This is a genomic window from Pseudomonas sp. SDI (assembly GCF_003105155.1).
Lineage (GTDB): Bacteria > Pseudomonadota > Gammaproteobacteria > Pseudomonadales > Pseudomonadaceae > Aquipseudomonas.
In genome coordinates, this window is the sequence record NZ_QETK01000008.1 from 1 (window position 1) to 176,585 (window position 176,585).

Consider the following 176,585-nt stretch of genomic DNA (forward strand, 5'->3'; position numbering starts at 1 on the left):
AAGGGCTCGACCAAGACTGTTACGACGACTTTTAGCGTCCCATGCTATTACTACACCGGTCATTTCGGTATTCCGTTGAACATGACCGGCGAGAACGGCTAGTTCGTCTGGCGCGGGTTTTATAAGGCCTGGGGCCGGGTCGAGGCAAAAACGCCGACGCAGTTGGAACAGAACCTGCGCTTGCAGGGGCAGTACTACGACGCGGAAACGTACCTGTATTACAACACCTCCCGCTATTACGACCCGGGCGTGGGGCGGTTTACTACGCAGGACCCGATTGGGTTGGCGGGAGGGGTGAGTCTTTATCGGTATGCGGTGAATCCTACGGGGTGGGTTGATCCTGTGCGACCCACACTAGACAATATGTTGAAATATCAACATGTTGTTGATATTGTCCGGCAATCCCTCTCCACACAGACCCACCCATGCCTGAAGAACGCCAGCTGGTCCTCACTGTCCTGCGCGCCACCGTGCAGATGCTGGGCAGCGTCCTCGGCCGCAACACCGAAGTGATCCTGCACGACCTGACACGCCCGGAACACTCGGTGATCGCCATCGTCAATGGTCATATCAGCGGCCGGCGGGTTGGCAGCCCGATCCTCGCCGGCCCGCGTGAAGACCTCGGCTTCAATGCCGTGCTCGACGCCGCCCGACAGCCCGGCGGCAGCGACCCGGTGGTGGTTGGCGACTACCCGACCCAAAGCCGCGACGGCAAAACCCTGCGCAGCGCGACTGCGGTGTTTCGCGATGCCGGCGGCGAGCCCTATGCCAGCCTTTGCGTCAACACCGACCTCAGTGGCATCGCCGCTGCCCAGGCCTGCCTCGAACAGCTACTGGCCACCGCCCAGGCGCCGGCCCCGGAACCGCTCGAACAACCGGACCTGGAACAACTGATGGCGCAGATCATCGACAACGCCCTGCAAGCGGCCCGGCACAGCGGTCAGCGCTTCGGCAAAGCGCAGAAGCTCGACGCGGTCCGACAGATGCACGACGGCGGCCTGTTCATCGTCAAGGGCGCGGTCGAGAAGGCCGCCGCCGCACTGGGGGTGACCCGCTACACGATCTACAACTACCTCGAAGAAATCCGCAACGGTTGAGGAGCCTCCATGCAGTTACCCATCTATCAAGTCGACGCCTTCAGCCACCAGGTACTCGGCGGTAACCCCGCCGCCGTCTGCCCACTGCAAGACTGGCTCGACGACAGCACCCTGCAACGCATCGCCGCCGAGAACAACCTCTCGGAAACCGCCTATTTCGTGCGCGAAGGCGCGGGCTACCGGCTGCGCTGGTTCACCCCGGCGGTGGAAGTCGACCTTTGCGGCCACGCCACCCTGGCGGCTGCCTGGGTGCTGTTCAACGAACTCGGCGAAAGCAGCGAAACCCTGCGGTTCTTCACTCGCAGCGGCGAACTGCGGGTGCGCCGCGACGGCGCTTTCCTGGCCATGGATTTCCCGCTGGTCGATCCGCAACCCTGCGCGATTCCGCCGGGGCTGAGCAGCGCCCTGGGCTGCGAGATCGAAGCGCTGTACCGCGGCGAAGACTTCTTCGTGATCGTCAAGGACGCTCAGGTGGTCGAAGGCCTGGCCCCGGACTTCGCCGCCCTCGACGCCTTCGATGTACGCGGTATCTCGGTGTCGGCACCAGGGCATGAACACGATTTCGTCTCGCGCTGGTTCGGCCCGCGGGTGGGCGTGAACGAAGACCCGGTGACCGGCTCGGCGCATACGTCGCTGGCTCCCTACTGGGCCAAACGTCTGGGCAAAACCCTGCTGCATGCGCGCCAGGGCGGCGCCCGCCTGGGTCAACTGCGTTGTGAAGTGCGTGACAACGGCCGGGTGATCATCAGCGGCGAGGGCGCCCTGTACCTGCGCGGCACGATTTTTCTGTAGCACTGGGTTTCTCGATACGTCATTCAAAGGAGATGCACATGAGCGCTTCAATTTACGAAAAACTTGAACAACTGGGCATCGAGTTGCAGGCACCGGCCGCGCCGGCGGCGGCGTACAAGACCTGGGTGCAGAGCGGCAACCTGCTGTTCCTTTCCGGGCACATCGCCCGCCAGAACGGCAAACCCTGGGTCGGCCAACTCGGCCGCGACCTCGATACCGCCAGCGGCAAACAAGCCGCCCGTGCCGTGGCTATCGACCTGCTCGGCAGCCTGCATGCCGCAACCGGCGACCTGAACCGCATTGCCAAAGTGGTCAAACTGATGTGCCTGGTCAACAGTGCGGCGGACTTCACCGAGCAGCACCTGGTGGCCAATGGCTGTTCCGACCTGCTCGCCGAAGTGCTCGGTGAGCGCGGTGAGCATGCCCGCAGTGCCTTTGGTGCCAGCCAGATTCCTTTGGGCGCGTGTGTCGAAATCGAACTGATCGTCGAACTGAACTGAGCCGGAGCGCCGTCATGAGCCTGCACCTGGAAACACCCCTGATTTCATCGCGCCCGCTGAGCCTGGCCAGTGGCCAGGAGGTCTGGCTGAAGTTGGACGCCTTGCAGCCCAGCGGCTCGTTCAAGTTGCGTGGTATTGGCCTGGCCTGCGAAACCTTCGCCGCCCAGGGCAAGCGCCGCTTTGTTTCCTCGTCCGGTGGCAACGCCGGTATCGCGGTGGCGTATGCAGGCCGCTGCCTGGGCCTGCCGGTTACCATTGTGGTGCCGGAAACCACCACCGAACGAGCAAGAAACCTGATTCGCCAGGAAAACGCCGAGGTCATCGTACACGGCAAGGCCTGGCATGAAGCCAATGCCCTGGCGCTGTCGCTGCTTGGCGGCGACGACGCGTTCATTCACCCGTTCGATGAGCCGCTGCTCTGGCAGGGCCATTCGAGCCTGATCGACGAAGTGGCGGCGACCGGTTTCAGGCCTGACGCGGTAGTAGTCGCGGTCGGTGGTGGCGGGCTGTTCTCCGGGGTCTGCCAGGGCATGGCCCGGCATGGCTGGGACGCGGTACCCGTGTTCGCCGTGGAAACTGCCGGCGCCGCCTCGCTGGCGGCGTCGATGAGAGAAAAACAGCGGGTAGCGCTGGACAGCGTCAATACCTTCGCTACCTCGCTGGCGGCCAAACAGGTCTGCCAGCAGGCGTTCGAGCTCAGCCAGACAAGGCCGGTGGTGAGCCATGTGCTGAGCGACGGCGAGGCACTGGATGCCTGCGAACGTTTCCTCAGCGACCATCGCATTCTGGTTGAGCCGGCCTGTGGTGCAGCCCTGGCGCTGGCCTATGCGCCGAGCGATGCGCTGAAACCGTACCGCAAGGTGCTGGTGGTGGTCTGCGGCGGTGCCACGGCGACCCTCGACCAGATCCGCGAGTGGCGCGCGGCGAGCTGATTGGGCAGTATCGAGCCAGGCGCGTCAGGAGGCCGAGCGTATTTGCTTACTCTGTCTAGGCAGCTTGCCAAGTGAGGCGCGCCTCTGAGCGTGCATGGCCTCTTCGTAGGAAGGAGGTGCAAACATCTGATATGAAGGTGGCTCTTCAATCGATGTTGAAGGCCGAGGAGGCGAAACCTGAACGCCCGTATTCGGTGCTCGACCTAAGCGAGCGCGCGGCAAAGAGAAGGGCCGAGTTGACGCGGGTACGCTCGCGCCGCGATATCCAAACTGCCAGACGTCGTCAAAGTTCTGCATATTGCGAAAGAAATCATGCCCGTCGTTATAGTCCGCAGGATGCATATCGCCCCAGTGCGGGGTGCGCCCGTCAACGGAAACTCCCGCATAAGTTGCCGCCGGTGAGGTCGATCTGGCCATGCTGGGCTTTTCAGTCATCAGCACTTCGACCCTCTGCCTTGTAAGCTTTATCGAACTGTCGCTGTTTATGGCTACGCTAGCGGGCAGGGCAGTCCTTTGGGTCGCAACGGTAGCTTTTGCTCGTCGAGCCCAGGATTTCAACGCAGGGAGTATCAGGGTGAGAAACCCGGCATGGCCGCTGGGATCTACCTTGTTGATTGGGTCGCCCACACAATAGGCGTACGCATTCAGACCACCGGCACCCAATGGCGCCCAGCTGTCCGGACTGATGAAGCGCATCAACAGAGGATTGAAGAACCGATACTGCCCTAGCAGGTAGCATCCGGTGGCTGGGTCGATCCTTTCTCCGTTGAATCCGAGATAACCTGATCGATCGTTCAGACCTGCACAGTGGCCGTAGGCGCTGTAGGCGCGCTGCAATGGCGAGGAACCAATCACCTGTAGCACGCAGCTGTGGGCGTCACAGCCTGTGAGGGCATGCTGGGCACTGTCGTGTGTCCAGTGTCGAACCCCCAACAAGACGTTTTCGTGGTGCACGGCGGTTAGTCGGTTCCCACCTTCAATTTCGTTAGACCATCGTCCTGCCTGGTAGAAAGACAACGCTATCGACCCTGAGTGTTCCGTCGCCCAAAGATAATCCAGTGCGCTGTAATGGAAGCAGGACGCTCTCTTGGCATGACTAGCAGGCATTGAGTGCTCCGGGCTGTGAGACTGAGGGTTCGCCAAGTCTGGCACAGGGGGGAGGCTTAACAACTGGCAGAACTATCAGTTGACGCCGCTCGAAAACGTCCCAATTGACTCGTCAATCGGCCCGAGGCGACTTTCGCGGCATAGCTAACGACGGCGGGGTTGCCTTTGTGGTGATCAGCCGTTGGGAAGGGTCATTGCCACCGTGCATCAGTGCGCCGACGCAGCGGAGCGGGGCGTAGGATAATAGGGGGCAGAACGTGATCGTGGAGGTCATACAGCATGAATTTCCTGCGCACCCGCCTGATCGGCAGCGTCACCCTGGCGCTGCTGTTGCCCTATGGTCCCTTGCTGGCCGAGGAATACGGGGCAGACACACCCGTGGACCCGACCGCCGTGCAACTGCAGCCCATGGAACAGAACGGCATCAGCTACCTGCAAGGCGGCATCGGCCTGGACGAATCCACCGCCCTGCAACAAACCACTGGCTACAACCTGCACATCAGCCTTTCCAGTGGGCCGGAGAATCAGTACCTGAGCGGCGCCAGCCTGGTGCTGCAATCTGCCAGCGGGCAAGCGCTGCTGAGCCTGGAAGACGTTGGCCCGCTGGTGTATGTGAAGCTGCCGGCCGGGAGCTACCGGGTAGTGGCCAGCTATGACGGCGTACAGACCGAGCAACGGGTATCAATAACCGGCAAGGCGGTGGCGACCGCCAATTTGCATTGGCGTTGATAGGCACAAAAAGCGAGGAGTACAAATGTACTCCATGCCGGGAAATCGACACCCACCTGATATTTCTGCCAGTAGACATCGCGTTGGCTCAGGGCAAAGACTCGGCGGCCTTGACTAACACTTTCGTCCTGCTGGAGAACTCGTTCATGGACACTGTACAGGCCGTGTTGAACAACCCTGCCGAGAAAGGCGCTTATCCCTATATAAAAATCGCTTACAACTCTTTACATGCTGTATATCCGCCAAGCATGTCGGAATACACCGACTACAACAGTGCTTCCAGCCTCTTTCACACCCAGCCCGTTGACCTGTCAGCCTTCATGCCGCGTGTCGCCCGACGTGCTGGCTATGGGCCGGATTGGCCATTCGACATTACCGAAACCCCCTTGAGCGGGCACGTGTTCACGCCCAACGAGCCGGGCGTTTACCCGCTGGCGATCTTCGTTCATGGACAGCACCAACCGTGGCAGGACAATTCAGCCAAGGGCTATTTCTACCTATGCGAACTGCTCGCCAGCCACGGAATTATTGCAGCGACTATCAATATCTCTTACTTGACTGCCTCCACCCTTGACTATGGTTATAACAAGGCTTTTTGGAAAAACGAATGCGGTGCACGCCCAATTAGCGTGCTGGAGCACATTAAACAGTTCGCTGTCTGGAACGCCACGCCTAGTAGTTACTTCCATAAAAAGGTCGACATGCAACGCATTATGCTCATCGGCCACTCGCGTGGCGGCGAGGCCGTCGGGCAAGCTTCAAGCTTGAACCTGTGGAGCTTCATGAAAGGTGATGAGCTACACCCGCAGGTCAGGCTCGATGGCTATAAGAGGAACCCCATCGAGACCGTCCTCGGCCCCTACGGCTTCAACATCCGGGCAACCCTCGGAATCGCACCGACCATTTCTCAGAACATGAGCCAATACCCGCACCTGCCGATTCCCGACAATTGCTTCTTCATTCACGGTACCCGCGATCGGGACGTCCCCTACTCGGAGGCAGATGAAGCACATTCGATTGCCCACAAGGTGAATATTTTCAAGCCACTGGAATCCACTGGCAAAATCAAGGGGGTCTGGCGTGTACTGGGCGCCAATCACAATTTCTTCAATACCGTGTGGTCGAACGTCGATACCAGGGACGCGCCGGTTTCGCGAAAATCACCCGCGCCCCTACCGGGAATGCTTACTACAACGCCTGCGCCCTGGGCAGCCGAAACACGCGAAGCATTGTTGACCCCGGAGGAACAGCAGGAAACCGCAAAAGTGCTGGTCGGCGCGATGGCTCAGTATTTTTTGCTCGACAAGCAAGAATACAAAGCCTTCCTCCAGGATCACCGCCTCGGTTTGAACGCCGAGAACCGTTGGTTCCCAGCCAAGGTACAGCTCACCTCGCAGTATCAGGATGCCGAGCGGATGTATATCCAGCACAATCAGGAGTACTCGGACCACCTGACGATTTCAGCCCCACTTACCGGCCAGGTTGTAGTGAGCGAAGGTGTGGAAGCGCAACGCCATCCTGTCGACTTCTATGTCGACTCGCCGTTCAACCGGTTCCTGGTCATGCGGATTTCCTGGCAGGGGCCCGACCCGCGTTACACCCTGGCGATCGATCCCATTCCATGGCCGCAGACGCCATTCACCCATCTGGCGCTCACCGTGGCCCAGGCCGCGGCAACCGCCGACGAACTCGGGCAAGCGCTGGACTTTTCCATTGAAGTGGCGGCGGGCGAACACGTCGCCAAGGTGAGCATCAGCGACTATGCCTGCGTGCCCTATCCCGATGCCGTTCCAGACTCGCAGGGCTGCTTTGGTTTCGACAGTCTGGTGATGCAAACCGTGCGAATCCCACTGCAGGTGTTTGTCGCACAGGGGCTGGTGATTCGAGACCTGGAGCGTATTTCCCTGGTCTTTGACAAAAGGAAGAAAGGCGCGCTGTATTGCCGGGATATCCAGTTCACCCTGTAGCTTGTCATGCCCTTGCGATCAACCCCGCGTCGGCCGGTCGGCGACCCTGCGCTTGCACCTTCAGCAGCCAGCCGACCGCCACTCGGCGAGCACCCGCCAGCAGTAACGCGATGATAGGTCCTCTCACGGCTTCCTGCGTAACAAGACGATAAAGAACACCCCACCAATGGCGGCGGTGGCGATGCCGATGGGCAAGTCCTGCGGGGCAATCAAGGTACGCGCGGCGACATCGACCCAGACCATGAACAAGGCGCCGAGCAGCGCGCTGACCGGTAACAGCCGCCGGTGCTCGGCACCGACCAGACGCCGGGCCATGTGCGGCAGCATCAGGCCGACAAAACCGATAGCGCCGGATAACGCGACCAGCACGCCAGTCAGCAGCGAAGTGCCGAGGAACACCTGCCAGCGTACCTGGCGGGTATTGAAGCCCAAGCTCACCGCGGTCTGTTCGCCGCTCATCAGGGCATTCAGTGCTCGGGCCAGGCTCAGCAGCAGGACAAAGCCACCGGCCACGCAAAGCGCCGGCAGCCAGAGCAGCTCCCAGCGGGCCAGGCCGAGCCCGCCGAGCATCCAGAACATCACCGAGTTGGCCGCATGCTGGTCAGCGGTGTAGAGCAGTAAATTGGCCACAGCCATGAACACGAACGATACGGCCACCCCGGCCAGCAGCAGCCGTTCGCTTTCCAGGCGGCCCTGACGGTTGGCGATACCGAGTACCAGGGCCATGCTGCACATGGCGCCGACAAAGGCGGCCAGCGGCAGGCTGAAGACTCCGGCAAACTCGCCCAGGTACAGCACCACCAGTACTGCCCCCAGCGCCGCACCGGCGCTCACGCCCAGCAGGTGCGGATCGGCCAGCGGGTTGCGCGTCACCGCCTGTAGGGCACTGCCGACCAGTGCCAGCCCGGCCCCGACCAACGCACCGAGCAATACGCGTGGAGCGCGGATCAGCCAGACGATCTGCGCCTGGCCCTGGCTCCAGTTAGCCGCTTCGGCGAGGCCGAGCTGCTGCACAACAATCCCGAACACCTTGCTCAGCGGCATTTGCGCCGCGCCAAAACCCAACGCCATCAGGCACGACAACAACAACAGGGTGATCAGCCCCAGCACCAACGCGCGGTACCCGGCAACGCTGCGAATCGGCCTCACCGCGCACCCCCGGCAAACAGCTCGGGATGCAGCGCCGCCGCCAACTGCTCAATGGCCTCGGCATTATCCAGCGACGGCGTGACGGCGATGTACGGCAGCACCACAAAGCGCTGCTGGCGGATCGCTTCGACACTGCTCAGCGCCGGGTGGTCGAGCAGGAAGTCACGCTTGTGCTTCCACGAGGTCGGCCCGTAATCGACGATGACGATCACCTGCGGGTTGCGCTCGACCATGCTTTCCCAGTTGATCTGGGTCCAGCTGGCACCGACGTCGTCCATGATGTTCTGCCCGCCGGCCGCAGCGATCAGCGCCTGTGGCATGCCGAGTCGGCCGGAGGTGGTCGGGCGGTCTTCGCCACTGTCGTAGAGGAACACCCGCGGTGCTTGCCGCACCGTGCCGAGACGGTTGGCCACGGCGGCGACTCGCTGGCGCATGGCGGCGACCAGTGTTTGCGCACGCTCCTGCACGTCGAAAATCTGCCCGAGGTTGTCCAGGTCACGGTACAGGTCGTCGAGGCTAGCCTCGCGCTGGGCCATGATTCGCGAGCAGGACTCGCTCAGTTCGTAGACCGGGATGCCGAACGGCGCCAGGGTCTGCGGGGTGAGCGGGCCGCCGACGTGCATGCCGTAGCTCCAGCCGGCGAACAGGAAGTCGGCATCGACGTCGAGCAGGTTCTCTACCGAGGCATGGCGCGGCGCCAATTCCGGCAGGCCGGCGAGGGTTTTGCGCAGCGCCGGATCGAGGGTTTTCCAGCCACTGATGCCGGAGTAGCCGACCATGCGCTCGCGCAGGCCCAGGGCCAGCAGCATGCCGGTGAGGTTGACGTCGTGGCTCACCGCGCGTTGTGGTGGCTGCGCAAAGGTGACCGTGCGGTTGCAACTGGTGACTTCGAGTGGGTAGATGGTCGGCGCGGCGCTCAACGGCAGCGCGGCGAACAAGGTCAGGCAAGCCAGGTAACGCTTCATGCGGGGCTGATCCAGGTAATCCGTGGGTGGTGCGCCAGCGGGTGTCGATCGACCAGCGCGCGAATGCCGAAGACCTGCTCCAAGCGTTGTTCGGTAAGCACCTCGGCCGGGGTGCCACTGGCGACGATGACGCCGCGTTCGAGAACGTAGAGCCGGTCGCAGAAGGCGGCGGCCAGGTTGAGATCGTGAAAGCTGGCGAGAATGCTCAGCCGGGCCTGGCGCAGATGCTGCAGCAGTGCCAGCTGATAACGCGGGTCGAGGTGGTTGGTCGGTTCGTCGAGAATCAGCAGCTGCGGCTGCTGGACCAGTGTGCGGGCCAGCAACACCCGCTGTTTCTCGCCGCCGGAGAGGCTGGCGAACGACGTTTCGGCAAAGCCGCCCAGGCCGACCTGCCGCAAGGTCGCATCGATCAGCGCCAGGTCGGCCGCGCTGTCGCCATCGAACCAGCTCTGGTGTGGGGTGCGGCCCATGGCGACGACGTCGCTGACGGTCAGGCCGAATTCCTGGGGGAACTCTTGCAGCATCACCGCGATGCGCTGGGCTGCCCAGCGTGGCGACTGCGCCCAGATATCCGCGCCGCCGAGGCGGACCGTACCGCTATCCGGGCGATTGAAGCGATAGGCACAGCGCAACAGGCTGGTCTTGCCGCTGCCGTTGGCACCGATCAGGCCGACGAACTCGCCGGGCTCGACCCGCAGCTCGATATCGGCCAGTTGCCAGGGCTGGCCGTGGGTATCGGGCGGCGCCCAGCTGAGGTTGTCCAGGTGTAGGGTTGCCATACTTGGTCGGTCTCCACTGCGGCGAGCGACGGACCGGGGGCCGTCGCTGCCTGGTCAGAAGCTGTAGTCGGCAGTCACGAAGAACGAGCGCGGCTCGCCCATCAGCCACTGCTGGCCGCTGTTCTGCTGCGCCACGGCATAACGGCGGTCGAGCAGGTTGTTCAATTGCAGGCCGAGGCGTACGTCGGGCACGACGTTCCAGTTGATGTTGGCGTCGAGCACGGTGTAGCCCGGCACGTCGATGGTGTTGGCGGTGTTGGCGTAGCGGGCGTCAACGTAACGCAGGCCCAGGCCGGCGTCCACGTCCTGGTTCAAGGCCTTGCCCAGCCACAGGTTGGCGGTACGCCGTGGGACATTGCTCGGGCGGTTGCCGGCACGCGAGACCAACTGGCCATTGACGCTTTCGTTGAACTTGTCGTATTCGGCGCGTACCACCGAGGCGTTGGCCGAAACATGCCAGGCGTGGGCCAGGTCCAGTTCCAGGGTAGCTTCCAGTCCGTCTGCGGACTGCTGGCCGATCTGCTGGGCGAGGCGGGTGGCAGGGTCGCTGGTCAGCAGCTTCTTCTTGATGATGTGGTAGGCCGCCAGGGTCCATTCGCCACGGCCGTCCCAGAACATTTGCTTGAGACCGAACTCGGTCTGCTTGGCTTCGGTCAGGTCCATCTGCTGCTGGGCCGGGCTGAGGCTGATAAGGTTGTTCACGCCGTCTTCGCTGGTGGAGTACTGGCCGTACAGCGACAACTCCTCAGTCACTGCAAAGACCAGACCGGCACGCCAGTTGCCGCCGGCGAGGCTGCGGTCGGAGCGGCTATTGGCACGCTCGTCGGTGCGCTCGATATGATTCTGGTCGCGGCGGATGCCGGTCACCAGCGACCAGCGCTCACTGAGTTGCAGGCGGTTCTCAGCGAACACGGCAAAGGTACGGGTGGTGCTGCCGGTGGTTGGCAACAGCGGCGACTGGCTCTTGAAGTCGCCGGGGGCCGGGCTCCACGGGTCGATAAAATCGCCACCGACGTCCTTGTACGGCGAGTTGCTGGCCACGTCGAAGCGGATCCGGTTGTATTCAGCACCGACCACCGTGCGGCTGTCGAGGCCGAACAGGGAATGGTTGAAGGTGAAGTTCTGGCGGTCGCCGATCTGTTCCTGGTTGTGCTTGATCTCCAGGTACTCGCCGCGCAGCAGCTGCTGAAGAGCGCTGTTCCAGCCAAAAGCTTCGGCGTTGCGCCAGTGGCGGCGGCTTTTGATGTAGTACAGCTGGTTGCTTGCGCTGACGCTGTCGCTCAGGGTCCAGTCAGTGTTCAGCCGGGTCCACTCGTCGTGGTAGTTCTGCACGGCGTCGCGCAGGTTGTAGTTCTTGTCGCGTAGGCTGTCGCGGTAGTGGCCGTCGATCAGCGGCGTGCCGTAATAGTTCATCGGCTCGGCGTCGCCGCGTTCGTGGGCGAGGGTGAAGCTCAGGTCGTCGCTGGCTTGCCAGCGCAGTGCCGCGCTCATGGCCAGGCTGCGCGATTCGCCGTGGTCGATCCAGCCGTTGTGGTGCTGCTGGTTGAGGGTCAACCGGTAGCTCAGGGTGTCGCTCAGCGAGCCGCCGCTGTCGAGGCCGACCTGCTGGCGGTCGTCAGAGCCGTAACCCAGGCGCAGGCGGTTACGGATGGCGCCTTCGAAGGGCTTTTTCGGCACCACGTTGATCACTGCCCCGGTGGCGCCTTCGCCATAGAGCACCGAGGCCGGGCCGCGAATCACGTCGATGCGTTCGACCATGAACGGGTCGACCGGGAAGGTCTGGGTGCCGGCACCGGTGTACAGCCGCGAGCCGTCGAACAGGGTCATCACCGAACTGTGGCCGGTAAAGCCGCGCGCCGACATCGAGGTGTTGCCATTCCCTGGCGAGGCCACGCTGGTGATGCCGGGCGAGCGGGTGACGGCGTCGAGGACGCTGAGGTTGTTGCGTTGCTCGATGGTCTGCCGGTCAATGCTGCTGATGCTGGCCGGGGTTTCCAGGGCCGAGAGGTTCAGCCGCGAACCGGCGGGGGTCGGCATGGCCAGGTCGATGTAGCCGGTTTGCTCGGCGACTTCGGACACGCTCGTGGCCGGTAGGGCCAGGCTTTGCTCATCGGCAGCGAAGGCCTGGGGCGCGAGGGCCAGGCAGGGGAGCAGGCCGAAACGTAGCGAACGGTTCGCTAGCGAATGGCGTTGGGAGATACGGGACATGCGATTCCAACCAATCAGGAATGAATGAATCCCGGGGGAATAAACGCATAGGAAATCGCGAGCGCAAAAAGGCCGCGACGACCGGCCTGCGCCCGCCCACCGCGGGTGTTGCCAAACAGAGGTTGCAGGCCGGTCTCCGGGCTTGCGAGGGTCATGAACACTTCACCTTCCCATGCACTTGCACAGTGGTATATCGAAGGGCTCGCTCGCTTACCGTTGCGGGGGCAGCGCCGGACTGATCACCAGGGGTGACGCACCGGCTTCCCGTTTAATCCCCTGCACGGCGGCAGGGGACACCTGAAACTGGCGCGCATCTGACCACTTATGCGCGGGGGAGTCAATTCGGGGGAGTGAGCAGGGCAGAGGCACGCCCCTCTGTAGGCGCAGGTTTCTATAGCGGGCGTCCCCCAATCTGTTGACTGACCCTGATCCGATGAACAGCGGCAGGGCGCTGGTGCTGCTGGCCGAGGCCGGGCCGATTACCCTGAAGGACAAGAGCAACCCATACCTGGGCGGTGAAGCAGGTAGACCTGGCCTTCGTATTTGCCAACTATGCGCTGGAGGCGGGGATCGACACCAGGTGTGCGCTTCGCCGGAAGTGAAGGCATTCATCCTGAGCGGTTAAAAAGGTGAAATTACGCCAGGTTTCTGAGCCCCTATGATAACTAAACTAAATAGTCATTTAGTTTAGTTATCATTTTTAGTGATTAAAAAGAGGAGGATACCGCATCCAGAAACACTTCGCGCAGGGTTTGTTTCAGTCAGTCGATGATCCACACAACAGCCTATGAGCAGCTCTTGGTTTGGGTGTGTTACCTGATTGGCTTCTAGAGCGACGGCAGCGTCGACACAGCAAACCAGGCTGCTGACGTCCGAGCAGCCTGGTGGCCAGGTCGATGCCCTGGCCACGCGGATCCAGGCGCAGGGCAATGTCGTCGCTCATGTCTGAAGCATTGGCTTTAACTTTTATATCCAAGCCACTGGGCATGGATCAGTCGACAGTTGGCCAGGTCGTGGCGTCGACTCAGCGGGCAAACTGGCGCGCATACCGGGAACACCTTGGGGCGAATCAGGCTTTAAACACTACTCAGATCGGCCTTGGTGATCTCGACGTCAGTAAATGGTGCGCTCGAGCAATTGCGTGCCGAGCCAGTCATCAAGGTTTTTCACTTGAAGGGCGTCGAGATCGTGGGTCAGATTCTGGTGTGAAATGTGCTGTAGGCGGATTCGATCTGCCATGTAGGAATATTCGCATAATGTATATTATGTTAAATAGGCTATACGAGTCCTTGAATGAGGTGGCTACCGATGAAACTGATTCAGTTGTAACCGTTGCGAATCACGGACACTCCTACTCCTTAAACCCCCGCAACCCCCAGCCCATAAGGCCTCCAGCCTCTCGGGGTTGCTTCCGAACGCCAGCAAACCTCAGAAATGCGGACACTTCTACATCTGAGCGCCTTCCGCAAACCCTTGAATCCATTGGGTCTCGTCAAAAAACGCTCGTTTGAACCGTTGCTCCGATTTTCTGCGCTATCAGGACACTCGAGTAATCTACGGGATTTCCAGAACTACCCCTGTAAGCGAGTAAATCCAACACCTCCAGGGTTTTTTGCACCTAATGCGGACACCTTCCTGCGCACACGGCGAACCCCATAATCAGGACACTTTCCGTATTTTCAACGCTCAACGAGCCACAGTTCTCATCTGAAATACACGCGCCCTGTGGCCCCTAAAGCCCCGCAGCACCAAGCAGACAAACGCTCCAGGCCACGCGCTCCGGGCCTCACAGGAGTCCCCTCGATGTCGATCCTGGAATTCAGCTCCCTGGAAACCCCTAGTAGTAAAGCTTTCGCACAGCTCATCCACGAACGACGCTCCGAGCCGTTTTCCTGCGAATACAACGATAATGCGGACACTTTCCAAAGCCCGCCCTGAGCAACCACCAGGCGGGATCCCCGATTCTGCTGCCTTTGGTGTTATTTGCGGTGAATGCGGACACTTTCCGAAATCAACCTGCCCGACAATAATGCGGACACTTTCGTATGAATAATTTTGTAATGCGGACACTTTCGGGAGCGAAATGGACATTGGAGTGATGAGGCGTATTTATACGTATATTGCCACTTCATGCGAGTGACTAAAGAGCCTTAAAGAGGCTTCCTTATCCTACAAACAATATAAAGGAAAGTCGCATAGTTCCTTGGGCCTCGCACCCTAAGGTGGCACTGAAGCGAAAATAACAATATTCTTATAAACTGAAATTTATCTGAGCGACAAGGCATTGCCAATGCCTAACGCTGCCAGATGCAAATTGCTCAGATATGACGCAGCCAGGCAGATCCACAACTCCGATTAACTCTTAATGCGTTTCTTGCCATGTGTCAAGCAAGCATGATAGTCACTGACGGATGGAGTGGATGGGCGAAAATTTTACCGAGGTTGCGGCCGGCCAAACTTGGCGCTACTATCCGGCAATTCCCATTAACTATGGCCAGTCCATTGAAGTGAGTGATTGAAGCGGGCGGTGCAGGAGGTGAAAACTTCCTAAAACAGCCAGATTAGGAAGTTTCAATTGCTGACCTCTACCGGCCTTTACGGTATGTAAGATGACCTGCAATCCCCGGCCCATATTTGAATCTCATAGTGATTTCGTTGATCAAGATTTCACGGTAGGCCGGCCATTGATCGCCAGCGTAGCGCGATTTTTGGGAGGCTTTGCTCCCGAACTCAAAGCCATCCCAGGGTTCCTGGCCATAAGGGGCTATCTAAGGTGTTATGCCGACAACGCGCTCACATACAGCACGTACCGAGGCCACGTTGAGCGGCTATTTCTCTGGGCGCTGATCGTCCGCCAAAAGCCTGTGCACGAGTTGAAACGGCTTGATGCCGAAGCGTATCTTGAGTTTTGCAAGCACCCGCCAGCCGCTTGGGTTGGGCCAGTCGTTCGTAATCGGTTCATTTCAGAAAATGCTTTAAGTAGTGCTGATCAGCCACCGGGTCTGGAATTAGCGGCCAACCCCAAATGGAAGCCTTTCACACTGCGCGCCCCGAAACAAAATCGCGGCCTCAGTGAAAGTGTGGGGGACAATTCCTCGACCGACTATCATTCATCAACCGGTAGCATGAGCAATGTATTTAAGATTGCAAACGGCTTTTATGAATATCTAGTGGAAGAAGAAATCGCTAGTTCGAATCCGTTTCGCAAGGTTACTAAAAAGGGGCAGTACAGTTCATCTCAGCTAGAATCCAGTACTTCTCGGGCGTTAACTCCTTTGCAATGGGATTATGTGATTGATACTGCAGAATCCATGGCCGCTGCTGACCCAAGGAAACATGAGCGCACCCTATTTGTGCTCGTTACAATGTTCAGCATGTACTTGCGTATATCGGACATCGTAGGGCGTACCAACTGGCAGCCCACTATGGGGGACTTTCGTCTAGATGCTGATGGAAATTGGTGGTTCCATGTTGTGGGTAAGGGCAATAAGTCCGCAAAAATTGCAGTGCGTGATGAGTATGTAACGAAGTATCTCACAAGGTACCGTACTTTCATTGGACTGAGTCCATTGCCTATTTATCAGGAGAATACTCCACTCCTGAAAACGCTGAGCGGTCGTCCAGGCCTCTCGGATCGACAGGTGCGCGCCCTCCTCCAAACCATTTTTGACCAAGCGCTCGTCAGAATGCGTGAAGAAGGTCGTGAGCCTTATGAAATGGACAGCCTGCGCGTAGCATCATCGCACTGGCTACGTCATACCTCGGCCACCTTTGATGCGCCGTTCAGAAACGCGAAGGATCTCCAGTATGACCTGAGGCATTCCAACCTGGCGACTACCCAGAACACTTACTATCACTCACATGATCAAGAGCGAGCGCGGTCGGTCAAGCACTTAGGAACGCGAGACAGAGGCTGATGCTGCGCTGCCCTGCCCTGCCCTTCACCATCTTGATACTGCTAATCACAGCGTCAACAGTAGTGCCCGGGCGTCTCCCTGCGTGAGCTTCAGCGTACCGGTAGCCGGGGCGGCGGAAAACAGCCTTAGCGTTGATACGTACCCTTGATGTCCGCCAAGCCCTGGCCCGCGATAGCATCGTGGGCAAAAGGGCCAATTCGAGATCACTTCTGATTGCGACCATGCTGGCAGAAGCTTTGCCATCAAGCGCTTTGAGTGGGTGAGACACCCAGCGCATCGATGCATCTCACTTCACGGAGGTCGTTCAGGACTTACCTGAAGTGCTGGAGTGCTATGGCAGTTAAGAGCTAACCGGCAGCGCTGAGCTGTTCTTGACCACTAGCATCTGTAGTTCCGTTTTAAGATTCTGCACACCCCTGATCTGCGCCAGGTGTTTGGCCTGAAATGCTCGGTAGGCCTTGAGATCCTGAGCGACAACGCGCAGGAGGAAATCGCAGTAACCTACCATCCCATTTCCGCCCGATGATGGAAAGCACCTGTAACGCTGCCCCCGAATGTGCGCCGCTCAGCTCCAGCGCAATGCTATTCGACTTAGGTCTAACATCAGATCTGAGTGCAGACATCTGTATTTACAAAAAGCCTACATAAGATCCCTATGCATACCGACGAATTACACGCGACGCATCTAGCCTAGGAACCTGCCCTGTAGTAGCTTTCGGCTATCACTCCAGATGTGCCTCCCCGCATGCTGCAAGACTACCTCGATCGCGCCATTGCGGTCGCCCTGCTCTGGGGCGCGGGTTACAGGGCCCAGTGCTGGCAAGCCACTTTTTCATCCGATATGGATATCAAATGTCGAATTTGATTTTCGCTGCAGACGTTGACCGTTCTCTGATTGATCAATTCTCCTCCGAAGGCGCTGGCCTCCCTGACCAAACCATGCTGAACCCCAAGGGGGAGCGTGATCCGTCTGAGCTTGAGCGGATCATCGGCATGACTCGCGCGATCCGCCGGCGAGAGCAGGCAAATGTGAAGCCCGGATTGCGAGTGATGGACTTCCACGCCACGTCTTGTGGACGATTGAAGTTACTGCTTCAGGACTTGTTCAACGCTCAACAACGACTGCTTAAAAAATCAAAAAGTATTGCGGGGTTCCATAGCTGGGAGCGGGTGATCTTCAGCAAATTCGATGAGAGCTGGCACGACCCCAAAGGTGCAATCGCACAACGCTTCGATGCCTTGTCCCAGGAAGACCGCGATGCGCTGGACGGCTTGCTCGAAAAGCAACTCGCATGGGTAGAGACCGCTAAAAAATGGGATGCCGATTTACGCGAGTTCATTCAGGGGCGCACCTACATCAAGCAATTGGGCGGCATGGTTGCTCTGTTGCTGGATCAGTTGGCAAGGTGGGATGACCTCAGTGCGGATGAAAAGATCGCTGTTGCAGACGGTGCCTATGCAGTAGCAACGCCTTTTAGCAATGAGCTGCTCGGCATTTTCATCACCCGTCAGCCCGCGCTGATGGGGTATTACACTGCCCTGCTGGAAGATGAGCAGAAAACCAGGAGCGTCGGCGATCACGTCTTGTCAGATGACGCCCCTCAGGCGCAGCAGGTAGCCGAGCCGTCAACGTCAGAGGAAAATCCAAGCGCTCCGTTGAGCTTGTTTGGCCTCTACAGTGAGCTGTTCCAGCTGGCTCAGCAGGCAAAGGCGGATGCAGGCAACCTTCACTATGCCGAGCAGATCGAAGCGCTGATCACCTCCAACCTTCCTCGGCTGAGGCAGGAGTACGCGCTGAGCGAGGACTCGGTTCGAAAAATCCTCGCCGAGTGCATCGATGTCTTGATCAAAATCGGCCAAGAATTGGCCCTTCAAGACTTCCTGGACGTCGAGTTCCTGAAAGCGTTCAAAACAGCTTGGCTGGAGTATTTCAATGAACAGCTGCAGGAGGAAGTGTCAGAAACCTTCCTGACCGACCTGGCGGAGGAGCGCGAGATAGGATCGACTGAAATCAAGGAGAGACTGCTTCAAACCGAAGCGGTTACGGTTCGCATCGAAAGCGACCTCACAGGCTTCAATGAAAAGCTCAAAGTCGCAAATTTCCGCGAGAAGTCCGAGCTGCGCAACAGTATTGCTGAAGCCGAAGAGTCTCGAGTCAGAATCAAGCGACAGCTTCAGGAGGTCGAACAGGAAGGCTGCGATCTTTTGCTACCTCCAGGTTACCGACTTGAATCCCTCGACGCCGACGACCGAGACGTCGCTCTTACACCTGATGACTACCATCCGACGGCACGCTCGGCGCTCAAGGCTTGGGAGGCAATGGGTTATACTCCCGAACAGCCACCTATCCCTACCCTGCCTGATGTGGCTCCTATGCCGTCACCCTCTGAGCCGATCGTGGAACAGGTCAGTGAGCCCGGTACAGCGCATACGCCGCTGGTGGCAGATGTAGATCTAGACAGTGTGATGGGTGAAGAACCCAACCTTGACGAGGTGCCAGAGCCGATAGCCGACTGTGAGCCGGCAGATGAAATCACCTCTGAGCCTGATCTGCCTGGACACGCTGCGTTAGATGAGACAATCGCTACGGGTCTGGCCACCGTCGTAGCAGCTGAGCCAGAGGAACTCCCCCCGTCTGATCCGGCTGAAGAAGAAGTCAATGTCTCGCAGTTTTACACCACCCCTACTGCGGCCCGTGAGCGCCTGGAGGACTGCAGACAAACGATGAATGTCGTTCCTGCAATCGCAGTCGAAAACATCGCATTGTTGTGGATCAAGAGCGGCCAACTGCCGTTGGCCAGCAAGACATTAGAAATCGCAGGACGCATGCATCTGGCCGGCGATCTGTTGTCGCTGCCGTTGGTGCAGTCAGCCTACCACGGCATGCACGTGTGGCGTGGCGACACAGCAACGGTAATTCGGGTTCAGCAAAACCTGCATCAGCTGTCCTCCGAGATCATCGAGAGCTGGATCTATCGACGCCCAGGTGGACGCATCGTCCCCTACCTCGTGTTAGCCGCCACTCTGCAGCCCACCCTGTTCTGCGGCGTAATGACCAATGCGTCACGCTTGCTCGCATCCGTTGCGGGCTACTTCGACGGCCCTGTTGCCAAGTTGATCGACGAGGTCGTCAGCTTCTCTAGCCATAACATCCGACTGGATATGGATGCCCTACGCGAGCAACCTACAAGCAACGATAAGGAATTGCGCGACAAGCTGGCCGCGCGCCTCGTCGAGTGGCAAGACCGCATTCTGAACAAACAGACGGGTTGGGCCCCAGCCCGTAAAGCGATGAAAGAGTGCTTGGGGCGCGACGATTTCGAGCTCACCTACCAGAGCATCGTCAAGGACGATGCATCTCGAATCAATGAAGTGCGCGCGTTCGTCGATCAGTACCGAGACAAAGACGAGCAGTTCCGACTGATGGCCGCTGAAATTCACAAGATGATGAATGAAAGCACTGCTGCCCCTCAGATCGAGGGTAACGCCAGAAATTGGTTCCTTCGATCGATTGACGAGATCGTTGAGGTTGCAGATCAGTGGGTCGAGGGTCATACGCTCCTGGGCCAGCGTACCAGTGAGGTTGCCAGGTTCGCGCCTCGCTTCCTTACGATGCTCAGTGCGGCCACCACTCACTTGTCGCAACGTTTCCAAAGCACAGAAGATCCGGAGCACCAGGCAGGTCTACACCTTGCCATGACCGTGCTCCAACGCTTGAGCAAAGTCGGCGAGCGGCATGATGAAACCATCTGGGAGGTCTCTCGAATCACGGGCTGGCTCCAATGGCCGACGGAATGGTTGGCCACGTCGGCAGATGACACGCCCGCCCATCAATTGACGCTGCTCACCCATCTGCTTGAGCAGGGAATGGACGATTCGACGCTCGCGAGCGAAGCTCTTGAGAACAAGAACTTCCGACATGCGCTATTGCTGACGCTCAATGCTCAGGACAGCAAGAAAGGCTCAAAGGCGCAGAGCATCGAAGCGATCAAGCGCTTGTTCCTGGAGGAGGTTCACCGTTGCAATATCCGCAGTGACCAGATGAGAGGACTGCTGGATAACGCAAACATTGCTTCGCTGATTGACGATGAGCGGCACTATCAGTTGCGCGGTGAATTGGAGCACCTTCAGGATCAGCTCAAAAACCTGCGAGTGCTGGATGACCTAAGCGAGATTCACAGCAGCCTGGATGACCTCGAATCCAGCATCGTCAACAAGTTCACGGCCAAAAAGGTGGAGCTTGAGGCGTCTCTGGAGGCACTTGTCAATCAAGCCCTGGTCGACCGCGGGGTTGACTGGATACCTGCTGCCTGGATGGAGCAAATTCGCTCGGCCCTCAATACGCATGACACTACCGTCGCAGAAGAGATGCTGGAGCACCTCAAGCACTCTCTGGACAAAGGCGAGCCGCTGCAGAGCGAGACAGAGACGGGAACTGAGCTGTTAAAGCATTTCCTCTCGCTTGAAACTCAGCTCCATGCTCTGCTGAGCGAGAACCATAATCCTCGTGAAGTGGTTCGCCACCTCTCCGGTTCGACTGTGAGCGGGCTGTCTTTGGACAGCTTGCCTACCCACTTCAAGCAGGCTCTTGAAGGGTTGATCAACCTGCGTCGCCGGATCAAGACGCTGGATAAAACAACCTATGACGAGCTTGTGCATATTCTGGCAGCGTTGGGCCTGGAGGCTGTAACACCATCCTTCAGCGCCGCAACGGCACAGCGCACAGCCTTCTCCGCGCGAAGCCGCATTGCACATCTCACCTTGAACGTGAGGCGATGCGACACCGGGCGAGGCATTGTGTTCTTCAACCAGAAATCCGAAGAACAAGCCATCAACGTATTGCTGGCTAACGGCGATTGGGCGCTCTCGGAGCTGAAGGTGCTGCTCACCGAGCAGACCCAGTTCCTGCATGATCGTACGGTGCTCATCTCAGCCAAGGAGCTTTCGAACGATGATCGCAACGAGCTGGCCAAATTCTCCAAGCAGCAACGGCATGCTCTGCTCCATATAGACCCCGTCATGCTGACCATGCTTGCCGGGCTTGGAACTCCGGATCACCAGCGTCTTAAAACGTTCCTGCAGCTCAGCTTGCCATGGACATTCAGCAATCCGTACACCGGCAACCAGATGCAGCCCGCTCCGCCGGAGATGCGCTACGGGCGTCAGAGCGACGTCAAATCGCTGATCACCATGCGCAATGGCGCCGCCATGATTTTCGGTGGTCGCCAGCTGGGTAAAACGACGCTCTTAAACGAGACGCAGCGACGTTTCCACAACCCGTCACAACGCCACCACGCCTTCCTCTACCAAATGGATGGAGACCTTGACCGCGCGAATCTGTCTGGCAACGAGCTGGAAAAGCATCGCAAGCGCGTCTGGCAGATGATCTATCAGTCGGCTGTCAGTGGCCAGCTGATCAAGAACTCCCATCCCGTAGACGCTGACGCAATGATCGCTGAGCTGCGCGAGTACTTCGCCAAAGACAATCCTGACGCGCTGATGGTCTGTCTCGACGAAATTGACCCTATCCTGGGGCTCGATGCTGCCAACGGCTTCCGCATCTTCCGTGATCTCACTGGACTGGTGAACAACAGCAATGGCAGGTTCAAAGTGGTCATTGCAGGCTTGGAGAACGTCCGACGGTTCGCTGATGCGCCAAACTACCCGCTTCATCAGCTCGGCAGCGCAATCCAGGTTTCGATCATGAGCCCGGCAGAGGCACTGCAACTGATTCGCGAACCATTAGGGCACCTGGGCTACGAGTTCGAATCCCCGTTGCTGATGAACAGGATTCTGGTCGAAACAAACCGCCATCCTGGCCTGATTCACATCGTCTGCCATGAACTGATCCTGGCCTTGAACGCACGCCCAAATCGCCGCGTGGGCTCCGTCATGATTACGGCTGATGACATTGAGCAGATCCGTAAGGATCCGAACATCCGTCAGCTCATTTGCGACCGTTTTGACATCACGCTCAACCTCGACTTGCGCTACAAGCTGATCGCCTACAGTCTGATTTCGCAGAGCACCAGCAGCTTCTCCCCCAACCGTGCGAAATCCATCGTCCAGGAGTGGGCCCCGCACATCTTTGAGCCGATGACCGATGCACAGTTTGAAGCTTTCCTGGATGAGCTGTGCGGGCTCGGCGTTCTCCAATACATGCGTCGTACCGAGGGCGGCAAAGAGTATGCCCTTCGCAACGCCAACATCATGAACCTCGTGGGAGGACAGCCCAATATCGAGGACAAGTTGTTGGCGGCGGTTGAAGCAATCAATGAGAACGATCCATTGTCAGCACATGCGTTCCCGATCGACGCTATGCGCCCTTCCCCGCTTACGTTGCGAGACGAAAAGCTGCTCATCAGCGAGGAAGTGCGTGACAAGCCCATGCTGGGCGTGATTGAGGCCCGTTCCTCGAACTACTCCGTTGGCATTATCGCAGGCTCGGAAGCGTTGGGCCTTGATCCTCAGTGGATGGTCGAATCGCTTTTGGCCATTGGGGAAGAAGAGCCAGCGCTCAACAGAAATCAGAAGCCTGGTCGCTATTCGCCTGTCCACAAGCGTGACACGGATCTGAGTTCCGCCAGTGAGTTCAAGAAGCTGCTGGTAGATGTGATCATTGATGTCCAGGCCGTTCGCAAAAACGTGATGTTCTTTGTGGAAATCACCGGTAATCAGCCTGTTGGCATGATGCTGGATCTGCTCGATGTTGCGCACGAGGCGCGGCTGAACACCAATGCTAAACGCCACCGCGTTCGTGTCATCTTCCTAATGTCGCCGCGTGCCCTATGGCAATGGGAGTCGAATCCGCAGCTCACCCAAGGGCGCGAGACGATGCAGCCTTTCATTGCCTTGGACATCTGGAAGAAGACAGCGTTGGCTCACCTGCTGAACAAGCTCAACCTTGAGAACACTTCGACCTCCACCGACATCCTGGAAGAGTACAGCCAAGGCTGGTACTTCTCTCTAGACAGACTGCTGGCCGCCAAGAACAAAAAGACCGAAGTGGTCAAAGTGAACGCTTTCGGTGCGGCTTATACCTCGTTACTGCAGGCCAAACCCAAGAGCATGGACGAGTTCCTGAGCAAGGCTGGCGTTACCGCAGTGAGCTGGGGGCGTCCCGTACTGAGCGCACTTTGCGAGGAGGAACGCTTCGATGAAGAAGACCTTGAGATACGGCTCATGGATGACTACGGCGATGTTGACCCACAGCAAGCGCTGCGTTGGCTGACTCGCTTGCGCATTGTTATTCCGTGCCGCGGGGCGATGAAGAAAAATTACTACCGCATTCCGCTGAGCATCAAGGCTGCACTGCTCATCAAGGCCCCTCAAGAGTCCAAGGCCTGATCATGACCCAGCAAACAACACCACCAATTGGCTGGGTGCGGGTCATGCAGGGTGCGTGGGGAGCTGTCCCAGCAAGTGAACTGCTCCAGCCCGGCGCCGATGCCTGGTCATCGATCAAGTTGCAGGCCCCCGACGCTGCGGAATGCGCGAGTATGGCGCTGGTTGGGCGTGCGCTGAAGTACGGTCAGTCCGTGGCGATAGCCTTGCCGCTGATGAGTGGTGGAGGGCTCACCCGTTTGATGGTGTACCTGAACCGAATCCGCTGGGATGCCTTACAGGGTGGTATACGCTCGCCGTGGCTCAACCCAGCCAATATGGAAACATGCCCAGACATCGTGTTTATCTCCCGTCCCCGGGTCGGTTACCAGGATCTGTCGAGGGTAGCTGCCTTGCGCGCGCGAGTACTCCGAGCAGCAGACCTGAAGCGCCATAAGAAGTCCGCTTCAGAAACCCTGGTGGTTGACGGCTCCGCCGATGTAATGGAAATGGTCGAAACGATCAGCAAAGCCAGCAAGCCTTTCGTCCTGGTCATCGACGGTACGCGTGGCGGTAATGACAATGCCGCTGCCGTGGACAGCGCACTGTCTGAGTCCTTCCCTGAGATTCCCCGGATCACGCTCCTGTCCCTCGGTGATGGTGAGTCCCTGGACAAAATGCGATCCAACGGGACGATGAGTCATCTATGGCTGATGAGGCTGGGCGATAAAGCTGCACTGGCCAAGGCGCCTGCGGCCAATAGCCAGTTCCAGCTGTCGGTCATTCAGGATCGTAGGGCAAATCACGAATTGGGGCAGATAGCCGACCGGTTCTTCGCCCTTCGCCGCGACCTCGATCGTAAAGACTCCGTGCTGAAGGATCGACTGGCCATCGTGGGAAAGGTCTTTCGGAGCCTGAACGAACTGCCCGTGCCACTCCCTTTCCTGGAAGGTGCATTACAGGCAGCGACACGCCCGGGGCTGTTTCCTGTTCGCTGCCTGGAACGATGGCTTGAGATCGCTAAAAAAGGCAGCGGTCTGTACGGAGAGTCAGACGTCGCGTCACTCAACCTGATTCAACAACTGGATGATATCCACGCGCTCTTTTTGCAATCGGTTGCCGGCAAAGCCGGATGGTTGCTCAATCACCTGTCCAGTTCGTGCGCGGCCAACCGACAAACCCTAGTTCTATGCGGCAGCCAGCATGAAGTCGCAGCGCTGGAAGCCTGGTTTGACAACGAGCTTGTCGAAGGATGGAGCAGTACTGTTCAGATTACGGCCATGGACGGCGTTAAAGCATATCGCCAGTTCCGCTCTGCTGTAGACGAAGTCATCATCACCGGCATGCTCTGGCCAAGTCGTCAGCACTGGTTAGCTACACCCTGCAGCCGTCTGATTGTACCGGCGTACGAGTATGAACAGCCGTTTGTGCAGCGCATGCTCCACCTATGGTGGGCAAAGCACGGTGTAGAAAGCTGCCCCATGGGTGACAAACTGACCCACTGGCAGCTCGGATGGAATAAGCGCAGGTGCGAGGATTTACGCACCTTGGATCAATCGCTGGCCCTTGAAAGACTGACCCCTGCTGATTCCAGCGTCTATCCCCCCAAGGAACGCCATGTTTCCGTACCACTGGACATGGCATTCGATAACTGGCTGGAGTTGCTGTTGGAGGAGCCGGTTGAACCATGTGCACCTGCTCAGAACGGTGATGCACTCGCACCGGATCTGATCTGGATCACACTTGAAGGGGCTCACACTGAACTGCCTTGGAGCAAGACCCGCCCGGTGCTCGTCCTGCGAGATGACGAAATTCATCCAACACCGGCAGAAGAGTTGACTGAGGGCGATCAGATCATCCTGCTCCGCCATGTCGATGAGCGAATCGCCACGCAAGAACAGCTTTTTGAGATGGTGGCCCTTTCAGAAGGTATGCAACAGTTTCTCCGAGCTGCCAACCGTTGGAAAACCATGGTCGATAGCGTTTCCGCTCGAATGACTGTGGCGCAGGTGCAGATCCAGCTTCGCAAGGAAAAGGTAAAGGTGTGCGACGCAACGGTCGGCAACTGGTTCCGACACAAGGTCTATGGCCCCCGCGATCGGGCGGCGATATCCGTGTTCGCACGACTTTCTGGCGCCAAGACCCCCGAGCGATCAGCCCATTACGTCGCCAACGGCATTGAGCAAGTGCGCGTTGCTCACCAGCAGGTTGGTAAGCAGCTTCGCAAAGCAATTCTAGAGCGCGGCAAGGGTGCAACCACCGTCGAGATTGGCGAACTGACAATCGACGGAAAGGCGTTTGACGACATGATTGAGGTAGGGACTGTCACCTCAATCCGAGCTGCGGCCACTCAGGTAATTTCGGCGAGAACGGACAATTTGATCGACATCGCCAATCAAGTCGCAAGCGCCCACCCAGGGCGCCTTTGCATGACCAATCCAGCCATCAAGTCGATGCGTGATTCGGTGTACCGGGATTACGGCAAATTCCGTTCTTGCCTGTCACTCATGGCCACCAAGCTCTACGAGCACTACAGCGAGCGAAATGGGCGGCTGCATGATGTGCTTGAGCACTTCAAGCAGGAGAACATCAGCTTCGAGCCCAAGATGTCTGCCGTGACAATGGGGATGTTCGCAGACAACCGGCAGTACAAAGGTAAGCCCGCAGACTTGAACAGGCACTTCCGTCTTGGCCGGGCCCGTGACCCTGCACTTACATTGCGCATTCATTTCGATTGGGATGCGGAGGACAAGCTCTTGGTGATCCACCACGCCGGCAAACACCTGGAAACAACACAATCTTAAGGACGAACCATGTCTCTAAACTACCGGGAAGAAATGAGCCTGACGGCTGCGTTTCTTGAAGAGATTCGCCTGCGACTGAGTGACAAGGACGTGGATGTGCTTCCGCCTGAAGGCAAGCTGTATGACGGGCTTGAGCCCAGCCGCGTCAGCCTGGTTGGTTGCCTGGGCGCTGCTCCCGACCCAGCTTATACCGGCCCGCAGCCGCCAAACTCAATCGGTATCGTGCTCTTGGTATCGCCCGATGAAGAGGGCTGCATTAAATGCGAGTTGAGCGGGCAGTTCGATGTGGTGCATCGCTATACGCCGGAACTTCGCAGCGTGGTAGAAAATCTGGTGCTTGATGCAGGCTCCCCCAAAAGAGCCCAGACCTTGCCTTTGGCATTCAAACGGTACACGGTGAGTTTCTCATCGATCCTGCTTGATCTTGATCCTCGCAAACCCAATGAATGGGTCTCAGGGCAAGCCGCGATCTCCAAGGTACTCACGATTGAGCAACAGCGCTGGCTCAGCGATCCCCGTGTCATGCGACGCTGCCATACGAATGGGAATGGCAACGCAAGATTCGGGTTCAACTGGAGCGATACCGCTCTTGCTGATCAGGCGAGCCTGAACCGCACGGTGCTTGAACAAATCGCCAGTGACCGAACTGCGATCCTCAATTACACGGTTAACCTGAGGGCACGACTGCGCCCTACTCCATCAGCCTTCGGTACCAACGCCCACGGCAGCTTCCTGCTGGAAGTTTTCCTGGAGAACCAGACCACCACCGAATATGCCCGGGCATTCGGTGTCGACTCACCTTACTTACTGGACGCCCGTTTGGTTACCCGGCTTGTTGCCGGCCAGAACTACAAGGTTCCCCATCGCCTGCAGCCGGAAGAGTATCGTTACCGGGATGATGACGGCCTCCCAGGCTATGGCATCAGTTGCGCGGTTGTAGAGGTGGCAGAAAAGCTATTCATGACAGACGGCATGCCTACTTCCGCGCAACCACGGGTTGATGCCCCCTCTCCTGCCGAAGTGGGAATGGACTACGCCCCAAGTTATGACATGCTCGCGCGCGATCCGCTGCTAGTGTGTGACAGCTTTCTGAGGACGCAAGAACGCTACCTTGATGAGTGGGCGTTGCGTATCAATACGCTTGAGTCAGCGGGCCTGATGGCGGACAGAGATGTGGCCATCGCTGACCGACTTGCCTTTCAGGAGGAAACCAGCCGCATTCGCGATGGTGTAGAACTACTGCGCAACCATGACGACCTGCGGCGGTGCTTCCAGTGGATGAACGAAGCAATGGGCGCCGCCATCAAAGTCCAGGGGAAAAGGTTTACCGGATGGCACCTGTTCCAGCTCGGATTCATTCTTTCCCAGATCCGCTCAATCTACGAAAGGCACGCCACCTCAGCAGAGATACGAGGCAGCATGGAAACAGCGGATGTTCTCTGGTTCGCCACAGGTGGCGGGAAGACCGAGGCCTACCTCGGGATCATCAGCATGGCTTTGCTTTATGGTCGGCTGAAAGGACGCGATTTCGGCACGACTGCATGGCTCAGGTTTCCGTTGCGGATGCTGTCGGTTCAGCAGTTCCAACGCCTTTCCTATGTGCTAGCCCAGACCAACATGTTGCGCCAGCGGGAGCGCCTTGGTGGCTGGCCATTCACGATTGGCTACTACACAGGAGAAGGTACGCCAAACCGTGTTAGTAGCACCTATGGCGAAGACGTACAGAAAGGGTTCCTGCCATCCTTCAGTGACGAGCGCCTAAAATCCTACCAATTCATCTCTGATTGCCCCTACTGCGGCACCGCCGGATCCATCAGCATTGCGACCGATATGGCGCGGGCCCGTATCAAACATGTCTGCGGCAATTCGCAATGCTGGTCAAATTCAGCAGCTGAACCAGGAGAACACGGACAGGGTATTCAAGGCGAAATCGGTATCTACGTCTCGGACGAGGAGTGCTACCGGTACCTGCCTTCGGTACTGGTAGGAACGGTGGACAAACTCGCGGTCATCGGCCACAACCAACGCTTCGTGAACTTCTTTGGGGGCGCGCGGTTCTTCTGTCCGGAGCACGGATTTTCCCAGAAATCCAAATGCCAGCATCGACGGATAGAGCGACGGGCTGACAAATGGGAGGCGCTCGACTGCGGCAACAACACCCGCACCAGCATCGTCAGGGTAGTGCCCCTCCCCGCCATGAAAGACCCAGGCTTCTCACTGCTGGTACAAGATGAGCTGCACTTGCTGCGTGAATCCTTGGGCAACTTTGACGCTCACTACGAGACACTGCTTAGCACCCTGCAGATCAGTCACGGCGGCAGAGCGCCCAAGGTGCTCTCCGCAACAGCGACCATCAAAGATTTTGAAGACCACATCCATCACCTCTATTTGCGTAACGCGGCTCGGTTTCCTGCGCCAGGTGTGAATCAAGGTGAGTCGTTCTATGCCCGAAAGGCGAAGGATCAAGAAACAGGATCACCTCTGATTCGGCGTTGGTTTGCTGGGATTCTTCCTATTGGTCGTGGCCGTGTCGCTATGAAAGCGGTGGCCGAAGCAAGCTCCCGTTTCCTGGATCAGGTAGATGACTGGCGAGCCAGACTTGCGAGCGGTGACGCACAGCTGCTCCAGGCGATCGGCCTGACCGCAAGCCAGACTCAGGACGCCCTGCGCTATATCGAGAAAAACCTGAATACCGACCTGGTGTACGCGAACAGCAAGCGCAGCATCACCGAAATCATGCGGTATATGGAAGAGGTCAATGGCAAGTCCACCGCGGAACGCAAAGCACGGCTACTGGACGGTGAAACGCGTCTGGACATGATCCTCGATGCCATTCGCCATGTTGAAACCAAGCATGCCGATGACACCTGTCGGCACATCATTGCAACCAGCGTGGTGTCGCACGGCGTCGACATCGCAGAACTGAACTTCATGATCGTCGCTGGCTGGCCAAAATCGACAGCTGAGTACATCCAGGCTTCGGCTCGGAGTGGACGTGTGCACCCGGGAATCGTGCTCTGCGTTTTGTCATCACATCAGCTGTTCGAGTCTGGTGTCTTCATGAACTTCGGTGACTACCACACCTTCCTTGATCGGCTGGTGGACTCGGTACCCATCAACCGGTTCGCCCCGAACATCATCGACAGGACGTTGCCCGGGGTCATGTCGGCGGTTTTGCTCAACTGGGCTCCTCAACAAAAATGGGGCGGTGACTTGAGCCACAGGGTGAACGACCTGGTCGCGCTGCTGCGCAGCGACATCGGCAAGGTCGCAGCCGCGGAAATCAAGAACGTTGTAATCAATGCGCTGCGTATTCCGGCAGCGCTGAGCAACACCTTCGATTCGCGAGTCATTGCAGGCTTCGACGCCGCGTTGCACTCGCGACTCGAGAACGCGCTCTTCGAACTGGGTCGGTGGCCAGGAAGCAAGAACGACCAGACATTGGGCGAGGCGTTGGGCGATATCTTCGGGTATGCCCCGTTCCGCTCGTTCCGCGACATCGAAAACCAGATCCTGATAAAGCCAGTCAACAGCTCGGCTGATCAGGTATTCATAGCATTGGCCAGGTAAGGAAGGAAAAATGGACAAGGAATATGTGAGCCGCAGCCGCCTCTTCAGGGAAGCCTTCCTCCCTGGCGCCTTTACACGCCTTCGAAATCAGGCCTACGGGCGCGTCATGGGTATCCTCAACAACAGCGGGTCAGTGTTGGAGGGCGTTGATAAGGAACAGCTGCGCGAAGCCGTTCTGACATTCGTACATGACTGGGAGAGCGCAGGCGGCCAGGTAGACCCTACGTTTCTGACCGCCGCGGAAAAAAAGCGGCTGGAAATTCAGTCCCCTTCCGAGATTTTCGTCTCTCCGGCGCCGCTGATCCTCACCTGCAAACGGTGTCGGGTACTTGATTTTTACGACTCCCGTGAAGCCGATGACCGGACGCTCGCCAAAATGCAGGCCCGGATCAAGACGCACAATGGCCGGGATTTCATCCCTTGCAAGCGCCCAAGCTGCTCAGGCGAGATGATCCAGTTGCCTTACGTTTCGGTACACCGCTGCGGGTACGTGAATCCGGTCTACATCCCACACGCTGCGCGCCGATCGACCAACATTGGTTACCGAGATGCCGGCTCATTCTTCCATTCATCGTTCATCGACGTAGAAACGGGAGACAAGCTTTCTAGCTCACATCAAGACGATTGCCCGGCGTGCAGCGCAGCATTTGGCACTGAAATCCAGAAGCGTGGAACACCGTTGACCAGTGGTGAGTCTTTCTACGCGCAGAGCACTCAGTACATTGCGCTTAGCGAAGACAGAGGCAAGCTGATCGCGAGTCTTCTTCAATGCTTGCAGGGCGCCCTAGAAGGCGCGGAAGGCATGGCCACGGATATTGCTGAAGGCGTGGCTCTGACATTGCTAAAAAGAATGTCTGGGCGGGAGCTTGAGCAAAGACTCTCAATGATGCTCTCAGCCAACGTGGGGGATGCAGATGAACAAGCAGCGCTGCGGACGCTGTTGAAGAGAAAGAAAGCCAGCATTGCCAAGCTTGAAGTGATGGCCGAAGACAATGAAGACCTGGCCCTTGTTCTCGACTCTGCCCGCAAGGAGGTCGCCCAGATCGAAGGTAAACTCGCAGCGTCTTCCGGCAGCTTCAGTGCCGTGCGCGACTTGATACCAGAGCTCACCACACTGATCGAACTGGTCAGCAATCGGCGCAGCCTCGAAGCCGTGTTCTTGCCCCATGATGTGCAAGGCAGAACAATCGAGCAGGAGATCCAGGACACGACGGATATCTCGCTAAAGGATCTGCTGGCAGCTAAATGGCAGAGTGTTCAGCAGCGATACGGGATCGATTCGATTACCCACATACCCGACTTGCGCGTGGTGTTGGCCACGCTGGGCTATTCGCGCGAGCGAAGTGCACCGTCGATTATCCCGGACGCGCCTCCGGTCATGCTCAACGCCTTTGCCGATCGCGTCGACGAAGCGATGAAAGGTAAAACGTCCATTTACGCAATGTCTGCAAAAACCGAAGCCTTGTGGATACGCCTCGATCCTCGCAAGGTGCTGCGTTGGTGTGTCGACTCGGCATTCCTGGACTCACCAGGTGATGCTGTGCTTGCCGATAAAGCACGCAGTCATGCTTATCTGCTAAGCCGCTACCATGTATTGGCCATGCACCCTGGCAAGGCAGCACGGGAGATTCCGGCACGCTCACCTGAAGAGGGTGCGCCCTTCAACCTGCTGCACTCGATCAGCCACGCACTCATGCTGACAGCGCGCCGCCATACCGGTTACGACTCCAAGAGCATCCAGGAATACCTGATCCCCATGGATCTGTCGGTCATCTTGTATGTGTCTTCCGTGCAAAATTACACCGCGGGCGGACTGCTGACTCTATTCCAGCACTACCTGAAACCCTGGTTTGATGACGCGAGCATGTTTGCCTTCAACTGCGCATTCGACCCGGTGTGCTCAGACGTCGGTAATGCATGCAGCGGCTGCGTCCAGATAGAGATTGGTTGCGAGACGTTCAACCAAGGCTTGTCCCGGGCGTACATTCACGGCGGCCCGGCTAACCGAGAGGGCTCGTTGATCATTCGCAAAGGCTACTGGGACAAGCATTAATCGATGCCCAAGAAGATTCGCAGTGTATTAACACGAAACCAACCACCCCATGTGTCTCTGAGCTAGGTAACCACAATGCCTGCAATCAAAAAGCTGGTGCTGCAAAATTTTAAAAAGTTCGGCACGCTGACGCTTGAGTTTGACAGCGGCGTTAACGTTCTGATTGGCGACAACGAGACCGGCAAAAGCAGCGTTCTGCTCGCGCTGGATCTTGCCCTGAGTGCCAGCCGAAGCCGTGCGGAAACGCTCGGCTTCGAATCACTGATTGCCCAGAGCGCAGTGCAAAAATTCCAGCAAGGGGCGAAAACGCTAGAGCTGCTTCCAACACTGATCGTCGATGTGTACCTGGAGGAAGGTGAAGATCCGGCTCTTTACGGAACCCAGAACCTCACTGGCACCATGACCGACGGCATCCGCATGGAAGTAGCACCGCTACTGGAAGAGTTCGGCCCCACGATTCTCCAGCTGCTGAAAGATGATCCGGACAACTTCCCTTACGAGTATTACACGGTGAAGTTTTCCACTTTCTCAGGCGCGCCGCACGTAAGCTACCGTCGCCCGCTAAAACACCTGTTGCTCGACAGCTCCCGCATCGACAGCGAGTACGCCGCCCGGGAATACACTCGAACCGTCTTCAGCTTCAACGCCGAGCCGCCCGAACGCTACAGCCTTGAAAACCGCTACCGCCGCGGCAAGGAAGCGTTTCGCGACCAAGAGCTTGCAGCGCTCAATGCGGGCCTGGGTGCTTACCAGTTCGGCGTGCGGAGCAGTATCCGGTCGAACCTCGAAACCGACCTGATCATCACGAAAGAAGGCATCCCGATCGAGAATCGCGGCAAGGGCGAACAATGCTTCATCAAGACGGAGTTCGCGTTACGTAAACATGAGGCCAGAGGCGAACTCAATGCCCTCCTCCTTGAAGAACCGGAGAACCACCTAAGTCACACCAAGATGAAAATGTTGGTGGAAAAGCTAGCCAACACTGCCGGTACCCAGCTGTTCATCGCTACCCACAGCAGCCACATAAGCTCTCGCCTTGACCTGCGCCATGCGCTGTTGCTGGGTGAGGGACAGAAAACCGGGCGGCTTAAAGCCTTGTCGGATGGAACGGCCAATTTCTTCATGAAAGCCCCGGACAACAACGTCCTTGAGTTTGCACTTTCAAAAAAAGTCATCCTGGTCGAGGGCGATGCAGAGTTCATTCTGATCGAGGAGATGTACAAGCAGCACACCGACGGTAGAACGCCTCAGTCTGATGAAGTGCACATCATCTCGATCGGCGGTACCAGCTTCAAGCGCTACTTGGAACTCGGCAAGCTACTCGGCATCAAGGTGGCGGCGATCCGCGACAACGATGGCAACCACCAGCAACACTGCGTAGACAATTACGACGGGTGCCTGTACGACCGCGCCTGTATCTTCGCCGACTCCGACAACGATCGCTCAACCTTTGAGATTGGTTTGTACCTGGACAACAAGGCTACCTGTGACGCCCTGTTTGCCGCGGGACGGAAGAAGCTCACGGTTCAGGAATACATGCTCAAAAACAAGGCTGATGCAGCCTTCGAACTGCTGACGAAAAAGGCAGCTGAGCTCGTCGCCCCTCAGTACATTCAGGATGCGATCGCATGGATAAGAGAGTAATTTTTGCGGTCGCCGGGTCGGGCAAGACTACGCACCTGATCAAGAGCCTCAACCTTGAGCAGCGCGCGTTGATCATCACCTACACGGAGAACAACCATAAGCATCTGCGTAATAGCATCATCAAGAAGTTCGGCTCCCTACCCACGAACATCAGCTTGATGACCTATTTCACCTTCCTCCATGGGTTCTGCTTCCGCCCCCACATGCAGATGCAAATGGGTACCCGGGGCTTGAGTTTCAGGCGGCCACCGCAGCGCAGCTACCCGCTGACCGACCCAAGGCGGTTTCGGGACAGCAGTGGTCGGCTTTATCACAACCGCCTGGCCAAGCTGATCGAAACGAAGGGCCTGCTCCCCGCGGTAAAAGCAAGGATCGAACGGTTCTATGACGCCGTCTATGTCGACGAGGTACAAGACTTCGCAGGCCATGACTTCAACCTGCTACTGGCTGTCTCAGCAGCAAATGCAGACATGCTATTCGTGGGGGATTTCTACCAGCATACCTTTGATACCAGCCGTGACGGTTCGGTGAACAGCACGCTGCATGACGACATCACACGCTACGAGAAGCGATTCAAGGACGCGAAGATCACCGTCGACAAGGTGACTTTGAGCAAGAGTTGGCGGTGCGGCGTGACAGTCTGTGACTTCATCCGTGTGCAGCTGCAGATCAACATGGACGCCCATGAAGAACGGATCACCGACATCGTCAATGTCGAAACCCAGGCGCATGCTGACGAGCTTCACAGCAATCACAACGTGGTGAAGCTGTTCTACGAGCAGCATCACAAATACGGTTGCTACTCCCAGAACTGGGGCGCCAGTAAGGGTGAAGACCATTACAACGATGTCTGCGTGATCCTAGGTGCCAAGGCCTGGAAGCAGTACCAGGAGGGCAAGCTGCACGAGTCGGTAGCCAAGACCAAGAACAAGCTGTATGTGGCATTCTCACGCGCCCACGGAAGCGTTTATGTAGCTCCCGACAAGCTGTTCAAGCAGTACAAGTCGTAGTTGCCAACACGTCGCGCTGACCATCCTGTCCTACCCAGAAAGGAGTTTAGGTCTTGGCCACCGCTGAGGCTCAACCCGTAGGCCCCACCAAACCGACAAAAAAGCCCGCGGTAAACATCGGGCGGGAATTATCGAAGGCCTGAATGGCGCAAGCCCTGATTAGCGCGTACTGCTGTACGCACCGCTTGCGTGTAACTCATAGACGCGACGAGTGCACAAATGCCAACATTCAGGAGCAAATGTGAACACCGCAGCAAGGTATGACAAGTGATCAGGCTTCTCCGGGTTGAGAAGACCACCTGCTTTGACTGCCCATTTACGCTGTCCAAACTCGCGTCGCACCACTGACTCGGCTACGGTTGCAAAGCGCTGCACATCCTCTTCATCAATGACCGACGCCAGCAAATCTCGGTTGGCCTGCATGCGCGCCTTTGGATAGCTCTCTTCAAAATATAGCCTGAAAGGCATGAAGCTTTTGTAAGCAGGCCAGACCGCTGCCGCGCTACTCAACCACACGGGCAGCATCAGAGAGAGCCCACCTGCGACGACGGCTGCAGTCGCTACTGCGCAACCCGCTGAGTAAAAGATCGAATTCGTCGGATCGACGGAGTTGGCGTTAAGCGACGCCACAATTTTTTCAGAGTGAATACTCAGCGAAAATGCCAACGGGGCAAATTTGGCATCGCTCCCATGAGTCACAATCACATAAACCCCTTACGCATTAAAAGCATCGTTGACCACATTTACGACAGAACCAGCACGACTGATCAAAAGTCTGATACGCCACCTGGGCAGAGTGCAGCGCGTCACTAACCGCGTAACGTCTGCTTTGGAACAATGCGGTTGACCAGCTGCTGTGCTTCATCGTTAAGCCCTCCTAGCGGCAGCCCTAAGCCCTGTAAAACCTGATTATCCAGGATCACCGCCGCATGCCCTCTGTTCCACTCAGGCTTGTAGATTTGGATAGTACCGATCAAGGCCACCTGAAGCTCAGGTCTTGCCTGAAGATCCACGGCGTATCCGCAGCCGATCCGGCCATCTGCCCAGTTCAATTCCGGATGCTCATAGGCGTTAGTCAGGCTGCTATCGAAATAGCGATCACCGGAGAACAGATGAATGCGACCAGCAGGCAGTTGCCATTCTTCTAACGGCTGCGGGCCCTGCGTTACCGCACTGGCCCCACGCCACAAAAAATAAATGAAAAACCCAAGCAGCGAACCAACAAAATAGAAAGCGACTAGCCCAACCATCCGTCCCTCAAGCCTCAACAAAATTCGCTGAATCAATCGTTGATCGCTCTGCGCATAACCCTGCTCGGCTCGCCATCCATACCCAGATGAATTGACGACCAGACGTGAGCACAGAGCAATCGACTCAGCTTTTTATTCTATCCCTGACTGCAAGCACTAGCAGCGCGATACCCGGCACCAGTAGTCCTGCAGCGGTGTACCCGAAAGCTGATTGGCCTGCGGCACCATCAGCGGCAAATGTCACCCCAAGAGCGATCAGCGGCACGGCCACGAACCCATAGGGTGCGATGACTTTTTTAGCCATGTCGTCTCCGAATGGCCGCGTAGCTAGGCCGAATGGCGAACGTCAAGGTTCTCTGCAGAACCACGCTCCTCCTTTGCACTGAAATTCTCCCTTTATTCGACGAGCTTGATCATTTTACAGGCTGCTTGTTGCGTTCGGTCAACCTCATGGGTTGCAAGGCAGGCAGGCCTGGAGCGCATCTGCTGCGTTCGGGTGCTCAGTCACATTGCAACGATGCAGGTGAGCCATTCAGCCAGGACACTCGCCTTCCTGCGGCAGATTCGCCCACCCAAGCAGACGGTTTACTGGGAAAGCACAGCGAGTCTGGCATTGTGCCATCGTTTTTGTGGTAAATGACTTCAAGAAGGTCGACATGCTGCCGATGGCCAAATTGGAGTGCCACACAGTCGCTCCAGCGTGCCTTAACGGTGGCCTACATGAAGGACGAGATGACATGGAATCGAAAGAAACCCTGGAGCAGGGTTTTCGTACTGCCTTGGGCGGCTTTAACCAGCTGCAGAACCAATTTCTGAACGACGCGTTGGATCAATACTCAGTGCTGATCAAGCAATCGATCACCACTGATGCCGGGGCCATTACCAAGCAGTCGCTGGCCGTTCAGCAAGGCCTTGCCGCCGAAGCGCACCATACCGGCTCTTACAACATTGAGGCCGCTGGCAAGGGGGCCAACAACCACCGAGCGACCATGGACGTTGGCAGGCGCAATGACCCTGTCACCGACATCCGCATCAACACCCCCGACGGCTCAAAGGACTATCAACTTAAGTTCTACAAGGATGCCGAAAGTAGTGCAAAGGCCATCAACCATGGCGACTACCAGGATGTCGGCAAGATCGTTCCTGAGGAGCAACTGGCCGATGCGCAGGCCACTGCACGCAAGGAAGCCGCTCGCAACACCGAGACTCGTCCAGAAGTCAGCGAGAACTACAAGAAAACAGCCGAGACCCTAGACGACTCCATTCACTCGGATGATCGCCCGGATATCAAGAGCAAGCCGCTTAAGCGCCGCGGTGAAGGTAGTTCTGAAGAGCTGGTCAACGAAACCAAGAAAGAAGGTAAAGGGCCTGAGTATGCGGAAAAAGACCGCGTACGTGCTGAGTTCAATCGCATGCAGTACGCGAATGCCGCCAAGTCCGGGGCCATTTGCGGAGCCTCGCTGAGCGCCGCCTCCGAGCTCCTTGGTATCCTTCGCAGCGACGAACCTCTAAGCATGGCTCAGTGCTGCGAGGCAGCAGAGCGCATTGTTTTGAGCTCCCTCAAGGGTGCCGGCAACGCCGTGCTTGTAACGGGCATACAGCATCTGGGCCAGAACCTGATCGATAGCGCGTCCCACACCGCTCTGAAGAACGCCGGTGGCCACCTGATCAAAGGCAACGTGGCCTCCGCTGTCGCCAATATCGCGGTGAGCCTCGGCCAGAACATCTATAAGTTCTCTCGCGGCGAAATAGACAGCCTCGAATTTGGCGGATCCATGATCAGCACGACCGTAACAGTCGTGGGTGGATCGATGGCATACAGTGCCGGTACAGCCACTGCTACGTTCCTGGGCCAATGGGTCGCATCCGAGATCGCCTCCACTACCCTGCTGGGCACAACACTGGGTGCCTTGGGGCCCATCGCATTGGGCACCGTCTTTTCCATCGGCTTCTCCTTTGCATTGTCGGCTTACGTCGGGCATTTCGCCGGTGCTGGAAAGAAACTGGCGATGCAGGACATGCAAGATGCGATGGCGAAGCTCAACGGCGGCACGATCAACCTTTCGCAGTATGCCGGGCTGGTCGGAACGATGTCGGAATTCAAATTTGAGTGGAAGGACATGCTGCCCTTCTCGGGCAGTATTTCAGTGTTCTCCGAATACCGCACCCGTAAGAGCCAGCTGATGGCTGTTCAAAAGCAAATCGAGGCCCAAATCACCAAGCTCCCAGCTCAGGAAGCTGAAGCGCTATACCAGCTGAAGGCCAGCTACCAGCAGAAGATCATGCTGATCGAACAAGATTATGAGCGTCAGCGTAACGAGATCACTCGCCAGGCGGGTGAGCGCTACCAGATGCTTGGTAAAGACTTGAGCGCTCACCTGGAAATTCAGTTCCTGATGTTCACGCCAATCAAGAACACTCTCGCCGCTGACCGCAAGGAGCTCAAGGCCGCCAGTAGCCAGCAAGGTCTGGCCAAGGCTCGCATGGACGCGTATCAACAAGAGCTGGAGGCGCTTCAGCAATCCTATGAGCTGAATGCGCGTGCAGGCGGGAATGTCGATAAGCTCGCGCAGACGATGCTGGCCACTATCGATACCCGCCTGAACGGCGTTTTACCACGTGAGACGTCTTGGGATCAGGCTTACGAATTTTTCGTGCCGCAGTAGTGCAAGGAGCACAAAATGTTCAAGCGACTTGTCCATTTCTTTACAAGCCGAAACCTTGAGAAGCATCGCCAGCAAACGCAGTGCATGATCAATGAATACGAGCGCCAGGCTGCCGCCAGCCAAGCCCGTGTCCAAGCCCAAGCGGATGCGTACAAACTCGAAATCCAACAGCTCGCCAAGCTGCGCGAGGAGGAGCTCAATAAGTACATGGAGCTGCTCACCGATCACATCGGCGAAACCACGAACTACATCGCACAGCTCAAGGAACTGGCACCCGCTATGTTCCTTTGCATCGAGGCTTGGCTGCGCAAGGACATCAGCGAGCAGCGCTGGAAGCTTGAGAGAGACAAACGTCACGTCGTCGACTCCACGATTGTCTATCTGGGCGAACTCACAAGCGAGATTGTCCGGCTTTCACGCAAAACTGAGCGACGCGATTGGCAAGCGATAGTCGCAGAGCGCCCCCCACGTGTCATGACGCCGGAAATCAGCAAGCACACGAAACATTTCATGAAGGACGCCAAGGGTGATGCCCAGGCGTACGACGAAGATCTACAGCGCATTGATAGCTACCAAAGGCAGCTCAGAAAGCAGCTGCGTGAGCTTCGAACATCCGCCTTAGCACTCAAAGTGGACATGGAGCAGGCCCGAGAGCAGCATCGCCAAGCCAGGCAACAGGTGCAGCGAATCAATGAGTCCTGCGGCGCGAAATTTCGAGCCCTCCAAGAGGTATTCGAAAACTACTTTCAGTTCTCTCAAAGCGAGTCGCCCCTGGCCAACGAGTGGTTGTCCCAAATGCCTCACGGTGGCAATTTGAGAGAGATCAAGCAGGTGCTCTCAGACACGAAACCTGATTGGGAGCATGCTAAAAACACAACGTCCCACCTCAACAACCGCAGGAAAAACGTTCAATCGCGTATTGATCGGGCGTACCAGGATCAAGAGTACTCATCCCTCGACGCAGCCAAAGCAGAACGGTCGGGCATTTTTGAAGAGCTTAATGTTGCCCGTGAGCATCAGAACACGCTCTACGCCGCACGGCAGGTCTTTGTTCTGCGTCGCGATGAGATCAACAAGCTCATGGACTGGATCAATGACCTTCATCCGTCCAAGACGATCGAGCAGGTCTTCGGCCTGCTCGCCCGTGACGACGCTGAAATCTACTGGCCAGCGATTGGTCTGGCGACCAAGGCGGTACGCCCAAGTGCACGGAGGCATCAGTGAGCGCTTCGAAATCCCCTCAAGTGAGACTCAGCTTTCAATGGCAGACCCCGCACTCAAAAGAGTGCTACGTCGCAATCTGTGAGGCCGTGGAGCTGGGTTACAACACCAACGACGCAATCCTCGCAGCGTTACCGCAGTTTTCGGTCAACCGCCTTGTGCTCGGATTGGACAAGCTACTCGCAGCTGGCATGGCTCACCTCAACATGAGCACACTCAGCATCGACACTGACATGCGTATAGTTGAGGCACTTGCAGCCGGTCAAGCACTGGAGCTGCCCTTAGAGGCCGAACAGTTGCAACGCAACGACCCTCTGCTCTGCAAAATTCTGCAGGGCATTGGAGTGCAGAATCCTTCGGGCGCCTTGTCGCTCCTCAGACCAAAAGTCGAGGTGATCTGATATGACTTCCAAAGAACCGTTCGATCACAGCAATCTTGATACCCTGCCCGCTTCGCTCCCTGCCTCTGTGGACTTGATTGATCACATCGACGACTGGTTAGAGTACCTGGTCAAGCTCGTCGAGATGACAGATGACCAGAAAACCCGCAAAAAGTATGAGCGGCAAATCAAGTACCTTGTCAGGTTCCGCTGTGGGGCCAATTGCAACGTCGCCCATAACATCATTCTGGCCAAGTATTACCTTGCGCCGGGGGACGAAAATGCTACAAGGGACACGTCGAGCGGTACGAGTGAAAAGTCTCAGGCTGCGCTTGAGATCGCCGAGATGGGGTTGTCTGCCTCGATGGCCATTCTTACGACTTCACCCGTGCAGCCCTGCTATCTCAAGGACGCCTACGCCTACTCCCAGATCCAGAAAGCACTCGCTTGCGAGGACATCTTCTTCTTGCAGGGCCCGCCAGGTACCGGCAAAACAACCGCAATCGTTGAGATCATCCTTCAGACGCTGCAAAGTAAGCCCGATGCACGGATCCTGATCACTTCAGAAACCCACGTCGCGGTCGACAACGCACTGGATCGTTTGACAGAACACTTGTCCGACACGGAGTTGGCCATGGTGATGCGATACCCGCGCTTCATGGTAGCGACCCTGGAGAACCCCAAGGCCAGTGAGGTGCAAGCGTTCGATCGGGCAGATGCAGTATGGCGTCAGGCGCTGACGGCAGCGCCACTGCTGACCGAGCGGCTGTGGCATAAGCTGGATCGGGGGCGCAAGAAAGATGATGGGTCAGACGACCTGCCTCGCTGGCTGGTTCGCAACCTGGCTGATCGTCATCAGATTATTGGTGTGACCTGCAATCAGATTGACCACTTCATGGACAAGGACAGCGGCATGTTCGATCTGGCCATTGTCGATGAGTGCTCCAAAGCCACGATGCCCGAGTGGTTGATGGCACTGATTGTCGCTCGCAAGTGCGTCCTGGTCGGCGATCACAAACAGCTGCCGCCAACCTTCTGCCAAGAAGAATCCGAAGCGCTCTCCGAGCTTGGAGGAGCCCAAGAAAAGCTGATCAGAGACGGCGTCATCGAGAGAATTTTTGACAATTTTCCAGCCAGGATGAAAGGCACCTTGCTCAAGCAATACAGAATGCTGCCAGAGATCGGCACGTTCATCTCTCAGCATTTCTATAACAATGGGCTCGATCACAGTCGTACCCAAGGCAACGGTCTGTTCGAGCATTTCGCCTGGTTGACCTATGACTCCAGGAACTACAACGTTCCTCCTGAACGCGGGAATGATCGGAAAACGCTGATCAATAACCGCGAGATCCAGATCATCGTTGATCGTCTGGCGCTCATGCACGAGCAGATTCGTGAGGCGAAAGCCGCGGAGTTAGGCGAAGGGGCATTCAGCACCGATGAACAACGTGAGGTGTTCTTTGATCAGAAAATGCGCTTGAGCGTGGCGGTCATCACGCCCTATCGGGCCCAATGCAAGCAGCTCCGCCGCGCGTTGGGTAGCCTCGACTTCGCCCAGCACCTGACGATTGAAGTGGATACCGTGGATGCATTTCAGGGCCGACAAGCTGACGTAGTGTTCTTTTCGTTTGTGCGAACAGTCGGGCCCGCAACGTTCTATGCAGATGATCGTCGCATGAACGTCGCCATCTCAAGGGCACGTGACTGTGTCTATCTGGTAGGTAGCATCGACTACATCAGAAGTAAGAGGCTTCCGGCACTGACAGCACTTGCAGGGAGGCCGGTACTTTCCAAGGCTGGGTGATCAACCGAAGCTGGATCTTGGCGCTCCCGGCCCTGTGTGGTCGGGAGCGTCACCTCGGAGAGCTAAAGAGGTCTGGGAACAGGAACAGCGTCCAATCAGGGCGCTGTCTGGACGCTCTAACGCCTAGCGCACGCGCTTTAAACGATACTTGGCATACTTCTTTGCTTCAGTATGGAAATTGACGCTGCGCTCGACGTCCAGTTGATGAATTTCTCTTTCCTCAATGCTCAACTCAGAGTCGACAACCACCTTGCCGCTTGGACTGAAGCCAAAAATGCCTGCATCCATCAGTCGGTGCAAAGATGCTGTCAGAAGGATGCTGTTATAGGGATCAGTCAGGGCTGGATCATCATCCTCGCAATCCGACACCGGCTTGAGGTGTGCCGCCTCCAGTGCCAGGGTAGAACCCGAAATGGCGCAGCGTCGCCCCCAAAGCGCGTAAGCAGCCAGACTGAATGAAGCTTGGAAGTTTCGGGCGCGTGTCGAACGCTCAGTGAAGTTATTGCCAGCACCAAATCCTGCTAACCCCGTTGCCCGAAGATTCAACACCTCGCCTTTGGCGTGAGCCTGACCCAGGCCTTCGAGCTCCTCGACGCTGACTTCGAGCCACCCTCGCACAGCCATCAATTGGTTTGGACGGCTGCCGCCATCTCGCCATCGTGCTCTTGCCTGAGCTTCAGGCTCTTCCGCCCCCACCTTGCCAACGATGAAAATCTCTCTCTCATTAGCCAGAGTGGCTTCTTGTATCCCAATCAGAGCTGAGAAGTAGTCGCTGATTTCAGATCGGGCCTTGTAGCCCCACTTATAGGCCCCGGCGAAGCCTTTCCAGGGGAGAAAGCACCAGCCGGGGAAGATCGAGTATCGACCCACAGGCACGAATACAGTCGTATCGCCTGCGTGATAAACCTTCGGTTCGTCCGCAAGCCATTCCCAAACGCCAACTCCCAGTCCGGCTTCCTGCTTTGCGGTGTTCATGTGTAAAGCGCAATCCCTTTTCGTACCAGTGCAGTGGTAATTCAATATCTCGAATACGAAATTATACAGGCGGTACCTTCGGTTGCGTGACCATTCAGAACCGTCCGGCTTCAAGCTCCAGGATTGCAGCCGCGCTGACTTGCTTGCGCAACCCGTCACCGACCAAAAGGTAGATCAGCTCGTTGCTTTCGTTTGGCACCAACACCACTAACAGCCCGCGCGGCCTATAAAATCCTGCAGGTTATCGCCTTGGTGCAGCCGGGGGAAAAACTAAGGTATAGCTTAGATTCTCTAGCCAATAGTGACAAAAACCGCAAAAACTAAAGTAAACCTTAGTTTTTAGGTTCCGATCTTAGACAGTGGTTTGTCCAGCCGAATGCCTACGAGGCTCCCCCAGAACTCAACATTTGGGCTTTGAAGTGCGGCATCTCTGGCCCCCGCCCTGGCCTACTGACGAAGTTTCCAGGTAAAGGGCATCGTCTAGGCAAGTCAAGCAACAAACCCATGCTCCAAGCGCCTGATAAACTCGATAACCGTGTCAGTCTCCAGCCTGGTTGTGATCATGGCGGCAGGCGCTTTGCCGCCAAACGCTTTAACTGGGCGCGTCATCCATTGCAGAGCTGCATCACGATCGCAACCGAATAGGCTCTTTGCTGCTTCGAGTATTTCCAGGTAACGGTCGTGTTGATCGAGGGACAAGGTACTCATCTGAAAGCTCGCTCCGCTTTGGCGATGGACAGGCCGGGCATGTTGCTGTGCGAAGGTTAAACGAGATCATTGGCCAGGGTACGATTAAAAGATGGGCTTCGTTGCTAAGCGATCCTCTTGCTTCATCGTCCTCGCTGGGCATGGCCATAGAGCCTAGCGTCGATCAGCGCCATACCTCTCGCTAGCCAGGCCAGTCAGACACCCCCTCAGACGGAGGCTGAGCAACCCTAGCCTGCTCACGATCCAGGTGATCATCTTTGCGACCGTTTTACGGCGTAGCGTTGGCGAGCTCTCACTCAACCTCACCTCGCTGGCGGCCGAATAGGCTTCGTGGTGCAGCACTACCTGCTGGGGCAGCCGCCGCTTTACCTTCGCAGGTCGGTCAGGGGATGGATAACCGACGCAGCATCCTGTCGTTCCGAAGGACTAATACTGGCCTGCTTCAGGTCTGCAGCGCTCTGAGTCGTACGACTCAGCGCCAACTGTTCTTGCATCCATTGCCCTGCCAATTTGAATTCTTGCATCATGTCCGTGAACTCTTTGTCAGTCAGATCCCTGGGAATATCTGGCCTCAAGGTACCCCTCCAAGTAACGAACTGGTTGGGAGCAGCATACTTGATTTTCAGACCGGCATCGCTTCCACTGCCCGAACCTACAAAGGCACTTTGGTGGTCTAAATTCCTGCTCCGTCTTTGACATAATCAAACGTCCAGTCAGCAATGCCCTCGCAGCCATGAGCCAGATAGTCTGGTGGTGGTACTACTCTTGGATCAGTCCCTACAGACAGCGCGGCAAGCCCTGAACTCTGGGCCGATGGGAGTAAGCCGTCCCACATAGCATGATTCTCACAGGCCAGCGAAAGCCGCCAGCGCATTAACGATCTGCAAAGAGGTTCTGAAATTGGCGTTCACCCGACCCCACTCCAACGAAGCGCTAAGCACCGCTGACGCGATACGATGCCGCATAACTGGAGCCTACGACGAGAAATATGGCCCCGATGGCTACTATTTTGAAGACCTGCTAGGCGTAGACAGAGACCTCTTTGAAATTGCTTACAAGCCAGGAAAGTGGACGCTGCTTCATCGGTTTACCCTGAGCCATCTGTGGGAGCAGTGGAACTACCATCGGAGGAAGTCGGGCGAGGAATTCATAGAGGACGCCCACCGGCTGATATTTCACTACGGAGCTCCATTTAGCATTCGGGCTCATCCTGATCTGTCGGCTCACAAGGATTATCTCTTCGAGCACCTCCTGCAGCCCATGAAGCAGATTGCTCACGAGGTCTTCTGCATCCTCTTCAGCGACAAAGAACTGATGCGTGCTTTTTCGATCAAGGTGTCTGAGGCCATCGCTGACGCCTGTCCATCAGAATACCCAGATTACCTGGAGGCCGCCGGCATAATGAAGCGCGCCAGCTTCTGGCCAACCTGGCTTAGAGAGGCGCTTTTCTACAGAGAGAATGGTCGCTGCGCCAAATGCTCATCGAGTCTGACAGGGGTGTTTGACTCAACGCTGAAGCCACAGGTTGACCACATTGTGCCCATCAGCAATGGAGGCACTACTGACCCGACCAACCTCCAGTACCTCTGCGAGCCTTGCAACAAGAAAAAAGGCAACCGCAGCAACGAAGCTGGCGGGTTCATCTATGTTCCCTGGGAATACAGCCACAGCAAGCTTTCAAGGATCAGACTCGATTAGGGTCAAATGCAGTACGAGGGATGCTAGGCTGGGGGCTCTTGGTAGGGCAGCCTGGACGCCACTTCGAGCGCCAGGTCAACCAGCTTGCCTTACTAAAAATCCGCCTGGCCCGAAAGGCATGACAGTTCCGATTCAACAGCGATCGCGCTACCCATTACGGGGATGCGCGACCTAAGTCGCGCTATTTGCCGGCTTTGCCGGCCCAGCCCCCCGTGATCGGTCTGGGAGCATGACTGAGGTGACGAGCGTCCCTGTCCAGGGTCACGTATACGCCACTCGCTTGAATATCGCTCCAACCCCATCACGGCTTTGGAGTATCACCTGGACACTGGATGTCATTTTTCCGTCTCCGGAGCTCGTCGCATTGTCAGGCGATTGGTTCAGTATCGGCGGGGTCTCAGCAACTGCCGGGGCATTATCTGTGAGGAGGTTTTCAAAGGCCTCCTCCAGTACGTCGAGCCTACAGAACGGCTGCATTGTCCACGCACCTTGACCGCCCAAATCTACAATTCGGCGTCCGCCTGCGTAAACGGCGCCCAAATCATCGATGTTTACTGCACTTAGACGAGCATCATCCATCTCAGCTCTCGCCAGCTCCAGAGGCCCGCCAATGAAGTGGCTTGCCATTGAGTTCAACCCTAAGAGGTAGAAAGCATTGGTGAAATTGATTTTCTGAACAGCCTTTATCGCTTTGCTGGTGGTGCTCACTCGGGTCGAACCCCCAGTACTCGACGGAAGTGTGGAGCCTGGAAATCGTCCGTGGGCAGTTACTAGGCCGACACCATTTGGATTTGCAAGCGAGGCCGCGATAATACGCCCCTCGGTAGCCATGCCCCCGCCAGCTAGCTTGACCAGTCTGTTTGAGTAGATTTGGCGCTTCCACTCATTCTTGGCGATGAGCCGAACTTCCTTCATCGTTCGAGCAGACCCCTTCGCATCGACTAAACATACGTTGCTTGAGGAAGCAAACACAAAGTCAGGCGCAGGGGCTTTAGCTGGGGCTGAGCCAGAAGCTTTAGGCGTCGACGCTGAGGTGCTTGTGGTCGAAACTCCCGGAGACGTGCAGTCTTCCCAATGACCGCACCACGCATAGCCAAGATCTTGCATTTCCAAGTAAGCTAAAGATGCACCGATTGTTCCTTTGATGCTTGAACCAATGAAGTCTTTCGCATGATCAAAGTTATGATGAAGGAAAATATTATTAATGGGCTTCACACTCGCACTGTGAAAGTTCGGTGTAAGGTAGCATAGAGCAGCTGCGCCCAACCCTTGCCCTGCTAACTGCCCTCTTAGCCCAATTTTTTGCCCGAGTATTGAAGATCGGGTGGACGCATAAATAAAACGCAGAGGATCAACGACTAGTGGTGGCCCAGGTGGAACAACTGGCTTATCCCATGAAGCTTTTTTTCGAACTTGTTTCAATCTATGAAGTTCGTAACGTGGAATATCCTTGATTCCGTGGAACCACATTGGGCCGTCTCCAGTCGTCTGTACATAGTTATGTAATAAATACTGATGATATCATAGCGCCACCCCGGAGTATTCCGAGACAGAAGCCGTGTCGCAATTTCGTTGGAATACAGCCCCCCGTTTGGACGGCCAGCCGAGGTTCAGCTGGGCAACCCTGCACGCCTCTTCATTTCGGCAACCTCAAACGCGATTTCCTCTTTGACGCCCATTAAAGGGATCTGTATTGCAGGCAGCTCTTGGAAGCTTTTGAGCATGGCCCATGCCGCGAAGTCATGGAAAGGGTTAAGCCCCATCACATTGCCTAACGTTTCATCCGCTTGCAGCTTACTGGAGACAATTTGCGCAAAGCGGCTGACCGCAGCGTCCAGGTGCCAGTCGGAAATGAACAATCGCAACGCCGAAAACGCCAACAGCGGTTTGACATTTTTCAGCCCATTCAAAGGGTAGTGAGCTTTCGACAATCGTCTCAACGGGCTATGGTTTGAGCACATGAATGCTGCAAGCCGGTTAGTAAGCTGGAAGTGGTTTTGCAGAACGGTAGGGTCATAGACCGATTTTCCATGGTAGTCAGTGGCCAGCTTTTCGAGGCGCTCAACCATTGCACCTGGGTACAAGCGTTTCTCTCGGATGATGTCTAGCGTGGCGCGATGGCGCTGAGAAACCTCTCGCGTTGCTGCTGCCTCGAAATTAAAACCGGGAATGCCCAGCACCTCTGTCGTCAGCTCAATAGGCACAGCATCCAAATCTTGTGGCCATGAGGCATGACGATGAAGTCCATCCAGCCATCCAGGCAGTTTGGGATCCAGCGTAACGGTGAACTGCGACTGTAGCTTGGTCTGGAAGAACCACTCGCGCATCCGCCGAATATCCCACTGCGTGAATACCTCTAGCTGAATACCTTTGCATACGAGCTCCCGCACAACCCTGGAGACGCCATCCTTCGCGGACGAAAACTGGACAAGGTTTTCCGGGATGAACGCAGCTGAGACATTGCCCGAAAAGTCACAGAATGGATGGTGTCCTGCTGAGCTATCGCTTTGAGGGAACCGGAAGTAGGCCTGCCGCACATCGTGACCATCGACCTTGGACTTGCTCGCCCTTACCACCTCCGCACCTGTGCAGAAGCACGAGGGGCACTCGAGATCCGTCGAACAATGCACCTTCCAGCTTTCCGGAATGGGCGTACTCTTCGACGGCATGACATAACCAGTCTCAGCCCCTAGCTGTGTTAATAGCTGCTGAACGTCCAATTCCATCCGACGGGATGCGGAAAAAACGGTTAAGGGCATGGCGACTCCATTCACGCGAGGGCTGATCCGTCATGCTCGAGCTTAACCACATTTCGCCTATTGCGCTAAGGGTCGAGCTGGCTCACACACCACTGCTGATGATCACAAGTCAATAAAACCTTTCGTAATCGCCTCGGAAGTCACCGAGCTCCACCAAACCCTCCAGCACAGCGGCACTCGATGTGAGCAGAGACTGCGTACGCAGAGGGCTATCCCAGCCAGCGGCGCCATGCTTGCCACCATGGAATAGATTGTTGCGAACTGTTTTCACCGTTCGGACAACCTTTGCTAGGTCAGATCTACAGTCTTGAAATCCAACTGGTGCCCACTCCAAAACCAATCCGGCCCCGACCACTTGCCGATCAGGTGGTGCAGCAAGCAGCTCTACCGCTTCAGCTGTCAGCACGTAGGTTTCGGCATGGCGCTCTACAAATTTGTCCCAACCTGGTTCAGCTTTCTGGCCAGGGATTTCGGATTTTAGGTAACCGTTCTCTTTGAGACAGAACTCAAATCGTGAAAACCAGTAGAAGAAGTCAAACGCGAGCAATGAGAGCTCGGTCGGTATCTCACCTTTACGCATAGCACCCTCTCGAACGGCCTGAGCACAAGGGTGAAGAATAACTCTACGAGCCTGGGAGCGCAGTCACTGGCTGAGCACCCAGGAACAAACCACGCGCCACTTCAGCCTTCTACCCCTTTGGAGGTCAAAGCAGCGAAGCCGCCCGAGGGGCGAAACACCGAACTCGTTGGTGGAGTACACCAAGATCGCAGGTCAGCGAGCCAGTGTGGAGCTCTCTGCTGCAGAGTAGAGCGCCCCCACCAAGTCAGTGGGGGGCACGCTATCAGTGCTTGAATAGTCCGAGGATCAAGTTGGCCAGGCCAATCACGATTTTCAGGATGTCCAGCAATCGGGTGATCCACTTCCGCTCAGGCTTCTGGGGCTCCTGAGGCTTTTCAGGAGCGGGACTCGAAGGCGACACGGGTACCGGACGCCCCTGTTTGCCCGTGTGCGGGCATTTGGAGCAGGCATAGCGCTTTTTTTCAGACACAAGCAAATCTCCCAATCGAACAAGGAAAATGAACAATTCGAAGGAAGAGTTAGCGAAGGCGGTGCTTGTAGCCGTTGAGCTCAGGGCCGTCAGCGAAAAGCGGAAGCTTCAGGAAGGAGCACCGAGAATACGCAAAAAGGACAAGGAGCTTCGCCACAGTGGCCCGGGCGAACGCCAAAACTTCGAGCCAGTACTTGACCTCCCGTTCAAGAGAGGGTGTGAGCTCGATAAATCGACAGTACGAGGCAATGAAATCCAATGCCTTGCGTGCTTGCTCAGCCTCATCCAATGCTTTGGTTAAGGCATTCATCCAGACAGTACCAAATATCGTTTTCCCCGACCCCCAGCCAACGTGGATTAGGGTTTCGCTATCTACGGGCAGGCTATTTGCGATGCCATGCTCAGCATCGTCTCTGAAGTCAGAGTCCCGCACGATGCTCTGTAGCTCAGCCGTGAACAAGCTGAGCAGGATTTCAGCAATCTGCACCTTCATCCTGATCGTCAGGTTTGTGTGCTTCGTTGAAGATTGATCGTCCATATGGATTCTCGCATTTGCCACCCAATCAACATAGCCACGTTGCTGAATACCAGCAACCCCCTAAGTACCGCTGTGAGGGTCGGGCGCCTGAATTGACGCACCCTAGAGAGTGTCAATTACTCTTCAAAGGCCGAACGCGAAAGGCTGGCTGTGGGCATCAACCTCTGCTGGTGTTGATACCTGTGACAAACTCAAGCAGGTCACAAAAGCGACCCGCCCCACTACGATCCAAATGGTAACCTGCGATGCCGGCTCCTCTGGGGCCATCAGCATCACATCGCCGGGAGTCTCCGATCATCAAGACGTGAGGCGCGTTCGATCCTGGGAGTTGGCTGGGTGCAACCTCGAGCTGGGTGCAGATGTGTTGGTACATGGCCACATCAGGCTTCATCAGCCCAACCTCGGCACTGAGCGCATAGCCATCGAGCCCCGGCAGCAAATTCCGGGCTACCGAGCAATACGGGCCACCCAAGTTCGAGCACACGCCAATTTTTATTTGGTGGTGTCGCAGCAGAGCGAGCGCCGGCAGCGCATCCTCAAAGAGTGTGATCGATTCAAGTTCGAGCTCTAGGCAGCTCTGGAGCACCGCGAGCTGAGATGAGGAGAGTTTGATTCCAAATTCAGCCGCGGTGCCCTCGATCCCGTGGTCATGAGTCATGATCCAGCGAATGTCATCGGTTGACGCGACGCGGCCCTGCTGCGAGCCTAGACGGAGAAGCCGTCGATAGGGATTCTGCCGATCTCGAATCTCCAAAAGCGTGCCGAAGAGATCAAAAATTACGGCTGCTGTCATTCGTTGCTCCTCATCGGTACGCAGGCTCGCAGCTGGTTAGACTAGCCGCTACTGCACAACCACTCCATGCGCGGCAAGCTCGTTCACCAAAGTGCTTCGACGCAGCATCCGGGGGATTTTAAAGAGGCTTCTGTACGCATAGAAGAGACAGAAAGGTGTAAATAGAAGCCCGATGCCAAACGTGGCCGTCCCGATGATGAGGCCCGCGGGAATTGCCGCTACCGCAAAGACGATCCCTTTGAGAATACTAGATCTGGCAACCAGACGCAGGTGATCAAGGTCATACTCGACCTTGCCATCCGTCTTTTGGAACGCCACTAGAACGATGCTTTTCTTATTCAAATGCTTGTAATACCAAGTCCTAGGCTTGTCAGTAACAATCGCACCATGCCTCTTCAAGTAATCCAACATGCACACTTCTTTAAAATGAAAGGTTTTCCCTTCACTGTCTTCACATCGAACCTGGCCATAGAGAGTATCAATGTCAGCAGAGTTTTTAACATCGTAGTTCTTGACGGTAAGCTCAATTCTTTTCAGATCAGACATGCATTTTCCTTAGTGCATTTAAAAGGCCACGTGAATACGAGCGCACACGAAGCCGCCCGGCGAGTTAGTCAGCGGAATACATAAAGCTTACATCCAGGAGCTTGCCGCGCTTTGCCAAGCACTACAGCTTAAAAGCGGCCCACCCCAAGTGGGTGCTCACTGCGGCTCGCTGAGCTCGCTAGCGATGACGTAGTAGTCTTTGCCGCTTAGGCTGCGCATTAGCTTGAACCCCGCCCTTGTCTCAACCAGCTGGAGTGGAGGGGTAGCAACCGTCATCCCATTCGAGCTCACGTTTGACTGATCGTTGTAAACGAGCGCCGCATAGCTCTGCCCTGCCCTCGCTGCGTTGACAAGGTAAGCGTCGACCCTCACACCCCAGGAAATACCCTGTGCCTGAATGACTTCTGAGGGGAGATCCCGCTCGAGCTCTATCGGCTCGACGGCGAGGTCAAAAAAGTGCTTCATCGCCGAAGTGGCCATTAGATTTGGATCTCAAAATAAGGGTCAAAACGAGTGCTCTCTCCCGGGTAGCCCCCAGGGTTTGAGACCACTCTGCAGCCGTCAAGCTCAACATCTGTAGCTTCATGCGTGTGACCAAACACCCACACATGGGCCTTCTCGAGCAAATGCGGCCAGTCGTTGGTGTACGCTGCCGTAAGATGCCCATCATGCTGCTCACCAATCACCATGGGAGATGGTGAGTGATGGGTTACCACTACCGTTTTGCCGTCAAACGGTTGAGCAAGCTCTTGGGTGAACCAGTCCTTGGCGATACGGTTCCGGGTAATCAGGTCGTCCGGTCTCAACCGTCTGTAGCTCAAATCCGCCCTGATGTATTTGAAGTCATTCATGCATTCCCTGGCAGCCCTGCTAGCCGCGAGCGGATCGCCTGTTGAGGTGAAGTCAGTCCAAGCAGTACTGCCAAGAATTCTCACATCACCGAGCGTCAGAGTTTCGTTCTCCAAAACGTGGACATGGCCGGCCGCGGCGTCCTTCATTTTTTTCAGAGTACGATCGATGTGGCCATCGTAGTACTCGTGGTTCCCTGCGATGTACGCGACTTGGCAGGCAAAGGTCTGGTTGGCCCAAAGAACGCCCCTAGCCTTTTTATTGATGTCGCCAGCGAGGATTACCAGATCAACCCCAGCATCAAGGGGCGGCGGGTCGAAACGGCGGAACTCGGCGTGGAGGTCTGAGTAGATTCTGATTCTCAAAACGCTGACCTTGGGGGTTTAGCTATAAATTGACGCAGGCTGGGTTACAGAGCGCACGCGTGCCTGGACTACCGGCTAATGGAGCGGAAGCATCTCAGCCTTCACTACCTCGAACATAACAGCGCACCAACCGCACCTAGCAGTTCACTTCACAGCACTATATTGCATGGAGTCGAATCGCGCAATATGGCCTTATCCTCGGCTTTGGGTGTTCCAAATGTCGTTGAGAGAACCGCTGGCCGCCGTCTTGAGGCTGACACGCACCGCCCGGAATCTGTCCCAGGAAGACTTTCATGGCCGGGTCGAGGCGCGTCATATGAACAATATCGAGCGCGCGAAAAGCAGCCCTACCCTGTCCTCGCTCGAAGACATCGCCATTGGATTGGACGTTGATCTTGTAGCGCTCATGGCCGTGGCCAGCGCTCATGTCCGAAGCCAGACCCCAAAGGAATTTTTGAAAGACTTGGCCGGCGAGATCACCAAGCTTGAGAAGCTAGGTGTCTTGGGCAAGCTCGACGGCGAGTTCACCGACGGCAAGCTTCAATCAGTGCACGGTCGCATTCGATCAGGCGCTGCCAATCGAGCGGCGGTGCTTCAGTGCAAGGCTGAAGGAAGGACGCAGAAAGAGACCGCGCAGCTTCTGGGACTCGCAAAGTCGACAGTGAGCAAGCTGTGGAAGACGCCAGAAGCAGTTTATGTCAATAAGGGCGCTTGACCCCATGCTATAGTGCGGGTCACCTTGTGAACCCCTTATAGGTATTAGCAGGTGAGCACAGCCAAAATGCAAGCACGCAAACTGGTGATAGCACATGTCAGAACACTCGGGCTCAGACGTCAGAGAAGGTGACAGCACCGGAGTCAACCGCACTATTGAAGCGACCTACTACACGATCTAACATCCGGACAAGCTGGCTTGAATTAATTACTTGGAAACTATCAAGCTCGCTGAGCATCGAATAATCCCAATCATAAAAAAGATGCACTATAAGCATACCAGCCTTTGACCAGTCGAACGTATTAGGTCTAGGATATTTGTATGTTTCAAGAGACAACTGGTATCTATCAACCTCAAATTTAGGCCTCGCCAAAGTTACGTCCCCTGACGCACTCCTGTACAATTTTTTGGCTGCTGTTGGCCGAGCCATTTTTTCCTGAAACGCCAGCTGTGCGAGGTAGTGCAGTTTGCAAGGTGGCAAGCCATAGCTAAAACTGTACGAAATGATCATACCAGTCGCGCTATCAATCAAGAAACAGACTGGCGTGAGAGCGTTAGCGTGCACCGTATGGATGCGCAAACTAGAAACCCAGTAAAGGGGTACGAGATATTTATACACGCTATTACTCCCACCCTTTCAAAGAAGATACGCTCAACAAATTAGTGCTGTACACCTGCAGCAACGTACGAACGCCCTGCGACAAGTCAAGTCGTCGCCACAATGAAGATCCCGAGGTGCTCAGATATAAGTCATGATCTGGCCGAGCATCCGCGGCCTGCTCGTCGGTAATCCACCCCAATAACAGGCCTATCAGGTAAAAAGCCCGAGCGCGGGCGATCGCCGTGACGCGCAATGGCAACTGATGAAACAGGGCAATTCCATTTGTATTATCAAATTCACTACTCGACTGAACCCTGAACTTCAGCACTGACGTGTAATTACCCATGACCTCGGCCCTCAGTGAAAGGCGAAGAAGCGTCAACAGAAAGTTTTCAGCGTTGCGCTGTACTGCCTGATCGTGACAACCTTTCATTAATTTATATGCGCGTTCAACGACCATCCTGCCAAGTAGCTGCACTGCACTGTCCTTCTCGAGCCATTTCGTTTCCCGCTCCAGCTCATGACCACGAGCGCTGTCGTACTCGAAAACATCCATCGCAAAATCCACTGAGTCATGCAGATAATTTCCAGCGCTACGCAGTACACAGCCATGCACCTGACAAAACGGCTTCAATAAGTATCGCCAGCTTCTGAGATACACTGGAAAACCCGTTGCCGTCACCGATTCCTCCATGCAAGTAAGGCAGTAATCCGATCGAAAGCAGATCGGTATGATTTGAGCCTCAGAGGGACGGAACGTGGATTCGATCCACTCCATCGAGATCTCGTAGCATTCTGCAAAAGCCTTGACACCTGGTAGACTGAAGTCAAAATCATAGTCTTTACCTCTGCCTCCTAGCGCTTCGATGTAGGGTGCGCGTAGCGTTGAGCTTTCCCACGCGTCGGATGGCATTCCCCAAAGCGCTCGCACTTCAGGCTCAGGCCGGACTTCACGCACTCTGTACATCCAGGATGAAAGCGTTTCATCAGGATAAGGTTCAGGATAAATTTTAGAATAAGGGTTAGGAGAAGGCCCCGGGTAGGCCTCAGGTGTAGAGAAACTGGAGGACATAACTTTCGTACTCATTTAAATCATTCGTCGTGCTGAGCGCCGCCACTGCGCCTTGCTGGTGAAGGAAGCGCTCAACTAGTTTCAGCCTGAGTGACCTATTGACGTCCTGAATGTCTAAGCCAAATTTTGGCTCTGGGACTCTAATGCTTTCTGCAGTAAGGCTGAGCGAGTACTCACAATTCAACCTCCCCCATAGCCGATTCGCGAACTCTTGGTATTCTTCATCTGTCAGCCGCTGCCTAAATGTGTAGCGGCGCCAACCAAGCCGCAAGTACCTGTCGAACCTTTTCTGCAGTAGAGCACTGCTCGTTGAAATTACAAACTTGAGATCTCGAATTTCTTCTGAGAGAAGACGAATAACACCGAAAACTGTATCATAGTCATCAATATCACTCGCCAAGACATCTAGATCATCGACCAAAATCATTTTTTGAGATGAGAGCGACAAAGTCCGTACCAAATTTGGCGCCAGCACCCTTTTTTTGGGATGGTACTTACGCCTGACATGGAATGCATCAGACAAATGATCCAAAAACTCTGATCCGCCAATGTACATATCACCCTGCAGTAACTGACTGCTACTAGGGTGGCGCTGATGCAGCGTTCTGAAGAATGTTGTGATGCCGCATCCTGAAACACCATCCAGCAGCATCACGTTTGACTCTGTATTTGTTTCTGTATTTGCCTCTGCGTTTGATTGAGGGGGTGGGTCTCTGGGGCAGATGGATTTTTCTAAAGTCTTCATCATGGCCAGCTGTTCCGTTGAAAAATACGGGAGGACGAAATCGTCCTCCAATACTTCTCGAGCTAGAGCTTTAGCTTGAGAGAGCGTCATTACGCGCAGTCCTTCTCCATGCTCACGTCGTGCAGGCCCTGCAAACTCGTTCCCAGTTCCATCGCCATGATGACTTCCACGTCACGGACATGCTTGAGCGTGATGCGTTCGGTACCGTCTGCGATCGCAGCCCAAGCCGATGCCTGCAGAATCTTGACGATGTTGTCGGTGATCCCCAGCGACTTCTCGACAATGGCCAAGCAGAGTTCCTGGTCACGAAAGTCCGTCGGCTTTTTTAGGGGCAGCCGGTGGATATAGCTGAACACGAAATTCCGAACATCTTGGCCATTCGACCAAGTCTCCAAGTCGTGAACTGCATAACGGCGAGCGAGTTGCGGATCCTCCCTTAAGAAGCGGGCGGCGTCAGGCACACCAAAAGCGAATACCGAAAGGCCATAAGTGGAACCGGAAAGGTTCTTCAACAGCGACAGGTTGACCTTTCGCTGGAAAGGCGAGAGTGTAAGCGCATCATGCACCTCATCAATGACAATGGCTTTGATGTTCTGGCTTTTGATGAGATGCTGGAGATCCGGACTGATCCTCCGGGACTGGCGGGCTCTACGGCTCGTGTCCAACCCCATTTCGGCAAGTATCAGCTCCTTCAGACCCATGTTGTCAGCGTTTTGGTGCATCGTCACGGTGACAATTCGGTTCACAGAAGTGATATTCCTGCGTGCAAGCTCCTCGATCATGCTCGTCTTTCCGACGCCCCCCTTACCCAAACACAGCAAGCAAGGGGCAACAACCTTCCTTGGCATGGACATGATCATGTCCATCTTTTTGAACAATCGCTCAGCGGAGGGGTGCGGAACGAAAAAATCTTTCAGGCAGGACATAGCCCGATCATGATCGCTCAGTTCAAACAGTTGGTGGCAGCTGCAGTGCACATGAGAAAGATCCATAATTTATCTCCAGATATAATATATAAGACGTATTGAGGATAAAAGACACACTGAAGCCTCAGCTATATCTTTGAGCTGAAGTTTTGGCTGTGCCGATGAATTAACATGCTTGTTATTGTAGCGCTTTGTAGCGCCTTAGCAGATGCGTTGCTTAAATGCTGGCTGATCTTTATTCTGTATCCAACAAACGGCATTTTCTGCGCAAGCAGGCCGAATGGTGATAACCACGATCTTAAGCACACTGCTTGCATGATGTATAAGTTGGAAAGTAACTATTGTGGTTTCTTTACCTCACTCTTGTTTATTGGATCGGTGATTTGGAGCCTGATGTTGAATTCAGGGACTGGGTTTGGGGTTAGTCTGGGGTGAGTCTTGGCTGGATCTAAGTCTGAGGCGGAGTCTCAGTCATTCATAAGGTCAGGCCAGCTTCAGTAGAGAGTCGGTGGCGCATCAAAGTCGATCTGCTCTGCCGTGCTGCTCCTCGAAAAGCCCTGCCAGGGCCGCTCCGCGGCCTTTCGTTCTCCCCCGACAGCTCGAAGTGCCGCACGCCCTTTCCGAACTTTTGAAACTTCGGATTTAGGAATTGTGGCGTTTTCGGGCTTTCTGAGGGATGCGATGCTGGCGGGCTTGGCAGTTGCAGCATTGTCAAGCAAGTTATCCAAGTGTTCCGTCTGATCCGTAAACTCCGGTTCGGCTTGCATATGGACTTGAGACCTGGAATCAAGCGACTCGGTATAATTCCGCTGATCGCGTTTGCCCGCCGCTTTGGCAGCTTGGCGCTTGCTTTGAGCAGTCCGCCGGTACTCTTCTTGGACGATTGCATTGCCCAAAGCAAGAGAAGCGGTCGCATCAGCAGAGTAGGTGCCATCCCGCTCACCCTTCTCCTGCCGCTCAACCCTGTACAGCGCATAGTCGTGGCTACGCCGCATCTGATTTCTGTACTCTGGTACACTTACGTAGGTACCATCTCCTTCAAGATCTACGAAAATCTCCGAAAGATCATTTGGGTCGTACTTAACTACCAGTTCTTCTCGCACTTTGTTCTGCAGGCACGGTGCATAGTAGAATCGCCCGTGCATTTCGATCCCACCTGCGCGGATGAGCTTCGGCCTTTCTGGGTAAAGTGCGTACCGAAATCCTTCATGCAAAGACTCGTCGATCTGACGAGGCTGTGAATGCTTCCCAAAATGCTCATCCCATTTTTGGGAGGGAAACATCTTTATGCCCGGATGCTTGCGATTGTTATAGGCATGAATGGCGCAGACGAAGAATTTCCTAAGTGCAGTAATAGAGATGGATGCCCTAGCCAAGCTGTCCTCATCACCTCGCTGCTGTGTATTTGAATAGGTTGTCCCCCTCAAGAAATGGATATGAGATCGCATCATCGTACCTATCAAGCGCTCGATATGCCCTCCCTGATGTTTTTTACCGACATCACGGTGTTCAACTCTCACACCGAAACGTTTTAACCTCGCCTTCAGCACCTCTGAGCGAAACTCAGCCGCATTATCCGCGTGTATGACCTCGGGCACGCCGTGCATAGGCCAGACGCTTGCATCCAGCCCAAGACTGGCGAGGATGGCCGTTTTGGGAAGGACGCAGTTCTCGATCAGCATCGCTACCGTTACAGAATTGGGCGGAAGTAAGCTCAGGTAAAACCCGACAATCGCCCTCGTATGTATACAAATAGCAAAGCTAACCCAAGGGCGATCAATCACCGTCCGATCCTGCTCATCCACAACGATCATGTCGACACGGGTATGGTCGATCTGAACCCATTCAAGCGGGCGGGACGTAATCTTGTACCCGGGGCGAGCCTCGAAGATGTCAGCAGCATCAACCTTCCCTAGCTTCATGTTAGCCAGGAACCGCTTGCCCTTCTTCAAAAGCCGCCGTCGTACAGCATGATAGCTAGGCCGTTTGAGGCCACGCTCGTCAGCAAGCATTTGGGCGGTCACCCAAACCCTTTCGATGGTTGCTGCCTTCCCTGCGTAGGTCTTTATGGAGTCAACAATCAACCCCTCAAGTTCTCCCCCAAGCTCGGACGGCGTCGGACGGCGTCCGGGCATGCTGGACGTAACGGCACTTAGATCACCGCCACGTGCCCTCACTCGCCGGATAATTTTATGAAAGCCTGATGGCTTCATACCGATCGCGTTCGCCGCATCAACAGCGCTGATTTGACCGGAAAGATAAAGCTTGATCGTCGGAATCCGGTCGCTAGCAAGATCGAAGCGAGCAATGGTCTTATCCGAACTATCCAGGTTTAGCTTTGAGCTCGATTTTGATTCTGCGCCCAGTGAGGGCGCTTTCGATAGCTCACTCTCTTTTTCAGATGTTTTGTTGCAATTTATCATTCCGCCTACCATTTGACGAATTGCCGTTGGGTAATGGCATCTGCCCGTTGGTTTTAGGTAGTGGTTATCACTTGCTGGTTTTTAAAGAGCGGCACTGCGAAAGCCGAGCTAGTTTTACTTCCTAGACCGGCAAGGTCAAGTCCTACTCCGGAGGGCATTAAAGTTTAATTAGGCATATATTGACTGACAATTTAGGGTATTTTATTTTACTGTTTTCAACGCCTAAAAAAATATTGGAGGCCCGATGGCGTCAGGCTTTGAGAGGTTGAGCTGGCCTCATGAAAAACTTACCAAACGAGGCGAGAAATGGAGTATTATTATATATATTGACAAAAATCGTATCTGCCGCATCCATATATACGTTTCGCAATCTCGTGAGATTCGCATCGAAATCACAAATGTTTTTTGTGCAAAATTTTTCCTTGGACTCTATGTTCTTGGCCATCGCGGCTGAAAAAGCGTAAACTAATACGGACACTTTCCGCAGTTTGCGCGGTTAATGCGGACACTTTCAGCACAAGCGGTCAGTTAAATCGGACACTTTCTGGGAAAAATTTGCAAATAATCTGGACACTTCCCGTCAAAAAGTGTCCTGCGTGCAAATTGGAATACTGGAGGTCTTGAATTTCGGGGCTTGCGGGGAGTGTCCACGATTCGCAAAGGTCACATCAGTGCCGTTTCTCTTCAGGTCAACGACTAAATATCGACACACCAATACTCGTCAAATTTCAACAGTCGAACCCCCGAGCAAATTGACTCGAGGGCGCCTTGTGTGCGTTAACGACTAGACCACGCCAACGAAATCGCTTGCCGTCAGTGCGATATGCCCAACCAGGTCGATCTGGATATCAGCCGCATTCCCCGTGTTTACGTTGCCCTCCACGTAGGTGTGATCGACTCCGCCGACATTCACGAAGTGGTACTTCAATTGCGCCTGGCTGTTGAACTCGTTGCCGACGCCGTTCCACTCGCCGAGGAAGGTGAAGTCCTGATTCCCGGCCGAACCTGCGCCGGAGGTCCGGGCATCAATCAACGACAGATCGATGTGGTCGGTTCCATGCACAAAATCGGTGATCACGTCACGGCTTGCGGTCGATGTACCCGAGTCGTTGATCGAGCTGAACACAAACATGTCTGCCCCTGCGCCACCGGTCAACGTATCGCGGTTGCCATTGCCGGTCAGTGTGTCTGCGCCGCCACCACCGCTCAAGGTGTCGATACCCCCCTGCCCGGTCAGAACGTTATTGTTGTTGTCACCCGTCAAGCTGTTGGCGCCGCTACTGCCGATGACGTTTTCCACACCGATCAAGGTGTCGTTACCGGTTTGCGAGCCACTGGCCAACCCAGTGCTCAGGTTGACCGTGGTATTGGCCGAGGTGGCCGACAGGTCATAGGTGTCAGTATCGCCACCGCCGTCATAGGTGTCGTTACCATCGTTGACCGATGCCACAAAGGTGTCATTGCCCAAGCCACCGTAGAGATTGTCCAGGCCTTGCCCTCCCACCAGACTGTCGTCACCGCTGCCACCATCGATCCAGTCATTGCCGCCCTGGCCTTGCAGCAGGTTGCTGGCTGTATCACCCTGCAGGTGATCGTTGCCCGAGCTGCCGATGACGTTTTCGATCCCGGTCAGGCTGTCGCTGCCGGTCTGGGTACTGGTTGATGTCCCGGTCTGCAAATCCACCGTGGCTGCTGCCGATGTGGCCGACAAGTCGTAGGTATCAGTGCCCGAGCCACCGTCATAGTGGTCGTTGCCGTCATTGACCGACGCCAGTAGCGTATCGTTGCCCGCTTCGCCGAAGATGAAGTCATTGCCCCCCAGGCCGCTCAACTGGTTGTTGCCACTGTTGCCATGGATAACGTTGTCGAGTGCGTTACCCGTGCCGTTGATGTTGCTCGAACCGAGCAGGGTCAAGTTCTCGACGTTGGCGCCCAAGGTGTAGCTGACCGACGACATGACCGTATCGGTGCCCTCGTTGAGACTCTCCTGAACCACGTCGCCATTGGCATCGACCATGTAGATGTCATTGCCGGCGTTGCCGCGCATCGTGTCGTTGCCGGTGCCGCCGTCCAACAGGTCGGAACCGAGGCCGCCATTGAGTACATCGTTGCCCGAGTAGCCCATCAGGATGTCCTGATAGTTGGTGCCATTGAGCGTGTTACTGAAGAAGTTGGTGCCCTCGATAAAGCGTCCGACGGCCTCCGACGGGTCGGACGTGAGTTGCTCCACCGTGCCGTTGTTATCGGTGTAGGTCGTGACCACCCGCAGTTGCTGGCCGAACTGTGCCGAGGTCGGCGCAAAGGTCGACGCATTCGCCCCGGCGATACTCAGCCAGGCTGCCCCCACCAGCGCTTGCCACTGATAGGAGAACCCGCTTGGCCCGGGCAAACCGTCGGCGTCCTGGATCGCCGAGGTGTTGGCGGTCAGCCGGTATTGGGCGGGCACCGGACGGCTGGGGGTGGTCGGCGCGGTAGCAAAACCCGACAAAACCACATTGCCGGTCGGCAAATGGTTGGTGATGTTCAGGTTGATCGTGCGGTCGGCGAAGCGCAGTTTCTCTACGCCAATTACGATGTCGGCGCCATCCACGTTCGCTGCGCCCACCCGCAAATCCACCACGTTGAAAGCGGTGATCAGTTCGCCACCCGGCCGGGTATCGGTGAACTTGGTGATGCTGTAGTCGGCAAAGTTGCCACTGTACAGCGCCGTATCGGCGGCACCGTCGGCGGTGCCGGGGGCCGCATGGTTGTCACCCAGGATGAAATCAGGGCGGGTCGATTGCAGGCCGGTAAAGTGTTGAGCAAAGCCCTGACTGGCGAGCAAGTGATTCAGATCGGCAAGCTTGATCGAGTCACCCACGATCACGTCATTGCCGCCGTTGCCCTGGGAGACATCGTCCCCACTGCCGCCAATCAGCCAGTTCTGCGTGGCATTACCAATCAGGCCCGCCAGGGGATTGGCCGGGGTGGCCGTGTTTGGCCGGCTGTCGCTGAAATGCGAACCGATCAGGCCTTCTATGTCAGTGAGCAAGGCGTTGAACGGTTGGAACAGCACAGCGGTGCCCGGCGCTGCCACGATGTTTTGGTTATTGAGGTCAGCGGCGGCATCAAGGGCAATGTTCACATCGCTGAACGCCGCAATATCGAAACCGACATCACCAATGGCTTCGTCACCATCGCCCTGGCCTGGCGCACCGCCGAGGCCAGGCAACAGAATGTCGTCACCGGCACCGCCGAACTCTTGGTCGCCGGTGGAGCCGCCGGAAATGATGTCATCGCCGTCCTCACCGAACAGAATGTCCGGGCCGTCGCCGCCGTAAATCTCATCGTTGCCGTCACCGCCATGCACCAGATCGGTATCGCCACCCGCATCGATATAGTCATTGCCGGCGCCACCGTAAATTTCGTCGATCCCGGCCTCGCCATAGAGGTGATCGTTACCGCCACCGCCAATCACCACGTCCAGCACACCAGCGCTGGTCCCGGCATAAATGGTGTCGTCGCCTTCCCCGCCATCGAGGAAGTCTTCAATGTCACCGCCGTAGATCACGTCGTTGCCGTCGCCGCCGTAGATGTGGTCAGCGCCGGACTTGCCATCGAGGATGTCGTCACCGTCTTCACCATAGATCGTGTCGTCACCGTCACCGGCGTCGATCCAGTCGTTGTAATCGGTCCCCACCAGCACTTCGTGGGAGTTGTAGCCCACGGCCGCCGTTCCATCGGGGTTCTGTCCTTGATCCGGACGGTAGTCACGGATGTAGGTTTGTGACACGTGGGTTTCCGGGTTGGCCAGGCTCATCAGCAGGCCATTGCCACCGATGCCGCCGCTGCCTCCAGTGGAATAGACCCCCACATGGTTCGCCGCAACCAGGGAGCCATACTTGTGCTCGCTCTTGTACGCCGTGGCACTGGCGCCGGAATCGGTGTAGCTGAGCTCGATATAGCTGTCGGCGTAGCCGAACACATCCCCGGCCAGGTGCCGGGCGTCGGTAGTGCGTTCGATGATGTCCTTGAATTGCTCGGTGACCACCTGCTCGTTGAGGTTGGTCATCGCCGGCAACCCGAGGTCGAGTCGGTATAGGTAGTAGAAGCGGTCACCGTCCATCAACCGCTCCATCTGATCCTCGAAGATCGCGTTGAAGGTAGTTCCCAGTTGACCGGTGTAGACGTGTTTTTCAGCCAGGCCACCGATCCACAGATCTATGGCGTTGTAACCGTCATAGCCCGCCACATGATTGCCATTGGCGTCGGCGGCGCCCGAGAGGAAATACGCTGCCTGTTCGGCAGTGACACTGCCACCGGCATAGTTGACCGTAAGGCCAGAAGCATCGGCATCGATAATCGCCTGGGCATGATCCTTGTCACCGTCGAAGGAATACGCGGCGATGAAGTTCACCAACGATTCGGGATGAATCATGTTGTTGGCGAAGTCACTCCAGCTGGTATAGGGCGTCAAGCCATCGACGATCAGGTTGGTGTGATGCTGCGCCCCGGCTGGTGAGGCCCGCTCGGCAATCAGCGCATCGTGAATCTGCTGACGTGCCTGGTTCAGGGTAGGCAGTCCCAAGTCACGGCCACGGGCCAGGTTGATGGTGGCCAGGTCCAGTGGCTGACCAAGCAAGCCTTGCTGCAGCGCCGGGGTCACGAACTCATCGATTTCGTTGCTGATTTGCCGGGTCATGCCCAAGGCAATAGCCGTCGGCCCTACCTCGGCGAAGCCGCCGGGGTTGAGGAACGCCTGCTCCAGCGCATAGTGGGTGATTGCGCCGGTCAGGTCGTAGCCACCACTAGCACCTTTCTCCAGAGCATCAATGGTTTCGCGCAGTTGTGAGTGACCGAATCGAAACGCAGCCTGACCGTATTCCAGGGAAATATTGGTATTGATGCCCGAATCGTAGGTCACGAACTCCGGCAAGTCCGGAGTGATCAGCCGGGCGTACTGGTCTATCGCCACGTGTTGGTATTCCATTTCTACCGTGAGCTTCGCGGCGTAGAACAACTTGTCCTGATCCCAGGACACCGTGACGCCATCGGCCAGGGTAAAGTTGCCGTTGGCATCGGTGTAAAAACCACCGCTACCGTTGCTTACTTGCACCTGCCAGTTGTGCCGCACCGTGGCGTCGGTTTGAGCCAGTACCTCGTTTTGCAGGTTGATCAGCTGCACGTTGTGGTCTTCGTGGAAGACGTGATGAATGGCGGTGAGTCCGAAGTTCTCGTTCACCCGGCCGTCACCGGCAATGTAGTGATCGCCAACCGATTGCAGCAGCAACTCGTTAGCCACGGAAAAATCGGCGCTGCCGGGGGCGGCGCTGATCGAGAAGTCGGCGAAGTTGACGAAGCTGAAAAGGTTCTTCGGCCCGGAGTTGTCGTAGTAGAAGAGCATGCCGTAAGGATTGTTTGCATCGAACGTGATGCTGGTTATATGCGCATCCAACGACATCAATTTCGCCTGATCGATATGCACGTCGTCGAAGTGCGGGTTCATATCCAGCAGGATGGCTTCGCGGGTGTAAACAACCTGTACCCCGGCAGTGCTCGGATCGGCATCGAGCACATGACCATGGGCGTCGCGTACACGGAAGTTGGCGATGTCGTCCCAGGTCAGGTCGTCACGCCCGGTGGCCAGCACATGGGCGCGCAACTCACTCAAGGTCGGCAACGTCTGGTGCGTCACCACCCCATTGAGCGTCCAGGCCGCTTCGTCACTCAAGGTGGTGCCGTCAAACAGCGCCGCCCCGGCAATGAATTGACCGGGGTGATTAGGGTCCGACACCCATTGGCGCAGTAACTGGGTCACCGCATCGTTGGATCCGTAAGTCTGGTTCTGATCAATGTAAGGAGAGTCGAGGTTGACGTATTGCGCCTGGCCTTGTCCATCGACTTCGCTGACCGTCGCGCGATGCACCTTGATCGAATACACCGGCTGCCCATCCGGGCCGATCGAGCCGTACAGAGGATCGTTTGGCGCCAGGGGTATGGTGATAGTCGCGTTCTGATTCGGTTTGTTGATGAAATCCAGGCCATGGTCGAAGAATTGTCCGAACAGAGTGAACCAGCCGGTGGTCGACGGGTCGCCCGCCACGGTGTTCTGGTTACGGATGTAGTACTGGCCGGAATCCGGCGAGGTGGTATCGACTTCGCCGATGGCGCCGAGAATGCCGGGGTCGGTAACGATGGCCACCCCTGTAGCGGTGTGCTGGATGTGCCCGTTGGCATCGGTGGCGAAGGTGACGCCGCCACTGACGATGGTCTGGCTGATCATCCGGGGGGTGTAGTCCACCAGTGAAGCTGTCGGATCGCTATACAGTGAACTACTGTCAGTCATGGGCGTGGCGCCAACGGGCACGCCCTGCCCTGTCAACGCGGCGTTGATGAGGTTCTGATGGACGTAATGCGCGTAATCGGCATGGGTCAAGCGAATGAAATCCTGGCCGAAGCTGCCCCAGGACTGACCGTCCTGGGTCATGTTGTTGAAATGCCCGGAGACGTTGCGCAAGCCAATCGGATCGCGTGCCCCGTTGTACCAACTGGTTTCACCAGGTGGCGTATCCAGCGGATTGAAGCTGCCCAGCAAGCCCAGTACATGCACATTACCGTCCGATCCCTCGTAGCCGTACAGCGGCTCACCTGCGGTGTTGTAGCCCACGATGTGAATGGTCGGGAAAGACACCTGCTGCTCAAGGAACGCAATATCGTTTTGATTGAGGGTGAAGCGCTTTAGCTCATACATAGCAATCTCCAGATATCCGTTAAGTGGCAGGGTTTTCCAACCGACTTATCACGATCATCACGGAACTGAAACGATGCTAAAAGATGCAGAAGTCGAATCAAAAAACGAGACTTTTGTCGGTGATCGGGCTGAGACTTTGGTCGAGCCTGGGCCTGCGTTCAGGGCTGGTAACGCTCGTCACTGGCTCAGTCGTATCCAGACTCAAACGCGTAACCTGAGCCGCTCCACCCAGTTCGTGATTGCCGCCGCGCTGATCCTTGGACTGACGATGTTTTTCGTCGGCAAACTGGTTAGCGCCCGAATCGAACGGGCCGCCGTGCAAAGCGCCGCCGAGGCCGGTGCCCACTATATGGAAGCGTTTTTGGAGCCCTATGTGCAGGAGATGAGCCGCGACAACAGGCTGTCGCCTTACAGCGTCAAGTCCTTGGACCGGCTCATGGAGAGCCGTTCGCTGAAACGACACATCGTCTCGATCAAGATCTGGCGAGCCGACGGCACGGTGGTGTACAGCACGGACAAATCCATCACCAATCGAAAATTTCCGATGGATGAAATCGCCGAAGCACTCAAGGGCAACGTGGTCACCGACCTTGAGGACCTGGCTCAGGAAGAGAACGAGTTCGAGCGAAAACTGAACGTGCCGCTCTATGAAATCTATGCGCCGCTGCGCGAATTCCACTCGGGAAAAATCATCGCAGTGGGCGAATTCTATGAGAAGGCGGAAAGCCTGGAGCAGGAAATCAGTCGGGTACGCCAGCAGGTCTGGCTGGTGGTCGGTACCGCCACCCTGGCGATGTTGATGCTGCTGTTCTTCCTGGTACAACGCGGAGACAAAATCATCCAGCGCCAGCAAGTGGCGCTGCGTTTACGTCTGCGGGAACAAACCCGGTTATACATCAGCAATGCCACACTACAGCGCAAAATGACCACGGCAACCCAGGAGTTTTCCCGGATCAACGAACTGACCCTGCGCCGCATCGGCGCGGACTTGCATGACGGTCCGGCACAGCTGTTGACGCTAATCCTGATCCGGCTCGACGACCTCGCCGAGAACTGTTCGGCAGTCGATCAGGAGTCGATGGAAACCATTCGCGGCGCAGCCAGCGATGCACTGCGCGAGGTGCGGGACTTGTCCCGGGGGCTTGCCCTGCCAGAAATCAATGACCTGACGCTGCTGGAGGAATTGCGCCTGGTGGCGCAGCGGCACGAGCAGCGCACCGGCTCCAAGGTCGAACTGAGACTCGGGCCATTGCCGGATGTCGCTCCCCTGCCGCTCAAACTTTGCATCTACCGCTTTGTGCAGGAAACCCTGAACAATGCATATCGCCATGCTCAGGGTAAAGGTCAGGTTGTCAGCGGAAAACATCTCAACGGGACATTGCTCATCACCGTCAAGGACGATGGCCCGGGCATGGCCGCCGATGCGTTGGTAGTCGACACCGATGGCCGGACACGCCTTGGGCTGGCGGGTTTACGTTATCGCGTCGAATCCTTGGGCGGGCAATTCAGCATTGATACCTCTACTGGCAAAGGCACGACGGTGAACGCGCAATTCAAGCTGTAGTCAGGAACCGCTCCTAGCGTCCATAGGCGTCGTCGCACTGATCTGCAGTCGCCCCATGGCTTCGCGTTCCCAATAGCGGCGCAGGGCGGTGACGGCTTCCACTCGATTGCGCGCATGCAGTTTCTGCATCACGCAGGTCATGTAGTACTTGACGGTTTTTTCGCTGATCAACAGTTTCGAAGCAACTTCCTTATTGGTCAGGCCCTTTGAGACTTCACGAATGATCTGTTCCTCCCGATGGGTGAGGTCGATCTTGCGCACTTCCGCTTCATGCTTCTTGAAGTTGCTCAGCAATTTATTGGCGAACTCCGGTGTGATGTAGATTTCACCGCGGGCAATCGAGCGGATCGCCAGCACCAGGTCTGGCCCACTGACCCCTTTCAATACATAGCCGCGAGCCCCTGCCTCCAATGCGCAGTAGGCATCATCTTCGGATTCGGACACCGTCAGCATCAGCACTTTGACGTCCGGCAGTTGCGTCGCGATGAAACGCACTGCACCAAACACATCTCCTGGCATGTTGACGTCCATCAGCATCACATCCGGTCGTGAATGCAGGGCAATGTTCCGGGCATCGTCGGCGCTGGCGCCCTGCTCCACCACTTGCAGGTCTGTCCTTTTTCTCAACGTGTTGGCCACGCCTTCACGCAACAGCGGGTGGTCATCGGCAATGCCGATACGGATAAATGGGTTCATGACGCGCTCCTGAGAGGGCAGTGTGCAGACACCATTGATTATTAGCAGGTAACCACACAAGACGTGGGTTGCTGGTCGGATGAGCCGAGGCCTGAAAGGTCGATTATTAGACTTAGGTCGGACGAATTATCATCGTCAATAAGCCATCTTCATCATAATTTAATAAAAAAATAGCGTTTAACTCATTGTTTCTATTTGTGGCTAGATTAGCCAAATAAATGACGACGCCCACAAAGCCAGCCCGCGTCCTCATCCGACCAACAGTCGATCTCCTACGCTGAAGCAAATAAAACACCCGGCATTGGAACCTCCCGATGGACAAAAAGAGCCGCACGCGATCCGAGTTTACCGAGGTTTTTTTTCGGCTGCGCCACACCTTTTACTCGCTGGCCGGCTTCAGTGGCGTGATCAATGTGCTGATGCTCGCACCGGCCATTTACATGCTGCAGGTGTATGACCGGGCGTTGGTCAGCAGCAACCTCACTACATTGTTGATGCTGACGATCCTGATAGTCGGCTTGTACACCCTGTTGGCGATGCTGGAAGTGGTGCGCACACGGGTATTGATCCGGGTCGGCAATCGGCTGGACATGGCCCTCAACCAGCGGGTATTCACCGCAGCGTTCGAACGCAACCTGCGACGAGCCGGCGGCACCCCGGCGCAGGCCTTGCAGGACCTCGCGCAAGTGCGCCAGTTTCTCACCGGCAACGGGCTATTTGCCTTCTTCGATGCGCCGTGGACGCCGATCTATCTGTTCGTCGCTTACCTGATTCACCCCTTGCTGGGGATTGTCACCCTGTGCGGTTCGCTGATTCTCGTGGCGCTCACTTGGCTCACCGAAATCGCCACCCAAAAGCCCTTGGGCGAGGCCGGCCTGGCCGCGCAAACCTCCGCTACATTTGCCAACAACAACCTGCGCAACGCCGAAGTCATAGAAGCCATGGGCATGTTGCCGGCGATCACCCTGCGTTGGTTTGGCAGCCATCTGCGTATCCTGGAAAGGCAAACCCTTGCCTCCGACCGGGCGGCCTACATCAGTGGCCTGGGGCGTTTCGTGAGAATCACTCTGCAATCGCTGATCCTCGGCACTGGCGCGCTGCTGGCGATCGAAGGCTCAATCACCCCCGGCATGATGATCGCCTGCTCGATCCTCAGTGGTCGTGCGCTGGCACCGGTGGAACAACTGATCGGCGCCTGGAAACAGTTGTTGACCAGCCGTCGTGCCTGGTCGCGCCTCAACAATCTGCTGCAAGAATTCCCGCCCCGCGCCGATGCGATGAAGCTACCAAGGCCCTTGGGCATGCTCACAGTCGAGCATCTGCACGCCGGGGCGCCGGGCATGAGCCAACCCATCATTCGTGGCCCGCACTTCAACCTTTCCCCAGGCGAATCCTTGGGCATCATCGGCCCCTCCGCGTCGGGAAAATCGACCCTGGCGCGTTTGCTGGTGGGCATCTGGCCAGCGCAAAGCGGCAAGGTGCGTCTGGATGGCGTCGACGTTTACCTGTGGAACAAGGAAGAGCTCGGCCCCTGGGTCGGTTACCTGCCTCAAGACGTGGAATTGTTCGAAGGCAGCATCGCCGACAACATCGCCCGCTTCGGCGTGGTCGACAGTGACGCGGTGATCGTCGCCGCCAAGCGTGCCGGTGTGCACGACATGATCCTGCACTTTACCCACGGTTACGACACCACCTTGGATGTGGACGGCAACCCGCTGTCCGGCGGACAAAGGCAGCGCATCGGCCTGGCTCGTGCGCTGTACGGCGAGCCGGCGATTATCGTCTTGGATGAGCCGAACGCCAACCTCGACGACGCCGGGGAAAAAGCCCTGATCGAGGTTCTTGAAGATCTGAAGATTCGGGGCTGCACCACGGTGCTGATCTCCCATCGCCCGAGCATCCTTGGCACCGTCGACAAAGTTCTGATGCTGCGAGAAGGCAGCACCCAGCTGTTCGGCCCTCGAGAGGAAGTGTTTGCTGCGCTGCGCCAGACCAGCGTGCTGCCGATCGTGGGCGCCCCCACCCTTTCAGCCGTTCGCGGGAGAGAATAAATGGGCGCGTTGAGTGTCGATCCACGTGACCAAGAACAGCTGCGTGCGGTAACCAACATCGATATCGATGACCACCGTCCAGTGCGTTGGGGAGTGTTGCTGGTAATCCTTGGGTTTGGCGGGTTTCTGCTGTGGTCGTGGCTGGCACCTCTGGACGCCGGGATCGTTGCCACCGCGACCGTCAAAGTCACCAGCAACCGCAAGATCATCCAGCACCTCACCGGTGGCAGTGTCGAGGCGATCCTGGTACGTGAAGGCGACAACGTCAGCAAAGACCAGGAACTGGTGCGGCTCGACGCTACCCAGGCGCTCTCGGAGCAAGGGGTGGTGAGCGCGCAGTTCATCGCCACCATGACCATGGAAAACCGCTTGGAAGCCGAGCGCGACGGCTTGCCTGACGTGGTGTTCGACGCTGCAATGTTGCAGCGCTTTGCGGGCAACGAACACTTGAACAACGCCATCAACCTGCAACGCCATCTGTTCGCCACGCGCCGCACCAGCCTTCAGGGCGAGGTTGGCATTCTGCGTGAGTCGCTTGTTTCCGCCGAAGCGCAGATCAGAGGCTTGCAACACATCTATGGCGCCCGCTCGGCGCAGATCGGCTTTCTCAATCAGGAGCTGGTCGGGGTGCGCCAACTGGCGGCCGAAGGCTATGTTCCGCGCAACCGGATGCTCGAACTCGAACGCACAGGTTCGGACCTCAATGCCTCCCAGGCCGATAACCTCAACAACATCGCTCGCGCCAAGGGGCAGGTGGCTGACATCAAGTTGCGCATCCTTCAGCGCGAATTCGACTATCGTAAGGAAGTGCAGTCAATGCTCGCTGATGTGCAAAAGGAAAACAGCGCCCTCACCGACCGTCTGCAAGCCCTGGATTACCAGGTGCGGCATACGGTGATCCGCTCACCGATCGACGGCATGGTCCAGGGCTTAAGCGTATCGACCATCGGTGGCGTGATCGCCCCCGGCTTCAAGATTATGGAAATTGTGCCAGCCCATGAGCCGCTGCAAATCGACGCCATGATCCCAGTACAGGCCATCGACCGCATGACGTCGGGCTTGCCGGTGGTCATCTCGTTCCCGGCCTTCAACCATGTGCAAACGCCGAACATCCCGGGCAAGGTGCTGACCATCTCCGCTGACCGGTTGCTGAACGAAGAAAACAAGCAGCCGTTTTACCTGGCACAGATCGAAGTGACACCGGCCGGGATGGCCATGCTGGGCAGCAATCACATCCGCGCAGGCATGCCCGCCTCGGTCACAATCAAGACCGGTGAACGCAACATGCTCAGTTACCTGTTGAAGCCGCTGCTCGATCGCGTCAATAGTGCGTTTAAGGAGCAATGACATGAACGGCGTCCGGCTACTCATGGCCGTTGTGGCCTGCGCAGCATCGTCGGCTCAGGCGCTGGACCTGCGCGAAGCCTGGAATCTGATGCAGATCCAGGGCCCGACTTACCTGTCCGCCGGGCACGAACGAGATGCCGCATTGGAAAATCGCGCCATCGGCCATTCTGGAATGCTGCCAAAAATCGGCATTACCGCCTTTGACAACCACATCAACGGCACGCAAAAGCAGCCGGACTTTTACGGCAGCCGCCACACCAACGACCTCAACTACAACTCTCGGGGCGCGACCCTGCAACTGCGCCAGCCGCTCTTCAACAAACAGAAAATGGCCGAGTATCGCCAGGGCGAGTACCAAGCCGAGTACGGCGTCGCGGTGTTCGATGGCAAGGCGCAAGACGCGGCGGTGAAACTAGCAGGACGTTACTTCGACGTGTTGCTGGCCCACGAAACCGTAGAGCTGTCGATGGCCAAGCTCAAATCCTTCAACGAGCAAGTGGCCTCGACGCAGCGTCGCAAAGACCTGGGCGACGGCACCATCACTGACGTTAACGAGGCCGTGGCCCGGCGAGATCTGGCCCAAGCCGAACTGATCGAGTCCCAGGACAATGTCACTGTGGCACGACGCCTGTTGCAGGAATACCTTGGCCAGCCACCCGAAGAGCTGGCCACCTTGCAGGACAGCTTCCCGACCCCACCCCTGCAACCGGACAACTTGCACGAATGGATCATCCGCGCTGGCACTGACAGCCCTTCGATCCGCGCCCGGCGCTTGAACGTCAATACCGCAGACGAAGAAGTCGCCAAGGCCAAGGCCGGGCATTGGCCAACCGTCGATCTGGTGGTGGGTTACACTGTCGCCGACAGCGAAACGCTGTCTACCCAAAACCAGCGCAACCGCTATACCTCGGCCGGGCTTGAGATGAATATTCCGCTCTACAGCGGCGGCTACGTCAGCGCCCGCGCCCGGCAAAGCGTGGCCACTCGGGATCAGGCCGAAGAGGACTTGAACGCCACCCGAGAAGAAATCATCTCGGCCACCACCCGCGAATTTCGCGGCGTGCAAAGCGGTGAAGCGCGTATTCGTGCCTTGGAAAAAGCGGTCAAATCCAGCGAGCGCGCGCTGGACTCCTCGAAAAAAGGTTTCCTTGCCGGCAGTAGCACCAACGTCGACATCCTCAATGCCCAGGAGCAGTTCTACACCGCCCGCCGCGACCTGTTCGAAGCCAAGTTGCGTTACCTGCTGGCCAAACTGAGGCTGTCGGCCAACGTCGGTGCGCTGGGGGACGATGACATCGCCAGTGCCAACGCCTATCTAGGGCCGAAGTTGGCGTTTTGAGCCCCAGGCCCCGGAGGCGCGGCGAGAACCAGGAGCACAAAGAGCACGAGCCGCAATCAGGTGAATAGACCCGCAATTCAGCACCGTCGAGTGCATGTTAATCGTCAGGTATTGCTGACGGAGCCCACAACTTTTGGCCTGACACGCGTTTCTGCAAAGCCAGTTGGAATGACCGAAGCCCAAGCCCAAAAATCACCAGCATCACCAGCAACACCGCTCAGAAGTCGTACCGCCCAGTCACCCCCAACGTCCGCGGCGTGCCAAGCACGCCGGTATAGGCGCCATTGGGCGAATTCCACAGCGTCGTGTAGTAGGTCTTGTCAAACGCGTTGCGCAACCACAACGACACATCCCACTGCCCATCCCGCAGGTCACCGCGCACCCCGGTGGACAGATTGACCAACGCATAACTCGGCATCTGCGCAAAACTCGAATCATCCACCGTCCCCACTGCCTGCGAGCGGAACGCATAGCTGGCGTTCACATACGGCCGCAGTTGCCCGACATCCCACTCGTAGGTGCCATTGCCGTTGAAGATCCACTTCGACGCCCCCACCACCGCACGCCCGCTCAAGTCACAGGAAGCCGGCGCCCCTGGCCGCAAGGCCACTTCCGCCGGGCAGGGCGCATCCGGGTAGCGCATGTAGCGCACATCGTTGTAGGAGCCGTTGAAGTTCAACGTCAGCCCGCGTGCCGGCAGCACGGTCGCCTCGAATTCCAGCCCACGGCTGCGCACCGAACCGGCGTTGGTCAGGTAGCTGGTCAGGTTGGCATCGTCGTAGGCATTGGTCTGGTAACCATGCACCACGGTCCAGAACAGGTTGGCGTTAAGCAGCAGCCGCTGGTCGAGCAGGCTGCTCTTGATCCCCAGTTCCACATCGTTGGCCCGTTCGCTACCGATCAGCAACGAGTCCGCCCCCGCCACCGGCGCACTGGCGACACTCAGGTTGACCCCGCCCGACTTCTCGCCGTGGGACAACGAGCCATAGCCCATCACCTGGTCGTTGAAGCGATAGGCCAGGCTCAGTAACGCCGACGGGCTGAAGCTGTAAACACTGAGCTCGCCAGAGTCGTAAGCACCCAGCCGCCCTGCCCGCACCGCCGCCGCCGCGCCACTCACCGCAGCGCCGCCCACCGGCGCAGCGCGTCCCACCCGCGCCTGTTTCACCTCATAGCTGCCACGCACGCCAGCGGTGAAATCCAGGCGCGGCGTAAGGTGCCAGGTACCTTGGGCGAACAGCGCATAGCTGTCGGTGTCGATGTGCCCCTCGCCCAGGCTGTAGACGTTGTTCAGCGCGCCCTGCGGCGTGCCGTTCCAGGTATCGGCCAGCGGCCCATAGTCGGTAAAGACCTGGTTGCGCATCTCCTGCCGGAAGTAATACGCGCCGAGGACATAGTCGAAGCGCTCGCCCAACGGCGAAGCCAGACGCAACTCCTGGGAATACTGTTGGTCGCGCGCCGACTGGCCGACGTTGTACATCACCGGCACATTCAGTTCGTCGTCGTTACGCGGGGTGAAATCCCACCAACGATAGGCACTGATCGAGGTCAGGGTGAAATCGTTGGGCAAGGTCCAGTTCGCTTCCAACGAGGTCCCGCCCTGGAACACTTTGACGCTCTGCTCGGCATCCAGATTGACCCGCCGGCCGTTGGCCAGCGTCGCGCCGACCGCCGCCGCGCGCTGCTCGTAGCGGTTGACACCGTTGATGGTCGGCCCGGTGCTGAACAGCGAGCGGGTTCCGGTACTGGCGTCCTCTTCGTTGTAGTCGCCGATCCAGCGCAGGTTGAAGGCCTCGTGGGGCTTGAACAACAACTGCGCGCGCAACCCCTGCCGCGTGCCACTGCCCAGCGTGTGGCCGTCGTACTGGTTCTCGACGTAGCCGTTCTCGCGGGTGCGATATGCCGAGAAACGCCCGGCCAGTTGCTCGCTGAGCGGCCCGCCGACGCTAGCGTGGGTCTGCACGTAGCCGTCCTCGCCAAACGACTGCGCCACGCTGCCTTCGGGGCTGAAGCTCGGCCCTCGGGTGCTGATGTTCAGCACCCCGGCCGTGGTGTTCTTGCCGAACAGCGTGCCCTGCGGTCCGCGCAGCAGTTCCAGCTGTTCGATGTCGAGCAGATCGAACACCGCCATCCCAGGTCGCCCGAGGTAGACGTTGTCCAGATAAATGCCGGCGCTGCCTTCGAGGCCATCGCTGGCCGGGTTGTTGCCCAGGCCGCGAATGCTCAGGCTGGACTGGCGCGCATGCATGAAAGCGACGTTGACGCTGGGCATCGCCTGCTGCAGATCCTGCAGCCGGTACAGGCGCTGATTTTCCAGGGTCTGCGCCGACAGTACGGTCATCGCCGTGGGCACCGTCTGCGCATCTTCGCTGCGCCGGCGGGCATTCACCGTGACGGTTTGCAGGGTCTGCTCATCGGCGCTGACGCCGGCGCTGGCGACCGCTGTCGCCGCCACGCCGGGCATGCAGGCCAGGGCCAGCAGGCTGGGCAGCAAGGTAGGCAAGATAGACGCGCAGCGCTGCCGGGGAAGTGGCATGTTCATCAAAAACTCCTGTGACGCGTGAACCCCTCGCTGCGCGTGGTCTGCGTAAGCGTGATCCTTTGCTTGGTTAGGGAAAGGTGCCGACGATCAGTCGCGCAGCCACGGAATGTCCCGCGCCTGGTAACGGTGCGCGCGGAAGATCGCGTTGTTCTCGCCCGGCAGGTAAGCCCGCGAAGCGGCGTCCGGGTAAGCGGCAAAGTGCGGGTTGATGTACTCCCAGACCACCTCGCCAGCACGGGTGACTTCGAACAGCCGGCCGAAGTTGGCTTCGGTGATCAGCGTGTTGCCGTTATGCAGGCGCTGCGCACCGCCCATGAACGGGCTGAAGAAGGCGTAGCCGGGGCTGTCGGCATACTGCCATTCGATACGCTGGGCCAGCGGGTCGACTTCGATCACCCGCGAGAACGGCATCGCGACGTGTGGCCGCGAAATGCCGTTGTCGAACACCAGGATGCGTCCATCTTCAAGCTCGCTCGGGCAATGCTGCTGGGCGACGATGTCGTGGCCCAGGCGCCAGAGTACACGGTCGCTGGCCTTGTCCACGGCGATCACCGACGACACGCTGCGCATGCTGAGGATCACCTTGCCGTCGCGACCGGGGGTCACCGCGTTGGTCATCGGCCAGTGGTAACGCTCGAAGCAGGCATGCAGCGGGTAGTCTTCCGGGGCCAGGTGCTCCCAACTGCGCCATTGCCAGACCAGTTGGCCGGCACGGTCGACTTCCTTGACCACATCGCCATAGATCACCCCGCCCTTCGCCTCGCTCCCAGGGATACCACCCTGCACACGGCGGGCAATCGCCTCCGGCAGCGGCTCGACGGTGGTGTACAGCAGGTTGCCGTTGTCCAGCCATTGGGCGTCGTGATGATGCAACAGGTCGGTGTGTTCCCAGACGACCTCGCCTTGCGGGGTGACTTCGCTGAACGCGCCGCCGTGCCACACCGACCAGCCCGGAAACAGCTCCGGCGAATCCGCGTGGTTGCCGTTATAGCCGAGGTTGCCGTTGGCCAGGATCACCGCGTCGCGGCCGGGGCGCTGTGGCAGTTTCCATTGGTGCACCGGTTCGCCGCGCAGGTTGATCAGGAACACCTTGCCGTCGGCGGTTTGCGGGGCGAACAGGGTGTAGCCGCCAGCGGAGCGCTCGGCGTCGACGGCGATCAAGCCGCTGGCGTGGCGTCTAAGGGTGGTGGAATCAAGTGCAGGCATGACATTTCTCCGGGTGAGCGCCGCCCTGCCGGCAACTGCGGCATGACGGTCGGGCAAGGGATCAGGGCTGTTGTGGCAGGAGCGTGTTGAAGCGGTCGTCGAAGGCCTCGGCAACCTGCAGCGGGCGCGGAATCAACCGGGCCTGGGCAAAACGGTCGGCCAGGCGCTGTTGCAGGGCGATGACCCGGGCATCCACTGGCACGTACTGCACGTGCTGCCGGGCGAGCATATCCTTAACCAGCGGCAGCGGCAGGCGCGTGACCTGCGCCAGGTGCGCGGCCCAGGGTTCGGGGTTCGCCGTGGCCCAGGCCTGGGCACGCGCCAGGCGCTGGATGAAGTCGCCGAGCAGCGCGGCTTTTTCCGGATCGTTCAGCGCAGCGAGGCTGGCGACGGTGAAATTCAGCCCGGTTTCCGCCCAGCGGCTGCCGTCGAGCAGGGTTTGCGCGCCGCGGGCGGTGGCCTGACCGACAAACGGCGACCACACCGCCCAGCCATCAAGCTTGCCACTGGCGAAGGCGTTCTGCGCATCCACCGGGCTCGCGTAAACGATGCTGACCTCACTGGGTTCGAGCCCGGCTTCGGCCAGCGCCGCCAGCAGCAGGTAGTGCCCGCTGGTGCCCTTGGCCACGGCGAGGCGCTTGCCCTTGAGGTCGGCCAGCTGACGAATCGTCGAGCCCGGCTGCACCAGCAGCGCATTGTTGTTCTGCGCGCCTTCGGCAGCCGCCACCACCCGCACCTCGAAACCACCGGCCTGGGCAAACACGGGGGGCGCGTTGCCGACCACACCGATATCAATGGCCGCCGCGTTCAGCGCCTCCATCAGCGCGGTACCGGCAGTAAACGGATGCCAGTCGAGGCGATAGGCCAGGCCCTGGTCTTGCCGCGAGGCGTGTAGCAGGGCCTGGATCAGGCCGCTCTGATCGCCCACGTCGAGTTCCGGCGTAGCGCCGGCCCAGGCCTGCAGGGCGCCGAACAGGCTGACGACGCACAGCAGGCGTGCAAGGCGCTTGGCAGGGACAGACTTTCTAGGCATCGTCTTGGCTCTTGAATCGGAAAGTGCCCCCAGTATGTCGACGCCGCCTGCCCGTCACCATGTCAAACACCCCTCCTTTTCTGCCACGTCGGGACCACGCACGGTGCTGGTCTTGGCGTTTCCCGGTGCCCTGCTGCTCAACGCGGCCGGCCCGCTGGAGGTGTTCGCCGCAGCACCGCGGGTGCTCGGCGGGGCATTGGCGCAGCAGCCGCCGTATCGCATCGTGCTGGCCTCGCCGCTAGGCGGCGAGATCGAAACGATTTCCGGGATCGGGGTGAACACCCGGGCGCTGCACGAACTGGAACAGGAAAACCTCGACACCCTGATCGTGATCGGCGGGCCGGGGGTGTCGCAGTTGGAGAGCGACCCGCAGGTGAAAGCCTGGTTGCAGCGCCGCGCACCGCGCGCGCGGCGGCTCTGTTCGATCGGCACCGGCGCATTCGCCCTGGCCGCCGCCGGCCTGCTCGACGGGCGCCGAGTGGTCACCCACTGGCAGTTCGCCGACACCCTGCAGCAAGGCTACCCGGCACTGCGGGTGGAACGCGAGGCGTTGTACCTGCACGAAGACAACCTGTGGACCTGCGGCGGTGCCTCGGCCGGCATCGATCTGGGCCTGGCACTGCTGGAGCAGGACCTCGGCCCGCATGCGGCACTGACCCTGGCCCGCTACTTCACCCTGTTCCTGCGTCGTTCGGCAGAACAGGCCCAGCTCAGCGCACCGCTCAAGGCACAGAGCGACGCCCTGCGCAGCGACCGCGACCAGCGCCTGGTGCGCCTGCATGCGTGGATCGCGGAAAACCTCGACGCCGACCTGCGCGTGGAGCGTCTGGCGGAAAGATTCGGCATGAGCCCGCGACACTTCGCCCGCGCCTACGCCGCCGCCACCGGCGGCACGCCGGCGCAGACCGTGGAAACCCTGCGTCTGGAGGCGGCCTGCCGCTTGCTGGAGACCAGCCAGGAGCCGATCAAGCGCATTGCCGAAACCACCGGTTTCGGTAACGAAGAGCGCATGCGCCGCAGTTTCCAGCGCCAGCTCGGGAGCAGCCCGCTGGGCTACCGCGCCCAGTCGCGACGGGGCCCGGCAACCGATGCGATGCCGGCTGCAGGACAGACTGGCTACCGCTACGAGGAGCCCCTGTCGATTGCTCTGAATCAACTGGCACAGTGAATCTGATACGGTTTTTTCTGAGATACCTGAATCTGTTTCGAATACAGCTGCAGGCAGACAATGGCGCCCAACTCCGGTACGACCGGACCCATCGATCAGGAGGCCGTATGGCTAAGTTGGCAATTTTCACCTTTGGATTCCTGGCCCTGGCCATCTTGATCGGCCTCGCAGGGACCATCTCTCCGCTGTAACCGGCCCTAGTTGCCCGCGCCTATCTCTTGCATGAAATCGCTCAGGAACTGTTCCAGCCGCCGATGCCGCAGTGCAGCCTGGCGGCTGCCTTCGTGGGTCTGAAAAGTGCTGGCGAGTTTCAGCAGCTTGGTCTGGAAGTGCTCGATGGCGTAACGGTTGTCCTGATAGTCGCGGCCTTGTGCCGTGGGGTTGTCAACGTCGTACAGCGCCGAGCCCATTCGCCCTGCCACGTAGAAACACCGCGCGACGCCGACCATGCCAATGGCGTCGAGCCGGTCGCTGTCCTGCAGAATGCGCGCTTCAAGGGTTTGCGGGGTAACACCGGCAGAAAAGCTATGGTTTTTTACCGCATGGGTCACCGCGTCGATGCGCGCGGCGGGCCAGCCGAGGGCTTCGAGGATCAACGCCGCGCGTTTGGCCGAGAGGCTGGAGGCATGGGCGCGTTGCGGGGAGTTTTTTTCGACGGCGACGCAGTCGTGCAGCAGGGTAGCGGCGAGGAGGATCTCCAGGTCGCCGCCCTCCTCGGCCTGGATCAGGCGCACGTTGCTCCAGACCCGGTGGATATGCGCGAGGTCGTGCGACCCATCGCCGTTGTCGACCGGCAGGTGCGGGAGCAGGCGGTTGGCGAGGGCTTGGTGAGGGCTGAAGTGGGGCATGGAGACTCTCGAAATGATCACAATGACGCCGCGTGTCCTGTAGGAGCGCTTGCCTGCGACCGAGTGCGAAGCGCTCGTAAATCCAGCGCTCGCGATCTGCCTGGCACACTGCATACTGCGCGGCAGGTCGCAGGCAAGCCAGCTCCTACAGCGCGTTGTCCAGCGCTGCCCGCAACGCTGCCGCGTCGGCAAACTCACGCTGCGCAACCAGCTTGCCATCCTCCAGTTGCAACCACAGCACCTTGTCCTCGGCCCCCGGATACCTCGACACCACCTGCCCTTCGCGGTCCAGCACCACCCGGTAGCTGTAATCGCGCATCGCCGGGATCGCAAACAACTTGGCAATCAGCGCCGGCATCTTCTGGATATCGGCAACGAACACCGCATGGCGGGCCTCCAGATAACCCTTGGGCGTATCCGCCAGCGCCGCCTTGACCAGCTTGGCGCCATCCATGTTGCGCGCCACCAGTAGCGTGCGTGTCTGCGCTTGCAGGCTATAGGGCTGATCGTACTGGTCGGACAAGGTCCATGGTGCCAGACGCTCACCGGTCTCCAGCGCCTGGGCAAACAACGGCAGCAAGGCCAGTGTCAGTGCAAAACGATACTTCATTGCGTACTCCCTTCCAGACCCATTTGCCAGAAGTCTGCCTCCAGCCGCGAGGCTTTGGCAAACACTGCCACCAGTTCCTCGAAGCGCTGCTCGGTCATGCTGCGTGCCGCCAGCTCGTCCAGATGCTTGCGCGCTGCCGCCGCAACGGCCTGGTAGCCGGCACCGGCATACTCGCCGATCCACTCGCGATAAGGGTGCTCGGCCAGCGCCTCGACGCCGTGCGGGGTGAGGTTGTTGCCGATCTCGGCGTAGCCGATCACGCACGGCGCCAGCGCCACATGCAACTCCAGCAGGTCGCCGGCGGCACCGCAGTCGAGCACGAAACGGGTGTAGGCCACAGTGGCCTGATGCTCCGGCGCGGCCTCGATGTCCTGTTGTGACAGCCCCCAGCGCGCGCACAGGCGCACATGCAGCTCGGTTTCGTCGAGAATCGCCGCCAGGCCGGCTTGCGCCGCGCGGATGTCCGCCAGGGTGCGGCTCTTGTAAGCGGCCAGCGCCCAGGCGCGGGCGAACTGGATCAGGAACAGGTAATCCTGCACCAGGTACTTGCGAAACGCCGCCTGCGCCAGGCTCCCCTCGCCCATCTGGCGGACGAAGGCATGCTCGACGTAGCTGTTCCAATCGGCTGCCGCAGCGGCTTTCAAACGCTCGAAAATATCCATGGTTCAGCCCTCGATGGCGTAGCAGGCGTCGAAGAACTCGCGCTCCAGGGTTACCGTGCGCAGGAAGAAATCACGGCTCAGCGCCGCTTCGGCAGGGCCGACGCGGTCCAGTTCGGCGCGCAGGAAGCCGACGAAGTCGCGGAAGAACGGGTTGTCGTGCAGGGTAATCCACTCGGCGTAGACAAAGCTCGCCGGCAGCGGTTGTGGCGCCTTGATCGCCCAATCCAGGTACAGCCACTCGGCGACGTTGAGCACCGCCAGGGCGGCGGCGTAGGAACGGGTGGCGGCGGCTTCGCGCATGATCGCCTTGAAGCCGGCGGTGGGCAGCGTGTCGGGCTCGTTGTGGCGCTGTGCCTCGCTGACCCCGAGGGCCTCGAACGCGCGCAGGAAATAGGTGTTCTCTTCCCCCGAGATCATCCCGGCGAAGCGCCCCAGGCGCAGGCGTGCCTCGAAGCTGTCGGCGCTGGCGATGGCGGCGCCGAGCAGGGTCAGGAAGCTGTCGAGAAAGCGATGGTCCTGAACCAGGTAGCGGGCCATGACCGCGTCGGGCACGGCGCCGGCGAACAGCTCGGTGACGAAACGGTGGCCGACAGCCTGCGACCAGTTCGGTTGGTTTTCGCGGCGCAGGGTTTCGGTAAAGCGTTCGGTACTGTCAGACATGAAGCGACCTCATGGTGAGGCCGGCAAAAAGGCAGGCGCTAATCCCATCCCTTCGCCGGCATGATCCGGATCAGGTTCGAAGGGTCACCGCGCTGCGCGTGCGAGCGGTTTCTCAGCCCTTTGCCGGGCTCCCCTTGGTGGCGGGAATCTATACAGGATGTGAGGGGGGCTTGTCACGTTTTGTAGGGCCGGCGCTCTGTGAGAGCCGGCCCTTTTTGTCCGAGCGCCCACAGAGCCCCCACCTAGGCCAGGTCAGCCACTAAACGCATTGATAAACCAGGTGATCAACGGCAACGCGACGATATCGATCAACACCGCGCCACACAGCGGCACGATGATGAACGCCTTGTAGGAAAACACCTTGTAGTGCTCACAAATCGCGCCCATGTTCGCCACCGCGTTCGGCGTCGCGCCCAGGCCATGGCCCATATAGCCGGCGCACAGCACCGCCGCGTCGTAGTTGCCGCCAAACAGACGGAACAGCACGAACACGCAGAGCAGCACCATGATCAACACCTGCACCAGCAGAATCACCAGCAACGGCAGGCCGAGCTGTTCCAGTTCCCAGAACTTCAGGCTCATCATCGCCATGGTCAGGAACATCCCCAGGCTGATATCGCCCAGCGTCCCCACCGCGTTGTCCGGCAACGCCAGCAGGCGCGCCCGGTCGTTGAGGTTACGCAGCACGATGGCCACGAACATCGCCCCGACGTATACCGGCAACACGATGCCCAGGTGCTCCTTGAGCGCATCGCCGATCCAGAAGCCCAGCACCATGATCACCAGCACGCAGGTCAGCAGGCGCAGCCAGACTCCGGCATCGACCGGCACGGCCGGCGCTTCGCTGGCCTGGGCCAGGGCCTGCAACTCACCGACCTGCTCGGCCTGCACCACCAGTTTCTTGCGATCGATCAGGAAACGCGCCAACGGGCTCCCCAGCAAGCCGCCGGCCACCATGCCGAAGGTCGCCGACGCCAAGGCCGCGGTGGTCGCACCCTGGGTGCCCAGGCTTTCGGCAATCGGCCCGAACGCAGCAGCGGCGCCAAACCCGCCTTCCAGCGACACGGCACCGGCCATGATCCCCAGCAGCGGGTCGATGCCCAACGCCTTGGCCGCCGCCACGCCGACCACGTTCTGCAACAAGGCCAGGCCCCAGCAGGCGCCGAGGTAGACGAACAGGATCTTACCGCCCTGGCGCAGCAGGCCAAGGCTGCCGCCGAGGCCGACGGTGGTGAAGAACATCACCATCAGCGGGGTTTGCATGGCGGTGTCGAGTTTCACGTCCAGCCACTGCTGGTCGCGCAGCAGCCATACCGCCAGGGCGAAGCCGAAACCGCCAATCACCGGCGCCGGCACACACAGCTGGCGCAGCCAGTGACTGTGCTTCTTCAATTGCGCCCCCATCGCCAATAGCAACAAGGCCAGGGCAACGGTGGTCAGTGCATCCAGGTGCAGGGTCAGCATGGGTAAATACTCTTCTTTTTATAGTGATCGGGGATTGGCGAGCTCAGTCGACCAGGCTGGCCAGCAGCCGGGCGCCGATACGCGCGGTGCGGTTGTCCTGGTCCAGGCTCGGGTTGAGTTCGGCGACGTCGGCCATCCGCAGCTTGCCGCTGGCCCGCGCACGGCGGGCCAGGTGTTCGACCAGCAGCAGGTCGACGCCATGCGCCGACGGCGCGCTGACGCCGGGGGCCTGGGCGGCGGGCAGCACGTCCAGGCACAGGGTCAGGTACAGGTGATCGATGCCGGCGAGGAACGTATCCAGGTAGGCTTCGACGTCCGGCATCTGCCACGGCTGCATCTGCCGGTCGAGCAGATAGCGCACGTTGAGCTGCGCGGCCTGCTCGAACAGCGCCTGGGTGTTGTTGAAGCGGCTCACGCCCAGGCAGCAGTAGTCGAACGCCATGTCGGCCTGCTGGCAGTATTCGGCGATCTGCCGGAACGGCGTGCCGGAGCTGCTGCGCTCGGCGTGACGCAAGTCGAAATGCGCGTCGAAGTTCAACACGCCGATGCGCGGCCGCGCTTCATGACGACGCAGGTGCTGGGCCAGGCCGAGGAAACTGGCAAAAGCGATTTCGTGTCCGCCGCCCAGGCCCAGCGGCAGATGGCCGTCGTCAAGCAGTTGGCTGACGCAATCGGCATAGGCCAGTTGGGCGCCTTCCAGGTCGTTGCCGAGGCAGGCGATGTCGCCGGCATCGTACAGCGGCTGTTCGCCGTGCCAGGCCAGGTTGGCCAGCGCCTTGCGCAAGGCCGGCGGGCCCTGGCGGGCGCCGCTGCGGCCCTGATTGCGGACCACGCCTTCATCGCTGGCCAGGCCGAGCAAGGCGACCCCGGCAGGCTGGCCGGCGCGGCTCGGCTGCACCCATTGGTGCCAGCGGCGCGCCGCCAGGCCTTCGCCAGCATCGATGCGGCCCTGCCAGGGCGACACGGCAGTCAAGGTAGTCATATGTACGGCTCCAGATAGATTCAGTCGAGTCGGGCGCTGACGCGCAGGGCCACTTCGCGGGTCCAGCGCATCAGCCGCTCGCGGTTCTGTTCGGCGCGAAATGCCGGGGCCATCAGGCTGATTGCACCGTGCAGGCGATTGCGGCTGTCGAGCACCGGAGCGCTGACGCCCCAGATGCCCTGGTCGATTTCGCTGAGGCTCACCGCGTAGCCTTGCTCGCGGATGCTCAGGAAGCTTTGCCGGTACACCTCGAAGGCGGCGCCATCGACGCCCTGCTCGGCGAGGATCGCCTCGCTGCGGGCTTCGTCCATATGCGCCAGCAGCACCCGCGCCGAAGCGCCGACCCGCAGTGGCTGGGCCAGGCCCTTCTGGTAGCAGCAACGCAGCGGTTGCGGGCTGTCGATCAGCTCGATGCAGATCGCCTGGCCGTTGCTCGGCACCATCAATGCGACGCTTTCCTGGCTGAGGTCGGCCAGGCGCTTGAGTTCGGGTTTGGCCAGGGTCACCAGCACCGCTTCACGGTCGAACTTTTTCGCCAGTTGCAGACAGGCCGGGCCCGGCAGGTAGCGGCCCTGGCCGTTGTCTTCGGCCAGGCCCCAGCGCAGCAGGGTTTTCAGGTGACGGTAGGTGCTGCTCAGCGGCTGCTTGAGGTTCAGCGACAGGTCCTTGGCCGACAAGGCTTCATCGGCCTGGCCAAGGGCCACGAGGATCTGTAACAAGCGGTCGGTAGGCGTGTTGTAGTTCATTGGGCGCTCTCCTTGAGGACAAGGGTGCACACGCTTTCCCAATTAGTGAAATGAGATTCCTATTGAGTGGGAATTGCCTGACGATCTATCGACAGGCGGTGAGGCTGGCTGGGTCAGATTTTTCTAGACCCAGGTCATTGCGCTTTGAGCAGCGCCTGTTCCACCTGCAACGCCTGAGGGTTACTGCCTGCGGGAAATCGTCCTACCCTTGATAGCGCCATAGACTGGGGGCACTCGCGGCACAGGGTCAACCGCCCCGCCGCACATTCGCAAGCAATCAATCGGGAGAGAGCAGCAATGCGAGTACGTGATCTGGGTATTCGACTGGGGTTGGGCAAACCGGGCGAATTCAATGCCATCACTGATGTGCCCGGCGTGCGCGTCGGCCATCACAGCGTGCACCGCGAAAGCACCGAGGCTTCGGTGCACACCGGGGTCACGGTGATCGAACCGCGCGCTGGCGCCGCCCACCTGCAACCGTGCTTTGCCGGGGTGCACGTGCTCAACGGCAACGGCGACGGCACCGGCTTGGAGTGGATTCGCGAAGCCGGGTTGTTGACCACGCCGATTGCCTACACCAACACCCACAGTGTCGGCGTGGTACGCGACGCACTGGTGGCGGCCGAACGTGACCTGGCCAAACACAGTGGCCACACCTACTGGTGCATGCCAACGGTGCTGGAAACCTACGACGGTGTGCTCAGCGACATCTGGGGCCAGCACATCACCGCCGAACATGTACAGGCGGCACTGGCCGCAGCGCAGCCCGGGCCGGTGGCTGAAGGCTGCGTGGGCGGCGGCACCGGGATGATCTGCCATGAGTTCAAGGGCGGCATCGGCACCGCATCGCGGGTGCTCGACGGCGACCAGGGCGGCTGGACCGTGGGCGCCATCGTCCAGGCCAACTATGGTCGGCGCAGTGCCCTGCGGGTGGGCGGCTATCCGGTCGGTCAGGTGCTTGGCGAGTTGCCGTCGCCGTTCGCCGGGCCAGTGAATGTCGGCGAGCCGGGCATGGGTTCGATCGTCGTGACCCTGGCCACCGACGCGCCTTTGCTACCGCATCAATGCACGCGCCTGGCACAACGGGCGAGCGTCGGCCTGGCGCGGGTCGGCGGCGGTACCGAAGACTCCAGCGGCGATATCTTCGTCGCTTTCTCTACCGGCAACAGCACCCTGCCGGCCGCCAACTTCGGGGTGCCGGGGACGCCGACCACGGCCTTGCAGATGGTCAACAACGACTATATTTCGGCGCTGTTCGGCGCGGCTGCCGATGCGGTCGAGGAAGCCATCCTCAATGCCCTGCTCGCCGCCACCGATCTGCACGGCAACGGCCGGCAGGTGCTGGCGCTCAAGCCCGAGCAATTGCTCACAGCCTTGCGCCAGGTGGGCTGGCAGCCGACACCAGCGCACTGAGCGGGTTTTGAGTCGGACGCCTGAAGCTGGTAGCTTCTGCCCTTTTCACGCTATGGGAAGTGCTTCATGCGTCCGCTCGGCCTGCTGGTTTCATCGGTTATGTTTGCTTTCACCCCGCACGCGCTGGCGTCGAACCTCGACGAAGTGGTGCGCGCAGCGGCGATCCGGGTGATGCAGCAACACAACATCCCCGGCCTGGCGGTCGGCGTCACCCTTGAGGGGCAGCAGCATTTCTACAACTTCGGCCAGGCCGACAAAGCCAGCGGCCAGGCGGTGACCAGCGACACCCTGTTCGAGGTCGGTTCGGTCAGCAAGACCCTCACTGCCACGGCGACCGCCTACGCACAGGTAACCGGCAAGCTTGAGCTGGGCGCGCCGGTGGCGCACTACCTGCCGCAATTCAAGGATACGGCCTTCGGTAACCTCAGCGTGCTCAACCTGGCGACCCACACCAGCGGCGGCTTCCCGCTGCAGGTGCCGGACGCAGTCAGCGACGACGCCCAGCTCACCCGCTACCTGCGCCAGTGGCAGCCGGCGCACACACCCGGCAGCTACCGCACCTACGCCAACCCGAGCATTGGCATGATGGCGGTGGTTGCGGCGCAGAGCCTGGGCCAGGCGTTCCGACCGCTGATGGAGCAGCAGGTGTATCCGCAATTGGGGATGAGCAGCACCTATATTCGGGTGCCGCAGACGCAGATGGCGCGCTATGCCTGGGGTTATGACAAAACCGGCGCGGCAGTGCGGGTTGGCCCCGGCGTACTGGCCGATGAAGCGTATGGGATGAAGACCACGGCGCGCGACCTGCTGCGCTTTGTCGAAGTGAACCTGGGGGCACCGGTAGCCAACCAGGCGCTGGCACAAGCGGTGCAACTGACCCATACCGGCTATTTCGACACGGGAAACATGGTCCAGGACCTGGTCTGGGAGCAGTATGCCTACCCGGTCGCGGTGCAGACGCTGGTGGACGGCAATGCCAACACCTGGGCGCTGGAGAGCCACCCGGTACGCGCGCTGACGCCACCGTTGGCGCCGCAGCAGGCGGTGTGGATCAACAAGACCGGGGCCACCAACGGTTTTGGTGCGTATGTGGCGTTTGTGCCGGCGAAACAGATGGGCATCGTGTTGCTGGCCAACAGCAATTACCCGAATGAACAGCGGGTACGCTTGGCGCATGAGATCTTGAGTGCGCTGGCCGACCACTAAGAGCACATCGCGGCCTCGACAAACTCCAGGCGATCCTGGCCAAAGAACATCTCCCCCGCCACGAAGCAGGTCGGCGCACCGAACACCCCGCGCGCCACCGCCTCGGCGGTCGCCGCTTTCAGTGCCTGCTTCACCTCCACATCCGCCACCAGCGCAACAAATTCCTCCGGCGAGAACCCTGCTGCCGCCAACACACTCGCCAGCACCTGCGGATCGCCCAGGTTCTGCTGCTCGACCCAGATGCCGTTGAACAGCGCCTTCAGGTACGCCTCGAAGCGCTGCGGCTGCTTGAGCTGATAGCCCATCGCGCCACGCATCAGGGTCAGGGTATTGATCGGGAAGAACCGGCTGAAATTCAACGGCACGCCATACCGCACGGCATAGCGCTGCAGGTCCACCAGCGAGTAACGCGCCTTGGCCGGCACGGCGGCCGGCGAGGCATTGCCGGTGGCCTGGAACACCCCACCGAGCAGCATCGGCCGCCACTGCAAGGTGGCGCCATGCCGTGCGCAAAGGCTGGGGAGTTGGGTCCAGGCCAGGTAGCTGGCCGGGCTGCCCAGGTCAAAAAAGCATTCGACAGTCGTGCTCATCACTACAGGTTCCTATGTTGTGATTGATCGGTAAGCGGCTTACCAGCGTTCCATCCACGGCCGCAGGTCGAGCTCGAAGGTCCAGGCATCGCGCGGCTGGGCATGCAGGAACCAGTAGTTGTCGGCAATGTGCGCCGGGTCGAGGATGCCGTCCTGGTCCTTGAGTGCATAACGCTCGGGGAAACTGTCGCGGATGAACGCGGTGTCGATGGCGCCATCCACCACCACATGGGCCACATGAATGTTACGCGGGCCCAGTTCGCGCGCCATGCTCTGCGCCAGTGCGCGAATGCCATGCTTGGCCCCGGCGAACGCGGCAAAGCCGGCCGCGCCGCGCAAGCCGGCCGTAGCGCCGGTAAAAAGGAGGGTGCCGCGTTCGCGAGCGACCATCCGCCGGGCCACTGCCTGGCCGGTGAGGAAGCCGGCAAAGCAGGCCATTTCCCAGATCTTGAAATACTTGCGTGCGGTCTCGTCGAGGATGCTGCACGGCACGTTGGCGCCGATGTTGAAGACGAAGGCTTCGATCGGCCCGATCCGCGTCTCGATGTCCTCGACCAGCGCCGTCACCTCGTCTTCCTTGCGCGCGTCGGAGGCAAAGCCATAGGCCTTGCCACCCTCGGCCTCGATCTCATTGATCAGCGGCTGCAGCTTGTCGGCACTGCGCCGCGTCACGCAGGCAATATAGCCCTCGCGAGCAAAACGCTTGGCAATCGCCCCGCCCGTTGCATCCCCGGCACCGACCACCAGCACGACTTTGTTGTTTTGAGTCATAGCGCCGCCCTTTGGTAAACGATCATTTAGTAAACGAACGCTATGCTATGATTTCCCCTTCGTCAAGCCAACGATGCAGAGGACAGCCGGCGTGCGCTACTCCACCACCCACAAGGAACAGACCCGCCAGAAGCTGGTGGAAAGCAGCGGCGCCATCGCCAAGCATGGCGGTTTCTCGGCCACCGGCGTGGCCGGGCTGATGAAGGCCATCGGCTTGACCGGCGGCGCGTTCTACAACCACTTTGCGTCCAAGGACGACCTGTTTACCGAAGTGGTGCGCCATGAGCTGTCGAACAGCCAGATCGGCCTGTGCAGCCGCAGCGGGGTGCTCAGCCGCGAGAAGCTGGAGCGCTGCCTGGACCAGTACCTGAGCATGGCGCACCTGCGTAACCCGGAAAGCGGTTGCGCGATCCCGGCGCTGGGAGCGGAAGTGGCGCGCGCCGCGCAGCCAGTGAAGGAGGAAGCGGAACAGTGGCTGCGCGCCTTGCAGCAGGCCTGGGCCGCTATCCTGGAAGACCCGCAACTGGCCTGGGCGCTGCTCTGTCAGTGCGTGGGGGCCTTGCTCGTCGCGCGGATGCTGGCCCAGGAACAGAGCCAGGAAGAGGTGTTGCAGGCCAGCCGCAGCTTCCTCGCTAAAGCGCTGGAGACATAGTCGGCCGTGATGGCCTCATCGCGGGACGAGTCGGGTCGCCGCATCGCCGCACAGATTCAATGCATGTCGCTGCGGCGATACAGGCTCAGGCCCAATGCCAGCACGGCCAGCATGCCGGCGCAACTGCGGTTGACCCACTGCATCACCCGCGCCGAAAAGCTGCGCATCGCATGCCGGCCGCCGAGGGCATAAATCACCATCATCACGCAGTCCAGCGCGGCGGTGGTGATCGCCAGGATCACGTACTGCTGCACCACCGGCTGGTCTGGGCGGATGAACTGCGGCAGGAACGCCGAGAAAAATAGCAAGCCCTTGGGGTTGGACAAGCCCACCAGCAGCGCCCGCAGGAAGCTCGAACGGCCACTCACCGGCGCCGCCGAGCCGCTGGCCGCGAGGGTCTGGGTCGGCGCGCGCCACAGCACCACCGCGAGGTACAGCAGGTAGGCTGCGCCCACCCATTTCACCAGGCTGAACAGCTGCTCCGAGGCCTGCAACAGGGCGCCCAGCCCGCAGCCGACGGCGGCAATCAGGATCAGGTCGGAGAGCATCGCCCCGGCCATGCCGAAGCCGGCCACGCGCATGCCGTGGCTGGCGCCATTGTTCAGCGCCAGCAACATCGCCGGGCCGGGGGTGATCATCACCGCACTGGCAGCAATCACGTACAGCAAAAAGGTCGAGGCGTCCAAAATGGCGGCTCCTGCAAGCGCAAAGCGTGCAGAATGCCTTGGCCGTCGGGCTTGCTCAAGTGCTGTCGCCGGGTGCCTGGCGACTATTCGTCGCCCGCAGGAGACAAATCCGCCGAATCCCGGTCAAATCGCCTACCCGCTCGACCGAGCCCCGTTAATCGCCTGGAGCCTCATGCCTGTTGTTTCCCTGCCCCGCAGCCTGTTGCTGAGCCTTGCCCTGAACGTGCCCATGCAGGCCTTCGCGGCCTGCCCGAGCGCCCCGAGCCAAGCACCGTGTACCCAGGCAGTCAGCCCCGACCTGGGCAAACTCTTCGAGGACGTCGGCAGGCTGGCCGCCAGTGGCCTGGCCGGTTGGCTGAAACTGTCGCGCGATACTGCCGCAGCGGGCGAGGTACTGCCGATCCCACTGCATATCCGCGCGCAGCTGGAGCCGTTCTACGACTTTCAGGTGCTCGACGCGGCGCGCTACAAGGTCGGCAATGCCGAGCAGATCGATGCGGCCACGGCGATGCTGCAGAATCCGGACGTCAATGCGGTGACACTGGTCGACATCATCGTCTTCCGTTCGGCCGAGGATGCGCAGAACAATGCCGCGTTATGGGCGCACGAGCTCAAGCATGTGCAGCAATATCAGCAATGGGGGATCGAGGAATTCGCCACACGCTACACGCGCGACTATGAAGCGGTCGAGGCCCCCGCCTACGCGATCCAGGCCAAGGTCGCCAAGGCCTTGCAGGTTGCCGGTCACTGAGCGACCGGCTGGCTGGAATACACCGCGCCCGGGGCCCGCGGACGTAGACTGATAGACCTCCCGCATGCGGACTTCCTGAAGGAGTGCAGGCAATGGACGAGGTCAAACTACAGGCGTTCATGGGCCAGCTGGTGAGCGACATGGGCGCGGCGGCCATGTTGGCCAACATCATCCTCGGCGACGAGCTGGGCTTGTACAAGGCCATGGCCGACAGCCAGCCGATCACCCCCGAGGCCCTGGCCGTCAAGACCGGCTGCAATGCCCGGTTGTTACGCGAATGGTTGAGCGCGCAGGCGGCCTCGGGCTATGTCGAACATACGGCCGGCAGCTTCCGCCTGCCGGAAGAGCAGGCCCTGGCGTTGGCCATCGAGGATTCGCCGGTGTATGTGGCCGGCGGTGCCTCGGTGATCGCGGCGCTGTTCCACGACAAGGACAAGCTGGTGGCGGCCATGCGTGGCGATGGCGCACTGGCCTGGGGCGAACATCATCCGTGCATGTTCAGCGGCACCGAACGGTTTTTCCGTCCGGGGTATCGCGCCCATCTGGTCAGCGAGTGGTTGCCGACGCTGGACGGTGTGGTGGAGAAACTGCAGGCCGGGGCCCGGGTGGCGGACATCGGGTGCGGGCACGGCGCCTCGACGGTGATCATGGCCCAGGCATTTGCCGCGTCGCGCTTTGTCGGCTTCGACTATCACGCGCCGTCGGTGGCCATTGCCAATCAGCGCGCCAGGGACGCCGGGGTGGCGGACCGGGTGAGCTTCCAGCAGGGCAGCGCCAAGGACTACCCCGGCACCGATTACGACCTGATCTGCTACTTCGACTGCCTGCACGACATGGGCGACCCGGTGGGCGCCGCGCGGCATGCGCTGGCTTCGCTGAAGAGCGATGGCACGGTGCTACTGGTGGAGCCATTTGCGCATGACACGCTGGAGCAGAACATGACCCCGGTGGGACGCTTGTTCTATGCCGCATCGACGTTTATCTGCACGCCGAACTCGTTGTCACAGGAAGTCGGCCTGGGCCTGGGGGCACAGGCGGGTGAAGGGCGTTTGCGCCAGGTATTCGAAGCGGCTGGGTTCAGCCGCTTCCGTCGGGCCACAGAGACGCCGTTCAACCTGATTCTGGAGGCGCGCAAGTAACTCTGTGTCGGCCTCATCGCGGGACGAGTCGGATCGCCGCATCGCCGCTCCCACAGGAGCACGGCGGGGCATTTCTGTGGGAGCGCGCTGGTCCCGTGATGAGGCCAGCCCGGACGCCAGCAAAACCTCCGCCCCTGACCTACCCTTAAGTCCATGCTCAGCATCGAAAACCTGCACAAGTCCTTCCCCACCGCCCAGGGCCCGCTGCCGGTGTTGCGCGGTATCGACCTGCAATTACCCGCCGCCAGCAGCCTGGCCCTGATGGGCGAGTCCGGCAGTGGCAAAAGTACCCTGCTGCACCTGATCGCCGGCCTTGAACGCCCCGACCAAGGCAGCATCCGTATCGACGGCCAGCCCCTGCACGATCGCCGCGAGCATGAACTGGCGCGCTGGCGTCGCGAGGGCATCGGCCTGGTGTTCCAGCAGTACAACCTGATCAGCAGCCTCGACTGCGCCGCCAACCTGACCTTCCAGGCGCGCCTAGCCAAGCGTCACGACCCGCTCTGGAGTGCCTACCTCGCCGAGCGCCTGGGCCTCGACACACTGCTGCAACGCTTTCCCGAACAACTCTCCGGCGGCCAGCAGCAACGCCTGGCCATCGCCCGCGCCCTTGCCGCGCGCCCGGCCCTGGTGCTTGCCGACGAACCCACCGGCAGCCTCGATGAAAGCAGCAGCGAAACCGTGCTGGAACTGCTGCTGGAACTGGTCGGCGAAGCCGGCAGCAGCCTGCTGATGGTGACCCACAGCGCCCACCTCGCCTCGCGCCTGAACCGGCGGCTGAACCTGCACCTCGGCCAGGTGCAAGGCTGATGCTGCGCTTGTGCCTCACGGCCCTGCTCGGCCACTGGCGCCGCCACCCGCTGCAATGCAGCAGCATCCTCATCGGACTATGGCTGGCCACCGCGCTATGGACCGGGGTCCAGGCCCTCAACCAGCAGGCCCGCGCCGACTACGCGCGGGCCAACGCACTGCTCGCCGGCAGCGCACACAGCCAATTGCTGCCGCGCCAGGGCGAACGCATCGATCAGGCCGCGTTCGTCCAGCTGCGCCGCGCCGGCTGGCCGGTGTCGCCGCTGCTCGAAGGGCCCCTGCACTTTGCCGGCGCACAACCGCTCAGCGTGCGCCTGCTTGGCATCGAGCCGCTAAGTCTGCCGCAGGACAGTGCCATTGCCGGGCAGCCCGCCAACACCCTCGACCTCGCCGGCTTTATCGGCCCGCCAGGCCAAGCCTGGATCGCCGCCGACACTCTGCAACGGCTGGGGCTCAAGGCCGGCGATCAACCGCTCAGCGGCGACGGCCTGCGCCTGCCACCGTTGCAGGTACACGGGCAGCTCGCACCGGGGGTGATCGTGGTCGATATCGGTCAGGCCCAGCGCCTGTTGCAGGCACCGGGGCAACTGTCGCGGCTGCTGCTGCCCAGCGACTTCGCTGTCAACGCCGCGGTGCTGCCGGCCAACCTCGGCAACCGCCTGCAAGTGCACACGGCCGACGATGGCGACGACCTGCAGCGGCTTACCGCCAGCTTCCACCTGAACCTCACGGCGCTGGGGGTGCTGGCGTTTCTGGTCGGGCTGTTCATCGTCCACGCGGCCATCGGCCTGGCGCTTGAGCAGCGCCGTGGCTTGCTGCGCACGCTGCGCGCTTGCGGTGTGAGCCTGCGCGGGCTGATCGTGGCGCTGGCGCTGGAGCTCGGGCTGTTCGCCTTGCTTGCCGGGATCGCCGGTGTGGCCTGCGGCTATCTGCTCGCCAGCCTGCTGCTCGGCGATGTCGCCGCCAGCCTGCGCGGGCTGTATGGCGCCCAGGTGGCGGGCAGCCTGAACCTACCGGCGCACTGGTGGCTGAGCGGGCTCGGCATCAGCCTGCTCGGTGCCCTGCTGGCCGGTGCCAGCAGCCTGCTGCGCGCGGCCCAACTGCCACTGCTGGCGCTCGCCCAGCCGCAGGCCTGGCGCCTGGCACAGGCTTTCTGGTTGCGCCGACAGGCCGTGCTGGCGCTGCTGCTGGTGGTGCTTGCCGCAACGTGCTGGCGCTGGGGCGACAACCTGCCCAGCGCGTTTGCGCTACTGGCCAGTGTGCTGCTCGCCGCCGCCCTGCTTCTGCCGGCGCTGCTCGACGGCACATTGGCGTTGCTCAGCAGCGTATGCCGCAGCCCGCTCAGCCAGTGGTTCATCGCCGACAGTCGCCAGCAACTGCCAGCCTTGAGCCTGGCACTGATGGCGCTGCTGCTGGCATTGGCCGCGAGTGTCGGGGTCGGCAGCATGACCGAGGGCTTTCGCCAGACCTTTCTCGGCTGGCTCGAACAACGCCTGGCCGCCGAGCTCTACCTCAACCCGCGCGATACCCGCCAGGCCCTGGCCATCGAGCGCTGGCTGCAGCAACAGCCGGTTGTCGAGGCGGTCAGCGCACAGTGGCGCGTAGCGCTGCGCGTGCAGGGCCTGCCGGTGCAGGCGCAGGGGGTGCCCGAGTCGCACGCCTATCGCCAGCACTGGCCGCTGCTCGAACAACAGCCGCAGGCCTGGGAGCGGCTGGCCGCCGGCAACGGGGTGATGCTCAGCGAACAGTTGGCGCGGCGCCTGCACCTGGCGCTAGGCCAGCGCCTGGCCCTGCCGGTCGCTGGCGCGCCGGCCCTGACCGTGGTGGCGCTGTACGCCGATTACGGTAACCCCAGGGGCCATCTGCTGCTCAGCGAGGACTGGCTGCGCCAGCATTGGCCGGCGGCTACGCTGGATGCCTTGAACGTGCGCATGGCCGCCAGCCAGGTGCCGGCGCTCAAGGTGCAACTGGAACAACGCTTTCGGCTGGACGCTACGCAGATGGTCGACCAGGGCACGCTCAAGCGTTGGTCGCTGGAGGTTTTTGAACGCACCTTTGCCGCCACCGCCGCGCTCAACAGCCTGACCCTCGGCGTGGCTGGCGTCGCCCTGTTCATCAGCTTGCTGACCCTGGGACAAAGCCGCCTCGGGCAACTGGCGCCGCTGTGGGCGCTGGGCGTGGCGCGCCGGCAACTGGGCTGGCTGTCGCTCGGCCAGACGCTGATGCTCGCCGGGCTCACCGTGCTGCTGGCGATGCCGCTGGGGCTGCTGCTGGCCTGGTGCCTGGTGGCGGTGGTCAACGTCCAGGCGTTCGGCTGGCGCCTGCCGTTGCATGTGTTCCCGGCGCAACTGCTGCAACTGGGCCTGCTCGGCCTGCTGACCAGCCTCCTCGCCGCCGCCTGGCCGTTATGGCAACTGGCACGGCGTCAACCCGCCGAGTTGCTGAGGCAGTTTGCCGATGAACGCTAGCGCCTGCCTCGCCGCCCTTGCCCTGCTGCTCGCCGGGTGTGACCAGGCGCCTGCCCCGGCCCAAGGTTTCGCCGGCCTCGGCGAGGACGCCAGCACCTTCGCCCAGGTCGAACGTGGCCGCGCGCTGCAATTTCCTGCCGATCATGCTGCACATGCCGGGTACCGCATCGAATGGTGGTACGTGACGGCCAACCTGAAGGATGCCGAGGGCCGCGACTGGGGCGCGCAATGGACACTGTTCCGCTCAGCGCTACGCCCCGGCGCCGACCAACCGGGCTGGGCCAGCCCGAACCTGTGGCTCGGGCATGCCGCGCTCAGTGGGCCCTACGGCCATCAGTTCAGCGAAACCCAGGCCCGCGGCGGCATCGGCCAGGCCGGCGTGCAGGCCACGCCGTTTCGCGCCTGGATCGACGCCTGGTCGCTGCGTAGCCTGAGCGGCACGGGGCTGGAACACCTGCAGATGCAGGCCGCCGGCAACGACTTCAGCTACCGCCTGCAACTGCGCAGCGAGCAGCCGCTGGTACTGCATGGCGACCACGGCTACAGCGAGAAGTCCGGTCAGGGTCAGGCGTCGTACTACTACAGCCAGCCGTTCTACCAGGTGAGTGGCGAGATCGAGCGCGCCGGGGTGCGCCATCAGGTCAGCGGCCAGGCCTGGCTCGACCGCGAATGGAGCAGCCAACCGCTGGCCGCCGGGCAATCGGGCTGGGACTGGTTTTCCCTGCACCTGGACAGCGGCGCCAAGCTGATGCTGTTTCAGGTGCGGCAGGCGGCAGGCAAACCGTATAAAGCCGGCACCTGGATCGCCGCCGATGGGCAGGTACAGGCGTTGGGCGCCGAGCGCATCACCCTCACTCCGTTAGGCTGGACCCGCCTGAAGGACGGCCGCCGAGTGCCTACCCGCTGGCAGGTTGCGCTGACCCAGCCAGCCGTGCAGATCGAGGTGGAGGCACTGCTGCCGGAGGCCTGGATGGGCACCCGCTTCCCCTACTGGGAAGGCCCGGTGCGGGTGCGCGGCAGCAACGGCGGACAGGGCTATCTGGAAATGACCGGGTACGCGCCCTGAGTCAGTCTTCCAGTGGCTTCGGTGGTTTCGGTGGTGCCGCCGGTTTTGCCGGCTTGGCCGCTTTGCCGTTCTTCTCCGGGGGGGCTTCGGTACTGCCCTGGGCAGCGCTTTGCGCGGCGACGCTGGGCGGTTGGATGGCCTTTTCTTCGGCCGGCAAAGCGTCGACGGCGTCGAAGATCTGCTTCGGCTCCACCGAGCCGTCGTGCTCGATCAGGTGCATCTGACCGTCCTTGCCCACCAGCACCACCTGCGTGCCCTTGCGCGCGCCCAGCTTGAGCTCGCGGATCAGCGCCATGGTGGTCTGCTGTTCGAGGTTCTTGTCTTCACGTTTACCGACCATGCCCGCCACGCTGTACAACACCAGCCCGCGCTCGTCGAACTGGGCTTTGGTGGCCGGGTCCTTGAGGGCTTCCTGCAAGCCGCGCAGCGTCGGATCGGCGGTGCTCGGGGCAATGATGATCAGCGGCCGGGCACGGGCCAGGTCCTGTTCCAGTGGCATTGGATCGGCATTGTTCACAGCGGCATACAGGGGGCCGGTAGCAACCAGCAAGGCGGCGAAGGTCAGTGACCGGACAAGCATGTGCATCTCCTTCTTGTATCGATGCATCAAAGACTACGGATCGATGCGAAAGATCCGACGGGCGAGCCTAAACCACTGTTTCGATTGCCGGGGCAAGACAAAAGTAACTTTCGGTTTCAGTGGCAGCGCCGCGTCTTATCTGGAGGATAGCTGAACTGTGGCAGGCGGTTTTTCTGAGCGGTGCGCTTTACGGGCCTGCAGGAGCTGGCTGGCCTGCTCCTGCAGGTGTCACGTTATCCCCTGTGTGCAGGTAGCGCGCAGGTCTTCGAAGTACGGCTTGTTGCCATCGATCTGGGTCGAGGCACGTGGCAGGTTCGCCGCTTCGCCGCTCGGGGTTTCCACATGCCAATAGCAATGCTTTACCGCGCGGGTGATGGCGACGTAGGCCAGGCGTAGCACTTCGTCCTTCTGCGCCGTGTCGAACGCTTCCGGGTCGCCGCCCCGGCCCAACCCGGCCTGACGGTACACCTGGTTCTTGTACGGCGAACGGGTCAGGTGCTGGCAATCGCCGAGCATGAACACCGCATCGGCCTGCAAGCCCTTGGCACTGTGGTAGGTGAGCTGGCGCAGGCGCCGTTGCCCGGCCGGCAGGCCCTGTTCGTGGTTCACCAGCGGTTGCAGGTGCTCGGCCAGCGCCGCCTTGTCGCTGCCCTTGCGGAACAGCACCATCACCGAATCGCCGCGCCGGTAATGCTCCATCACCTGCTCGGCGAGGATCGCCTCGTCGCGCGTCTGCACGTTGACCGGCAGCGGCGCCTCGGCCGCCGGGCCACAGGCGCGGGCCTTTTTGCCGCTGATGGCCGGCGCTGGCTTCACGATATGCTCGGCGGCATCGATGATGTACTGATGGCTGCGGTAGTTGTCGGTGAGCATGACTCTGGTGTTGGCCGGCGAGACGAACTCCTTGCCGAACTCCATGAAGAACTTCGGCGAGCTGCCGCGCCAGCCATAGATCGACTGCCAGTCGTCGCCCACGCAGAGCAGCGAGGAATGCTGCGCCAGCCGCCCGACATGCAGCGCCGGGCCGCGCCGGCGGATCTCGCGCAGGCAGGCCCGCAGCCACGAGACGATCTGCGGCGAGACGTCCTGGAACTCGTCGATCATCAGGTGCGCCAGCGGCCGCAACAGCGGGTCGGGCAACAGTTGGAGGTTCTCCGGGTTGTTCTCGCCGAACAGGGCGAACATGCGGTTGTAGCTCATGATCGGCGGCGACTGTGCCAGCAGGTGCGCTTCCAGGGCCTTCCAGAACAGGCTCAGGGCCTCGAAGAACTGCGCATCGTGATCGCCGCTGGGGAAACTCATGCGGCTTACCGCGGTGCTCACGTCGAGACCGAGGTTTTCGATAAAGCCGGCGGCGCCGACAAAGGCGTCGAGCAGCGGCGCAGCGGCCAGCTCGCCCTTGACCTTGTAGTCGAAGCCCGGCCCGGCTACCGCGTCGCCCGCCAGCGAGCGGGTCAGGCGCTTGGCTGCCGCATAGTTCTCCAGCCAGATCACTGGCTTGTCGCAGAAGGCCTGGAACAGCGTGCGTTTGATCAGCCACTCGGCCCAGACCGGCAATTTGGCGCCGGGGCGCCGGTACTGCTGGTTTTCCCCCGGATCGAAACCGAGCACCACCCAGGCGTCGAGCTCGGCGATGTAACCATGGAAATGGAAGCGGCTGCCATTGATCTCGACGGTTTCCCGGCTCGGCTCGATGCCCTTGATCGGCCAGGCACCCGCGCCGAACCAGAGATCTTCGAGGATGTCGCAGAGCTCTTCATCGCGACTGGCGGACAGCTGGGTCACCGCCATGCGCTTCTGCACGTCCGGGTGGTCGCGGTCCAGCGCCTTGAGCTGCAAGGCTTCGCGACGCAGGCTGGCAATCAGCTCGGCAAAGCGTGGGCTATCGCGCAGCAGGTCGCGATAGCAGAGGTTCAGTTGCTGGCGCTGGGCGTCGTTGATGCGCAGGTCGAACGGATTGCTCTCGGCGTTGGCTTCGGCGCCCAGTGCCAGTTCGCCACCGAGGGTTTCGAACGCCCGCACCTGGCTGAACCCCGGCAGGCTGCGCACCAGCGGCAGAATCCGTGAGTGGAAGGTGCGCACCAGCTCACGCGCCTGCACCGGGCTCAGGCTCAGCTGCCACAGACCGAACACCTGGACCAGGCGGCGGATGAAGTCCTTGCGCGACTCGCGGGTAAAGGTGACCACGGTCATCGCGTCGAGCTCATAACCCAGGTAGTGACGCAGCAGCAGGATGCGCAGCACCAGCGAAGTCGACTTGCCGGCACCGGCCCCGGCGATCACGCAGGTAGACGGGGTGTCGCTGAAGATCATCTTCCACTGCGCGGCGCTGGGCTGGGCGTGGGCCGGCAGGCGCTGGGCAACGTCGGCTTTGAAGCGCTTCTTCAATTCGGCGCTCAGCGGCAGGCGCCAGTCGTCGAACAGGTTGTCGTCGCAACCCGGCACGCCGTGCTGGTCCGGGCGGGTGTCGCGAATCACCAGCACCTGGCGGCCGGCCTCGTAGCCGTCGATACGGCCTTCTTCGTAGCCTTCGCGCAGGCCATCGGCATGTCCGCTGCGCTGGCCGCTGGCATGGCCCTGGAACCAGGAATCGCGATGCTGCGCTTGCAGACGGCTCAAGCCCCGGCCGAGCAGGCGCGCAGCCAGACGCTTGTGCCAGGGCAACTGGGCTGGCGGGTTCAATTCCAGGGACAGCTTGGGACGCTCTTCAGACACACCGACTCCGGGTTGTTCATTAGTCGTCGAGCATGTTCGCTCCATCGCCGACAAATCGCCAGCCGATTGCTTGCAGATCAGTGAATTAGGCGACGAAGCGAAGAAAGCACTACAGATTAAATATCGATTAAACAGATCAATATAAGCCGATATTTACGCTTATTTTCGATTATTACTTGATGGATCATAGCGTCCATCAAAGGCACACAACCTGCCGAGGAGCGTATTCATGCTGCAACTACGACCGTTCAACACGCTTGGTCATGCCAACCATGGCTGGCTCGATGCACACCATCACTTCTCGTTTGCCGAGTATTACGATCCGCGGCGGATGAGCTGGGGCAACCTGCGGGTCTGGAACGACGACCTGATTGCTGCCGGCAGCGGCTTCCCGCCGCACCCGCACCGCGACATGGAAATCATCACCTATGTGCGTGAAGGCGCGATTAGCCACCAGGACAACCTGGGCAACAGCGGCCGTACCGAGGCCGGCGATGTGCAGGTGATGAGCGCGGGCAGCGGCATCACCCACAGCGAGTACAACCTGGAGGCGGTGGATACACGGATTTTCCAGATCTGGATTATGCCGGAGCGTGTCGGTCAGCCACCGTCGTGGGGGACCCGGCCGTTTCCGAAGGGCGAGCGCGGCGAAGGCTTCGTGACCCTGGCCAGTGGCCGTGCGGGCGATGACGACGTGTTGTCGATCCGTACCGATGCGCGGCTGGTGGCGGCGACGCTGCAAGCCGGGGAAACTGCGGAGTATCACCTGGATGAAGGACGCCGGGCTTATCTGGTGCCGGCCAAGGGGCTGATCGAGGTGAACGGGCTGCGCGCCGAAGCACGCGATGGCGTCGCGGTCGAGGCGGAGCGAGTACTCCGGGTGACGGCGGTCGAGGCAAGCGAGGTGGTGCTAGTGGATGTGGCGTGACATAGGCCAGATCACCGGACGAGCTCACGCCCACAGCTGAGGTGTGCACCACCCCCCCCTGTGGGCGCGGCGGTGCGGTGACCCGCCCCGTCCCGCGATGCTGTTGGCGTTAGGCGATCGCCGCGTCCACCAGCTCCTGTGCCTCGGCCACCAGCCGTTGCAGGTGCGCCTCGTCGACAAAGCTCTCGGCGTAGATCTTGTAGATGTCCTCGGTGCCCGACGGCCGCGCGGCGAACCAGCCATTGGCGGTCATCACCTTCAGGCCGCCAATCGCCTGGTCGTTACCCGGCGCATGGCTGAGGATCTGCTCGATCTGCTCGCCCGCCAGTTCCGTCGACTTCACCTGCGCCGGCGCCAGCTTGCCCAGCAGGGCCTTCTGCTGCGGGTTGGCCTTGGCCTCGACCCGCGTCGCAAACGGCTCGCCCAGTGCCGCCGTCAGCTCGTTGTAGGCCTGACTCGGATCCCGCCCGGTACGCGCAGTGATTTCCGCCGCCAGCAGGGCCGGGATCAGCCCGTCCTTGTCGGTGGTCCAGACGCTACCGTCCTTGCGCAGGAACGACGCCCCGGCACTCTCCTCGCCGCCAAAACCCAACGAGCCATCGAACAGGCCATCGGCAAAGAACTTGAAGCCCACCGGCACTTCATACAGACGCCGCCCCAGGCGCGCCGTCACCCGGTCGATCAGGCCGCTGCTGACCACCGTCTTGCCCACCGCAGCATCGGCACGCCACAGCGGACGGTTCTGGAACAGGTAGTCGATGGCCACCGCCAGGTAGTTGTTCGGCGCCAGCAGGCCGCCGGTTGGCGTGACGATGCCGTGCCGGTCGTGGTCCGGGTCGCAGGCGAAGGCCACGTCGAAACGCTCGCGCAAGCCGATCAGGCCCTGCATCGCGTACGGCGAGGACGGGTCCATGCGGATCTGACCATCCCAGTCCACGCACATGAAGCGGAAGGTCGGGTCGACGCTGGTGTTCACCACGTCGAGGTTCAGCCGATAGTGCTCGGCAATCGCCGTCCAGTAGTTCACCCCTGCCCCGCCCAGCGGGTCGACGCCCAGGCGCAGGTTGGCACCGCGGATGGCGTCGAAGTCGATGACGTTCTCCAGGTCGGCGACATAGTGGCTGACATAGTCGTGGCGGTGTGTGGTCGAGGCCTTGAGTGCCTGCTCATGGCTGATGCGCTTGACGCCTTTGAGGCCATCGGCCAGCAGTTCGTTGGCTTTGGCTTCGATCCACTTGGTGACGTGACTGTCGGCCGGGCCGCCATTGGGTGGGTTGTACTTGAAGCCACCGCTCTGCGGCGGGTTGTGCGACGGTGTGATGACAATCCCGTCGGCCAGGCCGCTGCTGCGGCCACGGTTGTAGCAGATGATCGCGTGGGACACGGCCGGGGTCGGGGTGTACTCGTCGTCTTTCGACAGCATCACCTCGACGCCATTGGCCGCCAACACTTCCAGCGCACTGGCCGCTGCCGGGGTGGACAAGGCATGCGTGTCGGCACCGATGAACAGCGGGCCGTCGATACCCTGGGCCTGACGGTACAGGCAGATGGCCTGGCTGATGGCCAGCACATGATGTTCGTTGAAACTCAGGTCGAACGAGCTGCCGCGGTGCCCGGAGGTACCGAAGGCGACGCGCTGGGTGGCGACGCTGGCATCCGGCTGGCCGGTGTAATAGGCGGTCAGCAGTCGTGGAATATCGACGAGTACGGACGCTGGTGCCGGTTTGCCCGCCAAAGGACTGAGCTTCATGCAAAACCTCAAAAAGGATGTTCGGGGTAAATAAAGCCACGAGTTTACTGACAGTTCGGCTACAACGCGATGGCCTTACACGCTCGGCGACGACTATTTGAATTGCGGTGCCCACCAGCCGGGAAACAGGCCCCGCACCTTGGCTTCGGCAAAGCGATCGTCGATCAGCAGCAGCGTGCCACGGTCCTCGCAGCCGCGAATCACCCGGCCGGCGGCCTGCACCACTTTCTGCACGCCTGGATACAGGTAGGTGTAGTCAAAGCCGGCGCTGAACAGCCGGCCCATGCGCTGCTTGAGCTGCTCGTTCACCGGGTTCACCTGCGGCAGCCCGAGCGTCGCCACGAATGCACCGATCAAGCGGGTGCCGGGCAAGTCGACACCCTCGGCAAATGCCCCGCCCAGCACGGCAAAGCCGACCCCGCAACCGTTCTCGACAAAGCGGGCGAGAAAGCCTTCGCGTTGCGCTTCGTCCATCCCCGAGGCCTGCGCCCACTGGGGTATGCCCGGATGCGCCTGGGCAAGCAGTTGCGCCACCTGCTGCAGGTAATCGAAGCTGCTGAAAAACGCCAGGTAGTTACCCGGCGCCTGCTGGTACTGCTCGGCGATCAGCGCCACGATTGGTGCCAACGACGCCTGCCGGTGCTGGTAGCGCGTCGACACATTGCCGATCACCCGCACCTGCAACTGCTCGGCCGCAAACGGCGACGCGACTTCCAGCCAGGCATGATCGGCCGGCATGCCAAGCAGGTCGGCGTAATAGCGCCGCGGGCTGAGTGTTGCCGAAAACAGGATCGCGCTGCGCGCCGCCGCCAGCCGCGGCCCGATCAGCGGCGCCGGCACCACATTGCGCAGGCACAGCGTGGCCAGGCTGCGCCGCCCGCCCCCCTCGCGCTTGCTGATATCGAACAGGAAGTGCTCGTCGAACAGCTCGCTGATGCGCAGGAACTGCAAGGCATTGAAGTAGAACTGCAACAGCTCCGGCTCAATGCTTTCCGGGGTTTGATTGAGCTTGTCCTGGACCAGGCCGACGCAGCGCTGCAAGGCCTTGAGGAATGCCTCGGGCACGCCGTCGACAACCTTGTAGGGGGTGCGCTGCTCCTTGTGCAAGGCGTTCCACTGCCGGTTGAGGGTTTGCAGGGCACTGGCCATGCCGGCCGGGGGCTGCTTGCGCAGCGCCTGCAACTGCCACTGATCGAGGCTGGCGCTGTACATCTGGCGGGCCCGCTCGACCAGGTTGTGCGCCTCGTCCACCAGCACCGCCAGGCGCCATTGGTTGGCCTGTGCCAGGCCGAAAAGCAAGGCGCTCTGGTCGAAATAATAGTTGTAGTCGGCCACCAGCACGTCGACCCAGCGCGTCATCTCCTGCGCCAGGTAATACGGGCAGACCCGATGCGCCAGAGCCACCTCGCGCACGGCATGCCGGTCGAGCAGCGCCACCTGCATCGCGGTTGCGCGCGCCGCCGGCAGGCGATCATAGAAACCCTTCGCCAGCGGGCAGGCATCGCCATGACAGGCGTTACCCGGGTACTCGCAGGCTTTGTCGCGCGCAACCAGTTCCAGGCTGCGCAAGGCCAACGGCGGTTGCCCGTGCATGAGCTGGCGCAGCGCGTCCAGCGCCAGCGCGCGGCCGGGGGTTTTGGCGGTGAGGAACAGGACCTTGTCCAGTTGCTGCGGCAGCATTGCCTTGAGCAGCGGGAACAGCGTGCCTAGGGTTTTACCGATGCCGGTGGTGGCCTGTGCCATCAGGCAGCGGCCGGTACTGACGGCCTTGTACACGGTTTCGGCCAGTTCGCGCTGGCCACGACGAAAGCCTGCATAGGGGAAGCCTAGCGCCTGCAAGCCACTATTGCGCAGGCCCTGACGTTGCACCTGGGCCTCGGCCCAGTGCAGGAATGCGGCGCACTGCTGATTGAAGAAGGCTTCCAGCTCGGCCGCGCTGTGCCGGGCCTCGATCAGCGTTTCGCGGTCGCTGTCGACGTCGAGGTAGACCAGCGCGAGGGTGATCTGCTCCAACTGGCGCGCCTGGCACAGTAGCCAGCCATAGATCCGCGCCTGCGCCCAGTGTAACTGGCGATGGTTGTCCGGTTGCTTGCCAAGGTCGCCACGGTAGGTCTTGATTTCTTCCAGGCGATTGGCGGCCACTGCATAACCGTCGGCGCGGCCGCGCACCTGCAGGCTAGCAAAGTGCCCTTCGAGCGCGACCTCGGCCTCATAGTCGTCACCCCGCCGCGCCACCACCCGGCGATGCCCGGCGATTCCTTCCTGAGCCGTCGGCGATGGCGTGAAGCGCAGGTCGAGGTCGCCGACCTTGGCGGTGAACTCACACAGCGCGCGTACCGCCACCCGATAACTCATGCCTCGGCCGCCTGCCATTGCACGTGACAGACTTCCACCGGCAGGCCGTGGGCGGCGCAGAAGTCGATCCAGCGCAGTTGGTTGTCTTGCAAGCGGTCGCCGGGGCCTTTGACCTCGATCATCCGGTAACGCCGCTCGGCCGGCCAGAACTGGATCAGGTCGGGCATGCCGGCGCGGTTGGCGCGGATGTCCTCCAGCAGGCGTTCGAAGCAGTGCCTGAGGTGCTGCGCCGGCAAGCAGTCGAGGGCTTGTTCCAGCAGTTCGGCATCGAGCAGTTCCCAGAACACGAACGGCGATTGCAGGCCGTGCTTGGCGGCAAAGTTGGCGCGAATGGTCTGCCGGTAGCGGCCGTCGTCGAGCTGGCCAAGGCACGCGGCGAACAGCTCGCTGCGGCGGCTGTGGAAGCCACTGTCGTGCAGGTCCTGCGGACCACTCTGGAACGGATGGAAGAACGCCCCAGGCAGCGGCGCGAAGATCGCCTGCCAGCAGAGCAGCCCGAACAGGCTGTTGAACAGCGTGTTTTCCACGTAGTGCACCGGCCCCCGCGCGTCACTCAGGTGCACCTGCACCGCGCGCTCGACGCCGAGCTCGGCCAGTTCGCGCGGCAGGCATAGATCCAGCCGGCTGACCGCGACCGCGGCCCGGCGTGGCTGCGCCGGCCCTCCCTGCTTACGCCGCAAGCGCGGCAGGATGCGCGCCAGGGCCTGGGCTTCGGCAGGGTTATGCGGCGCCTGCGCGGCGCTTTCGGCCAGCTGCAGCGCGGTATCGAGCTGGTCGCTGCGCTCCAGCACGCGAATATGCCGCTCGCGGGCCTGCGGGTGTCGGCTACGCGGGTACAGGCGCAAGGCCTGCTCCCAATCACCGAGGCGCTCGCAATGCTGGCCAAGCTGGAACAGCAGGCGATCGTGACGGCGTTGCAACCAGGGGTTGTCGGTTTCCAGGCCATCGAGCAGTGCCAGCACCTCGGCCAGCGGCGCGCCGGCCGCCAGTTGCTCGCTGCTGGCATGCAAGACCATGAAGCAATCAATGTCGGCACGCTCGCGCAGGGCCCGCGAATCGGCGCTGAAATCCACTTGTTCGAAACGCAGCAGGCCAAGGTCGGCAAGCACGAACTCGGACCAGTCCTGATATAGATTGCCGAAGAACAGCAAGCGCAGGCGGTCGCACAGTGCCTGCAGGCGCAAGGCATACACCGGCTCGCCGCAGGCCGGCCACCATGCCTGCAGCGGCTGAACCTCAGGGCACTGCCCCTGCAATTGTTCGAACAATTCACGCTTGGCTGCCCGTGGCCGGCTCAGGCGGTCGGCGAAACAGGCGCTGAGTTCGTCCCTGCGCAGCACCTGGAACACCTGCTCAAGGTTCAATGGCCAGGCATCGTCGACCCAGCCTGCCGCCAGCAAGGGGGCCACGGCCGGCTCGAGCGCGCCGATCTCCTGATACACCAGCTTGCTCGGGCGGAACAGCTGCCCCTTGCGCATGACCATCCGCACCAGCAGCGCCTGGGACACGGCCGGCATCGCGAGAAACTGCACAATGAATGCCTGTTCGTCGGCAGCGAGCAGGTCGGCGTAACGCGCCTGAATCCACAGCAGCACCTGCCGGAAGTTGTACAGGTAATAGAACGGGTCGGTGACGGAATGGGCAATCACTGCGAGCTAACCGAAGGCGATAAAGCACTGGTTATACATACAGACACGACCCGTTGGCAACCGCAGAAGATCAGCGGTCGGCCGGCCGCCGCTTGGCTTTGCGCCGGTACAGCATCTGCAGGTTTTCCATGGACAGGCCGCTGGTGGCTTCCAGCCATTCCTTAATCCAATGCGCCGCGTCCCGCCCCTGCAAGGCCCGGATCATCCCCGGCAGGCTATCGCGCTGGTTGGGATGGCAGCGGCGCAGGAACAGTTCGAGGTTGCGCCCCTGCTCGATAAACGGTGCGTAAAGCAGGCACACCAATTGGCCCTCGCTCAGGTCGAAGGCCTGCACGGCCAGCTCGCTGGCCAGATAGCGCAGGCGCTCGGCGGCGTTGTCGCGCTGGTGCTCGCACTGCAGCATCGCCGCCAGCGAACTGGGTATTGGCCGCATCCGCGGCAGCTGCTGCGCCTGGTTCACGTACGCGTCGATGCCCTCGGCATAGCTGCACAGCTCGACGAACGCCGCACGCAACCCGTGCAAATGCGCCACCAGTAACGGATTGCCGCCGATTGCCTCGTCGAAACCGAAGGCGTGGTTGTCGTAGCGCAGGCCAAGCAGGGTTTCGAGCAAGTCACGCTGACCACGCTCCGGTTCGATCAACAGGTCATCGATGGCGACGAACCGTGGCGCACGGTGTGGCAGCTCGCCGGTAAGCGGCCGGATCGGCTCGCCCAGCACCTGGGTGAGGTGGTTGTGGCGCAGCACGGCAAAGGTCTGGAACATTGCCGCCGGCGACGCTTCGACTGGCTGCATACCGGCCAGCCCGGCCTCGCGCAGCATGCGCCGGCCCCAGGCCAGGTAGCGTTTGCGCTTGCGCTGCGGCACAACATTGATCACCGCGTCGACGCCACCGTCATAGCTGCTGCCAAGCCGATGCAGATCGGCGAGTTCAAGGTAGCAGCGGTTGAGGAACGTTTGCCGGGTTTGCCCGGCGGTCAGGTGCCCGACGATCAGCATGTCGAGCCGCTCGGCCGCCTTCTGGCCGGCAGAAACCGGCTCGCGGGCATCGAACAGGTGCACTTCGCCATCGTCGACCATCAGCAGTTCAACCCGCGGATCATCGTGCATCATCAACGCGGAAAAGGCCCGTTCGATATTGCCCTGGACGGTTTCCGACACCCCGGCATGGTGCGTCGTCACCACCCGCAGGCGGAACGTGCCCGGCCCGCGCGCAGCGATGCTCAACTGCGCGGCGCGCAGGCAGGCCAGCGCGTAGGCGCTGGTGTGGCCGCCACCGTAGGCGAGCATGACCTTGAAGCCGTCGATTCGCTCCATGCCACCGGCAGCGACCAGTAAACGCTGGATAAGCAGTTGCAAGGAGGCGCGTTGGGCCTGGGACAGCCGCTCGAACAGGCGCTGCAACACCTGCTGGTAAACGTAGTTCATCGCTTGAGTGTGGAATGTACCCATGGTGCTTCCCTGTAGTGCCGGTCACGAGGACAAAAGGACAGCGGCCACGTCAATTGACCCGGCTGCACCTTCACGAAGGATTAACGTGATGTACGGGTAGGAACTTCTCTGTTCCCACCGGCACAACATAGCGCAAGCCAACGCGTTATTCCGCCGCAAACAGCTAGGAAATGCCCTAAAGCTGAGTAGGAAATTTCTATAAAAAAACCCGAAGACTGAGTTCGGGTTTTTCAACGTGTTGCCGCTACGGGTGTCAGGCCTCTGGCATCTCCAGCACCACCCGGCCACCGCACGGGCATTCGTCCATCAATTGATGCGCCTTGACGAATTGGTCGAACGGATACACCTGGACGATCTGCGGGGTGAGCACGCGGTCGGCGGTGAACTGGTTGATGTCACGCAGCGCGCGGTGCAGCGCGACCTGGTCCTGGCTGATCCCCAGCTCCGGTTTGCCGGTGAAGTTGCCGATACAGTGCACGAAGAACTGGATGTTCTTCTGGAACGCCGCACAAGCCGGGAACGGTGTCTGGTTGCCACCCTGCAGACCGTACAGGACCAGGCTGCCGCGCGGCGCCAGCACATCGCCGAGCAGCGACATCTGCGGCCCGCCGAGGCCGTCGAGCACCATGTCGACGCCGCGGTTGTCGGTGTACTTGTTGATCTGCATGAGCAGGTCCTGCTCTTCGGTGACGATCACTTTGTCGGCACCGAGCTTGAGCAGGTTGTCGCGTTCGCTGCTGTCCTTGGTCGCGGCGATCACCTTCAGGCCCAGGGCTTTGCCGAGCTGGACGAAGGCCGGGCCGGCGCAGTGGCTGGCGTCGGTGACCAGTGCGCTCTGCCCGGCGCGGGCGCGAGCCAGGTCGACATAGGCGAAATAGGCGATAAGCAACGGCGTGTAGTGCACGCTGGCCTCGATCGGCGTAAGCAGGTCGGGGTAACGGGTGAGCGCGGTGCGCGGCAGTACGATGACTTCGCCGTACACCGGGTGTTCGTTAGGGCTGGTGGCTGGGAAGCTAGCGACCTTGTCACCGACGGCGAGGTCATCGACACCGTCGCCTACCGCCAGCACCACACCGGCCATCTCGTGGCCAAGGCCAGAGGGCAAACGGGCATGGGACGGGGCCAGGTTCTGCCGCCAGAGCACGTCATACCAGCTGATGCCGATCGCCTGAACGCGTATCTGCACTTCGCCGGCAGCCGGCTGGGGCACGGGTTGCTCTTCGCATTTGAGCACCTCGGCCTGGCCGAACTTATGGAAACGGATCATGCGGGACATCGCAAACCTCGCCAAGTGAACCTTTAATGCCCTGAACTCTATCCGGGCTTTGACGGTTAGACCATCAGTGGCCATTAATAGTCAACATGCCTGTCATTGATTGGTGCTATACGGCACCGATCCTGCCGTACCCTGGCGAACGTCGAAATAATCCGGTGCAGGGTAACAGCCTTTGCCCGTAAGATTCACCCCTGCCCCAATTCTGCCCTGTGAAGCGAAGCCGATGAACCGTAACGACTTGCGTCGCGTCGACCTGAACCTGCTGATCGTCTTCGAGACGCTGATGCATGAGCGCAGCGTAACCCGCGCGGCGGAAAAGCTGTTCCTCGGCCAACCGGCGATCAGTGCCGCGCTGTCGCGCTTGCGTAACCTGTTCGATGACCCGTTGTTCGTGCGCACCGGGCGCAGCATGGAGCCTTCGGCGCGGGCGGTGGAAATTTTCGCCCTGCTCTCGCCGGCGCTGGATTCGATTTCCACAGCGGTCAGCCGTGCCGCCGATTTCGATCCGGCGACCAGCACCGCAGTGTTCCGCATCGGTTTGTCCGACGATGCCGAGTTTGCCCTGCTGCCACAGTTGCTCAAGCGCGTGCGCGCCGAGGCGCCGGGGATCGTGCTGGTGGTACGCCGGGTGAACTACATTCTGATGCCGGCGTTGCTGGCCTCCGGGGAGATCTCGGTGGGCGTCAGCTACACCAGCGATTTGCCCGCCAACGCCAAGCGCAAGGTGCTGCGGCGCAGCAAGCCGAAGTTGTTGCGTGCCGACAGCATGCCGGGCAGCCTCAGCCTCGACGACTTCTGCCAGCGGCCGCATGCGCTGGTGTCGTTTGCCGGGGACTTGAGCGGGTTCATCGATGCCGAGCTGGAAAAGCTCGGGCGCAAACGCCATGTGGTGCTGGCGGTGCCACAGTTCAACGGTTTGAGCAGTTTGCTGGCGGGCACCGACATCATTGCCACCGTGCCGGATTACACCGCCGAAGCGCTGACCGCTGCCGGTGGCTTGCGCGCCGAGGACCCGCCGCTGGAAGTGCAGAGTTTCGAGCTGCACATGGCCTGGCGCGGGTCGCAGGACAACGATCCCGGGGAGCGCTGGTTGCGCTCGCGGATTCAGATGTTCTTTGGGGATCCCGATAGCCTGTGACTGACTTCCACTGAGATCCAAAAACATCAATAAATTCAGCATCTTAATTTAAAATCAAGTCCAATGCCGTCCGTCGTACCCCCCCATTTCCGACGCTCTTGCGGGTATATTTTTGGGTACTTTTTCTGTTTCGAAAAAAAGTACCCGCACATGACGACTTCCCTCCCTACGCCCGCATTACGGCGAAAACTCAGCGATGCTTTCCTGCGTGCCATTGCCGAACCCGGCAAGTCGGCCGACCATGCGCGTCATAAGTGTTAGCCAGGTTGACCTGGGCATCGGAGATGGACTGGGTGGGGCCGTTGGTATTCACTCCCGTCTGGCGAATGATCATCCTCGCGCTTCGGGTGACGACCTGGTTCAGGTCGTTGCAGGTGTATTCGCTGCGCTGATAGCTCCCCAGGGTGGCGCTCGATTGCTCGGAACCGAGGCATCGCTCCGCCGCGTCATAGCTGAGGGTGTAGCCCTTGGCCAGGCATGCCTGGACACCGGCGACCACCTCTCCCCTGTCGAGTAATCCGTCCACCATCATGGCCCGGTCGGTGGCGTCATACTTGAACCAGTTATCGATGACGCTGCGCACCCCGGCATGACTCACGGAATCCAACATCACCCGACGACGGTTGCCGAACTCGTCAAACTGATAGGTGAGTTTCATCGGGATAGTGCTGCCTACCGAGTAAGCAAAGTCATCCCTGTTCTTGCTCAGGTAAAATGTCGATGTCCCCAAGGCTTAAAAATGACCTGCTACTTTGAGGTAGCAGATTCGACGCAAGCTGTTGATGAGAAACGGCCGGCTGGCTACTGCGTTGCTATCGTTGCGAAACGGTGGGTTTTCTGGCAGGAATTTTGAGTCAGATGTAATGAATAAAAGGCCGGCTTCCGCTTATCGGATGCCGGCCTATGTGTTGGCGATTGCGGCGCGACGCCCGTCGGCTAGGCTCACAGAAGATTAATAGTCGGGTATCGCGCCCTACAATTTCACCGTCCGGACATGTAGTTTAAGTGTCAAGAGAAATATCATCCCAATCCACGGAGGAGAACATCCACTCTAACGCCCGGTGTCTTTCCACAATCACATGAGGAGGCACCTTCCCTGGTACTATCCCTCCACCGAGACGAGCATGACTAATCCCCCAATGCAAGCAGTATGCTAAATCAAGTGCAGAAACCATGTCGCTTACCGGAAGTAGTCTTGCTTTTTCACGGAAGCGTCGAGCTGACTCCAAAACTTTGAAATCGGGAAATACAGAAACTAAGTGATTAGGACTGGCCGCTGAAAAATCCAGCGTCGGCAAATAGCCAAGCCCCCATGCAAATGCACACAAGGCTTCAACTTGAACTTGGAATACTTGACTCAACTGAGAACTTGACTTAACAAACTTCAACTCCAAACTTGAAAGACTATCGGTCAGGCTTTCTTTTTCCAACCACGACAATGCTTTATTACGCGGAAAGCCATACGAAACAGCGACCACAACAGAGAGCACCAAGGCTCGATCGATAATTTCCTCCACAGGGCGAATCACCAACTCCTCATCAAGGATCGGTAAAATATCCGCACGAGGGAACCCCAATTTTTCGGAATCCGCTAACGACTTACTTCTGACTTCAAAATAATTCATCTCATTGCCCATAGTAATCTGCAAATCCACCACTGCCGCCACCATGCAAATAATTCTGAAGCGCCGGATCTCTATGAACATTACGACGCAACAACCACATTGAATTCGGGTCCGTTTTAGGATGGTGCCATTCGGTCCCAGGTGGATTCAACAAGCCACTCCTAGCCGACTCCATATAACTCAGCACAGCTACACCAAATTCATTATTTTCTCTACCAGCGAAGTCTAAATCAGCTCTGAGCTGATCCGCAAAGTTCCTATTGGCTCTTGCTCTATGCGCAGAACGTGAGGAACCAGAAATAGGTGACTCAGCAAGTACTTCGAAGAATGGCCCACTCCCTGCGTTGTTTTTAACAAGACTAGCATCGGCACCATTTAAAGCCATACCATCAACAGATACGAGAGTCTCTCTCAAAGAAAGTCTTTCAGTCAATGACGAAGTAGTCCGCACGACGCCCTGTGTGATTGATGCCCCCGTCTTCGCTAAACCTACGCCCCCGAAAAGACCGAGACCAAAGCGGAAGGTATCCTCAGCCATCTGTGCGGGGCCAGTGGCGGCCAGATAATTTGAGGAAGCCCGAGCAGCACCGTAGAACGTATCACGGGGATGCTCTATTACATATCTCGCAATGGAGCCCGTGCATTACACATGTATTCTGAGGCACGCTCCAGCAACGTGGCTGAATGCAGCTCGCTCCCTGAGTACCTTCCATACTTGAATGCATAATTATCACCAGTTGGCGATGAAAGAACATTGAACCACCCTGCATCCCGAAGCTGCGTAATGAGCCAAGAGTCATGCAACCCCGCCTCAATGTCCCCAATGGAGGCAAACAGAGGTTTATCGTTAAAGTACTCTTTGCCAACTCGCTTGTACTCCCCCTCAAATTCGTCATGCATACGCGACGAACCTTCTGCGGGTTTAGCTTTGGCGTCACTGCCATTCATTCCAACGATGTAGTCTGCTAGCGCATTACCAAACGCATCCACCGCCACCTGCCCATAATCTGGCCGGCCACCACCAAACCACTTGTCCGTCATCCAAGCAGAAGCGTGCGCACTCACCTGCCCACGCACCACACTCCCAATCGCGCCGGGATCCCCATACAAATTCCCCGCGATCGCCGAACCAAGCGCCGATGCCGCCATGCCTTTCCAACTGAACGACGTTTCCAGGCCAACTACCTTGCTGCCAACATAGTTGCTGGCATAGATCACAGCCCCCTGCGCGGCATAGTTTATGGTTCCCCCAACGGCTTGGCTGGCGATACTGGAAGTAGCACTGGACACAAGCGGTGCAGCCAGGCTCACCACGCCGGCGGTAAATGTCGTGACCGCGGCCTGCTTGAGGGAGATACCGCAGGAAAAGCTGATGTTTCGGGCATTGAGCCATCTGATCCTGGAGGCTGTGCCTGCCGATCCGGGCCGTGATGAGTTCCGCCAAGGTAATACGCTGGGCACCGCCTACCGACATTGGCGCCGTGCAAAAATCGGCAGGCGCTTTCGGCTGTTCTTTCGCTATGACTCAAGGTCCAAGGTCATCGTCTATGCATGGGTCAACGACGAAAATACTCTGCGCTCCGCAGGCAGCAAATCCGATCCCTACATGCTGGGCCGCGGCAACCCTCCGGATGACTGGGATGCGCTGACTGCTGCAACGCGTAGCGACTGGGACGAGCCCAAAGCATAAATTGCGCAAGTGGGTGTGGGATTGCACGTTCGAAACCGATCCCTCCTCGTCGCATCCACTGGAATCCACTCGTAGCGGCTGTTGAAAGGGGTACATCTGTGGGTACAAATCCAATTTCCCGTTCATAACCTTTTGATTTACATGAATTTTCAAATGTTCTTCGACGACCCTGACAGCCTGTAGGCGAGACGCCTTCGCTAACGCTATACGTCTTTACAAGCTTGCGATACATATGAAAATCCGTATATTTGAAAAACCATATGCATGCAGCACACCTCGCCGCAGTCGCGCCGACTAGACACTGAGCACCGTTATGAGCGACTCACTGACACCGACCAAGGTTTTCAAATCCCTCGCCGACGAGAACCGCATTCTGATGATGCTGCTGATCGCTCGCGAGCAGGAGCTGTGCGTCTGTGAACTGATCTGTGCCCTGGAAGAAAGCCAGCCCAAGGTTTCACGCCACCTCGCACAACTTCGCACGTGCGGCTTGCTCGCAGACCGTCGACAGGGCCAATGGGTCTACTACCGGCTGCATCCAGAGCTTCCCGCGTGGGTACGCGAGGTCCTGGTAACGACACTGCAAGCCAACCACGAGTGGCTGAACACCAGCGCCAAACGGCTGGACGCCATGGGTGACCGGCCACTGCGCCTCGCCACCTGCTGCTGATCTCTTAGCGGATGCGCTGAATCGTTCTGGTCGGCGTTGCCTTGTGGCGCAAACGGCGCGGGTTCGCTCAGCCATCGACTGCCTTACCCCGGGCCTGGAACCATGACCGAGCGCCTTCTCCCCCACCCACATCGACAGCGAACGAAACGTGTCAATCAGCAATCCCTCTGCCCCTCTCCAAGCGCACCCTGAGACCAAGAACATGGCAATCAAAGTAGGTATTAATGGGTTTGGACGTATAGGCCGCTTGGCGCTGCGGGCGTCCTGGCACTGGCCGGAATTCGAATTCGTACAGATCAACGACCCCGCCGGCGATGCCGAGACCCATGCCCACCTGATCAACTTCGACTCGGTCCACGGCCGCTGGCACCGGGAAGCTCGTGCTGAGGGCGATGTGGTGGTGATCGAGGGCAAGCGCATTAAGGTCACCGCCAACAAGGCCATCGCCGACACCGACTGGTCGGGCTGCGACCTGGTCATCGAAGCCAGCGGCAAGATGAAATCGGTAGCGGTGCTCCAAGCCTATCTGGATCAGGGCGTCAAACGGGTGGTGGTCTGCGCTCCAGTGAAGGAGAAAGGCGCACTGAACGTGGTAATGGGCGTCAATCAGCACCTGTTCGACCCGGCGCAGCACCCCATTGTCACCGCCGCCTCCTGCACCACCAACTGCCTGGCCCCGGTGGTCAAGGTGATTCATGAGAACCTGGGCATCCGCCACGGCTCGATCACTACCCTCCACGACCTGACCAATACCCAGAGCATCCTCGATACGCCGCACAAGGACCTGCGCCGCGCTCGTGCTTCGGGTATGAGCCTGATCCCGACCACCACGGGTTCGGCTACTGCGATCGCCGAGATCTTCCCCGAGCTGCGCGGCAAGCTGAATGGTCACGCGGTGCGCGTACCGCTGGCCAACGCCTCGCTGACCGACTGTGTGTTCGAGGTCGCACGTCAGACGACGGCCGAAGAGGTCAACGCGCTGCTGAAAGCGGCTGCCGATGGACCGCTGAGGGAGATCCTGGGCTATGAAGAGCGTCCACTGGTCTCCATCGACTACCGCAGCGATCCGCGCTCCTCGATCATCGATGCGCTGTCGACGCTGGTGGTCAATGGAACTCAAGTGAAAGTCTACGCCTGGTACGACAATGAGTGGGGGTATGCCAACCGTGCGGTGGAGCTGGCCCGACTGGTGGGTACGGCGGAGTAAACGGCGATCATGAAGGCATTGTCAGCCCTGTCTGCGCAAGTGCGTCAGTACCTGCTGGTTACCGGCAACTACTGGGCCTTCACCCTCACCGACGGCGCATTGCGCATGCTGGTGGTACTGCACTTCCATTCGCTGGGCTACACGCCGCTGCAGATCGCGGCGCTGTTCCTGTTCTACGAAGTGTTCGGCGTGATCACCAACCTGGTGGGCGGCTACCTCGGCGCCCGCCTGGGACTCAACCGCACCATGAACATCGGCCTGGGCATGCAGGTGCTGGCCTTGCTCATGCTCACGGTACCGGCAGCCTGGCTGACAGTGCCGTGGGTGATGGCCGCCCAGGCACTGTCCGGCATCGCCAAGGACCTGAACAAGATGAGCGCCAAGAGCGCCATCAAGCTCATGGTACCGGATAGCCAACAAGGCACGCTCTACACCTGGGTCGCCATCCTCACAGGCTCCAAAAATGCACTCAAAGGTGTGGGATTTTTCCTCGGCGGAGCACTGCTCGCGTTGCTCGGCTTCACCCTGGCGGTGCTGGCTATGGCAGCAGTACTGGCTCTGATCTGGGGCGGCAGTTTGCTGCTGCTGAAAAAGGACCTGGGCAAGGCCAAGGCCAAACCCAAGTTCCGCGACATGCTGTCCAAGAGCCGGGCCATCAACATCCTCTCAGCTGCGCGACTTTTTCTTTTTGGTGCCCGCGACGTCTGGTTCGTCGTCGCGCTGCCGGTGTACCTGAGCAGCGCGTTTGGCTGGGACTTCTGGTTGGTCGGTGGCTTCTTGGCCGCGTGGATCATTGGCTACGGCATCGTCCAGTCGTTTGCTCCTCACATCACCGGCAAGAAACGCGGTCATGTGCCCGACGGCCGAGCGGCCTTCATCTGGGCGCTCGCCCTGGCTGGACTGCCTGCGCTGATTGCCGTGGGCCTGTCGGCAGGCTGGTCGGCGCAGGTGGTGCTGCTCGGTGGGTTGATGCTGTTCGGCGTGCTGTTCGCGGTGAACTCATCGCTGCACAGCTACCTGATTGTCAGCTATGCCAAGGAAGACGGCGTCTCCCTGGACGTAGGCTTCTACTACATGTCCAACGCCCTGGGACGCTTGCTCGGCACGCTGCTCTCGGGCTGGGTCTTTCAAGACTATGGCCTGGCGGCCTGTTTGTGGATATCCAGCATTTTTGTGGTGGCGGCCGCACTCATCTCGATCGCCCTGCCCAGGCACACTTAAGCCGCTTCGACTGAACTAGTAGCGCCAAAACGCCGGCGCAATCAGGACCAGCACCGTCAGGATCTCCAATCGCCCAAGGAGCATCCCGACGGTCAGTAGCCATTTCGCGGCATCGGGCAGCGTCGAAAAATTACCGGCAGGCCCGATAATCGAACCCAACCCCGGCCCAACGTTGCACACCGCAGTAGCGGCCCCGCTCAACGCCGTCGTCCAATCCAGCCCGATCAAGGCCAACCCCAAGGCGATCGCCGCGATGGTAATGCTGAAGAAAAACGAGAAGGTCAACAATGACCGCACAATCTCTTCGTCAATCGGGTGACCGTTGTACTTTTTCTGGATCACTGCACGGGGATGGATCAACTGTTTCAAGCTGCTCACAAGCAAAGCAATCGCGACCTGGAAACGAAAGATTTTCAGCCCTCCCGCGGTCGATCCCGAACAGCCCCCGACAAAGGTCAGGTAGAAGAACAACAACGCCGCAAAACTGCCCCACAACGTGTAATCGCCTAAGGCAATCCCCGTGGTCGTCACAACAGAGGTGACATTCACCGCCACGATCCGGAAGGCATCCCACCAACTGTGCTCACTGTTAAGGGATAGCCAGGTTCCGACCAACAGCCAGGTGACAAGCAGAAAACCGATGAAGCCACGAACCTGGTGATCCATCAGTAGCGCACGCCGGTGGCCACGGAGTGTTGCCACGTACAAGGTGAAAGGCAGGCTACCCACAATCATGACAATCACCGCCACCCAATGAATCGCAGGCTGCGTCCAATGCCCAAGCGAGGCGTCCGAGGTTGAAAAGCCACCCGTAGAAATCAACGACATGGCGTGGTTAACGGCTTCGAACGGCGTCATCCCTGCGGCCCAGAGGGCCAGTGCGCCAAGTGCGGTAAGCCCGAGATAGAAAAGCAGGATGTACTTGGCCGCCACATGCGAACGCGGCGTTACCTTCTCTGACCAGTCGGAGGACTCTGTCTGAAACAGTCGCATCCCCCCTACGCGAAGCAGCGGGAGGATGGCCACGGCCATGCCGATAAATCCAATGCCACCCAGCCAATGCAACATCGAACGCCAGATCAACAGCCCCGGCGACGCTGTATCCAACCCCGTCAGGACGGTTGAACCGGTAGTGGTAATGCCGGACATCGTTTCAAAGAACGCATCGGTGTAACCGATGCGGCTGATCAGTACCATCGGCAATGCGGCGAAGGCGCACACCACCAGCCAACTGCACGTCGTCAGCAGGTACATATCCCTGGGGCGCAACTGAGCGGTTTCCGGGCGCCCACGCGCAATCAACAACAGCCCGCTTACAAAGGTAATCAAACTCGACCAGAGAAACGCGGAAAGATCATCGCTGCGCTCATAGACCACCAGCGTAATCATGGGAATCGCCATGCTCACCGCCAGCGTGATCAGAAAAATACCCAGTATGAAACTGATAAGCCGCACTGCTGCCAGAGACATCACCGTAACCTATGAAATGAGCGCGGCGCAGTATCAGCCGTTCGCTTCCCGGGACCCATAAAATTTACGTAAAATTTCAGCGATTTAGGCATTCCCTGCATTTACGTGCCGAACAAATCTGTGAATCTGGCACCCCCAGGTACGCAGCAGTACCGTGCTGTTTTACCGCTGAGCATAGCCACCTGCCCGCACCACCCGGCACCTGCCCAAGCAGCTGTTCCACCTTCAGACTGCGTTAAGAATTCCCTCGGATACTTCGCCTCAGGCTACCTAGGAGGCGATCTGCCCATGCCCCATTTCGACTGGAATACCCCCCTACCCTTGCGTTTTGGGCAGGCAGACTCGCCCCACATGACACTGGAAAGCGCCGCGCCGGGTGACGCCCAGCGATCGGCTTTCGAAACATTCATCGTGCAACGCTTTCGCAAGGCCCACGGCGCGCGGATCCGGCTGTTCATGCCGCAGCTGTTTGGCATGTCCAACAGCGCTGGCGAACTCTGTGCTGTCGCCGGGGTGCGCCTGGCACAGGAGGAACCGCTGTTTCTGGAAAACTACCTGGACCAGCCCATCGAGCCATTGATCAGCGCAACGGCGCAATACCCGGTAGACCGCGCCCAGATCGTCGAGGTCGGCAATCTTGCCGCCAGCGATACCGGCAGTGCACGACTGAGCATCATTGCCATCACCTATCTGTTGGCCATGGGCGGCCTTGAATGGGTGGCGTTCACCGGCAACGTCGGACTGGTCAACAGTTTCCACCGGCTGGGGCTCAAGCCGGTCACCCTGTGCGAAGCCAATCCAGACCGGCTGGGTGACGAGCGGCACAGCTGGGGCAGTTACTACGAGAGCAAGCCCTGGGTGCACGTGGGCAACATTCGTGCAGGTTTCACGCACTTGAGCAACGCCGGAATGTTCACCCGGCTGGGCCTGCCATCTTCACCGGAGGGCACCAGCCATGTCGCCTGAGCTTGATGAATTCCAGCAGATCCTGCGCAGCCATGCTGAACGCAATCCACACACGATCGCACTCTGGGACGATCAGCTAAAGCTCGATTACGCGATGTTGTACGCCGAAGTGCTCAAGCGCCAGCAACAGTTGCAGGATGAGCACATACAGGTCCTGGCCCTGGCGCTCGATAACAGTGCCGAGGCCATTCTCTGGGATCTTGCCGCGCTGTTCGAAGGCCTGGTGTGCGTTACCCTTCCGCCGTTCTTCAGCCCGGCACAACGCGCTCACTGCCTGGCGCAGAGTCAGGCGCAAAGGGTCATTGCGCCACCGCAGCTTGACGCCGAGTTGCTCGCCATGGGCTATGAAAAGTGCGGCGAGTTCTGGTGCCGGACATTTACCGGGCCCTGCCGGATGCCCGTCGGTACGGCCAAACTGACCTTCACCTCGGGCACGACCGGGACGCCCAAGGGCGTATGCCTTGGTGCCGCCAGCCTGTTGCGCGTGGCGCGCGAACTGCATCACGCCAGCAAATCCTCTGCCCCCGGGCATCACCTGGCATTACTGCCCCTGGCCATCCTGCTGGAAAACCTCGGGTGCTACGCGGCGCTGTTTGCCGGCGCCACGCTGAGCGTGCCAAGCCAGAAAACCCTTGGTATCGAAGGCGCCAGCGGCGTCGATGCCCAGCGCCTGCTCCAGTGCCTTGCCAGTCGTGCGCCCGAGAGCCTGATCCTGGTGCCGCAATTGCTGCAACTGTTGGTCGGCGCCGCCGAACAGCACGCTTTTTCACCCCAATCATTGCGTTTTGCTGCCGTGGGTGGTGCGCGCGTTTCGCTTGACTTGCTACAACGGGCCCAGCGTGCCGGCGTGCCGGTCTACGAAGGTTACGGGCTGTCCGAATGTGCCTCGGTGGTGTGCCTGAACAGACCAGGCGCACACCGCCTGGGGAGTGTTGGCAAACCCCTGCCGCATGTCCAGGTACGCCTGGCCGAGGATGGTGAGGTACTGATCAAGGGGTCTGCCCTGCTCGGCTATCTGGGTGAGGCTGCCGTTACCGATCCCTGGTGGCCGAGCGGCGATCTTGGGGAGCTCGACGCAGAGGGCTTTCTATACCTCAAAGGCCGCAAGAAGCATCAGTTTGTCACCAGTTTCGGGCGCAACGTCAACCCGGAGTGGGTGGAAGCCGAGCTCACGCAGCGGCGCCACATCGCCCAGGCGTTCGTCTACGGCGAATCGCTACCTTACAACCACGCGCTGCTATGGCCCTATCGACCGGACTGTACCGACGCCGAACTGGCGAATGCCGTGGCACAAGCCAACGATGCTTTGCCCGACTATGCCCGTGTCCACCGCTGGACTCGCCTGCCCAGCCCGTTCACCGCCGCCAATGGCCTGCTCACGGCCAATGGCCGTCCGCGCCGTGAGGCCATCCTTGCGATGTATCACGCGCAACTGACCGAAGCCGCCGTACCCGAGGAGTCTGCACCATGAGTTTTTTCGACACCCTTCAAGATGCAACGCAGCAGCAACGCCAGGAGCTGTTCAATGTGCCAATCATTGTCGACGCACTGGCAGGCAAGGTCAGCCTTGAAGGCTACCGGGAGTTCCTGGCACAAGCCTATTACCACGTACGGCACACGGTGCCGCTGATGATGGCCTGCGGCGCGCGCCTGCCCAGCCGCCTTGAATGGCTGCGCAAAGCCGTGTGCGAGTACATCGAAGAAGAATATGGCCATGAACAGTGGGTGCTCAACGACATCGCTGCCTGCGGCGGTGACCGGGATGCGGTACGCGACGGCCAGCCTTCCTTGCCTATCGAGTTGATGGTGAGCTTTTTGTACGACCTGATTGCCCGCGGCAACCCCGTCGGGCTGTTTGGCATGGTCAACGTGCTGGAAGGCACCAGTATCGCCCTGGCCACCCACGCGGCTGGCAGTATCCGCCAGCGCCTGGCGCTGCCAGCAAGTGCCTTCAGCTACCTAAGCTCCCACGGCTCACTGGACATCGAGCATATGCAGACCTATCGCAAGCTGATGAACCAGCTGGAAGACCCGGCCGATCAGGCGGCGGTCATCCATGCCTCGAACGTGGTGTACCGGCTCTACACCGACATGTTCCGAGGCCTGCCGCGAGACGCGGAGGTTCACCATGCGGCTGCATGATGCACGTGTGGTACTGACCGGTGCCAGCGGTGGCATCGGCCAGGCCATTGCCAACCGGCTATGCGCCGCCGGCGCCAAGGTGCTGGCGGTATCACGCCATCAAGAGGCGCTGATGCCGTTGCTTGAGCGCTTTCCCCGGAACCTGTCCTGGGTGGCCGCCGACCTGACCCAGAACGCAGATCGACGCAAGGTGCTGGCCGCCGTCCAGGCCAGAGGCGGTATCGACTTGCTGATCAATGCTGCCGGGATCAACCACTTCGCCATGCTCGAACAACTGGAAGATCACGAGATCGACGCACTGTTGAGTGTCAACATCAGCGCACCGATCTGCCTGACCAAGTTGCTGCTGCCGTTGCTCAAGCAGGCCGATAGCGCCAGGGTGGTCAACGTTGGCTCAACCTATGGCTCGATCGGCTACCCAGGCTACGCCAGTTACTGTGCCAGTAAATTTGCCCTGCGCGGTTTTTCCGAAGCCCTGCGCCGCGAACTTGCCGACACCCGGGTCGGCGTTCTCTACGTTGCACCGCGTGCCACCCACACCTCGATGAACAGCCCGGCCGCCCAGGCGCTCAACCATGCGCTCAATGCCAGTGTCGATGATCCCCAGGCAGTCGCCGCGGCCGTGATCCACGCCATTGCCGATGACCGTACCACGCTGTACCTGGGCTGGCCGGAGCGCTTTTTCGTGCGTCTGAACAGCCTGCTCCCCAATCTGGTGGATCGCAGCCTGCGCAAACAGCTGCCGCTGATCCGTCGCCTGAGCACCAAAACCGACAATGAGCACCTCAAACCATGAAGAACTTTACTGCCTGCCTGCTGCTCGGCGCGTTGAGCCAAAGTGTCTGGGCGCTCGACAACGCTGACCAGCAACGGCTTAATGACATCCAGCAACGCTGGGCGCACATTCAGTATGAAGTGCCAGAACCCCAACGTGTCGCGGCGTTCGCGCAGTTGGCTAACCAGGCCTCGTCGTTCACCCATGATCGACCGGCGCTGGCTGAGGCGTGGATCTGGTCCGGTATCGTCACCAGCAGTTGGGCCGGGGCCCAGGGTGGGCTTGGCGCCCTTGGCAAGGTCAAGGACGCCAAGGGCAATCTGGAAAAGGCCCTGAGCCTGGACCCCACGGCCTTGCAAGGTTCGGCCTATACCAGCCTTGCGGCACTGTATGACCGGGTGCCCGGTTGGCCGATCGGCTTTGGCGATGCCGACAAGGCCGAGCAACTGCTGCAGAAAGCGTTGAAGCTGAACCCCAACGGCATCGATAGCCTATATTTCTGGGGTGATCACCTTTACCGTGAAAAGCGTTACCCCGAAGCCCGAGCTGCGCTACAAAAGGCCCTGGAAGCGGTCCCACGCCCAGGTCGGGAAAGTGCTGATGCCGGGCGGCGCAAAGAGATCTCCGCCCTGCTGGCGGACGTCAACAAAAAAATCGACTGACAGGAGTCCGCGTGCGTTTATTACTGATCGAGGATGACATCGCCCTCGGCGAGGGCGTTCATCAGGCGCTGGAACGCGAGGGCTACACCGTCGACTGGCTCAAGGACGGCAGCAGTGCCCTGCACGCCATGCTCAGCGAAACGTTCGACCTGGCCGTACTCGACCTTGGCTTGCCACGCATGGACGGGCTCGAAGTGCTGCGGCGTTTACGCGACACTGGCGCCAAGCTGCCCGTGCTGATTCTCACGGCGCGCGACGCCACGGAAGACCGCATCGCCGGGCTCGATGCCGGTGCCGACGACTACCTGATCAAACCATTCGACCTGGCCGAGTTGAAGGCGCGCCTGCGCGCATTGCTACGCCGCAGCGCCGGGCGCGCGCAACTGCTGATCGAACACGCCGGGATCAGCTTGAACCCCGGTACGCAACAGGTCAGCTATCAAGGCCTGCCGGTAGCACTGACGCCCAAGGAATACCAGTTACTGCATGAGCTGTTGTCACCTCCCGGACGGGTGATGACCCGCGATCAACTGACGCAATTGTTGTATGGCTGGAACGAAGAGGCTGAAAGCAACACCCTTGAGGTCCACATCCATCACCTGCGCAAGAAGATCTCGACCGACCTGATCCGTACCGTTCGCGGCGTCGGGTATCTGGTGGAGGAGCGTCGATGACGTCAATCCGACGTCGCACCCTCACCCTGATCATCGGCCTGATGTTCCTCGGCTTCGCCGTGATCAGTGCCCTCAACCTTCACGACAGCAACCACGAAATTGCCGAAGTCTACGATGCACAACTGGCACAAAACGCCAGGCTGTTGCAGGGCGTGATGCGGATGCCGCTGGCCAACAAGGAATATGCCCAGCTGTATGGCGCGTTCAACTCGGCGCTGGCCGAAGCGGTGCCCAAGATCGACGGTCACCCCTATGAAAGCAAGATCGCCTTCCAGGTCTGGAACAGCGACGGCGCGATTCTGGTGCACACCGTTAGCGCCCCTACGCTGTCGGCAGCCCCGTTCAAAGCCGGCTTCAGCGATGTCGTGGATGTGAACAATCGTTATTGGCGCGCGTTCGCTCTGGAAGACAAGCAGAACGGTATGCGCATCTGGGTGGGCGAGCGCGACGATGTCCGCGACGACCTGGTCGCCCGTATCGTACGCCATACCTTGTGGCCCAACGTGCTCGGCAGCCTGATCCTTGCCGCCATGATCTGGTTTGCCATCGGCTGGGGGCTCAAGCCCCTGGCGGACATGGCCGCCACCCTTCGCGCCCGGCACAGCGGTGCGCTGGAACCCCTGCAACTGACGCCCCTGCCCAGCGAACTGGAACCGATGCAGGCGGCGCTCAACCGTATGCTGGCGCAGATTCAGGAAGTGCTCGGCCGCGAGCGGCGCTTCATTGCCGACGCGGCGCACGAAATGCGCACCCCGTTGGCGGTGCTGAAGGTGCATGCACAGAACTTGATGGAGGCCCAATCCGATGAAAGTCGCCGCGAATCACTGGCGCACCTGATTGCCGGGGTGGACCGTACCAGCCGACTGGTCAATCAATTGCTGACCCTGGCCCGTATCGAACCGCAGACGGCGACACCGATGCCATCGCCCAGCGATCTTGCCGCCATCGTTCGCGACAGCCTCGCCCAATTGACCCCCTGGGTATTGAGCAAAGGCCTTGAACTGGCGTTCGACGTCGACCCTGGCGTATACCCACTGAGGGCTGATCCGACCGTCATTAACATCGCACTGAACAACCTGGTGACCAACGCCGCCAATTTTTCGCCCGCTCAGGGGCTGATCACCGTACGCCTGAAAAAATATGCCGATCGCTACCGACTGGCGGTGGAAGACGAAGGCCCGGGCATCGAGGAGTCTGAGCGTAGTCGGCTGTTGGAGCGTTTCTACAGTCGCGGAAACGACCAGGGCGCAGGATTGGGGCTGGCGATCGTGAAGCGCATCGCGGACCGGTTGGGCGGCCAGATAACACTTGAAAATCGCCCCCAGGGTGGGACGTGTGCAACATTGGAGCTGTGCGTTTGACCTGCATCAAGCAGGGGGCGCCGGACAGGTGTAGATAAAGAAGGGTGCGTTATGCCCCTCTCTCCCCTCGGAGTAAATCCCATGGCACCTGTTCAATCCACCGTTCAATTCCCGTCCAGCCCTGCCTTTGCGCCTGAAGCAGGCGAGCACTGGATAGAGCCGCTGAAGGATGGCGGACACGTTCTGATCAGGCCATTGCGTGCAGAAGACCGTGAGCGTGAGCGAGCCTTCATCATGCGGCTCTCACCCGAGTCGCGGCATTTTCGCTTCCTCGCTCAGATCAAGGAGCCTGGAGAAGCCCTGCTTGATCAACTGATGACCATCGACCAGCGTCAGCATATGGCGTATGTCGCATTGGCCCATGTCGATGGCGAACTGCAGGAGGTGGGGATCAGCCGCTATGCCGCATGCACCGACCCTGGCGAATGTGAGTGCGCAGTCACCATCGATGATCAATGGCAACATCGCGGCCTGGGTTCGTTGCTGCTTGGCCACCTGATCGACAAAGCACGGGCCAATGGTTTCAATACGCTGTATTCGATTGACGCTGCCGCCAATACGGCAATGCGCGAACTGGCCCGCGAGCTGGGTTTCTCGACGTCCCGAGACCCCGACGACAGCTGCCAGGTCATCCATCGTCTTTCATTGGTTTGATGCGGCTTGCGGGGTGGAAAACTGCCCCGCTGGCAGCACGCGATTCAGGCACTGTTGCTCGTCCTCTGCGGTAATGCCCTGAAAATCAGTGACCTCCAGGACGGAGGTATTGAACAGGGCGAGCCGCCCTACGCCATTTCTGTCCAGAAACAGTTCCGACAGGCACATGCACAGCGACGACGCGGCAGCGATGGGGCGCCCTCCGGCTCCCGGCAACCCAAGTTGGTCATTGAGGTGGGTCTCACACGCCGCAACGATGGTGCGCACTGATCGGGCGGCAAAATACAGGGTGGTCGGGTAACCCACCCCTACGGCTATCAGCAAACACAATGCAAGATTCGATTCCTTGGCCCAGGTTGTAAGGCGCTCCAGCGCCAGCCGCCCTCCTGAACTATTCGAACTGAATATCGCTTTGCCCACCCGCAGGGTGTAACGGTGTTGCACAACAATGCCTACGGCCAGGCTGATGGCAGCAAACCCCAGCAGGATCCACGGCTTGGCGATAACCAGCGCGGCAATGCCGTCGAATGCGGTTGCCAACGACACCCACACGACAAAACTGATGACCGTCACGATGATGACGAAGCTGCCGCGTGGTCTTTCGAACCAGGCCGTGAGTTTCTGTTTACGGGTGTCGTTCATCAGCATGCCCCTTTGCCTGCGAACCTGCCTGACGCCAACGGCTGGAGCAGGTACTGACTACGGGTAACCGTACCTATTGCACCCAGCAAGGTGGCGGCATGATTCAGCTCTCCATCGGTGGCTGGATGGCGATGGGAGAAGCCGGGCCAACGGCCAGCACCGCGCAATGCCCAGCGCTCACGGTCCGCTCAGTCGTGTCGCCGAGCAGTTTACCCAGCCCTTTGGGTTGCACCACGCCCATGACCACCACATCCGCTGCCAATGCACGCACCCGCTCAGCAATCACCGCCACCGGAGCACCTTCCATAAAGTGGCGACACTGCGCGGCCACACCGTAGGCATCGGCCAACTCGTCAAACGGCTCACGTAACGCCGCTACGTACTCCTCAACCCAATCAAGCGCGACGCTGGTATCCGCCACAAACGCGGGCGCAATGGCGTAGGCACATACGAGGTGCAACTGGGCATCGCACTGCAACGCCATCGCGATAGCGGCGCGGACGATGGTGTGATTGAAGTCGTGCTGTTGTGCCGAAAGCGAGGTATCAACCGCCGCCAGGATCATCGTGGGCAAAGGCGTACACCCCGCCGGGACGAGATGAACCGGTACCGGGCTGGCCCTTACCAGCTGTGCATCGAAGGACCCGCCAAACACCCGGCGTAACGCGGAGACAACTTCAGTGTCTTTGATCACCATGTCGGGCCTGAGCTCAAGCAGGCAATCGAGCACGGCCGCTAACGGATCTTCGGCCTGTACTGCCTGGCCAGTGGTACGGCCGTGATCGGCGCGTAAACACTGCACTGTCTCGTTCAGCCGGGTACGGTAGTGTGAGAACTGGTCGGCGATCTGTTGATCAATCTCCTGTTCCTCACGCCAGTTGCTCAGTCCCTGAGGTTCAAACACGCCTAGCACATGCAAACCTGCGCCCGTCGCTTTGGCCAGGGCCCTGGCGCGGTGCGCGGCAGGAGAAGCCAGCTCGACATCCTGTGCCAGCAACAGCAGTTGTCGGTACTGACTCATCGCACACCTCCACATCTGTTATCGCCGGGTGCCCGGAAACACCGTTCAGGTCTGTAATTCTGTGCGTTGAGCGGGCAGCGGACTTGATGCAGGTCAGAAAGGCTGTGACCCGCCAGTAAGTTGATGCAAATCAGAACAGGGCGGCGCGCGCGCAGTACAACAACAGCAAGCAGTTCCTTTTGAGCACAACGGGCCAGGAGCACGCGATGAGTACCGATCCCGATAGCCGCGACCTATGCAAGGAACACTGGATTGAAACGTTGAACGACGGGACTACCGTGCTGATTCGCCCGCTGAGCGAGCCAGACCACGAGCGCGATCATCGTTTCGTCGGGCAAGTACCCTACGAGGCTCGGCGCTTTCGTTTTCTGGCCGGCTTCAGCGGCGAGGCATCTACGCTCTTTGAACAGTTGGCGGATGTGGACTATCGCCGTCGCATGGCATATGTCGCCCTGATACATGACAATGGCCAACTGCGCCAGATCGGCGAGAGCCGCTATGCCGCTGTCCCCGGCAGCAAAAATTGCGAGTGTGCGGTTGCCGTCAGCACGCAATGGCAGCGCAAGGGCCTGGGCAGGCTACTGATGAATCACCTGATCAGCGCTGCACGCAGCAATGGCTATGCGCGCATGGTTTCCCGTGACATGTCGAACAACTACGGCATGCACCGGCTGGCCAAAGCGCTCGGTTTTTCAGCGCGCTACCTGGCCGGCGACGTCAGTGAAATCGTTCACGAGCTGGACCTGCAGCGCTAAGCCGTTGCCTCGGCGCGGTCTGCCTGCAAACCGCACCGAGGTAGCCAGGGTGTCAGGCGACAGGCGCCTGCGGGGTGATGACCAGTACACTGCTTGGCATTTTGTACAGCACCCGCTCAACCGTGCTGCCAACGTATTTGGCCAGGCCACGGTGATGAATCCGCCCCATCACAATGATGTCTATGCCGTGCGCCTCGCAGAAAACCGTCATGACTTTGGCCGGGTCGCCCATGATCATGTGGCACGCTTGCGGCGCTATGCCGTTGCGCTCGGTCAGTTCCCTGAACGCCACTCCCTGGGCTTCATGCAGGCTTTCGGCAAGATTTGGGCCAAACCAGAACGATTTATGCCCAAGGTTTTCTGCTTCCGTTTGCATGGAACTCATGTCGTAGGCATAGAGGATCTCTACCTGGGCCTTGCACTGCATGGCCAACTTCAATGCTTGATTGATAATGCGGTCGTTGAAGCCTTGGAACTGGTCTTCGGGACGCGACAGGTCGACGGCAGCAAGCACCTTGCGAGGCATGACGTGGCTGGCCGTATCGACAAAATGCAAGGGCACCGAGCATTCCCGCAGCAGCCGCACATCGAGCGTCGTGAACATCGCCCGCATCAGCCGCGACTGATGCTCCAGATCCTTGACCACCATCGCAAATGACTGCTCCTTCAGGTGGATGAGGATTTCCTCCAGGACGTTGTCGACCCAGACCACTTCAGTGGTGACCGTGAGTCCGCCCTTGCGCAGGGTGACGGCCTGGGTTTCCAACCAGTCCCGGTGTTTATCGACATACGCCTGGCGCATGATAGCCAGCGCCTGCTCATTCACCAACCCGGCGGTGGCAAGGCCTTCCAGGTAATCAAAGGCCACAATGTGCAAGGCAATGCCTTGAGCTTTGGCCAATGCCGCAGCGCGGTCAAAGGCGTCGGTGCGCTGCATCAAGGGAGGGGCGATCAACAGCAAACGTTGGGAGTCAGACATGGCACACCTCGCGCTGAGCGATGAGTCGGTAGCTGCCATCGTGCAGCGCCGCGACGTGGTGTGCTTGACCTGTATCAAGAACACGCTGAACGCCCGGTGAAAGCCCGAGGCTCGCCGCATGAGCATCGGCAGCGCCCGACTAACGGTAAGCCCCTGCACATCCAGCAGGGTCGGATCCTTGATCCTGGTCAATCCATTGCGTGTTTTTTGGCGCACGCTAGGTCACGAGTGAGGCCACGCCTCCCGAGGAGCGTAATCATGCCTACTATGCGTGCTGCACTGTTTGTTGAAAAAAACAGAATTGTGCTGGGTGAAAAGCCTATTCCAGCGATTGGTCCTACCGATGCGTTGCTGCGGATCACCACCACCACAATCTGTGGCACCGACGTTCACATCCTGCGCGGTGAATACCCTGTCGCCAAAGGCCTGACGATTGGTCATGAGCCGGTCGGCATCATTGAAAAGCTGGGCAGCCAGGTCCAGGGCTTCAGTGAAGGGCAACGGGTGATCGCCGGTGCCATTACCCCGAGCGGTCACAGCAACGCCTGCCTGTGCGGGTGTTCATCCCAGGACGGACCTGGCACCCGCCATGGCTTCAAGGCGATCGGCGGCTGGAAGTTCGGCAACACGATAGACGGCTGTCAGGCCGAATTTGTGCGGGTGCCCGATGCCATGGCCAACCTGTCAGTGATTCCCGACAACCTCAGCGACGAACAGGTGTTGATGTGTCCCGACATCATGTCTACCGGTTTCTCGGGTGCCGAGCGAGGGAACGTCAAGATTGGCGACTGCGTGGTCGTCTTTGCACTGGGGCCCATTGGTCTGTGCGCAGTGGCGGGTGCCCGTTTGCAGGGGGCAGGCAGCATCATCGGCGTCGACAGCGTACCGGCACGCATGAACGTTGCCCGCCAACTCGGCGCAACGCAGGTGATCGATTACACCCAGGGTAATGTCGTCGAACAGATCATGGCTATCACCAATGGGCGTGGCGTCGATGTCGCCATTGAGGCGCTAGGCACTCAACTGACCTTTGAATCGGCGTTGCGGGTGCTACGTCCCGGCGGCACCTTGTCCAGCCTGGGCGTGTATGCGGCGGACCTGCGAATTCCACTCGATGCCTTCGCGGCGGGCCTGGGCGACTACAGCATCGTGTCTACGCTGTGCCCCGGGGGCAAGGAGCGGATGCGGCGGCTGATGGATGTCATTGCCTGCGGGCGCATCGATCTGGGCCCGCTGGTGACGCACCGGTTCAAACTCGACCAAATTGAGGACGCCTACGAGCTGTTCGCCCATCAACGAGACGGTGTCATGAAAGTAGCCATAACGCCCTGAGTTGACCTTGCCTGAAGCACGTTGCCCCCCATCCGGCAGGGAGGCTGTTCCTGATTCAATCGAATGTGGAGCGCGCCAAATGCTCAAATCACTGTTGCTGTCGCTATTCCCTCGGCTGGCACCTGGTGCAGCGTTGCATCAGGCTGGCGATCGCCTGTTCCGTTTTCGCCACCGCCCGCGCATCGCGCCAGCTCCGGACCTCGCGTTCATGCTGCGCCGCGAAGTGGGTTTGCCTGAGCAGCCTACCCTGCTGGCCAGCGATAGCGGGGATCAGTTCACTGTGACGGCCAACCTGCAAGCGGTTGGAATCGACAGCCTGCAGATAAGCATTACCCCGGAGCAGTTCACGTTGAGCGGTTGGCTGCTACAGCCCCCCTCACACGCCATAGGGGATGTACCTGAGTGCGGCGGCTTCAGCGCCTCACGCGCGCTCCCGCCCTCGATGGACCTTGAGCATTTCACCCTCCACTACCATCAGGGGCACCTGATCTTCCGTGTCCCCAAAAAGCCTGCGCGCCAAGGCGATTCGACACACACACCTGCGCCTGCAACGGAGTACTATCAATGAACATCTTCATTGAGCAGCATCTGCGACAGGGCCGCTGGTGGATCCACCTCGATGCCTGGGAGGTGAGTTTTCGCAGCCTTGATGAGGCAACCGCCTTCGTTGATCGGCTGAACGCCCGCCTCAATGCACCGCACTCCTTGACGATGCTCGCCCACGCGCCCTTACGCCCCAGCTCCAACAACGCCCAGCGCGCCCTGCCAGGTTCACCCAGGGACCTGGCGGAGGTGAGACATGCATCGCTTGAACGTCGCCCTTGAGCACGTCGATTCAGCAGTTGGGTTGGTCTACCCGGAGGCGTTGCTGTCATCCCGATCGGCCTGCGCCGACTGCCGGGTCAGCGCGCTGTGCCTGCCCACAGGTCTCTCCCGGCAAGGCAACGACCGCTTCAATGAACTGATCAGCCAGCGGCTACGGGTTCACAAAGGGGGCGGCCTGTTTCAGGCCAATGACCCGCTGGAATTCCTCTACGCGGTTCGTTTCGGGAGCTTCAAGACTTGCTTCGCCAATATTGAAGGGCAAGGACTGGTCACCCACTTCTGGATGCCCGGCGACATCATGGGGTGTGATGCGATCAGTACCAACCGCCATGTCTGCTGCGCGTTTGCCCTGGAAGACAGCGAAGTCTGCCTGATCCCCTACAAGCGCCTCGAAGCACTGGCCCGCGAATTCCCGTTCCTTCAGCAAAGCCTTAACCGGCTGCTGAGCAGCGAGATCGTCCGCGACCATAAGCGCTTGTTGATGATGTGCAACTTCACCGCCGAAGAGCGCCTGGCCACCTTTGTGCTCGGGTTGTCGAAACGCTATGCCACGCGCGGTTTCTCGGCCCATGGCTTTGTCTTGCGCATGTCCAGGGACGACATTGCGTCTTACCTGGGGCTGAGGCTTGAAACCATTTGCAGGTCCATTGCACATCTGCGTCAGCTGGAAATCGTGGCATTCAGTGGACGCCGCGTTGAGATCTTGAACATGCCGGCTCTCCAGGCGCTGGAACATGGTTATGGACACTGCTGTGTGGCCTCGGAGTGAGCCCTTGCCGGCACGAGTACAGATGCCGGTGCCTGCCGCGCAGCGACCGCCATGCTTGAAGCCCTGAACATTACCCACCTGGCAGCCGCCCTGGGTATAGGGATGCTTGTCGGCCTGGAACGTGAACGCAAAAAAGGCAGCGACGAACGCCGCGCCTTTGCCGGTTTCAGAACCTTTGCCATCACCGCTGTACTGGGTTACGTCTGCATGGCCACTGCCGGCGTGATGCTGGTGGGCATCATGACCATCGCCCTGGCAATCATCGTCGCCGTTGCCTACTGGAAGCACCCGGGCACTGACCCGGGCATCACCAGCGAAGTTGCCCTGCTGTTCGTCTTGATACTCGGCGCCTTGAGCTATCAGCAGCCAGGGCTGGCGGTGGCCGTCAGCGTCGTGCTCACGGTCATTCTGGCGCTGCGCCAGGAGCTACACCGGTTTGCCCTGCAGCAATTGACCGAGTCGGAGGTCCGCGACGGCTTGATCCTCTTGACCGCCGCCTTGGTCATACTCCCCCTGACGCCCGACCGTTTCATCGGCCCCTTTGGGGCCATCAACCCGCGCACGGTCTGCACCCTGACCGTGCTGCTGATGAGTGCTGAGGCCTTGGGCCATATCGCCTTGCGCATGATGGGCGCGCGCTACGGCTATACCCTCAGTGCCATTGCCTCGGGGTTCGCCTCAGGGTCGGCGACCATTGCCCTGATCGGCCATGTCGCCCGCCGAGAGCAGGCGTCGGTGAGAGCGCTGAGCGCCGCGGCAATCTTTTCAAATCTGGCGACCATCGCCATGCTCTCCCTGGTGCTGGGAACCGTCGATCTGGCCTTCCTGCAGGCGGTGTGGGTGCCCGTCGTGCTGGCGGCACTGGCAACAGTGGCCTATGGCTCCATGCTGCTGGCACCGTGGAAACCTTCGATCGTGCCCGTCAGCACAAAAGTGGGGGATGGCGCCTTCAGCCTCAAGGTCGCCCTGGTGGTGACGGCAGCGGTAACCGGCATTACCTTGCTGTCCTCGGCGTTGCTCTACTTCTTTGGCCACAGCGGCGTACTGATTGCGGCGCTGCTCAGCGGGTTGGCCGATGCGCATGCGACAGCAGCGTCGATCGCGTCGCTGGTGAAGTCCGGGCAGCTATCGATCACCGACATAGCGATCCCCTCGCTGAGCGCCATGAGCAGCAATACCCTGAGCAAGTGCGTGCTGGCTTGGGCCAGCGGCGGGAAAACGTACGCTGCCTACGTCATCACCGGCCAATTGGTGATCATTGCGTCAATGTGGCTGGGCTTGTTGATGCAGTGAGCCTGCCTGGCAACAGCGCCGATCAGTCTTTCATCGATCACACTGATGATTACTATCGAGCTGCCCGCCTGTCGGGTTGCCACACCCTTCTCATACAATCGCCTGCCACTTCTCCCCGCCTGCCCGCCTGCCTCGGGCGGCACTCCCCCTTTGGAACCCAGCACCCCATGCCAAGCCCCAGCCAGGCCTCTCAAGGCCATCCCGAACATAATCAACAGAGCGTCAAACAGCAGTGGCTGGCGATTCTCTCGGTCGCCGTGGGTGCCTTCGCCCTGGTGACCAGTGAGTTTCTTCCGGTCGGCGTGCTCAACGATGTCGCCAGCGACCTGGGCATCAGTGCCGGCCAGGCCGGCCTGATGGTCACCCTGCCCGGCATCATGGCGGCCCTTGCCGCCCCCTTGCTGTCGGTGGGCATTGGCGCGCTGGATCGCCGCTACCTGCTGATCGGCCTGACGCTGATCATGATCGTCGCCAACGCAGTAGTGGCCTACGCCAGCGATTTCGGCCTGCTGCTGTTCGGCCGCGTGCTGTTGGGCATCAGCATCGGCGGTTTCTGGGCGACCGCCATTGCCCTGAGCGGCCGCCTGGCGCCCAAAGGCGTCGGGGTAGCGCAGGCCACCTCGATCATCATGGTCGGTGTGACCCTGGCCACCGTGCTCGGTGTGCCGGTAGGCACCTGGCTAAGCGGCCTGATGGGCTGGCGCATGACCTTCCTGGTGACCGCGCTGGTGGGCGTACCGGTGCTGCTGGCGCAGGTCTTTCTGCTACCACGGCTCAACCCCGACAAGGCGATCCGGGTCAGCGACCTGCCGGCCCTGTTCATCAATCCACAGGCGCGGGTGGGCTTGATCGCCGTCTTGCTGATCGGCCTGGCACACTTTGCCGCGTACACCTATGTCGCGCCGTTCTTCAAACAAAGTTCCGGCTTCGATGGGCCGACGATTGGCTCACTGTTGCTGCTGTATGGCGTGGCCGGGGTGGCGGGGAACATCTTCGCTGGTTTCGCCGCCAACCGCAGTGTGCGCCACACCCTGTTGCTGGTGGCCGTGCTGATCGGCACCAGCACCGCCTTGTTCCCGTACTTCGCCACGGGCATGACAGGCGCCGCGCTGTTGATCGCGCTGTGGGGCTTCGCCTTCGGCGCCTTCCCGGCCTGTGCCAGCATCTGGATGTTTGTGGTCGCGCCCAAGGATGTCGAACGCGGCATGCCGCTGTTCGTTGCCATGTTCCAGGTGATTATCGCCGTGGGCTCGTTCTTCGGTGGGCAGATCGTCGACCAGTTGGGCAGCTCGGTGCTGCTGAGTTTGGCCACGGCCCTGGTGGGCTGCGGTTTTGTCACGGTGCTGGTGCTGGGGCGCAACGTCAGTAATAGCCTGGCGGCCCAACCCTGCTGACAGAGCCTTGACTCGCCTGCAATGCGCCTGGGTAGCCGCGTGAGCCTGCCGGCGCCGGACCCGGCCTACTGCAGCGGATGCGCTGAAGCACTCGCTGAGCGTGCCACTCTTCGAGTGGCTATAGGGTTTGGTTCTGCTTGGAAGGTGCCTCTACTGGCGGGGGTGGTAGATACTATAGGCCAATGCCTCATCGCAGAATGCCTGCGCAGGAGATCGGCATGAGCATCGACTGGAATGGTTTCACCCCCTGGATTTCTTTAAGTGGCGGAGCCCTCATCGGGCTTGCCGTTAGCGTGTTCGCACTCGCGAATGGGCGCATTGCCGGCATCAGCGGCTTGCTTGGCAGCTTGATGCAGTTCAACAGTGAGGGTTGGAGCGAGAAAGCCCTGTTTCTTCTTGGCCTGCTGCTAGCGCCATTGTTGTGGGGGCTGTTTGCCGTTTTGCCTGATATTGAGATCGACGCAGAGTGGCCGGCGCTGGTCATTGCCGGTCTGCTCGTCGGACTAGGGACCCGTTATGGTTCCGGATGTACCAGTGGGCATGGTGTGTGTGGCGTGTCTCGATTATCTCCACGCTCGCTTGTGGCCACCCTGTGTTTTATGGCCGCCGGATTCACCACGGTGTACGTCATGCGTCATGTAGTGGGGAACTGAGATGGCTAAGCTGACTGCGTTTCTGGCCGGGTTGATCTTTGGCCTTGGCTTACTTTTGGCGGGGATGGCGAATCCTGCGAAGGTGCTGGCGTTTCTCGATTTGGCTGGGCACTGGGATCCGTCTCTTGCTCTGGTCATGGCCGGTGCAATTGCAGTGGCGGCTATTCCACTGAATGTGGCGGGTAAAAGGAAGCGATCCTTACTCGGTGCCAACATGCAGTTGCCCGTAAAGAGGGAACTCGATGCGCGCCTGATGGGCGGTAGTCTGCTATTTGGCATTGGTTGGGGGATTGCCGGAATCTGCCCTGGGCCGGCGGTAGCCATTCTACTCAGCGGGCACTGGAAAATTATAATTTTTGGGGTCGCCATGTTGGCCGGTATGGGGTTGTTTTCTGTAATAGAACGTTCGCGGATTGAAGTGCCGAAAGGTTCAGTATGAATCGCTACTGATTTCGTTGGTCCAATTGAGTGCAGTTGACCGTTCTCTGCCGATCATGGTCATAAAGTGTGCTGGTCATTGCAGAATGCCGATCCCATTCGTTGCTGTCTGAATTAAGCAATTGATTCATGCGGTCGGTCCGATTGATTGCTTGATCGTAATAAGGTGTGGCGCTACTTGGGGGCAGAAGCGTACCCTGAGTTTCCACGGCGACGCCGGTTCAGATGACCCCGGCGCCGTGACAGTTTCCGCGTCGACTCATGCTCTGTTTGAAGCAATAACGTAACCTTCCATGAACAGTGCCGCTTCATGATGACGCAACCTGTACTTCTCGGGACCTGCCTCATTCAGGGCAACCCACATGGCCTGGCCCAGCGCATTTTCAGTGGCGACGTAACCGGTCGCCGAGGATGTCGAGAAGTATGCGTCCAAGCGTGCCTGAAGCCAGTCACCGGCTGCACAGGATAAAGTGCTCGGCGCTCACGGTAGGTCTGTGGCCCGAAGTTGGCGGGGCAAAGCCCCCCTGCTCCACTTCCAGAACGATGGACTCGTACAGCGTCATTGCGCTTTTCCTTGTACTTCGAATACGACTCCTCTCAATCCCGCCGTGGCCCTACCACGCCTGACTGACTCAGACAGCATGTGAAACCCACATCATCGCCTGCACAAAGTGAGTCTTCATCCAGATCAAACGGTAACACCCAGAGCCTAAGCTCGGAGTTGAAATCAAAGGGCGGCAATGGCTCTGAGAATTGGGCAGTGCGTGGGTAAATCAAAGCCATCTCACCACACCCAGGCAAATACGTCTGGCCATAGGCAAATAGCTGGTAGAAGTCGGCCTGGCTCAGGCCGTACTTGTTGTGACGGTCATATCCATCCAGACGCTTCCACTTGGTATCCAGCACCCAGGCCTGCTGGCCTCGCTGTAGCAACAGGTCCGGCTCCAGGCGGAACATCGCACGGCCATCGTGCTGGCACAGGCTATGCCGAGAGGCCTGAGCCGTAAGGCGCGTGCCAGGAGCCAGACGGAGACGTAGCCAGCCTTCCACATACTGCTCGAATAGCTTCTCCATGGGGAACAGCAGGCTGATACCGCGCCACTTGCCACTCACCGCTATCGGCATCTGCTGGTTGAGGATCAACTCACACCAGGGCTTGATCGCCTGGTAATGCGCCATAAGCCGGTCGCCGCCCCAGGCACGCAAGTCCAGGCTCACCTGCCGGCTGGCCGGCACCTCTGCCAGCATCGTACGTAGCTCATTGGCCAAGCGCCAGTTGGCGGCATCCTGCGTACTCACAGCTACCTGATCCAGCGCCAGCCTGAGCAAGCGGTTCTCGGCACGGTCCGGCAGGAACACATCGTAGCGAATCTGGAAGTGATGCTGTCGCCCCGGAGGCTGGCGCATCTGTGCCACCACATTGAGTTGGCCACGCAGAAAACATTGTTCTTCCTCGACGCGCTGATAGTCGAAGCGAACCCCGCGCTTCACCAATAGATCCAGCTCCGCGAGAAACTGCCCCATCACCCACTCACTGAGCGACTTATCGAACAGTTCCAGGCTGGCTACCGAAGCATCACGCGGTTTGAGCTGCAAGGCACTTTGAATCAGCTTACACAGCAACTGGCGGCCCTTGATCAGGCAATCGCCCTGCTCATAGTGTTTGGGCAGAATCTCCAGCCGCGTGCCACAAGGCGTTTCCAGCACGCCCACATAGGAGTCCCACCTCAATACACGCTGCCCATCCACCTGCAAAAGCGGGGCACCACTGCGATTGAAGCTAGCGCTCAGTTCGCACAGCCAATCGAAAGCGCTGGGAGATACACGAGCAAGATCCAACGACGATTCCACCTTATCGGTGGTCAGCCTGGCGTACTCACGGATTGTGATTAGTTGCTCGCTCACTCAGCGCTGCCCAAGATATTCCGGTAACTATCGACTGAAACAAAAGCTTTGTCGTTGAGCTCCCAGCGCTGATCACTCACCTTGCCGGCAACATCATGGCCGAACAACGCCTCCAGACCTCGATCGGTTTGCGGCTTGCGTACAAAAGGCTCGCTGCCATTGGCGTTGGCGTGTTGATCATTCAGTACCCAGCTGATGCGCTCCCAGTCCTCGAAGAAGTACTCCTGCAACAGCGGTAGGACTTGATTCCTGAAAGTCACCGCCAACTGCTGCAACGCGTCGCCACTCTTGAGCGCCATGAAGTAGGCATGCCCGAGGCAATGATCACGATCAAGCAGCACCTCGATGCGCTGGTTCATAACCGCCAAAAGCTTACCAATGTCGATACCCTCCACCACTACACCATTGAGCAACGTGGGATTTGGCATCATTTCCTTGAAGACAAAGCGGCGACGCAAGGCGATATCCAGCCCCGAGAGCGAACGGTCTGCAGTGTTCATGGTACCGACCAAATAGACATTGTCCGGCACCGTGAAGCGCTCCTTCGAGTACGGCAAGGTAACGGACAAACCTTCCGCCGCACCGTCCCGCTTAGAGGCTTCAATTAATGTGATCAGTTCTCCAAAGATGCGAGAAACATTGCCCCGATTGATCTCATCGATCACAAGCACATAAGGCCGTCTCTCACCGTTCGACTGCTCAGCGCCGCCGTTTTCCAGCTTGCCGCGTAAGTGCTCGGCAATACCTCTTACATAACTCTCGCAATAGACCGACGTAGGCCGCTCGCCACGCACGAACAACCGCACATGCTCGATGTTAGCCGGCAGCTCAATCGCACTTTCCGAGGCCTTGGGCCGGCAGGTGAAAGTCCCATTGCCGGGCCTGTAGCGAACATCAAAAGACTTCCCACGCACCGTAGTCAGCGTGACGGGAGCCTCGGTGACCTCTTCCAGAAACGCGTTGAGCACATCATCTTCTGTCTGCGTTCCTTCCTGGTGACGGGCGTCATCGCACAGCCGCTTGAAAACACCAGGCTCAACCTTGTAATGAAGCTGCCCAGACGCTGAAACCGCCCGCAAACCTTCAACAAAATCCTCATAGCTGAAGCTTTGGTGAAACGTGACGAAACGCACCCGCCCGTCCAGCACCAACTGATCGAACGCGTTTTTCCAAGTCTCGCGAGCAGGCGTTACCAACACCTCAGGGGCCAGAATTTTCAGGGTCTCTTCCACAACGGAATACGTCTTGCCCGTTCCCGGTGGGCCGAAAAGAATCTGGTTCAGCGGAATATCATTGGCGGCCACTCTGGCATCTCCCTCTTGCATCTCTTCAAGTGCTTCGCCTTTCGCGCCTCGCAGCGCCTCAAGTAATTGCCACATGGCGATATTGTTTGGCAGTACCGCATCTGTATCCAACCCGGCCAGGCTCATGGACGCCATGATCTGCTCATTCAGCGCACACCAGTCCTGCTTTTCGCTGGCCACGTCCAGCTGAAAATGCTCACGCAGGCTCTGTAAGAGTCGCTGGCAATCATCAGGCTTGAGCAGTGTGGTGAACCGCTCCGGCGCAAAGGCGGCAAACACGCGATTGACCATGGCCGGTCGGTTGGCGCTGAACTGCTTACTCTGGACTGCCAGATGCCAATCCTTCATGACTTGTGCGTGAGTCTGTGCTGTAGGCGCATCCATGATGCGCTGCGTGATTTTCCGAATAGCGGCTTGCTGCTCATTGAGTTCACCCCGAGAGAACAACCCAAGCTTCAAGCTGGAAACCCCGTTTTCGCGCTCAATCCACAGGCGATCAAGGGCTGCCTGATCCAGAGGTGCCTGACCAGTGCGTAAGGCCTTGGCCAACGCGGTGACCTCCTGATAAATCTTCAGCCATCCTGGGCAGGACTCCTTGCGATCCGCCGAACTCCAGGCCACGTACTGTTTCAGGCTGTGCTGCCCTTCTCCCGCCTGCCAGAGCAGCGCCAGTCGGGCCGCAATGGCCGGGGCAATTTCGACGCCCGAGCTCTTTGGGTTCCAGCGCTGGGTAGGCATGGCCTTGTTGAGCAGCAATATGGGCAACAAGCCGCTGGAACAGTCAGGCCGATGCTCATCGATGCGCAGGCGTAAGTAGTTGCGCGTTTTACTCGAATCCTTCCAGTCGGGCCCTTCATGCGCTCCCTCAGTCACCAGCCCGCGCGCAACGATGCCGCGCGGCTTCTGCCCCAATCGCACTATATAAACCACATCGCCCGGTTGCGGCTGTTTCGGATGGCAGCTCCAATCCACCTCTACTGTCAATTCAACGCAGGCGTTCCCACCAAGCTTGAAATGAGCCGGATTCCAGATGAGCAGGTAACTCGGCTGCCCCGGTTGCGTATCCTGCTCAGATCCCGGTTTGGCTGGCCGCAACTCCAGCTCATCACTATAAAGTCCGCGCTTAAAGGCCTGCTCCAACTCACTCATGCACAACACTCCACAGCCGCCTGCCAGAGCGCGAGCCGACTCAATTCAAATATGGGTGGCATTGAAGACGGGAACCGGAGGGGGTGATGCGCCAAGTGGCGGTTGCCGACGTACATCTGGAGGGCCCTCGCTGGGATATCACGACCTGCCACTTTGCGATGCCCGCCACCTTATCCATTGATAAAGCGGGGGTAAAGCCGCACTTTGTAGTTTTTGCGCAGCTCTTTCCCACCTGATGCTTAGTACATCATTTGGTTAGCTTAAATCTCTCGGCATGCTGATCAATGAACTGATTAACCTCTTGAAACTGACCCGCAAAGCAGCGGTGCCATACTAGCGTCTTCGCCTTGGCTGATCATTCGCCCTGGCCACCCTCTTCACCCTTTGCGGAACCACTCATGCTGCAAATCTTCGAACGTCGCCTCGATCCCTTCCCGCCCGACGAAATCCCACCGCCTCCGGTCGGCCTGCTGCGCTTCCTCTGGGCCTGCACGCGCGGCGCCCGCGGTTATGTGTTGGCGCTTGCACTGCTGAGCGCCGGCGTATCGATTTACGAAGCCTGGCTGTTCGCCTTCCTCGGCCAGGTCGTCGACCTGCTCTCCACCTGGCAGGCAGGTGGTGCGGCAGACGGCGAGGAGCAGCGCGTGCTCTGGGGCATCGGCATCGTGCTGTTCACCAGCATCGGGCTGGTGGCGCTACGCACCCTGGTTCAGCACCAGGTCCTGGCGATCAATTTGCCGTTGCGCCTGCGCTGGGACTTCCACCGCCTGATGCTGCGGCAGAGCCTGTCGTTCTTTTCCGACGAGTTCTCCGGTCGGGTGACCACCAAAGTGATGCAGACAGCGCTGGCGGTGCGCGAGGTGCTGTTCACCGTGATCGAAATCGCCCCAGGCATCGGCGTGTATTTCATTGCCATCATCGCACTGGCCGGTGGCTTCGCGCTCAAGCTGATGCTGCCGTTCATTGCCTGGGTCGCGCTGTTCGGGCTGGCCATGCTGTACTTCGTGCCGCGCCTGGGCCAGGTCGGCCAGGAGCAGGCCAACGCCCGCTCGTCGATGACCGGGCGCATCTCCGACGCCTACACCAATATCACCACGGTGAAGCTGTTCTCCCATTCCAAGCGTGAAGCGCATTTCGCCCGCGCTGCGATGGAGGATTTCAAGCAAACCGGCTTCCGCCAGATGCGCCTGGTCAGCCAGTTCGAGATCGTCAACCAGGCGCTGGTGGTGGCCCTGATCATTGGCGCAGGCGGCTATGCCCTGTGGTTGTGGCACCGGGGCGAAGTCGGCACCGGCGCGGTGGCAGCGATTACCGCCATGGCCCTGCGCATCAACGGCATGTCGCACTGGATCATGTGGCAGATGACCTCGCTGTTCGAAAACATCGGCACCGTGCAAGACGGCATGGCCACCCTGACCCGTGGTCCGAAGGTGCAAGACGCGCCCAACGCCAGCGTGCTGAAGACTGCCGGCGGCGCGGTGAGCTTCGACAAGGTGAGCTTCAACTACAACGGTGAGCGCCAAGTGCTCGATGGCCTGAGCCTGAACATTCGCGCCGGCGAAAAAGTCGGCCTGGTCGGCCGCTCCGGTGCCGGCAAGTCGACGCTGATCAACCTGTTGCTGCGCTTCTACGACGTCGACAAGGGCGTGATTCGCATCGACGGGCAGAACATCGCCGAGGTCACGCAAGACAGCCTGCGCAGCGCCATCGGCATGGTGACCCAGGACACCTCCCTGCTGCACCGCACGATCCGCGACAACATCGCCTACGGCCGTCCCGAGGCCAGCGACGCGCAAATCCGCCACGCCGCGGCCAATGCCCAGGCTGACGGATTCATCCGTCAACTCAGCGACCAGCACGGCCATAGCGGCTACGATACCCTGGTCGGCGAGCGTGGCATCAAGCTGTCGGGCGGGCAACGCCAGCGCATCGCGATTGCCCGGGTGATGCTCAAGAACGCGCCGATTCTGCTGCTGGACGAGGCCACCAGCGCCCTCGACTCCGAGGTCGAAGTGGCCATTCAGGAAAGCCTGGCGGAAATGATGGAAGGCAAGACCGTGATCGCCATCGCCCATCGGCTGTCGACCATCGCAGCGATGGACCGGCTGATCGTCATGGACGAGGGGCGCATCGTCGAGCAAGGCACGCACGCCGAGCTGCTCGGCAGAAATGGCACCTATGCGCGGCTGTGGCAGCACCAGAGTGGCGGGTTCCTCGGTGAAGATCAGGGGGTAGCGCAGGTTGAGGAGTAGGTTGTCAGCGCTTAGCGACGTGAGTTCCTGTCGCCCCCACCCGGGGAATGCAGGCAGTATGAAATGGCCTTGTTCCACCCTTGTCACAGTTCGCGGCGATTGCCTCAACGTGGTCGCGGAAAATCAATGCCGGCTTTTACGATCTGTTCTCCAACCTGGATAGCCTCTACGGCGACGATGTGGCCGGCGAGATCCGCAGCCAGGCACAAGGGCGTACTGGTCGATATCGTCGACGTTGCCATCCGCGGCCTGATGAACAAGAAACTGACGATGTTCAAGGCAGCACGCTGGAGGTGGTGCGGGCCCAGAGCAACAAGGGCGCAGTGCCCACCGCAGGGCACCTTCCTGACCTTCGCATGCGCGCTCGGTGCGCCGGGCAAGACGCTCGCTTAGTTCCCCATCACCTGGTCCAGCGCCTGCTCCAGGGTGCCGACCGTGCGCTCGATATTGTGCAGATTCTCAAGCCCGAACAGGCCGATGCGAAAGGTCTGGAAATCGGCCGGCTCGTCGCACTGCAACGGCACCCCTGCGGCGATCTGCAGACCGTGGTTGGCAAATTTCTTGCCGCTCTTGATATCGGCATCGTCGGTGTAGCTCACCACCACGCCTGGGGCCTGAAAGCCGGTTGCAGCCACGCTGTTGAAGCCTTTGCCAGTCAACAGTGCACGCACCCGATCGCCCAGCGCCTGCTGTTCAGCGCGGAGCTTGTCGAAACCATAGGCTTGCATCTCTTTCATCACCTCGTTGAATCGCGCGAGGGCGTCGCTGGGCATGGTCGCATGGTAGGCATGCCCGCCCTGTTCGTAGGCCTGCATGATCTGCAGCCACTTTTTCAGGTCGCAGGCGAAGCTGCTGCTTTGCGTCTGCTCGATACGCGCCAAGGCCAAAGCACTGAACATCACCAGGGCGCAGCAGGGCGAGGCACTCCAGCCCTTCTGCGGTGCACTGATCAGCAGGTCGACTGCACATTTGTGCATATCAACCCAGATCGTGCCCGAGGCGATGCAGTCCAGCACGAACAGGCCACCCACCGCATGCACGGCGTCGCCAACGGCCCGCAGGTAGTCGTCAGGCAGGATAATCCCCGATGAGGTTTCCACATGGGGGGCGAAGACAATCTGCGGCTTCTGCGCCTCAATGGCTGCCAGCACTTCGTCCAGAGGCGCTGGCGCGTAGGCCACCTGGCGGCCCGTGTCGACCGGCCGGGCCTTGAGTACCGTGGTGGCCGCCGCAATGTTGCCCATCTCAAGAATCTGGCTCCAGCGATAACTGAACCAGCCGTTGCGTATCACCAGGCATTGCTGATCGCTGGCAAACTGTCGCGCCACCGCCTCCATGCCGAATGTGCCGCTGCCCGGGACCACCGCTACGCCTTGGGCGTTGTAGACCTGTTTCAGGGTGCCAGAAATGTTCTTCATCACGCCTTGAAACGACTGCGACATGTGGTTGAGCGAGCGGTCGGTGTAGACCACCGAGTACTCGACCAGCCCCTCAGGATCAATACTGGGATATAGCTTCGACATGCGGTGACTCCTTTGGCAAAGATGTCCGTGGCACCGACCCTGCCCCAAGCCCTGGCAAATAACAAGATGACTCAGGCTGTAGTCGTAATCGGCATTTGGCACCCCGCCCTGCAACCACCGGCCGCCGGATGACCCGGCTGATCGCCCCGCCGAGGGTGTTGGGGCCATACATAGGCGGACTTTATCGGACCACGACCGCCCTAGGCCATCGTCAACCGACGCTCACAAAAAGGAAAAGCAGGATGGCGCAATGCCAACCGTCGCGAATCCTAGCGCTGTTCACAGGAAGCGGCACGCTGTATGAAAAAACATATAGCGCTAGAAGCTACCGCTCAACCCGCAAAATAGCGCCGGCGCTTCGAACGGTAGTTCGCTGGGTCCAGGTGTGCAGGCAGCCATTGAGCTGCCTTTTCCTTCAGATAATTCCCGGTATTCGCGGGGCTTTTCTGGTACTTCGCCGACAGGTAGCGGGCGTAGTGGTGATCGAAGAGGCGCATGAACTCACCGAAATAGATATCCGCAACCCGGGTGTCACCCTGGATGACCAGCATGTTCTCGTCATTCGAGGTTTGCGACGCACTGCTGAAGTTCGCCGAACCGGTGACCACGGTAGGCTGCTCACCCAACGGATCGACCAGCAGGTATTTGGTGTGGATATAGTCGTTGGTGTTGAGCGGGTTATCCCGTTCGCGCAGCGCATTTACCAGCACGTTGTCTTTGCCGAGATAGCCGCCAGACGCAAAGATAACGTCGCCATCGGTGCCAATATCCTCCGTCGCAGCGAGGGCATCGTCCTTGACGATGTAGCGCAGTACGTCGTTCTGCTTGCGAAACACGCCCTGCAGCTCCTTGGCAATGTCGAACCCCGCAGTGAAGCACACCAGTTGCCTGGCGCTATCGGCCAGGTTCGCGTACCACTGCAGTGTCTTCTCGGCCTGTGGCGTGTCCTTGGTCTCGCGAGGGCTGAACAACGGATAGGTACCCGGCTTTAACGGCAGAGCGGGAATCGGCGTTGCCTGGGCATTGGGCCCCTGTAGATCGGCGACGCTGAGATTGCGCTGCAGGCGTGTCCAGTAATCGAGGTAGTGCCCGGCGATGTCAGGGTCGTGAACCACATGCCCCACATTCGACTGACCGAAGATGCCCCCGGCCGAGATGTTGGTCGACCCCGTCCACACGCTCACCGGTTTACCGTGCTCCAGCAGCACGATGAACTTGTTGTGGCGGATGCCCGTGCTGACCGTTCGCGGATGCACGAATGCGCTCAGGTTCGCCTGTTCGATGGTGGCCTGGTTGCCGGCCTTATACTTGCTCGCTGCGTCAAAAACGATCTGCACATCGCCTTCGTCTGCGGCCTCACGCAGCGCCTGGGCAACGGGCAGGTAATGGAACTCGTAAAACGCGACACGCAGGCCCATGCCTTTTCTGGCGCCGCGTTTGATGAAGGCAAGCAGGGCTTCGTAGAGGCCGCGGGAAAGCCATTTCATCGGTTCTGACGCCGGCTTGTCAGGGTCGGGGGCGACGTTCCGGAACTCCCGCGCATAGGCCTGTGAGCCGATCACACCGCGGTTGAAATAAACCTCGTGCTGTGTGCCTTCGCCAGCAGGCACCAGGGTCGGCTCGCAGCGAATCCGTACCGAAACCCCCAGGACCTCGTCGAGCCGAGGCTGGTTGGGCGTGCCGAAAACTGGCCGCACCGTGTACTCGTAGTCGTCGCCTGCGGCGACCGTGTAGTCGGCCCACAGAAAACTCTGCACGGGGTGTGCGCTGGTTGGCACCAGCGTGCCCCTGGGCAAGGCCTGGTCCACATCCTGGAAACGCTTGAGGCCTCGCAGGTAGTCGCCGGTTTGCGGCTTCCCGGCGGCGTCGAACGGCTGGCGATACACGGCAAAACCCAGCAGGTTGTGCTCCCCCTGCAACGCCGCAATATCTGGCTGGACCACGAAGTCCCAGGCCAGGACCACGACATGGGTCCCGGCAATGGCGCGGATGCGCAGGTAGTGACCGGTGGCACTGGCTCGCATGGCAGCATCCTTCCGAGGGTATTACAGGTTGGGGGTTCTGACCCTGATCTGTTGACCGTCTGGGGTACCGCCCTTTGGGCAAGCCATGGGGGCGAGGTCCTTGTCCAGGCAGACCCACAATTCCTTGAGCCGGTTATCCGAGGCCACCGAAACCCGCAGGCTCTCTGCCGGCAGCGTCGGGTTGAGCGCCAGGAAGGCCTGCTTGATATCAAGCACCTTGGCGTTCACCAGCTTATTTGGGCCAGGGTTGCTACCGAGCATTTCTTGCGTGGTGGGGCGGTGTAGCGTGCCGTATACCTTCTGGATATCGGCAAAATAGCGCTCCGGCGATGACCAGCCGCAGGTCCCATGGGCTTGCCATTCGTTTTGCATGAGGTCCGCCCCGGGCATCATGCAGAGGTGCTGCTTGACCAGCGGGGCGGGTAGCGAGCCGACCGTCTGGCAGTTGCGTGGGTGGTCCTGATAGTCCTTGGCATGCCCGTTCTGGGGCCAGAGGCCATGCACCACCCATTCGAATCGATTCCCGGAAAAGCACTGGAAGGCGTGCTTGGCCCTTATCTCCTTGGACTTGTTGCGCATTCCTTCGCAATGTTCCGGCGACCAGGACAACACCAGCGCCAGATAGTCCGTGGGGCGGTCATCGTTGACGTAATCCACCGGCCGTGCTGGCGCGGGCTCCACGGTGTCAGGCAACGCGCAGATTTCCTGCGCAACGGCGTGTGGGGCCAAGGCTACCAACACAGCCCAAAGCACTGAGTGTACCCACCTTGATGATTGCGGTTTCGATCCCATAATGACCTCCCTGGCCCACCACGTAGCGTTGCCTCGTTGCCCAATACAATGCCGCACGTACAGGCCGGCGCCTGTGAATCAGGATAGAGGCAAATGGCCAGGCTTCAAGTCGGACGGCGAACGCCCTCCCACACAGGCCGGGCTGGGGAAATCTACGGGCTGATGGGCGCCGTCACCAGCGCAACAACCGCGGCCCCAGCACGCCGCCCAGGACGGTCGGCAAGGACATGCCCAGCAGGTACCAGGTGCCCCAGAACGGCACTTCCATTTCCGGGCAATGCAGGCAATAGGCCAGAGTTGCGCTGGAGCCTGCAAGCAAGCCACCGGCAGCGCCAGCCTGGCGCAATCGCGTCGGCGCAAGGCCGCGCAAGGCCCAGAACACCGCAATCAACACCGGCACCGACAGGAGCGCGATGTTCATCGCGCAGGTGCGCCAGGTGCGCCCGAAAATCAGCTCGGCGCGCGCCTCGACGGGCGCACCGAAGAGCACCAGCGCCGCCCCGAGCCATACCAGTGCCAGCGGCAAGCCGAGCAGCCCCCACACCACTCCGCCGTTGACGCCAGGCCTGGCCAGCCGTTGCGTCAGCCACAGCCCGAGCAGCGCCAGGCTGCCGGGCAGCGCAACCTTGGCCCAGAACAGCGGCATCCGCGCCACCTCGGCAAGGTCACTGCGCACACCGTAGAGGGTCACGATCAGCAGCAGCGCTGCCAGCATTCCGCCCAGCAAGGCCAGCACCAGACGCCGCCCCAGCGCATGTCGGTCCACCGGCCCTTCTGCGGTGGCCAGCAGGGTGATCAGTTCATCGGTCTTCATCGTTTTCACGGCCTCCAATTAGCCTGGCCAACGCCTTGAGCCCACGGTGTATGCCTACCTTGACCGCCGCGCTGGACAGCCCGGTAATCCGTGCGGTCTCCTCCACCGACAAGCCCTCGAGTTTAACGTGCACGATGGGCAAGCGCTGGCGCTCCGGCAAGCGTTCCAGCAGCTTGCCGAGATCGCGGCTGGCCTGGGCTGGCGCCTCATCGCTGGCGGCAAACAGGTCGCTGTCGTCGTCCAGCAGGTCGTGCAGTGCATCGCGGTGCGCATAGCGGCGCAGGTAGTCGGCCAGTTTGTAACGGGCAATCGCCTGGACCCACACCGTCAGCGGCTGCTGCGGTTGGTAGGTATGCCGCGCGTTATGCACCGCCAGCAGTACCTCCTGCAACACGTCTTCGACCTCGGCCGGACGTTGCTGCAAGCGCCGCCGAAGGAAGCCGCGCACATGCAGCGCCAGCGCCGCGAGAAACTCGCGGTACGCCGCGGCATCGCCGGCAAGCCCACGCAGCAGCAAGGTTTGCAACTGCTTCTCGCGGGTAGCGAGCACGTCCTGTGAGTTAGTTCGTTGCATTGGCCGCCTGGGTTACACCATCAGTGATTTTCTTTTTATCGAACCATAGTCGCCGCCGTGTTGGAAAGCCTACCCCTACACCCCCAGCGTCCCTCGGCGGTCCGCGGTCACTCGAAAAAAAGTTTTCCGCTGCTGTAACCGAATCCACGATCGCCGCGAACTACTCCATGAGCCGCCGGTAATTTGCCGCGGCCCCATCCTCAGGAGTCAACCTCATGAAAGCACTTGCCCTCACCACTGCGGCCCTGGCCCTCGCCACACTGGCTGGCACCGCCATGGCCGACACCTCCAGCAATGGCGCCGCCATGGAGAAATGCTATGGCGTGGCCATGGCCGGCAAGAACGACTGTAAGGCCGGAGCCGGTACCACCTGCGCCGGCAGTGCCAAGAAAGACTACGACGCCATGCACTGGAAGAACGTCCCGGCTGGCACCTGCACCTCGATCAAGACCCCCAATGGAATGGGCTCGCTCACCCCGGCCAAGTCCTGAGCGGAGGCTGCCGACCATGAAGTGCAATCGCCCGTTGGGCGCCGGGCTCGGCCTCAAGGCCGAGCATTATGCTCAAGCCCTGGCCTGTGATGCTGTCGGCCTGTGGTTCGAGGTGCACCCGGAAAACTACATGGTCGGCGGCCCGCGCCTTGCCTGGCTGGAACGAATGGCCGAGTGCCATCCGCTGTCGCTGCACGGCGTTGCCCTGTCACTGGCCGCGGACCGCGAGCCGGACAGCGCGCATCTGCAGCGCTTGCGGGCGCTGATCGAGCGGGTCCAGCCGGTGCTGGTGTCTGAGCACCTGGCCTGGTCGTCCTGGCGGGGCCAGTACCACCCCGATCTCTTGCCCTTCCCGCGCAGCAACCAGGCGCTGCGCCGGATTACCGACAACATCCAGCGTACCCAGGAAGCGCTCGGGCGCTGTATCGCCATCGAGAACCCAAGCCACTACCTGCAGCTGGACGGGCATGACTGGGACGAAATCGAATTCCTCGGCGAGCTGACACGCCGCACCGGTTGCCGTCTGCTGCTGGACGTCAACAACGTCCACGTCAGCGCGCACAACCTGGGCTTCAGCGCCACCGACTACCTCGACCGCTTCCCTGCCGCCGCCATCAGCGAAGTGCACCTGGCCGGGCACAGCCACGACGACCAGGGGGCCCTGCTGATCGATTCCCACGACAGTGCCATCGCCGAGCCGGTGTGGGCGCTGTACCGCCACCTGATCGCCCGCGTCGGCCCGCGGCCGACGCTGATCGAACGCGACGGCAACCTGCCTGCATTCACCGATCTGCTGGCCGAACGCGCCATCGCCCAGGTAACCCTGGAACCGCCAGAGGACCTGTCATGAAGCTAACCCTTGGCGAATTTCAAGATGCCTTCGTCGACGCACTCTATCTGCGCCCTGCGCCGCAACTGGAAGCGCTGACCGCCCAGCCGGCGTTTGCGGTTTACCGCAATACCGTGCTGTCTGGCGCAGTCGAGGCACTGCGGGACAACTTCCCCAGCGTCGAGACGCTGGTCGGTCCGGGCTGGATGCACGACGTGGCAGCAGCCTATGTGCACCGGCAACCACCGTGCGATGCCCGACTGATCAACTACGGCGCAGGTTTTCCGGCGTTTCTGGAGGAAATGCAAAGCCACCATGGGCTGACGTACCTGGCCGATGTCGCACGCCTGGATTTCTATTGGTGCGAGGTGTTCAGCGCCCCCATCACGGCGTACCTGAGTTTGACCGACCTGGCCGGCATGACCGCTGCCGACCTGACCCACAGCCACTTGCGCCCACGTCCGAGCGCACGCTGGCAATGGTTCGACGCACATCCGGCGTTCAGCCTGTGGCGCTGCAGCCGGGCCGGCCAGCCCTGGTCGCCGGCACAGCCCTGGGTGGCCGAAGGCGCCCTGCTGAGCGGCGACACCGACGGTGTAAGTCATCAGCCCCTGGAGCCTGGCGGCTGCACCTTCCTCGATGCCTGTGCGGCAGGGTACTCGCTGGAGGCAGCCTCGCACCTCGCCGAACAACGCCAGCCCGACCTCGACTTCAGCGACCTGCTCGGCCGGCTGTTGCAGGCACGGGTTTTTCTCCCCCTCACCTACGATTGAAGGAATGGCCATGGACACCCTCCACACCGACGCCAGCACACACGGCCTGCGCCACTACTACAACCGCCTGGCTGCGCACCTGCAGTCGGGTGTGAGCGACAGCCTGCTGTACCTGGTCGCTCGGCTGGGTATTGCCTCGATCTTCTTTCTTTCCGGGCGCACCAAGGTCGAGGGCCTGCTGAGCATCACCCCCAGCACCTATGAACTGTTCCAGACCGAATTTGCCCTGCCGCTGGTTTCGCCCTGGCTCGCCGCACACCTGGCGACCTATGCCGAACACCTGTTCCCGCTGCTGCTGGTGCTTGGCCTGTTTACCCGCTTGTCGGCCCTGGCCTTGCTGGGCATGACCACCGTGATCGAGGTGTTCGTCTACCCCGATGCCTGGCCTACTCATCTGTCATGGGCCGGCCTGCTTCTGCTGCTGGTCGCGCGGGGTGCGGGGGGCTGGTCACTGGACCGGCTGTGGCGCCTGCGCTGAACGCCCCGCTAGACGCTACTCACCCGGCGGCGCATCGGCCTCGCGGGCTGGCGCCGGGTACCACTTCTCGCGTGGCACCCACTTGGCCTGTGCCGGGTCACCGAGGTAGTGCGGCGACATGATCTGCACGCCGTATTCGTTGAACACGTCCTGGATGTTGGCGTGCAGCAGGCTCAACAACTCCGCCCGCGGCCGCGGCTCGCTGGGCACAGCCTGTGCCACCAGGCGGTACTCAGGGTAAAAGTCCGATAGCCCGGTCTGAAAAACCTGCGGTTTGGGCTTATCAAGAATACCCTCGGTGCGCCGTGCCGCTTCTACCAGCATTGCCTCGACCTGCCGCCAGGGCGTGTCATAACCGATGGTGACCACGGTATCGACAACATAGCCGTGCCCCTGCACCGCGCGTGAATAGTTGCGTGTCACCGAGCCGGTAATCAGCGAGTTGGGCAAGGTCAGCACCTCGCCCAGGCCGGTGCGGATGGTGGTGTTGAACATACCGACTTCGGTCACTGTGCCCTCGTTGTCGCCCACACGCACGTATTCGCCTGCCTTCAGCGTGCGCGAATAGGTCAGGATCAACCCGGCTGCGGCCTGCCCCACCACACTGGATGCCCCCAGCGAAATCATCAACCCAAGCAACACCGACAACCCCTTGAACGCATCGGTGCCGGAGCCGGGCAGGTACGGATAGGCCATCACCAGGGCGAACAGCCAGATCGCCAGCGAAGTCAGGCGTGCAGTCGGTTGCAGGGTTTCCTCGGTCAACCACTTCAGGGTGCCGGGGCGTGCAATGCGTTCCAGCAGGCGCCGGCTGAAGCCACTGATGCCACGGGCAATGAAGAAAATCGTGATGGCTACGGCCATTCCGGGGATAGCGTTGAGGATGCCGTCGAGCAGGTAGCGTAGCAAGTCGAGCAGATGCACATTGAGGCGCTCGCCCCACGGCCTGGTATAGGGAAATTGCGACAACACGTAGCTGACCCATTGGTAACTCAACAGCAGCACCAGCAGCCAGTACACCAAGCGCAGCAGGCGGTCGATAAGCATGTACACGTAGTGGATATCGAGCAGCGGCATCTGGCCGACCCGCAGCTGATGGGCGCGCTCGCGCATCAGTTGCAGCAACGGCCCACGCAGCTTGCGCCGCGCCAGGTTGGCGCCCTTGATCAGCGCAACGTAGAGCAGCGTGGCGATGACCGAGAAGCCCAGTGCCTTGAGCAGAAAATGCAGGTTGCGCGCTTCGCCGGTCTCGTCGACCACCTGGCGCAAGACCGTTGCGGCCTGCTCGGCGGCCGCCCGGGTATCGCCGCCCTCCAGCCCAATGTCGCGCGGGGCGACGATAAAGGCTCGGCGCCCGCCCAGCAGCACCAGATGGCTATTGAGCACCGGCTCGACGCTAACGTTCAGCACCTCACTGCCGCGCAAGGCCTCGGTGATCACCGCAGTGGCCCGCTGCGTCCGCGCCGCCGGGGTTTCGCCGAGCAGGGTCGCGTGGAAGGTAAAGATACTACGGTTGGCGATGCGAAGCTCGGCGGGTTCGGCGGGGATGCCGTCGGCGACGCTGACTGCGGCCTCGCTGCCCAGGCCCAGCGTTGGCAATACGCTGAACAGTATCAGCAGTGCGCAGCAAAGGTGTCTCATCATCAAGCTCCATGACCGGTGGGGTGACCGGGTGCTTGTAGTGATAGCACAGGGTGCCGCAGGTGACGCTGAAGATGGCTATCTTGCGCAATTAGTTTGACTTGCCGCCATGGCTGAACGCTGGGAGCAGAGGTTCTGGTATACAGGTACCCCTGATTCCCGCTGACGCCACGGACGACAACCATGCAGATACGCCAAATGACCCACAACGACCTGCCCAGCGCCAGCGCCCTGTGCCTGGAAACGTTCATGCAGGCGGTTGCGCCCTCTCTGTCTGCGCAGGGCGTGGCCAGCTTCGCAAAGGTAGCCGCGCAGGCAGCGTTTGCCGAACGCATGAAGGGCGACAACCTGATGTTGGTGTGTGTTGCCGAGGGGGCCATTAGAGGGATGGTCGAATTCAAGGGCAGGTGTCATGTCGCGATGCTTTTTGTGGCACCGAGCTGGCAGCACCGGGGCATAGGCAAGCACCTGGTCGATGCGGCGCTGGAGCACGCCAGGGCCGACGTAGTGACGGTCAGGGCGTCTTTGTCTGCAGTGGCCGCGTACCAGCGCTACGGGTTCGTGTTGTCTGGAGAGGTGGGCGAGTTTGCCGGGCTGGTGTACCAGCCCATGGAGAAGCGGCTGCACATCTGAGTAACGGAATGTTGGCCCTGAATGACCAGTTTCGACCCAATGCAGCCGTTCGGCATGTGGCTAAAATCGACAAGAATAGACGGCCACCCATAAGTGAGAATTGATGTTTACGTGCCCATGCTGCGGATATGCCGTCTTCGAGGAACACACGGGATCATACGGAATTTGCCCAATTTGTTTCTGGGAGGATGACGTGTTCCAACTCTACTACCCTCACCAGGTGAGTGGCCCGAATAGATGTAGTTTGATTGAGGCGCAGGTGAACTTCGTCCAATTCGGTGCCTGCGAGCGAACCATGTCGAAGAATGTGCGAGTGGCTAGCGATAGCGATGTGCGTGATGGCGAGTGGTTCCCGCTCTGGGCTCGCCGAGTTGCCATTCCAGATCCCGACTCCGACAACCAGCATCCTCAACACATGAAGTCGAAGTACGACCTCTACTATTGGCTGCGGACCTAGCAGCGCGAAATGGCGTACTAGGTCCGCAATGGGTCGAAAGCTGCCGGTCGTGGATGACCGCTACCGATCCAGAGCAGACCTTCGGGGAGGGCAAAAGCGGCCCTCCAGAAGAGTTATATTAATTGCCGACGCGAACGTCCAAGCTTTTACGGTAACGCTTTGTTCTAATTATCCGTATCTTGACCGCCATAAATATTATTACGCGAGATCAATGATGTCTGCGAGCATTGGATACCGCACTAATGCAATGCAACCTCCAGCGATTGCGCCACTATATAGGCTCCAAATATTCTATGACGACCTCTCCACCAATGTAAGGGCCGTCACTACTACAATCCATTGCCGGCTCGTCAAAATCAACCCACGCACTGATGATAACTCTTCCTTTACCGGCAATAGCTCGCTGAGCACTAGTGAATTCCACTTCGTCACCCAAGGCTTCTCTTACAAATTCTGCTGGTAACGAAACCATTCCAACTGCGCCATTCGGCCACCACAAGTGGGGCTTAACTTTTACTCTATCACCATCTTTAAACTTCATTTATCTTGACCCATGCTGCCGACTTTAATTTTCCATTTGCCGTTCGGTTAAGAGGCTGGCCTTAACCCGTCCAGTGAGCACAGCGAACGATTTTAGCGCATTTTTATATCTTGCTGTTTTCCACTAATCTTTCTGGTCAAAAATGGTGCACATGAGGGCGAGCCCATGCAATTCCCCACCGGTGATCCGAAAATGGCGGAAAGAAAATTCTGACGCTCTGAGGAATCCGTTCAACGTATCTGGTCAAGTCCAATGTAAAAGTGTGGCCAGGTAAGGTGCAATTTCCCACTAGAGCGTCGGTAGCCGGTTCAACGCACAATTGCGCTCCATTTTCGGCTCATCGGCCATGGGGACGCGCGCGTCCGAATCGACATTGAATATGTCAATGTAACAACCGCTCAGCGCGCCCGGGCTGTCGACAATTCCTCCTTTGATCACGTAACGTGCGCTCGGCGCAAATTCACTGACAAACGCTATGCGGCACGAGCGCTTGGCATTGGCCGCGCCGCGCATCACCAAGTGCAGCGGCTGGCCGGCTTCAATCGAAAAAAGCCCTCCGGCGTCGATACGTTCTTATGAACGGAAACCAACTGCTCTCCCTGGGTCAAGCACTGGCCGCTCCTGGCCGTTAGCTGCTCGTGGTGACAGGCAGAAACCGGCCAATTGCGATCATTCAGGTGCATAGGAAAGTAGAGACGACTTGGGGCGAACGAATAGCTGACCCCGAGTCGCAAAGTACTAGGCAGAGAAACCACCATCAATCGTCAAGCTGGCCCCGGTGATGTAGCCTGCTTCCGGACCAGACAGGTAGGCGACAAAGCCGGCAATTTCCTCTGCCTTGCCATAGCGATCCAGTGCCATCAGACCTTTCAGGTACTCAGCACCCTCGCCATCGGCCGGGTTCATTTCGGTGTCCACCGGACCGGGTTGCACGTTGTTAACGGTGATACAGCGCGGGCCCAGGTCGCGGGCCATGCCTTTGGCCAAGCCGACTAACGCCGATTTGCTCATGGCGTACACTGCCCCGCCGGCAACCGGGATGCGCTCGGCGTTGGTGCTGTCGATATTGATGATGCGCCCGCCATCGACCATGTGCTTGGCAGCTTCCTGGCTGGCGACGAATACACTGCGCACGTTGACCGCTAGGGTATGGTCAAGCTGCTCCAGGGTGAGTTCCTCGGTGCTAGCCCAGGCCAGCACGCCGGCGTTGTTAACTAAAATATCCAGGCCGCCGAAGTGCTCGACGGCCGCGCGAATGGCCTGCTGCACGGCTGCCGCATCAGCACTATCGGCCTTGAGCGCAAGGGCCTTACCACTAGCGGCAATCACTTCACTGGCCAAAACAGCGGTTAAGTCAGAATTATGGGGGGCCATTCTGGGTCGAAAACGGTCGTCCACGACCGCCAGCTATCGGCCTGTAGCGGCCGCTCGACGCCGCCGGTACGCCAGCAATGCCCTTGATTGTCGTATTACCGCCGCCGAGGCAGGTTCAGGCCTCATCGTCCTTGGGGAAATGCCGGCAACTCTTGCGCGCCGCCATCTGCTCGGCCGTTGGGCGGTCGTCGACGAACACCGGCGGGCGGTCGCTGTAGATTTCCAGAAACCCCCAATGCAGGTCGGCTTCGTTCTGGCCTGGCTGGGGTGGTCGAAGCCACCAGACTTCTCGGCTGATCAAGGCCATGGCATGTTCCTCGTCAAGCGGCAACCACTTCACTATAGCCAGTACTGCCATGACGGCTGCGCAGCTGATATTTCTGCCAGTTTCGTCCCCACCCGCGTTGCAGTAGAACTCAACCAGTGAGACCCCGTCCCCCAGCAAGGTGGCCCAACCATGCCCGAGCGCTCCCCCTCATGCCTGAGCAGCTATCGATTCGACTCGCTGGACCGCATCGCCGTCTGTACCCGCGCCAAGCAAAACGACTCACGACGTTTCTATCTCGGCGAGCGTCTGAGCAGCGAAGTTCAAGGCGAAGCAGGCATGACACTGCCGCGTCATGCGCACTACCTGCTTGGACAATGCAGCTATCCGGCGGCGCCAGCCGGCACAGCGCTGCTGGCAACAGACCCGCACGGCACACTACTGGCCGCGCTAGTCGGGCAACAACCGGTTTCGGCACGCATCGGCCCCTATGGGGAGTCGCCAACACGCAACGACCTGCCCGGGTTCTGCGGCGAGCATGCCGAACCTGTGACCGGCCACTACCTGCTCGGCAGCTATCGAGCATTGATCCCGGCGCTGGGACGCTTCAATCAACCGGACAGCTTCAGCCCTTTCGGTGACGGCGGCCTCAACCCCTATGCCTATTGCCTCGGCGACCCGATCAACCGAATCGATCCGAGCGGCCATAACGGGCTGTTCAGTATGATGTCGCGCCTGTTCAAAGGCGTGCCACGCAACGCCATTGGAGCGGCGGAGCCGCAGTACAGGGTTCATGTCAAACGCATCGGTAAACCTGAACAGTTGACCGAAGGTGTGCATTACTTCAGCGATACGTACAAGGGCAGGCCGCGCCTCAATGTGATGGGGCACGGTGACTCCCGCGTACCCGGCATACCGGCAAAAATGGAGTCTGGCACAGATTATCTGTCGCCGCGTAAATTGACCGAGCTATTGGAGCAGCGGGTAAATTTTGACGATTTCGCCAGTGTGCGTACGCTAATGTGCAATTCGGCCAACGGCTTTGCCCAGAAAATGGCCGATCTAGTGCAGCTTCCTGTAAAGGGCTACAAGGGCGAAGTCCATGCGCTGAAGTTCGGCAGAACCCTCGAATATATCCGCCGCTTCGAAGTATTCAAACCAGCACCGAACTCTGACTTTGCCTACAAGTCAGTGTACTTCAACCCACGGACCACGCCCCGCCCCTCCGCCCTGCTCAGGTAAACAGCCTGTCACGCCACAGCTAAACCGCCTGCTGCTCGGCCAGCCAGTACTCGAACTGCTCGGCCGGCATCGGCCGGCCAATCAGGAAACCTTGGCCCTGATCGCAGCCAGCATTGCGCAGAAACTGATACTGTTCCTGGGTCTCGATCCCCTCGGCGGTAATTCTGAAACCCAGGGCATGCCCCAGGTCGATCACTGCGCGAGTGATGGCAACGTCGCTGTCATCGCCGGGCAAGTCCTTGATGAACGCCCGGTCGATCTTCAAGTGATCGATCGGCAGCGACTTCAGGTACGCCAGCGATGAATAGCCCGTGCCAAAGTCGTCCACCGCCGTGGCAATGCCCATCTGCTGCAAGCGCGCGAGCACCTCGCAGGCATGCTGCTGGCTTTCCATCAGCAGGCTTTCGGTGATCTCGACTTCCAGCACTGGCGCCGGCAAGCCGTGGCGTTGCAACGCCTGCGACAGGCTTTTCACATAGTCGCTACGCTCGATCTGCACCGCTGCCACATTGATCGCGATCGGACCAAAGTGCAGGTCGTCGTCACGCCAGCGACGGATCTGTGCGCAGACCAGCTCCAGCACCCGCTCACCCAACGGAATGATCAGCCCGGAGCGCTCGGCCAGCGGAATGAACTGCGCCGGCGAAACCAGCCCGTGCTCAGGATCGCGCCAGCGCAGCAAGGCCTCGGCGCCTTCCAGGCGGCCGCTGAACAAGTCGATCTTCGGCTGGTACCACATCTCGAATTCGTTGTGCGCCAGCGCCCGGCGCAACGCCCGCTCCAGGGCCAGTTGTGCCTGCACCCGCTGGGTCATGTCCGGGTGATACTCACGCCAGGCATTGCGCCCGCTTTCCTTGGCCGCATACATCGCGGTGTCGGCGTGACGTAGCAGGCTATCGCCATCCGCGCCATGCTGCGGGCACAAGGCCACGCCAATGCTGCCGGTGACCAGTACCGCGTTGCCCTTGAGGTCGAACGGTGCCTGCAAGCAGCGCGACAGCGCCTCGACCGCCACCTGCAACGAACCGGGCACCCGTACGTTGTGCAGAATGAAGGCGAACTCGTCGCCGCCAAGCCGGCATAAGGTGTCGTGGGCACTGAGGGTCTGGGTGAAACGCCACGCGACTAACTCCAGCAACAAATCGCCCATGGCATGGCCGAGGCAATCGTTGACCTGCTTGAAACCGTCGATATCCAGCACCAGCACGGCCAACGCCGGGACCGGCTCGTCCAGCGCCTGCTGCAAGCGCCGACCAAACAGCACGCGGTTGGCCAATCCGGTGACCGCATCGAAGTGTGCCAGACGTTCCAACTGCGCCTGCGATTGGCGCAGCTCGCCGTTACGCAGGTTGATCAGCCGGTTGCTGCGGTTGAGTTGGGCAATGAACACACTGAACAGCCCGGTACAACTCAAGGAAAACAGGAACAGCGGTGAGGCGAACAGGCTCAGCAACGGCCAGCCACCCCGTGGCGTCGCCGCCAATTGCCAGACACCGCCTGGTACGTCGACATTCAAGGTGACCGCGGTACCCTCGAACAGCTTGGCATCACCCCAGATCATCGCGCCGGCTGCGCCCTTGCCGTCGGCGCCGCGCAAGGCCAGCTCGAAACTGCTGTCCTGATCGATGCCCGCCGCCCGCAGCAGGCTATCGACGTCGGCGACGATGGACACGTTGCCCCAGTACAGCTCGACCGCCTTGCGCCCCTTGATGAATACCGGGCGCCGGTAGATCAGCGCCCGCCCGCCCTGGTACAGCGCAACCGGCCCGGCCAGCACCGGACCGTGGATGTCGCGGGCACGTTGCAGCAGCGGATACTGGTCGGGCAGGTGACGGTAATTGACGCCCAGCACGCTCTGATTGCCGGCCATGGGGTAGACGTCGGCAATGATGTCCCCCGGCCCCAGGGAAATGTGCCGGATGTACGGCACCGAGGCGATGGCCTGGCGCGCCATGTCATGAAAGTGCGCCGGGCTGATTTCACCATCGGCACTGAGCAGTTGGGCGATCCCTTCGGTTTCGCCAAACGCCGAGCGCAACTGCGCCTCAAGGCTGGCACGCACCCCGGACAGCCGGGCACTGGCGTTGGCAACCAGTTCGCTTTCCTGACGTTGCACGTCGAGGCGACCGAGGGCCACCGACAAGCCGATGCCGATCAGCGCGAAACCGATCGGCAACAATCGGTACAGCGAATTACGCAGGGGGGCCGGAAGCAGTTGACTATCATCTAGCGCGAGAATTCGGGTCGTCATATACCGGCAATTCGCCATGGATTAATTATTTATCGGCGCGCGCGCAGCAATATTTAGCGTGGCTGGCTTTTTTCCCGGCAGCGGGTTTATGCTCGAAGCTGAACCGTTTCACCCATCGATAGAAAAAGAGGTGCTGCGTCATGACTGTTCTGCTCGACTCGCTGTTTCCCGCTGCAACGGACATCCCCGAGGCCTGGCGCCTGGGCGATGCGCTGGAGCAACGCGATTACCTGGTGGACGGTCAGTTGCGGCGCTGGGACGGGCCGCTGGCGACGGTGCGCAGCCCGGTCTGGCTGAACACCGATAACGGCGATCAGCAAGTGATCCTCGGCAGTGCTCCGCTGCTCGATGCCGACACCGCCCTCACCGCCCTCGATGCCGCTGTGCGCGCCTACGACAAGGGCCGTGGCGCCTGGCCGAACATGCGCGTGGCCGAGCGCATCCAGCACGTCGAAGCGTTTCTGGCGCGGATGCGCGAGCAACGCAGTGCGGTGGTCAAGCTGCTGATGTGGGAGATCGGCAAGAACCTCAAGGATTCCGAGAAGGAATTCGACCGTACCTGCGACTACATCGTCGACACCATCGGTGCACTCAAGGAACTGGACCGGCGCTCCAGCCGCTTCGAACTGGAACAGGACACCCTCGGCCAGATCCGCCGGGCGCCGCTTGGGGTGGCGCTGTGCATGGGCCCCTACAACTACCCGCTGAACGAAACCTTTACCACCTTGATTCCGGCGCTGATCATGGGCAACACCGTGGTGTTCAAACCGGCCAAGTTCGGCGTGCTGCTGATTCGCCCGCTGCTCGAAGCGTTCCGCGATAGCTTCCCGGCTGGGGTGATCAACGTGATCTACGGCCGCGGGCGCGAGACCGTCAGCGCCTTGATGGCCAGCGGCAAGATCGACGTGTTCGCCTTCATCGGCACCAACAAGGCCGCCAGCGACCTGAAAAAACTCCACCCGCGGCCGCACCGCCTGCGCGCAGCGCTGGGCCTGGACGCGAAAAACCCCGGCATCGTGCTGCCGGACGTCGACCTGGACAACGCGGTCAGCGAAGCGGTCACCGGTGCGCTGTCGTTCAATGGCCAGCGCTGCACCGCGCTGAAGATCCTCTTCGTGCATGAGCAGGTGGTGGACAGCTTCCTGGCGAAGTTCCAGGACAAACTCGCCGCCCTCAAGCCGGGTATGCCCTGGGAGCCGGGGGTCAGCCTGACGCCACTGCCGGAGCCGGGCAAGGTCGACTACCTCAATGGCCTGGTCGCCGATGCCGTCGACCAGGGCGCCCGTGTGCTCAACCCCGGTGGCGGACAAAGCCGTGGCTCGTTCTTCTACCCGGCCTTGCTCTACCCGGTCAGCGCGTCGATGCGCGTGTACCAGGAAGAACAGTTCGGCCCGCTGGTGCCCGTGGTGCCATACCGTGACCTGCAGACGGTGATCGACTACGTGCTCGACTCCGACTTCGGCCAGCAGTTGAGCATCTTTGGCAACGACAGCGCCGATGTCGGCCGATTGGTCGACATCTTTGCCAACCAGGTCGGCCGGATCAACCTCAACGCCCAGTGCCAGCGCGGCCCCGACACCTACCCGTTCAACGGCCGGAAGAATTCCGCCGAGGGCACCCTGTCGGTGCACGATGCCCTGCGCGTGTTCTCGATCCGCACCCTGGTGGCGACCAAGTTCAACGAACAGAACAAGGCACTGGTCAGCGAGATCATCCGTAACCGCGAGTCGAGCTTCCTGACCACCGATTACATTTTCTGATTCTTCCTGGCGCTACCGCTGGTCCAGTGAGCCGAACTTTTGATTGGCAGGAACGCCAAAACTGTACAAACATACAGCCGTGCAATCAAAAGCATCGCGGGCCTTGTCCGCGATGAGGCCCCCGGCCAACCCCGCGCCACCCAAGGAGGAACAGCACAATGGCCATCAAAGCAATCCCCGAAGGGCAACACAGCATCACCCCCTACCTGTGCATCCAGGATGCCCATAAAGCCATCGACTTCTACAAGGCCGCCTTCGGTGCCGTCGAGATGTTCCGCCTCGATGGCCCGGACGGCCGCGTGGGCCATGCCGAACTGAAAATCGGCGACTCCACGCTGATGCTCGCCGAACCCTGCGACCAGGGCGGGCAGATCGCCAGCCAGGCACAGAAAGATGGCGTCGCCGTCGGCCTGCACCTGTATGTCGACGATGCCGACGCGGTGTATGCGCAAGCGCTCAAAGCCGGTGCTCGTTCGCTGCGCGCACCGCAAGACCAGTTCTACGGCGACCGCAGCAGCAGCGTCAAAGATCCGTATGGCAACCTCTGGTACATTTCCACCCACATCGAAGACCTGTCCCCCGAGGAAATCCGCACCCGCGCCGCTGCAATGTTCAGCGGCCAGGGTTGAGCGCCCTGCCCGGCTGGCGATAGCCGCCAGCCGGGCTTTGAATTAAGGTGGCAGGCCAAGGAAACGGCGGCGCAGGATCGTCCATGCGAATCATCGAAAAAAACGCTGCGCTGGTGCGCACCCTCACCCCCGCCGAAGAAGACCTGCTGCGCCAGTTCGCCCAGGGCACGCTGGAAGGGCCACGCCTGCTGCAGGCCAACCAGTTGCTGATGAAAATCCGTGGCGCCGGCCACTGGTTGGCCTGCGACTGCCAAGCCAGCGCGTTGCCGGTGCTCAACGTCACCCTCAACAGCCACACCGGCACAGTGTTCCTGAAGAACAACCCCGGCACCGCCGAGCACGCGCCAGGCTGCGCCTTTATCAGGGATGAACGCGAGGCCGCGAGCGAACGCGACGACCTCGACGCCCCACCGGCCGCCTGGCTGCCACCGGACACGCCACTGCGCTTGATTGGCGACTTCAAGCGCGCCAGCGACGAATCCGGCGGCGCTGGCACCGGCAGCGACAAGCGCGAACAGCACCGTCTGCTGTCGCTGCTGCTGACCCTGATCGAGGCCAGCGGCCTCAATCTGTATGCCACGCACCTGAAAAAGGACCTGACCGGGCAATTCGCCGAGTTGCGCAGCGTGGCCAGCCGCTATCCGCTGATCGAACGGGTGCCGGCCAGCAACTACCTGGAAACCCGCCTGGACATGAAGCACATGATGATGCTCAAGGCACGTCTGCGCGACTCCAGGGTATTCGGTAACCAGCGCCGCCATGGCCTGCTGCTCGACTGCGTCAGCCAGGTCAAGGCGCGCAAGCTGTTCAACGAGCGCAGCGAGGATGGCTTCGACTTCCAGGGGCATCACCTGCTCTGGGGCGGCAGCAAGACCCCAGGGCCGCTGTTGGCCCTGGCGATCTATTCGCCGACCACCGCCGGCAGCCATTTCTACGAGTTGATCCATGTCGCCAGTGTGCCCGTACTGTCACGTGGGCAATTGTTCCCGGTGTACCGCGACGAAGAGCGCGAGCCACTGAAAATGCTGATATCGCTGATCGACTGGATGGCCAGCAAGGGCGTCAAGGTGATCATGCGCCGGCCGGTGATCGGTGGCCGGGTGATGGACGAACTGGTGCTCAGCTCCGATCAGGACCGCGTGCTCTCGGTATCGCTGACCGCGCAGCCGCTGGGCCCGGAGCCCGACGCCGAGACCTTCAAGCGCTTTGCCGACTTCAAAAGCCTGGATACATTCCGCAAGTACGTTGCCGGGTTCTTCATGCGCGGCCGTGAGTAAGCGCTGGGCGCCGACTAGAACCAATGTAGCCCCCCCTTCCTTCAACATTTAGTACAAACAGCCAGCCCGATTGTTTATGCTGGCGGGCTTATGCCATGGCGCATCGCCACACCGACAAGTAACCGTCCATGAAACTATTTCTCGTACTTTTATTCGTTCTGTCCATTGCCTACGTGCACTTTCGCGGCAAGGTCCGTCACAAGATCACCCGTCAGTTGGGCGACCACTCCAGCTTCCTGGCGCCGGTGAATGCCTTCCTTTATTTGTTCTCGAAACTGCCGGCCAAACCCTACCTGCCCGTCGAGGCGTTTCCCGAGCTGAAACCGCTGCAGGACAACTGGCAGGAAATTCGTGCCGAAGCGCAGCAACTGCTGCAGGTTGGCGAGATCAAGAGCTCGCAAAACTACGACGACGTCGGCTTCAACTCGTTCTTCAAGAGCGGCTGGAAGCGTTTCTACCTGAAGTGGTACGGCGAAAGCCACCCGTCGGCGATGAAACTCTGCCCACGTACCACCGAGCTGCTGCAAGGTATCGGCTCGGTCAAGGCGGCAATGTTCGCCACCCTGCCACCGGGTTCCAAGTTGGTCCGGCACCGCGACCCGTATGCCGGCTCGTACCGCTACCACCTGGGCCTGGACACGCCGAACGATGAGGCCTGCTACATCTGTGTAGACGGCGAGAACTATCACTGGCGCGATGGCGAGGCGGTGGTGTTCGACGAAACCTACATCCATTACGCATCGAACCAGACCGATCACAACCGCATCATCCTGTTCTGCGATGTCGAGCGGCCGCTGAAATACCGCTGGGCGACGGCGTTCAACCGCTGGTTCAGCAGCCGGGTGATGGCTGCTGCTGCTGCGCCGAACGATGCCGGCGACAAGACTGGCGGGATCAACCGGCTGTTCACCCGGATCTACAAGATTCGCGAGCGCGGCAAAGCCCTGAAAAAGCGTAACCGCACCCGCTACTACCTGGAGAAGTGGGCGGTGGTGGCGGTACTGCTGCTGGCCTTCATCTATATCTGAGTGGGCGCATTCGGGGCTGCGCTGCAGCCCTTCGCCGGCAAGGCCGGCTCCCACACCGCTCGCTCCGGTTCAGACCGCCTGGCAATCCCACAAAACCCAGCTTCACTATTCGTGCTGTCCAAACACACCAAGGTGAAGACAATGAGCATGATGGACTGGGATACCTACCGCAAACAGCTGATGGCCGGTATCGGCGACCTCAAGCAACTCTCTCCCGACACAGTGGCCGGCTATATGACTGCCAGCGGCGCCGGGGCCAAGACCAACCACCTCGACGCCAAGACCCGCGAACTGATTTCCCTGGCCGTGGCCGTTACCACCCGCTGCGACGGCTGCATCGCCGTGCATTCGGCGCAGGCGGTCAAGCACGGCGCCAGCCGTGAGGAAATCGCCGAGGCACTCGGCGTGGCGGTGGCGATGAATGCCGGCGCCGCCCTGGTGTACTCGGCACGGGCGCTGGACGCGGTGGACAAGGCCGGGCAATAGCCGGCGCATCACGGGGCGGGATACCTTAGAATGGCCACCGCCTCTTTCCAGCCGCACAAGGACCACCATGCTGCAGATCCGCCCAATGACCGCCGACGACTTCGACCGCTTCTGGCCAACCTTCCAGGCGGTGGTCGCGGCCCGCGAAACCTATGCCTTCGACCCGGCCCTGAGCATCGAGCAGGCCCGTCAGCTATGGCTGGAACAGCCGTTGCGCACGCTGGTGGCGGAACAGCACGGTGAACTGCTCGGTTCCTACTTCCTCAAGGCCAACGCTGCCGGCCCCGGCAGCCATGTCAGCAATTGCGGCTACATGGTCTGCGAAGCGGCGCGCGGGCGCGGTATCGCCCGGCAAATGTGCGAGCACTCGCAGCAGTTGGCGCGGGAACTGGGCTTTCTGGCAATGCAGTTCAATTCGGTGGTCTCCAGCAACGAGGCGGCAGTGGCACTGTGGCAGAAGCTGGGTTTCGAAATCGTTGGGCGCCTGCCCAGGGCTTACCGGCACGCGCGGCTGGGGCTGGTGGACAGCCTGGTGATGTACAAATGGCTGGAGCTGCCGCAGCCGGCGCAACAGCCGCTGCTGATCGGGCGCAAGAACATCGAGGCGGTGGTCTCGCGCAAGCGCGGGCGCTAGCGCCGCCGAGGTCGGGGCGCGATGCGTTTACCTGAGTTGGATGGGCTTTGCGCCACAGCCTTCGCGGCTAGGTGCTGACGCCGAACCAGCGCCCGGCCAGGAACAGGTAGTCGATCCAGAACACCTGGTGTAGCAGCACGATCAGCCAGAACACCAGTTGGTAGCTGAGCTTGCGGGTCTTGTGCCGATACAGTTGCTGCGCCAGCAGCGCGCCCGGCCAGCCACCGATCAGCTCGACGCCGTGCAGGACCTTCTCCGGGGTGCGCTGGCCCTGTTCGCTGGCACGACGCTTGTCGTGGCGATACAGCCAGACGCAGGCCAGGCTGGCCAGCAGATAGAGCGCGGCCGGCAGCCAGAAGTCGAAGCCCAGGCCCATTTGCAGCGAACCGCTTACCGGCAGCAGGCACAGCAGGGCCAGGACGAGCAGTTTCGCCCGCGGCTGGCGGATTGCGCCGTTACCTTGCATACGCGCCATCTCAGCCGTGCGCCACGGCCCAGTCGACCCAGCCGAACTGCCAGGTCGCCAGGATGATCAGGCCGAACACGATGCGGTACCAGGCGAACACCGCATAGCTGTGGTTGGCGATGAACTTGAGCAGGCCGCGCACGGCGATCATGGCAAAGATGAACGACACCACGAAGCCAATGGCGAACACCGGAAAATCACCCGGCTGGAACAGCTCGCGGTACTTGTAGCCCGAGTACACCGCGGCACCGACCATGGTCGGCATGGCCAGGAAGAACGAGAACTCGGTGGCCGCTTTGCGCGACAGGCCGAACAGCAGGCCGCCAATGATCGTCGAACCCGAACGCGAGGTGCCCGGAATCATCGCCAGGCACTGTACCAGGCCGATTTTCAGGGCGTCGCTCCAGCGCATGTCGTCGACTTCCTCGGCGCGTACCACGTGAGTGCGGCGCTCGGCCCAGAGCATGATCAGCCCGCCCACCACCAGCGCAGCAGCAACCGTGATCGGGTTGAACAGGTACGCGTGGATCAGGTCGGCGAACAGCACACCAAGTACAACGGCCGGCATGAAGGCGATCAGCAGGTTGGCAGTAAAGCGCTGGTCCTTGGCCTGGCTGGGCAGACCGAGCACCACGTCGATGATCTTGCGGCGAAATTCCCAGACCACCGCCAGGATGGCGCCCAGCTGGATAATGATGTTGAAGGCCATCGCCCGCTCACCACCAAAGTTGATCAGGTCGGCCACGATGATCTGGTGACCGGTACTGGAAATCGGCAAGAATTCCGTCAAGCCTTCGACGATGCCGAGAATCACTGCCTGCATGGCGGTCCAAAAATCCATCATTCCCCCCGTGAAGCACTGCCCCCTGGCATGCCCCGTTTATCATTTTTATCCCCGCGCCAGCGCGTGCGCAGGGGTTTTGCGGTGACACAGAATCGCAAGCTGGCATTTAAATAAACGCCGCGCCCTTCAGGTTTGTTGCTTGAAGGCCGAAATCCTAACAGACCGGTGGTTAATTCGCTGTAGATCGACAGCACAGCACACAGCGAATCAATCACTTAGCCCTTGGTCGAGTAGGTAGATGCGGAAAAGCGTGCTTGGATGCGCAGGACAATAACAAGAACACGGGGTGACCTTCATGAAGACTTTACGCAGTATGTCGATCAGCCGGCGCTTGTGGCTCATCCTGGTGGTGGCTGTGCTGATGTTGCTGACCCTGGGGCTGTTGATGCTGCGCCAGGTGCATGGCGACCTCTACCAGGCCAAGGCGGAAAAAACCCGCCATGTGGTGGAAACCGCGGCCGGCGTGCTGGCCTATTACCAGGGCCTGGAAACGGCCGGCACGCTGAGCCGCGAGGCGGCCCAGCAGCAGGCGCTGAGTGCCATTCGCGGGCTGCGTTACGACCAGAACGACTACTTCTGGATCAACGACCTGGGCCCGCGGATGATCATGCACCCGACCAACCCCAAGCTCGATGGTCAGGACCTCTCCGGCATCCGCGACCCGGATGGCTTTGCCCTGTTCAACGAGATGGTTGCCCTGGCCAAGTCCGCCGGTGCCGGGCGTATCGACTACCGCTGGCCAAAGCCCGGCGCCAGTGAGCCAGTGGAAAAGACCTCGTACATCCAGCTGTTCAAACCCTGGGGCTGGGTGATCGGCTCCGGGGTCTACATCGACGACTTGCAAGCCGAGTTTACCCGGCAAGTGCGCGAGGCCTCGGTGCTGGGCCTGGGCATTGCCCTGGTAATGGCCCTGCTGGTGATGCTGATCGCCCGCAGCATTACCCGGCCGTTGCAGGAAGCGGTCGAGGCACTGGCGACCATCGCCAGTGGCGAGAGCGACCTGACCCGCCGTCTCGACACCCATGGCCAGGATGAAATCACCCAACTGGGCCAGCACTTCAACAGTTTCACCGCGCGCTTGCAGCAGGTGGTCGGGCAACTGCTCGGCGCAGCGCAGGCCCTCGAGCGTTCGGCCAGCGACGTCGGCAGCAGTGCAGGCCAGGCGCAGCAGCGCAGCGAGCAGCAGTCGCAGCAGATGGAACAGGTGGCGACGGCGATCAACGAAGTGTCCTACGCAGTGCAGGACGTGGCCAAGCATGCTGAACAGGCCTCCAGCGAGATGAGCGAGGCCCAGGGCTGTGCCGTGCAGGGCCAGCAGAGCATCCACGGCAGCTTGCAACGCATCGACCAGCTGTCCGGCACCATTGACCAGGCGGTTGAGGTGATTCAGGCGCTGGCGGGGCAAAGCACGCGAATTGGCAGCGTGCTGGAGGTGATCCGTTCGATTGCCGAGCAGACCAACCTGCTCGCGCTGAACGCCGCCATCGAGGCGGCACGGGCTGGCGAACAGGGCCGCGGGTTTGCCGTGGTTGCCGATGAAGTGCGCTTGCTGGCACAGCGTACGCAGCAGTCGACTGCGGAAATCCAGAGCATGATCGAGCATTTGCAGGGCCAGTCGGAAGCGGCCGTGAAAGCGATCGACGCCAGCAGCCTGGCATCGCGGCAGACGGTTGAACAGGCCAACGAAGCCGGAGCGAGCCTGGATGCAATCAGCCACGCCCTGCAGAACCTGACCGCGTTGAATGCGTCGATTGCCAGTGCCACGCTGCAGCAGTCGCATGTGGTCGAGGAGATCAACCGCAACGTGACGCAAACCGCCGACCTGTCCCGCGAAACCACCCAGGCGGCGCAGCAGTCGAGCAGTGCCGGGGTGGCGTTGAATCGCCTGAGCGAAGAGCTGGTGCAGTTGTTGCGACAGTTCAGGGTGTAGCCTTCCAGCCCTCATCGCGGGCTCGTCCCGCGATGCTTTCAAACGGCTATACAGGTTACAATCTCCGCCCCTTTTTCGAACCCGCCAAGGAACGCCGATGTCCGGCCTCGAACTGTTCGCCGCCGTGCTCGGCGTTATCGCCGTGTGGCTCACGGTCAAGCAGAACCCCTGGTGCTGGCCCATCGGTCTGGTCATGGTGCTGCTCTACAGCTGGGTGTTCTTCGAGGTCAAACTCTATTCGGACATGCTCCTGCAACTGATCTACGCCGTCCTCCAACTCTATGGCTGGTGGCAGTGGACCCGCCCCGGGCGCAAGCCCGATACCCGCCAGGTCAGCGTGCTCGCCAGGCAACCGCTGCTCATCGGCCTGGGCGTCGGCCTGCTCGCCAGCCTGGCCCTCGGCGCAGCCATGGCGACCTGGACCGACGCCGCCCAACCCTGGCTGGACGCCGCCCTCACTGGTTTCAGCCTGGTTGCACAATTGTGGATGGCGCAGAAACGCCTGCAATGCTGGACCCTGTGGATCGTCCTCGACGTGATTTTCGTCGGTCTGTTCCTCTACAAGGACCTGTACCTGACCGCCGCGCTCTATGCCCTGTTCACCGTTATCGCCGTACAGGGCCTGCGTGAATGGCGGCGCGACCCGGCGCTGGTCGGCGCATGAAAGTACTGGTGCTGGCCGGCCCGGAGTCCAGCGGCAAAAGCTGGCTGAGCGGCGAAATCCAGGCGCATTTCGGTGGCGAGCTGGTCGGCGAATATGTGCGTCACTTCATCGACGAACAGCAGCGCGACACCTGCTACGCCGACATCCCGGCCATCGCCCGTGGCCAACTGGCCTGGGAAGACACCGCTCGCGCCCGGCAACCCGAGCTGCTGATCCTCGACACCCACTTGTTGAGCAACATGCTCTGGAGCCAGGTGCTGTTCGGCGCCTGCCCGGCCTGGCTCGAAGCGGCCCTGCTGGCACGCCGCTACGACCTGCACCTGCTGCTCAGCCCCCACGGGGTGCCGTGGGTCGGCGACGGCCAGCGCTGCCAACCGCAACTGGCCCAACGCCAAGCCTTCTTCGAGCACAGCCGCCGGTGGCTGCAGCAACATCAGCAAGCCCTGCACATCGTCGACGGCGACTGGCCACGGCGCCGCGCCGTAGTACTGGCGGCTGTGCAGGCGCTGCTCGACGGCAAGCCCGCCGCCTGCCCCACCGAGTGTTAAGCGGGCGATACACCGCCCGCCGCCACCGCCCGCCAAACAGAGCCTGTCTCGGGCTTGCCATCAACAGTGTTACACCACTGATACAACCGCGCCTGCTGCCCCTCGGGCAGGCCTTCTGCCGCCTGTTCCGGGCAGCCAGCGCGCGGCTGTATCAGCAGCCTTACAGTTTTCCCCGGCAAATTTTTCAATTGCACACAAACCATTGATTAATCAGCAGAATCAAAAAGCGGCACGGCTTCTGCTCTCCTTCTCGCAACGCTGAACAGGGCCAGCGACTCGAAGAAGGAACCGCCGCCGTGGGGACACACAATAACAAGCTGCTCCGCCTCTTCATTTTCGGCTGTGCCTTAAGCTCGTCGGTCAGCCTGCCAGCGATGGCCGCCGGCAATGGGGTCATCGTACTCCAGCGCGATGTCCAGGCCCGCCAGGCGACCCGCGCCACCGGCAGCCCCGACCCCTACCCGATGACCGTCAACGCCAATGCCTCCTCGCGCATCACCGCCCAGACCAACAATGAGCTCAGCGACGGCGACTTCGCCAGTGTCGCCAGCGGCCAGACGGTCAACCGCGTGCTGATCCCCGACGCCTCCGGCAGTGTTCGTGGCCTGGGCACCGTAACCAACGGCCTGCCCGGCATGCGTGGCGGCTCCGGCCCGGGCGCTGGCGTCGGCAGCAGCCTGTCAGGCTCGATCAACCAGAACGTGCAGCGTGGCCTGGCGCCCCTGCAGATCCTGACTGGAGACCGCTGAGATGACCCGTTCGCTCCTGTTCCTGGCCTTGTGCAGCTGCAGCGCCGCCTTCGCCGCCTCGCCGGTCAGCGACACCGCCAGCATCGACAGCAGCGCCCAGGCCTACAAGGGCAACCTGTCGATCAACCAAGCCGCCGGCGACGGCCAGCAGCAGAACAACAGCCGCGCCATCGCCATTGGCCACGAGGCCAAGGCCACCACCCACATTCAACAACGTATCGATACGCCGGCCAGCACAGCGGTCGATGCCCGCGCCACCATCGGTGGCAGTTCCTTCAGCAACGGCAGCGGGATGATTGGCATCAACCAGTCGGCCGGCGCCAACACACAACAGGCCAATGCCGTGCGGATCAGCATCAGCGCGATCGCGCAAAGCATTGACGACAGCGTCCTCGGTCAACAGAACGTGGCGTTGTTAAACGGCTCCGACTCAACGGACCACGCACCCGGCAGTCGCCAGGTCACCACAGGTGATCAGGCCTTCACCGGCAGCCGAGGAGTGATCCAGTTGAATCAGAGCGCCGGGGTGGGCAACCGAATGGCCAACACCCTGAGCGTACGGGTTGCAGATTGACCCGAAACAGCAGCACAACCGGCAACACAACACTTAACGACTAAAATAATGCGGAGAAACACCATGAAACCCACAATGGCACTCAAGCCTCTGGTATTCGCACTCGCAGCGGTCATGGCAGTTGCTGCACAAGCGGGCGGACGTAACGAACACGGCGGCCACAATGGCGGCCACAACGGCCACGACAATGATCCAAGCCCACTGCTGGCGCTGCTGATCAACGCCGGCTCCGCCGCTACCGTTATTGATGTTCAAGCCAACGGTGGCAACAAAGTGGTCAACGAAGGCACCGAGAACCACGCCACCATGTCGTCGTCCGCCAACGGTTCCCAAGGCAACCTGGGTGCAAACGTGGCTGCCGGCGACGGCAACCAACAAGACAACGTTGCCGCAATCGCCACCGCCGATGAGCACTTCATCTTCGGTTCGGCCATTGCCATCTCCAGCGCCACTCAAAACAACACGGGTAACACGGTCAAAAACTACTCCACCGACAACAACGCCCGCCTCGACGGTTCGGCCAACGGCAGCTCGGGCAATATCGGCATCAACGTGACGGCTGGCGACTTCAACCAACAGAAAAACAACCTGGCCATCGCCGTATCCGGCGGCCGTGTGGCGGCAGCCACCGCAGCGGCCAATCAGTCCACTTCCGGCCTGAACGTCACCAACGAAGGCGACCGCACCTACGACACCAAAACCCTGCATGCCAGCTTCGCGGCCTATGGCAAGTATGAAGGCAACGGTACTGGCTACGTAGAACGCAAAGACGACAAAGGCGGCCACGGTGGCTGGGATGACCGTGGAAACAACAAACCACAAAAAGACCCACTCAAGTTCCACGAAGAAGGCGACTTCGCGCTGTTTGGCGTAGCCTCCTATCAAGTGCTGACCCCAAGTGGCTGGGTCAACCCAGTGACCAACACCGCTTCGCTGACCAACTCGCTGAACGGCGTGTCGGGCAACATCGGTGCCAACGTCTCGGCTGGCTCGGGCAACCAACAAAGCAACTCGCTGTCCATCGCCGCAGGTTGCAAAGCTTGCGTAGGGATGTAACCAGCAATGATCGGGGCCCTTCGGGGCCCCTTTTCTGGCATTCACAAGGTGGTGAAGATCATGCGAGTTGCTCTGCTTTGCACACTGATGCTACTGGCAGGCCTGAGCGAGGCCACACAAATGCCGATCGCCGCCCTCCCTGGCGGTAATGTCATTTACAAGCCGGTACAAAGTGTTCGCGAACGGCGCTTCGCCGATCTGGTGCAACAGAAAACCGATTTCAGCTGTGGTGCAGCGGCACTGGCGACTGTCCTCAAACAGGCTTACTGGCTGGACGTCGACGAGGCTCACATTATTGAAGGCATGCTCGCCCATTCCGACCAGGACACCGTCAAGGTGCAGGGCTTCTCGATGCTCGACATGAAGCGCTACGTGGAAAGCATCGGCATGCGTGCCCGCGGTTACCGGATTCCACCGGAAAGCCTGCACAGCGTGACGATTCCGGTGGTAGTGCTGATGGATATCCGTGGCTACAAGCATTTTGTCGTGCTGCAACGCACCGACAAGAAGTTTGTCTACGTCGGCGACCCGGTTCTGGGGCACAAACGCTACACGTTCGATGATTTTGTCAAAGGTTGGAACGGCATCATCTTCGCCGTCATTGGCCCCGGCTACGACAAGGCCAACGCCCTGCTCGCCCCGCCTGAACCGCTGACCGCGAAACACCGGATCGATACGTTCTACCCGGTAGACGATGCCCAGTTGATGGAATTCGGATTCATCCAGAGCGACTTCTTCTAACGACAAGGGGCATGGAGCTCCGGGGAGCACCGATGAAGAGTTCAAACTGGTTGGTAGCGGCCTGTCTGGTTGCCAGCCTTCCTGCGCATGCGCAACTGTTCAAACCCATCGAAGTCAAGGACAACGAACTGGCCGAATTGCGCGGGCGCTATGTCATGCCCGGCCGGATCATCAGTTTTGGCGTTGTCATGAGCAGCACCTGGCAAAACGGCAACGGTGACCGCATCGGTGCCACGGCCAGCCTGAACGTACAGCAAGCGACGTTCAAACCGCAATTCTACGTGTCGACCTTCAAGGATTCCGGCACCGGCACGTCCTCCGCTCAAGGCACTGGCATCGTGACTGGCGGTGCGGGCCTGACCACTACCCAGGGCGTGACCCAGGTCACCCGCGCCGCCGGCGACTACAACACGGCCTACAACAACGTCGAAATCAATGTGAAGGAGAGCAACCAAGCGCCGCAAGTGGGCGCGCCACACGGTGAGGTGCTGGCCGCCGGCCAGACCATCAGTACGTTCAACAACGCCGGCTCGGTGATCATCAGCAACAACGGCAGCGGCATCCAGATGGGCATTCAGGCCAACAATAACCAGGGTAATTCGATGCAACGGCTGGCCGATGGCGGCCTGATGCAAACCACGACCCTGCTCGGCGGGCACAACGCCGTCAGCAACCTGACCCAACTCAATGTAGTGCTGCGTGACAACCTGCCAACCGCAGGCGCACTTAACTGCAACCTCGATCAACTAAAAGGCCTTCGCATATCGGGATATTGATCTACGCTCTGTCTCAATCATCGTAGTTGGAAGGGACGGCTAACCCATGCACCGATCGTTTTCATTGAAAGCAGTCGTTTGTTTGAGCACTTTGGTTCCATCGACACTGCTGTACGCAGCAGCGGATCCACAAGTTGAAGCACTGAAACAGGAGTTGCAGGCGCTCAAACAACGTTATGAAACGCAACAGCAGGCATTGATGGTGCTGGAACAACGGGTACGCCAGGTCGAGGACCAGCCGGCAGCCCCACAACCCAAGCGGCTTACCCGCTCGCCCGCGAACAAACCCACCAACCCGTCGGTGGCGGCGGCAGGGGCCGCTGGCAGCGGCAGTTCCTACGGCGAGTCGCTCAAAGACGACGCCGAACCGGCACAAAGCGTGTCGAACCTGTATGACGAGGCCAGTGGCTTCTTCGGCGGCGGCAAGTTCAGCGTCGAAACCGGCATCACCTATGCCCGCTATGACACTCGCCAGCTGATTCTCAACGGCTTCCTGGCGCTGGATTCGATCTTCCTCGGCAACATCAACCTGGACCGGATCAAGGCCGACAACTGGACCCTGGACCTGACCGGGCGCTACAACCTGAACAACCGCTGGCAATTCGACGTCAACGTACCGGTGGTGTACCGCGAGTCCACCTACCAGTCGGGTGGCGCTGGCAACAACGCCCAGGGCCTTTCGGAACAGACCGTGACCCGCGACCCGACCATTGGCGACGTGAACTTCGGCGTCGCCTACAAGTTCCTCGACGAAGCCGAGAACACCCCGGATGCGGTATTCACCGTGCGCGTCAAGGCGCCGACCGGCAAGGACCCGTTCGGCATCAAGCTGCTGCAGTCGCCGGGCAACGACAGCCTGGCCTACCCCGAAGACCTGCCAACCGGCAACGGTGTCTGGTCGATTACGCCAGGCATCTCGCTGGTCAAGACCTTCGACCCGGCGGTGCTGTTCGGCAGCCTGTCGTACACCCATACCTTCGAAGAATCGTTTGACGATGTCAGCTCGACGGTCAACCAAAAGGTGCCGGGCAAGGTCAAGTTGGGCGACAGCTTCCAGATTGGTGCGGGCGTGGCGTTTGCCTTGAACGAGAAGATGAGTATGTCGTTCTCGGTATCGGACCTGATTGCGCGTAAATCCAAGGTCAAGTCCGCCGATACCGGCAATGAATGGACCGATGTGATCAGCAGCGATGCCAACGCGGCATACTTCAACGTCGGTATGACCCTGGCAGCGACCGACAACCTGACCATCGTGCCGAACCTGTCGATCGGTTTGACCGATGACGCGCCGGACTTCACCTTCAGCCTGAAATTCCCGTACTACTTCTGAACAAAAGCATCGCGGGACGAGCCTGCTCCCCAGGGATTAGTGCTAACCCTGTGGGAACGGGCTGGTCCCGCGATGCGCTTAGCGGATCTGGTGTTTGTGCAATAACCGGTAGAACGTCGGCCGCGACACCCCGAGCACCTTCGCGGCGATACTCAGGTTGTCGCTGTGCCGGTTCAGCACATCGCATAGCGCCTGGCGCTCGGCGCGGTGCTTGTAGTCTTCCAGGGTGCCCATCGGCGGCGCCTCGCTCTCCTGCCCTTGCAAGCCGAGATCTTGCGCCTCGATCTGCCGGCCCTCGGCCAGCACCAGGCCACGCCTGACCCGGTTGGCCAGCTCGCGAACATTCCCCGGCCAGTCGTGCCTGCCCATCGCCATCAGCGCATCTTCGCTGAAGGTGCGCGGGCGGCGCCCGGTTTCCAGGCTGTAGAAGCGCGAAAAATGGCTGGCCAGCATCGACAGGTCGCCATGCCGGTCGCGCAGTGGCGCAGTCTCTACCTGCAGCACGTTCAGCCGGTAATACAGGTCTTCGCGGAAACGCCCACTGGTAATTGCCGATTCAAGGTCCACGTGAGTGGCTGCCAGTACCCGCACATCCACGGCAATCGGCTGACTGCCGCCGACCCGCTCGATATGCTTCTCCTGCAGGAAACGCAGCAGATTGGCCTGCAACTCCAGGGGCAAGTCACCGATTTCATCGAGGAACAGGGTGCCACCATGGGCCGCTTCGATTCGCCCGACCTTGCGCTGGTGCGCACCGGTAAACGCGCCCTTCTCATGACCGAACAGCTCGGACTGGATCAGGTGCTCGGGAATCGCCCCGCAGTTGATCGCCACAAACGGCTTGCCATGGCGCTGCGACTGCCGGTGCAGGGTGCGCGCCACCAGCTCTTTACCGGTGCCGCTCTCGCCACGAATCAATACCGGCGACTCGGTGGGTGCCAATTTGCTCAGCAATTTGCGCAGTTCGCGGATCGGCCGGCTGTCGCCGAGCAATTCGTGCTCCGGCGCGTCGACATGCACCGCGCCCTTGCCGCGCAGGCGCGCCATGCCAAAAGCCCGGCCCAGGGTAACCTGCACCCGTGAAACGTCGAACGGCAAGGTATGAAAGTCGAAAAACCACTCGCAGACAAAGTCACCGACGTTCTGCGTGCGCAGTTCTTGCGGGCTGAGCACGGCGATCCATTCGGTGCCGCTGCGGCTGATCAGGTCCTTGACTGCGTCGGGGTGCTGCAGGTGCGAAGCCTGCAAGCGCAACAGGCCGACATCGCAACGATGGTCCAGGGCTGAGGCCAAGGTGCAGCTGTCGACGTCCCAGCCGACACTACGCAAGCCGGGTAACAGGGCATGGCAGTCTTCGCAGGGATCGACGATCAACAGGCGGCGGTTCGGTACAGGTTCCAGCATGACCTTTCCTTGGCGCCAATTATTGGAAAAGTTAGTAGAAACAGCAGGTTGGCAAGCCCGTTTGTAACAGTAGCAATGAACTTCCGGCTGCCCACGACCGTTGGTCTGCAAAGCGCAGAGAACACTTCGCGAGCAGGGAATTTTCCTGTTAATTCAACGTCTGAAGCGGCAACTGAAAGGCTGTTTTTTTCGCCGACGTTAAAAAATTTTCAAGCGCCGTGTGACTCGACCCGGCCCATCGTGCATCAGTACAAGTAACGCACCGCCAGGCCGTCACCCTTGCGGTAACTTTTTTAATGTTTGGGACCACAGAGAGACCGAACCCATGAATGCTCCGCTGCGCGTCAACGAAGCACTGCTGATCGCCGACCACGCCTTTGAACCCTTCCAGTGCGTAGCCTGGGATGCCCCTAACGGCACCGGCGAGCTAAGCCTGGCAGTGATCGACCGGACCAGCACCCGCATTGGCAGCAAGCAAGTATCCAGCAGCACCTACTCCGACCCGGCGCAATGGGCGCACCTGATCGAAGAAGTGCGGGCCGAGTTGAGCCAGAAAGGTTACAACTTGCAGCCGTGGCGCATGCCGGAATAACTTTCCGGGCGATTGCCGATAAACAAAAAGTGCACCTACGGGTGCACTTTTTGTTTATCGGCAGTTTATCCAGATTAACCTGCGGCCATTTGCCGCAAGTTAGCACCCGCTATTAGCGCGGAGCAAAATGTTCCAGATGACGATAGTCCGCGTTCAATGCCGCAGCCAACTGCCGAGCCCGGCCCAGGCGAATCGGCGCACGCTCCATATCGATCAGCAAACTGCTGCACGGCAGCGGCAAAACACCTTCCCAGGCCTTCAAGCGTCCATCGGTCATCACCAGGCAACGTTGCTGTTCGTCCGGGTAACGTTTCTGCCGTACCAGCAGCCACTGGCGCGCTTCCTCCAGCGCCGCCAGCAACGGCGTGCCGCCACCCGCGCCCAATTGCGCCAGCCACGGCTGCAACGCTGCCGACGCTTTCAGGCCATGCTGCTGCCAGCGCGGCTGCGTGCCGCTGGCCGTGAGCAAGGCCAAGCGGGCGCGCTCGCGATAGGCCTGATCAAAGAACCCGGCCAGCAGGCCCTTGGCCTGGCTCAAGGCCTGATGCCGGCGGGTCGACGCCGAGGCATCGACAATCACCAGCCACAGCTGACCGGGCGCCGCACTGCGCTGCGTCCACTCAAGGTCGTGGCGGTTGCGTGGGCGGCCCTTGAGCAAGGTGCGGGCCCAGGCAATCGAACCCTCGCTGGCCTTGCGGGCACGGCCACGCGGGCCCTGATTCAGCACCCCGGCACGGGGCCGGACATCCACCCCCCGAGGCGTACGGGGGCGGATGTTCAGGGCTTTTTTGGCCAGCTCGGCACCTCGCGCCGAACACCCACTGCGACCGGCTGCGCCGGCATCTCGCCCCATTGCCCGGCGGCATCGCCCGGCGCCTGGCCGGCCTGCGCTGC

149 protein-coding genes, 3 pseudogenes and 2 riboswitches are annotated in these 176,585 nt (G+C 60.1%); of the genes and pseudogenes, 81 read left to right on the plus strand and 71 right to left on the minus strand.

All coding sequences use genetic code 11. The features are described from left to right. The first annotated feature begins 180 nt into the window (after positions 1 to 180). Genes DCO48_RS07020 through DCO48_RS07040 form a run of 5 tightly spaced genes read left to right on the plus strand, consistent with a single transcriptional unit; the run spans position 181 to position 3,321 of the window. Entirely contained in the window at positions 181 to 513 is a 333-nt protein-coding gene (locus tag DCO48_RS07020) for an RHS repeat-associated core domain-containing protein (protein WP_371919488.1), read from the plus strand. After that, entirely contained in the window at positions 426 to 1,097 is a 672-nt protein-coding gene (locus DCO48_RS07025; protein ID WP_116549877.1) for a transcriptional regulator, read from the plus strand. Before DCO48_RS07020 ends, DCO48_RS07025 begins: the two co-directional genes overlap by 88 nt. Before the next feature lie 9 nt (positions 1,098 to 1,106). Beyond that, entirely contained in the window at positions 1,107 to 1,889 is a 783-nt protein-coding gene (locus tag DCO48_RS07030) for a PhzF family phenazine biosynthesis protein (protein ID WP_116549878.1), read from the plus strand. Positions 1,890 to 1,927: 38 nt separating this feature from the next. Further along, positions 1,928 to 2,389 carry a RidA family protein gene (locus DCO48_RS07035; protein WP_116549879.1) on the plus strand — a complete coding sequence of 154 codons (462 nt, stop codon included), beginning with the start codon at positions 1,928 to 1,930 and terminating at the stop codon, positions 2,387 to 2,389. Positions 2,390 to 2,403: 14 nt separating this feature from the next. Then, complete coding sequence (locus DCO48_RS07040; protein WP_116549880.1) at positions 2,404 to 3,321, plus strand: pyridoxal-phosphate dependent enzyme; 918 nt, start codon at positions 2,404 to 2,406, stop codon at positions 3,319 to 3,321. A gap of 24 nt (positions 3,322 to 3,345) precedes the next feature. Here the strand turns inward: DCO48_RS07040 and DCO48_RS07045 are convergent, their stop codons facing one another. Next, entirely contained in the window at positions 3,346 to 4,428 is a 1,083-nt protein-coding gene (locus tag DCO48_RS07045; RefSeq protein ID WP_116549881.1) for an RHS repeat-associated core domain-containing protein, read from the minus strand. Between the two features lie 279 nt (positions 4,429 to 4,707). Between DCO48_RS07045 and DCO48_RS07050 the strand changes: the two genes are divergently transcribed. Then, positions 4,708 to 5,157, plus strand: coding sequence for a carboxypeptidase regulatory-like domain-containing protein (locus tag DCO48_RS07050; protein ID WP_116549882.1), 450 nt, complete (start codon positions 4,708 to 4,710; stop codon positions 5,155 to 5,157). 146 nt (positions 5,158 to 5,303) lie between these two features. Beyond that, entirely contained in the window at positions 5,304 to 7,124 is a 1,821-nt protein-coding gene (locus tag DCO48_RS07055) for a S9 family peptidase (RefSeq protein ID WP_133247591.1), read from the plus strand. 123 nt (positions 7,125 to 7,247) lie between these two features. On the opposite strand, the gene DCO48_RS07060 is transcribed toward DCO48_RS07055, so the two are convergent. Genes DCO48_RS07060 through DCO48_RS07075 form a run of 4 tightly spaced genes read right to left on the minus strand, consistent with a single transcriptional unit; the run spans position 7,248 to position 12,225 of the window. After that, positions 7,248 to 8,273, minus strand: coding sequence for an iron ABC transporter permease (locus tag DCO48_RS07060; RefSeq protein WP_256583988.1), 1,026 nt, complete (start codon positions 8,271 to 8,273; stop codon positions 7,248 to 7,250). Further along, the gene (locus DCO48_RS07065) at positions 8,270 to 9,238 is read right to left on the minus strand and encodes an ABC transporter substrate-binding protein (RefSeq protein ID WP_116549884.1); all 969 of its coding nucleotides are present in this window, start codon (positions 9,236 to 9,238) and stop codon (positions 8,270 to 8,272) included. The genes DCO48_RS07060 and DCO48_RS07065 overlap by 4 nt, the downstream gene beginning before the upstream one ends. Beyond that, a complete protein-coding gene (locus DCO48_RS07070) occupies positions 9,235 to 10,017 on the minus strand; it encodes an ABC transporter ATP-binding protein (protein WP_116549885.1) in 783 nt (260 codons plus the stop codon). Before DCO48_RS07070 ends, DCO48_RS07065 begins: the two co-directional genes overlap by 4 nt. 54 nt (positions 10,018 to 10,071) lie before the next feature. Continuing rightward, complete coding sequence (locus DCO48_RS07075) at positions 10,072 to 12,225, minus strand: TonB-dependent siderophore receptor (protein WP_116549886.1); 2,154 nt, start codon at positions 12,223 to 12,225, stop codon at positions 10,072 to 10,074. Between the two features lie 109 nt (positions 12,226 to 12,334). Next, positions 12,335 to 12,541, minus strand: a riboswitch (cobalamin riboswitch). Between the two features lie 199 nt (positions 12,542 to 12,740). Between DCO48_RS07075 and DCO48_RS23185 the strand changes: the two are divergent. Together DCO48_RS23185 and DCO48_RS07085 are read left to right on the plus strand one after the other, a co-directional pair. Further along, positions 12,741 to 12,815 (plus strand): annotated as a pseudogene (locus DCO48_RS23185) (methionine ABC transporter substrate-binding protein); the annotation flags it as partial. A 2,019-nt stretch (positions 12,816 to 14,834) separates the two neighbouring features. Further along, complete coding sequence (locus DCO48_RS07085) at positions 14,835 to 16,142, plus strand: site-specific integrase (RefSeq protein ID WP_116549887.1); 1,308 nt, start codon at positions 14,835 to 14,837, stop codon at positions 16,140 to 16,142. A 340-nt stretch (positions 16,143 to 16,482) separates the two neighbouring features. Here the strand turns inward: DCO48_RS07085 and DCO48_RS07090 are convergent, their stop codons facing one another. Next, positions 16,483 to 16,650 (minus strand): Lrp/AsnC ligand binding domain-containing protein, encoded by a 168-nt coding sequence (locus DCO48_RS07090; RefSeq protein ID WP_116549888.1) that lies wholly within the window; start codon positions 16,648 to 16,650, stop codon positions 16,483 to 16,485. A gap of 572 nt (positions 16,651 to 17,222) precedes the next feature. Here DCO48_RS07090 and DCO48_RS07095 point away from each other — a divergent pair. From DCO48_RS07095 to DCO48_RS07120, 6 genes are all read left to right on the plus strand, one after another. Further along, positions 17,223 to 23,489, plus strand: coding sequence for a hypothetical protein (locus DCO48_RS07095; RefSeq protein ID WP_116550012.1), 6,267 nt, complete (start codon positions 17,223 to 17,225; stop codon positions 23,487 to 23,489). A gap of 2 nt (positions 23,490 to 23,491) precedes the next feature. Then, positions 23,492 to 26,269: a hypothetical protein gene (locus DCO48_RS07100; RefSeq protein WP_116549889.1), complete on the plus strand. Its 2,778-nt coding sequence runs from the start codon at positions 23,492 to 23,494 to the stop codon at positions 26,267 to 26,269. Between the two features lie 9 nt (positions 26,270 to 26,278). Continuing rightward, positions 26,279 to 29,839, plus strand: coding sequence for a helicase-related protein (locus DCO48_RS07105; protein ID WP_256583990.1), 3,561 nt, complete (start codon positions 26,279 to 26,281; stop codon positions 29,837 to 29,839). 10 nt (positions 29,840 to 29,849) lie between these two features. Further along, positions 29,850 to 31,892 carry a hypothetical protein gene (locus DCO48_RS07110; RefSeq protein WP_116549890.1) on the plus strand — a complete coding sequence of 681 codons (2,043 nt, stop codon included), beginning with the start codon at positions 29,850 to 29,852 and terminating at the stop codon, positions 31,890 to 31,892. 75 nt (positions 31,893 to 31,967) lie between these two features. Continuing rightward, complete coding sequence (locus tag DCO48_RS07115; RefSeq protein ID WP_116549891.1) at positions 31,968 to 33,536, plus strand: ATP-dependent endonuclease; 1,569 nt, start codon at positions 31,968 to 31,970, stop codon at positions 33,534 to 33,536. After that, a complete protein-coding gene (locus DCO48_RS07120; protein WP_116549892.1) occupies positions 33,521 to 34,546 on the plus strand; it encodes an AAA family ATPase in 1,026 nt (341 codons plus the stop codon). Before DCO48_RS07115 ends, DCO48_RS07120 begins: the two co-directional genes overlap by 16 nt. Before the next feature lie 159 nt (positions 34,547 to 34,705). On the opposite strand, the gene DCO48_RS22560 is transcribed toward DCO48_RS07120, so the two are convergent. The 3 genes from DCO48_RS22560 to DCO48_RS07130 form a co-directional block, all read right to left on the minus strand. Then, positions 34,706 to 35,251: a hypothetical protein gene (locus DCO48_RS22560; protein ID WP_133247592.1), complete on the minus strand. Its 546-nt coding sequence runs from the start codon at positions 35,249 to 35,251 to the stop codon at positions 34,706 to 34,708. Between the two features lie 104 nt (positions 35,252 to 35,355). Then, positions 35,356 to 35,832, minus strand: coding sequence for a hypothetical protein (locus tag DCO48_RS07125; protein WP_176126889.1), 477 nt, complete (start codon positions 35,830 to 35,832; stop codon positions 35,356 to 35,358). An 88-nt stretch (positions 35,833 to 35,920) separates the two neighbouring features. Next, on the minus strand, positions 35,921 to 36,100 hold the full coding sequence (locus DCO48_RS07130; RefSeq protein WP_116549893.1) for a hypothetical protein: 180 nt from the start codon (positions 36,098 to 36,100) through the stop codon (positions 35,921 to 35,923). 433 nt (positions 36,101 to 36,533) lie between these two features. Here DCO48_RS07130 and DCO48_RS07135 point away from each other — a divergent pair, with 433 nt between their 5' ends. Genes DCO48_RS07135 through DCO48_RS07150 form a run of 4 tightly spaced genes read left to right on the plus strand, consistent with a single transcriptional unit; the run spans position 36,534 to position 41,867 of the window. Then, positions 36,534 to 38,462, plus strand: coding sequence for a hypothetical protein (locus DCO48_RS07135; RefSeq protein WP_116549894.1), 1,929 nt, complete (start codon positions 36,534 to 36,536; stop codon positions 38,460 to 38,462). Between the two features lie 15 nt (positions 38,463 to 38,477). Continuing rightward, complete coding sequence (locus tag DCO48_RS07140; protein ID WP_017702900.1) at positions 38,478 to 39,686, plus strand: hypothetical protein; 1,209 nt, start codon at positions 38,478 to 38,480, stop codon at positions 39,684 to 39,686. Next, positions 39,683 to 40,084: a hypothetical protein gene (locus tag DCO48_RS07145; protein WP_017702901.1), complete on the plus strand. Its 402-nt coding sequence runs from the start codon at positions 39,683 to 39,685 to the stop codon at positions 40,082 to 40,084. The genes DCO48_RS07140 and DCO48_RS07145 overlap by 4 nt, the downstream gene beginning before the upstream one ends. A gap of 1 nt (position 40,085) precedes the next feature. Continuing rightward, entirely contained in the window at positions 40,086 to 41,867 is a 1,782-nt protein-coding gene (locus tag DCO48_RS07150; RefSeq protein WP_116549895.1) for a DEAD/DEAH box helicase, read from the plus strand. A gap of 123 nt (positions 41,868 to 41,990) precedes the next feature. Here DCO48_RS07150 and DCO48_RS07155 read toward each other — a convergent pair whose 3' ends face one another. After that, entirely contained in the window at positions 41,991 to 42,842 is an 852-nt protein-coding gene (locus DCO48_RS07155; RefSeq protein WP_116549896.1) for an HNH endonuclease signature motif containing protein, read from the minus strand. A 489-nt stretch (positions 42,843 to 43,331) separates the two neighbouring features. Further along, positions 43,332 to 43,550: an MbcA/ParS/Xre antitoxin family protein gene (locus DCO48_RS07160; RefSeq protein ID WP_116549897.1), complete on the minus strand. Its 219-nt coding sequence runs from the start codon at positions 43,548 to 43,550 to the stop codon at positions 43,332 to 43,334. 900 nt (positions 43,551 to 44,450) lie between these two features. Here DCO48_RS07160 and DCO48_RS07175 point away from each other — a divergent pair. Then, positions 44,451 to 45,248, plus strand: coding sequence for an HNH endonuclease (locus DCO48_RS07175; protein WP_256583992.1), 798 nt, complete (start codon positions 44,451 to 44,453; stop codon positions 45,246 to 45,248). Between the two features lie 261 nt (positions 45,249 to 45,509). Here DCO48_RS07175 and DCO48_RS22565 read toward each other — a convergent pair whose 3' ends face one another. The 8 genes from DCO48_RS22565 to DCO48_RS07215 all read right to left on the minus strand — a co-directional run bounded on the left by DCO48_RS22565 (position 45,510) and on the right by DCO48_RS07215 (position 52,147). Continuing rightward, positions 45,510 to 46,718, minus strand: a complete 1,209-nt coding sequence (locus tag DCO48_RS22565) for a hypothetical protein (protein WP_133247593.1) — start codon at positions 46,716 to 46,718, stop codon at positions 45,510 to 45,512. Between the two features lie 140 nt (positions 46,719 to 46,858). After that, positions 46,859 to 48,007, minus strand: coding sequence for a hypothetical protein (locus DCO48_RS07185; protein ID WP_116549900.1), 1,149 nt, complete (start codon positions 48,005 to 48,007; stop codon positions 46,859 to 46,861). A gap of 109 nt (positions 48,008 to 48,116) precedes the next feature. Further along, positions 48,117 to 48,587 carry a hypothetical protein gene (locus DCO48_RS07190; RefSeq protein WP_116549901.1) on the minus strand — a complete coding sequence of 157 codons (471 nt, stop codon included), beginning with the start codon at positions 48,585 to 48,587 and terminating at the stop codon, positions 48,117 to 48,119. A gap of 518 nt (positions 48,588 to 49,105) precedes the next feature. Next, complete coding sequence (locus DCO48_RS07195; RefSeq protein WP_116549902.1) at positions 49,106 to 49,594, minus strand: hypothetical protein; 489 nt, start codon at positions 49,592 to 49,594, stop codon at positions 49,106 to 49,108. A gap of 157 nt (positions 49,595 to 49,751) precedes the next feature. Continuing rightward, a complete protein-coding gene (locus tag DCO48_RS07200; RefSeq protein WP_116549903.1) occupies positions 49,752 to 50,387 on the minus strand; it encodes an HAD family hydrolase in 636 nt (211 codons plus the stop codon). A gap of 48 nt (positions 50,388 to 50,435) precedes the next feature. Continuing rightward, on the minus strand, positions 50,436 to 50,933 hold the full coding sequence (locus DCO48_RS07205) for a hypothetical protein (protein WP_116549904.1): 498 nt from the start codon (positions 50,931 to 50,933) through the stop codon (positions 50,436 to 50,438). 156 nt (positions 50,934 to 51,089) lie between these two features. After that, the gene (locus DCO48_RS07210; RefSeq protein ID WP_256583993.1) at positions 51,090 to 51,398 is read right to left on the minus strand and encodes a hypothetical protein; all 309 of its coding nucleotides are present in this window, start codon (positions 51,396 to 51,398) and stop codon (positions 51,090 to 51,092) included. Positions 51,399 to 51,412: 14 nt separating this feature from the next. Beyond that, positions 51,413 to 52,147: a metallophosphoesterase family protein gene (locus DCO48_RS07215; RefSeq protein ID WP_116549906.1), complete on the minus strand. Its 735-nt coding sequence runs from the start codon at positions 52,145 to 52,147 to the stop codon at positions 51,413 to 51,415. Positions 52,148 to 52,364: 217 nt separating this feature from the next. On the opposite strand from DCO48_RS07215, the gene DCO48_RS07220 reads away from it, so the two are divergent. Beyond that, a complete protein-coding gene (locus tag DCO48_RS07220) occupies positions 52,365 to 52,862 on the plus strand; it encodes a helix-turn-helix domain-containing protein (RefSeq protein ID WP_223277132.1) in 498 nt (165 codons plus the stop codon). A 112-nt stretch (positions 52,863 to 52,974) separates the two neighbouring features. Here DCO48_RS07220 and DCO48_RS22570 read toward each other — a convergent pair whose 3' ends face one another. The 6 genes from DCO48_RS22570 to DCO48_RS07245 all read right to left on the minus strand — a co-directional run bounded on the left by DCO48_RS22570 (position 52,975) and on the right by DCO48_RS07245 (position 65,359). Next, a complete protein-coding gene (locus DCO48_RS22570; protein WP_133247594.1) occupies positions 52,975 to 53,373 on the minus strand; it encodes a hypothetical protein in 399 nt (132 codons plus the stop codon). 112 nt (positions 53,374 to 53,485) lie between these two features. Then, complete coding sequence (locus tag DCO48_RS22575; protein ID WP_165840742.1) at positions 53,486 to 54,550, minus strand: hypothetical protein; 1,065 nt, start codon at positions 54,548 to 54,550, stop codon at positions 53,486 to 53,488. Continuing rightward, a complete protein-coding gene (locus DCO48_RS07230; RefSeq protein WP_116549909.1) occupies positions 54,510 to 55,370 on the minus strand; it encodes a hypothetical protein in 861 nt (286 codons plus the stop codon). The genes DCO48_RS22575 and DCO48_RS07230 overlap by 41 nt, the downstream gene beginning before the upstream one ends. After that, positions 55,370 to 56,272, minus strand: a complete 903-nt coding sequence (locus DCO48_RS07235; protein WP_256583995.1) for a TniB family NTP-binding protein — start codon at positions 56,270 to 56,272, stop codon at positions 55,370 to 55,372. The genes DCO48_RS07230 and DCO48_RS07235 overlap by 1 nt, the downstream gene beginning before the upstream one ends. A 428-nt stretch (positions 56,273 to 56,700) precedes the next feature. Then, on the minus strand, positions 56,701 to 58,629 hold the full coding sequence (locus tag DCO48_RS07240) for a Mu transposase C-terminal domain-containing protein (protein WP_165840743.1): 1,929 nt from the start codon (positions 58,627 to 58,629) through the stop codon (positions 56,701 to 56,703). Between the two features lie 784 nt (positions 58,630 to 59,413). Further along, entirely contained in the window at positions 59,414 to 65,359 is a 5,946-nt protein-coding gene (locus DCO48_RS07245) for a peroxidase family protein (RefSeq protein WP_116549911.1), read from the minus strand. A gap of 73 nt (positions 65,360 to 65,432) precedes the next feature. On the opposite strand from DCO48_RS07245, the gene DCO48_RS07250 reads away from it, so the two are divergent. Then, positions 65,433 to 66,923: an ATP-binding protein gene (locus DCO48_RS07250; protein ID WP_116549912.1), complete on the plus strand. Its 1,491-nt coding sequence runs from the start codon at positions 65,433 to 65,435 to the stop codon at positions 66,921 to 66,923. Here DCO48_RS07250 and DCO48_RS07255 read toward each other — a convergent pair whose 3' ends face one another. Beyond that, entirely contained in the window at positions 66,924 to 67,619 is a 696-nt protein-coding gene (locus DCO48_RS07255; protein WP_116549913.1) for a response regulator transcription factor, read from the minus strand. Positions 67,620 to 67,933: 314 nt separating this feature from the next. On the opposite strand from DCO48_RS07255, the gene DCO48_RS07260 reads away from it, so the two are divergent. The 3 genes from DCO48_RS07260 to DCO48_RS07270 are packed head-to-tail and all read left to right on the plus strand — an operon-like array spanning position 67,934 to position 72,356. Next, positions 67,934 to 69,670, plus strand: a complete 1,737-nt coding sequence (locus DCO48_RS07260) for a type I secretion system permease/ATPase (RefSeq protein ID WP_116549914.1) — start codon at positions 67,934 to 67,936, stop codon at positions 69,668 to 69,670. After that, positions 69,671 to 71,017, plus strand: a complete 1,347-nt coding sequence (locus tag DCO48_RS07265) for an HlyD family type I secretion periplasmic adaptor subunit (protein ID WP_116549915.1) — start codon at positions 69,671 to 69,673, stop codon at positions 71,015 to 71,017. A 1-nt stretch (position 71,018) separates the two neighbouring features. Then, the gene (locus DCO48_RS07270; protein WP_116549916.1) at positions 71,019 to 72,356 is read left to right on the plus strand and encodes a TolC family outer membrane protein; all 1,338 of its coding nucleotides are present in this window, start codon (positions 71,019 to 71,021) and stop codon (positions 72,354 to 72,356) included. Between the two features lie 217 nt (positions 72,357 to 72,573). Here the strand turns inward: DCO48_RS07270 and DCO48_RS07275 are convergent, their stop codons facing one another. From DCO48_RS07275 to DCO48_RS07285, 3 genes are all read right to left on the minus strand, one after another. Further along, positions 72,574 to 74,820 (minus strand): TonB-dependent receptor, encoded by a 2,247-nt coding sequence (locus DCO48_RS07275; RefSeq protein WP_256584003.1) that lies wholly within the window; start codon positions 74,818 to 74,820, stop codon positions 72,574 to 72,576. Between the two features lie 165 nt (positions 74,821 to 74,985). Then, on the minus strand, positions 74,986 to 76,104 hold the full coding sequence (locus tag DCO48_RS07280; RefSeq protein ID WP_116549918.1) for an aryl-sulfate sulfotransferase: 1,119 nt from the start codon (positions 76,102 to 76,104) through the stop codon (positions 74,986 to 74,988). A 61-nt stretch (positions 76,105 to 76,165) separates the two neighbouring features. Further along, the gene (locus tag DCO48_RS07285; protein ID WP_116549919.1) at positions 76,166 to 77,137 is read right to left on the minus strand and encodes an aliphatic sulfonate ABC transporter substrate-binding protein; all 972 of its coding nucleotides are present in this window, start codon (positions 77,135 to 77,137) and stop codon (positions 76,166 to 76,168) included. Between the two features lie 103 nt (positions 77,138 to 77,240). Between DCO48_RS07285 and DCO48_RS07290 the strand changes: the two genes are divergently transcribed. Further along, positions 77,241 to 78,305: a GlxA family transcriptional regulator gene (locus tag DCO48_RS07290; RefSeq protein ID WP_256583996.1), complete on the plus strand. Its 1,065-nt coding sequence runs from the start codon at positions 77,241 to 77,243 to the stop codon at positions 78,303 to 78,305. 197 nt (positions 78,306 to 78,502) lie between these two features. Here DCO48_RS07290 and DCO48_RS07295 read toward each other — a convergent pair whose 3' ends face one another. The 7 genes from DCO48_RS07295 to DCO48_RS07325 all read right to left on the minus strand — a co-directional run bounded on the left by DCO48_RS07295 (position 78,503) and on the right by DCO48_RS07325 (position 84,277). Then, positions 78,503 to 79,153 carry an HD domain-containing protein gene (locus DCO48_RS07295; protein ID WP_116549921.1) on the minus strand — a complete coding sequence of 217 codons (651 nt, stop codon included), beginning with the start codon at positions 79,151 to 79,153 and terminating at the stop codon, positions 78,503 to 78,505. Between the two features lie 145 nt (positions 79,154 to 79,298). After that, a complete protein-coding gene (locus DCO48_RS07300; protein WP_116549922.1) occupies positions 79,299 to 79,763 on the minus strand; it encodes an FAD/FMN-containing dehydrogenase in 465 nt (154 codons plus the stop codon). After that, on the minus strand, positions 79,760 to 80,425 hold the full coding sequence (gene tenA, locus DCO48_RS07305) for a thiaminase II (RefSeq protein ID WP_116549923.1): 666 nt from the start codon (positions 80,423 to 80,425) through the stop codon (positions 79,760 to 79,762). The genes DCO48_RS07300 and tenA overlap by 4 nt, the downstream gene beginning before the upstream one ends. Positions 80,426 to 80,428: 3 nt before the next feature. Beyond that, the gene (locus DCO48_RS07310; protein ID WP_116549924.1) at positions 80,429 to 81,085 is read right to left on the minus strand and encodes a TenA family protein; all 657 of its coding nucleotides are present in this window, start codon (positions 81,083 to 81,085) and stop codon (positions 80,429 to 80,431) included. Positions 81,086 to 81,115: 30 nt separating this feature from the next. Then, positions 81,116 to 81,230: riboswitch (TPP riboswitch) on the minus strand. A gap of 107 nt (positions 81,231 to 81,337) precedes the next feature. Next, positions 81,338 to 82,549, minus strand: a complete 1,212-nt coding sequence (gene gltS / locus DCO48_RS07315; RefSeq protein ID WP_116549925.1) for a sodium/glutamate symporter — start codon at positions 82,547 to 82,549, stop codon at positions 81,338 to 81,340. Positions 82,550 to 82,592: 43 nt separating this feature from the next. Next, positions 82,593 to 83,531, minus strand: a complete 939-nt coding sequence (gene hutG, locus DCO48_RS07320) for a formimidoylglutamase (protein WP_116549926.1) — start codon at positions 83,529 to 83,531, stop codon at positions 82,593 to 82,595. Positions 83,532 to 83,551: 20 nt separating this feature from the next. Beyond that, positions 83,552 to 84,277 carry an IclR family transcriptional regulator gene (locus DCO48_RS07325; protein ID WP_116549927.1) on the minus strand — a complete coding sequence of 242 codons (726 nt, stop codon included), beginning with the start codon at positions 84,275 to 84,277 and terminating at the stop codon, positions 83,552 to 83,554. A gap of 297 nt (positions 84,278 to 84,574) precedes the next feature. Between DCO48_RS07325 and DCO48_RS07330 the strand changes: the two genes are divergently transcribed. Both DCO48_RS07330 and ampC read left to right on the plus strand, forming a co-directional pair. Further along, positions 84,575 to 85,690 carry a P1 family peptidase gene (locus DCO48_RS07330; protein ID WP_116549928.1) on the plus strand — a complete coding sequence of 372 codons (1,116 nt, stop codon included), beginning with the start codon at positions 84,575 to 84,577 and terminating at the stop codon, positions 85,688 to 85,690. A gap of 99 nt (positions 85,691 to 85,789) precedes the next feature. Next, positions 85,790 to 86,896: a class C beta-lactamase gene (gene ampC / locus DCO48_RS07335; protein ID WP_256583997.1), complete on the plus strand. Its 1,107-nt coding sequence runs from the start codon at positions 85,790 to 85,792 to the stop codon at positions 86,894 to 86,896. On the opposite strand, the gene DCO48_RS07340 is transcribed toward ampC, so the two are convergent. Together DCO48_RS07340 and DCO48_RS07345 are read right to left on the minus strand one after the other, a co-directional pair. Further along, the gene (locus tag DCO48_RS07340; protein ID WP_116549930.1) at positions 86,893 to 87,486 is read right to left on the minus strand and encodes a 2-hydroxychromene-2-carboxylate isomerase; all 594 of its coding nucleotides are present in this window, start codon (positions 87,484 to 87,486) and stop codon (positions 86,893 to 86,895) included. The genes ampC and DCO48_RS07340 overlap by 4 nt on opposite strands. 39 nt (positions 87,487 to 87,525) lie before the next feature. Further along, entirely contained in the window at positions 87,526 to 88,257 is a 732-nt protein-coding gene (locus DCO48_RS07345) for an SDR family oxidoreductase (RefSeq protein ID WP_116549931.1), read from the minus strand. A 91-nt stretch (positions 88,258 to 88,348) separates the two neighbouring features. Here DCO48_RS07345 and DCO48_RS07350 point away from each other — a divergent pair, with 91 nt between their 5' ends. After that, complete coding sequence (locus DCO48_RS07350) at positions 88,349 to 88,909, plus strand: TetR/AcrR family transcriptional regulator (RefSeq protein ID WP_116549932.1); 561 nt, start codon at positions 88,349 to 88,351, stop codon at positions 88,907 to 88,909. A 56-nt stretch (positions 88,910 to 88,965) separates the two neighbouring features. Here the strand turns inward: DCO48_RS07350 and DCO48_RS07355 are convergent, their stop codons facing one another. After that, positions 88,966 to 89,595: a LysE family translocator gene (locus DCO48_RS07355; RefSeq protein WP_116549933.1), complete on the minus strand. Its 630-nt coding sequence runs from the start codon at positions 89,593 to 89,595 to the stop codon at positions 88,966 to 88,968. A 172-nt stretch (positions 89,596 to 89,767) separates the two neighbouring features. On the opposite strand from DCO48_RS07355, the gene DCO48_RS07360 reads away from it, so the two are divergent. The 5 genes from DCO48_RS07360 to DCO48_RS07380 all read left to right on the plus strand — a co-directional run bounded on the left by DCO48_RS07360 (position 89,768) and on the right by DCO48_RS07380 (position 95,829). Continuing rightward, positions 89,768 to 90,346: a DUF4157 domain-containing protein gene (locus tag DCO48_RS07360; RefSeq protein WP_116549934.1), complete on the plus strand. Its 579-nt coding sequence runs from the start codon at positions 89,768 to 89,770 to the stop codon at positions 90,344 to 90,346. 92 nt (positions 90,347 to 90,438) lie between these two features. After that, positions 90,439 to 91,485, plus strand: a complete 1,047-nt coding sequence (locus DCO48_RS07365; RefSeq protein WP_116549935.1) for a class I SAM-dependent methyltransferase — start codon at positions 90,439 to 90,441, stop codon at positions 91,483 to 91,485. Between the two features lie 153 nt (positions 91,486 to 91,638). Further along, the gene (locus tag DCO48_RS07370; protein ID WP_116549936.1) at positions 91,639 to 92,295 is read left to right on the plus strand and encodes an ABC transporter ATP-binding protein; all 657 of its coding nucleotides are present in this window, start codon (positions 91,639 to 91,641) and stop codon (positions 92,293 to 92,295) included. Beyond that, complete coding sequence (locus DCO48_RS07375; protein ID WP_116549937.1) at positions 92,295 to 94,763, plus strand: ABC transporter permease; 2,469 nt, start codon at positions 92,295 to 92,297, stop codon at positions 94,761 to 94,763. The genes DCO48_RS07370 and DCO48_RS07375 overlap by 1 nt, the downstream gene beginning before the upstream one ends. After that, on the plus strand, positions 94,753 to 95,829 hold the full coding sequence (locus tag DCO48_RS07380) for a lipocalin-like domain-containing protein (RefSeq protein ID WP_116549938.1): 1,077 nt from the start codon (positions 94,753 to 94,755) through the stop codon (positions 95,827 to 95,829). Before DCO48_RS07375 ends, DCO48_RS07380 begins: the two co-directional genes overlap by 11 nt. Before the next feature lies 1 nt (position 95,830). Here the strand turns inward: DCO48_RS07380 and DCO48_RS07385 are convergent, their stop codons facing one another. Together DCO48_RS07385 and DCO48_RS07390 are read right to left on the minus strand one after the other, a co-directional pair. Next, positions 95,831 to 96,409: a DUF4174 domain-containing protein gene (locus DCO48_RS07385; RefSeq protein ID WP_116549939.1), complete on the minus strand. Its 579-nt coding sequence runs from the start codon at positions 96,407 to 96,409 to the stop codon at positions 95,831 to 95,833. 228 nt (positions 96,410 to 96,637) lie between these two features. Next, positions 96,638 to 99,169, minus strand: a complete 2,532-nt coding sequence (locus DCO48_RS07390) for a UvrD-helicase domain-containing protein (protein WP_116549940.1) — start codon at positions 99,167 to 99,169, stop codon at positions 96,638 to 96,640. A gap of 184 nt (positions 99,170 to 99,353) precedes the next feature. Between DCO48_RS07390 and DCO48_RS07395 the strand changes: the two genes are divergently transcribed. Next, positions 99,354 to 100,052, plus strand: coding sequence for a pirin family protein (locus DCO48_RS07395; RefSeq protein ID WP_116549941.1), 699 nt, complete (start codon positions 99,354 to 99,356; stop codon positions 100,050 to 100,052). 109 nt (positions 100,053 to 100,161) lie between these two features. Here DCO48_RS07395 and pgm read toward each other — a convergent pair whose 3' ends face one another. The 5 genes from pgm to DCO48_RS07420 all read right to left on the minus strand — a co-directional run bounded on the left by pgm (position 100,162) and on the right by DCO48_RS07420 (position 108,535). Then, entirely contained in the window at positions 100,162 to 101,802 is a 1,641-nt protein-coding gene (pgm, locus tag DCO48_RS07400) for a phosphoglucomutase (alpha-D-glucose-1,6-bisphosphate-dependent) (RefSeq protein WP_116549942.1), read from the minus strand. Between the two features lie 93 nt (positions 101,803 to 101,895). Continuing rightward, positions 101,896 to 104,157, minus strand: a complete 2,262-nt coding sequence (locus DCO48_RS07405) for an ATP-dependent DNA helicase (RefSeq protein ID WP_116549943.1) — start codon at positions 104,155 to 104,157, stop codon at positions 101,896 to 101,898. Further along, positions 104,154 to 105,806, minus strand: a complete 1,653-nt coding sequence (locus DCO48_RS07410; RefSeq protein WP_116549944.1) for a VRR-NUC domain-containing protein — start codon at positions 105,804 to 105,806, stop codon at positions 104,154 to 104,156. The genes DCO48_RS07405 and DCO48_RS07410 overlap by 4 nt, the downstream gene beginning before the upstream one ends. A 70-nt stretch (positions 105,807 to 105,876) precedes the next feature. Next, positions 105,877 to 107,259: a hypothetical protein gene (locus DCO48_RS07415; protein ID WP_133247596.1), complete on the minus strand. Its 1,383-nt coding sequence runs from the start codon at positions 107,257 to 107,259 to the stop codon at positions 105,877 to 105,879. A 253-nt stretch (positions 107,260 to 107,512) separates the two neighbouring features. Then, a complete protein-coding gene (locus tag DCO48_RS07420) occupies positions 107,513 to 108,535 on the minus strand; it encodes a zinc-dependent alcohol dehydrogenase family protein (protein WP_116549946.1) in 1,023 nt (340 codons plus the stop codon). A gap of 223 nt (positions 108,536 to 108,758) precedes the next feature. Between DCO48_RS07420 and DCO48_RS07425 the strand changes: the two genes are divergently transcribed. Beyond that, entirely contained in the window at positions 108,759 to 109,673 is a 915-nt protein-coding gene (locus DCO48_RS07425; protein WP_116549947.1) for a LysR family transcriptional regulator, read from the plus strand. Positions 109,674 to 109,863: 190 nt separating this feature from the next. Here DCO48_RS07425 and DCO48_RS22580 read toward each other — a convergent pair whose 3' ends face one another. From DCO48_RS22580 to DCO48_RS07435, 4 genes are all read right to left on the minus strand, one after another. Then, positions 109,864 to 110,331 carry a hypothetical protein gene (locus DCO48_RS22580; RefSeq protein ID WP_133247597.1) on the minus strand — a complete coding sequence of 156 codons (468 nt, stop codon included), beginning with the start codon at positions 110,329 to 110,331 and terminating at the stop codon, positions 109,864 to 109,866. Between the two features lie 343 nt (positions 110,332 to 110,674). Beyond that, positions 110,675 to 111,328, minus strand: coding sequence for a DUF4272 domain-containing protein (locus DCO48_RS07430; protein ID WP_165840744.1), 654 nt, complete (start codon positions 111,326 to 111,328; stop codon positions 110,675 to 110,677). Beyond that, positions 111,300 to 111,836 carry a hypothetical protein gene (locus tag DCO48_RS22700; RefSeq protein ID WP_165840745.1) on the minus strand — a complete coding sequence of 179 codons (537 nt, stop codon included), beginning with the start codon at positions 111,834 to 111,836 and terminating at the stop codon, positions 111,300 to 111,302. Before DCO48_RS22700 ends, DCO48_RS07430 begins: the two co-directional genes overlap by 29 nt. Before the next feature lie 77 nt (positions 111,837 to 111,913). Then, a complete protein-coding gene (locus tag DCO48_RS07435; RefSeq protein WP_133247598.1) occupies positions 111,914 to 112,516 on the minus strand; it encodes a hypothetical protein in 603 nt (200 codons plus the stop codon). 22 nt (positions 112,517 to 112,538) lie between these two features. Here DCO48_RS07435 and DCO48_RS07440 point away from each other — a divergent pair, with 22 nt between their 5' ends. The 4 genes from DCO48_RS07440 to arsJ all read left to right on the plus strand — a co-directional run bounded on the left by DCO48_RS07440 (position 112,539) and on the right by arsJ (position 116,086). Further along, the gene (locus DCO48_RS07440; RefSeq protein ID WP_256583998.1) at positions 112,539 to 112,988 is read left to right on the plus strand and encodes a type II toxin-antitoxin system YhaV family toxin; all 450 of its coding nucleotides are present in this window, start codon (positions 112,539 to 112,541) and stop codon (positions 112,986 to 112,988) included. A gap of 313 nt (positions 112,989 to 113,301) precedes the next feature. Further along, positions 113,302 to 113,658: a metalloregulator ArsR/SmtB family transcription factor gene (locus DCO48_RS07445; protein WP_116549950.1), complete on the plus strand. Its 357-nt coding sequence runs from the start codon at positions 113,302 to 113,304 to the stop codon at positions 113,656 to 113,658. A gap of 202 nt (positions 113,659 to 113,860) precedes the next feature. After that, complete coding sequence (locus DCO48_RS07450; protein WP_116549951.1) at positions 113,861 to 114,865, plus strand: ArsJ-associated glyceraldehyde-3-phosphate dehydrogenase; 1,005 nt, start codon at positions 113,861 to 113,863, stop codon at positions 114,863 to 114,865. 9 nt (positions 114,866 to 114,874) lie between these two features. Then, positions 114,875 to 116,086, plus strand: coding sequence for an organoarsenical effux MFS transporter ArsJ (arsJ, locus tag DCO48_RS07455; protein WP_116549952.1), 1,212 nt, complete (start codon positions 114,875 to 114,877; stop codon positions 116,084 to 116,086). Between the two features lie 15 nt (positions 116,087 to 116,101). Here the strand turns inward: arsJ and DCO48_RS07460 are convergent, their stop codons facing one another. Further along, complete coding sequence (locus DCO48_RS07460; RefSeq protein ID WP_116549953.1) at positions 116,102 to 117,556, minus strand: TrkH family potassium uptake protein; 1,455 nt, start codon at positions 117,554 to 117,556, stop codon at positions 116,102 to 116,104. A 288-nt stretch (positions 117,557 to 117,844) separates the two neighbouring features. Here DCO48_RS07460 and DCO48_RS07465 point away from each other — a divergent pair, with 288 nt between their 5' ends. The 8 genes from DCO48_RS07465 (at position 117,845) to DCO48_RS07500 (ending at position 124,790) form a co-directional block, all read left to right on the plus strand. Continuing rightward, a complete protein-coding gene (locus DCO48_RS07465; RefSeq protein ID WP_116549954.1) occupies positions 117,845 to 118,522 on the plus strand; it encodes a thermostable hemolysin in 678 nt (225 codons plus the stop codon). After that, positions 118,512 to 119,993: an AMP-binding protein gene (locus DCO48_RS07470; RefSeq protein WP_116549955.1), complete on the plus strand. Its 1,482-nt coding sequence runs from the start codon at positions 118,512 to 118,514 to the stop codon at positions 119,991 to 119,993. Before DCO48_RS07465 ends, DCO48_RS07470 begins: the two co-directional genes overlap by 11 nt. After that, positions 119,990 to 120,664, plus strand: coding sequence for a TenA family transcriptional regulator (locus DCO48_RS07475; RefSeq protein ID WP_116549956.1), 675 nt, complete (start codon positions 119,990 to 119,992; stop codon positions 120,662 to 120,664). Before DCO48_RS07470 ends, DCO48_RS07475 begins: the two co-directional genes overlap by 4 nt. After that, entirely contained in the window at positions 120,651 to 121,460 is an 810-nt protein-coding gene (locus DCO48_RS07480; RefSeq protein WP_116549957.1) for an SDR family oxidoreductase, read from the plus strand. Before DCO48_RS07475 ends, DCO48_RS07480 begins: the two co-directional genes overlap by 14 nt. Then, positions 121,457 to 122,101 carry a tetratricopeptide repeat protein gene (locus DCO48_RS07485; protein WP_116549958.1) on the plus strand — a complete coding sequence of 215 codons (645 nt, stop codon included), beginning with the start codon at positions 121,457 to 121,459 and terminating at the stop codon, positions 122,099 to 122,101. The genes DCO48_RS07480 and DCO48_RS07485 overlap by 4 nt, the downstream gene beginning before the upstream one ends. 11 nt (positions 122,102 to 122,112) lie before the next feature. Next, on the plus strand, positions 122,113 to 122,775 hold the full coding sequence (locus DCO48_RS07490; RefSeq protein ID WP_116549959.1) for a response regulator: 663 nt from the start codon (positions 122,113 to 122,115) through the stop codon (positions 122,773 to 122,775). Then, a complete protein-coding gene (locus tag DCO48_RS07495; RefSeq protein WP_116549960.1) occupies positions 122,772 to 124,136 on the plus strand; it encodes an ATP-binding protein in 1,365 nt (454 codons plus the stop codon). Before DCO48_RS07490 ends, DCO48_RS07495 begins: the two co-directional genes overlap by 4 nt. Positions 124,137 to 124,217: 81 nt before the next feature. Beyond that, positions 124,218 to 124,790, plus strand: a complete 573-nt coding sequence (locus tag DCO48_RS07500) for a GNAT family N-acetyltransferase (RefSeq protein WP_116550015.1) — start codon at positions 124,218 to 124,220, stop codon at positions 124,788 to 124,790. Here the strand turns inward: DCO48_RS07500 and DCO48_RS07505 are convergent. Further along, a complete protein-coding gene (locus DCO48_RS07505; protein ID WP_133247599.1) occupies positions 124,779 to 125,432 on the minus strand; it encodes a hypothetical protein in 654 nt (217 codons plus the stop codon). The genes DCO48_RS07500 and DCO48_RS07505 overlap by 12 nt on opposite strands. 103 nt (positions 125,433 to 125,535) lie before the next feature. Continuing rightward, on the minus strand, positions 125,536 to 126,453 hold the full coding sequence (locus tag DCO48_RS07510) for a universal stress protein (protein ID WP_116549962.1): 918 nt from the start codon (positions 126,451 to 126,453) through the stop codon (positions 125,536 to 125,538). A gap of 206 nt (positions 126,454 to 126,659) precedes the next feature. On the opposite strand from DCO48_RS07510, the gene DCO48_RS07515 reads away from it, so the two are divergent. Beyond that, complete coding sequence (locus tag DCO48_RS07515) at positions 126,660 to 127,208, plus strand: GNAT family N-acetyltransferase (RefSeq protein WP_116549963.1); 549 nt, start codon at positions 126,660 to 126,662, stop codon at positions 127,206 to 127,208. 52 nt (positions 127,209 to 127,260) lie between these two features. Here DCO48_RS07515 and DCO48_RS07520 read toward each other — a convergent pair whose 3' ends face one another. Continuing rightward, positions 127,261 to 128,187: a universal stress protein gene (locus tag DCO48_RS07520; RefSeq protein ID WP_116549964.1), complete on the minus strand. Its 927-nt coding sequence runs from the start codon at positions 128,185 to 128,187 to the stop codon at positions 127,261 to 127,263. Positions 128,188 to 128,445: 258 nt separating this feature from the next. On the opposite strand from DCO48_RS07520, the gene DCO48_RS07525 reads away from it, so the two are divergent. The 8 genes from DCO48_RS07525 (at position 128,446) to DCO48_RS07560 (ending at position 134,892) form a co-directional block, all read left to right on the plus strand. Then, positions 128,446 to 129,519 carry an NAD(P)-dependent alcohol dehydrogenase gene (locus DCO48_RS07525; protein WP_116549965.1) on the plus strand — a complete coding sequence of 358 codons (1,074 nt, stop codon included), beginning with the start codon at positions 128,446 to 128,448 and terminating at the stop codon, positions 129,517 to 129,519. A gap of 79 nt (positions 129,520 to 129,598) precedes the next feature. Further along, positions 129,599 to 130,087, plus strand: coding sequence for an Hsp20/alpha crystallin family protein (locus tag DCO48_RS07530; protein ID WP_116549966.1), 489 nt, complete (start codon positions 129,599 to 129,601; stop codon positions 130,085 to 130,087). Beyond that, a complete protein-coding gene (locus DCO48_RS07535; RefSeq protein ID WP_116549967.1) occupies positions 130,084 to 130,344 on the plus strand; it encodes a hypothetical protein in 261 nt (86 codons plus the stop codon). Before DCO48_RS07530 ends, DCO48_RS07535 begins: the two co-directional genes overlap by 4 nt. Beyond that, positions 130,319 to 131,113, plus strand: a complete 795-nt coding sequence (locus DCO48_RS07540) for a helix-turn-helix domain-containing protein (RefSeq protein ID WP_116549968.1) — start codon at positions 130,319 to 130,321, stop codon at positions 131,111 to 131,113. Before DCO48_RS07535 ends, DCO48_RS07540 begins: the two co-directional genes overlap by 26 nt. Positions 131,114 to 131,164: 51 nt before the next feature. Continuing rightward, complete coding sequence (locus tag DCO48_RS07545; protein WP_116549969.1) at positions 131,165 to 132,406, plus strand: DUF4010 domain-containing protein; 1,242 nt, start codon at positions 131,165 to 131,167, stop codon at positions 132,404 to 132,406. Between the two features lie 167 nt (positions 132,407 to 132,573). Beyond that, the gene (locus DCO48_RS07550; protein ID WP_116549970.1) at positions 132,574 to 133,800 is read left to right on the plus strand and encodes an MFS transporter; all 1,227 of its coding nucleotides are present in this window, start codon (positions 132,574 to 132,576) and stop codon (positions 133,798 to 133,800) included. Positions 133,801 to 134,018: 218 nt separating this feature from the next. Beyond that, positions 134,019 to 134,453 (plus strand): YeeE/YedE family protein, encoded by a 435-nt coding sequence (locus DCO48_RS07555; RefSeq protein ID WP_116549971.1) that lies wholly within the window; start codon positions 134,019 to 134,021, stop codon positions 134,451 to 134,453. A gap of 1 nt (position 134,454) precedes the next feature. Then, positions 134,455 to 134,892 (plus strand): DUF6691 family protein, encoded by a 438-nt coding sequence (locus DCO48_RS07560; protein ID WP_116549972.1) that lies wholly within the window; start codon positions 134,455 to 134,457, stop codon positions 134,890 to 134,892. Positions 134,893 to 135,488: 596 nt separating this feature from the next. Here the strand turns inward: DCO48_RS07560 and DCO48_RS07565 are convergent. Then, a complete protein-coding gene (locus DCO48_RS07565) occupies positions 135,489 to 136,796 on the minus strand; it encodes an McrC family protein (RefSeq protein WP_116549973.1) in 1,308 nt (435 codons plus the stop codon). Next, the gene (locus DCO48_RS07570) at positions 136,793 to 139,249 is read right to left on the minus strand and encodes an McrB family protein (protein ID WP_256583999.1); all 2,457 of its coding nucleotides are present in this window, start codon (positions 139,247 to 139,249) and stop codon (positions 136,793 to 136,795) included. Before DCO48_RS07570 ends, DCO48_RS07565 begins: the two co-directional genes overlap by 4 nt. A 398-nt stretch (positions 139,250 to 139,647) precedes the next feature. On the opposite strand from DCO48_RS07570, the gene DCO48_RS07575 reads away from it, so the two are divergent. Continuing rightward, positions 139,648 to 141,501, plus strand: coding sequence for an ABC transporter ATP-binding protein (locus DCO48_RS07575; protein ID WP_116549974.1), 1,854 nt, complete (start codon positions 139,648 to 139,650; stop codon positions 141,499 to 141,501). 389 nt (positions 141,502 to 141,890) lie between these two features. Here DCO48_RS07575 and DCO48_RS07585 read toward each other — a convergent pair whose 3' ends face one another. The 5 genes from DCO48_RS07585 to DCO48_RS07605 all read right to left on the minus strand — a co-directional run bounded on the left by DCO48_RS07585 (position 141,891) and on the right by DCO48_RS07605 (position 147,228). Beyond that, entirely contained in the window at positions 141,891 to 143,024 is a 1,134-nt protein-coding gene (locus tag DCO48_RS07585; RefSeq protein WP_116549976.1) for an aminotransferase class V-fold PLP-dependent enzyme, read from the minus strand. A 332-nt stretch (positions 143,025 to 143,356) separates the two neighbouring features. Then, positions 143,357 to 145,048: a phospholipase D-like domain-containing protein gene (locus tag DCO48_RS07590; protein WP_116549977.1), complete on the minus strand. Its 1,692-nt coding sequence runs from the start codon at positions 145,046 to 145,048 to the stop codon at positions 143,357 to 143,359. A gap of 21 nt (positions 145,049 to 145,069) precedes the next feature. Continuing rightward, positions 145,070 to 145,741, minus strand: coding sequence for a ribonuclease (locus tag DCO48_RS07595; RefSeq protein ID WP_256584001.1), 672 nt, complete (start codon positions 145,739 to 145,741; stop codon positions 145,070 to 145,072). A 271-nt stretch (positions 145,742 to 146,012) separates the two neighbouring features. Next, a complete protein-coding gene (locus tag DCO48_RS07600) occupies positions 146,013 to 146,654 on the minus strand; it encodes a DUF1109 domain-containing protein (protein WP_116549979.1) in 642 nt (213 codons plus the stop codon). Continuing rightward, positions 146,641 to 147,228, minus strand: a complete 588-nt coding sequence (locus DCO48_RS07605) for a sigma-70 family RNA polymerase sigma factor (RefSeq protein ID WP_116549980.1) — start codon at positions 147,226 to 147,228, stop codon at positions 146,641 to 146,643. Before DCO48_RS07605 ends, DCO48_RS07600 begins: the two co-directional genes overlap by 14 nt. 215 nt (positions 147,229 to 147,443) lie before the next feature. On the opposite strand from DCO48_RS07605, the gene DCO48_RS07610 reads away from it, so the two are divergent. From DCO48_RS07610 to DCO48_RS07625, 4 genes are read left to right on the plus strand one after another with little or no spacing between them, the layout of a single operon-like run. Beyond that, the gene (locus DCO48_RS07610) at positions 147,444 to 147,719 is read left to right on the plus strand and encodes a DUF2282 domain-containing protein (protein WP_116549981.1); all 276 of its coding nucleotides are present in this window, start codon (positions 147,444 to 147,446) and stop codon (positions 147,717 to 147,719) included. A gap of 16 nt (positions 147,720 to 147,735) precedes the next feature. Next, on the plus strand, positions 147,736 to 148,569 hold the full coding sequence (locus DCO48_RS07615; protein ID WP_116549982.1) for a DUF692 domain-containing protein: 834 nt from the start codon (positions 147,736 to 147,738) through the stop codon (positions 148,567 to 148,569). After that, positions 148,566 to 149,321: a DNA-binding domain-containing protein gene (locus tag DCO48_RS07620; RefSeq protein ID WP_116549983.1), complete on the plus strand. Its 756-nt coding sequence runs from the start codon at positions 148,566 to 148,568 to the stop codon at positions 149,319 to 149,321. The genes DCO48_RS07615 and DCO48_RS07620 overlap by 4 nt, the downstream gene beginning before the upstream one ends. 10 nt (positions 149,322 to 149,331) lie before the next feature. Continuing rightward, entirely contained in the window at positions 149,332 to 149,799 is a 468-nt protein-coding gene (locus DCO48_RS07625; protein WP_116549984.1) for a DoxX family protein, read from the plus strand. Positions 149,800 to 149,814: 15 nt separating this feature from the next. On the opposite strand, the gene DCO48_RS07630 is transcribed toward DCO48_RS07625, so the two are convergent. Continuing rightward, positions 149,815 to 151,440: a mechanosensitive ion channel family protein gene (locus tag DCO48_RS07630; RefSeq protein WP_116549985.1), complete on the minus strand. Its 1,626-nt coding sequence runs from the start codon at positions 151,438 to 151,440 to the stop codon at positions 149,815 to 149,817. A gap of 183 nt (positions 151,441 to 151,623) precedes the next feature. On the opposite strand from DCO48_RS07630, the gene DCO48_RS07635 reads away from it, so the two are divergent. Both DCO48_RS07635 and DCO48_RS07640 read left to right on the plus strand, forming a co-directional pair. Beyond that, complete coding sequence (locus DCO48_RS07635; RefSeq protein ID WP_116549986.1) at positions 151,624 to 152,073, plus strand: GNAT family N-acetyltransferase; 450 nt, start codon at positions 151,624 to 151,626, stop codon at positions 152,071 to 152,073. 103 nt (positions 152,074 to 152,176) lie between these two features. Continuing rightward, positions 152,177 to 152,530, plus strand: coding sequence for a CPCC family cysteine-rich protein (locus tag DCO48_RS07640; protein ID WP_116549987.1), 354 nt, complete (start codon positions 152,177 to 152,179; stop codon positions 152,528 to 152,530). 271 nt (positions 152,531 to 152,801) lie between these two features. On the opposite strand, the gene DCO48_RS22585 is transcribed toward DCO48_RS07640, so the two are convergent. From DCO48_RS22585 to DCO48_RS07655, 3 genes and pseudogenes are all read right to left on the minus strand, one after another. Next, positions 152,802 to 153,071, minus strand: coding sequence for a hypothetical protein (locus DCO48_RS22585; RefSeq protein ID WP_133247600.1), 270 nt, complete (start codon positions 153,069 to 153,071; stop codon positions 152,802 to 152,804). Between the two features lie 738 nt (positions 153,072 to 153,809). Continuing rightward, positions 153,810 to 154,415 (minus strand): annotated as a pseudogene (locus DCO48_RS07650) (SDR family oxidoreductase); the annotation flags it as partial. A 145-nt stretch (positions 154,416 to 154,560) separates the two neighbouring features. After that, complete coding sequence (locus tag DCO48_RS07655; RefSeq protein ID WP_116549990.1) at positions 154,561 to 154,752, minus strand: hypothetical protein; 192 nt, start codon at positions 154,750 to 154,752, stop codon at positions 154,561 to 154,563. A gap of 150 nt (positions 154,753 to 154,902) precedes the next feature. Here DCO48_RS07655 and DCO48_RS07660 point away from each other — a divergent pair, with 150 nt between their 5' ends. Further along, a complete protein-coding gene (locus DCO48_RS07660) occupies positions 154,903 to 155,952 on the plus strand; it encodes an RHS repeat-associated core domain-containing protein (RefSeq protein WP_116549991.1) in 1,050 nt (349 codons plus the stop codon). A 19-nt stretch (positions 155,953 to 155,971) separates the two neighbouring features. Here DCO48_RS07660 and DCO48_RS07665 read toward each other — a convergent pair whose 3' ends face one another. Further along, positions 155,972 to 158,128, minus strand: coding sequence for a putative bifunctional diguanylate cyclase/phosphodiesterase (locus DCO48_RS07665; RefSeq protein ID WP_371919487.1), 2,157 nt, complete (start codon positions 158,126 to 158,128; stop codon positions 155,972 to 155,974). Between the two features lie 215 nt (positions 158,129 to 158,343). Here DCO48_RS07665 and DCO48_RS07670 point away from each other — a divergent pair, with 215 nt between their 5' ends. The 6 genes from DCO48_RS07670 to DCO48_RS07695 all read left to right on the plus strand — a co-directional run bounded on the left by DCO48_RS07670 (position 158,344) and on the right by DCO48_RS07695 (position 164,017). Further along, on the plus strand, positions 158,344 to 159,963 hold the full coding sequence (locus DCO48_RS07670; protein ID WP_116549993.1) for an NADP-dependent glyceraldehyde-3-phosphate dehydrogenase: 1,620 nt from the start codon (positions 158,344 to 158,346) through the stop codon (positions 159,961 to 159,963). A gap of 158 nt (positions 159,964 to 160,121) precedes the next feature. Next, positions 160,122 to 160,592 (plus strand): VOC family protein, encoded by a 471-nt coding sequence (locus DCO48_RS07675; protein WP_116549994.1) that lies wholly within the window; start codon positions 160,122 to 160,124, stop codon positions 160,590 to 160,592. An 83-nt stretch (positions 160,593 to 160,675) separates the two neighbouring features. Next, the gene (locus tag DCO48_RS07680; RefSeq protein WP_116549995.1) at positions 160,676 to 161,869 is read left to right on the plus strand and encodes a hypothetical protein; all 1,194 of its coding nucleotides are present in this window, start codon (positions 160,676 to 160,678) and stop codon (positions 161,867 to 161,869) included. Between the two features lie 128 nt (positions 161,870 to 161,997). Beyond that, positions 161,998 to 162,897, plus strand: coding sequence for a lipid A hydroxylase LpxO (gene lpxO, locus DCO48_RS07685; RefSeq protein WP_116549996.1), 900 nt, complete (start codon positions 161,998 to 162,000; stop codon positions 162,895 to 162,897). Positions 162,898 to 163,038: 141 nt separating this feature from the next. Next, positions 163,039 to 163,383 carry a carboxymuconolactone decarboxylase family protein gene (locus tag DCO48_RS07690; protein WP_116549997.1) on the plus strand — a complete coding sequence of 115 codons (345 nt, stop codon included), beginning with the start codon at positions 163,039 to 163,041 and terminating at the stop codon, positions 163,381 to 163,383. A gap of 67 nt (positions 163,384 to 163,450) precedes the next feature. Further along, complete coding sequence (locus tag DCO48_RS07695) at positions 163,451 to 164,017, plus strand: GNAT family N-acetyltransferase (RefSeq protein ID WP_116549998.1); 567 nt, start codon at positions 163,451 to 163,453, stop codon at positions 164,015 to 164,017. A 67-nt stretch (positions 164,018 to 164,084) separates the two neighbouring features. Here the strand turns inward: DCO48_RS07695 and DCO48_RS07700 are convergent, their stop codons facing one another. Both DCO48_RS07700 and DCO48_RS07705 read right to left on the minus strand, forming a co-directional pair. Next, on the minus strand, positions 164,085 to 164,492 hold the full coding sequence (locus DCO48_RS07700) for a DUF1294 domain-containing protein (RefSeq protein WP_116549999.1): 408 nt from the start codon (positions 164,490 to 164,492) through the stop codon (positions 164,085 to 164,087). Position 164,493: 1 nt separating this feature from the next. Next, entirely contained in the window at positions 164,494 to 165,324 is an 831-nt protein-coding gene (locus DCO48_RS07705; RefSeq protein WP_116550000.1) for an undecaprenyl-diphosphate phosphatase, read from the minus strand. Between the two features lie 298 nt (positions 165,325 to 165,622). On the opposite strand from DCO48_RS07705, the gene DCO48_RS07710 reads away from it, so the two are divergent. The 9 genes from DCO48_RS07710 (at position 165,623) to DCO48_RS07750 (ending at position 173,695) form a co-directional block, all read left to right on the plus strand. Beyond that, positions 165,623 to 167,257: a methyl-accepting chemotaxis protein gene (locus tag DCO48_RS07710; RefSeq protein ID WP_116550017.1), complete on the plus strand. Its 1,635-nt coding sequence runs from the start codon at positions 165,623 to 165,625 to the stop codon at positions 167,255 to 167,257. A 97-nt stretch (positions 167,258 to 167,354) separates the two neighbouring features. Further along, positions 167,355 to 167,921, plus strand: a complete 567-nt coding sequence (gene pnuC / locus DCO48_RS07715; RefSeq protein ID WP_116550001.1) for a nicotinamide riboside transporter PnuC — start codon at positions 167,355 to 167,357, stop codon at positions 167,919 to 167,921. After that, positions 167,918 to 168,469, plus strand: a complete 552-nt coding sequence (locus DCO48_RS07720; protein WP_116550002.1) for an AAA family ATPase — start codon at positions 167,918 to 167,920, stop codon at positions 168,467 to 168,469. The genes pnuC and DCO48_RS07720 overlap by 4 nt, the downstream gene beginning before the upstream one ends. A gap of 296 nt (positions 168,470 to 168,765) precedes the next feature. Then, on the plus strand, positions 168,766 to 169,218 hold the full coding sequence (locus DCO48_RS07725) for a hypothetical protein (protein ID WP_116550003.1): 453 nt from the start codon (positions 168,766 to 168,768) through the stop codon (positions 169,216 to 169,218). A gap of 1 nt (position 169,219) precedes the next feature. Further along, positions 169,220 to 169,792: an adhesin gene (locus DCO48_RS07730; protein WP_116550004.1), complete on the plus strand. Its 573-nt coding sequence runs from the start codon at positions 169,220 to 169,222 to the stop codon at positions 169,790 to 169,792. A gap of 63 nt (positions 169,793 to 169,855) precedes the next feature. Continuing rightward, on the plus strand, positions 169,856 to 170,848 hold the full coding sequence (locus DCO48_RS07735; RefSeq protein WP_116550005.1) for a heme utilization protein: 993 nt from the start codon (positions 169,856 to 169,858) through the stop codon (positions 170,846 to 170,848). Positions 170,849 to 170,908: 60 nt separating this feature from the next. Then, positions 170,909 to 171,589, plus strand: coding sequence for a C39 family peptidase (locus DCO48_RS07740; RefSeq protein ID WP_116550018.1), 681 nt, complete (start codon positions 170,909 to 170,911; stop codon positions 171,587 to 171,589). Between the two features lie 32 nt (positions 171,590 to 171,621). Further along, a complete protein-coding gene (locus DCO48_RS07745) occupies positions 171,622 to 172,365 on the plus strand; it encodes a hypothetical protein (RefSeq protein ID WP_116550006.1) in 744 nt (247 codons plus the stop codon). A 46-nt stretch (positions 172,366 to 172,411) separates the two neighbouring features. After that, positions 172,412 to 173,695 (plus strand): transporter, encoded by a 1,284-nt coding sequence (locus DCO48_RS07750; protein ID WP_116550007.1) that lies wholly within the window; start codon positions 172,412 to 172,414, stop codon positions 173,693 to 173,695. A gap of 78 nt (positions 173,696 to 173,773) precedes the next feature. Here DCO48_RS07750 and DCO48_RS07755 read toward each other — a convergent pair whose 3' ends face one another. Further along, positions 173,774 to 175,099 (minus strand): sigma-54 dependent transcriptional regulator, encoded by a 1,326-nt coding sequence (locus DCO48_RS07755; RefSeq protein WP_116550008.1) that lies wholly within the window; start codon positions 175,097 to 175,099, stop codon positions 173,774 to 173,776. Between the two features lie 325 nt (positions 175,100 to 175,424). On the opposite strand from DCO48_RS07755, the gene DCO48_RS07760 reads away from it, so the two are divergent. Then, on the plus strand, positions 175,425 to 175,691 hold the full coding sequence (locus DCO48_RS07760) for a hypothetical protein (RefSeq protein WP_116550009.1): 267 nt from the start codon (positions 175,425 to 175,427) through the stop codon (positions 175,689 to 175,691). A gap of 112 nt (positions 175,692 to 175,803) precedes the next feature. Here DCO48_RS07760 and DCO48_RS07765 read toward each other — a convergent pair whose 3' ends face one another. Both DCO48_RS07765 and DCO48_RS22935 read right to left on the minus strand, forming a co-directional pair. Further along, positions 175,804 to 176,418 (minus strand): VWA domain-containing protein, encoded by a 615-nt coding sequence (locus DCO48_RS07765; RefSeq protein ID WP_256584002.1) that lies wholly within the window; start codon positions 176,416 to 176,418, stop codon positions 175,804 to 175,806. Positions 176,419 to 176,468: 50 nt separating this feature from the next. Beyond that, positions 176,469 to 176,585: pseudogene (locus DCO48_RS22935) on the minus strand (magnesium chelatase); the annotation flags it as partial.

What these genes read in the sequence shown, in the direction of transcription:
- DCO48_RS07280 (WP_116549918.1), bottom strand. Translation starts at nt 76,104, where the DNA reads ATGCCTGCACTTGATTCCACCACCCTTAGACGCCACGCCAGCGGCTTG.
- DCO48_RS07195 (WP_116549902.1), bottom strand. Translation starts at nt 49,594, where the DNA reads ATGGACGATCAATCTTCAACGAAGCACACAAACCTGACGATCAGGATG.
- DCO48_RS22700 (WP_165840745.1), bottom strand. Translation starts at nt 111,836, where the DNA reads ATGGCTGAGGATACCTTCCGCTTTGGTCTCGGTCTTTTCGGGGGCGTA.
- DCO48_RS07265 (WP_116549915.1), top strand. Translation starts at nt 69,671, where the DNA reads ATGGGCGCGTTGAGTGTCGATCCACGTGACCAAGAACAGCTGCGTGCG.
- DCO48_RS07550 (WP_116549970.1), top strand. Translation starts at nt 132,574, where the DNA reads ATGCCAAGCCCCAGCCAGGCCTCTCAAGGCCATCCCGAACATAATCAA.
- DCO48_RS07065 (WP_116549884.1), bottom strand. Translation starts at nt 9,238, where the DNA reads ATGAAGCGTTACCTGGCTTGCCTGACCTTGTTCGCCGCGCTGCCGTTG.
- DCO48_RS07365 (WP_116549935.1), top strand. Translation starts at nt 90,439, where the DNA reads ATGGACGAGGTCAAACTACAGGCGTTCATGGGCCAGCTGGTGAGCGAC.
- DCO48_RS07345 (WP_116549931.1), bottom strand. Translation starts at nt 88,257, where the DNA reads ATGACTCAAAACAACAAAGTCGTGCTGGTGGTCGGTGCCGGGGATGCA.
- DCO48_RS07045 (WP_116549881.1), bottom strand. Translation starts at nt 4,428, where the DNA reads ATGCCTGCTAGTCATGCCAAGAGAGCGTCCTGCTTCCATTACAGCGCA.
- DCO48_RS07745 (WP_116550006.1), top strand. Translation starts at nt 171,622, where the DNA reads ATGAAGAGTTCAAACTGGTTGGTAGCGGCCTGTCTGGTTGCCAGCCTT.
- DCO48_RS07185 (WP_116549900.1), bottom strand. Translation starts at nt 48,007, where the DNA reads ATGCCCTTAACCGTTTTTTCCGCATCCCGTCGGATGGAATTGGACGTT.
- DCO48_RS07075 (WP_116549886.1), bottom strand. Translation starts at nt 12,225, where the DNA reads ATGTCCCGTATCTCCCAACGCCATTCGCTAGCGAACCGTTCGCTACGT.
- arsJ (WP_116549952.1), top strand. Translation starts at nt 114,875, where the DNA reads ATGAAGGCATTGTCAGCCCTGTCTGCGCAAGTGCGTCAGTACCTGCTG.
- DCO48_RS07250 (WP_116549912.1), top strand. Translation starts at nt 65,433, where the DNA reads ATGCTAAAAGATGCAGAAGTCGAATCAAAAAACGAGACTTTTGTCGGT.
- DCO48_RS07235 (WP_256583995.1), bottom strand. Translation starts at nt 56,272, where the DNA reads ATGGATCTTTCTCATGTGCACTGCAGCTGCCACCAACTGTTTGAACTG.
- DCO48_RS07680 (WP_116549995.1), top strand. Translation starts at nt 160,676, where the DNA reads ATGCGAATCATCGAAAAAAACGCTGCGCTGGTGCGCACCCTCACCCCC.
- DCO48_RS07555 (WP_116549971.1), top strand. Translation starts at nt 134,019, where the DNA reads ATGAGCATCGACTGGAATGGTTTCACCCCCTGGATTTCTTTAAGTGGC.
- DCO48_RS07465 (WP_116549954.1), top strand. Translation starts at nt 117,845, where the DNA reads ATGCCCCATTTCGACTGGAATACCCCCCTACCCTTGCGTTTTGGGCAG.
- DCO48_RS07750 (WP_116550007.1), top strand. Translation starts at nt 172,412, where the DNA reads ATGCACCGATCGTTTTCATTGAAAGCAGTCGTTTGTTTGAGCACTTTG.
- DCO48_RS07585 (WP_116549976.1), bottom strand. Translation starts at nt 143,024, where the DNA reads ATGTCGAAGCTATATCCCAGTATTGATCCTGAGGGGCTGGTCGAGTAC.
- DCO48_RS07100 (WP_116549889.1), top strand. Translation starts at nt 23,492, where the DNA reads ATGACCCAGCAAACAACACCACCAATTGGCTGGGTGCGGGTCATGCAG.
- DCO48_RS07370 (WP_116549936.1), top strand. Translation starts at nt 91,639, where the DNA reads ATGCTCAGCATCGAAAACCTGCACAAGTCCTTCCCCACCGCCCAGGGC.
- DCO48_RS07330 (WP_116549928.1), top strand. Translation starts at nt 84,575, where the DNA reads ATGCGAGTACGTGATCTGGGTATTCGACTGGGGTTGGGCAAACCGGGC.
- DCO48_RS07105 (WP_256583990.1), top strand. Translation starts at nt 26,279, where the DNA reads ATGTCTCTAAACTACCGGGAAGAAATGAGCCTGACGGCTGCGTTTCTT.
- DCO48_RS07460 (WP_116549953.1), bottom strand. Translation starts at nt 117,556, where the DNA reads ATGTCTCTGGCAGCAGTGCGGCTTATCAGTTTCATACTGGGTATTTTT.
- DCO48_RS07110 (WP_116549890.1), top strand. Translation starts at nt 29,850, where the DNA reads ATGGACAAGGAATATGTGAGCCGCAGCCGCCTCTTCAGGGAAGCCTTC.
- DCO48_RS07615 (WP_116549982.1), top strand. Translation starts at nt 147,736, where the DNA reads ATGAAGTGCAATCGCCCGTTGGGCGCCGGGCTCGGCCTCAAGGCCGAG.
- DCO48_RS07495 (WP_116549960.1), top strand. Translation starts at nt 122,772, where the DNA reads ATGACGTCAATCCGACGTCGCACCCTCACCCTGATCATCGGCCTGATG.
- DCO48_RS07085 (WP_116549887.1), top strand. Translation starts at nt 14,835, where the DNA reads ATGACCTGCAATCCCCGGCCCATATTTGAATCTCATAGTGATTTCGTT.
- DCO48_RS07740 (WP_116550018.1), top strand. Translation starts at nt 170,909, where the DNA reads ATGCGAGTTGCTCTGCTTTGCACACTGATGCTACTGGCAGGCCTGAGC.
- DCO48_RS07160 (WP_116549897.1), bottom strand. Translation starts at nt 43,550, where the DNA reads ATGAGTACCTTGTCCCTCGATCAACACGACCGTTACCTGGAAATACTC.
- DCO48_RS07660 (WP_116549991.1), top strand. Translation starts at nt 154,903, where the DNA reads ATGCCCGAGCGCTCCCCCTCATGCCTGAGCAGCTATCGATTCGACTCG.
- DCO48_RS07515 (WP_116549963.1), top strand. Translation starts at nt 126,660, where the DNA reads ATGAGTACCGATCCCGATAGCCGCGACCTATGCAAGGAACACTGGATT.
- DCO48_RS07190 (WP_116549901.1), bottom strand. Translation starts at nt 48,587, where the DNA reads ATGCGTAAAGGTGAGATACCGACCGAGCTCTCATTGCTCGCGTTTGAC.
- DCO48_RS07420 (WP_116549946.1), bottom strand. Translation starts at nt 108,535, where the DNA reads ATGTCCCGCATGATCCGTTTCCATAAGTTCGGCCAGGCCGAGGTGCTC.
- DCO48_RS07575 (WP_116549974.1), top strand. Translation starts at nt 139,648, where the DNA reads ATGCTGCAAATCTTCGAACGTCGCCTCGATCCCTTCCCGCCCGACGAA.
- DCO48_RS07425 (WP_116549947.1), top strand. Translation starts at nt 108,759, where the DNA reads ATGAACCGTAACGACTTGCGTCGCGTCGACCTGAACCTGCTGATCGTC.
- DCO48_RS07735 (WP_116550005.1), top strand. Translation starts at nt 169,856, where the DNA reads ATGAAACCCACAATGGCACTCAAGCCTCTGGTATTCGCACTCGCAGCG.
- DCO48_RS22580 (WP_133247597.1), bottom strand. Translation starts at nt 110,331, where the DNA reads ATGAAACTCACCTATCAGTTTGACGAGTTCGGCAACCGTCGTCGGGTG.
- DCO48_RS07625 (WP_116549984.1), top strand. Translation starts at nt 149,332, where the DNA reads ATGGACACCCTCCACACCGACGCCAGCACACACGGCCTGCGCCACTAC.
- DCO48_RS07635 (WP_116549986.1), top strand. Translation starts at nt 151,624, where the DNA reads ATGCAGATACGCCAAATGACCCACAACGACCTGCCCAGCGCCAGCGCC.
- DCO48_RS07115 (WP_116549891.1), top strand. Translation starts at nt 31,968, where the DNA reads ATGCCTGCAATCAAAAAGCTGGTGCTGCAAAATTTTAAAAAGTTCGGC.
- DCO48_RS07200 (WP_116549903.1), bottom strand. Translation starts at nt 50,387, where the DNA reads ATGACAGCAGCCGTAATTTTTGATCTCTTCGGCACGCTTTTGGAGATT.
- DCO48_RS07150 (WP_116549895.1), top strand. Translation starts at nt 40,086, where the DNA reads ATGACTTCCAAAGAACCGTTCGATCACAGCAATCTTGATACCCTGCCC.
- DCO48_RS07730 (WP_116550004.1), top strand. Translation starts at nt 169,220, where the DNA reads ATGACCCGTTCGCTCCTGTTCCTGGCCTTGTGCAGCTGCAGCGCCGCC.
- DCO48_RS07440 (WP_256583998.1), top strand. Translation starts at nt 112,539, where the DNA reads ATGGTTCCCCCAACGGCTTGGCTGGCGATACTGGAAGTAGCACTGGAC.
- DCO48_RS07670 (WP_116549993.1), top strand. Translation starts at nt 158,344, where the DNA reads ATGACTGTTCTGCTCGACTCGCTGTTTCCCGCTGCAACGGACATCCCC.
- DCO48_RS07505 (WP_133247599.1), bottom strand. Translation starts at nt 125,432, where the DNA reads ATGAACGACACCCGTAAACAGAAACTCACGGCCTGGTTCGAAAGACCA.
- DCO48_RS07295 (WP_116549921.1), bottom strand. Translation starts at nt 79,153, where the DNA reads ATGCCCCACTTCAGCCCTCACCAAGCCCTCGCCAACCGCCTGCTCCCG.
- DCO48_RS07245 (WP_116549911.1), bottom strand. Translation starts at nt 65,359, where the DNA reads ATGTATGAGCTAAAGCGCTTCACCCTCAATCAAAACGATATTGCGTTC.
- DCO48_RS22565 (WP_133247593.1), bottom strand. Translation starts at nt 46,718, where the DNA reads ATGTGGTTCCACGGAATCAAGGATATTCCACGTTACGAACTTCATAGA.
- DCO48_RS07610 (WP_116549981.1), top strand. Translation starts at nt 147,444, where the DNA reads ATGAAAGCACTTGCCCTCACCACTGCGGCCCTGGCCCTCGCCACACTG.
- DCO48_RS07445 (WP_116549950.1), top strand. Translation starts at nt 113,302, where the DNA reads ATGAGCGACTCACTGACACCGACCAAGGTTTTCAAATCCCTCGCCGAC.
- DCO48_RS07655 (WP_116549990.1), bottom strand. Translation starts at nt 154,752, where the DNA reads ATGGCCTTGATCAGCCGAGAAGTCTGGTGGCTTCGACCACCCCAGCCA.
- DCO48_RS07510 (WP_116549962.1), bottom strand. Translation starts at nt 126,453, where the DNA reads ATGAGTCAGTACCGACAACTGCTGTTGCTGGCACAGGATGTCGAGCTG.
- DCO48_RS07605 (WP_116549980.1), bottom strand. Translation starts at nt 147,228, where the DNA reads ATGCAACGAACTAACTCACAGGACGTGCTCGCTACCCGCGAGAAGCAG.
- tenA (WP_116549923.1), bottom strand. Translation starts at nt 80,425, where the DNA reads ATGGATATTTTCGAGCGTTTGAAAGCCGCTGCGGCAGCCGATTGGAAC.
- DCO48_RS07535 (WP_116549967.1), top strand. Translation starts at nt 130,084, where the DNA reads ATGAACATCTTCATTGAGCAGCATCTGCGACAGGGCCGCTGGTGGATC.
- DCO48_RS07545 (WP_116549969.1), top strand. Translation starts at nt 131,165, where the DNA reads ATGCTTGAAGCCCTGAACATTACCCACCTGGCAGCCGCCCTGGGTATA.
- DCO48_RS07385 (WP_116549939.1), bottom strand. Translation starts at nt 96,409, where the DNA reads ATGCTTGTCCGGTCACTGACCTTCGCCGCCTTGCTGGTTGCTACCGGC.
- lpxO (WP_116549996.1), top strand. Translation starts at nt 161,998, where the DNA reads ATGAAACTATTTCTCGTACTTTTATTCGTTCTGTCCATTGCCTACGTG.
- gltS (WP_116549925.1), bottom strand. Translation starts at nt 82,549, where the DNA reads ATGCTGACCCTGCACCTGGATGCACTGACCACCGTTGCCCTGGCCTTG.
- DCO48_RS07090 (WP_116549888.1), bottom strand. Translation starts at nt 16,650, where the DNA reads ATGGTAGGTTACTGCGATTTCCTCCTGCGCGTTGTCGCTCAGGATCTC.
- DCO48_RS07705 (WP_116550000.1), bottom strand. Translation starts at nt 165,324, where the DNA reads ATGGATTTTTGGACCGCCATGCAGGCAGTGATTCTCGGCATCGTCGAA.
- DCO48_RS07230 (WP_116549909.1), bottom strand. Translation starts at nt 55,370, where the DNA reads ATGACGCTCTCTCAAGCTAAAGCTCTAGCTCGAGAAGTATTGGAGGAC.
- DCO48_RS07375 (WP_116549937.1), top strand. Translation starts at nt 92,295, where the DNA reads ATGCTGCGCTTGTGCCTCACGGCCCTGCTCGGCCACTGGCGCCGCCAC.
- DCO48_RS07760 (WP_116550009.1), top strand. Translation starts at nt 175,425, where the DNA reads ATGAATGCTCCGCTGCGCGTCAACGAAGCACTGCTGATCGCCGACCAC.
- DCO48_RS07255 (WP_116549913.1), bottom strand. Translation starts at nt 67,619, where the DNA reads ATGAACCCATTTATCCGTATCGGCATTGCCGATGACCACCCGCTGTTG.
- DCO48_RS07300 (WP_116549922.1), bottom strand. Translation starts at nt 79,763, where the DNA reads ATGAAGTATCGTTTTGCACTGACACTGGCCTTGCTGCCGTTGTTTGCC.
- DCO48_RS07340 (WP_116549930.1), bottom strand. Translation starts at nt 87,486, where the DNA reads ATGAGCACGACTGTCGAATGCTTTTTTGACCTGGGCAGCCCGGCCAGC.
- DCO48_RS07380 (WP_116549938.1), top strand. Translation starts at nt 94,753, where the DNA reads ATGAACGCTAGCGCCTGCCTCGCCGCCCTTGCCCTGCTGCTCGCCGGG.
- DCO48_RS07310 (WP_116549924.1), bottom strand. Translation starts at nt 81,085, where the DNA reads ATGTCTGACAGTACCGAACGCTTTACCGAAACCCTGCGCCGCGAAAAC.
- DCO48_RS07675 (WP_116549994.1), top strand. Translation starts at nt 160,122, where the DNA reads ATGGCCATCAAAGCAATCCCCGAAGGGCAACACAGCATCACCCCCTAC.
- DCO48_RS07480 (WP_116549957.1), top strand. Translation starts at nt 120,651, where the DNA reads ATGCGGCTGCATGATGCACGTGTGGTACTGACCGGTGCCAGCGGTGGC.
- DCO48_RS07050 (WP_116549882.1), top strand. Translation starts at nt 4,708, where the DNA reads ATGAATTTCCTGCGCACCCGCCTGATCGGCAGCGTCACCCTGGCGCTG.
- DCO48_RS07220 (WP_223277132.1), top strand. Translation starts at nt 52,365, where the DNA reads ATGTCGTTGAGAGAACCGCTGGCCGCCGTCTTGAGGCTGACACGCACC.
- DCO48_RS07755 (WP_116550008.1), bottom strand. Translation starts at nt 175,099, where the DNA reads ATGCTGGAACCTGTACCGAACCGCCGCCTGTTGATCGTCGATCCCTGC.
- DCO48_RS07700 (WP_116549999.1), bottom strand. Translation starts at nt 164,492, where the DNA reads ATGGCGCGTATGCAAGGTAACGGCGCAATCCGCCAGCCGCGGGCGAAA.
- DCO48_RS07530 (WP_116549966.1), top strand. Translation starts at nt 129,599, where the DNA reads ATGCTCAAATCACTGTTGCTGTCGCTATTCCCTCGGCTGGCACCTGGT.
- DCO48_RS07240 (WP_165840743.1), bottom strand. Translation starts at nt 58,629, where the DNA reads ATGATAAATTGCAACAAAACATCTGAAAAAGAGAGTGAGCTATCGAAA.
- DCO48_RS07395 (WP_116549941.1), top strand. Translation starts at nt 99,354, where the DNA reads ATGCTGCAACTACGACCGTTCAACACGCTTGGTCATGCCAACCATGGC.
- DCO48_RS07360 (WP_116549934.1), top strand. Translation starts at nt 89,768, where the DNA reads ATGCCTGTTGTTTCCCTGCCCCGCAGCCTGTTGCTGAGCCTTGCCCTG.
- DCO48_RS07205 (WP_116549904.1), bottom strand. Translation starts at nt 50,933, where the DNA reads ATGTCTGATCTGAAAAGAATTGAGCTTACCGTCAAGAACTACGATGTT.
- DCO48_RS07690 (WP_116549997.1), top strand. Translation starts at nt 163,039, where the DNA reads ATGAGCATGATGGACTGGGATACCTACCGCAAACAGCTGATGGCCGGT.
- DCO48_RS07520 (WP_116549964.1), bottom strand. Translation starts at nt 128,187, where the DNA reads ATGTCTGACTCCCAACGTTTGCTGTTGATCGCCCCTCCCTTGATGCAG.
- DCO48_RS07500 (WP_116550015.1), top strand. Translation starts at nt 124,218, where the DNA reads ATGGCACCTGTTCAATCCACCGTTCAATTCCCGTCCAGCCCTGCCTTT.
- DCO48_RS07560 (WP_116549972.1), top strand. Translation starts at nt 134,455, where the DNA reads ATGGCTAAGCTGACTGCGTTTCTGGCCGGGTTGATCTTTGGCCTTGGC.
- DCO48_RS07720 (WP_116550002.1), top strand. Translation starts at nt 167,918, where the DNA reads ATGAAAGTACTGGTGCTGGCCGGCCCGGAGTCCAGCGGCAAAAGCTGG.
- DCO48_RS07140 (WP_017702900.1), top strand. Translation starts at nt 38,478, where the DNA reads ATGTTCAAGCGACTTGTCCATTTCTTTACAAGCCGAAACCTTGAGAAG.
- DCO48_RS07030 (WP_116549878.1), top strand. Translation starts at nt 1,107, where the DNA reads ATGCAGTTACCCATCTATCAAGTCGACGCCTTCAGCCACCAGGTACTC.
- DCO48_RS22575 (WP_165840742.1), bottom strand. Translation starts at nt 54,550, where the DNA reads ATGAGTACGAAAGTTATGTCCTCCAGTTTCTCTACACCTGAGGCCTAC.
- DCO48_RS07590 (WP_116549977.1), bottom strand. Translation starts at nt 145,048, where the DNA reads ATGCGAGCCAGTGCCACCGGTCACTACCTGCGCATCCGCGCCATTGCC.
- DCO48_RS07130 (WP_116549893.1), bottom strand. Translation starts at nt 36,100, where the DNA reads ATGGCTAAAAAAGTCATCGCACCCTATGGGTTCGTGGCCGTGCCGCTG.
- DCO48_RS07275 (WP_256584003.1), bottom strand. Translation starts at nt 74,820, where the DNA reads ATGCCCGGCGTGGCGGCGACAGCGGTCGCCAGCGCCGGCGTCAGCGCC.
- DCO48_RS07055 (WP_133247591.1), top strand. Translation starts at nt 5,304, where the DNA reads ATGGACACTGTACAGGCCGTGTTGAACAACCCTGCCGAGAAAGGCGCT.
- DCO48_RS07135 (WP_116549894.1), top strand. Translation starts at nt 36,534, where the DNA reads ATGGAATCGAAAGAAACCCTGGAGCAGGGTTTTCGTACTGCCTTGGGC.
- DCO48_RS07525 (WP_116549965.1), top strand. Translation starts at nt 128,446, where the DNA reads ATGCCTACTATGCGTGCTGCACTGTTTGTTGAAAAAAACAGAATTGTG.
- DCO48_RS07390 (WP_116549940.1), bottom strand. Translation starts at nt 99,169, where the DNA reads ATGGAGCGAACATGCTCGACGACTAATGAACAACCCGGAGTCGGTGTG.
- DCO48_RS07040 (WP_116549880.1), top strand. Translation starts at nt 2,404, where the DNA reads ATGAGCCTGCACCTGGAAACACCCCTGATTTCATCGCGCCCGCTGAGC.
- hutG (WP_116549926.1), bottom strand. Translation starts at nt 83,531, where the DNA reads ATGACTACCTTGACTGCCGTGTCGCCCTGGCAGGGCCGCATCGATGCT.
- pnuC (WP_116550001.1), top strand. Translation starts at nt 167,355, where the DNA reads ATGTCCGGCCTCGAACTGTTCGCCGCCGTGCTCGGCGTTATCGCCGTG.
- DCO48_RS07270 (WP_116549916.1), top strand. Translation starts at nt 71,019, where the DNA reads ATGAACGGCGTCCGGCTACTCATGGCCGTTGTGGCCTGCGCAGCATCG.
- DCO48_RS07260 (WP_116549914.1), top strand. Translation starts at nt 67,934, where the DNA reads ATGGACAAAAAGAGCCGCACGCGATCCGAGTTTACCGAGGTTTTTTTT.
- DCO48_RS07695 (WP_116549998.1), top strand. Translation starts at nt 163,451, where the DNA reads ATGCTGCAGATCCGCCCAATGACCGCCGACGACTTCGACCGCTTCTGG.
- DCO48_RS07470 (WP_116549955.1), top strand. Translation starts at nt 118,512, where the DNA reads ATGTCGCCTGAGCTTGATGAATTCCAGCAGATCCTGCGCAGCCATGCT.
- DCO48_RS07025 (WP_116549877.1), top strand. Translation starts at nt 426, where the DNA reads ATGCCTGAAGAACGCCAGCTGGTCCTCACTGTCCTGCGCGCCACCGTG.
- DCO48_RS07155 (WP_116549896.1), bottom strand. Translation starts at nt 42,842, where the DNA reads ATGAACACCGCAAAGCAGGAAGCCGGACTGGGAGTTGGCGTTTGGGAA.
- ampC (WP_256583997.1), top strand. Translation starts at nt 85,790, where the DNA reads ATGTTTGCTTTCACCCCGCACGCGCTGGCGTCGAACCTCGACGAAGTG.
- DCO48_RS07415 (WP_133247596.1), bottom strand. Translation starts at nt 107,259, where the DNA reads ATGGGTACATTCCACACTCAAGCGATGAACTACGTTTACCAGCAGGTG.
- DCO48_RS07325 (WP_116549927.1), bottom strand. Translation starts at nt 84,277, where the DNA reads ATGAACTACAACACGCCTACCGACCGCTTGTTACAGATCCTCGTGGCC.
- DCO48_RS07405 (WP_116549943.1), bottom strand. Translation starts at nt 104,157, where the DNA reads ATGAGTTATCGGGTGGCGGTACGCGCGCTGTGTGAGTTCACCGCCAAG.
- DCO48_RS07120 (WP_116549892.1), top strand. Translation starts at nt 33,521, where the DNA reads ATGGATAAGAGAGTAATTTTTGCGGTCGCCGGGTCGGGCAAGACTACG.
- DCO48_RS07630 (WP_116549985.1), bottom strand. Translation starts at nt 151,440, where the DNA reads ATGAGACACCTTTGCTGCGCACTGCTGATACTGTTCAGCGTATTGCCA.
- pgm (WP_116549942.1), bottom strand. Translation starts at nt 101,802, where the DNA reads ATGAAGCTCAGTCCTTTGGCGGGCAAACCGGCACCAGCGTCCGTACTC.
- DCO48_RS07640 (WP_116549987.1), top strand. Translation starts at nt 152,177, where the DNA reads ATGTTTACGTGCCCATGCTGCGGATATGCCGTCTTCGAGGAACACACG.
- DCO48_RS22570 (WP_133247594.1), bottom strand. Translation starts at nt 53,373, where the DNA reads ATGATCATTTCGTACAGTTTTAGCTATGGCTTGCCACCTTGCAAACTG.
- DCO48_RS07475 (WP_116549956.1), top strand. Translation starts at nt 119,990, where the DNA reads ATGAGTTTTTTCGACACCCTTCAAGATGCAACGCAGCAGCAACGCCAG.
- DCO48_RS07035 (WP_116549879.1), top strand. Translation starts at nt 1,928, where the DNA reads ATGAGCGCTTCAATTTACGAAAAACTTGAACAACTGGGCATCGAGTTG.
- DCO48_RS07540 (WP_116549968.1), top strand. Translation starts at nt 130,319, where the DNA reads ATGCATCGCTTGAACGTCGCCCTTGAGCACGTCGATTCAGCAGTTGGG.
- DCO48_RS07485 (WP_116549958.1), top strand. Translation starts at nt 121,457, where the DNA reads ATGAAGAACTTTACTGCCTGCCTGCTGCTCGGCGCGTTGAGCCAAAGT.
- DCO48_RS07710 (WP_116550017.1), top strand. Translation starts at nt 165,623, where the DNA reads ATGAAGACTTTACGCAGTATGTCGATCAGCCGGCGCTTGTGGCTCATC.
- DCO48_RS07070 (WP_116549885.1), bottom strand. Translation starts at nt 10,017, where the DNA reads ATGGCAACCCTACACCTGGACAACCTCAGCTGGGCGCCGCCCGATACC.
- DCO48_RS07620 (WP_116549983.1), top strand. Translation starts at nt 148,566, where the DNA reads ATGAAGCTAACCCTTGGCGAATTTCAAGATGCCTTCGTCGACGCACTC.
- DCO48_RS07285 (WP_116549919.1), bottom strand. Translation starts at nt 77,137, where the DNA reads ATGCCTAGAAAGTCTGTCCCTGCCAAGCGCCTTGCACGCCTGCTGTGC.
- DCO48_RS07450 (WP_116549951.1), top strand. Translation starts at nt 113,861, where the DNA reads ATGGCAATCAAAGTAGGTATTAATGGGTTTGGACGTATAGGCCGCTTG.
- DCO48_RS22585 (WP_133247600.1), bottom strand. Translation starts at nt 153,071, where the DNA reads ATGAAGTTTAAAGATGGTGATAGAGTAAAAGTTAAGCCCCACTTGTGG.
- DCO48_RS07600 (WP_116549979.1), bottom strand. Translation starts at nt 146,654, where the DNA reads ATGAAGACCGATGAACTGATCACCCTGCTGGCCACCGCAGAAGGGCCG.
- DCO48_RS07210 (WP_256583993.1), bottom strand. Translation starts at nt 51,398, where the DNA reads ATGAAGCACTTTTTTGACCTCGCCGTCGAGCCGATAGAGCTCGAGCGG.
- DCO48_RS07570 (WP_256583999.1), bottom strand. Translation starts at nt 139,249, where the DNA reads ATGAGTGAGTTGGAGCAGGCCTTTAAGCGCGGACTTTATAGTGATGAG.